The following is a 227,320-nucleotide window of genomic DNA, read 5'->3' on the forward strand; positions in this document are numbered from 1 at the left end:
CCAGTGTTTTTGGCCACGGATCTTGATAACCATCTCATCGAGATGCCAATGAGCACTGGCGCGAGGACGGCTGCGGCGAAGATTGCCTGCAATCAACCGCCCAAACTTGAGGAACCAGCGGCGCACCGTTTCGTTCGAAACGTCAATGCCGCGCTCGGCAAGCAGATCCTCGACATCACGGAAGGACAATGTGAACCGGGCATAGAGCCAGGCCGCATGCTTGATAATCTCAGCCGGGAAACGATGGCGCTTGAAGGAAAGTGGGGTCATGCACCGATCGTACCTGCCGTTGATCGCTCTCGCCACTGACTTAATGTGTTAATGCCGTTCGGTTACAGAACTGCTCCACCGCCTACAATGAGTGTCTGGCCGGTGATGTAGTTGGACTCCGGCGTACAGAACAGGTAGACGCCGCCGGCTGCTTCGGCGGGCGTCCCGGCACGGCCCATCGGGATAGTGGCCTTTATGCCATCGGCGATCTTCGTGGGAATGCCGACGGCGATTTCGTTTCCATTGACGTTGATCGTCTTCTTTTCGTCTGTCGCTTCGGTAAGCCGCGTATCGATCAGGCCGAAAGCGACGCAGTTCACATTGACCTTCAGTCGCGCCCATTCTTTGGCCATGGTTTTGGTTAGGCCGATCACGCCCGATTTCGCGGCCGAATAGTTGGCCTGACCGATATTGCCGCCGGTGCCCGCGACGGACGAGATATTGACGATCTTGCGGAACACTTCGCGGCCGTCCTCCGCTTCCCGCCTGGCCGCCGGACGAATGAAAGCGGCTGCCGCGCGCGCGATCCGGAAGGGCGCCTTGAGGTGTACGTCCAACATGGCGTCGTACTGTTCGTCCGTCATGCTGTGGATCATGGAATCCCAGGTGTAACCGGCGTTGTTGACAATGATGTCGACCGCCCCGAATTGGTCCAGGCCCGCTTGAATGAACCGGTCACCGAAGTCGGTGGCTGTGACACTTCCAACGACCGTCACAGCTTCGCCGCCGTCATTCGAAATCTCTTCCGCCACGGCGATTGCCGGATTTTCCTCAAGGTCGTTAATAACCAGCTTTGCGCCTTCGCTCGCCAGTTTCAGGGCGACCGCGCGACCGATCCCGTTCCCTGCACCAGTCACGTAAGCGACTTTGCCGTCGAGCTTCTTCATTCCCTTGACTCCCATGCCGATCTGTATCCGCTGCCGGGTTTGGTCTGTTCAAGCGATCTGGTCCCGACCGGAACGTCCGACTTTCCAGCAATTCGATTTCGCTCTGATTAACGGAAATCAGTTGCGCTTGACAAGTTTGTTTGATTGCCAACAATCATAATTGTGAAGATTGTTCATAGCCACGGTGCTGATGAAGAGCGATATGAAAGCGATCAAATCCATTGCTGACATCAGGGCTGTGGAAGCTGCCGGCTACGATGTCTTTTGTCCCCATGCGTCGCCGCAGAAGATAGTCGAGGCATCAGCTTCGCGCTGGCCCGACAGAATCGCCCTTCACTATTTGGCCGACGCCAATGATGTATCGAAAGACCGGCGCTGGACCTATTCGGATTTGTGGAACGATGTGGTTGCCGCTGCGCGCGCCTTTCGAGAACACGGCATTGTCCCGGGCAAGTCTGTCGCCATCCTGGCCAACCACACGCCTGCCGCGCAAATCGCCCTTTGGGGTGCGCAGATCGCGGGACGGGCCGTACCGATCAACCCGTTATTGCGTCCGGCACATATCGCGTCACTGCTGTCGTCCGCAGAGGCCGGCATTGTCGTAATGATGGGGGTAAATGACGAGCAAGACTACTGGACCGGTCTTGTCCCCGCGTTGCGGGAAATGGGTGTCGATTTGCCCATCTTCGACTGTGACTCGGACGGTCCTTCGGCTGGGTCGTCCGGCAGCTTCGAATCCCTTGTTCAGACCGAGCGCGGAAGGCCGCTCGGTTTCGAGATCGAAGGAAACGACGATACCGTTGCCGCGCTGTATCACACCGGTGGAACAACCGGCGCGCCGAAACTCGTTCAGCATACGCGCCGTAACGAAGCGCATGTTGCTCGTTCCTGCGCGCTTTTGCATGGCTATACGACCGACGATATCGTCGTGAACGGGTTCCCGCTCTTTCACGTTGCCGGTGCTTTCGTTTATGGACTCTCGGCCTTGTCGCAGGGCAGTACCATCCTCATCCCAGGCCGTCTGGGTATGCGCAATTCCAAGTTCATCCGGTCTTTCTGGAATCAGGCGGAACGGCACGGCATCACCTTGATCGCGGCGGTGCCGACGATCCTGTCCGGATTGATGAATATTCCTGTGGACGCGGATATCTCGAAAATCCGCGCCGCGCTTACCGGCGGGTCGCCATTGCCGACGGAACTTGCGACGGCCTTCGAGGCAAGTGTCGGTGTCCCAGTCCGAAACATCTTTGGAATGACCGAAAGCGCCGGTTCCATCGCGCTTGAATCGGTCAATGCGCCGCGTACGCCGCTTTGCTGTGGTTTTCCCTTGCCCTTCAGTGAAGTCATGGTGCTCGAAAACCTGCCTTCCGGGGCCAGCCTCGCTCACCGAAAGTCCGCCGGCGAGGCTGGCATCGTTGCTGTGCGTGGCCCCAACATCTCTCCAGGTTACACGGACAGCGAGCGGAATGCGGGCACCTTTCTCGAAGATGGATGGCTTCTTACGGGTGATCTCGGATATCTCGACGAAGAGGGAAAGCTGTACCTTACCGGTCGCGCGAAGGACGTCATCATTCGGGGCAGTCACAACATCGACCCTCAATCAATCGAGGGGGCGTTGTTGGCGCATCCTGATATCGAGTCGGCGGCGGCGGTCGGTATGCCGGACAGCTATTCGGGCGAGTTGCCGATCCTATTCGCGACCTTGCGAAAAGGTGCAACGGTCAATGTGCAAGAGCTTATGGATTTCCTGGAAACGGCGGTCGAGGAACCGGCCGCGATGCCAAAACGTCTTGAGATCATTGACGAAATGCCATTGACACCGGTTGGAAAGATTTTCAAACCGGCGCTTCGCCGGAAAGCCATTCAATGGGCCATCGAAGCCGCGGTAGCGAAATCCGAGCTTCCGTCCGATGCCTTCATGATCCGGATTGACGAAACGCTTGAGGTCGAAATCGAGGGGTCTGCCGAGCATTTCGACATACTTAAAACAGCCACTATGGGGATGCCGATTGTGATGAATTTCAAGAAGAAGGGCAGGTGAGCGTGGCTTCCAAGCAAGCGCCTCTTTTGATCGAGCGCCAGGGTTCGATCGCTATAGTCACATTCAACCGACCGGATGTGCACAACGCGATGAACCCGGAAACCATCTGCCGACTTGCCGATGCGTGGGAAGAAATCAACGCGGCGGCAGACATACGGGTTGCCGTTATAACGGGTGCGGGCGATCGAACTTTCTGCTCGGGAGGGGACCTGGGGACAGCGCTGCCGATCCTGACCGGCGCGCGCGAGCCGGAAGATGAATGGGACCGCCGGCTGGCCGAAGATCCTGACTTGGCGGGCCGTGCGACGCTGAAGGGTGTCGATATGGATAAGCCGGTCATTGCCGCTATAAACGGCAACTGCCTGGCCGGCGGCATGGAACTGGCGCTCGGCTGCCATCTACGCATCGCAGCGGAAGGGTCAAGATTCGCTTTGCCGGAACCGAAACACGGTTTGATACCGTTTGGCGGCGCCTTGGTGCGTCTGCCAAGACAGGTGCCGCAAGTGCGCGCTATGGAAATCCTGTTGACTGGCGATTTCTTCTCAGCCGCCGACGCACTCGAATTCGGGTTGCTGAATCGGGTGGTCGCCAAGGATCAGGTTCTACCGGCGGCCATTGCCCTGGCGGAGCGTATTGCTTCCAATGGGCCGCTCGCCGTCAGCGAGATCATACGCGTCGTCAATAAGGCTAGCGGCCGGCCCTTCGACGACGCGTTCGAGATCGAGACACAAGGCATGAAAAAGATAATGGTTTCCGCAGATGCACGAGAAGGTCCGGCGGCCTTTATCGCCAAGCGCGTTCCTGTTTTTAAGGGGTGTTAGGGCAAATTTTCATTCAGTCGTTTGGTGGCGATACGCCGGGCCGATAGACAAGAATCCACTATGTGAAGGAAGCAAAATGGACGAAATCGAAAAGCTGGAACCGGATGACCTCGCCAGCATGATTTCCTATCAGATACGGCTGATACAGATCGCTGCATATAAGAGCTTTGAGAGCAAGGCACGCGGGTTCGGCAGCGCGCCGCGCTATTACGGCCTGTTGCGTATTGTTGAGAGCAATCCCGGACTGAACCAAAGCCGATTGGCAAAAGCCGTTTTCCTCGATCGATCATCGCTCGTCCCGATTCTGGAGGCGCTTACGAGGGAAGGGGTCATCGAACGGAGCGGGTCGAAAGCCGACAAGAGAATCCGCCGCGTGTTCATCACAGAGAAGGGGCGCGCCCTTCTCGAAGAACTTCGGGCCTTGGTTGACGAACATGAGAGTGACCTTGCCGAACCGTTGTCGGAGGCTGAGAGAGGGATGCTTTCGGAATTGCTTCAAAAGATATCCGATCATCAGCGATCGGGTGACACGTCCTCCAGCTCATTGGGCCGGGTCGCTTAGCGCAGGGCGCAGAAACTCCATCCGCCGGGCGTTTCGATACTTACAAATCGACTTGCATTTTTCACATTGTTTGATATCCATCGTTCTTGGTAGTTTGATACCCAACAATCAAGGAGGCCGGTACATCGACCGGTCCCAAAGGGAGGAAATCATGAGATACGCGTCAGTTGCTCTGTGTGCTTTTTTGACCGTTGCGGGCACGGTCGGTGCCCACGCCCAAGACGTCACCTTGCGTTTGTCACATTGGGTCCCGCCGTCGATTGCACCGGCGTCCAAGGGGATCGAGCCTTGGGCAAGGTCGGTTGAGGCGGCGTCCGGCGGAAGTATTGCAGTCCAGATTTTCCCGGCCCAACAACTCGGCAAGGCGCCGGATCACTACGACATGGCCGCCAAAGGCATTGTCGACCTTGCCTGGGTGAACCCGGGTTACACCGCCGGCCGCTTCCCGATCTATGCCCTGACCGAAGTGCCTTTCATGGCTGATGACAGCATAAAAGGGGCGCAGGCCATTCATGAATGGTACATGGAAAACGGTGCCGCACAGGAAATGGGCGATGTAAAGGTTTGTTTCATCCACCCGCATGCGCCGGGTGCTTTGCACTCCAAGGTCGATATTACCGGCCCCGCCGGTATCAAGGGAAAAAACATACGTCCGGCCCATGCAACAATGGCACGTTTCGTTTCATTGCTCGGTGGCGGCCCGGTCCAGGTGCCGGCCCCGGAAGTGCGGGAGGCGCTCTCGAAAGGAACAGCCGAAGCGGTGACCTTCCCGTGGGGAGCGATGTATGACTTCAAGCTGACCGAAGAGGTCCCGGTGCATCTCGACATGCCGTTCTATCTATCTGCCCAGGTCATGGTTATGAACAAGGCCAGTTATGAAGGGCTCTCAGCAGCGAACAAAGCGGTGATCGACGAGCATTGCTCGCCGGAATGGTCCGGTAAGGTTTCTTCCGGTTGGGTCGAGGACGACTTGGCGGCAAGGGAGAAACTGAAAGCCGACGCGAAGCAGCGTCTCAACACGCCGACCGCGGAAGAAGTGACCGCATGGCGTGAAGCCGCCGAGCCGTTGATCGAGGAATGGAAAGCTCGAGTCGTTGCAAAGGGCGGCGATGCCGATGCGATCCTGGACGCCTACAAAGCGGCGCTGCAGGAACATGGCGCGGCGTACTAAGCGAGCGAACCCGGCGCGGGGGTGACGGCCCCCGCGCATTTTCGTGTGGATCAGTCTATGGGTAACAGCAGCACGGGACGAAGGACTGTCCAACGCGCGGTCCAGTTGATCGAATGCGTCGCGGGCATTGTTCTCGGCATGGCGACGATATTGATCGTGGCCTCGGCGATAGGACGGTACGTCTTGGCGGTTCCCGTACCTGATGCTTTCGACTTGTCTCGTTTGATTTTGGGCGTCGCCATCGCCTGGGGACTTGCCTCGGTCGCGTGGCACGGCACGCATATCAAGGTGGACTTCTTTGCCCATGCCTTCGCGCCTGCGGCACGACGGTGGGTCAACCTCTTCGCTTGGTTGGTGCTGTTGGTCTTTACCGCCCTGATGACCTGGAAGATATGGGAGAGGGTGGATGCAACGATGGCCGGCGGAGATGCGACCATGGATATGCGTCTGCCGCTTTGGCCGTTCTTCCTGGCCATTTGGCTCGGGCTTCTGGCGGCCCTCTTTACCAATGCAATGAAAGTCTGGCGTATTTTCACGGTGGGTAGCGATCTGGAGGAATTCGACGGCGTTGATGAGCACCTTTCGGAGGAGCGACAGTAATGAGCAGCGGATTGATCGCTGCGGGCGGTTTTTTGGTCCTCTTCGTGTTGATGGCGTTTCGGGTACCGATCGGCATCGCCATGGGAATTGTCGGGATCGGCGGATTCGGCGCCGTGGTCGGGTTCGGACCCGCATTGAGCCTTCTGTCTCAATCGCCCATCGCGACGATTACGGATTTCAATCTGACCTTGATTCCGTTCTTTGTCCTGATGGGGGTACTCGCCACAAATTCCGGCATGTCCGCCGAACTGTTTCGGGCCGGTCGGGCGTGGTTCGGGGGCTTTAAAGGGGGGCTGGGTCTCGCCTCCGTCGGCGCCTGCGGCGGTTTCGCGGCAATTTGCGGGTCGTCGGTCGCGACCGCGGCGACCATGACCAAAATCGCCTATCCGGAAATGAAGAGGTCCGGATACTCCGATGCCGCCTCGACAGGTATCATTGCCGCGGGCGGGACGCTCGGAATTCTCATACCGCCCTCGGTCGTGCTGGCGATCTACGGGTTCATCACCGAGACGGATATCGGCACCCTGTTCATCGCCGGCGTGGTTCCCGGCATCCTGGCGATCGCCATGTATATGCTGACCGTACGGTTCTGGTACGGGCGCCAATTGCCGGCGGCCGAACCGTTCAAGCTGTCGGAAGGGCTGGCCGCTCTTGGCGGCGTTTGGGCCGTGGGGCTGCTTTTCGTCGCGGTTATTCTGTCGATCTATTTCGGTGTCGTTACCGCTACCGAAGCAGCGGCGGTGGGCGCTTTGCTGACGGCCGTCATCGGGGTCGTTCGGCGCCGTTTGACTGTTCGCGGGCTGCTGCAAAGCCTGGTCGAGGCGCTGCGGACATCGGTGGCGATTTATGTCGTGCTGATCGGGGCAACTCTCTTCGGATACTTTCTCGCCGTAACGCAAGTGCCGCAGGAGATTACGAGCTTCCTGACAAACCTGGGGGGCGGGCGGTACGGGACCCTGTTCCTGATACTGCTGCTCTTCCTGGTGATGGGATGTTTCCTCGACGCGATGGCGATGATCATCCTCATGGTGCCTATCGTTTTTCCGGTCATCATCGAACTGGGGTTCGATCCGGTCTGGTTCGGCATCATTATCGTTATGACGGTCGAACTGGGGTTGATCACGCCGCCGGTGGGAATGAACGTGTTCGTCATCAATTCGATCGCGAGCCGAGTCAGCCTTCCGACGATCTTCCGGGGCGTTTTGCCCTTCGTGACGGTCGACGTGCTTCGGCTGATACTGCTTATCGCCTTCCCGGCAATCGTCCTCGCTCTTCCTGAGAGCATGAATTGATGAGAAAGAACCGCCAGCCCGTGGACCGTTCCGGTTTCGGGGACAGCATCGAGAGGAATGCCCATGGTTGATATCAACAAGGTTCGGGCGATTGACATTCATACCCATGCCGAAGAGCCGTGCGGTTGCCATGACGATGACGGGTATGACGACCTGCAGTCGACGATGGCGAAATATTTCCGTGCGCCTTGGGAACACCCGCCGACGATACCGGAAACAGCCGCGCATTATCGCGAACAGAACATCGCCGCGGTGATCTTCCCGGTCGATTCAGAGCGAGAGACCGGATATCGCCGATACAAGAACGAGGAAGTGGCCGCGCTTGCGGCGGAGAACGACGACGTCCTGATTCCCTTCGCGTCCATAGATCCGCATAAAGGGAAATTCGGTGCGAGGGAGGCCCGCCGGCTGATCGCCGATTTCGGCATAAAGGGGTTCAAGTTTCATCCGACGATGCAGGGTTTCTACCCCAATGACCGCCTTGCCTATGACCTGTACGAGGTGATTGCGGAGCATGAGGCGATCGCGCTCTTTCATACCGGTCAAACCGGCGTGGGCAGCGGCATGCCTGGGGGAAACGGAATGCGCCTCAAGTATTCCAACCCGATGTTCATGGACGATGTCGCGGTGGACTTTCCGGAAATGAAGATCATCCTGGCGCATCCGTCTTTCCCCTGGCAGGAGGAAGCGCTGGCAGTCGCCCAGCATAAACCGAACGTCTATATTGATCTCAGTGGTTGGTCGCCGAAATACTTCCCGGAAATCCTCGTCCGGTACTGCAATTCCATCTTGAAGAAGAAGGTATTGTTCGGGTCCGATTGGCCGATGATTACCCCGGAACGCTGGTTGTCGGATTTCGAGCAGATCAAGATCAAGGACGAAATACGGCCCGATATCATAAAGAACAATGCGGCGCGGTTGCTCGGCTTCAGTTAACCTTCATCTATGCCCGCGGTGAAATCCCCTGCCGCAGAGCACAGGATAGCGCTGAGCTGGATTGTAATACCGCCAACCCTGAATTCTATAACCCTTTGAAATCATTGTTACGCCCGGCGGGATTCGAACCCACGGCCCCAGGATTAGGAATTGCGGGATTTTTGACTGATTTCAAAGGCGTTTTACAAAGTTCCGCCTTTGTTTACCTGTTTCTAATCCATTGAAACACAACAAGGCAGACAACCGATTGTAAAACTTCTTGGGTGGTATAGGGCTGAAAGGATGGCCGGTGAACGTGTATGGGGTGATGCGGTTGGATTGTATATGAGTGTTATTTGGATGGGTTGGAAGGCTCGCCGTAGCGGTAGGACTTGTATGCTTGGTGAACCTCATCCATCTCAACGTCGGTCAGAAGCGAAACCTCCCCCAAGGTGCGCGAGAGGTAATACTGCCGGGCAAGGGTTTCGAGGCCCTCGGTTCGGGTGAAGGCCTTCCTGAGCGTGTCGCCAATGGCGATCATTCCGTGATTGGCAATCAGACAGGCGGTGTATCGCTCTCCCATTGTCTTCGCTACGGCTGCTGCAAGGTCCGTGCTGCCGAACAGTCGGTAGGGTGAGCACGGGACTTCATTGCCGCCATAAGCAGCGACCATGTAGTGGAAGGAGGGCAGCGCCTGCCGGAGGCAGGACAATGCGACGCAAAAATGCGGATGGGCGTGTACGATGGCTTTTGCTTCGGGCCGGAGAGCGTAGAGTTCCGCATGCAGAGCCCATTCGCTCGACGGCTTCCAGTCCCCCTTGTACTGCCCGTCGAACTCGACTTCCGCGATTTGGTCGGGCTGCATGATGTCCGGCGCGATGCCGGAAGGGGTGATCAGCATCCGGTCGCCAAATCGCATGCTCATGTTTCCGGCGGTGCCGCCGGAAAGCCCGATTTGGACCGCTTTCCGGCTATAGTCGACAAGGGCCTCGCGGATCTCGGTTTCGTTACTCATCACTGGGAACCTTTTAAGATTTCATGTCATCTAGCGCTGTCAGAAAAGCATCCGGGGCGCCGAGTTTGCCGCTCTTGAGGAAAAGTGAAACCGGATCGGAGCTGTCTGCCACGCAGTAGCCGCCCCCGTTCGGACCGCGCGCGAAGGGACGGACGCGTTCTATACCCAACGCGGAGACGACGGAGCCCGAGGTTTCTCCCCCCGAAACGATAAAGCGTCGGACTCCTTGTGCGTGCAGACCTTTCGCGACGCCTGCCAGAATACGTTCCGCCTTTCGCGCGGCTTCCATCGTGCCCAGTTTTGCCTGGACGGCTTTCACTTCATCATCATCGGCAAAAGTCGTGATGGCTATCGGCCTTCCGGAATGGGCGCCGGCCCAATCAAGCGCGGCACCGATTTGCGCGTCTTCGGACGCCTCACCGCCAAGAGAGATTGTCAAAACGGGATGTTCCTGGCGGAAGGTCGCGATTTGCGACTTTGCGACAGGGCCGACGCTGCCGGCCAGGATTGCCGCGGGGCCTGATGCATGCTTCGGCGGTGGCGCGGTGCCGGCCAAGCCGTCGGTATGCGCCAAGGCAAGGGAAACGATCAAAGGGTCACTTGCGACGACCGCCTTGCGCGCAAGGGCCAGTTCAGTGCTGACGGCGACATCCCGCATGTCGCTGCAATCGAGAAGGACCTGACGGTAACCGTCGGCAATCAGCGTTCCAAGCGCCGACTTTGCCGCTGCGATGCCGCCAGCCATGTCCAAATGCGTCAGCAAACCGACCGGTGATTTGCTCTGCCGGGATAGGAAACGAACCAGGTTCGGATCCTGCATCGGGGTGACCGGATCCAACTTCTTTGCCGACTCGTTCACCAACATGCCCCGATAGAAGAGGTGACCGAAATGGACGGTGCATCGGAATTCGGGAAACCCGGCGCTCATCAGGATCGGAAGATCGCCATAGCGGTCGGCAAGTAAATCGGCGACCGGACCGATATTGCCATCTTCCGTCGAGTCGAAACTGGCGCAGGCTTTGTAGGCAACCCGGCCGTAACCGAGTCGATTGAGTGCATCGAATGCCTTGGATGCTTCTGCAACGGCCTCTGCTGGCGGGGTTAGGCGTGTTCGTCCGGCAACCACGATGGCCGGGGCGGCGCAATCATCCGCGACGGCGGCGTCCGGATCGAAATAGACCGGACATTCCACACCGGCCTCTTCCAGGTAGCTGGCAACCAAGAGCCCGCCGGTGAAATCGTCGGATACGATGCCAAACTTGGCGGTCATCTTTGCCTCCCCCGTTATAATTAACGGTACTGAAATACGCTGTCTGTGTTCGGGAAACACGCATTTAGCAAAAAATTCTATTGCCAAACACACCAGAAAGCGGTCTGAGTCAAATGAGACTTACAAAATAATGAAAAATTCAATCAATAACGAACCATAATGTTCAGCATCAAGGAGGGTGCCTTGCCAGACCGATCAAATGTCAGTCTTGCCGTGCTCGAGGGGTATGCGAAGTTCATCCGGACGGAAACCGTCCGCCTGACGCGCATTGCCGGCGCCGGCCATTACTCGTCGACCTTTTCCTGTGCGGAGATGCTTGCCGCGCTGTATTACGCGCAGATGCGGATAGAGCCCTCCAATCCGAACTGGGAGGACCGGGATCGATTTGTGATGTCCAAAGGACATGCCGCGATTGGGCTCTATCCGGTATTGGCAGATCTCGGGTATTTCGATCCGGCCGAATTGGATACCTATACCCGGCTCGGCTCTAAATACGGCGATCATCCGGACATGAAGAAAGTGCGTGGCTTGGACTTCTCCTCCGGATCCCTTGGGCATGGGCTTTCGATCGGGCTCGGCATGGCGCTGGCCGGTCGTGTGTCGGGCCGTGACTACCGCACTTATGTAATGCTTGGCGATGGGGAGATTTCCGAAGGACAGATATGGGAAGCCGTCATTGCCGCCGGCCATTTCCAACTGGGCCATCTGGTTCTCCTGTTGGATCGGAACGGTCTGTGCATCGACGGCCATACCGAGGACATCATGGGAATCGAACCTGTGCACGAACGTTTTGCCGCCTTCGGATGGGATGTACAGCGGATCGACGGGCACGATTTTCCATCCATTCTGGGCGCGTTTCAGAATCTGCCGGAAGGGACAACCGGCAAGCCGCAGGCCATCGTTTGCGACACGGTCAAAGGGCGTGGCGTGAAGCGCATGGAAATGTCCCTCGATTGGCATGTCGGCAACTTGGTTGGCGAGGACTATGACGACGTAATGGCCGAGCTTGAAGCGGGCCTGCAACCCTATGAAGCGGAGCCGGTAGCATGACGACGGAGATGCAGAACGAAGCGGAAATTTTTCGCGGGACGACGGAAGGGAAGACAAGCCTTCGGGATCATCGGTCCGTTCGTGGTACGCCGAGGGCGGGTATGCCCGCTTTCATTCTGGGCGAGGAATTGGCGGAACTGGCGAAGACGGATCCGCGGATTGTTGTGGCGACCGCAGACCTGGCTTCGGCCAATAGAACCAATGACTTTCGCGATGTCCATCCGGACCGGTTCTTTGATTTCGGAATCGCGGAAAAGAATATGATAACCGCCGCGGCGGGGATGGCCTCTTGCGGCTTTGTTCCCTATGTCGCCACCTTCGCCAGTTTTGCCTCCATCCTGGGTGCGGAACAGATCCGCACCGATTGCGCTTATCCGCGGATGCCGGTGCGTGTGATCGGAACGCATTCCGGAATGTCCATGGGGTTCTATGGGTCTTCGCATCATGCGCTGGAGGATTTGGGCATGTTACGGGTGGTGGCCGACCTGACCGTGATCTGCGCGACGGATGCAAATCATCTGCGCGCGGTGCTGCGCAAGTCCGTCGATCATCCTGGGGCGATGTATATTCGCCTTGGTCGCGGGCGTGACCCGGTTGTTTACGAGACCGTGCCGGACCTTGAAATCGGCAAGGCTATTCGCCTTCGGGAAGGAAGCGACCTGACGATCATAACGACCGGCAGTCAGGTGCGGGCATCCCTGGATGTTGCCTCGACCCTCGCGGAGGAGGACGGCGTTTCGGTGCGCGTGGTCGACATGCATACGATCAGTCCGCTCGATCGAGACGAAATCGTGGCGGCGGCACGGGAGACTCGTGCCATCCTGACGGTGGAAGAGCACAACCTGACCGGCGGCCTTGGGTCGGCCGTTGCCGATGTTTTGGTTGATCTGCCTCGCTTGCCGTTTCTCCGGCACGGTGTCCCGGACCGGTTCGTGGAGGTGGGGCCGCCGGCGGCGCTATATGCCGCCTATAAGCTGGATGCGCCGGGTCTATGCGATGTCGCGCGCAATTTCCTGTCTGGGATTCACTAAAGACGGCTGAGTAAAACTGAAGAGGTGGTGATCGGTGGCCAGTCAAAACTCACCCTTGTCGAAAGCGAGAAGGCCGCAGCGAGTGAGGGGCCGGGAGCGTTTTTCTCGGCTGCTCGATGCGACAGCGGACATTCTGGCTGATCACATGGACAGCGATGTAACGCTTGCGATGGTGGCCGATCGGGCAGGCGTGCCCTTGCCATCGGTTTATCACTTCTTCCCGAACCGGAATGCCATTTTCGTCGAACTGGCCAGGCGCTATCACGAAGAACTTGCGGAACTGGCTCGACAGGAGATCTCTCCCGCGCCGCGCCGGTGGCAGGACCTTATTTTAGTCCGGCAGACGCGGGGTCGCGATTACCTGAATGAGAATCCCGCCGCTTTGCGGCTTTTCATGGGGGCGGGCGTCAGTGTGGAGGTTCGTAACCTCGATCTGCGTGGAAACACGGCAGCGTCGAAAACCAGGGCGCAGGAATTCCACGCGCGGTTTGAATGTGCAGGATTGACCGATCTTGAGTACTGGTTGGGCGTAACTTTCGGGCTGATGGACGGTATTTGGGCCATTTCCTATGCGGAGCATGGCCGGATCACCGACCGATACCTTATGGAAGCCTGGCGGGCGTCTGTGGCTTATCTCCGCACCTACCTGCCGGAAGACCTGCCCCTAAAGTCGGCTTCTGACGACTGACATAACAAAATTATTTATCATTAAAAATATAGTCGATTTCAGTTTCTTCACCGTAAGAAACTTAGCGATAAGTATTCTTATAATCTATAGAATGTTGAAATTATACATAAAATAATCATGTCCTGGCTTATTGCAATGAATTGAGACGGGCAGTTTTTTTGTTACCAACTGCGTATGAATTCTCATTGTAAGCCGAATTTTCCGTCAATAACATTTCTTCAGTTCATCACCGATTTAACGTCTCCGGAGGCCTCTATGTGGAACAACGCCAAAGATCGCATGTTGCGCGAACGGGCGACGGAGGTCATCCCGGGCGGGATGTACGGCCATCAATCCGTCGCGCTGATGCCGGAAGATACGCCGCAGTTCTTCATCAAGGCCGAAGGCACACGCATCACCGATGTGGACGGTAACGTCTATATCGATTTCATGTGCGCCTATGGGCCCAATCTTCTTGGATACAACCATCCCGACGTCATGCGGGCAGTTTCCGACCAGCAGTCCCGAATAGACGCATCCACCGGCCCTTCTCCGCTGATCGTCGATTTGGCGGAGGCAATGGTGTCCATGATCTCGCATGCCGATTGGGCGATGTTCTGCAAGAACGGGTCGGATGCGACCATGATGGCGCTCATGATTGCCAGGGCCTATCGCGGCAAGCGCAAGGTTCTGGTCGCACGCAAGGCCTATCATGGATCGATGCCATGGAGCACTCCGCGGCCCGCCGGCGTGGTGGACGAGGATCGAGCTCATGTCATCTATTTCGACTATGGGGATCCGCAGAGCCTGAAGGATGCCGTGGTTTCGGCCGACGGCGATCTTGCCGGAATATTCGCCACCCCGTACCGGCATGATGTTTTTGCCGATCAATCCATGCCGGACCGGGAATATGCCCAAGTCGCCAGAGATTTGGCGGATGAGCACGACGCGTTGTTGATTGTGGATGACGTGCGGGCAGGCTTCCGCGTCACCCGCGATTGTACTTGGGAATCAATCGGCGTTCGGCCCGACCTGTCGGCCTGGGGGAAGGTGCTCGGCAACGGCCAGCCCATTTCCGCTTTGATGGGGAACAATCGCGCGCGTGACGCCGCATCGCAGATATACGCCACAGGGTCTTATTGGTTTGCCGCGGTTCCGATGGCGGCGGCATTGGAAACGCTGCGCATCATTCGGGAAACCAAGTATCTGGAAGACATGCATCGGATCGGCAAAGCGTTTCGTGACGGTCTGAACGCTCAAGCCAAGGATATCGGTATCGGGGTTCGTTGCACGGGGCCGGAAACCCTACCGATGCTTCAATTCGAAGACGATCCCGATTTTCGGGTCTGTTACGGCTTTTGCAGGGCCGCAATGAAACGCGGCGTCTATCTGTCCCCGTATCACAACATGTTCACCAATGCCGCGATGACCGAAACGGACATTGCGCAAACCCTCGAGGCGACCGGCGCAGCTTTCGAGGAAATAAAGAGCAACCGGGCATCCTTACAGCCATCCACCAAGGTGATGGCAATGACCGGGTCTTGAATCATCAACCGTTGCGCCGACAGGGAAGCAAGTCATGAAGCATTTCAGAATTAACAAAGGGGTTGCGGCCCTTTTACTGGCCGGGGGTGCGGTTTTCGCCCAGCCGGTCTTAGCCGATGAAAGCGACACTTTGGTGATCGCGCGGTCAATGGACGTCAATTCGCTCGACCCGTCCCGCGCGTTCTGTGACACCTGCCAGTTCTACCTGACGGCCGTATACGAAACGCTGGTCACGTTGGCACCGGACAACAAGACGCTTGTGCCAAACTTGGCGGAAAACTGGGACGTGAACGGCGATTTCACAGAGTTCACCTTTCACTTGAAAGACGCCAGTTTCTCGGATGGGTCGCCGGTTGAGGCTTCCGACGTCATTTGGACCTTCAATCGTTTGAAGAACGTCAAAGGCTCCCCGTCCTTCCTGATGGACGGGCTTGTCAGCGCCGAGGCCGTTGACGCGAAGACCGTTAAATTCATCGTCGATGCGCCGAACTCGGAGTTCCTGAATAAGGTATCCGCGCCTTATACCGGGATCATCAACGCCGACGTTGCCAAGGGTGCCGGTGCATCCGCCGCGGATGACGCATCCGAGGCGGATAAGGCGGAATCCTGGTTCCTGGAGAACTCGGCCGGGTCCGGACCGTTCATGCTGAAGACGTATTCGCCCGAAGCCGAACTTCGACTGGCTCGGAACGATGCCTATTGGGGAAGCGCCCCCGCCTTTGCGGAAGTTGTTGTTACCCAGATTCAGGATGCCGTCGGCCAGGCCCAGGCGTTGGAGACCGGGCAAGTCGATATCGCAATGCAGATCGACGCGGACACGGCGCAGTCGATCCGCTCACCGGACGTCGTTACGGAAGTCGTTCCGAGTTATAACTTCACCTATATCGGCTTCATTCCGGGCGCGAAGGGCATGGCCGATGTGTTGACGAAAGACGTTCGTCAGGCACTTGCGCTGGCCATCGACTATGACGGTATGCTGGATTTCACGGTTGGCGGCAATGGCGCGAAGCAGGCGGCCCCGCTTCCGAACGGCTTCCCCGGTACCGCCGGGCTGAAGCAACGGGAACAGAATATCGAGAAAGCCAAGGAAATGCTGGCGGCGGCGGGACAGTCCGACCTGAAGCTGGTTGCTGGCTATCCCAATGACAACATCTACGGTGTCGACTTCAACATCATGATGCAAAAGGTCCAGCAGGACTTCGCGGCCATCGGCGTGGAAATGGAACTGAAGCCGTTGACCTGGGCCGTCTGGCGCGATGAACTGGGTGCGGGCGAATGGCCTGTGACTGCCGTTTACTACGCGCCGGACTACTACGGTTCCGGCCAGTACATCGCTTACTTCGGAATGATTGAAGGATATCCTTGGGTAAAGCGCGCCGGTGTCGGCAAAGACGACCTGGTGGTAAATCCGGAGGAAGCCTCTCTCTATGCAACGGCGCTCGCCTCTTCTGGTGCGGATTCCGAGGCGGCCTATACCAAGTTGGGTGAGGAAATGATGAATGATGCGATCATCATTCCGCTTGTTTCTCCAAACCTCGTGCTGGCACATCGCAGTGACATCAGCGGTGTTCGCTACTCGGCTTGCTGCAACCTGCCTCTGGCCGAAATCTCTCGAAAGTAAAGTTGCATGCTCGCCTACGTCATCAAGCGGTTGATCGCGATTCCTTTTCTGCTTCTTGGCGTGGCGAGCGTGTCTTTCATGTTGTCGCAAATGACCAAGGGCGACCCATTGGCGGCCCTTGTTCCCGAACGCATGATGTCGAACACTGAAGTCGTCGCGGCGGTGAAAGCCGAATGGGGACTCGATAAACCACTGCCGGTCCGCTACGCCGCCTATCTGGGGAATCTCGTGCAGGGTGACCTCGGCACGTCGTTCGCGACGCGGCGGCCGGTGGCGGCCGACATCGCCCAACGCCTGCCGGCTACCCTGGAACTGGTTGTCTGCGCGATGATCGTGGGCACGACATTGGGCTTGTCGCTTGGACTGCTGTCCGCCAAGTATCGAGGGTCGGTCGTGGATAGTTTGGCCCGCATGGTGGCACTGGTCGGCTCGTCGCTGCCGATCTTCTGGTCCGGCCTTATCTTGCTTTATCTTTTTTCTGTTCGACTCTCTATCGTACCCGGTACCGGGCGCTTGCCGGCGAGGGTTGATCCGCCCCCGGATGTTACCGGTTTTTACACCATCGACTCTTTGATTGCCGGGGATCTTTCGCTTTTTCTTCAGTCGATTGCGCATCTGGCCCTTCCGGCGTTTGTCCTGGGATGGGCGGTTACCGGCATTATCACCAGGCTGGTCCGTTCTTCCCTGATTGAAGGGATGGCGCAGGACTATGCCAGGACAGCCCGGGCCAAAGGAGCGCCCGAGCATGTGGTGCTGATCAATCATGCCTTGCCGAATGCAATGATACCCTTGTTGACCATCCTTGGTTTTACGTTCGCCTATCTGATCACCGGTGCGGTTCTGACAGAAGCCATCTTCTCCTGGCCCGGGATCGGATCCTATGCCGTCCGGGCTGCGTCTTCGCTGGATTATCCGGCGATCGGCGGCGTGACGATCGTCGGGTCCGTTGCATTCTTACTGGCGAACCTGTTGACGGATATCGGCTATGCATGGGCCAACCCACGGATCAGGGTGCACTAAGTGACCGAGCTTGTCTCTTCATCGGATGCTGTGAAGCGCGCCAGGTTCAACGGTTTGAAATGGCTGATGCGCAGATTGCCGCTGACGTCGAAAATCGGTGCGGCCATCCTCCTGTTCTGGATAATCGCCGTGCTGACCGTCAGCTTTTGGCCCATCGACGATCCTCTCGCCATGGTCGGGCGCCGCTTGCAACCGCCGTCAGGGGACTACTGGTTGGGGACGGACGCCCTCGGTCGGGATGTGTTGTCCCGCACTCTGCATGGGTCGGTGTGGTCCATTCCCATCGCATTCGTTGTTGTGTTTTGCGCGGTCGTCATCGGATCGGCAATGGGCGCAGTTGCTGGTTTCTTCGGCGGCTGGTGGGACTCGATCATCATGCGTCTGGTGGACGTCACCGTATCGTTCCCGCCGATCCTGCTGGCAATGGCGGTGGCGGCGATGCTCGGGCCTGGCTTGGCCAACGCCTCGATCGCCATGGTGATAGTCTGGTGGCCGATCTATGCGCGGTTGATGCGTGCCCAGGTTCTTGAAATGCGAGAGCGCGACCATGTAGAGGCCGCGGTCGCCGGCGGCGCCGGGCCGTTCCGTGTTCTCACCATTCACGTTCTGCCGCTGTGTTGGACCCCCACATTGATCAACGCCACGATGGATTTCGGGCAAGTCGTGCTGTTGGCGGCATCACTAAGTTTCATCGGCCTTGGCGCGACCCCGCCGTCTCCGGAATGGGGAAGCATGATATCTGAAGGCGCAGCCCGCTTTTACAATTGGTGGATTGCTTTCGGCCCGGGCATGGCAATCCTCTCCGTCGTTCTGGCTTCGTCCTTCCTTGGGGATGGTTTGCGCGATGTGTTCGACCGGAGAAGCACATGACGACGCCCTTGCTTGAGCTGAAAGATCTGCGCGTCGGCTTTAAAGACGCGGAAGGCAATTGGGCGGAGGCCGTCTGCGGAATCGATCTTTCCCTGGACCCTGGAAAGGTGCTTGGAATCGTTGGTGAAAGCGGGTCCGGAAAATCGGTAGCCATGATGGCCTTTCTGCAGCTGTTGCCGTCCGGCGCCCGTGTCGATGGACATGCAAGGTTCATGGGCGAGGAACTGATCGGAATGCCGGCATCCCGAATTCGCCGGATCCGCGGCAAGGATATCGGATGCGTCTTCCAGGATCCGTTGACGGCTTTCAATCCCGTCATTCCGATCGGCAAGCAAATTGCCGAAGCAATCCGGTTGCATGATCGCTCCGTCTCACAGCGCGACGCTATAAAGGAAGCGGAGCGGCTGCTGGAGATGGTCTCTATCCCGCAGCCTGCGCGCCGCGTTCGACAGTACCCGCATGAGTTCTCCGGCGGAATGCGTCAACGTGCGATGATCGCCATGGCTCTGGCGAACCGGCCTCGACTGATCATTGCAGATGAACCGACGACGGCCCTCGATGTGACGGTTCAGGCACAGATCCTCGATTTATTGGTCGATCTGCGTAAGGAATTGGACATCGGACTGGTATTGATCACTCATGATCTCGGTGTCGTTTCGGGGATCGCTGATGAGATTGCGGTCATGTATAGCGGCCGTGTGGTTGAACGGGGCGCGACGGAGCCGATTTTCTATGAAACAGCTCATCCCTACACGTCCGCGCTGATCGGCGCCGTTCCGACGATTGACGAGGCAAAGCCGCTGGACCCGATCGAAGGCACACCACCTTCCATTTTCGCGCGTCCGCCGGGGTGTTCTTTTGCGCCGCGTTGTAAACGCGCGCAGGACAAATGTCGGTCCAATGATCCAGCGCTGGAGTTTCAAGGCGCTACGGCGAGCGCGTGTCATTTCCCCATGAACGGCGCATTTCGGGCGGAGATCCAATAATGCATACGGTTCCAAATGGGACAGGCGCCGAAGACCGCGGGCGTGATGCAAAGACTGTTTTGTCAGTGCGCGGTCTGCACAAGGATTTCCCCTTGCGGGGCGGGACCTTCGGTCGGCAGGTCGGCGTCGTTCAGGCGGTTTCCGATGTCAGTTTCGATGTCGCCGCGGGGGAGACGCTCTCTTTGGTCGGTGAGTCCGGCTGTGGCAAGTCTACCCTGGGACGGAGCGTTCTGCGCCTGATAGAGCCGAGTGCTGGGCAGGTCACTCTGGACGACCGAAACGTGACCGAGGCCGACGCGGCCGAGTTGCGGGCGCTGCGGCGTGACATGCAATTGGTTTTCCAGGACCCGATGGCTTCCTTGCACCCCCGCATGACTGTCGGCCAGATTCTTGCCGAGGGTTTGCTGCTGGCCGACTTGCCACCGCAGGATCTTCGCGCGCGTATCGCCGAAATGATCGGCCTTGTCCAACTGCCGGCGGATATGATCGATCGATATCCGCACGAACTGTCGGGCGGACAACGGCAAAGGGTCGGTATTGCCCGGGCGCTCTCGCTCAATCCGAAACTCATCGTCCTCGATGAACCGGTTTCCGCGCTCGACGTTTCGGTACAGGCGGGGATCTTAAACCTGCTGCGGATGCTGCAGCGTCAGCTCGGCTGCGCCTATCTCTTCATTTCTCACGACCTTAGTGTCGTCCGGAATATTTCCGACCGTGTGGCCGTGATGTATCTGGGTAAGATTGTTGAATTGTCACCGGTCGAAGATCTGTATTCGCGCCCTCAGCACCCTTATACGCAAGCCTTGATTTCCGCTATTCCACGGCCTGACCCGCGTGTCGAGCGGTCGCGGAGCCGGATCAAATTGACCGGGGATCTGCCGTCTCCCATCAACCCACCGTCAGGATGCAGATTCCATACGCGCTGTGCTCGCGCCAGCGCCAAGTGCAAGACCATCTCGCCGGACCTTGCCGAAATCAGTGCGGCCGGCCACCGCGTCGCCTGCCATCATCCAGGGCAGGAACTTTAGTCTTTCCTGCCTCAGGTCGAGTCTACACGCTCATCCCGAAAGCTGAGATCAAGAAGTCCTGTCGCTAGACCGTGCAAACGTTTGGCTGCTCCTCGCTGCTCGTGCCATTTCTCTGCTCCCTATCGGCGCTTGCCAAACAGATTGAGGAGATGGCGTAACAAAGGATTCTGTGCCGATCATTCCGACCAAAAATGTCATCTATGTATCCGGAATAAACTGTTGCCCATGTGTCCGGAACGGACCCCTTGAGGGTGTGGTGCGCCCGGCGGGATTCGAACCCACGGCCCCAGGATTAGGAATCCTGTGCTCAATTGAGGTGTGCCGTCCCGAAACGCGATGCTTGGGTTGATTGGTCACGACAGGGGGCGGCCCGTGTGTTGGCGCTCATTCACTGAGCTACGAAATCCAGAGGTGGATTTGATTGTCAGGCAAAGTCTAAATCGCCGATGAACAGTGTTGAGTTTATCGCTAAGCCCGAGCGGATAGGCAGTGCTCCCATTGGGCTGTTTTCGCGCTGCAAATCCGTGTTTGTGGTTCAATTGAACCACGGGAGCACTGCCTAACAAACAGCGTCTCAAAAATAATAATTAATGATTTCAATCGGATGAAATGGTGGGCGCGACTGGGATTGAACCAGTGACCCCTGCCGTGTGAAGGCAGTGCTCTCCCGCTGAGCTACGCGCCCGCCGCCTGACGGCGTTGAGGCTGGAGGATTTACGCGCGGGGTCCGGCGCTGTCAAGAATGCGTTACGATGCTGCCCGATTGGCCGGATTCATGCTATTTTCTCAGTCCTGGACCGGTCCCGGTCTTGCGGCCCCGGCAATTTGAAATAGATCACAATGCAGATGAGCGGGTGACGGGAGTGCCCCCGGAAAAATGCCGATAGTAGAACCGATACGCGAAATTTGGAGCGTAGGAGCGATGCGCTCGCGGCTGCTTGCCGCCGCGGCTTGGCTTTGTGCCTGTGCGATTGCCGCCGCGTCATTTGTTGCGACGCCGGCCAGCGCGGAAGACACCGACCCTGTCGTGATGACCTATGAGGTCTATTTCGGCGGATTGCATGTGCTGTCCGCCGAGGCGGAATTGGACCGGACGGACCGGCGCTATCGCCTGGTTGCGCAGGGCGAGACGCAGGGCATCCTGGATTTCTTCTTCTCCTGGCGTGGAAATACAGAGTCGATCGGCAAATTCGAGGCTGGTGGCCCTGTGCCGGCGCGCCACCGAAATCATGGGTATCGAGAGGATCGCGTGCGCAAGGTGGCCCTGGCCTATGACGGGTCGGGCGATGTCGCTGCCGTTCTTGTCGAGCCGCCGCCCGATTTGGAAGAGGTCAACGCCCTGCCGGACGATGCGGAAATCGGCACCATGGATCCGCTGAGCGTGATCGCGGGCCTGTCGGAATCCCTGACTCAGGGGGCGGCCTGCAGCGGTGTTTTCCAAGTCTTCGATGGCAGACGGCGCTATGACCTGACCGTCACGGACAAGGGCACGCAAAACTTCGAGGCCAACGACTATTCCGTTTTCCAGGGAGAGGCACGGGCCTGCGGTATCGAGTACGAACTGCTGGGTGGCGACCGGAAGGAAAAAAGCAAATACGTAAAGACCGCCCATGACCGCGTGGTCTATGTCGGACGCCCCTTGGACGAGGCCCCCGCCATTCCCGTCCGTGCCAAGATCGAAACCGATTACGGCACCGTGATGGCGCATCTCACCAGCATCGCCGCGGGCGGCAAGCAACTGGCGCTGAAAAACGACTGATTTCCCGTAGGTTCAGGATCCTGCCAGACGCAACAGCGGCCTGATCGTGGTTGCCAGGGCATCGGCCCGCAACGCGGAAACCGGCCCATGGGCATAGCCATGGGTGAGCACCATAACCGGCAGGCCCGCGTTCCGGGCGGCTTGCACGTCTACATGACTGTCCCCGACATAGACCGCCCGGTTCGGTGTTCCGCCGGCCAGAAACAAGGCTGCCAGGACAGGGAGTGGATCGGGCTTCTTTACCGACAGATCATCGCCGGATACGACCGCATCGAACAAACCGTCCCAGCCCAGCCGCGTCAGGATTGCGTCGGTCGCGCGGCCTGGCTTGTTGGTGCACAAGGCGATGGGGTTGCCCGCCCGGTGCAGCGCGCCCAAAAGATGGGGGACGCCGGGATAGGGTTTGGTCATCATCGCCGGACCGGTGTGGTAATATTCCAGAAAACGGGCAAGGACTTCTTCAGCCGGTGGCATAGCAAGTCCCGCCGCCGCAAAGGCGCGTTCCAGCAGTTTAGGCGCGCCGCCGCCGACCATTTTCATCACTTTGCCGATTGGCTGCGGGGTACCGCCATATTCTACAAGAAGGCGGTTCGCGGCATCGGCAATATCCGGCGCGCTGTCTATCAAGGTTCCATCCAGGTCGAAGACGAAGGCGGTGCGGATTGCGGACCGACGTGATTGGTTGGGCGTACGCCGAACGGATCTGATATTTGCTCGCACTGCGGGTATTTCTCCTGTCCCTACACCTTGCGCGATTCCGGTGTTTGCCTGATAATTGGAAACTTGGATATTGCGGCGATGGTGACGGATTTCACTCTGTTGCGGGGGGCGACTCTCGCGGTGGTGCCGGGCCCGGACGGGAGGGCTCGAACCAAGGCGCATTGGTACAACAGCCTGCTGGCTGGGGAAACCCACCGTCTTGGCTTGAGAGGGCCGAAAAGGGGGGATTCGTGGCGGATGAAAATGAACTGGCGGCGCTGCTCGCGCGATTTCGGTCGGATTTGGCAGCAATTTGCGGCGATGACCTGGCCGATAGCCTGCTGAAGGCCGGGCAATCCGGCGGCGTACCCAATCTGGACATGCAGCTTGCCATCAATGACGGCCTGGAAATGATGGATGAAGCCCAGCGTTCGGAGATACTTCGGTTGCTCGACGACTTCCTCAGCCAAGCCAAGTCATTGCGAAAATAGGACCGATCCGCCGAAACCTTTCGAAACAATCCGCAAATACGCGTAACAAAGAGTGACTTGGCGCTGTTTTGCGCGTGTGGCATTAGTGAACAACAATTTCTTCCAAAGCGAACCAGGCAGTTTTCCAGGTATGAATTCCCCGTCCTGCGCCACCGTCGTTCTTTCCGCCGGGCTTGGCACCCGCATGCGGTCCGCGAAACCGAAAGCAATGCATGAAGTCGGCGGCTTGCCGATGGTGAACCATGTCCTGCGGGCGGTGGCGCCGCTGTCGCCGGAACGGACGGTGGTTGTGGTCGGCCCAGACATGCCGGACCTGGAGCGCGCCGTCGCACCCGCGCAAACGGCGATACAGCACGACCGGCAGGGAACGGCGGATGCGGTCAAGGCGGCCCGCGCCGCGCTGGACGGCTATGCCGGCCACAACGCGACCGTCTTTGTGGTCTATGGCGATAGTCCTTTCCTGAAAGCCGAGACGCTGCAGCGCATGCTGGATGCGCGCGACGAGGGCGCGGCGGTGGTCGTGCTGGGTTTCCGGGCGCAGGACCCGACGGGCTATGGACGCTTGATCCAGGATGCCGGGGGCGATCTGACGGCGATTGTCGAGGAACGCGAAGCGACGCCGGATGAAAAAGCGATCACCTTTTGCAATTCCGGCGTCATGGCGATCGAGGCCGCACGGCTGTTCACCTGGATCGACCGGGTCGGCAACGATAATGCCAAGGGCGAATACTATCTGACCGATCTGGTTGCGATTTGCCGTGAGGATGGTGGGCGGTGCGCTGCGATCGAAGCGCCGGAAGCGGAATTGCAGGGCGTCGACAGCAAGAGTGACCTTGCCGCGGCGGAAGACCAGTATCAGCAAAGCTGCCGGCGGGCGGCACTGGATGCCGGTGTCACGCTACGCGACCCGTCGACGGTTTGGTTTTCTTTCGATACACGGATCGCGCCGGGCGCCGAGATTGGCCGGAATGTGGTTTTCGCGCCGGGCGTGACCGTCGAGGAAGGCGCCGTCATCAAGGATTTTTGTCATCTTGAAGGGGCCATCGTGCGCCAGGGGGCGGAGGTCGGTCCCTTTGCGCGCCTGCGCCCCGGAACCGAGATCGGCGGCGGCGCGCGCATCGGTAATTTCGTCGAGGTGAAGAACGCCGTGTTCGGCGAAGGCGCGAAAGCCAACCACCTGTCCTATATCGGCGATGCCAGCGTGGGGGCGAAGGCCAATATCGGCGCCGGGACGATCACCTGTAACTACGATGGCTATCTGAAATCCCGCACCGAGATCGGCGCGGGCGCCTTCATCGGTTCCAATTCGTCATTGGTCGCGCCCGTCAGCATCGGTGACGGCGCGATTGTCGGCGCCGGCAGCACGGTGACGCATGACGTGGACCAAGACGCGATTGCCGTCGCCCGCGGTCAGCAAGTGGCCAAGGATGGCGCGGCGGTGAAATTCCGGGAGGGGCGGGCGGCCCAAAAAGCGAAACAAAAGGCCGAAAAATAGGCTGAACGGTGGGCCGGAGATGGGCCCGGTTTATTACGACAGTTAACGGAACGAAGGAGACCGTCCCAACCATGTGCGGCATTGTCGGTATTCTCGGAAAACGAGATGCAGCCCCCTTATTGCTGGACGGTCTGAAGCGGTTGGAATACCGCGGATATGACTCGGCCGGAATCGCGACCCTAGTGAACGGGTCCATCGACCGCCGGCGCGCGGAAGGAAAACTGGCCAATCTGGCGGCGGTCCTGGAAGGCAGCCCATTGGCGGGGACGGTCGGCATCGGCCATACGCGCTGGGCAACCCATGGCGTGCCGTCGGAAAACAACGCCCATCCGCATATCTCGGACAATGTCGCGCTGGTCCATAACGGCATCATCGAGAACTTCCTGGAATTGAAGGATGAGCTTGGCGAGCGCGCTTCCGCGATCACCAGCGAAACCGATACCGAAGTCGTCGCCCACGTCATCAACATGTATCTGGACGAGGGGTTGAGCCCGAAGGAAGCGGTCGCAAAGACCCTGCCCCGGCTGGAAGGGGCTTTTTCCTTCGTGATGATATTCCGCGGCCATCACGACCTGATGGTCGGCGCACGGCGCGGCAGCCCGCTGGCCATCGGTTATGGCGAGGGGGAAATGTATTTCGGCTCCGACGCCCTGGCCCTGGCGCCGCTGACACGGCGGATCTGCTATCTGGAAGACGGCGATTGGGCTGCCGTCGGTCCCGACGGCGCGGAGGTCTTCAACGAAGCCGGTGAGGCCGTCGATCGGCCGATCGTCGAAACGGCGGTGTCCGGCGCCATCATCGGTAAGGGCAATTTCCCCCATTTCATGCTCAAGGAAATTTATGAGCAGCCGACCGTGATCGGCGACACGCTGGCGACGGTTCTGAACCCGGCTAGTCAGACGGTCACGCTACCGCCGCTGCCGATTGATTTCGCGACCGTGCCGCGCATTACCATTTCCGCCTGCGGTACGGCATCCTATGCCGGCTATGTCGCCAAATACTGGCTTGAAGGATTGGCGCGCATTCCGGTTGAGGTCGATATCGCCTCAGAATTCCGCTATCGCGGCGCGCCCCTGCCGGAAGGCGGGTTGGCGATATTCGTCAGCCAATCGGGGGAGACGGCGGATACGCTGGAAGCGCTGCGCTTCTGCAAGCGGGAAGGCCAGCATATCCTCTCCATCGTCAATGTGCCGGAAAGCACCATCGCGCGTGAATCCGATGCGGTGATCCTGACCAAGGCGGGGCCGGAAATCGGTGTTGCCTCGACCAAGGCCTTCACAACGCAACTGACGGTTTTCGCCTCCATCGCCATCGCGGCGGCCAGGGCGCGCGGAACCATCGACCACAAGCGCGAAGCGGAATTGGCCAGCGCCTTGTCCGAAGTGCCTGGCCGAGCGGCGGAGGTATTGAAGCACGACGAACATATCGCGGAAATCGCCCAAACAATCGCCAAGGCGCGGGACGTCTTCTATATGGGCCGTGGGTCCAGCTTCCCGATCGCCATGGAAGGCGCCCTGAAGCTGAAGGAGATTTCCTATATCCACGCGGAAGGCTATGCGGCGGGAGAGATGAAGCACGGCCCGATCGCACTGATCGAGGACGAGGTGCCGATCATCATGATCGCGCCCAGCGACGCCCTGTTCGAAAAGACCGCCAGCAATGTGCAGGAAATGATCTCGCGCGGCGGCAAGGTGATTTTCCTGTCCGACGCCAAGGGCATCGCCCGGATGAAGAAGCAGGCGGTACCCTTCGCCTGTATCGAACTTCCTGCCGTCGACCCGGTCGTGGCCCCCATTCTCTATTCCATACCGGTCCAGCTTCTCGCCTATCACACGGCGGTCATTAAAGGCACCGACGTGGACCAGCCGAGGAATTTGGCGAAGAGCGTGACGGTGGAATAGGGCCGTACGGGTCCTACGTCCCCGCGGACACGGCGCCGCTATGAAGGGCCAGTCCGTCAACGACGGCGGTAAAGATCGGTGTGTCGACCACGGATGCTTCCGGGACGGTCTTGGATATGGCGGATTGGACCAACCGCATCAGGCTGGCCCCGCCAACCGGAACGACATGGGAAACGGCGTCCCTTTCGACCTGGGCGTTGGCGAGGGTGTCGTCTAGCGTCTCGGCAAGCGTTTCCGTAAACGGAAGAAAGACAGCGTCGATTTCGGTCGGGGCCATCGGCGTCGACAGGCCGGATTCCAGAAGCCCCAACTCGATATGGGTGCTGGGATTCGTGCCGTTCGAAGCGATCTTCGATTGCTCGGCGAGGAAGGCGATTTCGTGCCCCAGCTGCCAGTCGATGGCGCGATGCAACCGCTGAAATATGGCGGGTTCCACCGCGTCCTGAACAAGGCCTTTCGCCAGGGATAGATTTTTTTGCGTATAGAGAAGATGGATCTTTTCCCAGGTTGCGAGGTCCTGAAAAATTGCGTTGGGCGCCGCGATCGTTTCCCCGTTCATCCCATGCCGTATCAGGTGCCCGTGGCCGATGCAGGGCATGATGAATTGCAGGTTCATGGCCCGGTCGAAATCCGTGCCGCCCAACCGCACGCCGTGGGATGCGGCCACTTCTATCCCGTGCCCGGTTTTTTTGAAGACGGTGAAGTCCGACGTGCCGCCCCCGATATCGACAACAATGCCAAGATCGCCCGGCTTGATTTGGTCGATGACGGACAGGGCCGCGGCCTCCGGCTCGGGCAGGAAGACGACCTCGTCGAAACCCGCCATGTTGTAGCATCGTTCGAGATCGGTCGCCGCGCGTTCATTGATCTCGGCATCTTTGCTGTCGAATAGAACAGGGCGTCCGGCGACGACCTTGTCGAAATGGCGCCCCGATTGTTTCTCCGACCGATCCTTGATGATTTTCAGGAAGGCGGAGACGATGTCATAGAAGTCCAGTTTCCGGTCCAGGATCGTGCGGCGCTCAGCCATCAGGGACGTGCCCAGTACACGTTTCAGCGACCGCATGTAACGGCCTTCCAGCCTGTCGATCAGCGCTGCGTTGGCGACCGAACCGATCGCCATTGATGCATCATTGAGGGAAAAGAACACCGCGGTGGGTACCGTGTCGCTGTTCTCCTCGAGTTGGATGCGCTTTATCGCGCCATCCTCGGCATAGGCCGCGGCCGAGTTGGACGTGCCGAAATCTACTGCTAGCCAGTCGCCCATAAAATTGCTTCTCTCATGTGTAATAGTTTTCGTGGGTTGGCGGGCGGGTGCCGGGGCAAATTGCCCAGCTCGTTTTGAATGGTCGCCTACGGACCAAAATGGGGCCGAGGGCGCAAGCAGAATCTGCATGTTGACCAGGGAGGTTATTGTGCCTGCATTGCCGATTATCGATCTGGAAGGGTTTCCGTTAGACGCGGCCAAGCGGGACGGGATCGCCGGGGCGTTGGACAGGGCTTTCCGGGAATACGGGTTTTGCGTGGTCACCGGGCATGCCGTGCCGGTAGATGTGCGGAAGCAGGCATTCGCCGCCTCGCGGGCCTTTCATGCGCTGCCGGATGATGAGAAACGCGCCATCGCGGTCAATGAATTTCACCGCGGTTATATCGCCCCGAAGACCAGCAAGATCGTGACCTCTTCCGTGGACAAGGTCACGAAGCCGAACCTGTCCGAAAGCTTCATGATGATGCATCCGGTCGATGCCGGCGATCCACGGTTCGGGACCCCGTTGCAGGGGCCGAACCAATGGCCGATGACGCTGCAGGATTTCCGGTCCGCGGTGGAAAATTATTACAAGGCGTTGGACACGGCGGCGCGGCATTTGACGCAACTGCTCGCCCGGGCTTTGGGCCAGCCCGACGATTCCTTCGACCGGTTCTTCGAACATCCGACCGTCTATCTGCGCCTGTTGCACTATCCGCCCATCCCGCAAGGGGCCGAAGCGGATCTCTACGGGTCCGCCCCGCATACGGATTATGGTTTCATGACCCTGTTGGCGCAGGACGATATCGGCGGGCTGCAGGTGAGGGCCACAGAAAGCCAGGGTGGTGGATGGATCGACGTGCCCTATGTGCCCGACAGTTTCGTGGTCAATGTCGCGGACCTGTTGTCCCATTGGTCGGGCGGGCGCTGGCCCTCGACGCCTCATCGCGTGTTGAACAATCGCAGCGGCAAGGATCGGTATTCCATCCCCTTCTTTTTCGACATGTCGATGGAAACGGTGGTCGAGCCACTACACGCCTATGCGCCGGGTGTGAAACCTATCGCCGGCCCGAAAGACAAACCGGGGCCTGTTTGCTACGGCGACTATGTGATGGAACGGTTTAACCGGAACTATTCCTATCGCGGCGGGGCCGGCGACCGCGAAGAATTGGCCGGTCAGTAGAAATCCAGCACCGGGCCGAAATCGCCGATGGGTTGGGTGTGGCTGACCATAGTGCCGTCGGCATGCAGGTGATGGAGCAGGAAGGCTGGCGGTTCCATGCGGGACGCCGATTTGTCCGTCGGGTTCAGTCGCAACAGGATTTGCGACACTGTGCTGGGGCTGCTCATCGCGATGGTGCCGCCGAAGGCCACGGTCATGTGGCGGTGTATATGTCCGAACAGCACCCGAAGCACCTGAGGATGCCGCGCGATGATTTCCCCGATCTCCACACCGGAAAAATTGCGGTAGGAATCCACATCCGCGATCCCCGTGTGGACGGGGTGGAAATGCATCAGGACCATGGTGGGTCGGTCCGGCTCAGCCGTCAGGGTCTTGTCCAGCCAGTCCAAGCCTTCATCCGGCAAGGCGCCGTGATGTTCTCCCGGCACGGTACAATCGACATGGACGACATGCAGGCCATCGATGACGCGCGCATAATGCAGCGGGCCGGATTCCGGAAGGTAGCCGTCCCGAAGAAACGCGGCGCGGAACGCCTCCCGTTCGTCATGGTTTCCGGGTAGGACGAAACAGGGTGCGTTGAGGGCGCCCAGGATTTCGCGGGCCTGGGCATATTCCTCGGGCCTTCCATGCTCGGTCAGGTCGCCGGTGCAGACCACGACATCGACCGCCGGGGAGACGGCGTTGATTGCATCGACGGCGGCACGGCCCATATCCGCGGACGGGATCAAGCCCTGATACAGGGTGCCCGGCGCGGTGATGTGCATGTCGGACAATTGAGCAATAATCATGGAAATCCTCGCTGGGGGCGTGGTCAGCCCACTTCCTCGATCCGAAGCATGTCTTCTTCCGCTTCGGCCTCGGTCAGCCAGTCCTTGAAGTCGGGATCGGCGAACAGTGTGTCGATATAGGCTTTCGCGGTTTCGTCCAGGGCAATGGCATAGGTTCGCAACCGGGTTGCGACTGGCGCGAACATCGCATCGGCGATGCTGAATTCCCCGAACAGCCAGGGCCCTGCGTCGGCATGTGTCGCACGGCACCCGGCCCAGATCTCGAGGATGCGGGCGATATCCGCCTCAAGCGCCGGGTTGGAGGGAACCTTGCGGCCGGTCGCGCGGATATTCATCGGCAGGGCGGCACGCAGCGCCATGAAGCCGGAATGCATTTCCGCGCTGATCGAGCGCGCATGGGCGCGGTCGGCCGCATCCCTTGGCCATAGCGCCGGGACCTGTTCCGCCGCCCATTCGCAAATGGCGAGTGAATCCCAAACCGTTTGCCCGCCGGTAACCAATGCCGGCACCTTGCCTGCCGGTGTGTGTTCCAGAATCCGTTTCTTGGTGTCCGGCTTGTCGAGGAAGACTTTCACCTCGTCGAAGGCAATGCCGGCCTTGCGCAGGGCAAGCCAGGGCCGCAGCGACCAGGAGGAATAATTCTTGTTGCCGATGACAAGGGTAGGGGTGCTCACGATAAATTCCTCATTTTGATACGTCGAAGGGACGGTTCGTCTAAGGCGTTGGGGCCTCGTCCAGAGCGTAATATTCCGTCACGCCCGATCGGCCGCGCAGTTCGATGGCATGCAGATTTTCCTCGGGCAAGGAGATCCCGGCAAGATCCGCGGTCGTTTTGGCGATTACAAGCGGCTTGCCGTGTTCCTTGCAGAGGGACTCAAGCCGGGCAGCGGAATTCACACTGTCGCCGATGGCGGTCAGCGTTTGCGCCGATGGCGGCCCCATCGCACCGACGATGGCTTCCCCATCGTTGATGCCGATCCCAATCTGCAGCGGGAACGGTAATTCGCTCTCAAGCGAGGCGTTCAAGGCTTCTATCCGGCTCAGCATGGCGGCTGCGCCGGCCAGGGCGTCCCGTGCGCCGTCTTCCGGCTTGGCGCTTTTAAGCCCATAGATCGCCATCAATCCATCGCCTGTGAATTGGGAATAATGCCCGCGCGTGGCATGCAGGGCCTTTGTCATTTCAGCGAAGAATTGATTCAGAATAAACAGAACGTCATAGGGCAGTTTCGTTTCGCCCAGTTTGGTCGACCCGCGCAGGTCGATGAAGACGATGGTGATCTGCCGTTCCAATCCTTCCAGCCCGCCGGGCTGCCGGCCTTGGTCGGCGGTGGCGCGGGGCGGCAGCAGGGGAACGACCGATAGACTGGCGGTCGGGCGGATCTGACAAGCCAGCCGCAATTCGGGCGGCGCTTCGATCCGGGCAAGCGCGCGGGCTTCGATTCCGCCGGGTTCGGCCAAGGCGTCGCCGCCTTGCAGGATTCTGACCCGGCATGTGGTGCAGCGCCCGCGCCCACCACAGACCGAGGCATGTTGTATGCCCGATGCACGCAGAGTTTCCAGTACCGTCGCGCCTTTTTGGACGTTCAACCGCCGGCCGTCCGGCAGGGTCAGAACCGGCCCTTGCCGGACCCGCGTCAGGACTGACCGGATGCTGCGCAGGGCGAAGGGCACGGCGATCACGGCAAGCGCCGTCCAAATGGAATAGGACGTCAGCTTCCCGACCAGGGTGCCGTTGCCGCCCGTAAGGCCCATGGCGGCATAGGCCTGATGAACGAACTGCGGGTCCGCATCGGCCAAGCGCTGGGCGCCGATACCGGCGGCGATAAAGCCGCTGAGGGCGGCGACCGGAATGGCGACGGCAAGGGCCAGCAGCAAGGGGGCGTAGCGCGCGTAACCGGCCTTCATGCGAAGCCAATAATGAATGCCGACGGATCCGTGAATCCAGGCCGCGATCAACCCGGCGGCCTGCATCCCGCCCTCCGCCGGGGCAACGACCCAGTAATAGGTGACGACCCATTCATAGGTCGGCTTATGGCCGGCCAGAAACTGGCCGACAAAGGTGCCAGCCAGATGCGGGCCAAGCAGGATTGGAATGGCCAAGCCCATGGAAAGCTGCGTCGCTTCCCAATTGCTCATGCGAAGTGATGTCCGCCGGTAAATCGCATAGAGCGCGTTCAAGATATGGACAACGAACGCGGCAAGCAGCAAGGGCCCGCCAACGATATTGCTCCATGGCGCGTTCAGGATCATGCGGCCGCGATCCATCGCTTCCAGGGAAATCAATCCCAGCGAATGGTTCAATAGATGCGTCAGCACGAACGAAGCCAAGATCAGCCCGCTGTAAAGCCGAATGGCGTTCCGCATGCCCGTCCTCCGGTAACTCCCCGATCACGACCCTTTCGTGACCCCAAATCAAACTTACGAGGGGAAACAATATAATGGCGAGAGTCGCTGCAACCGGAAAATCAATTAGGGATTACCGGACGGGCGAGATTTCACGTGGTCGAGGGGATATCAGGCGGGCATTGCCGCAGTTGATCGCTGTTTATGCGCCTGGTTGTCGAAAATGGAGCCATCGGTCTCGACCTTCGGCAGCGGAATACGAACCGGAACCGCGACCTGGCGCGGGGAAAGGGTTGGCGCGCCGGTCAGAATCCGTTCGTTGAATGCATCGATACCTTCCTTGGGCAGCAGCGGCCAGGCATCCACCGCGGCGTAGGAGAACAACAACAGGCGCCGTGCCGTTTCGCTGGTATTGGGTTCCGACCCATGGACCATGCGAACATGGTGGATGGTGATTGATCCGGCTTTGCCCATAAGCGGCACCGCAGTTCCCGCGATGGGCTCGGCTTCCGCGTCGTCGATGGCGCCGCAGAAGATTGCGTTGGAATGATGGTTCAGTGTCGGGCCCTTATGGCTTCCCGGGACGACCTGCAACGGACCGCTCCTGGGTCCGACATCGTCCAGCAGCACACCGACCGCGAGCATGTCGTCATTGGTGTGCGGGTAGAAGGCCCAGTCCTGGTGCCAATCGATCTCCGCCCCGCCGCCGACCGGTTTGATGTTCAGCTTGGCATGGTCGAACCGCACCGCGTCGCCTAGCAATTGCTGCAGGATGGCGATCAGTTTCGGGTGACGCATCGCCTTGTCATAGGCGGCGTGATGGTGCGTGGGGTCCTTGATCCGCCGCAGTTTCGGGTCGGCATGGGCATGGCCGGGTCCGATATCGAAAACGGCATCGCTTTGCGTGAGCGCGCGGCTGGCCTCGACAAAGGTATCTGTGACCGTATTCAACTCGGCGATCTCGCCGGGCGTGAAGATATCGGGGACGACCAGATACCCTTCGGTGCGATAGGACGCGACCTGATCTTCCGTCAGCATTTCCACCCCTGTCCTTGGTTTCCGACAGATTGTACCGCAACCGGCTTTCGAAAGGGAGGGCAAGCTTCTGCCCCTTCTTTTTGATCGGAGGCGAGATGGGGCAGGCCCTAAAACAGGGTGGGGATGGCGTAGACCTTGCACTGGGATGTGCCGTCCAGCTCGAACAAAAAGGCCAAGTCTCGGCCCCGACGATTGCCCGGGTCGCGCAGGTTGAAGCCGAGCGTATTGGCATAGGCCAGGCGCTTTTTCTTACCCCCCTGCAATTCGACTTCCACATAGTACCGGCCGGGCTTTTTGGTGTTGAAGATGCCATGCGCGCAGGCATTGGAAAGGTTGGTGGACAAGCTTTGCGGCAGGGTTGCCTGGTCGACGAAGAATTTCACCGGGCGAGAGCCCCGTTTAAAACGCGGCGGCGTGCTGCCGCCGGGCTGCAGAAGTTGCGGAATTCGGCCCAATGGAATGAACCGGCTGCTGTCAGCCGCAGCCTTCGAGACGGGAAGGACAACGAACGCCGCCATAACGGCAGCGGCAATGGTCGGAATGAAAGATCTCATCGGTCACATTCTTTTGTCAGGCCTGTCTTCAATCGGTGCGCAAGCGGCATGCCAAGCTTCCTTGCTAGAGCGCCGGGGCCGGAAATTCTTGGGCGGCTTGCTCAATGTCGCCGGCCTCCAGCAAATCCAGGATACGAGTGACGTCCTCCTTGGTCTTGGCGCCCATCAGGAAGGGGCCGGCCGGGACAAGCCGCAGGGTCGGCCCAATATGGCATTTGCCCATGCAGTGAACGGTTTCGAATACGAATGGCATGTTTCTTTCCGGCCATTGCCGGGCGATTTCCTGATGGACTTCCTCGGCGCCGCGTGCACCGCAGGACGGCAAGGTGAAGCCGGCACGGAAATTCGTACAGAGACGCAGGGCGCGGAAGCTACGCGCGTTCAGTCCCGGCGTGTCCGTGTCGGTTTCCGCGCCTTCCTCTTTCCCGGTACTTGTATTCGTTCCGTGTTCCATGCCTGGTCAAACTCGCAAATGCGTGACTGAAAGTGAGTATTCTGGCACCGTTTGCGCCATGGGTCATCCTTGCGCCACTGCCGATACGTTACGATATGGGGCGTTAACGATGTGTTTCCAAACCCGACCGGACGAGCCGTTGGCGCCACCGGTCGGCTTGAGGTAATTCTGCCCAACAAGTTTTTCCCGAGGGGGATCGGGCGCTGATGGAGGTTTTATGAGCAAGTTTGACTATGATCTTTTCGTTATCGGTGCGGGTTCAGGCGGGGTTCGCGCCGCGCGCATGTCCGCGGGCATGGGCGCGCGCGTCGCCATCGCCGAAGACCGTTATCTGGGCGGGACCTGCGTGAATGTCGGCTGCGTGCCGAAGAAGCTTTTCGTCTACGCCTCCCACTTCCGGGAAGATTTCCACGATGCCGCCGGCTATGGCTGGACGGTTGGGGACACCGCCTTCGATTGGAAGACCTTGGTCGCCAACAAGGACACGGAAATCAGCCGCCTCAACGGAGTTTACGAACGTCTGCTGCACAATGCCGGGGTTGAATTGTTCAATGCCCGTGCCACCGTCCTGGACCCGAACACGATCCAGGTGGGGAACAAGAAGGTTACCGCGGAGCGGATTTTGGTCGCGACGGGTGGCTGGCCGACCGTGCCCGATTTCCCGGGCAACGAACATGTCATCAGCTCGAACGAGGTGTTCAGCCTGGATACGTTGCCGAAGCGCGCCATCGTGGTCGGCGGCGGCTATATCGCGGTGGAGTTCGCGGGCATCTTCAACGGCCTGGGCGTCGAGACGATCCAGATGTATCGCGGGCCCTTGTTCCTGCGCGGCTTCGACGCGGATGTCCGCTCCTTCCTGCATGAGGAAATGCAGAAGAAAGGCGTTGATGTTCGTTTCAACGCCAATATCGCCGAGGTGGAAAAGACCGATAGCGGCCTATTGGCGCGGCTGGAAGACGGCACGACCGTTGAGACGGACCTGATTCTTTATGCGACCGGACGGCACCCGAACACCGCAAATTTGGGTTTGGAGGATGCAGGTGTTAAACTGGCTAAGAACGGGGCCGTCGTGGTCGACGAAGACTTTCAGACGAATGTGCCGTCGATCTATGCTTTGGGCGACGTCATCCATCGGGTGGCGTTGACACCGGTCGCCATCGCCGAAGGCATGGTGTTCTCGCACAACACTTATAAGGGCGAGAACCGCAAGATGGACTATCGGGATATCCCGACAGCTGTCTTCTCGCAGCCGTCGATCGGGACGGTCGGGCTCAGCGAGACGGAGGCCCGTGACAAATACGGTGAGATCGACATCTACCGGTCCAGCTTCCGGCCGATGAAGCACACGCTTTCCGGCGGGGAAGAACGGACCTTGATCAAGATGATCGTGGACCGGGCCAGCGACCGTGTGGTCGGGTTCCATATGGTCGGGCCGGAGGCCGGTGAAATTACGCAGGGCATCGGCGTCGCCTTCAAGGCGGGTGCCACCAAGGCGGACTTCGACGCGACAATCGGGATACACCCGACATCCGCCGAGGAATTCGTCACGATGCGGGAAGCCGTTCCCGAAGCCCCCGCGCAGGCCGCCGAATAAGGCGACCAAAGGTCCTGTGACGACCAAGGCCCTGTGACAACCAAGGCCCTGTGACAACCAAGGCCCTGTGACAACCAAGGCCCTGGAACGACCAAGGCTTACCGTTTCTGAACGGCGGCCGGATGAGCCGGCCGCCGGTTTTGACGAAGGAGAAATTTAAAAGGAGGGGTATCGACATGACAGCCCAAGCTCAACCGATTAGCAGCGGCAATCCTGCACCGGGTTTTAGGGACCATCCCGATCACAAGGTAACGCGCGAACCGTTCAAGGGGATCGTCGAGGTGCGGCGCAACCAGGTGCCTTTGGCCCGTACAGAGGCCGCGGTCCTGGTGCGCGAAACCGGCCATACGCCGGTGCTGTATCTGCCGCTGATCAATCTCAACATGGATGAGATGGCGCCCTCGGAGCACACGACCTATTGCCCGTTCAAGGGCAATGCCAGCTATTGGTCCATTGCCGGCGGGGCCGGCCCCGGCGACCATGCCGCCCCCGCCGAAAACGCGGTCTGGGCCTATCAATCGCCTTATGAAGACGTGGAATGGCTGGAAGGTTTCGCCGCCTTCTATGCGGACAAGGTGGAAATCCTGGTCAACGGCCTTGTGGTCGACGCGACCGAGCCGGATTGGCCGGAAAAGCTATAGCCCTCCCGGCCGCGCCGGTTTACCAAGCGGCCCCGGCCTAAAGCTGCGCTTTCAGGAAAGCCAGGGTGCGGTCCCATGATAATTCGGCCGCTTCCTTGTCATAGGCGGGGGAAACCTCGTTGAAGAAGGCGTGCTGTTTACCTTCATAACTGTGGATCTCGACCGGTGTGGAAACGCCGGCGAGATCCGCTTTCAGGGCATCCACCGCGGCCGGGGTGCACCAATCATCTTCCGTCGCGAAATGTCCCAGGAAGGGGGCCGACATCTTGGCGGGATCGGCTGCTTCCTTGCCCGGGATGCCGTAATAGCAGACAGCGGCATCGCATTCCGGAATCTTTACGCCGGCGATGATGGTGATAGCGCCCCCCATGCAGAAGCCGAGCACGGCGACCTTGTCGCAATCCTGCTTAAGGCGTTGAACCGCGCCGCGCACATCCTTATAGGCACCGTCCCAATCCAGGCCGGTCATCATGTGATTGGCCTCGTCCGCGTCCTGGGTGACACGGCCTTCATAAAGGTCAGGGGCAAGCGCGGTGTAGCCGGCCGCCGCGAAACGGTCCGCGACGCCCTTGATCTGGTCGTTCAGGCCCCACCATTCCTGGATTACGACGATGCCCGTCTTGGATCCGGGCGCGGTCGCCAGGTATCCTTCCGTCGTGCCGTCTTCTTCGTGCTTCTGGAACGTGATCATTTCACCCATTTGAACCTCCCGTTGAGAGTGACGTGGTGTGTATAGCGTCGTCGCCGCAGTCTAGGGCAGGGGTAGGGCCGAAAGAAACCGCCGCCTGTGCGAAAATCCGTCACAGGTATGAGAGGGGGAGTTCCGTGGTGTTCTTGATTTCTTCCATCGCGAAGCTGGAGGAGACGTCGCTCAAATCGATTTCCGCGATCAGGCGCTTATAGAACCGGTCATAGGCGGCGATATCCGGCACGACCACCTTCATCAGATAATCGACCTCGCCGCTCATGCGGTGAAACTCCTGTACTTCCGGTAAGGTGCGCACCACACGCGCGAATTCGTCCAACCAGTCCGCATCATGGCGGGATGTGCGGATACCGACGAAGACGGTTACGCCGACATTCAGCTTGTCCCGGTCCAGCAGCGCCACGCGGTTGCGGATATAGCCTTGTTCTTCCAGCAGCCTGACCCGCCGCCAGCAGGGCGTCGTCGACAAGCCGACACGGTCGGCCAGTTCCGCGTTGGACAGAGATCCGTCGCGCTGAAGTTCCGCCAAAATCTTCCGATCCGTCTGATCCAATTCCAAACTCCATCCGAAAGAAGAAAAAAGTTATTCTATTAATAGTCAGCATTGTAGGTAGTTATATCATATTTTCGGGGAAATGGCGCGAAGAAAGCAAACACATTCCAGGCGAATGCGCGCAGAGTCATTCTTAGCAAGTGAGGTTGAGACTCACCGCCAGGATTTAAGGAGACTTCGCATGAAAAATCTGCTCACGGATCACCCGAACAGTGTCGGTGAAGGCTATTTTGAGCATATGGGTCAGGCAATGAGTTTCGCGGTGCCGCTTTTCCTGGCCGCTTTCGCCTGTCTCGGGCACGCCTTTCTGCCCTTCCTTTTCGAAAAGACCGGCAGCAAGATCATCACCAACCTGCACGACCGCATGGTCACGAACCGTGTTCGGCACAAGAACCTTCACAAGGTCGCGCCCGCCCCTGCGGAATAGGCGCATCGGTTCCAACGTCAGCGCATGAAGACGCGCCATCCGGCGCCGTTTTCGGCTTGCGCATCCGGCACATGTTCTAGGATTACCCCGTTTTGGACCGTCGTGTGTTCCCAGCCGAATAGTTGCTGCAGTCCGCGATAAACGACGCCATGGGCGACGATCAGGGTAGGGCGCTCATCCGTTGCGAGAATGGACGCGATCCGTTCTGCGCGCCGCTGAAGAAATTCGGCACAGTTGTCCGCGCCTGGGATTTCGATGCGGCCGGCCAGCCAATCGCGATACCATTCACCCGTAACGTCACCCTCGCGCTCCCCAAAACTACTTTCCATGAGTTCTGGATCTTCTACCGGCTCAACGCCGATAGCGGCACCGACAGTCATTGCTGTTTCCGCTGCGCGGCTCAATGGGCTGGTCACGATCCGCTCGATACCGAGCCCCACGGCCGATACCGCCGCGTCGCGGGCCTGCCGCCGGCCGGTCTCATTCAGCGGAATATCCTTCCTTCCTTGCGCCATGCCGCGCAGGTTCCAGTCCGTCTCCCCATGGCGGAGATAGAAGAATTTTCGTTGTGGCAGCATGGGACGCTCCGGGAATCGAGGAAGGGGCGAACCTATATCGCGCCAAATGCCCGATAGGCAAATTGGTGACCGGCTTCTATTCGGCGAAGTCGTAAAGCTTGCGGGGGTTTTCGACCAAGATCTTGTGGATGACTTCCGTGCTGTCGGTCCATTGGCCCAGGCAATCCAACTGGTTGGCATCGTCGGGATAGTTTTCGGCCGTGCGGCCGTTATGCGGCCAATTGGTGGCCCAGATGATCCGGTCGGGCGCGTGTTCGATAAGAGCGCGGGCAAGCACACCGACATCGTCATAGAAGGGCGGGCCGGATATGGACGTTTCATAGAAGGCGGAAACCTTCACATAGCAGTTGCCCTTGTCGACCAGGCGCAGAAGTTCATGGAAGGCCGGGTCGTCTGTCGACACCGGTTCCAGATACTTCGCCGTGTGATCGATGACGTAATCGCCGGCGATCCGATCCAAAATCTTGGCGTGTTCATGCAGGCCTCGTCCGTCGAACTGGGTTATGACATGCCAGCCGAACGGGGCGATCCTGGCAGCCAGATCGAGGGTGCGATCCAGCTTCGAGGCGCCGCCGGGCAGGTCCATGATGCGGGCCCCGCGCACGCCTTGGTCGTGCAAGGCCTGGAGTTCCGAGTCGGTTTCGGTTCCCTGCAGGCAGAGGATGGCGCGCGCATCCTTGCCGAATTCCCGCAAGGCATCCAGCGAGCAGCGGTTGTCGAACTGATAGGCATTGGGCTGGACGATGACGAGTTGGTCCAAACCCAGACGCGCCTGAACCCGGCGATAGTCGTCTGGCGTGCAATCGGCCATTGGCGGCGGACCGCCCGGGGCACCGGGATATTGCCCGTCAAAGAAATGGATATGCGTGTCGACCGTGCCTTTGGGCGCTTTCAGGGCGGGTTTCGGCCCGTCCAGCGGCAATGTGTCGTAGCGTCTGGCCATATCTTGGTTCCCCTCGTTTCCGCCCGGTCTTGTATTTCTCAGCAATCATACATGCGGGGCGACGATTGCTTCCAGCATGCCAAGCTCCTCTTTCGTAAGATCGGTCAGGGGCGGGCGGACCGGACCCGCATGCCGGCCGATCACGGTCAGTCCCGCTTTCACGATCGAGACCGCGTATCCGGCCTTGCGGTCACGGATATCGGAATAGGGATAGAAGAAGTCCTTCAGGATCCGCTCCACCGTGGCGCGGTCGCCGTCGCGGACCGCATTGAAGAAGGTCAGTGCCAGCGTCGGCAGGAAATTGAAAATGGCTGAGGAATAAGTTGTCATGCCGGCCGCGCCATAGGCTTCGGCATAGAGTTCCGCCGTCGGCATGCCGCCGATGTAGACTAGGCGGTCATCCAGCTTGGCGCAGATTTCGCGCACGACCTGAATCTTGCCGGACCCGTCCTTGAAGCCGATCAGGTTCGGACAATCGTCGGCCAGGCGCCGAACCGTGTCGGCCCCGATGATGGAATTGTCCCGGTTATAGATGATGACACCGATGCCGATGGCGTCGCAGACGGCCTTCACATGCCGGTACAGACCTTCCTGCGTTGCCTGGATCAGATAATGGGGCAGCAGCAGGATTGCGTCCGCGCCGTTTTTCTCCGCCGCGACGGCCAGATCGATGGCCATTTGTGTACCGTAGCCGCACCCGCAGACGAGCGGCATGTCACCGGCGACTTGCTTGGCCGTCTTCAAAACGTCGATCACTTCGCCGGGCGTCAGGGAAAAGAACTCCCCCGTACCGCCGGCAACGAACAAACCGGCGGCGTCGTATTGGCACAGCCATTCAACATGGGCGGCATAGGCGTCCGGCATGAAGCGGTGATCGTCATCGAAATGCGTGACGGGAAACGACAGAAGGCCCGAACCCAGTTTGTTTTTGATTTCATCGAGCGTCATGCGGAATCTCCCCTTCCTGCCTGTGGTGCCCTCGCAAGCGGCGGGGCGTTTCAAGAACGGGTTTAGCGCATAAAAAAGTTGTCAGACAAGTCTAATTATTTGTCTGACTATTTAGCAGGCTCAATTGCCGGTATCGGTCCAGGCTTCCCTTCAGGTGCACACGCATGGCCTCACGGGCCCCTTCCACGTCACGGGCGCTGATGGCGCGAAGAATTGCTTCGTGCTCGGCCAGAAGGTTCCGTTCCATCGTCAGGGCCGCTTCGGGTTCGGTGTTCAGCAGATGCAGTTGGGCCCGTGGAATGGTCCTGCGGCCCAGATACTGCAGAAATTCGACGAATTGCTTGTTATTGGTCGCCTCCGCGATGGCCATATGAAACTGATAGTCGGCGTCTTGCGCCGTTTGATGCTCGTCCAAAGAGGTGCCAAGTTCGCGGAACCGTTCCAAGATGCGGGCTTCCTGGGCCGGGGAACATCGCGCCGCGGCAAGGCCGGCCGCTTCGATTTCCATGGCGGCGCGGAGTTCCAGTGTTTCGATAACAGAAGAGATTGTTTGCGCCTGGCCGGACCAGATCTGCTGGGCGGTCGGCGGCTTGTACCCCAATACATAGGCGCCGGAACCCTGTTTCGCCTCGATCAGGCGGTCCGCGCGCAGCGTCGCGATGGCTTCGCGCACAACCGTACGGCTAACGCCATGTTCCTGGCTCAGTTGCTGTTCCGTCGGCAGTTTGTCCCCTTCGGTGAGCTCCCCTGAGTCGATTTTGGCCCGCAGGCTCTCAGCAAGTTTTTGGGCTAGACTCTGCCTGGGCTTAAGGTCGCGCATAGGGGTCACAGGTTGCTCCACGCTGACGACGGATGCTCCGCCGGGTCCCGGTCATCTGGCCCGGTGTGTTCCGTGATTTCAATCGGCAATCAGATGGCTTTCGGTCAAATTAGCCGGTTGACAATTAAATTCATCATACAAATAGTAATGTATAAGAACAATAAGCTAAGAAGCCCTAAAAAAGGGCGCGGTATCAGGGTCAATAAAATCCATGGAGAGGAAACGACTATGTTCGACAAGAGTGCTGGGCAACTGATTAAAGCCCTGGTCGTCGCCGGTGTGGCGATAGGGGTGGCCGGCGCCGCCGATGCGAAGGAATGGCGCGCGTGGAATATCCATGTTGAAGGCTATCCGAATACAGTGGCGATGGATAAGTTCGCCGAACTGGTCAAGGACAAGACCGGCGGCTCGCTGGAAATCACGAATTATCATGGTGGAGTTCTGGGCAACCAGCCGGATGCGATCGAACAGGTCCGCATCGGGGCGCTGGAAGTCGGCAACTTCAACCTCGGTCCGATGGGGACGGTCATTCCGGAAACCAATGTCGTTTCCCTGCCGTTCATCTTCAAGGATCTTCCGCATATGCATCGGGTCCTCGGCAGTGAAGCCGGCGAGGTGATCAAGCAAGGGATGATGGAAAAGGGACTGGTGCCGCTTGCCTGGTACGATTCTGGCGCGCGTTCCTTCTATAATTCCAAAAAGCCGATCACGCAGCCGTCCGATGTTTCCGGTATGAAGATCCGCGTCATGAACAATGAATTGTTCACCGGCATGGTCGGCGCGCTCGGCGGCGATGGGTCGCCGATGGCGTTCTCCGAAGTCTATCAGGCGCTCAAGACCGGTGTCGTCGATGGGGCGGAAAACAACTGGCCGTCCTTCGAGTCCACGGGCCATTTCGAAGTAGCCGGTTATTACTCGCTGACGCAGCATCTGATCATTCCGGAATGCGTCTGCATCAGTAAGACCGCATGGGACACGCTGTCGGATGCCGAGAAAAAGGCAGTCGAGGAAGCCGCCGTCGAATCCGCGACGCTGCAGCAGGAGCTTTGGGCCAAGCGTTCCGAGCAAAGCAAGCAGAAGGTTATCGACTCCGGCGTTAACTATAATGAAATCGCCGACAAGGCTGCGTTCCAGGACGCAATGAAGCCGGTCTATGCGAAATATATTGAAGCCAATCCCGCTCAAGCCGACCTCATCGCGAAGATGCAAGCGGTCGAATAAGCCTACTGTTTTCGAACTTGCCGGTCCGGTTCGCGCCGGGCCGGCAAGTGCGTTTTCCGGGCCATGCGCCAGGCGCGGATTCAGGCAAAGCGCCCGGCAAATTACCCAATGAGAGTTTCTGTATATGATGGTGGCGGCGACGTGATCGCGGCAACCGTTTCAAGGGAAGAGTGGCATGGCTGATAAGGACGATGGTGGCGGTGCTGCTGGGGCAGCCGGGGATGATGGTGGCGAACAGGGAACGGTCGCTCGCCTGTCCCGCGCCGTGACGCTGGTAAATGATTTTCTTGCGACGGTCTGCATGAATCTGGCGGGGATCGGGCTCGTCATCCTCACCGTCATTTTCGGCTGGTTGGTCTTCGGCCGTTATGTGCTGAACTCAACCCCAACCTGGGTTGAGCAGATTTCCCTGCTGCTTGTGGTGTTCATCGCGTTTCTGGGCGCGTCCGCCGGGATCCAGGAAAAAACGCACCTGAATGTCGATGTCATGACAATGCGCATGCCGCGCAGGATAAAGGCCTTCCTTCATGCGGTCGTTTATCTGACCCTTGCCGGCTTTGGCATCTTTCTCGCCGTCTACGGATTCAAGCTGGTTCAGTTCAAATGGGGGTCCTTGATCCCGTTAATCGGCTGGTCGGAAGGCATTCGCGTTTTGCCGCTGTTCTTCGGCGGCGTATTGATCACCCTGTTTTCGCTTGGCCATTTGCTGGCCATGTCGCGGTCGGGCTGGGACAAAATCACGGGCATCGAGCCTGATGAGTTGGGGGACTGACCGATGGGATTGGCTCTGCTTCTTGGCCTGTTTGCGCTTGGCGTTTTGATCGGGTTGCCTGTCGCCTTTTGCCTTGGCGTCGCGGCGGTGATTACCGTCGCCTATGAAGGCCTGCCGCTCGTCATCGCGGTTCAGCGCCTGGTGTCGGGCATTTCGATGTTCTCTCTTCTGGCGATTCCATTTTTCATCTTTGCCGGTGAATTGATGTTCCATGGTGGGATTGCCGGGCATCTTGTGCGTTTCGCATCCTCCCTGGTCGGTCGGGTGCGTGGTGGGCTGGGTGTCGTCAACGTCTTCTCATCCATGCTGTTCGGGGGTATCTCCGGCTCCGCTGTCGCGGATGTCTCGGCATTGGGGTCTATCCTAATTCCCGTCATGAAGGAAAAAGGATATAGCGATGACTACGCGGTCAATGTGACGGTCACGTCATCGATCGCCGGCATCATGATTCCGCCCAGCCATAATATGATCCTCTTCGCGGTCGCCGCGGGCGGGGGGATATCCATCTCCAAGCTCTTCCTGGCCGGTGTCGTGCCGGGGGTGATCATGTGCGTTTGCCTGGCGCTGGCGGCCTATGTGGTCGCTGTCCGTCGGGGTTATAAGAGCGAACCGTTCCCCGGCATGCGGAACCTGTTCATTCATGCGGTCGTCGCGCTGCCCGGGTTGTTCACCGCCGTGATCATCGTCGGCGGTGTATTGTCGGGCATCTTCACAGTGACCGAATCCGGGGCTTTCGGGGCAATCTATGCGGCCGTTGTCACGTTGATCGGGTACCGGACGCTGACCTATGAGAAGTTCAAGACCGCGGTGATCCGTTCCGTGCGCACAACGGCCATGGTGATGATCCTGGTCGCTTGCGCCTCGCTCTACGCGTATATGCTGACCTTCTATAGAGTGCCGTCGCAGATGATCGATTTCATGATGGGGATATCGGAAAACCCGATCGCCATCCTTCTGATGATCAACCTGATGCTGATCGTGCTGGGCATGATCATGGACATGGCGGCGCTGATTCTGATCTGCACACCGATCTTCCTGCCGGTGGTCATGGCGATCGGCATGGACCCAATTCAATTCGGCATGGTCCTGATGATGAATCTGGGGCTTGGCTTATGCACCCCGCCGGTCGGGGCCTGCCTTTTCGTCGGCTGCGCGATCGGTAAGGTTCGGATGGAAAAGACGGTGAAGACGATCTGGCCTTTTTATGCCGCGATCCTGGCCGCCCTTTTGTTGACGACTTTTGTGCCCGCGGTCTCGCTGACCCTGCCGAATCTTTGGCAATAGAGCTGGCTGATTTTCCCCCGCTGTTGTTTCCGGGCGGGGCTTATTAAAGAGTGAAAGGGGGATATCCCGATGAGCAAGATTTTGATTACCGGCGCGGGCGGGGGCCTCGGCACTTCGCTGCGTAAAAGCGTTGCGTCCTGGGCGGATAGTGTCCGGTTGAGCGACGTAACCGAAATCACGGACTGTGCCCCGAACGAGGAATTCGTCGCTTGCCCGCTGGGCGACAAGGACGCGGTCCAAGCGCTGGTGGATGGGGTCGACGGAATCGTTCACTTGGGCGGTATGAGCATCGAGGACACGTTCGAGACGATCTTGGATTCGAACCTGCGTGGCACCTACCATATTTTCGAAGCCGCGCGGAAGGCCGGGAAGCCGCGGGTTATGTTCGCCAGTTCCAATCATGCGATCGGCTTTCACACACGCGATACCGAGTTGAACGGTGACTCCCCGTTCCGTCCGGACAGCCTCTACGGCCTAAGCAAATGCTATGGTGAGCTGTTGGCGCGGTATTATTACGACAAGTTTGGGGTGGAGAGCGTCAGTGTCCGCATCGGGTCATGTTTTCCGGAGCCGGTTGACCGTCGCATGCTGGCGACCTGGCTCAGCCCGACTGATTTCGACAGCATGATTCAGGCGATCTTCTCCGCCCCACGGACGGGTGCGGCGATGATCTATGGCGTTTCCGATAATTTGGAGACCTGGTGGAACAACGACCATGCCCGGTTCCTGGGCTGGAAACCGCGGGACAGTTCCGACCGGTTCCGGGAAAAGGTCTATGCCAAGCCTTATGACCTGAAGCCGGATGATCTGGCGGTTGTGCATCAGGGTGGCGGCTTTGCCGCGGCGGGGCATTTCGAAGACTGACGAAACACCCTGCCAGCGGCATGCCTGGAGGTGCGGATTAAAAAGGCGGACTAAAGGACGCTTTCGAACCCTTCGAAATTTGGGTGACCCAGATAGACGTCGCTGTGGTCGCCTGCGTTCTTATGGGCCAGGCGGAAGGCTTCCGACTTGGTCCATGCCTCGAAATCCGCCCGTGAATTCCAGACCGTGTGGGAGGAATAAAGGGTATGATCCTCCCCCTCTGGTCCACGCAGCAGGGTGAAGGACTTGAAGCCCGGAACGTCGTCCAGATGGGTGTCGCGCTCCCGCCAGATACGCTCGAAGTCTTCTTCCTTGCCGGGACGGATCTTGAATCTGTTCATAGCGATAAACATGGGTGTTCCTTTTACAATACGTCGCGGAACCGTCCCAAACGCTATAGCGGATTCAGATCCTGTTTGGCCATATGGGGAAACTCAATGCGCGGTCGCAAGACCCGCATTTTCAAGCAAGCTCGCCGCCGCCCATTTGTGGAAACTGTGCGACGGGCCATCCATCGCCGGCGAAAAGGCGCCGCCCGCGAAACCGGGGGAACTGCGGCCTCGTTGCAACCCTTCCACGGCCCACAGATCTTCTTGGAAGACTTTGTACCAGAAGCGGTGCACTTCCTCGCGCACCGGGGTGTAGTCGGTTCCGGCGACCTGTTTGCCCGGATAATAGATTTCCATCCGCTCCACCGTCCGGCTTGGCGAGACCGGGTCGAACCATAGGACCCAAACATGGTCGATATGCACGCCGATCGTCGCGTTGGGGAATAGGGATATGTATTCGGAAACCGTTTGCCGGTCGGCGGAGATGCGGGGGAAGTGCGGCAAGGCCGGCGCGTTGTTGGGGCGCATGGCGTTGTAGGCCAGGCTGCCCTGGCCCGCGTAATACCCTTCCGGCCCGACAATGGGGTAGTGGTCTTCCAGGCGTGAAACCGCGTTCAATTCCGGGTGCACCATCGGCAGGTGATAGCCGTCGCAATGGTTTTCAACGCCGAACTTCCAGTTCGCCCCCAGTTCCATGGTCCAGGACGAGTGCGTTCCGCCATGGGCCAGCAAGCCGAAATCATAATCGTGCCAGCGTTCATTCAGCGGCGCGATGAAGTCTTCGAAGGGCTGTGCGTCACCCGACAGATTGACGAAGACCATGTCCATCCAGACCGCGCTTCGGATCGGCTTCAACCCATGCTTCGCTTTTTCGAAACCCGGACAGGTGTTCACACCGGGGCCACCGATGCCGGGCGTCTGATTCAAGTCGCCGTCCAGTGTGAACGACCAAGCATGGTAGGGGCAACGGATCAGGCGTGAGACGTTCTTCTTCTCGTTCACCAGTTCCAATCCGCGATGGCTGCAGACATTATGGAAGACGCCGATTTCGCCTGCCTTGTTGCGCACCATCAGCAGCGGCAGTCCCATAAAGGTGACGGGTTTCAAGTCGCCCGGGTTCGGCACGTCGATGCCGGCCCCGATGACGGCCCAGCTGCGGCCGAACAGTTGGTCGCGCTCCATCGCGAAATAGCGGTCGGAGGTGAACAGTTCGTTCGGCAATCCCTTGGCGAACTCGATCGGCTGGCCGACGGCTTCCAGGGCAGGTTGAAGACCCTCGATCATGGCGTTGAATTCAGATGACATGACGGCAGCCTCCTTCCCGATATCCGCGTCCAAACAGTCGCTCATTCTGGGAGAGCTTCTTTCCTGCATCAATTGCCTAAATTCTTATCTTTGAATAAGCTGGGCTTATGAGTATTCGAATAGGAAATCTGCCTCCGCTTAGTGCTTTCATAGCATTGGAGGCCGTCGTTCGGCGGATGAGCTTCACGCTTGCATCACGGGAGCTTAAGGTAACACAGGCTGCGGTGAGTCAGCAGGTGCGGGCGCTGGAAGACTATCTGCGCGCGGAATTGATCGTCCGGGAAAGGCCGAGAATTCGGCCGACCGAGGAAGCCTTGGTGATTGCGAACGCGGTTCGGGCGGGGATCGACGGTATTGAAGCGGCAGTCAATTCCGTCCGCCACCGGCCGGAGCCGAACCGGATATCGGTGGCCTCCACCACGGCGTTCTCTTCCTATTGGCTGATGCCCCGGTTGACCCGGTTTTTCGGGGAGTATCCGGAATTGGAAGTGAACCTGTTGAGCAAGGATCTGGATATTCGCGATTCCATGTCGGGTTTCGATATCGGCATCGTCTATACCAACCAATCACGGCCGGGCTTCCAGGCGACCCGCCTGTTCGGGGAAGAGGTGGTCGCCGTTTGCAGCGGGCCATACAAAGCGGCCCATCCCGAGATGCAGACCGCCGTCGATCTGCTTGGCGTCCACCTTTTGCATTTCGACAGTGAAGAGCCGGAAACCGATTGGCCCGGCTGGTTCACCGCATTGGGGATCGATACGCGGACGCTGACCCCGGGTGGCGTGCGGTCGGCGCTGGAGCGGGGCGCGCATTTCGACAGCTACATTTTGGCGACCCAGGCGGCAGTCGAAGGGCAGGGCGTGGTGCTGGGCTGGCGACGGTTGATCGAATCCATGTTGCGACGTGGCGATCTTGTCCGTGCAGTACCGGAAGCGGTGGTGCCGGCCAACGGCTATGACGTCATCCTGCCCAGCCGCCTAACCGATGATCCGGCGGTAAAATCCTTTCGCACCTGGTTGGCGCGCGAAGCGGCGGAAGATTGGTAGCGGGCATTCTTAGCTGTTGATCAGGTAAGATCAAAATCAACCGAATGCACTGTCAGGTCCGTGCCGTCGATCAGCACAACGCCGTAGGCAGGCGGGGCGGTGTCTGAGCCTTTCAGGGCTGGGTCCTCGAAATCCTGGTTGATCTGGTAGAACAGCGACCGCATGCCGAAGGCGGGGCGGCCGGCGACGGTGGCTGAGACGGTCATGTGGCAATGGCCGGAGAAAAGCGCCGCGACCTTGGCGCCGTGTTCGGCGATCACTGATCGCAGGGCGGGGCGGTCCTGCAGGCGCAACGCCTCGAAACCCGGCACGCCGGAATCGAAAGGCGGGTGATGCAGGAAGACGAGGCAAGGTTTGTCCGACGCCGTCAGCTGGTCGTTCAACCAGTCCAGGCGCCCGCCGTCCAGAATGCCGCCGCCATGTCCAGGCCAGTAGGTATCGAGCAGCAAAAACTGGAACGCGCCAGCGTCGAATACCTGCTGTACATAGCCGTCCGCGTCGACCGGGGCGTCGGGGAAGGCCCTCTTGAACGCTTCACGTTCATCGTGGTTCCCGATGATCATGTGGCAGGGCATGGGCAGTGGCGCCAATGCGTCCCTTAACACGGCGTATTCAGCATCGGCTCCCGTATCGGTCAGATCGCCCAGCAGGATGCAGTGGTCGGCATCCGCGTTTTTGTCCAAGACGTGGCGGACCGCGGCGCGCAAGCAATCCACCGGCGTGCGTCCGGGAACGTTCTTCTTTGAACCGATATGGATGTCGCTGAGGAGTACGATCTTCATGAGGCCTTCTCGTTCTTGTTGGCGGCGAGAGGTTACCTATCCCGTGCGAACAGCTCCAGTCCAGTGACTTGAATATGGCCAAGGATGCCCGCCAATGCCGATAGGCACCATGGTCAGACAGGAAATCAATCTTGAAGTGTAAATTAGGATGAGGGATAATAACACCATTCGCCTCCCGTTATCCCCCGGAATGGAGCGCGAAGTGTGTTGAGGAACTGAGGCATGGCAGAGGCTACTGGAAACGCACCGCTGATCGAGCGGATCAAGGCGCGGCTTGGCGCGCTCGGCCTTTCGGCGAACGCGGCGAGCGAAGCGGCGGGGCTTGAGCGCACCTATATCCGCAACATTCTCAACGGGCGGTCGCGCGGACCCAGGGGGGAGAACGCGGTGCGCCTCGCCAAGGTCCTCGACTGTTCCCTGGAATGGCTCTTAGGCGGTGAGGGGGAGGCGCTGGACACGCGCCCAGGCGCGGAGAACCCGGCCGACGATATCGTACTGGCCGATCACCGGGTGCCGGCGCGTTCGGAAATGCCGCGCGATTTGCCGGTATTGGGCGCCGCAGCCGGTGCGCGGTCTGAAACCGAAGGGGCGGTCGTCATGGGCGGCGGGCCTGTGGAGTTTCTCCGCCGGCCGTCGGTGTTGCAGGGCGTCAGCGATGCCTATGTCGTCTATATCGTAAATGACAGTATGGAGCCCGCCTTCCCGCATGGGGAAGCCGCCTGCGTCCACCCGCATCGCCCGGTCAAGCCCGGCGACAATGTGGTGATCCAAGTGCGCGACGAAACAGGTGACATCTATGCTTATGTCAAAGTGCTGGTCCGCCGCACCGATGCGGACGTCGTCTGCCGGCAGCATAACCCAGCGCGCGAAATATCCTTTCCCCGGTCCAGCGTGGTGTCCATTCACAAGATCCTCTCGGTTTCGGAGCTCATTGGATTTTGATTTCGAAGAATGAGGTACAAATCCCCCATTTTTGATTGACTGGGGGATTTTCTGTTTCTATTCTCTCTTTATGGTTGTGGGGCATGGGGGGTGAAACAGATGCGGGATGTCGATGCTTGGCCGGAGGGAGCCCTCCAGGACTATCGAAATAAGTGGATCGGAATCGGCCTTTCCACGGTCCCGGCGGATCGTGAAGCTGCTGAGCGCGGTATTGCGAGGGCTTATCGCGCGGCCGGCTTCAAACCGCCCAGGATCGTGTGGTGCGGTTCCCCTATGACCATGGCGCTGGTCCGTGCTTTTGTGTTGTCCCGCCCAAGCAAGGGGTGGACGGAACGACAGGCGGACAGGCTGTGGGCGGGTTTGCACGCCACGCTCGACGCCGAGGATTGGTCTGCCTTCCGGCAAAGTGTCGTGTCGTGCATCGCTGCTTGCGACGGGATCGATCCCGGCAGCGCTCTGAAAGATCCGGTAGCGGTATGGGGGCGGGACCATGCGCGCGCCGCCGTGCGAAAATCCGCCGATGCAAATCTGTGGGAAAGCGCGGGCACCAAATTGGCTGCGCCGGTAAGGCGGCGTGTCGCCGTGGGCGTCTGGGCCAATCTGGGGCGCGGTATTTGGGGCAGCGTGCAGGGTAGTGTGGCCGACAATGCCTGGGGCGGCTTCAGGTCTTCTGTGCGCGATGCCATCCGGCGAAGCGTTCCCGGCCAGCACGACGCAGGCTGGCTTTGCTTCTATGATTTCTTCGCGCGGGCCATGGGGCTCGATGTGGAAACCCTGGTATTGAGGAACCAAGCTCAAATCGCCTCCTCTGCCGGCTGGTGGCTGCCGCATGAACACCTCTGTTGGATTTCCGAGCGCCCTCGGTTTGTCGCTCAGGATGAAGACGGTGTTCTCCATAACGCGAGCGGCCCGGCAATTAACTTCCGCGACGGTTGGTTGCTCCACGCCTGGCGCGGCACGCTTGTACCCCAAGCCTGGATCGAAGGCCCGGCGACCCTCACAGCCAAGACGGCGCTGACACACCCCAATGTGGAACAGCGTCGCGCGGCTTGTGAGATCCTAGGCTGGGAGCCTGTGCTGGGCCGATTGGACGCCCGAGTGATCCAGGCCGACGAGGATCCGAGCATCGGGGAATTGGTTGAGGTGGAGATCCCTGAGATTGGGCAAGAGCGTTTCCTGCGCGTCACCTGCGGCACCGGCCGACGCTTTGCCTTGCCCGTCCCGCCGCATGTGACCACGGCCCTGGAAGCGAATGCTTGGACCTATGGCCTGGATGCCGACGCATACAAACCTGAAGTGAGGACCTGAAAATGCAGACGTTCAAGAGCCAAGCCGCCCAAGGCGATTTCCTGATAACGCGGGTAGCCGCTTTGCCGAAACGTGCTGAACCCGTGTATGAGAAAGACGGCGTTGCCATTCTCGCCCATAGCGAAACAGGCCATCACCACGTCATCGACGCCAAAGCCGCGACGCTCTACCGCCTGCCGGAAGCGATCTATGAAGCTTTCCTTGTCGTCGAAAAGGCCGCGGTCATCGAACACCGTCGCACCTGGGATACCCATGAAGCGCTAAAAGTCGACCCCGGCATCTACCGCATCAACCGCCAACGGGAATACGTGCCGGAAGGATACCGTCTAGCTTCGGACTAGGGTATGTTGTCTGTTCGTGAGCTTCTAGGTGATACAGGGGGGCCGGATGATAAAACTTATCTGCCAAATTAATACGTTTACGGTATCGGTAGCGTTTTTCCTTGTGTTGGCTTTTGCGATTTTCGTTCTGCTGTCGCCGTTCTTGTCTCAACATCTGCCCGCGGAATTTGTTGCTACGCCGGAAATCATCGGGATTTCAGTTGCGAGTATTATTTTCTTTACGGTGTTTGTTGGGGGCTTTGCAGCGATACTAAGATGTGTGCAACTTCTCGAAACCATCGAGAAACGGACGCGGTCGATGGGTTCGATTGGACAGCTTCTTGGCGGTGATGAAATTGAAGCCTTCAAGAATCGAGAAAGGTTGGGCGCACGATCAGAGCCGCAGTTAAAATCTCGGTAGATATATGTTGCTGGCTTCCAATTGTCTTCCCTGCCGCGCGCTATAAACACGCAAACCATCCCTCGTTGTCAGTACGGTTTGTGTTGGCGCCAGCCTCGACAATACCGTTGTCACCTGCGCCGAAAGAACCGCCAATTGAACATGTCCGTCGATGTCGAGAAGACCAGCGCGGTCAGCGTGAAGACAGCGGCGCTAAGTGCGGTGACGATCAGCAGCGGGTAGCCGACGAACCACAAGGCGCTGAACCAGAGCAGTAGACTATTGACGGCGAAATACACCCAATCCATCGCCCCGCCGCGACGCGCGCGCCACGCCAGGAAACCGACAACGGGAACATAAGCCAGGGCCAATTCACTCAAATCACGTCTCCCATTAGCACGTCACAGTCGAACTGACGCGGTTTGTTCCTATTGGTCGTCAGACAGTGCAATGCGGTGCCGTGCCATTCTTCATCCTGTTCTCACGCATTGGCAGATAAGTATGAAGCCTACCGCAGCGTAACAAGGTGCAATCAATCCGACGAGCCGATCAAAATTGTCGCAGGCCGCTCAAAAAAATCTATTCGACGGAACGCATCGGCGTTCCCGACCGCTGCCGTGTTTCCCATTCCGGGTCGATCCAGGTGGGGGCGTTGGAGGCGGGGAGCGGGTCTTTGCCGAGGATGATGTCGGCGGCCTTTTCGGCGACCATGATGGTCGGGCCGTTCAGGTTGCCGTTGGGGATCGTGGGGAAGACGGAACTATCCACCACGCGCAGGCTTTCGATTCCGCGCACCTTGCAGTCCTTGTCCAGTACGGCCATCGGGTCGCCGTTGCCGCCGATCTTGGCGGTACAGGAGGGGTGATAGGCGCTTTCCGTATTCTCGCGGATCCAGGCGTCGATATCTTCGTCTGACGTCACGTCGTAACCGGGTTGGATTTCCTCTTCCCGAAACTTGTCGAAGGCGGGTTGGGCGATGATTTCCCGGCTGAGGCGGATACAGGCGCGGAAGGCCTCCACGTCTGCTTCTTCCTTCATATAGTTGAACAGGATGGAGGGCTTGCCGGCCGCATCGCTGCCGTTGATCAGAACATGGCCGCGGCTCTTCGGTTTGTTCGGTCCCACATGAACCTGGAAGCCGTGGCCGTCGAAGGCGGCATTGCCGTCATAGCGCATGGCGGCGGGCAGGAAGTGGTATTGGATATCCGGCCATTTGATGCCCGGCTTTGAGCGGATGAAGGCGCAGCTTTCGAAGTGGTTGGTCGCGCCCAAGCCCTTCTTGGTCAAAATCCAACGCGCGCCGATCATGAATTTATGGAACCAGTCCAATTGCCCGTTCAGGGTAATGGGGTCCTTGCAGCGGTACTGGAAATAGACCTCCAGATGGTCCTGCAGGTTCTGCCCCACGCCTGGTAGGTCCTGCACGACCTCTATCCCCTTGTCCTTCAAATGCGCCGCCGGGCCGATACCGGACAATTGCAGCAGCATGGGCGAGCCGATGGAACCGGCCGACAGGATCACTTCTGCCCGCGCCGTCGCCTGTTTCACCGCGCCGCCTTGGCTGTACTCGACACCGGTCGCTTTCTTGCCATCCAGCAGCACGCGGCGGGTCAAGACGCCGGTTTCGACCGACAGGTTGGCGCGCGAGCGCGCCGGCTTCAAATAGGCATTCGCGGTCGACCAGCGCACGCCGTCCTTCACCGTCATGTGCATCGGGCCGAAGCCTTCCTGGTTGAAACCGTTATAGTCTTCGGTTTCCAAATAGCCGGCTTCCTTGCCCGCCTCGATAAAGGCCTTGTAGAGCGGGTTTTCCATGCGATTGCCGTTGCTGGTCGATAAGGGGCCGTCACCGCCGCGGTATTCGTCCTCACCCCCCTCGCGCCAGTTTTCAGCACGTTTGAAATAGGGCAGGCAATGGCGGTAGCCCCAGCCTTCCGCGCCATGGTCTTCCCATTCGTCGAAATCGCAGGCATGGCCGCGCACATAGACCATGCCGTTGATCGAGGAAGACCCGCCAAGCACCTTACCGCGCGGGCAGTGCATACGGCGGTTGTTCAAATAGGGCTCCGGTTCCGATTCATAGAACCAGTTGAATTTCGGCATGTTCATCGGGATCGACAGCGCGGTCGGCATCTGAATGAAGATCGATTTGTCCGACCCGCCCGCTTCCAGCAGCAGGACGGTCTTGGTGCCGTCCGCCGTCAATCGGTTCGCCAACACGCAACCGGCGCTGCCCGCGCCCACGATGATATAGTCGAATTCCGCCATGACCCTGCCCGATCCTCAATAATCCCAATAAATGCGCATATCCGGAATAGCGCGCATTCCGGTCCACATGCTCTAGAACGGCAGCATGGATGGCTCAATCCCCCGATGCTTGCCCAGGCGCGGCATGGTTTCGTGGCGAAGGCGGCGTCACGCAGCTTGACGAGGGTGGCGGGGCAGAGGAGTTTTTACCCGTTCTTTTCCTAAAGTGAGGGTGGATCATGGATATCGATGAATTCCGGAAACAGGCGCACCGCATGGTGGACTGGATGGCCGATTACATGGCCGGTATCGAATCCTATCCCGTGCGCGCGCAGGTAAAACCGGGGGAGATCGCGGCCAAGCTGCCGGATGGCCCCCCGGCGGAATCGGAATCGATGGACCTGATTTTCGAGGATTTCCAGCGCGATATCGTGCCCGGCGTCACCCATTGGCAGCATCCCAGCTTCTTCGCCTATTTCACCGCGAATTCCTCGCCGCCCTCGGTTCTGGCTGAAATGCTGACCGCGACCTTGGGCGCGCAATGCATGTTGTGGCAGACCTCCCCGGCGGCGACGGAAATGGAGACCAAGGTCCTCGACTGGCTGCGGCAGATGACCGGACTGGGCGAAGGGTTCCACGGCGTCATTCAGGACAGCGCGTCGAGCGCCATCCTCTGCGCCATCCTGACCGCGCGCGAACAGGCGACCGGCTGGCAGGGCAATAAGGCGGGCCTTAAAAATGTGCCGAAGCTGACCGCCTATACGTCGGGCGAAACCCATTCGGCGACGGAAAAGGGGATCAAGATTGCCGGTATGGGCTCGGATAATCTGCGCAAGTTGCCGGTGGATGAGAATTTCGCCGTCATCCCGGAAGAACTGGAACGGATGATTGTCGAGGACAAGAAGGCCGGCATGGTGCCCGCCATTGTCGTGGCGTCCATCGGTGCAACCGGTGTCGGCGCCATCGACCCCTTGCGCGCGATCGGCGAGATCTGCGCGAAGCACGGCGTTTTCCTGCATGTGGACGCCGCTTGGGCCGGCAGCGCTTGGATTCTGCCTGAAACGCGCTGGATGATGGACGGGATGGAATATGCCGACAGCGTCGTTTTCAATCCGCATAAATGGATGTTCACGAATTTCGACTGTTCGGCCCACTATGTCCGCGACCCGGATGCGTTGGTCCATACGCTGACCATCCTGCCGGAATTCCTGAAATCCAGGGAACAGGGGCAGGTGATCGACTACCGGGATTGGAGCGTGCCGCTGGGCCGCCGGTTCCGGGCCTTGAAGCTGTGGTTCGTGATCCGCTCCTACGGCGTCGAAGGGCTTCAGGAAATGATCCGCGCCCATATCGGCTATGCGGAAGAACTGGAAGGCTGGATCGAGGCGGCCGAGGATTTTGAATTGGTCGCACCCCGCGTGCTAGCCCTGACGACCTTCCGCTATCACCCCAAGGGTGTCGATGACGAGGCGGAACTCGACCGGTTCAACGAGGATTTGATCACCAAGCTGAACGACAGCGGCAAGCTCTACCTGACGCAGACGCGGGTACGCGGCAAATACGCCATCCGATTCAATATCGGCCAGACCTGGACCGAACGCCGCCACGTCGAAGCGGCGTGGCAGATCATTCAGGAAACGGCCGCCGGGCTGTAAGGCTCAGGCCGTGCCGAAATAGCCGCGCGTTTCCGCTTCGTCGATCAAGCTTTGGACAAGATCGTGCAAGGCCGGCGAACCGTCTGCGATGACCGTCATGCGCTTGCGGACCTGGTCGGCCTGCACGCCATGCTGCTGCCACATCATGCCTTCGGTCAGGAAATTGTGCAGAAACGGCTGGGTGCGGTCCATGGCGCGGGCGAATTGCGCATCGGCGCTTTCATGGGCTTCGAACTCGTCCCATAGGGTGCGGAACTCCTTCGCCTGCGCTTCCGGCAACAGGCCGAAGATCCGGTCGGCGGCGGCCTGTTCCTTTTCTTCCTGCGCTTCCGCGGCGGCGGACGTGTCATACAGGAAAGTGTCACCGGCATCGATTTCCACAATGTCGTGGATCAAAAGCATGCGAATGACGCGCAGCATGTCGACCTCGGAAGCCGCATAGTCCGCCAGCACGCAGGCCATCATGGCCAGATGCCAGCTGTGTTCCGCATCGTTTTCCTTCCGCGATCGGTCGAGCAGGGGGGTCTGCCGCAAAATGCCTTTCAACTTGTCGATCTCGGTGACGAAGCGCAGGCGGTCGGCCAGCGCCGCGCCGCCAAGATCGGTGATGGTTTTGTGGAAGTCGGAAGGGGCGTCCGCTTCGCTCATGGTTTCTCCTTATTGGGTATATGCGGGCCTTAATTTACCCGCGTTCGGGCCGGTCCGCCGTTCAGGATTTCCAGCACCAGTTTGACCACAGTTTCGCCGCTGCGGCGGGCCGAGTCTGACGTCGCGGCCCCAATATGCGGGGTGGCCAGGAAGTTCGGCAGGCTGAGCAGCGGATGCGTCGCGTCGGGTGGTTCCACTTCGAAAACATCCGTCGCGCCCGCATAGATATGGCGGGACTTCAGCGCGTCGTACCAGGCATCCTCCGCCACGATGCCGCCGCGGGCGGCGTTGATCACCAGCGCGCCCTCGGGCATCAGTGCCAGTTCCTTCGCGCCGATCATGTGGCGTGTTTCGTCATTCAACGGCACATGCAGACACAGTATATCGGTTTCAGACAGCAGGGCGTCCAAGCTCTGCGCGCGTTTGACGCCCAGCGTCTGGAACGGTTCGTCGGTGATATAGGGGTCATAGGCGGTGACCGGGCAGTTGAAACCGTGCAGGAAGATCGGCGCCGTGCGCTTGCCCACATTGCCCAGCCCGACGATTCCGACGCGCCGGCCGGTAATGTCGAATCCCCGCCAATTGAAGGTGTCGCCGGAATCGCCTTCCCGCATCGCCGCTTCGGCGGCCCGGGTGTTACGGGCGGCCGCGATTGTCATCATGGCGGTCAATTCCGCGACCGACTGGGCGTTGGTGCCGGGTGTGTTGATGACCGGGATGCCCTTCGCCGTCGCAGCCGGAATATCGATATGGTCGACGCCTATTCCATGTTTGGCGACGACCTTCAGCCGCTTCGACCGGGCGATCATATCGCCTTTGATGTAACTCGTGCGGGTGATAACCGCATGCGCGCGTTCCGGCCATTCGTCCATCGCCGGGTCGCCCTTGTCGATCACCGTGCAGGTTTCCGCCAAGGCTGCCTTTGCCTCGGGCGCAATAGAATCAATTAAAAATACTTCGAACTTCTCGCTGGCCATGAGCACGATTCCTGCCTGTATTTGTGGTTCTTAGTCTGGAATGGGGGGTGAAAGCCCCTCTCTTGTGATTAGGACACCCTATAAATGGTGTTTGCAAGCCCGCCTATCGTCCTTGGATCCACTCGTGTGGAGCCGGGCCATATTCCGCCCGAAAACATCGAAAATTGGCGGTTTTTCTTTCGAAATCGACGGACTCGAAATACAGTAGGGATTACAAAAATAAGTAGACGGTCTGTGATCGTTGCGGTGGGAAAGGCGACAATGCTATCCGAAGGCATGTATGCGGCTGCGGTTGCCGGAAATGCGGGGACTAAGGAATAAGGAACTCGTGCGGCGTCGCCATATCGGAAAGAATGCGAGTAAATCGGTGAACAAGAAAAGCAGTCCGAACAAAGGGTCGAGAACGGGCCGGGCAGGACGTTCTCAAGCAGCCAACAGCGAAACCCGCGCCGAGGCTCTGATTACTGTTGCCTTCGATCTGTTCGCCGAACGTAATTTCGCTTCGGTTACGATCAAGGATATCGCCAATGCGGCGGGCGTGAACACGGCACTGATCTATTATTATTACGACAATAAGGAAGGTCTTTTCCGCGCTACGCTGGAAAACGCGATTGGCGAAATTTTTGCGGCCTTTGAAACGCTGGAAACCAACGTGAATGATCCTCCGCTTGTCATTGATGAATGGCTTAGGATTCACCATGCACAGTTCTCCACCGTGCAAAAGTTCGTAAAGGTTTGCTTGGACTATAAGGGGGCCGCGGATTCCGACCCCGTGATCGATGCCGCTATCGTGTCCTTCTACGAGAAGGAACGGCGGCTACTGGCCGACGCGATCCGTGACGGTATCGAGATTGGTCTGTTTCGTAAGGTTGATCCGGTTGAGTTGGCCGATCAAATCTCGACCCATTTGGACGGCATCATGGTGCGGGCGGTTATTGTGTCCGGCTATGACCTGAAAGCCGGTATTTACGGCTTCTCCAAGATCGTTTGGGAAATCCTCGGATATACGCCCGAAGCGGCGTTTTCCGCCGCGGAATAGGTAAAAACGCGGTCTGTTCATCGGCACGGAAAATGCAATTCGAGGAATTAATTGACTGATTAATTAATATGCTCCATCGTTCAAAAAATGCCCGGAAATAGCGCTGTATAGCGTGTTCGTTCCGGCATTCTCGAAACTAGGTGGAGCTGTTGATGAGTGCTGAAACGAATGCTGCAAGCATGGGTTCAGGCGATGCCGCCTTTGCCGCCGAGGCCAAGGCCGCATTGATCGATAAGGGCGTGAAATACTGTTTGCCTTTCTATGTCGATGTAAACGGCGTACCCAAGACGAAGACCGTCCCGATCAACCATTTCGACCGTATGATGACGGGATCGGAATTGTTTACCGGCGCCGCGCTGGAAGGGCTCGGTCAAGGGCCGCAAGACGATGAGCTGGCCCTGCATCCGGATTCGTCGCATATCGTGCCTTTGCCATGGCGGCCGGAAGTTGCCCTGATTCCAGGAAACTTGAAATATCGGAACGATCCTTGGCCGATGTGTTCGCGAACCATCTTGAAGCAACAGATGGAGCGCGCAGAAAAACTGGGTCTTACTTTCAACTTGGGTATCGAGTGCGAGGTCTACGTCGTTCGGCGCGACGATGCGGCGGAAAACGGTATCGCCCCCAACAAGGTTGAAGATGACATGGCCCGTGCCGCCTATGATCTATCTTCGACTTTGCTGAATTTTGAGTTTCTGGACGAAGTCGTCAGTCACATGAATGCGATGGGCTGGGACGTCTACTCGTTCGACCATGAAGACGCCAACGGCCAGTTCGAATTCGATTTTGCCTATGACAATGCAATCACGACTGCGGACAGATTTGTCATCTGGCGCCTGATGATGAAAGAGATCGCCCGCAAGCATGGCTGGGAAGCGACAATGATGCCCAAGCCCTTTGCGGATCGGACGGGTAGCGGTGCTCATTTCAATATGTCTATCGCGGACCTGGAAACCGGGCGCAATGTATCGGGTGATGACGCGGACCCGCGCGGATGCGGTCTTTCGAAGCGCGCCTATCAGTTTATCGCCGGGGTGAAAAAACATGCGCCGGCCATTGTGGCGACCACCTGCCCCACGGTGAACTCGTACAAGCGTTTGATCAAGACGGGCTCGATGACCGGTTACACCTGGGCACCGATCTTCATCTCCTACGGTGGAAACAACAGAACGCACATGCTCCGTGTTCCGAAGCTTTCCGATACGCAAAAATCCACCGCGGGCGCGCGATGGGAATGCCGGGCGGTCGACACGTCGATGAACCCATATCTGGCGGCGGCGATGATGCTGGCCGCAGGGCTGGAAGGTATCGAGCAGGAGATGGATCCGGGCGATCCCATAGCAGTCAATATGTATGAGTTGGATAACGCGGAATTGGACCGCATGGGCGTCAAACTCTTGCCGCGGACATTGCTGGAGTCGATTGAGGCTTTTGAGCGTGACCCGCTGGGTCGTGAAGTGATGGGGGAAGACCTGTTCAAGTCCTATGTCGACATCAAGACGCAGGAATGGTGGGACTTCCACAACCATGTTTCGGCTTGGGAAGTCGATACCTACCTGACCAAATTCTGATGCCAGGCCCTTTATGTGCCGCGCCGGCAGGGCAACGACTGTTGCCGATTGCCGGCCGGTGCGGCTCAGTATTGAAGCGTCTGATCCACGACGTTCTCCAGCGGGTTTCCGTCCGCGATGTTGCCCAGATTGCGCATCAGCAGATCCAACGTGCGCGGCGTATAGGCTTCCGCGTCGTCCGAGGAACAGTGGGGCGTCATAATAAGATTGGGCGCGTTCCACAGACTGGAGGATTCCGGCAGAGGTTCGGGGTCGAACACGTCTAGAACCGCCGTGATCTCGCCACGCCGCAACTTCGCTTCCAATGCGTCGTAGTCGACCAGCGCGGCGCGGCTGTAATTTACCAATCCGGCACCTGGTTTGAACAAGTCTAGTTCAGCCTTACCCAACATATGATGGGAGGTTTCGGTGTGTGGGGCCGTCATCAGCACGACATCGGCGCGCGGGATCAAGTCGGCAAGGGCATCCGGCTTGTGCATTTCGTCCACATTCTCACGCGGTTCGCCGGTTCGGCGTATGCCGATGACATGCATCCCGAAGTTTTTGGCAAAGCCCGAAACAGAACCGCCGACATTACCGACGCCGATGATCAAAAGGGTCTTTCCTTCGATTGCGGTATTGAACAACTGTTCCCATCGAGCCTGACGCTGATTGGTCATCATTTCCGGGATTCGATTGTTGATCATCAAAATGGCCATCATCGCATATTCAGCCGCGCGACTGCCGTGGACGCCGCGGCTGTTGATCAGGTTGACGTCGGGTGGCAGCCAGTCGAAGGGCCGCAGATGGCTGACACCGGCACCGTGAACATGAACGAACCGCAAATTCGGCGCGCGTTGGGCCAATGCCTCCCTTGGGACGTCCCAACAGAAAAGGGCGTCGGCACGCTGAAGTCCTGCTTCCAGATCCGCCGGGCTGCCGCTGAAAGTCGCGTCCACCCGTGCCGCGATATCAGGATGCCGGTCCAGGGCTTCCTGCCATCTCTGCTCGCTCACTTCGAACACCGGGCCAAGGGCATCCGGGTTGTGGACGTGCACCTTGACTTTTTCATTCGGCGCCATGGGTTTTGCAGCGTCGGTCTGTGTTGGCATGATGGGACCTCGATACGTCAGTCAGTCTATGGGGTGTCTGCCCGGTACAGGCTTGCGACCGCTTCTATTTCGACCAGCATTTCCGGGTCCGAGAGTGGGGTTTGCACCGTGGTGCGAGCGGGCGGGTCGTTTGGGAACACGCGTGCGAATTCAGCATTCATCGCTTGGAAATCGCCCATATCCTTCAAGTACACATTGCACTTCAGAACATCGTCAAGCGTTGCACCGGCGGTTTCCAGCACCGCCATGACGTTTGACAGGGTCTGGCGTGTTTGGGCCACGATATCGCCTACCCCAACAAGGTTTCCGTCGGGTCCCCAGGAGACCTGCCCGGCGGTATACACAAGGCGGCCATCGGTTGCGCCGGGCGAATAGGGGAAGGTCGGACGGGGTTGAAAACTGAGGGACGGGGGGCGGATTACAGTGCGCGGCATTGTCTTCTCCAAAAAATGGGTGGCGGGCCGTTCATGCCGGCCCGCCAACCGTTCTAGTTTCTATCCGTTAGTCAGCGATCAGGTCTTTCCACGGCGCATCATATTTGTAGGCGATTTCTTTCAGAACGCCCGACGCCTTCAGTTTGCCAAGCGCGGTGTCGACGAACAGCTTCATCTGAATGTCGTTGCGGTTCATCGCCCATGCGATCTGGTTGACGTCGTAGACTTCGCCGCCCAATGCCGTTGTCAGGGTCGGCTGGGTTTCCAGCGCGTGGTTTGCAGCGCCCGCGCCGCTGATGGAAATCATCGCGCGTCCGGTGACGACTTCAAGCAGGGCGCCTTCTTCGGTTGGGACCACACGAAGCTGGGCTTCCGGTGCGACCTTCTTCACCCAATCCATCTGGCCGGTGCCCTGGGCGACGGCGATCATGGCGTCTGGGCTGTTCAGGTCTTCAACGGTCTTGAACTTGGTTTCGCCTTCCTTGACGACAGCCTTATAACCTTCGTTGTAAATCGGCACGCTGAAGATGACGGCGGTCGCGCGTTTGATGGTTGCGAAGGTACTGGCGATCGACAGGTCCACTTGTCCGGCCTGCAGCGCACCGATGAAGCTTTGCCAGGTGTATTCCTGGAATTCGCACTCAACCTCGATGTCGTTGCAAATATGTTGGATCGCATCGATGAAGACGCCCTTGTACTCGCCACTGCTGGGATCCTTGATGACGTCGTGATCATAAGGGACGACGCCGATACGGAAGGTTTTGCTTTCTACCACTTCCTCGATGTCACGGGCCGAAGCGGGTACCGCTACGGCAATTGCCATTGTTGCTGCCGCGGCTGCGGCGATCATACGCATGTGACTAAACATAGACGGTCTCCTAAACGTGGGTTTGAACTGCACAAGAATCCTCAGGGGTTTATCGGTTCGTCTCCGCCGATTTCGTGATCGATTAGGGAAAGGAAGGCGCGGGTGCGCGCTTCGCGCGGCGTCTCCAGGACTTGTTTCGGCGGCCCTTGTTCAGCGATGACGCCCCCGTCCATGAAGATGACGCGGTCGGCGACCTTCTTGGCGAAGTCCATTTCATGCGTGACGACAATCATGGTCATCCCTTCCTCGGCCAGCTTGCGCATAACGCCGAGTACCTCGTTGACGAGTTCAGGGTCGAGCGAGGATGTCGCTTCGTCGAAAAGCATCACGCGTGGCTGCATTGCGAGTGCTCTGGCGATGCCGACACGTTGCTGTTGGCCCCCGGACAGACGCGGTGGATACGTATCGGCTTTTTCCGCGACACCGACCTTGTGCAAATTTTCCATGGCGAGTTTTTTGGCTTCGCTCTTGCTCATCCCCTTAACGATCGTCAGGGGGGCCATGACATTTTCCAGCGCCGACATGTGTGGCCATAGATTGAAGTTCTGGAAAACCATGCCGATCTTGCCCTGGACCTTACGCAGGGCGGCGCCGCGGACCGGTACTTGCTTGCCGTTTTTCTCGAATTGGCCGAGCGCCTCACCTTCGACTTGAATGGTGCCGCGAAAGCCGGTTTCGAGAAATGCGATGCAGCGCAACAGAGTGCTTTTGCCGGATCCCGATGGTCCTATTACGCATAGGACTTCGCCGGGGGTGACGTTGAAGCTGACGCCCTTCAGAACGTCGAGATCCCCAAAGCTCAGCTCCAGATGCTGAATCGAAAGCGCCGGGGTCATCGTTTTGCCAACTTCAGTTCGACGCGGCGCGCGATAAACGCAACCGGATAGATGATGATGAAGTAGACGATTGCCAGTGCCGTATAGAGCTCCAGTGGGCGGAATGTGTTCATGATTGTGTTGTTCACCGAATGCATGAGTTCATAGACGCCGATCACCGAGGCCAGGGACGAGAGTTTCACGAGATCGGCGATCATGTTGACCAAGGGTGGCAGGACCCGGCGGAAGGCTTGCGGCAGGATGATGCGCAGCATTGTCTGGGCGTATGTGAAGCCCAGAATGCGGGCGGCGTCGGTCTGGCCCTTGTCGATCGACGCGATGCCGGACCGGATGATTTCCGCGAAATAGGCCGAGAAGTGCACGGCGAGGCTGATCGCTGCGGCCCAGAAGGCCGTGAAACTCGCCCCCGTCAGAACGGGAAGGCAGTAGAAGATCCAGAAGATTTGTACCAGCAACGGTGTGTTGCGCAGGAATTCCACATAGATCGACGCAAGGATCGCGAAAGGTTTTGGAGCGCTTTGCCGGGTTAATGCGACGATGAGGCCGATGAGGATGGCGAAAACAGCGCCAATTGCGCTTAGCGACAAGGCTGTTTCGGCGCCGTTTATGTATACGGCACGGTAATCCCAGACAATTCCAAAATTCCAGTTATACATCAGGCCGCCTTTGATTTGGTGTCGAGAACCCGGTCAAGGACCCAGTTGTCGAGTGCGTGAACAATTGGTTCTTGTATGCAGAACCGGCCTGGACCATTGAGGCTGGAGCGAAGGCCTGCCTGTTGCTCTTCGGAAATATCGTTGTCTTCTTTCAACGATTTTACCCAACGCTTGTTGTAGCGCGGCAGTATCTCGTTGAAGTCGTTGCGGGCGGCGGTTTCCTTGGGAAAACATACCCCATGGACAATCTCGCTACGGCCTGCGGTTTCGGGCAATGCCTGAAGCCACCACATGCAATCCTGGGTGCAAGCGAAGAAGGTGTTCGGATAAAGTACCGTGAAATACGTTCCTTCCGCCGGGCGCCCTTCCAGCGTGGAAATGAAAGGGAAGGGCGTTGTATCGCCGGGTAGGATGGCGATCGTATCCGCACAGGGCATGAAGATGGCGTCCCAATCGCCTATCGCGTCTTCGCGGAACGTTTTCTGGGTGCCTATGGATTTTCGGTGGACTGTCGCCGTGTGGTAATCCTCCATCGCATTTTCGATGTAGATCTTCCAGTTACAGGCTAGGTCGTAGGTGGTGCGTTGGACGCAGACGAGGTCCTCGTAGGAATAGGATGAAAAGACCGTCGGCAGGTTGCCCAACTGATCCTTCAATGGCGGCGGGTCGGTCGAAAAGTGTACGAAGAGGAAACCGGCCCAGGTATCGACGGAGAGAGGAACCAAAGGATAGTCGGCGAGGTCGAAGCCGATCGTGTCTTCCATTCCCGGCGCGCCGCGCAGGGTGCCATCCAGATCATATGTCCAACCGTGATAGGGGCAGGTTATCGCGCGTTTCTTGCCTGTGCCGCAGACCAGCCGCGCGCCTCTGTGGCGGCAACTGTTTGCGAAGGCCCGCAGTCCGCCCTCCTTGTCTCGAACAACGAAGATCGGTTCGCCGCAGATATTGATGCTGAGGTAGCTGCCAGGATCCGGAACCTCATCGGCTCGACCGGCGAAATTCCACATGCGTTGGAAGATTGTCGAAACTTCACCCTGAAGAAATTCTTCGGAAGTGTAGCACCAAGGTGGCAGGGTTTCCGCTTCCAGAAGCGGCTGGCGGACCCGTTCGTATAGTTTCGGGTCGAACAGATTGTTTTGTTCAGACATGCGGGTCCCCCTCGGATAGCCTCACTGTCCATACCGCACTGCACGATTTTTTGCGGCACTGCACAAAACCGTATCGGAACTATTAAATCGTGACAACATTAATTAATCGATCAATTAGTTTGTGAGTATGGATAAAGCAGGTGTTCTGGGGCGGGGGCGGCTGTTTCAAGAAGTTGTTTTGCACAGCGAAAGGATGCGTTCGCGGGCCGCGCATGTGTCATTCATCTCGACTGGATTGTCACATTTTATTTGTGGCGTTAAGGCCCACTTCGCCGAAGGTTCCCGTCGCGCAAGGATTAGAAAAAGGTTTGCAACCGAAGTGTCGTTTCGTACCCTCATTCGAAACGGAAGGTGCGGGTCCAACCGCCCGTGCCGTAAACCGAGGTGACCTGGAGTAACCGGGCGTCCATAAAAAAACGAATGTGAAACTGGCCGGGTGGCGGCCAAGTGATCAGGGAAGAGAAACACATGCTGAAAACGATTGTAGGGGCGGGAACCGCCCTGGCGTTGATGTTGGGTGTCGGCGTCATGAGTGCTGACAAAGCCCAGGCCAAGGTGGAAGGCGACACGATTGTGTTGGGATCCGCCATCTCCTTCACAGGGAAATATTCCACGAACGGTATCCACGCCAAGAACGGTTATGACTTGGCGGTCAAGAAGATCAACGAAGCCGGCGGCGTTAATATCGGGGATAAGAACTACAAGCTGGAAGTTCGGTATTACGACGATGAGTCGACCCCGGCGCGTACCGCACAGCTGCTTGAACGTTTGATCCAGCAGGACGGTATTCAATACATCCTCGGCCCATACAGCTCGGCGACCACTAAGGCTGCCGCGCCGGTGACCGAAAAGTATCAGGTGCCGATGGTCGAGGCCGAGGGCGCATCGCGCTCGCTCTTCTCGCAAGGGTACAAGTATCTCTTTGCGGTTCTGTCGACGTCGGAGCTCTATCTGGCAAGTGCCATCGATCTGGCGGCGGAAGTCGCCGAGAAGAACGGCAAGAAGCCGTCTGACGTCAAAATTGCCATGGCCTTTGAAAACGATCCGTTCTCGCTCGACGTCCGGGCCGGTGTCGTTGCCGATGCCGAGAAGTACGGCATGAAGATCGTCATCGACGACAAGCTGCCGCGCGATTTGAGCGATATGTCGGCGACCCTGACCAAGGCTAAAGCGTTGAAGCCCGATCTGCTGATCGTGTCCGGTCACTCGAAAGGGGCTGCTACGGCGGCGCGTCAGATCGGCGAAATGAACATCGAAATCCCGATGATCGCCATGACGCATTGCGAAGCGGCTAAGGTGCACGACAAGTTCCCGGCGGCATCCGAAGGGTTCCTGTGCTCCACGCAATGGGCCGAAACGCTGAGCTATAAGGACGGGTTGTTCGGTACGGCCGGGGAATTCGACAAGCTCTTCAAGGATACCTACGAAGGCTATACGACCGTTCCGTATCAGTCCGCTCAGGCAGCGGCAGCGGTCCAGGTTTGGGCCGACGCATTCGAGCGGGCCGGTTCCACCGATCCGCAGAAAGTGCGTGATGCGTTGTCCGCAACGGATATGCAGACCTTCTATGGCCCGATCAAGTTCTCCGAAGCAGGGAACAACATCGCCAAGCCGATGGTTCTGCGCCAGATCCAGAACGGCGCTTACAACGTGGTTGCTCCGTCCAAATGGGCGTCGCATCCGCTGGTGTGGCCGCGCGCGGTTCCGTCGAACTAAGGATTAAAGCCTGTTTGCGACCTCATCCGGGGATTTCCCGGATGGGGCCGCGCATTTTTCCCAATGCCGAACGCGCCACCGGGTGCGGCGGCTGGGGCTTACCCTTCCGCGGAGACTGCGATGTGGGACAATCTTAGTATCCTGACAACTCATGCGCCGGTTTTTAACATTCAGTTGTTGCTGGACGGCATTCTGATCGGCGCGGTGTTCGCGCTGGCCGCCTATGGCCTGGCCCTGGTCTGGGGCGTGATGAACGTCAAGAATTTGTGCCAAGGCGAATTTGTGATCATGGGCGGCTATTTCGCCTGGTTGATGGGCAAGGCCGGCCTGCACCCGATCTTGGCCTTACCATTCGCGATCGTGATCATGTTCGGGTTCGGCTGGGTTGTTTACCTGACGATTATCAAACGTGTCCTGACGAAGGATATGTTTACCTCTCTGTTGACGACATTCGGCCTCGCCATCGTCATTCAACAAGCGTTGAATCTTGCTTTCGGGCCCGAGGTTCAGGCCGTCCAATCCGATTTCCACACGCTGTCGCTGTTCGACGGTTTCGTCACTGTCGCGAATATTAAATTTGTGTCCTTCGTGCTGTGCGGCCTGCTGGCGGGCGCTGTTGTTATGTTCATGAAGCACAGTCGTATGGGCCAGGCGATCCGGGCAACCGCGCAGGATGCTCGGGCGGCTCGTGTCATGGGGATCGATACAGAGAATGTCTATGCCTTCACCTATTCGCTGAACGCGGCGATTTGCGGTGCGGCAGGCGTGCTGATTTCGATGATCTGGGTCATTCAGCCGTTCTACGGCATCACGCATTCGATCCGCTCCTTCGTCATCGTCACGGCGGCGGGGATCGGTAATCTGCCGGGCGTGATCATGGCGGCGCTGGGCATGGGCGTTGCTGAACAATATGTCGGCTTCGTCATGGGGGCCGAATTCCAACAGGCGTCGGTCGTCGTGATCCTGCTGCTGGTCCTGATCTGGCGCCAGATGCAGATGAGCAAACTGCGTCAGGTGGTTCAGTAACGAAGGCGTCGGCAGGGCAACGGTTTCCGGACCAAGCTTCTGCCGTGAAGTAACTGTTGATGCGTGTTCAGGGTAGCCGGCGACAAGACCGGCGCAACATACCGACACGATGAACTGGGTGAATTGTGGGGATCTAGGCACAGGGTCGCAAATGTCTTGGCGCGCACGGCGCGAAGGCATTTCCGGCAAGCCGGGTCCCCGACATATGGGGAGCGTAATGAACGCTGAACGTCGGAATTTGATTTCCCAAGGCCTGTTGCTGGCCTTCGGACTCATCGGGCCCTTCTTGTTCCCGCATTATATTCAACAGATCACTCTGTTGTGGATCATGGTGTTGTTTGCCCTGACTTGGGACGCCATGGGCGGGCAGATGGGGTATAACAGCCTGGGGAATATCTTCTTCTTCGGTGCGGGAATGTATATCTGCGCCGTCACCCAAATCATGGTCGCGGGATACGATGTGGGCGAATACACATCCGCCTTCGGCGCCATCCATGTGGATATTTCCGACGGTCAGTATTTCGCCGGTCTTTTCCTAGGGTTGGCGGTCGCGGCGGTCGGCTGCGTTTTCCTGGCCATCATTTTGGGGCGGATCTTCTTCGGATTGCGCGGGCCGTACTTCGCGATCGGGACACTGGGGATCGCACTGGCGGCCGGCGAATTGATCGGCGCCTGGGACTGGGTCGGCGGCGGTAGCGGCATCTCGCTCCCGCTCTACCCGGCAGAAGCGGACTTTTTCCCCGGTTCGGGTGATGACGAGTCGATGTTCTTTTACACGCTCGCGCTGATCGCGGCGGTTGCGACTTTTCTCTTCTATCAATGGCTATACAGCACCCGCTTCGGGCTTGCGGTGAACGCCATCCGTGATGATGAGGAAAAGGCAGAGGGCATGGGAATCCACACCCTGCGCTATAAGACAGTTGCCTGGGCCAGTTCCGCCTTCTTCATGGCGATTGCCGGTGGCATTCACGGTAACATCATTCACTTCATCGAGCCGCTGGAAGTTGCCTTCCCGACGGTGACATTCGGCATCTTCATGGTGGCGATGGCATTGCTGGGTGGGAAAGGAACCCTTTGGGGACCGGTTATCGGCGCCATCCTGTTCCATGTCATCAAGGAGGTCACCTGGACACACCTGCTGGGCTGGCAGTGGATCGCGCTCGGCATGATCATCATCGTGAATGTCGTGTTCTTCCAGCAAGGTATTCTGGGCTGGATGAAGGAAAGATGGCCGGAAGCCTTTGGCGTCACGGTAGAGGGCGCTCCCGCCCAAGGCTCCGAAACCGGCGGAGGGTCGAACTGATGAGCGGCAAGAAGCTTATTGAGGTCAATGGCGTCTCCAAATCCTATGGCGGCGTGGTTGCCAACAGCAATATCTCGCTGGACGTGGAAGACGGAAAGATTACAGGTCTGATCGGCCCAAACGGGTCCGGCAAGACGACGCTGTTCAACTCCATCGTCGGGTATCACCCGATTGATGAAGGGTCGATCAAGTTCGAAGGCGAGGAAATCTCGAAACTGCGTGTTCAGCAAATCGCGCGGCGGGGCTTGCTCAGAACATTCCAGCAGACTCGCATCTACGGAAAGATGAACTGCGTCGACAACATGTTGATCTCCATTCCGCATCGGAAACATGGCTTTTTCGACATGTTCGGCACCAATGGTAAGGCGGACCGCGATAAGGCGGAACACCTTCTGGAATTCGTCGGCCTGTACAGCAAGCGGTACCTGCCCAGTGGGGATCTGTCCTTCGGGCAGCAGAAGCTTCTGGAATTCGCCATGGCGCTGATGAACGAACCGAAGGTGCTGTTGCTCGACGAGCCGACGGCCGGGATCAATCCAACGCTGATCAATGGTCTTATCGACCGATTGAAACGCGCCAATACCGATTTCGGCATCACGCTTCTGGTGATCGAACACAACATGCGGGTCATCATGAATATGGCAGACAAGGTCTACTGTCTGGCGCACGGGGAAATGCTGTCATCCGGCAGTCCGGACGTTGTGCAGAACGACCAACGTGTGATCGACGCCTATCTTGGCGCGCATTGATCCGGGAGGCAGTAAAATGACTGACGAAAAAAGCCGGTCCACCGGATATCACATGGGGGACGTCAAGACGGTCATCTCCGTCGACGACGTCAACGCCCAGGCCAAGCAGATGGCCGAACCGGTCGAACTTTCGAAGATCGCGGGGCTCGCCAACAACGATCCCTTCGTGAAGGTTGAGGATTTGAAAGCCGGATACGGCAAGATGCAGATCCTGCACGACGTGAACCTTCAGGTCGCCAAGGGACAGTCCCTTTGCCTGATCGGCCCGAACGGCGCCGGCAAATCGACCATTCTGCATTCGATTTTCGGGTTCACGAATATTTTCGGCGGCAAGATCATGATCGGTGATGGGCCGAATAAGAAGGATGTCACGGCCCTGTCGCCGAACCAGAAGCTGAAGGAAGCGGGGATCGCCTATATCCTGCAGGACAAATCCGTCTTCCCCGGCATGACGGTGGAAGAGAATCTGTGGATGGGCGGATACCTGATGGACAATCAGAACGACGCCAAGGAAGCTGCAGAAAAGGTTTTCCAGAAGTATGACCGGCTTGCGAAACGTCGTAAGCATCAGGCGAAGGTGTTGTCGGGTGGCGAGCGCCGGTTGCTCGAAATTTCCCGCGCTTTGGTGATGAATCCGGACGTGCTGCTGGTCGACGAACCGTCAATCGGGTTGGAACCGCGTTTCATCGACATGGTGTTCGATATTCTTGACGATCTGCAGAATACCGAGGGAAAGACCATCATCATGGTCGAACAGAACGCCAAAAAGGGCCTGGAATTCGCCGATATCGGCTATGTCCTGGTCTCCGGTGAACTGGCGATCGCCGGTAAGGGTGACGACCTTCTGGAAAACCCCGAAGTCGGACGCCTGTTCTTGGGGGGATAAGGGGCAGTCAAATCTCACTCTCACCCTGCGGGTAGCGTTCCGCGCCGCACTTGGTATTCTAAGTACCGTACGGATCGTTCAATTGACCGAATAGGGGGTGCGATGACCAAGACCGAAGCATCCAGCCATCCTGCTGTTGCGGCCGGCAAGACCGCTGTGGTGACAGGCGCGGCGAGTGGCATTGGGCTCGCCGCCTGCCGCACTTTCGCTGGCCTTGGCATGAATGTGGTTATGGCGGACCTCACCGCCGAGGACCTTGCCGATGCTTCCGAGACGGTGGCCGCGGAAGCCGCAGGGACCGTGCATCCGGTCGTTGCCGATGTCGCCGACTACAAGCAAATCGAAGCGATACGGGACTGGGCGTTGACGCGGTTCGGCGCCGTCGACCTGTTGATGAACAATGCGGTCACGCGGGTGGGCGGTGGCATTGATGGAACCGCCGAAGATTGGCATCGCGCCATGGCGGTTAACTTCTGGGGGGTCGAAGGCGGGGTCCGGGCTTTCCTTCCCACAATGCTTGAGCAGAACGCACCGGCGGCGATCGTCAATGTGGGTTCGAAGCAGGGCATTACGAATCCACCGGGGAACCTTGCCTATAATGTCACGAAATCTGCGGTAAAGACCTATACCGAAGGGTTGCAGCACGACCTGCGCAACCGGTCGGGATGCAAGGTGAGCGCACATCTTCTGATTCCGGGATGGACGACGACAGGGAAGCGGGAACACAAGCCGGGCGCGTGGATGCCGCAGCAGGTTATCGACTTCATGCTCGCCGGCTTGGCGTCGGGCGATTTCTATATTCTCTGTCCCGATGACGAGACGACGGCGGAAATGGACAATGCGCGGATTCTTTGGGCGGCGCGGGATATCACGGAAAACCGCCCACCGCTTTCGCGTTGGGACCCGAATTGGAAAGCTAAGTTCGAAGGCGAACGATAACCCCACGGTGCGTGCACCGGCCCAGTGCGGAAAACAATGATGAGATATTCCCTTGTTCTTGCCTTTCTGATTCTGCTGGTAGGATGCGACGATGCGGCTGAAACAGTCCCGCAGGTAATCCGACCAATAGCCTGGACCGCCGTGGAGTCTGTCGATTTAGCGCAGGTGCGCCGTCTTTCGGGAACCCTAAAAGCGGCAAGGACGGCTTCGCTAAGTTTTGAGGTCGGCGGGAAAACGGCAACGGTGGCCGCCAATCTGGGTGACGTTGTCGGAAAAGGCGCGTTGCTGGCAGAGATCGACGACGCTCCCTATCAACTGAACCTCAATGCGGCGCGGGGGGCGCTGCAGGAGGCGCGAGCCGCTCTGCATGAGGCGGAAAATAGTTATCGCCGGCAGAAGCAGCTTTTCGACAAAGGCTGGATAGCGCAAGCGGCGTTGGACAACGCAATCGCTACGCTGGACTCAGCCCGCAGCAACGTGAACATCGCCCAGGCGCAATTCGAGCTTGCGGAACGTGACCTGACCGATACGAGACTTCTAGCGCCCTATGATGGTCGTATCACCACCCGTTCGATCGAACCGTCCCAACAGGTTGCAGCCGGGCAGCCGGTGTTTGAAATCGAAGGGCAGGGCGGTTTGGAGGTTTCCGTCATGGTGCCGGAAACGATCATTCAGAACGTGCATGACGGCCAAACCTTCGAGGTCACTTTCGCCGGTCGCGATGCACTGACGGCCCAGGCCCGTGTGACTGAGATCGGGCCTCGTGCACAGGCCAGCAACGCCTTTCCGATTACATTGGCCCTGGCCGGAGACTATCCGTCTTTGCGCTCCGGCATGAGCGCGGAAGTCAATTTTACCTTCGAGGGTCGGGGACGAACAGGATATACCGGCAAGGCGATGAAGGTTCCGATTACTGCTCTGTTACCCGGCAACGACCAGGATGCACTGGTTTTCGTGTTTGACCCGGATTCGGGGACGGTAAGCCGCCGGTCGGTGCAGACCGAGAACATTATCGATAATGAGGTGTTGATTTCTTCCGGTCTGGAAGCTGGGGAAATCATCGCGACAGCCGGTGTCGCCTTTCTGCGCGAAGGACAGAAGGTTCGACTGTTCGATACCGGCGTGCGGCAGTTCAATCAATGACGCCCGGCGTCAACCTGACTGCCGCGGCCTTCGACCATAAGAAGCTGGTCTGTCTGGTTATCGCGATCCTGCTGATATACGGGGCCTTCAGTTACTTCACCTTGCCGGCGCGGGAAGATCCCGAGATCACCATCCGTGGAGCGACGGTGACGACGCGTTTCCCGGGAATGGCGCCCGACCGTGTCGAACTGCTGATTACCAAGAAACTGGAAGAAGCAATCCGCACGATCCCGCAGGTGGAGGAAATCCGTTCGACCTCGACCACAGGGTTGTCGATCATTCATGTGGAGATCATGGACCGGTTTTTCGCGCTGGAGGATATCTGGTCGGATCTGCGGGCAAAGGTGTCGGATGCCCGGGGGAAATTGCCCGATGGCGCCGGCGCGCCGCAGATCGACGATGACCGCGGCGATGTATCGATCATCACCCTGGCGTTGCTGTCGGACGGCTTCGAAATGGGACAGATGTATGATGTCGCGAAGCATGTCCGCGATACGTTGTATCTGGTCAATGGAACAAAACGGATCGATCTGCTGAGCGTTCAATATGAGCGCGTCTTTCTGGAGGTTTCCAATGCGCGCCTTGCTCAATTGGGGCTGTCTCCGTTCGAACTGATTTCAGCCTTGCGGCAGCAGAACATTATTCGGCCTGGCGGGAACGTGAATGTCGGGCCGGAGGAAATCATCCTGGAGCCGACGGGCAATTATCAAAGTGTGGACGATATTGGCGAGACATTGATCACCTTGCCGAACAATTCCGATGTCATCCCGCTGAAGGATATCGTTTCTATTCGTCGTGACTATGCGGACCCGCCGGAGCGGCCGTCCTATTTCAATGGCGAACCGGCGATCATGTTCGCGATTTCAATGCTTTCGGGGCAAAACGTCCTGGAATACGCGCCGCGGATGAAGGCCGAAATTCAGCGGATAGAGGATACGCTGCCTATCGGGTACGAATTGAAGATAGCGACCTACCAGGCAGACCAGGTCCGCGCCACCATTGACGGCGTTTCCCTGAATGTCGTGGAAACCTTGGCGATCGTCCTGGTGGTGGTGATGGTGTTTCTGGGTGTTCGGACAGGCGCTATCGTTGGTGCCATCGTGCCATGTGTCATGCTGGGAACACTGGGGATCATGAGCTTGGCGGGCATGGAATTGCAGCGCATGAGTTTGGCGACCCTGATCATCGCGCTGGGGCTGTTGGTCGATAACGGCATTGTCGTTGCCGAGGATTTCAAGCGACGTCTTGAATCGGGAATGGACCGATATGAAGCGATGGTCAGCGGCGGCCGGGAATTGGCCATTCCTTTGTTGACCTCGACGCTGACCACAATCCTCGTCTTCATGCCGTTGATGCTGGCCGAGCACATGGCGAGTGAATACACGCGCTCAATCAGTCTGGTTATACTGATCTCGCTCATGGCTAGTTGGGTGCTTGCCCTCTGCGCCACACCGTTGCTGTGTTACGCCTTCATCAAGGTCCGGCCGGTGCCGGACAACGCCGCCCATGACATGCACCCTAACGGACGGTTGTTTACCGCCTATGCGGTGTTCCTTAAGGCGGTTCTCAGGTTTAAAATTCCTTTTCTTGTCCTAATGGTCGCGGCGCTTGCCGGCACCGTGCTTTTGTTCGGGCAAGTGCCGAAGCAATTCTTTCCAAATTCCGACCGTTCCCAGGTGCTGGTCTATATCGACCTGCCAGCGGGCACGCCGGTTCGTTACACCAACACACGAATGCAGGATATCTTCGCCTGGCTCGATGACCGGGAAAGGTTCCCTCATATCGAAAGTCATGTGGGTTATGTCGGCTATGGCGGCCCGCGCTTCGTCCTATCCCTCGCCCCTATCGATCCTGCGGATAATAAAGGTTTCATCGTGCTCAACATCGATGAGGCCGAAAGCATGGACAAGACGATCGCGGCGCTGCAACGGGGCTTCATTGAGGATCATTTCGACCTTCAAGCCCGTGTAAAACGAATGTTCCTGGGGCCGTCGGATTCGTCGGAGATCGAGGTGCAGGTGATCGGTCCCGATGCCGGCTTTATTTTCAGAACCGCACGGCAGATCGAAGACTATTTGTCGACTATTCCGGGGACGATCGATATCCGAAACAACTGGGAGAACCGGATCATGAAAGTGCTGGTCCGCGTCGACCAGCAACGCGCGCGGCGAGCCGGTGTGACCAGCGAAGATATCGCCATATCGCTGCAAGGCTATTTCGACGGGACGGAAGTGACCGAATTGCGGGAAGGGGATGACATTATTCCGATCGTCTTTCGCGGGGAAAGTGCCGAGCGTTTGAACCTGGATCGGATGCGGACGCTGAACGTTTATTCGCAAAGCCGGCGCGTAACCGTGCCGCTGATACAGGTCGCGGATTTCGTACCGGACAATCAATACGCACGGATTGTGCGCGAGGACCTTTTCCGGACCGTGTCGGTCCAGGCGCGCAGTACGGTGATGACGGCTGAGGACCTCGCGGACGTCATAGACGCCAAGATCGTGGCAATGCGGCAGTCCCTGCCGCCGAACCACAGCATCGAATATGACGGTGTCGTCAAGGAATCGGCGGATGCGCAGGCGGCCCTCTCAGCCAATGTACCGGTGGTACTCGGTGTGATCGTCCTTTTGCTTGTAGCGCAGTTCGGTTCCTACCGCCGGCCGCTCATCATCGCGTTGACGATTCCACTGTCCGCTATTGGCGCGATTGCTGGATTGCTAGTCATGCAGGCACCGTTCGGTTTCATGGTTACGCTTGGTATCTATTCGCTGGCGGGGATCATCATAAACAATGCCATTGTCCTGATTGATCGTATAGACATTGAACGGGCGGCCGGGAAAACAAACACGGATGCGATCATCGATGCCTGTTTGCTTCGTGTCCGGCCTATTGCGATGACCACGATAACGACGATCCTGGGCTTGATGCCCCTGATTGTCACCGTCGATCCGCTTTTTTACGGCATGGCCTGCGTCATCGCATTCGGGTTAGGAATCGGTACGCTGCTGACGCTCGGGGTCGTCCCCGCGCTGTTCGCCTTGTTGTTCCCTGATGGCAAGACTGGTTAGGTCTGAACCGGCCGCCGGCGTGCTACAGCTTCCGTTTCGTCACATAAGGAAAGGTGAAGGCGACGGTCCAACCGATCAGCGTCAACCCGATCAACGCTTCGACGCCAGCCAATAGACGCAGCGGGCCGGTAGGGTACAGATCCCCATAGCCGAGTGAGGTATAGCTGGACGCAGAAAAATAGAAATAGTCCCTGATATGCACAGCACCATGGATATGGCCGACTTGGGCGTATTCCGACACAAGCATATAGACGACGCCAAACAGAAGCATCTCGGCGAAATGCATCAGGACGATCGACGATGTCGCCGCCACGACATGCACAAAGGCAAAGCGATCACCATGCATGCGGTCCAGCAGCGGTGTGACGGCATGCAAGACCTTCACATGAAACGTCACCGTCAGGATCGCAAAGGCAAACGAGCAGAACCAGTAAAGTAAGCTCACTCAATTCCCTCCCAGAAAAAGCGCGGTGCCGATAAATAACCGTATTCCAAGGATGGAAAAAGGCCGTCGTCAGCGTTGCAGAGTCTTGTCAGAGAGTTCTTCGATCGCCGCTTGCAAGCTCTTGCTATCGACCGGCTTGGCAAGGAAGTAGTCCATGCCCGCTTCGAGGCATTGGTCCTTGTCCACCTCGAACGCGTTGGCGGTTATCGCAAGGATCGGGACATTGGCGCGCTCGGCTATTTCCAGACGGCGGATATGCCTTGTCGCCTCCAAACCGTTCATGTCCGGCATTTGCATGTCCATCAAGACCAAGTCGTAGGACAGGTTGCGCACGGCATTCACTGCATCTCTTCCATTTTCCACGACGTCAACGCTGTAGCCGAGTTTTTCCAGCGAAAGCCGTGTGACCATTTGGTTGATGTGATTGTCCTCAGCGATCAGGGCGCGACCTCTCGGAGGTGCCACGCCGGCGTCGAGGGGGCTTAACCCCGTTCGCGGGGCCGGCATTGGTGTTTTCAAGTCCAATGCGTGGAGCAAAGCGTTGTAAAGGTGTGACTGGCGTGTTGGTTTCAGCAAATGGACGTCGAACAATTTTCTAGACTGGGCGTCGGCCCATTTTTCCGACGGTATCGGTGACAAGGCCAGTATCGGCAGTATTCCAAAATGTGGTTCCGCCCGTAAAGCGGCCATGATCCGCGCGCCGTTCTCTTCCGGATGGCGCAGGTCTACCAATATGAGGTTGAAGGGATTGCCGGTCGGGTCCGCTTCCTGCCGGCTTTGCAAAGCTGCTTCGACACTGTCCACAGCCGTTGCGCGGACACCCCAATTGCCCAGCGTCTGTTGCAGCAGGTCTGGATGGTCCGGCGTGTCGTGAACGATCAGTATGCGGCGGCTGCGCAGTTTGCGGGTATGTTCTTCCCGAAGTTCGGACACGGCCCGGCCGGCGCAGGGTAGGACCATTTCGAACCAGAACGTGCTGCCTATACCCGGTTCGCTATCGAATCCGATTTCCCCGCCCATCGCTTCGACGAGGCGTTTGCTGATTGCCAGCCCTAGGCCGGACCCGCCGTATTTGCGGGTTGAAGATGAGTCTACTTGTGAGAAGCTCTGGAACAGTTTCGCCTGGTCCTGTTTGGCAATGCCTATACCGCTGTCCCGGACTTCGATGCGGATGCGGGGCATTTCAAAGGTGCCGCCGTTCCGGAACGCGCGGATTGTCACGTCTCCGGATTCGGTGAATTTCACCGCGTTGCCTAGCAGGTTCAACAAGACTTGCCGCATGCGTCCAGCATCCCCGCGGAACATCAGCGATACATCCGGTGACGCGGTATAGCCGATCTCCAACCCTTTTTCCTTGGCGCGCGGGGCCAGGATTTCTATCGCCCCTTCCACCAAACCGACCAGGTTGAAATCCTCTTCCGACAAATCGAGTTTTCTGGATTCCAATTTTGAGAAATCCAAAATGTCGTTGATGATGCTCATCAGGTCATTGCCGGAATTTGCGATCGTTTCGACATACCGGCGCTGTTCGTCGTTCAAGTCCGTGTCCAGTAGCACCTCGGTCATGCCGATGACGCCGTTCATCGGTGTGCGTATTTCGTGGCTCATCGTCGCCAGGAATTCGGACTTGGCGCGGTTTGCTTCCTCGGCCTGACGAACGGCGACGGTCAGATCGGCCGTCTTTCGCAGAACCCGTTCCTCCAGCGTCCGATTCAGCGCCAGGATTTCACGCTGGGCGTCTTCCCGTTCTGCTATGGAGCGTGCCAAGGCGCGCATCGGTAGCACGCGGATGACGATGAAAAGCAGTCCGGCGAGGGCGACCGATATCAGCGCGACATATAAGGCCCACAGCCATACATGTGACGATGACTGCTGCTGGTGAAGGTAGGCGACGATGTCCGGGCCGAACCGGACAGGGGTTACGGCGCGGATGTTGAGAAGCGGGATTTCGCCGCCAAGTTCCTGCACAGTCGAACCGTCCGGCAGGATCAGCGCGATGTGGAGGACTGTGCGCTCAGGATGGTCCTCGTCCCCGCGCAAGGCCCGCGTGAAGACGGATGCGATCCGTTCATCGAGAAACACCCAGAGGTCAGGGTTGCTTGCGATCAACTCCTCGACCTCGCTGGCAATCCGCCGATTTTCGATCTGAATGCGGTCCTGCTCGTAGTTCAACCCAGTGGCCAGATAGACGGCGGGCGTCAGCACGGCGATGCCGACGGCAAGCACCAGGGAAAGCCAGCCGATCGTCCTGCGCAAACGCCGGTCCGAGGAAATGCTGCTGACGGCGGCGTGGCGTTCCGCTTCCGCGACAAGTTTTTGTGTATCCGGCATAGGGTCTTGCCTTTATTGGCTTTGCCGCGGCCTATTCACGGCCGATAGGCAAATGGCCGTTGTCGCGCAGTATTTCCTGACCTTGCGCTGAATAGAGAAAATCGACCAAAGCCGTTGTCTCGTCGGGAACAACCTTCGGCGTCACCAGATAATACCGTTTCGATATTGGATAGCTACCGTTGGCTAGGTTTTCTGTTGTCGGCGCCACGCCGTTCAGGGCGAAGGTGTTGATGTTCCGGTCTTCAGCCAGAATCAAGGATAGCGACAGGAAACCGACGGCCGTCGGTGTCTCTTCCAGGGCATCGGCGGCATCTTGATCTGACGCACCGATCCGCGCGCCGCGGCTGACGGCGGCGTCGAAAGCTGGCCCCATTTCCGGGAACGCCTCTACAACCAGTGTAATGTCCGTGTCGTGCAGGGGGCGCATGACAACCAGAATCGGATTGCCGTTCGGCCAACGTCTGGTACCGCGCTGGTAGATCTCCACCACATCGGCGATGGTCAGTTTCTCCAAATATACGTCGTTCGCCGATGACAGGGCCAATGCGGTGACGCCATAAGCATTGGCTTTGAAGCCGGCGGCGGCTTCCTCGGCTTTCAAAGGTCTGGACGAAATGGCGAGATCGATGGCCCCGGCCGCAAGGGCCTTGATGCCGCCACCGCTGCCAAGGCTGTTCAATACAGTGATATCGGTTTCCGGGTGCGTGGCCTTGTAGGCTTGGGCGATTTTTTTCCAGGTGCCGAGATCACCGCCAGTGCCGCCAATTTTGATTTCGGCCTGTGACGGTGAGACGCCAAGTGACGTGGCAAGAAAAAGCGCAAGAAATGCTGCGCGCAGATACACGGGGTTGGTTTGGAAGAACATTGTTTGGACTGACTCCGCCGTAACGATTGCCGCCCCCCGACGTACATCGTCATGTCATCAATGTAATCCTACAGCTGCGGGTATTAAGAAAGGGTTGAAACCTTATTGAATGCCGGTGTGCCGCATCGCCTCCCGTCCCAGATAGGTGGCCAACTCACTGATCCTCACCCACTTTGCTGTCGGCGGCTTTCTCGCTGACGGCATGGTGTCTGGGCGGGGTCATCCTTGCGCGGTTCCTCCACGCGGACTGGCACTGGCGTGCGGTCAATATCGGTTTGGGGATGGTCCTGCTTCTGTCGATCGTTCCGATCTGGCTATAGCGCTTATTTAGATAGGCACCGCAGTTAGGGACACCCTATTTGGTCCGCCAGTTCGACCATGTCGTTTGCGATGAATTCCCAATCGCTCGTGGCTTCGAAATCCACCTTTTGATGCGGGCCATATTCATAGGGGCGGTTGATATAGGCCGTCTTCATACCGCAGTCGCGGGCGGCTTGAAGATCACCGTTATGGGCCGCGACCAGCATGCATTGGTCGGGTCGAAGTCCCAGGGCTTCGCAACTTCCAAGATAGGTTTCCGGCATCGGCTTGTAGGATCGTGTCACCTCCGCGCCGAGGACGGCGTCCCAGGGCAGGCCGCTGTTCCTGGCCATGTTCACCATCAGCGCGATATTGCCGTTCGAGAGCGTGCCGAGGACGTATTGCCGGTGCAGGCGGTGCAAACCGGGCAATACGTCTTCCCAGGGCCGGAGCCGATGCCAAGCGCGGTTCAAATGGTCCGTCTCTTCCTCGGATATCCCGGTGATGCCGTATTTCCCGAATAGCTGGTCCAGGTTTTCGCGGTGTAGGACGTCCAGCCGAACGAAGCCGCGGTTCCCGGCGCGGACCTGCTCCATGGCGGGTTGGTAAAGGCCGCGCCAATCATCCGCGAAGGCCAGCCAATCCCGGTCGATCCCATTGCGTGCGCCGAAGGCGGCGGCTTCGCGGGAAATGCCCCCGCGCCAATCCACGACGGTACCGAACACATCGAACAGCAAGGCCTTCACCTGTTTCGCGCCGTTTTGCGCGGCAACGTCCGTGGCATTTCTGGCGGGCATGATTTTTCCTCCGTCCCTGTCTTTGCCGCATGCTGGCACAGTCGGGGCGGGGGGAACAGGGGCCTAAACGCCCATGCGTTGCCGCAAATGCTGGGTCAGTTCCAGCGGTTCCAGGTCTGGTAGGCTTTCGAAATCGATCCGTTGGCCGATATCGACGTCGATCCGGGTATCCAGCTTGTTGCGCACCTCGTTCAACAGCAGGCCCAGGCGTAGAACCTGGCTGTGTCGGCTGGCAAATTGAAACGACCAGGAGTTTCGGCCGTGGAACTGAACCGGCAGGATGTCACAGCGTGACGCCTGGATGAGTTTTCCCGTCATCGGCTTCCACTCGTCATCTCGGACAGGCGCCCGCCGTCGCTGCGACCAGGAGACGCCGCCGGCGGGGAAAATCCCGATGGTGCCGCTGTTGCGAAGCCGGTCGATGGCGGCGCGCCGGCTGGCGACGTTGATGCGGTTTGCGTCCCGTGTGCCGGTGAAGTCGATGGGCAACAGATTCCGCACCAAACTGGGTTCCTGCAGCAGCACGCCGTTGGCGATGACTTGGAACTCGGGATCGATGCGTGATGCAATCCAGGACAGAACGAAGCCGTCGATGACGCCGAAGGGATGGTTGGCCACCAGAAGAAGACCGCGATCCGGCCGTTTCAATGCCGGCGTCGCCGCTGCATCGAAACGGATGCCCAATTGTTTGACGGCAAGGTCCCAGGCCGCGGGTCCTGACAAGCTCGCCCCGTCCTGTAGGTAGCGTTTGTAGCGTTCGCTTAGGGCGCCACGGCCGGTGACTTTTTCGACCGTGCGTATCAGCGCGCGGTGAAATGGCGGCATGCTGGGATCGGCATAGGTGATGGTGATCGGCTCGCGCATCGCCAAGAGTCCATAAATCGATAAGACGTCTATGGATGGGGCCGTTCGGGACCCGCGTAAAGCGCTTGCAGCCGGTTGAAACCGAAACTTCATCGAACGGTCACCGGACCGTCTTGTCGCGACCGCCCAGAAGGGATTAGCGGCCCGCGGGCGGCGCGTGCCAATGTCGCTGGCCGTGCCGCCCGGGGGGATGAAGAGGGTCAAAGAATGTCGGCGAACCCCATCAGGGCCAGGATGAATTCCTTGGGCCGTTCGGCCGGGATCATGTGACCGGCTTGCGGTATGTCCAGGCGCAGGCCTTGCGGCAGTTCCGCAAACAAGGCATCGACGTCGGCCGGATTATAGAAGACCCTGTCCTGATAGCCGGTGGTGACCAGAACCGGCAGATCCAGGCCGGTCAGGTCCATTTCCCAGCTGGTATCGGCCATATGGGTGACCAGGTTCATGAAACCGGCATCTTCGGCGAGCCCTTCATAGGCGGATGGGTTGTCGAAAATGTCGTCGATCATGGCCGCGTGCATCGCTTCCGACGTGATGACGTGGGAGGCAACGTCGCGCAACAAGGTGGGACCGCCCTGTTGCATCAGGCGAACGCACATCCGGTTCATCCAATCGATGCGTGGCGACATCTTCCGCAAGGTGTTGACGAGGACGATGCCGGAAGGCTTCAGGCCTTGCGCATGGGCCCGGATCGCATACAGGCCACCGATCGACAGCCCGACGACGATCGGGGCGTCGATTTTCAACTCGGCGATGACGCGCATCAAATCGGCTGTGATCAGCTTGTCGTCCAGCGCGATCGCGGGGTCGAAGCTGCTCTTGGCCTGTCCGCGGAAATTGTAGACGAGCGTGCCGTGCCCCGCCTTGCGCAATGCAGGTCCGATCAATCCCTGCCAAAGGGAGCAATCGCCGGTGATGGGGTTGATGAAGACGAAGGTCTTTCCGCCCGCGCCCGATGGCGGATCATACTCGTAGTAGAGCGCGTTCTTTTCGTCGATTTGCAGTAGCGACAATTCTTCCTCCCGTTCGTCCAAAATTGTTTTGCCAGGCGCGTCGCCCGGTGGATCGGTGTCCGGCAATTTTGCGGATCGGCAAAGCCATTGGGAAGAAGGAACCGACCGTACTTACGCCGGTCGCGGGAACAGGTCTCATTCCATTGGGTAAGGGGCGGGCCCGGACAGGGCCGCGCCACGTGGCGGAGTTAGCTGAAAGACAAGGCGCCTATTGGCGTTCCGCCAACTGCGGCGCGTTCTTGGGGCCAAGCACCAAGCAGTCCTGGCGACGCTGCTTCATGTTGTTGCAGGCAGCGAAGGCGTCCTGTTTCTGCAGCCCGGCGATGCGCGCCCGGTAGAGCGTCCTTGTTCCCCGCGTGGGAACGACCGCAATCATCGACGCTTCCACAACGGAACCGAGCCGTGATTGCGCCGTTTCGGCGGCGCCATGGGCGCGCGACCGACTGCGGAACGCGCCAACCTGGATCGACCATTCGCCCATCGGCTCGGCAGCCGGTTGGGCACTTGCTGTCGGAACAGGCGCGCGCGGCGGCTCGGCAGCCTGGGCTGCGATGCTGAGGGCTGAATTCACCCGCTTCAGGAAGGGGTTCTTCGCTCCGCTGGCCGCGACCTGCGTTTCGCCCAATGCCGGCATGTCCGGTTTGCGCGGTGCACGGATCGCGACGGCCTCGTAGCCGAGGAAGGCGCTATCCAGAAGGGCCATCATTTTCCGGTCCCGGGACTTTGACGTCCGTCCCCCGAATACAACGCCGATCAGCCGGACATTATGACGCGTGACCGAGGCGACGAGGTTGAAGCCTGCGGCGCCGATATAGCCCGTCTTGATGCCGTCCGTGCCAGTGTAGCGGCCCAACAAGTTGTTGTGGTTCTTGTGCTTGCGTCCCCGATAGGTGAAGGACTTTGTGTCGAACAGCCCATAATATTCAGGGAAGTCATGCATGATGCGGTGGGCCAGGGTGGCCATGTCGCGCGCAGTGCTTTTCTGGGTTTTACTGTAAAGGCCCGAGGCGTTTCTGAAGGTCGTTCGGGTCATGCCCAAGGACCGTGCTTTGGCCGTCATCTTCTCCGCAAACTTGGCTTCCGTACCGGCAATGCCCTCGGCGACGACAACGGCGACATCGTTCGCCGACTTGGTGATCAGGGACATGATCGCGTCACGGACGGAAATCTTCTCACCACGGCCAAGGCCCAGCTTGCTCGACGGCATGCGGCTGGCATGGCGGGAAACCGTCAACTGCTGACCCATCGTCAGACGGCCGTCGCGCAGCGCCTCGAACGTCATGTAGAGCGTCATGATCTTGGTCAGCGATGCCGGGTGGCGCAGCGTATCGATGTTCCGGGAATGCAAAATCTTTCCGGTCGCATCTTCCATGATCAGCGCGGAATACTTGGCATCGGCGGATTTCGGTACGGAAACCAGTCCAATCACGGCCAAGATCAATAGCAAGACCGATAGAGACATCCCCAATTTTGACTTGGCGTTGCGGCGCATAGTCGACCCTTTTTACTTCCCTAGTCTGCAGCAAGTCTTACGAATTCTGTGTCCGTTTCGTTTATAAACGAATCACTCGAATCAGTCCACACGAAGGATGAGTATTCCACTATGGACATTAACGGTTAGTGAATTCGTATAAGGTTTATCGAAGTTTTTCTTTGATATCGAGCGCAATTGCGGCCGCGACGAACCGACCCATATTGGTGACGGGACGTCGTGCGATAACGTGATTTAGCGAATTGGAGCCTGACCGGGCCCCGAAAAGACGAGGAGCATTCGGTTTAATGAAGGCAATACGGTTCCCTTTGGTCGCCATTTTGGTGGTTGTGTCCGGTGTGGCCCTTCTGACCGGGTGTACGGCTTCGTCGACTGGGGAAATCGACAACCCCGTTCTGCGTCGGGCGACATGGATCGACTTCATCAGCGCCGGCGATATTCGCCAAAACTGCAGGCCGGGGGCGGCGGAACGCATCCGGTTCGTGTTGAACGCAAACCGCGCGGAACAGGTGCGGATCTACGATCTGAACGCGGCAAATGAGACCCTGAGGATAAGGGTGCTGACCCCCAAGCAACGGATCGATGAGATCCGCCTGGACAACAGCATCACCCGTTTTTTCAACCCGTCCGACATGACGGTCCGCCTGTCGGAACGGGATACGGCATTGATCCTGAGCGCCTATCGTAAGGATCTTGCCGCGCCGCGATCCGAACTGCCGTCCGAATTGCTGACCGAATGGCATTTCTGGCTGGTCGGTGCGTGCTTGGATGGAAAATTCACTTACGACGCCTGGGTGAACCCCGGCCGCGACTTCCTGGCTTTGACCTTCCCGGAAAACCTTCTGCGCCGGGACATAAGCAATATTCCGCTGAACTTGCCGCCGGGTGAGCGTTTGACGATCAGGGACTACAACCCGGAGCGGCAGCAGGGATACGACCATTATATTTTGCATTTGCGTGAAGATCGCGTGATTCTTGGGCAAAACTATGGGCTGGATAAGAGCAAATAGCAGTCTAACCTATTGATTTAAAATAAAACCATAAAAATGGTGCAGTGCACAATAATCCCTTGACTTAAGCGCCGGCCATATTATATAACCGTTATGAATGTTGCGGTGCAGCATTCTGGAGTATCCCAATTTCGATACGCCGCCGGCAGGTCCGGCAACCAATTGTGCCGAGACCACGCCGATGATCGGCGTCTAAACACTCAGGAGATTATTGTTATGACCAGCAAGAAGGCAGGCGCCGCCAAAGTCGACGCCAAACAATTCGAAGAAGCCGTTGCCAATGGCAAGCAGTCCGTCGAGCAGGCGATGGCCGCGACGAAAGAACACGTCGAAAAGGCCTCCAACGCCGCGTTGAAGAGCTATGACGAGTTCGCCACCTATGGCAAAGATTCCTTCGATGTTTTCTCGAAGTTCAATGATGCTGTCGTTAAGGGTTCCGAAGAATTCGGCAAGGCCTACTACACCTTCGTCAAATCCTCCGCCGATGCGGGCGCCGAGACCGCCAAGGCTCTGCTCAGCGCGAAGACCCTGAACGAGTTCGTTGAAATCCAGTCCGGCTTCGCCCGCACCACGTTCGACTCGATGGTCAGCGAAAGCGGCAAGTTGAACGAAATCGGCGTCAAGGTTGCGACCGAAGCGTTCGAACCGGTTCAGGCGCACATGAACGCCACGGTTGAACGGATGGTGAAGCCGCTGGCGGCCTAACGGCGCACGGTTTTCGCATCCGATAAGGATCGTCCGTCCATCTGGACGGACTGCCTGGAACGGCCCGGATTTTCCGGGCCGTTCTTGTTTTTGAGGCCATGAATACCATTCAGCTCTAATTCTTGCCGGTGGAGATTGAGAAAACACTGGTCACGCCTGCGTCAAATTCCTTTTCAAATGCGCAAGCACGATGCTATATCGCCATCCATCCCAACCAATTGATGCATGTTATGGTGGGTCTTGGGGACGCAGGGGCGCCCGATGGGAGCGGACCTTTCTCAAGGCACGCGGTCTGTTGCCCCTTTTCTTTTTGCGTAAGGGGCCTGTTGCGTAGGGGACGATCGCACTGTTGCGCTAAGCCGTATTAGACCAAAGCCTGACGTGCACAGCGCTGGCGGCCAGAACGAACCAGCGAGAATTGAGGAGAGTAATAATGGCGAAACTGTTGATGCCGAAGGCGACGGCGGTCTGGTTGATCGATAACACGACGCTCACCTTCGATCAGATTTCAGATTTCACGGGCCTTCATTCCCTGGAGGTCCAGGCGATTGCCGATGGCGAAGTCGCCACCGGGATGCAGGGCATGGACCCGCTCGCCAACGGTCAGTTGACCCAGGAAGAAATCGACCGGTGCGAAACGGATGTGACCGCACGGCTGCAAATGCTGGTGTCGGATCTGCCGGAACCGGTCATCCGCCAGAAAGGCCCCCGGTACACGCCCGTTTCCAAACGCGCGGACAAGCCGGATGCCATCGCCTGGTTGCTGCGCCATCACCCGGAATTGAGCGATGCCCAGGTCGGCCGTTTGATCGGCACGACAAAACCGACCATCCAGGCAATCCGGGATCGGTCGCACTGGAACTCGTCCAACCTTCGCCCGCGTTCCCCGGTCGAACTCGGCCTTTGCCGGCAGGAGGAAATGTCGATCGAAATCCAGAAAGCCATCAAGGCAGGCCGGAAGCCGCTGGAACAGCCGATCCAGGAAACCTTCGAGGAAGAACCCGCGGCAGCGCCGGGCTGGGAAGGTCTGGAATAGAATCCTGCATGGCCCTGTGCTTTCTTACAGTGGATAGGGATCAATGGGCGGCTTTGGCCGCCCTTTTTCTTTCCTGCGGGGGCGAGGCACGCGACGGGCAGGGGCGGACAACAGTGCCGGCTGACCGTTTGGAATTCTTCCAGTTTCGGAAAGGATCCTTCGATTAGGCATCTCACCCCTTTCAATCGATGGCGTGAATCCAATATTATTAACCGGTGGGTGTTCGAACGCGGTACGACGCGAACGGATGGGTATGGATCAAGGATTGCGATGACGGACGTGACGATCGGCGTGTTTTCGGGAAGTGGCGGTTCTTTCGCGCCGCCGCGCGCCAGCGATGAAGATGGTGACGGCGACGATTCCGACGGAAAATCCGGTGCCGGGCTGCTGACCCGTACCAAGCCGAAAACAAAAAAACCGGCCATGTATAAGGTCTTGATGCTGAACGACGACTACACGCCGATGGAATTCGTCGTGTTTGTGCTTGAACAGTATTTCAGCAAAAGCCGGGAAGAAGCGACACAGATTATGCTGCATGTGCACCGACGCGGTGTCGGTATTTGCGGCGTCTATACCTACGATATTGCCGAAACAAAGGTGAACCAGGTGATGGAACTGGCCCGAAAGGAACAGCATCCCCTGCAATGCACGCTGGAGAAAGAGTGACCCTAAACACCGCCATGACTGGGACAGAAGCATGACTGGAACGGATTTTGCGGGTCCTTTTCACGATATCGTCCTGGAAAGAAAGGGTGATCCCGCTGCAACGGATCGCGGCATTTCCGCGCAGAAAAACCCGGGTCACACATTTGTCGCAAAATCGGGGCTGGCAAACCGGCGTGCCTCACCCCACAATCATTATAGAGGGTCCCGGAGGAGGGTGGTGTCGATGCCCTTCCCCCCGGTCTTCGTGAATACGGTTGTCGCGGCGAAAGCTGCCAAATGCCTGCGGCAAGAAAGGATTTGATCAGAAATGCTGTCGAAGAACCTTGAGGAGACATTGCATAGGGCCTTGGCGCATGCGCGGACGCGTCGCCACGAATATGCGACCCTGGAGCATCTGCTTCTGGCCTTGGCCGAGGATCAGGATGCGGTTGCGGTTCTGCGGGCCTGCGGTGTCGAACTTGAGAAGCTGCGCGGCGATGTCGTGGATTATCTGGACAACGATCTCTCCTCCCTGATCGCTGCGTCCGAAGACGATCCGAAGCCGACGGCCGGGTTCCAGCGCGTGCTGCAACGCGCCGCGATCCATGTCCAATCTTCGGGCCGTGAGGAAGTGACGGGGGCCAATGTTCTTGTCGCCATTTTCTCGGAACGGGAGAGCCATGCCGTCTACTTCCTGCAGTTGCAGGACATGACCCGTTTCGATGCGGTCAACTATATCAGCCACGGCATCGCCAAGGTGCCCGGCCAGCCCGGCGGCGCAACGGCCCGCCCGGTAAGTGGCGCGGATGAAGACGCCAAGACGGAAGAAGTGAACAAGGAAGGGTCCGAGGCCCTGGACGCCTATTGCGTCGACCTGAACAAGAAGGCGCAGGAAGGCAAGATCGATCCCCTGATCGGCCGCGCTTCGGAAGTTGAACGGACCATCCAGATCCTGTGCCGCCGCACCAAGAACAACCCGCTGCTGGTCGGCGATCCCGGTGTGGGCAAAACCGCCATTGCGGAAGGCTTGGCCAAGCGGATTCTGGAAGGCGACGTGCCCGAGGTTCTGAAGGATTGCACGATCTTCCAGCTCGACATGGGGACGTTGCTGGCCGGTACCCGGTATCGCGGTGATTTCGAGGAACGCTTGAAAGCCGTGATGAAGGAAATGGAAGAGACCGAAGGCGCCATCCTGTTCATCGACGAAATCCACACGGTGATCGGTGCGGGGGCGACGACGGGCGGCGCAATGGATGCGTCCAACCTGCTGAAGCCGGCCTTGGCCAGCGGTGCGTTGCGGTGCATCGGTTCGACGACCTATAAGGAATTCCGCGGCTATTTCGAAAAGGACCGTGCGCTTGCTCGCCGGTTCCAGAAGATCGACGTCACGGAACCGTCGATCCAGGATACGATCAAGATCCTGAAGGGCCTGAAACCCTATTACGAAGAACACCACAAAGTCCGCTACACGAACGACGCCATCAAGACGGCGGTCGATCTTTCGGCGCGCTATATCAATGACCGTAAGCTGCCGGACAAAGCAATCGACGTGATCGACGAAGTCGGCGCGGCCCAGATGTTGGTGCCGGAGTCCCGCCGGAAGAAAACGATCGGCGTAAAGGATGTGGAATCCGTGGTCGCGAAAATCGCTCGGATTCCCCCGAAACAGGTGACCCGCGACGATCGCGAAACACTGAAGACCCTGGAATCGGACCTGAAAATGGTCGTTTACGGCCAGGATCAGGCGATTACCGCCCTCTCATCGGCCATCAAGCTCAGCCGTGCAGGGCTGCGCGATGGCGAAAAGCCGATCGGCAGCTATCTGTTCTCAGGCCCGACGGGCGTTGGTAAGACCGAAGTCGCGCGCCAGTTGGCGAAGACTCTGGGCGTCGAATTGAAGCGCTTCGACATGTCGGAATATATGGAACGGCATACCGTTTCCCGACTGATCGGCGCGCCTCCCGGCTATGTCGGGTTCGACCAGGGCGGTCTGTTGACCGACGCCATCGATCAGACCCCGCATTGCGTGTTGCTGCTGGATGAAATCGAAAAGGCCCATCCGGACCTGTTCAACATCCTGTTGCAGGTGATGGACTATGGGAAGCTGACCGATAACAACGGCAAGACCGTCGATTTCCGCAACGTGGTTCTGATCATGACGACGAATGCCGGGGCGTCCGAAATGGCGAAACCCGCCATCGGGTTCGGCCGGGAAGATCGGGCCGGGGCGGACAAGGAAGCGGTCGAGCGTATGTTCACACCGGAATTCCGGAACCGCTTGGATGCCATCATCCCCTTCGACTATCTGTCGGAAGACGTCATCGACCGTGTGGTCGACAAGTTCGTCATCGAACTGGAAGCCCAGTTGGACGATCGGGACGTCGCCATCGAACTGACCGATGCCGCGCGGTCCTGGTTGGGCCGGAAGGGCTATGACCGCCTATATGGCGCCCGTCCGCTGGCCCGGGTCATTCAGGACCACATAAAACAGCCGCTGGCTGAGGAATTGTTGTTCGGCGACTTGGTGAATGGCGGACTTGTCATCGTCGACAAGGATCCGAAGCAGGACAAACTCTTCTTCCGGTATGAAGACGAGAAGTCGAAGCGAGCGCCGAAGAAGTCAGCGAAGCCGCGGAAGCGCGGCGGCGGGGCTGCTTCGAAAGAGCCTGAATACGTTAAGTAAGCGGATATCCAGGATTGAAACTGCTGTTGCAGCGCGCTGCGGAGGCGGCCGTCGAAGTCGACGGCGCCTGCGTGGGGCGTATCGGGCAGGGTTTGCTTGTCCTGGTCTGTGCCGAACCGGGCGATACGGTTGATGATGCCGCCTACCTTGCCCGCAAGGTCGCCCTGATGCGGATTTTCAGTGACGAAGACGGGAAAATGAACCGGTCGGTCTTGGATGTCGGCGGCGCCGTCTTGGCCGTCAGTCAGTTCACCCTGGTGGCCCGTTGGAAAAAAGGTAACCGCCCGGGCTTTTCAGATGCCGCGGAGCCCGATTTGGGCGAACGCCTATACGACGCGTTTTGCGATGCCGTTCGTGCCGAGGGTTTGCCGGTTGAAACAGGGCGTTTCGCGGCTGTGATGAAAGTCTCGCTCGTGAATGACGGTCCGATCACGATTTGGATGGATAGCCGAGATCCGCGTTAGGCTCTGTGCCCGACCAGCGGCTGGCTCAGTTCGCTTATGGCGATCAGGCCATGCTGGTGATGCTCAAGACCGCCAATCCGCCCAAGGCACCGAAAACGGCGATGGCCGCGATCCCGTAAACCCGCATGAAACGCGTGATCTGATCATCGTTCATACGGAAGAGTGATTTCTGCCTTCCGAAATTCCCGTCGCGCAGTTCCCTGTACACTGCCTGCTGCCGTTCGTATTCGCTCATTTTTTTTCACTCACACATGCCGAAAACTGTGCTCAACGCTGTAATGTGGATTTCTAACGATCCAATACGGCCGAAATGCGGCAAGATACGTTCACTTTCAAGGCGAAGTGATTCGGAAGTATTTAAAAATCGAGTGGCATTTTATCTATCTTGTGCAGCGGGTACTATTTGCCCTGTCTACTAATGAATGAATGCAGGGTGGTGGGGGCCCTATGCGGTGCCGATATCGGCGGCCGCAGATACAAAGGTTGGTCGGGTGGAAAATAACGCGAGCGGCACGGATGACGGCTATATTCCGTTCATTGTCCGGTTCAAGGCCTGGTGGGAAGGCATCGAACCGGAAGCCATAATGCAGGCAAGGGGGAACGATCAGGCCGATACGGCGCAGGCACCCTCTGCCGGCGCCGCCGCAATCGAAGTCGATATTGAGGAAGAAGACGGGCCGCTGAAAAGTTGGTCGGGGTCGCGCCTGAATTTCTGCCGCCGTCTTTGGGGGGAGGAATTCGAAGTCGTCAGCCCCGGCGGCACGGAGTTTTCGGTACGCTTGGTGCGGCCGATGGCGCTGACCAGTGAAAACTCACTTCTGGACCTTAGTGCCGGGCTCAGCGGTGGAACCCGCCAAATTCACAAGGAATTGGGTGTCTGGGTCACGGGGATGGAGCGGAACCCGGAACTGGCCCGGGAAGCAGCCGCACTAAGCAAAATGAAGGGGCTGGACCGCAAGGTGCCGATCACGGCTTACGAGCCGGACAAGATCAGCCTGAAGCCGACGTCGTTCGACGGCGTCCTGATCCGCGAAACCTTATATACGATACCCGACCGGGAAGCGTTCCTTCGAAAAGTTGCCGCCTCGATCCGGCCGTTTGGGCATTTGGTACTTACCGACCTGATGCTGGTGAACGAGGAAGCCAAGAAGGACCGCAAGGTGGCTGCTTGGTTAAAACGCGATGTGGCGGATGCATCGCCGGATTTGGTCGGTGCCTATACCCCGGTTCTGGAAGAACTGGGCTTCGATGTCCGCGTGGAAGAAGACGAATCCGATGCCTATCATGCCTATGTGTTGCAAGGTTGGGCGACTTTCGTCGAGGGCCTGTCGAAGGAGGATCTAAACCGGGAACTGGTCAGTCTGATGATGATCGAAGCGGATTTCTGGGTTAATTTGATGCGTGCGCTTCAGGCAGGGAAAGTCCGTCTGTGCCGGGTCCATGGAATTAAGAAGGCGCCAGCATGATCTGCCGGTCCGGCAAGCGCCGAAAAGGCTGAAACCTTGCCGTTCCACGGCTTGACAGCCCCAGCCAGCCTGCCTATGTTCCGCGCTCTTTCGGGAACATGTTGCGCCCAAATGCCTGCCGAATACCACGGTGGAAATCATGGCGCTGACGGAGATTTGTTATGCGTGTCGCTAGCTCGCTGAAGACGTTGAAGAACCGCCACAAAGATTGCCGCGTTATCCGCCGCAAAGGGCGTGTTTACGTCATCAACAAGACGAACCCGCGGTTCAAAGCCCGCCAGGGCTAATGCATCCTCCGCCCGCGCCCTGTCATAGGCGGGCTGCGGCGGATGGATCGTAACGGTGGGGAAGCCGCATCTTTGGATGCGGCTTTTCGTATGCCTGGATGTCGGATCGATACAGGCCGATCGGAACGTTCGGAAGATGCTTCGCCTGCGGGTTAGGGTCGGAAGACTTCCATCGTGATCGGGCCTTCGGCGCTGCCGGTGATAAATTGATCGACATAGTCATTGCCGCTGTTGTCGATATTGGCGGTCGGCCCCTGCCAGATATTCTTGCCCTTATAGAGCATCGCCATCCGGTCGGAGATCCGCCGGGCGCTGGGCATGTCGTGGGTGATCGTCAAGGCGGTCGCCCCGACATTCCGGACGCATTCGACGATCAGGTTGTCGATCATATGGCCCATGATGGGGTCCAGGCCGGTGGTGGGTTCATCGAAGAAGATGATGTCCGGGTCGCCGGCGATGGCGCGCGCCAGGCCCACACGTTTGCGCATGCCGCCGGACAGTTCCGCCGGGCTCAAAACCGCGACATCGGCGCCCAGACCTACCTGTGCCAGTTTGTCGATCGCGATATCCTTGGCGGTGTTCCGCGCCATCTGTTTGCCCTGTATCAGGCCGAAGGCGACGTTTTCCCAAACCGGAAGGGAATCGAACAGCGCGGCGTTCTGAAACAGCATCCCGATGCGGGAATTCACCTCTTCGCGGTCCGAATGCGAGAGTTTCCCGACATCGACGCCGTCGATCTCGATCACCCCTTCATCAGGTTGGAGCAGACCGAGAACGCATTTCAGCGATACAGACTTGCCCGAACCGGACCCGCCGATGATCACGACGGATTCCCGGGGCAGGACCTCCAGGTCGAAACTGTCCAGAACGACCTTTTGCCCGAACGCCTTGCGAACGCCGGTCATTTTGATCTTGGGTGTGACGGTTTCGGTCATTGCGCGAAAAACAGCTCGGTGATGATGTAGTTGAAAACCAGGATCAGGATTGAGGCGCTGACCACTGAATTGGTCGTTGCCGCGCCCACGCCCTGCGCGCCGCCGCGGCTGTTATAGCCGTGGTAGCACCCCATCAGCGCAACAAGGAACCCGAAGACGGCCGCTTTCACCAAACCTGATGTCACGTCCTGAACCTGCAGGAATTCCCATGTGTTCTGAAGATAGGCGGAGGCGTTGAAACCCAGTTTGTAAATAGAGACGATATAGCCGCCGAAGACCCCGATGATATCGCCGACCAGGACCAGCAGCGGCATCATGGTGACGCCTGCAATCAAGCGGGGGGCGACCAAGTATTTGAACGGATTGGTGCTGAGCGTTTCCAACGCGTCGATTTGCTCGGTGACGCGCATCGTGCCCAATTCTGCGGCCATGGCGGCCCCGATACGGCCGGCGATCATCAGGCCCGCCAGCACCGGGCCAAGCTCGCGGGTCATGGAGAGCACGACCACGTTGGGGATTGCGCCTTCGGCTGAAAAACGCGCGAAGCCCGTATAGCTCTGCAGCGCCAGCACCATACCGGCGAAAAGCGTGGTCAGGCCGACGACCGGCAGGGAGTAATAGCCGATATCGATCATTTGCTGCCCGATCAGGCGGAAATAGATCGGCGGTCTGACGCAATGCGAAATGCCTGTCATGGCGAAGACGGTCAGTTTGCCGGTTGCCTCCAGAAAGCTGAGGATGGCGGCGCCGACCCGACGCAGCAGCTCAAGCGGGCCGGCACGGCCGCCCGTGTCGCCGTCGGCGCTCATTCAGAGGCCCCGACATACCGGCGGGCGTAGCGATTGCCCAGGCTGGTCAGAATTTCATACCCGATCGTCCCGGCCTGGTCTGCCAAATCGTCGATCGTGTGCGACGGTCCGATCAGTTCCATTTTGTCGCCGACCTTGGCGTCCGGAACGTCGGTGATGTCGAAGGTAATAAGGTCCATGGATACGCGGCCAACCAGTGGAACGGTCACGCCATGCAGGACGGCTGTGGCCTTGTTGCTGAGCGATCGAAGATAACCATCCGCATATCCCACGCCTATCGTGGCGATGCGGCCCGGCTTCTCAACCTTGTGGCCGGCACCATATCCAACGGTCTGAGGGGCGTCAACGTCCTGGATTTGCAGGATTTTTCCTTCAAGCTTGATCACTTGCCGCAAGGGATTGGCGCTCAACGTATTAGGCCGTCCCCCATATAGGGCGACGCCTGGCCGAATATAGTCGAAATGCCAGGCCGGGCCTAGGAAAGTTGCGCTGCTGGCCGCCAACATCGCATGGCTATGGGGGATGCGCGGCACCATCGCCGCAAATCGGTCACGCTGTTGGGCGTTCAAGGGATGGTCGGGGTCGTCGGCACAGGCCATGTGGCTCATCAGGTACCGGCATTCGAAACCGGAAAGACGGTCGGGGTCGGACGCCAGGGCCTCTGCTTCGTAATGCGGCAAGCCCACACGGGTCATGCCGCTGTCCAACTGTACCGCCGCCGCGCGTGCACCATTCGATGCGCAATAGGCGGCCCAACGGTCGACCTGGGACAAGTCGTTCAGCACCGGGAAAAGATTGTATTCGGGATAGGCGTCTTCTTCGCCCGCCATCAGTCCGTTGAGGACACCGACCTCTATCTCCGGGTTCGGCAGGGCGTTGCGCACCGCGATCGCTTCGCTGAGTTGGGCGGCAAAGAACAGACGGCAGCCTGCAGACGCGAGCGTGCTGACAACGGGTTCGGTGCCCAGGCCATATCCATTGGCTTTAACGACCGCAGCCGCCTTGGCGGGCGCGGCAGTATCCGACAGGAACCGCCAGTTCCAGGCCAGGGCATTCAGATCAATGGTCAACAGGGCCGGTGCATAAGCCGGGCCGGAAGGGAATGATTTCATGCGGCTTAAAATCCACCATCATCGTGGTGTCTGTCCAGATCCCCGAAGCGCGTATAATTGCCATCGAAGAATAGCTCGATAATCCCAATTGGGCCGTGGCGTTGCTTGGCGATGATCACCTCCGCGATGTTGCGGCTTTCGGCCAGACGCTGATTGTGACGCTCCACCCGTTCCTGGAATTTGTCCGGTGCCTCGTTCTGCCGTTCTGTCGGGTGTTCACGCTGCAGGTAGTATTCCGGCCGGTAAATGAAGGTCACAACGTCAGCATCCTGTTCGATCGAGCCCGATTCACGCAGATCGGAAAGCTGAGGACGCTTGTCTTCGCGTTGTTCGACCTGACGGCTCAACTGACTGAGCGCCAGAACCGGCACGTCCAATTCCTTCGCCAGCGTCTTGAGACCACGCGTGATGTCCGAGACTTCCTGCACGCGGTTGTCTGATCGTTTCTCCGGCGGTCCTTGAAGCAGCTGCAGATAGTCGACCACGATGAAGTGAAGGCCGTGCTGCCGCTTCACTCGACGGGCGCGCTGCCGCAGGCCGGTAATGGTCAGGGCAGGGGTGTCGTCGATGAACAAGGGGACCTGCGACATTTCATGTGCCGCCAGGGCCAGGCGCTCGAACTCGTCATTCTCGATCTCACCGCGCCGGATTTTGTCGGACGAGACTTCCGACCGCTCGGAAAGAATACGGCCGGCCAGCTGTTCGGCGGACATTTCCAGTGAGAAGAACAGCACCTTGCCGCCTTCTTCGCGGACGTTGCCGGCTTCGTCTTCCGTGCGTTTGTAAGCCTTGGCGGCGTTGAAGGCCATGTTGGTGGCCAGGGCGGTTTTCCCCATCGACGGGCGACCGGCCAGGATCAGCAAATCCGACCGGTGGAGTCCGCCCAGCATCTGGTCGACATCGCGAAAGCCAGTGGTCACGCCGACCAGATGACTGTCACGCTGATAGGCCTGTTCGGCCGCTTCCAAGGCGATCTCGACCGCGGATTTCAGGGTGGCGACTCCACGGTCCACTTCGCCCGTGGTTGCCAGGGTATAAAGTCGGTGTTCCGCACGCTCGATCTGCTTCTCGGCGCTGTCGTCGATATCCTCAAGGTCATACGCCTCGTTCACGACCATCTCACCCAGGCCGATCAATTCCCGCTTCAGGTAGAGGTCGCGGATCGTCTCCGCGTAGTCCTTCGCGTTGATCACCGAGATGACGTTGGCGACCAGTTCATAGAGATAGGTCGAACCGCCGACTTCCTTCACCAGGGGATCGGAGTCCAGGATATGGGCAAGGGTCGTCGCATTGGCGATCTGTCCCTTTTCCGTGACCTGCTTGATCGCCTTGAAGATGCGCTGATGTTCGGGTGCGTAGAACTGTTCCGAGGAGAGCAGGTCGCCGACATGCTCGAAGGTTCGGTTGTTCCGCAGGATCGCGCCCAAAAGGGCCGCTTCCACTTCCAGGTTGTGCGGGGCCTCGCGCAGCGTGCGCTCATCCCCTTCACCTTCTACCAAGCTGTGGACGTTCTGTATCGCTGGTGTCGTCATGCTGTCACACTATGCCCATGCAGGCCCTTCGTCAGGGAGAACGAAAAGCGAAACGTACCTGTGGATAACGGGGAACACGGGTGAAACACGATTCCCGAATTCCGCTTTCAAAAACCGAAAGGGCGCTCCAGGATCTCTCCCGGAACGCCCTTTGAACGGTAGTCCGATTCGGGATTAGACGGTTTCGTCTTCGTTCCCTTCCGGCGCGTCTTCTTCCAAAGCTTCGCCTTCTTCCGCCGCTTCGTTTGCGGCAGCGGCTTCGGCCATGGCTTCGGCATGTTCCGCAGCGATCTGGGCGGCTTCCTGCTGATCCTGCAGGGCTGCCGTCAGAACCGCGGGTTCACCGCGTGCGACACGATCGGCCTGGGCCTGCGCTTCTTCTTCGGACTGCGCGACGTTCACCTTCACAACCTCGGTGACTTCCGGGTGCAGGCGAATACGCAGGTCGAAGATGCCAAGCGTCTTGATCGGCTTGTCCAGAATGATCTGGCCGCGCGTTACGCTGAAACCGCCTGCGGTCACCGCATCGGCGATGTCGCGGGCGTTAACCGAACCATAGAGGTGGCCGGCTTCCGACGCGGCGCGGACAATGATGACCGACAGGTCGGCCATCTTTTTGCCAACCGCTTCGGCTTCCTTGCGGCGTTCCAGGTTCTGGGCTTCCAGCTGGGCGCGCTCGGTTTCGAACCGCTTGATGTTGTCCGGCGTGGCGCGAAGGGCCTTGCCGTGCGGCAACAAGTAGTTCCGGGCGAAACCAGGTTTGACGTTAACCTGGTCACCCATCTGGCCAAGCTTTTCGACCCGTTCCAAAAGGATGATCTGCATGATGTCGTCCCTCCTAGTTATTCAGGACGTAGGGCAGCAGACCAAGATAGCGGGCGCGTTTGATCGCCTTGGCGAGCTGGCGCTGCTTCTTGATGCTAACCGCGGTGATGCGGGAAGGCACGATCTTGCCGCGTTCGGAAATGAAGCGCTGAAGCAGCTTCACATCCTTGTAGTCGATCGCCGGAGCGTTCGGACCGGAGAACGGGCAAGACTTCTTGCGACGGAAAAACGGCCGCCGACCGAATGGGCGCGAACTCATCCTTCTGCTCCTTCCGTTTGGCTGGAACGTTCATCACGACGCGGGCGATAGCCACGGTCACCGCCGCGGTCACCACGATCACCGCGATCACCACGGTCACCGCGGTCGCCACGATCACCACGGCCGCGTTCTTCACGGCGCTGCAGGACGGCGCTGGGCTCTTCCGGCAGGTCTTCGGTGCGGACCGTCATGTAACGGAGCACGTCTTCGGAAAGGCGCATAAGGCGTTCCATTTCCGTGACCACGTCCGGCTTCGCGTCGTAGTTGAACATGACGTAATGGCCCTTCCGGTTCTTCTTGATCCGGTAGGACAGATTCTTCAGGCCCCAGTTTTCCCGACGGGAAATCTTGCCTTCATTCGAGGTGATGTGCTCCGCATACTGATCGGCGAGGGTTTCCACCTGGGCGGCGGAAATGTCCTGCCGTGCGATAAACACGGTTTCATAAAAAGCCACGAGTGTGTCTCCTTTTGGCTCGTTTTGATCCAGCGCAGTTTCCGGCCAATTCCGGCTCTGCCGCCTGGATCCAGCCGACGGCTTGTCGAACCCCAGGATTTTCCTATCGGGTCTCTATCCGCCGGCAAGGAGTGTGTCGGCGCGGAACGCTGTTCGGCGCGACCGGCGGCTTATACGGGGTGTGATGCCGGCGCGCAAGTCCTAAAACCCCCTTTTACGCAGCGCGAAGCGCCGTGTTTCCGTCGTTTTCGGCCTTATCTTACCCCCGTTTTCCGGCGGGATGAGAGAAGGGGCGGGCAAGAAAAAGGGGAGCGCACCCGGCGCCCCCCAAATCCAATTTGCGAACCGGTCCGGTTCGGTTTGTCGAACTATAGGTTTTCGACGTTGATGCCCAGTGTGATGGCGCCAATCGGCTTGCCGTCCGCCGGATCGACGATCGTCGTGCTGACCTGGGATTGGAAGGTTTGGGAACTGTCGTCGAACTCAACCTCGTCGACGAAGACCGCATCCGGGCCGGCCTGATAGGTTTTCTGCCACTTTCCTTCGTCACCCTGCATGTAGTCGGAGGTCACGTCGCTTTGACCGACATTCATGCCCTTGTTGTCCATGACGAAGATCTCGCTGAAGACGCCATTGGACCCTTCCTTCTTTCCGGTCAGGAATTTGGAAATGTCCTTGCCCAATACACCGTTGATCATTTCACCGCCGCCGGCTTTGGCTTCCGCCCGCCATTTCTGGTCCAATGCGTCGATATCCGCGTCACCGAGGCTGGCATGGTCGGCGTTCTGGGCCTTGATTGCATCCACAATAGCAGGGTCCGAGAGCCAACCTTTTACTTGGCTGTTCAAAATATCCAATATTTGCGATTCAAATTCGTTGGCCAACGCGCTCGTTGTGGCGGCGCAGGTCATCATTCCAGTGAGAATGAAGGCGAGTGCTTTGTTTTTCATAATATTTCCTCCGGTGTCTCTTTGAATTGGATTTGTAACATTCGTGTTCTCTGATGACTGTTTACGCATGTTTTCGTAAACGCTTAATTAAGATTGATCGGGCAAAGTATCCAAAAATGTGGATAAGTCGCTTGGAGGAAACACGATGCGCATCGGTCCGAAACTGGGACTTGGATTTGCGGCCATACTTGTTCTGACCGGGGTCATCGGTGCGGTGGGATATACGGCACTCGGGACCTATTCCGACGGTGTTTCGGCGCTGGACAAGGTCAGCCAATTGTCTGGAAATCTTGGCAAGGCCGCGCAAACGGTCGCTGAATTCCAGCTTTCGCGGTCCCCGGAGGACGGCGCGCGCGCCGATGAAATCCTTCTCGAAGCCTTGAGCGAAGCGAAGGAATTGCAATCAGCGACGTCCGACGATGCCCTGAAACAGGACACAGCGCGGGCGGTTGACGCTATCGCCGGTTTCGAAAACGCCGTACTTGCCATGAAGGACTTGGTTGCGTCCGGGAACCAGCTATCGTCGGAAGCGGACCAGGCAATGCGCGAAATGGGCGTGCTGGCCGAGGAGATAAGTTCCGAGGCGGCGGCGCTGGCCCAGGCCGCGGCCGAAGAATTGAAAAAATCCAACGCGCTTAGCGAAGAGCGGCTCGCTGCTAATGTTTACGCGCGCGATCTGGTTAATTTTTCCCTTAAGGCCAGGCAGGCCGAAACCGCGTATCGGCTTACCTGGTCGGAAGAAGACCTGAACGCAACAAGCGAGCATACGAAAGGCATGTTCTTGACGGCCCTGCGCATGAAAAAGGCGCTGTCAGGGTCGGACGAAGAGGCCATTGCCGGCAAAATTGCCGAAGCGGTCAACCTTTACCGAAAATCCTTCCAGACCTTGGTGGAGGCCTTTACTTCCGCTTCCGATCCGACTGAGGCGCAGGACTCGCTGGCGAAGTCGAGCGCGAAAATCAGCGCCTTCACGGATGCGCTCAGCAAACGGCACGCAAAAGCAATCGCCGAGGCGGCTGCGCAGGCCGACGATAGCCGTGCAACCATGCAACGCATGTCCGAATTGCGGCTTGCGGCCTCGCAATTGGTTTCGGCGATTCGTTTGGCCGGTATGGCTCAACGAGATCTGATGGCCGGCGAAGAAACCGCTACGGCGCGGATCAATGCCGCGCTTGCGCAGGCAGGGGAACTGACTGAGATCGGGTTGCAGGCGGCGGAAGGAACAGGCGCGACAGAAGCATTGGCAGCCATTTCAACGGCGATAAACACCTTCAGGACACTCGCCGCCCAGACCGGAGAGGTCCTGCAGAAGATCGAGCAGGCCGAAACGTCCATGGCGGCCCATCTCGATCAGGCGCTTTCCGCGTTTGATGAGGTGGATCGTGATATGACCCGCAACCTGGAAGACACCAAATCCAACAGCAGCACCCTGATTATAGCGGCCTGCCTGGCGGCCATTGTTCTTGGCGTCGCGATCGCTCTGTTTATGGGGCGGAGCATTTCCAAGCCGTTGCATCAGATCAGTGAGGCGATGGAGCGTTTGAGCAAGGACGATCTGGAGGTCGAAATCCCCGGGGCCGGCCGTGCCGACGAAGTTGGCGAAATGGCGGGTGCGGTCGAAGTCTTCAAGGCACAGGCCATCGAAGTCCGGCAGCATCGCGAACAAGAAGCAGCGCGTGCAGAAGAGGCCGAGCGGGAGAAAAAGGCTAATATGGCGCGCTTGGCGGACGATTTCCAAAAAGCGCTGGGCTCGGCCGTGGATTCTGTGCGCAACTCCGCCCGAGAAATCGGCCAGTCCGCAAACCAAATGACGAATCTTGCCGACGATACAAGGGCACAAAGCACCTCCGCTGCCAGCGCGACGGAAGCGGCGAACGGGTCGGTTCAGGCCATGGCCGCCGCGGCTGAGGAACTTGCCGCATCGATCGCGGACGTGAACCGCCGGGTCGGCCAATCGGCGCAGATCGCCTCGAATGCAGTTCAGGCTGCCGATAACACCTCGGCGACCGTCAGCGAACTGGCCGATGCGAGCGACCGGATCAGCGATGTCCTGAACGTGATCAGCGATATTGCCGAACAAACCAATCTGCTGGCGCTGAACGCAACCATCGAAGCGGCCCGGGCGGGCGATGCCGGGAAAGGCTTCGCCGTCGTGGCCGGTGAGGTGAAGAACCTGGCCAACCAGACCGGAAAGGCGACCGAAGAGATCGCGACCCATGTGGAGGCGATGCAACGCGTGACGCAAAGTGCGGTGGACGCGATCCGTTCGATCAGCGAGACGATTCGCGAAGTTCACACCATTGCGAATGAAATCGCCTCGGCAGTGGAACAGCAGGACGATGCGACGCGTGAAATCGCCAGAAGTGCACAAGCGGCTTCCGGCAGCGCTGCCGGTGTCAGTCAGAACGTGGAAGTCGTGCAGCGCGCGGCAAACGATACCGGCTCTGCGGCCTCGCAAATCACCAGTGCCATTGGCGATTTGGGCAAGAAAGCCGACGATATGGCCAAAGAGTTGGAGAGCTTCCTGAACCGCGTGCGCTCAAGCTGACCGCGTGGAATTCGGACCGCCCGATCCGAAACCCGGCCCCGGCCACCTTGCCAACCGGGACTGAGCCGGTAAAAAGAGCGCAAGGCAGGCCCTGACACATGGGATAGGGGCCCAATTCATTCAAAGACAAAGCGGGGAGCGCTCAGATGGCGCGGGCATTCGTATTTCCCGGACAGGGATCGCAGGCAATCGGCATGGGGATCGAATTGGCGGAAGCCTTTCCGGTCGCGCGCGAAACCTTCGAGGAAGTGGACGAAGCGCTGCAGCAGCATCTGTTCAAGCTGATGAAAGAGGGCCCGGAATCGGACCTGACCCTGACCGAGAATGCACAGCCGGCCCTGATGGCGGTCAGTCTTGCGGCGGTTCGCGTGCTGGAAAGCGAAAGCGGAAAAGCGCTGGCTGACATGGGCGATCTTGTTGCCGGACACAGCCTTGGCGAATACTCGGCCCTGGCGGCGGCGCGGTCGTTCAGTTTGGGCGACGCGGCGCGCCTGCTGAAATTGCGTGGGCAGTCGATGCAGGCGGCGGTTCCGGTGGGGGAAGGCGCAATGGCGGCAATCCTCGGACTGGAATTGGACGACGCCGTCGCGGTCGCGGAAGAAGCCGCCCAAGGTGAGGTCTGCAATGCGGCGAACGACAATGCGCCGGGTCAGATCGTGCTGAGCGGCGCGACGGCCGCCATTGCCCGTGCGGTCGATATCGCCAAAGCGAAAGGCGCCAAGCGCGCCATGCCCTTGCCTGTCTCCGCCCCCTTCCATTGCGATATGATGCAGCCGGCCGCCGAAGCCATGGCCGAGGCGCTTGGCAATGTCGATATCCAGGCGCCGTCCCTGCCGCTGGTCGCAAATGTGACGGCGGAATTCGTGACATCGCCCGATCGGATAAGGGAACTGTTGGTCCAGCAGGTCTGCGGCCGGGTGCGGTGGCGCGAAAGCGTCCTGTTCATGAAGGAACAAGGTGTCGATGCATTGGTCGAGGTTGGTTCCGGCAAGGTTCTGACCGGGCTTGTCCGGCGCATCGACAAGGAAATGACGGGGACCGCGGTCAACACGCCGGCGGATATCGAGGCGTTCCTGTCGTCCCTGTAGTCGGAACGGCATTTCATCGGATATCCGGCAGAATCGCGTTACGAAAATCGTCGGTTTTAAGCTAGGCGCCGTTCAGGCAGCTTGGAAAAACGCATTGGAAACAAAGACAGCGGGAAGGTGAGTATGTTCGATCTCAGCGGCAAGACGGCGCTTGTAACCGGAGCCTCGGGCGGATTGGGAAGCGCGATCGCGGCTGCCTTGCACGGGCAGGGCGCGTCGGTCGTCCTCAGCGGGACGCGCGTCGAAGCCTTGGAGGCGGTCGCCGCCGGGCTGGGTGAGCGGACTTTCGTCGTGCCGGCGAATCTCGGTGACGCGGATAGCTTGGACGCCTTGGCGAAGCAGGCGGAAGCGGCCACCGGGCAGTTGGACATCCTGGTGAATAATGCAGGTCTCACCCGTGACAACCTTGCCATGCGGTTGAAGGATGACGATTGGGAAACCGTGCTGAATGTTAACCTGACCGCGGCCTTCCGGCTGTCTCGCGCTGTTTTGCGGGGCATGATGAAGCGCCGTTGGGGCCGCATCATCGGCATCACGTCGATTGTCGGTGTTACCGGCAATCCGGGGCAGGCGAATTACGCAGCGTCCAAAGCAGGTATGATCGGCATGGCGAAATCACTCGCCCAGGAAGTGGCGAGCCGGGGAATCACGGTGAATTGTTTGGCCCCGGGCTTCATCGAAACGGCGATGACCGACGCCCTGGGCGACCAGCAGCAAGAAAAATTGCTCGGCGCCATTCCGGCGGGACGCATGGGGACGCCGGCGGATATCGCGTCGGGTGTCGTTTACCTTGCTTCCGAGGAGGCATCCTACGTCACCGGGCAGACGCTGCACGTCAACGGTGGGATGGCGATGATCTGATCACTTTGACCCGATTGCTGCGATCTAGACATTGCACCTGTCCGCGACGCACCCTAAATGGGGCCGCAGACGGCGTCACATTCAATGGGAATACCTTGCGAATCGTGGTGTAGGAAGGTCTGGTAGGCGGGGCTGGCGCGGCCCTGACAACTGTGTTACCTAACGCGCCGTTTCGGGGCAGGGTCCCCATATATTGCGTTTCCGGGTCGGTTGGCTCGCTGTTCGCAAGTGGCTCGAGAGGGCGTTGGAATGGGGTTTCGCTTAGGCGGCAGACGTCGGCGGGTTGCCTCAAGGGATGAATTATTAAGATCGCCCCAGCAATTGGGGCGCAGCACGAAGGATAATACGAAATGAGCGACGTTGCTGAGCGCGTGAAGAAAATTGTCGTCGAACATCTTGGCGTCGACGAGTCCAAAGTCGAAGACAATGCGAGCTTCATCGACGATCTTGGTGCCGATAGCTTGGACACCGTGGAATTGGTCATGGCGTTCGAGGAAGAGTTCGGCGTGGAAATCCCGGACGATGCGGCGGAAAAGATCCTGACCGTGAAGGACGCGATCAACTTCATCGACGAAAACGCCAGCTAAAGTCGCGGACACGGGCGTGCTTGCCGCGCCCGTTGTCGCTGCGCAGGCGGAGCGGTTGAGTATGAGACGAGTAGTCGTTACCGGCCTTGGTGCTGTGACCCCGCTGGGTTGCGGTGTCGATCATGTTTGGAACAAGCTGACAGCCGGCGAGTCCGGAATTCAGGCGATCCAATCTTTTGATGTATCCGATCTTCCGGCAAAAATCGCCGGGGTGATCCCTGTTGGAGAGACCTCCGAGGGGAAGTTCAACGTCGACGACTATGTCGAACGTAAAGAACAGAAGAAGATGGATACCTTCATCACCTACGCCATCGCTGCGACGGCCCAGGCTGTCAAAGATTCCGGCTGGGAGCCGACAGAGGAAGAAGACCTCGACGCGACCGGTGTGATCATCGGTTCGGGTATCGGCGGCTTGCAGGGAATTTCCGAAGGCACGCTGATTGAAAAGGATCGGGGACCGCGGCGGTTGTCGCCGTTTTTCATCCCGGCAAACCTGATCAATCTGGCATCGGGTTTCGTCTCCATCATTCATGGCTTCCGTGGGCCGAATCACTCTGTGGTTACGGCTTGCGCGACGGGGTCGCACGCCGTCGGCGATGCCGCTCGGCTGATCATGTGGGGCGATGCCGACGTCATGGTCGCGGGTGGTACCGAAGCCGCGGTTTGTCGCATGGGTGTTGCCGGGTTTGCGGCGGCACGGGCATTGTCGACAGGATTCAATGACGAACCGACCACGGCTTCGCGGCCGTGGGACAAGGATAGGGACGGTTTCGTCATGGGCGAAGGCGCCGGGATCGTTGTTCTCGAAGAACTGGAACATGCCAAGAAGCGCGGCGCAAAGATCTATGCCGAAGTTCTGGGCTACGGACTCAGCGGCGACGCCTATCATCTGACTGCGCCGGCTCCTGACGGGAACGGGGGTTTCCGTGCCATGAAGGGCGCCTTCCGGACCGCGAAGGTCGATCCGGACAAGATCGATTACGTCAATGCACACGGTACCTCGACGCCGCTGGGGGATGAGATCGAACACGGTGCAGTCAAACGACTGATGGGCGATCACGCCAAGAATGTGGCCATGTCCTCCACCAAATCGGCGATCGGGCATCTTCTGGGGGCCGCCGGTGCGGTCGAAGCTATTTTCTCGGTCAAAGCAATTGAGACCGGTGTGATACCGCCGACCTTGAACCTAGAAAATCCGTCGGACGGGTGCGACATGAACCTTGTTCCCAAAGTTTCTCAGGAACGGAAGGTCAATTACGCCCTGTCGAATTCCTTTGGGTTTGGTGGAACCAATGCGTCTCTGATCTTCGGGCCGGCGCCGTAGCTGGGTTGCGGCGACCAGGACCGCGAGGGAGCGATGCGGAACCTCCTGAAAGTCCTCTTCATTCTGACGATCGCCGCCGTGCTGACAGCCGGCGGCGTTTTCGCCTGGGGATACAGGACATTCCATGCACCTTCAGAAAACCTGGAACCGGTGACGATGGTCATCGAGCCTGGCAGCAGCCTCAGGACCATTGCGCGCCAATTGGCTGACCAGGGGCTAGTCAGGGACGCACAGGTTTTTGCAATCGGTGCGCGGTTGGACCCCCGCCATAAACGGCTTACAGCAGGCGAATATACTTTCCCGGCCCAGGTCTCCGCTTGGGAGATCATCGACAAACTTGAACGGCACGATGTGGTTCAGCACACCGTCACGGTTCCTGAAGGTCTGACGAGCAAAGAGATCGTCGATCTGTTGGCTGCGGATGACGGATTGGAAGGGCCCATGCCGGATGTCCCCGGTGAAGGGACGCTGCTGCCGGAAACCTATCAATATATCCACGGTGCTACCCGCGCGATGATTTTGGATCGGATGGCCTCCGGCTTGGACGCGTTGCGGTCTACTCTGTGGCCGAACCGGGACCCGGACCTGCCTGTCGCTACCTGGGAAGACGCATTGATCCTGGCGTCGATCGTGGAAAAGGAAACAGGTGTTGCGTCGGAGCGGGGCAAGGTTGCCGGTGTGTTCGTCAATCGCTTGCGGCGCGGCATGCGCTTGCAATCGGACCCGACAGTTTCCTATGGCCTGACCCTCGGAAAAGCGCCGCTGGGACGCCCGCTGAGCAAGGCGGATTTGCGTCAATCCACACCCTACAACACCTATGTTATCGATGGCCTGCCGCCGGGACCGATCTGCAACCCGGGCAAGGAAGCCATCGCCGCTGTGCTGAACCCGACCGCGACCAAAGCGCTGTACTTTGTCGCCGACGGTACAGGCGGACATGCTTTCGCGAACACTTTGGCGGAGCATAACCGCAACGTCGCGAAATGGCGCCGAATTGAGCGTCAAAACAAACCGTAAGCCCCAAAACCCAAAATTTCCTTGAGCGTTCGGCAAGACGCGTCGGGGGCGAATTCGCTGCTGCGATTGGATTAGAATGACTAATCGTTGCGAACGAAGTATGGATTTTCAGAGCTAATCCAAATATATACGAAAGTACGAGGGTAGTGTTTGGGGGTTAATGATGCTCCTGACTTGGGGACGACTGCATGTCGAAGGGGCGGGTCAGGTTCCGACAATAAGCACGCGATCCCGCCAGGGACCAATCAGTGTGAAACCCGAGTCCGGTTGGCCTAATACCGATGCAATCCAACGCCGCGAACCGTCGTGTCGTCGGTGGGCGCAAGGCGTCTATCGTCCGCGGTGCGATAGTTCAAATATTTTTCATGAAGTGTATGCCGTCATTGCCAGGAAATGAGGACGAACAGTGCTGATACGCCTATTCAATAGCTACCTAAAGATCGGTAACTTGACCGTAATCCTGCCCAATGGCGAAAAGCGCACCTTCGACCGCGGCCCCATGGAAGGGGTCGATCCGGTCGTTGTCCGGTTCAAGCGCGTGCCGAGCATGAAGTCCCTATTGACGAGTGCGCATATCTCCATCTGCGATTCCTATGTGAACGGCGACATGGTTATCGAGGAAGGCACGTTGCGCGATTTCCTCTTCATCGTGGGAAAGAGCGCGATGCTCAATGATGAAGGGTGGTTGCCTGATCTCAATCGTTCTATTCACTCGCTGATCGCCAGTTGGCAGCACTACAATCCTGCGCACCGCTCCAAGGCGAATGTCGCGCATCACTATGATCTGTCCGGCGAATTGTATGACCAGTTCCTGGACGAACACCGACAGTATTCCTGTGCCTATTTCGAAGGGAACGAAACCTTGGAACAGGCGCAGGAAAAGAAGATGCATCACATCGCCCGGAAATTGTTGATCAAACCTGGCATGCGGATTCTGGATATCGGTAGCGGTTGGGGTGGTTTGGGATTGTTTCTGGCCAAAAATTATGGCGCCGAGGTTTACGGCGTAACCTTATCGGAGGAACAGCACGCCTGGGCCAATGATTGGGCGGATAAGGAAGGGCTTGCCGACAAAGCAAAGTTTCACTTGCAGGACTATCGCGCGGTCGACGGAAAATTCGACAGGATCGTTTCAGTCGGCATGTTCGAGCATGTCGGACAGTTCCATTTCGACGAGTATTTTCAGAAGGTGCGTTCTCTGCTGGCGGATGACGGCGTCGGCCTAATACATACGATTGGCCATATGGGGCCGCCGGAACCGATCAGCCCCTGGATTCGGAAATACATCTTTCCCGGTGCCTATTTGCCAAGTCTTTCGCAAATAGGCCGTGCTGTTGAGCGCAGCAGACTTTGGTTGGCGGATTTCGAGAATTTGCGTCTGCACTATGCGAAGACGCTGGCGATGTGGAATGAACGGTTTCAGCAAAATCGTGACAAGGTTAAAGACCTTTACGATGAAAAGTTCTGCCGGATGTGGGAACTGTACCTCGTTTCCTGTGAAATGGCATTCGTGTGTCAGGCAGCATGTGTTTTCCAGCTTCAGGTTTCCAACAAGATCGATGCTGTCCCGATTACGCGCCGGTATCTGTATTCGGACACCTAACGCGGCCGTTAGTCCTTTGCCGGTAGCCGGCTAAGAAGGCGCACAGTCAGTGCCGGCGGCAGGATGGAAAGAAAGCTGACTGCTAAATACATCGGCCAAGGAAAGGCGATGACCGTACGGTTCTTGCGAAGACCGTCAAGGATGATTTGCGCCGCCTTGTCGGCCTCCATCAGGAACGGCATGGGAAAATTGTTGGCGGCGGTCATGCGCGATTTGACGAAGCCCGGACAAATCGCACTGACACCGATTCCGTCGCCCGCCAATGCGCCGCGTAGGGCTTCGGCATAAACCTTAACGGACGCCTTCGAGGCGCTATAAGCGGGCGCGCCGGGGAATCCGCGCAGGGCGGCGAGGGAACTCATGACTGCAATCTGTCCATTTTTGCGTGGCCGCATCCGTTCCAGGGCCGGATGTATGGTGTTCAAGACACCGGTCACGTTGATGTCGAAAATTTCGCGCGCTTGGTCGTCGCTTTCACCGCCGCCGCCGGTTCCGCCGGATATACCCGCATTCGCAATAACCAAGTCCAGCGGCTGAACATCGTCGGCTTGTTCGACGAAACTTGCCATGGCGCCTCTGTCCATCACATCCAAAACCGTCGCGGTAACGTTTGCCCCTTTGGAACGGCATTCCTGGGCGACCGTGTTCAGGCGTATCTCATTCCGACCGGTCAACCAGAGAGTCCGGCCCCGCGCCGCCGCCGCAAGGGCCAGCGCTTCTCCCAAGCCGCTTGAGGCACCGGTGATCAGAATACTGTTGAATTCGCGCGGCATTCGAAGCCTCAATTGGGTGTGGTCGTCGAAGTTTGCCTTTTGTACATCCTTCGCGTCGGCTAACTGTACGGCGGCAACGTACCCCGAAAAAGAGCGAAGTGGACTGGAAAATGGCGAAGCGCGGTAGTCAGGTTGCAAGCATGACGGGGTTCGGCCGTGCGGAAGGTGCGGACGACAATTACCGTTGGGCTTGGGAATTGCGCAGTGTGAACGGGCGCGGCCTGGATATGCGGCTTCGCGTTGGCATGGGCTTCGAACGGCTGGATCCCGAGATCAGAAAGCGGCTGAGCACGGCGTTCAAGCGCGGATCCCTGACCGCGTCGCTTGATGTCCGCGCGTTGGGTGAGGTGTCTTCCGCGACGGTCAATCATACCCTTCTCGGCGAATTGGAGAATTTGTGCCGCGATAGGGGCCAGGACCCCGTGCTGGACCGTCTGCTGGCGGTTCGTGGTGTCGTGGATAGTGGCGAGGACCGCAATGCCGCCGCTGAGGACGAAGCGCGTTGCAAGGCCGTCTTGGCGACGTTGGAACAGGCTATCGCCGCCATGGCTGAAGCCCGCCGGGTCGAAGGGGTGGAAACGGAACGCCATCTAAGCGCAAGGGTTGAGGAGATCGCTGAACTGGTCACCCAGGCGAATGGCTTGGATGCGACCCGCCTTCCGGCGATCCGTGATCGCTTGCTGGCGCAGATCGACGAACTGATCGGCGACGGTCGCGACCTTAACCGCGATCGCTTGGAGCAGGAGGTTGCCCTGCTGGCGACGAAAGCCGATATCCGCGAGGAACTGGACCGGCTTTCGGCGCATGTGGCGCAGGCCCACTCCCTGCTGTCCGCCGGCGGTCCCGTCGGCCGGAAGCTCGACTTCCTGACTCAGGAGTTCAATAGGGAAGCCAATACGCTCTGCAGCAAGTCGTCGGACAAGGATTTGACCAATATCGGTCTGGCCATGAAAGCCGCGATCGATCAGATGCGTGAACAGGCGGCCAATTTGGAATAATGCCCCGAAGGGGTGTGCCGGATTGCCGAACAAAGGCTGAATCGCCTATATCGGCGGGATTGAAGTCGACGCTTCACGAGGCGGGAGAAAATAGCAATGTCCGATGGCGTCAAGCCGTACCAGATAGAGCGCCGTGGCTTGATGCTTGTGCTGTCCTCGCCCTCGGGCGCGGGAAAGTCGACCATTTCGCGCGCGATCCTGGAAAGCGATGCTGACATATCCATGTCGGTCTCGGTAACGACCCGTCCGAAACGTCCGGGCGAGGTGGCTGGGCGCGACTACCATTTCGTCGACAAGACAGAATTCGATTTGATGGCGAATCGCGGGGAGTTGCTGGAATTCGCGAAGGTCTTCGATCACTACTACGGAACCCCGAAAGGGCCGGTGATGGAGGCGCTCTCCGACGGCAGCGATGTCATGTTCGATATCGACTGGCAGGGGACGCAACAATTGGCGGAAGAAGCGGAAGAGGACATGGTCCGCATCTTCATCCTGCCGCCTTCCACGGCGGAGTTGGAACGTCGCCTGCACACACGGGCGCAAGATCCGCCGGACGTGGTCGCGCGCCGGATGGACAAGGCGGCGGATGAGATGAGCCACTATTTCGAATATGACTGGGTTATCGTCAATTACGATATCGACACCAGCGTCGCGCAGGTGCGTGCCATCCTGCAGTCGGAACGACTGCGCCGTCGTCGGCAGGTCGGGCTTGGTGAATTCGTGAAAGGGCTGCGCGCCGGCCGCTGAGGTTTGGCGCGTTAGGTGCCTTGTAGCGCTTCGAGCGCTTCTGTCAGCCGTCCGAACCCTTCAATATCGATGGTTTCCGCTCGAAGGGATCCGTCTATACCGGACCGTTCCAGCAGCGCGTCAATCGGCACGCCCAATTGCTTAAGGGATCGACGCAGGGTCTTTCGCCGTTGCCCGAAAGCGGCGGCCGTCACCCGTTGCAACAGATCCATCCGGCCGGGATAGGGAACCTCGTCATAGGGTGTAAGTTGCACGACTGCGGAATCGACCTTCGGCGGCGGGGTGAAGGCGCGGGCGGGCAAGGTAAACAAATAGTCGGTCCGGCAACGCCAGTTGCAGAGTACGGAAAGCCTGCCGTAGTGATCCGTGCCAGGACGCGCGGTGATCCGCTCCGCCACTTCCTTCTGGAACATCAAGGTCATCGACGAGATCGCCTCGGCCTTTTCCAACCAACCGACCAATAGCGGCGTGCCGACATTGTACGGCAGGTTCGAAATGATCTTGATCGGCGGGGCGCCGATCACGCGATAGTCCACCTTCAAGGCGTCTTCGTTCAACAGCGTCATCCGACCGCCGGCGGCATCGACCAAGGGGGCCAAGGCGGCGATGCAACGCTCGTCCTTTTCGATGGCAATCAGCCTGTCTGCGCCCGCGGTAAGAATTGCCCGCGTTAAGCCGCCTGGCCCGGGCCCGACCTCAACTGTGGTTCCGACGGTCAAGTCGCCGGCGGCGCGCGCAATCTTCAGGGTGAGGTTGAGGTCCAGCAGGAAGTGCTGGCCCAGTCCCTTGCGTGCCGCCAAACCATGTTCGGCGATCACGTCCCGCAAGGGGGGTAGAAATTGAACCGGGTCGTTCACAACGGCCCTATAGCCGGATATCGATGAAAGCTTCCCGGCGCAAATCACGCATATATCGACGTTCGAGCAATTCCATCCGTTCAGAACCGATCTTGTTGATGACCTGTTCGCGGGTGGGCAGGGCACCGCCGGTATCGTCGCGGGAACACACTGTCAAAAGCAGGGCGGCCCGCTGTGTCGCAACAGGGGGCGAGGTTTCGCCGGGCTTCAGGTTCGCCAGCGCTTGCTGAAGGTTCTGGGACATATCACCCAGCCTGACATCCTTGGCGGCAACACCGTTGGCCCCTTCAATTTGTGGGGCGACGGCTTCGGCGTCCTCACAGGACGAAATCGATGGCCGGATCTGCTCCAGCAGATCCAGCATAACCGATTGCTGGTCTTGCGAACTGTTGCCGGGAAGTGGCAGGGCGATCTGATAAATATCCAGTTTGGAGTCTTCGACCGAAATGCTCCGTTGGCGCTCTTCCGTTACCTTCAGGATGTAGAAGCCGGAAAACGTTCTGATCGGTTCGCTGACCTGGCCCGGCGAAAGGTTTCGAACCTCTTCCTGCAAGTCGGGCGGCAATTGGGAAACGGCGACCCAGCCGACGTCGCCCTGATTTTCGGCTGAATTGCTTTGCGAGAACGCCTGCGCCAAACTCTTGAAATCCGCTCCCTCACGCGCCTGTTGTACAATCCGCTCGGCGGTCTGTCGTGTGTCGCCCTCATCATCCGGCGCATTCAGAGTCAGAAAGATTTCGTACAATCTCTTTTGCGGTTCGTTCAGGCTCTCCCGAAGGCGGTCCAGCGTCTCATCAACTTCTTCGTCGGTCACGTCGACTTGGCGACGAAGCTGTCGGCGGCTGACTTTCGTCCACGCCAGGGATGCCTTGATGAGGGTTCTGACCGTTGCCAAATCAACGTTCCGCTGCTCCAGGCGGCTGATGAATTGGTCCGCCGTCATATTGTTGCGGTTCGCCAGGGCGGTAATTTCCTGGTCGATTTCCCGGTCCGTGACACGGATGCCCAGGCGCTCGGCCTCCTGCAGGCGCAGGCGATCGTCGACCATAGCGCGCAGCACTTGCTGTATGATACGGCGCTGATTTTGGTTATCCGGTTTGATGCCGGTGGTCAGAACCACCCAGCGCACCCGGCTTTCCAAGTCGAAGACGGAAATCAGGTCGTCGTTCACGATGGCCGCGATCCGCATCGTGTTCTGCTGCGCCCATGCGCCGGCATTGACCTGTATGGCGGAAATCGCCATGGCGAGCCCAATCGCTGTCAGCACTCGTCGGATATTCGGCATTAGAACAATTCCGTTTCCACGCCACCCACCGTCTTGAAGGTCAGGCGCACTACAAATTCATCGATCTGGTCAACATCGGCGGAACTGGTGAAAGTTCTGCGCAGACGGGCGTCAAAGCGAAAACACTCATCTTCATAGGTGAGTACGGCGCTATGTTCCAGGGGGTCGATGTCACCAATCAGGTCCTGTCGAGTGAACAGTGACACACTCCAATTGTCATCCCATTGGGCGCGCATGTTGAGCAACAACTCGTCCAACTGGGCAACGTCGTCGACCGTGCCTTCCCGAAGGAAGGTGTAGTTGACGCCGAAATTCAGGGCGGAACTGCCGATTGACGAGCCGACTTCACTTCGGTTGACCTCGCCGTCATCTTCATCGATGCGGAAACGGTAAAACACATCCAAATACCGGCTGGGCCTGACATCGATGCGCCCGACTATGTCCGACGTTCCGTTCTCAAGTCCGGTCTCCGCCTCAAGGACATTGTCCGTCGTGAATTTGTGACTCTGGCCGACAAAGGCAGACATCGACCCGCCGGACTCAAAGTAACGGGCCACGCGCATCCCGTATGCCAGCCGCGTGCCGCCTTCCACCCGGTCGAGTCCTGGGGTCCTGTTCTGGTCCAGCAGGTTCGTTTCATCGATCTCGACCACCACGCTGTCGTCGTTGGAGATGCCAGGTGAATTGCCGCCGTCCGGGGAGACGAGAAGGGCGACGATCGGTTCGATCACGGTTTGGCCACTGCTGTCGGGCCGGACAAAGGGGTAACGCCAATCCACTTTCAACTCAGGTCGTATCCTGCCGGTAAAGCCGTCTTCGGTGCGCCGGCCGGCTTCGTCCCTGGCGACAAAGTGGTTCGTGTTGTAGCCGTCCATGCGCAGATTGGTCTCGATCGTCGTGACGAAACCAAGCGGTGAGGTGAAGGGGATTTCATAACCAACATCGACGGAGAGGCGTTGGTTCTCTGACTTGTCCTCCTGGTAGAGGTACCGGAAATTGCTGTCCAGCGACCACCGTCCGCCATAACTGTCGATATCGCCGAGGCCATTGTACTCCAGCAGCGGAAAGACGACGGGTGAGTCCGGGCGTTGGCCCAGGCGCGTATCCTGGAACAGGTAACCGTTCGCCGCCATGTAGTTCCGGTGATTGAAGCCTTCGAGGAAGACATTGCTTTCCAGCGTCGAGTCGCTTGGACCGAAGAAGTTGAAGCGGCGAAGATAGGTTTGGTCCGTCGACCGTTCGATGTCGAAACCGGTCCGCCACTGGTCGTCGATGTCGAAACGGGCATCGCTAAAGACATGGCCGCGGAACTGATCCTTGCGGGTTTCTATCACAACCGGGTCGCCGATCTCCCGGTCTGCGATTGCGCCGCTGCCGGAAATATTGAACTCACCATTGTTGAATCGTTGTCTGTACTCACCGGAATAGACGATGCCTTCATCGCTCGTGAAAACCGGATCTATGGTGGCGTCCTTGTCATCCGCGATGGACCAAAAGAACGGGGCGCGGAAGAACTGTCCAACGTTCGAATTGCTGCCGAATTCGGGAAACAGAAAGCCGGTTTCGCGTTTCACGGTGGGGTCAGGATGTTCGAAATACGGCGTGTAGGCGACCGGAATGCCCCACATTTCAAGCGTCGCATTGCGGTATTCGATCTTGCGAGCCTTTTGGTCGTGTATCACCCGTTGCGCCTTGATCTGCCACAAAGGGGATTTTTCCGGATCGTCCTCGCAAACGGAACACGGAGAGTAGACAGCTTTTGCCAATTCGGTGGTATTGCCGTTGGTCCGCCGGGCACCATTCGCGACCAACCGCGCATTTTCGGAAAGAAGGAGGCTGATATGCTGGATCACGCCATCCTTCATTTCGTTGGTCAATTCGACATAGTCGGCAAAAATGACTTCGCCTGTGGGTTCCAGAAGTTTGATGTTTCCGTTGGCGATGACCGTTTGTGTTTTCTGGTTGAAGCTAACCAGGTCCGCCAGCAGCACGCGTTCACCTTGCAGGATCTCGACATTGCCGCGCGCGGTAACCAGGCCCAGCTCGCGGTCATGCGTCAACTCGTCGGCGGTGAAAAGGACCGGGCCGTTGGCGGTTTCTTGCGCCCACGCGATATCCGCACCAACCGTATAGGCGATCGCGCCGCACATGATGAGTATTGCGGTCGCACGACCGACAAAAGCTGAAACCGAAAAACGAAACTTTCCCCACATCGGTTCGCTCTACCCGTCTTCTAGGTGCAGCAGGGTAGCGAGGCCGAACAGGGACATGGCAATCGCCGGGCTCCAGGCGGCCATGACCACGGGGATCTCGGTCGACAGGCCGATTGCGTGGACGATACGGGTGACGAAAAAGAATATGAAACCGATGGAAATCCCTCCGACGATCATATAAGCCGCGCCGGACCGCCGATTGGCGCGCAGAGAGAAAATAGCCGCCGCCAGAACCATGGCGCAAAACAGAAGCGGTGTCGAAAGCAGGCTATGCAGCCGCAGCCGGTGCTCGACGGCGCTAAACCCCGAATTGGTCAGAGTGTCGATGAAGCCGGGCAAGTCCCAGAACGAAATCGTGTCGGCGGAGGCGAAACTCTCGCGAATCTTCTCGACCGTCATATCCGTCGGTAGGTCGTAGACTTTAGTGAAGGTGCGGCGCCCATCGGCATCTTTCACCCAGGCGTCCCTTAGTTGCCAGGCCCCTGGCTGCAAATAAGCGGTCTCGGCGTCGATCCGAGATAGAAACGCCCCGGTGCGGTCCATAATCAGCACCATCACGTCGGAAACCTCCAACTCGTCACCGGAAACCTTACCGCCGTGCAGTACGACCACGTTGTCCTCTCCCGCTTGGCGCAGCCAAAACCCGCTTGCCGCCAACGCCAACTGGCTGTCTTGGCGCCTGAGATACTCTGTTTCGATTCGTTCGAATTGCGCATTCAAACGAGCGGCCAACGGATTGAGAAGAAGTATTTGAACAACCCCTGCAATCAGCGCGATGCTGATCACCGGCCCAATTATCTGCCAAGGTGAAAGCCCCGCCGACCGGGCAATGACCAGTTCGTTCGCCTTGGCCATCCACCAGAATGCCAGCATCGCGCTGATGAGAACAATGAAAGGCGCAAGATCCTGGATCAGCAGGGGCATTTTCAACGCCGACATCTGCAGGACGATTCCGATCGTCACGTTATCTTTGCCTGAAGACCGCCTCAGCAACTCGACGACATCGAAAATGCCGATCAAAAAGACGAACACGGCGAAAACACTAAAAAACCAGGTCAGATACTGACGGGCAAAATAGCGGGAGATGACGGTTTGAAACAGCACTGGGTCAGATCTCCTGTAATTCGGAGGGCTTGGCCCGGCGCTTGAACTGTTGCGGGCGCGCCAGCAGATATAGCGCAACTACCGTTGGGGCGACGACCATTCCGTACATCACCGGTATCAAAACCGCGTATTTGCCTGCAGAGCTTATCAGTCCCAGATTCACAACCAGCAGGCCGACCATGATTGCAACAGCCGCCAGGATCGGTTTAGCGTTCGATTGCCGGGAAAACTCCGTCTTCAGAAGGATCACCAGCCCTGCTGCTACATAGGCGATTGCCAACAATGGTTGCGCGAGCCGGCCGTGCCCTTCCGCTATGAGTTCTCCACGATAGGCGACGTCACCCGGCGAGTTGGACGGTGAAAGCAGATCAGGCAGAAATCTCTCGCGCGGTTGCTGCCAAAGCTCGGGCCCGGTCTGTTGCTCTTCCACAAGGTCGAAGACGTACTCTTCGAACTCGATATCGTGCAATTCTCCCTGCGAAAGCGTTTGCTGCCGTCCATTGGCGAGAAGGATGCGCGCACCCGTCGGTGAATTGACCACGGCGCCGCGTTGAGCGATGACCGTCACCTGATCGCCGTTCGATTGTTCGCTGTGGATGATCAGGCCGATCAAGTCGCCGTTTTCCTCGCGGCGGCGGGCATAGATGGTCAGATCGTCCCGGATTGCATTGAACTGACCTTCCTTGATGAGAATCGCGCCGATTTCGGACCGTGCTGTCGACAGATAGGTCCGCAACTCCTGAGACGAGACCGGCATGAGATAAAGGGCGAAGAAATAACTGAAGAACGTACAAATGACAGCGGCGATCAACCCCGGTTTCGCAAGACGGAACGAGTTCATTCCAGCGGATCGCAGGATTACCAATTCACTGCCTGTTTGCATGCGGTGATAGGTGAAGATCGTGGCCCCAAACACCGCGACCGGAAGGACGACGGAAAGTATCCGTGGTGTGATCAGGAGCGACAGATAGGCCAAGTCACTGGCGGGCAGGCCACGATTGACGATCAGATCGATGAAACGAATGGATTGCTGCAGCACGACAGCGGTACACAGAATGACGCTTGCCACGATGGCAACCGTCAGAATCTGGCTGGTCATGTGCCGCGTTATCGAATTCATCCGCCGCCTGAGGCCTCGACTAAAAGCAATCGGCCTTCCCTTAGGGAATCCACGAAGTTTTCTTTATTTGTAGGGGTCTACCAAACGATCTTTGGTGATGCACGTCAAATTCGGCATATGATCCGGGCCAACTTCCTTCCCGTCATGGCCATTTCATTACTTGTGCGGCTTTGAGGGGGCTTGGGTGGGGGGGCGGATCAGGCTATGTGATCGCGACGGAAACCAGTAATGGGCCGGGCCAAACTGCCCGCAACGCCCAGCACCGATCAGTTAGTCGGCTAAAACGGTCGTTCAACCATGCTTTTTCACTCCCAGGAATTTTTGCTTCTGTTCCTGCCCGTGGCGCTGGTCGGTTGGTATGCGGCGGGCGGTCGGAAAGAGCTGCGTGTCGCTTGGATGATCGCCATTTCCTTGGTGTTTTACGCCTACTGGGATGTACGGCTTCTGCCTTTGCTTATTTTGTCGATCTTGGCGAACTGGGGCGTCGCCGCGCTGATCTACGGCAAACCGGGCGGCGAGAGACTTAGGAAATATGCCGCGCCCCTGGGTATCGCTTTCAATCTGTTCATCCTGGGCATCTTCAAATACGCAGACTTCGTGGGCGATAGCGTCGCCTATTTGCTGGGGCAGTCCCATGACCCCTGGGGTATCGTTCTGCCGCTGGGGATCAGTTTCTTCACGTTTCAGCAAATCTCCTATCTGGCGGATTTGCGGAAAGGCACGGCGCCGGTCTACAGCCTTGCCGATTACGCTCTCTACGTCTCGTACTTCCCGCAGCTGATCGCCGGGCCGATCGTGCGACATGATGAACTGATCCATCAATTCGACGCCTACCCGAAACGCGACGGCCTTTCCGAACGCTTGGTGCGGGGCGCGGCATTGTTGCTGATCGGCATTGCGAAGAAGGTATTGTTGGCGGATGTCTTTGCGGCACAGGCCGATCCTATATTCGCGCATGCCGAAGCCGCCGGCGCGATTGGCTTCGCCGATGCCTGGATGGGGGCAGGGGCCTTTGGCCTGCAGATTTATTTCGACTTTTCCGCCTATTCCGACATGGCGATCGGTCTGGCCATGATGGCCGGGATCCGTTTGCCAGAGAATTTCAACGCGCCGTACAGGGCGGTTTCGCTCGTCGATTTTTGGCGTCGCTGGCACATGACCCTGTCGCGGTTCCTGCGCGACTATCTTTATGTGGCGATGGGGGGGAACCGCGAGGGGCGCGTGAAGCAGGCGTTGGCGTTGACCGCGACAATGCTGCTTGGCGGGCTATGGCATGGGGCTGCCTGGACCTTCGTCGTCTGGGGCGGGTTACATGGGATCGGTCTCGTCGTTAGCCATTTCTGGGGGAAAACAGGGCTCACCATCGCGCGTCCGTTAGGTTGGGGGATTACGATCCTCTTCGTGTTTTGGACCTGGATCATGTTCAGGGCGGAGACGATGACCGGCGCCTTCACGTTTTGGACGGCAATGCTGGGGCTGCCCGGCGATGCTGCGTCCGTGCCGAGCAGTTTCGCGGACCTTGCGGCGGCTGGCTGGTTGCTCGTGGGCGCACTGATCGCCACGATTGGTCCGACCAGTCAAACGGTCGCCCTCACGCATTTGCGGCCGATCCGGGGGCTGGCAACAGTCGCGGCGATGATTGCGGTTTTCCTGGTCTTCCGCCTGGGTGGCGGAACGAACCAGGAATTCATCTATTTCCAATTCTGACACGGGAACGGGATCGGCTTGGATGAAAGGATTGTTGGGCGTAGGGAAAGAAGTGACCTGGGGCGACATGGCGCGCCGGGCGCTCTGCGTATTCCTGACGGGCTTCCTGCTGCTCGCCGGTTTTGTGATTCTGATCGATCCTTACGACACGGTGCCGTTCTCGCTACCTTTGGATCGTGCGCCGGCATCGACGAACCAGCGCTTCTCCTATCCGGCCGTGGCCATGGACCCGACATTCGACAGTCTTGTGGTCGGAACGTCGGTTGTGCGTCTGTTGAAACCGTCGGAACTGGAAGCGACGTTGGGCGGACGTTTCGCCAATTTGGCGATGAACAGCGCCATGCCTTACGAGCAATCGCAGATACTGCAATTGTTCTTGAGGAACAGGAAGGATGTGAAGACGGTTATCTTCGGAATCGATACCGTCTGGTGCGGGCAGAAAGCCTCCCCGAAGCTCACGTCACGGCCGTTTCCACCCTGGTTGTACGACGGCAACCGTTGGAATGATGCGCTTCATTTATTGAATCTGGAGGCCCTCGAACAAGCGGGAAGGCAACTCGGCCAATTGATGGGGGTGAGGGAGGAAAAATACCAGCGCAACGGATACGCCAATTTCCTGCCACCGCGTTCGGAATACGATCTGCAGAAAGTACGGAAGAATCTTTATCAGGACGGCAAACCGGCAGTCTTGCCGCCCGGAACGCCGCCCGCTGATAATAACGCGGCGTTTCGCGAAAGCCTCGTCTTCCCAGACCTGGAGATTTTGCGGGGAATGGTCGCGGCTTTACCGCAAGCGACCCGGAAGATTTTCCTGGGCGCACCCGTTCATGCCATTACGATTGGATCGCCGGGCAGCCGCGCGGAAGCAATCTGGCAGGAATGTATGTCCCGGATCGCACAAATCGGCGCTGAATACGGCAATGCCTATGTGCTCGACTTCAAGCTCCGTTCCGATATCACAGTGACGGATCGGAATTACTGGGACCCGCTGCATTTCAGAACGGATACCGCCTCCCGGATCGTTCGCTTGGTCGGCGAGGGAGTTATGGCAGGGCGATCGACGAACCCAGCCTTCAGATATGTCACGCCTTGATCGGCGAAGATGGCCATCTGCCCTGCTTGTGGGACCCGCTTTCCAAATCGCCTTCGTGCGCTAGTATCTCCGTCATGTGTGCCGCATATGGGTACCTGCAGAACAATTTGACCGGCCGTCCGCGTGGACGATGCCGGGATTGGAACAAACAGACAGGGAAATGGTTATGAAAATCAGTTTCGCGGAAAAAGCCTCACCGAAATCCGGCGCCGTCGTCGTCGGCGTGGAAGAAGGCAAAAAACTGACCCCCTCCGCCCAGGAACTGGAAAAGGCATCCGGCGGCGCTCTCTCACGCGCCATGAAGGCCAGTTCGTTTACCGGAAAGAAGGGACAGTCCCTGCAGATTGCGGCGCCCGCGAATGTTGCCGCGGATCGGATCGTTCTGGTGGGCCTCGGCAAGGGCCTCACGGATTTGGATTTCCAAAGCATGGGCGGCAACCTCGTGCCGGCCTTGAACGCTGCCGGGGACAAGGAAGCTGTCGTCTATGTCGATGGCGGGGCCGACGTTCTGGCCGAGGCGGCCGCTAATATCGGCGCGGGCCTGTTGATGCGCAGCTACCGGTTCGACCGATACCGCACGAAGGAAACGGCGGATCAAAAACCGACCTTGAAAAAGGCGACGATCGTGGTGAGCGGCGCGGCAGCCGCCCGGAAGGCGTTCAAGCCGCTGGAAGCGGTGGCCGAAGGCGTGAACCTGACCCGCGATCTGGTTTCCGAACCGCCCAATGTTCTCCACCCGGAGAGTTTCGCCGAAGAAGCAGCGAAGCTGGCTGAGATCGGCATCACCGTTGAGATCCTGAACGAAAAGAAGATGGAAAAGCTCGGCATGCATTCGCTGCTGGGCGTCGGTCTGGGATCGGCCCGGGAAAGCCGTTTGGTGGTGATGCACTGGAACGGTGCGGCGAGTAACAGCCGTCCGGTCGCTTTCGTCGGCAAGGGGGTCACCTTCGATACCGGCGGCATCTCGCTGAAGCCGGGCCCCGGCATGGAAGACATGAAATGGGACATGGGCGGGGCCGGCGTGGTCACCGGTCTGATGAAGGCCCTGGCGTTGCGCAAGGCGAAGGTGAATGTCATCGGCGTATTGGGCCTTGTCGAAAACATGCCCGATGGCGCGGCACAGCGGCCGGGCGACATCGTGACCTCGATGTCCGGGCAGACCATCGAAATCCACAACACGGATGCCGAAGGCCGCTTGGTGCTGGCCGATGCGCTTTGGTATACGCAGGACAAGTACAAGCCGCGCCTGATGATCGATCTCGCGACCTTGACCGGGGCGATCATTATCGCGCTGGGCCATGAATATGCGGGCTTCTTCTCCAATGATGACGATATCTCCGCCATGCTGAGCGCGGCGGGCGAAGCAACGGGGGAGAAGGTGTGGCGCCTTCCCTTGGCCGAGGCCTATGACAACCAATTGAAGACCGATGGCGCGGATATGAAGAATATCGGTGGTCGTGCGGCCGGCTCGATCACGGCGGCGCAGTTCCTGCAGCGCTTCGTGAACAAGGTTCCGTGGGCGCATTTGGATATCGCCGGGGTGACTTGGTCCAGCAAGGACGCACCGACGGTGCCAAAAGGGGCGACGGCCTTCGGTGTCCGACTGCTCGACAAGTTCGTCGCGGACAATTACGAAAAATAGGGGCGCCAACAACTGGCGACTGTCTCACACCGTGCCGGAAATTCGCTTCTATCATCTGACCAAGAAGTCCCTGGAGGAGGCCTTGCCCGATTTGCTCGGGCGAAGCCTCGACCGGGGATGGCGGGCCGTCGTGAAGGCCCGTTCCGATGAACGGACGGAGTCGTTGAACCAGCATCTTTGGACTTTCGACGACAGGGCATTCCTGCCGCATGGCAGCGACAAGGACGGCCGGCCCGGCCTTCAGCCGATCTGGCTGACCACGGAGGATGAGAACCCCAACGGGGCCCAAGTCCTGTTCCTTGCCGATGGGGCGGATACCGCGAACAGCGGCTTGTTCGAGACCGTGTGCGTTCTTTTCGACGGGCGTGACGACGAAGCGGTCGCGCGGGCCCGGGGCCAATGGACGGCGTTCAAGGATGCGGGACATCCGATGACCTATTGGCAGCAGAACGAGCGCGGCGGATGGGAAAAGAAACAGGAGACCGCCGGCGACGGCGGTGCCTGACGGCTACGGCATTGTAAGCGCCCCATTATTAAGGGCGTTGTTGAGTTTTCAGTCTTCCAATGCGTCTACCTAGGCGCCAGAAAATCGATGGAGTTTGAAACGTGCGTTTCCAAACCGGGGCGGTCACCATCTGGAACTTTGCGATGCTGGCAGGCGCATGCCTGTTCTGTATTTCGTCCGTCATCGCGACAGCGGTTCACGCGCAACCGATGTGGCGGGACGCGAAGCAATGGCAATGCATTCAGGATGAGTTTGAGGCGGCTTGCGGCGGCCGTTTCGAACGGCAATGTCGGACGCAGGAACCCCGCAAGTTGGAAAACCTGATTTTCGATTTCGATGAGAACATGGTGATCATCGAGGATACGTTGGGTAAAAGCTATATTCCCCTGGCAGCACGGACGGTCGACCGGCGGGGTGAGATCACGACGATTCTATATGGTGAGGCGGGCAGTACCGTCATGCAGTATAGCGGCGGTTTTGCGGTGTCGATGTCGACACCGCCCGGTGGCGGCGCCGCGCTGCTGCGTTTCTATTCCTGCCTGCCTTACACGCCGGAATAGTGTAGCGGAAATACAGGTGGGTCAGCCCGCGGCGCTTTCCAACTCTTCCGACAGTTCCAACCAGGCAAGTTCCGCGTCCGAGATTTCTTCTTCGACGGTGCTCAACTGTTTCTGCAGCTTGGCCAGATCGTCTGCGGGCAGGTCGTAGGTCTCCGGCGCGGCAAGTTTGTCATGCAACTTGTCCCGGTCGCGGGACCGCTTTTCCATGGTCTTTTCCAGCTCAACCAGTTTCTTCCGCAAGGGGGCGAGGACGGCGCGGGCCTCCGCCCGTGTGCGGCGCTCATCCTTCTTGCTGGCGGCGCCGTCAGCCGGTCCAAGGCCGGCTTCCTGGCGCTTCGCACGCCGCTCTTGCCGGCGTTGGTCGAACAGAAGCTGCCGGTAATCGTCCAGGTCACCGTCAAACGGCGCGCAGGTGCCGTCAGCGACCAGCCACAGCCGGTCGGCACAGGTGTTCACCAAGTGCGGGTCGTGGCTGACCAGAATGACGGCGCCTTCATATTCCGCCAACGCATGGACCAGCGCTTGACGGGCGTCGATGTCCAAATGGTTCGTCGGTTCGTCGAGCAGCAGGACATGCGGTTTCTTGCGGCAGATGACGGCAAGGGCCAGCCGCGCCTTTTCACCGCCGGACAATTTTCCGATCTGCACATCAGCCTTGTCCTGGGCAAAGGCAAAGGCACCCAAATGGGCCCGCAGGCTTTGCTCCGTCGCCATTGGCTCCAGATCCTGCAGGTATTCTACCGCCGTTTTCCCGGCCGCCAGTTCGTCCAATTGGTTTTGTGCGAAATAGCCGACTTCCAGCTTCGACGATGCCCGGTTGCGGCCGTCCAAGACCTTAAGGCGGCGCGCCAGAAGACGCAGCAACGTGGTCTTCCCGTTTCCGTTCGCGCCCAGCAGGGCGATGCGGTCGTCCATGTCGATCCGCAGGTTCAAGTCGCGCAGAATCGGTTTGTCCGGTTGATAGCCGATCGAAGCGTCTTCCAGCACGATCAGCGGTGGGGACAACGGGTCGGGTTTGGGCAGATTGAAAACGGTCGAGCCCTTATCGACGACGGCGGCGATCGGTTCCATCTTCTCAAGCATTTTCAGCCGGCTTTGGGCTTGCCGCGCCTTGCTCGCCTTATAGCGGAACCTGTCGACGAAGGACTGGATATGCCGTCTTTGTTCCTGCTGCTTGGAATACAGGGCCGCTTGCCGCGCTTGCTGTTCCGCCCGTGTCCGTTCGAACCGGTCATAGCCGCCCGAATATCGGGTCAGTCGGCCCTGATCCAGATGCAGAATCATTTCCGGGATGCGGTTCAACAAGCCGCGGTCATGGCTGACCAGGACAAGACCTCTTGGATAGCTGGACAGGTAATCCTCCAGCCACAGCGAGGCTTCCAGGTCCAGATGGTTTGTCGGTTCGTCGAGCAGCAGGAAGTCGGGTTCGGAAAACAACGCGGCGGCGAGCGCCACGCGCATCTTCCAACCGCCGGAGAAGTTGTCGATGGGTTGTTGCTGGGCGTTCTCGTCAAAACCCAGGCCGGACAGGATGATGGCGGCGCGCGACGGGGCGGAATGCGCGCCGATATCGGCCAGGCGGGTATGGATCTCGGCGATCCGGTTGGGATCGGCCGCCGTTTTCTCTTCCTCCAGCAGGGCTGTGCGTTCGACATCCGCCTCAAGCACGATGTCGAGCAGCGAGCGGTCGCCGCTGGGAACTTCCTGCGCGACCGAGCCCACACGCCGGCGGGCCGCCACGCTGATATCCCCTTCGTCGGGTGCCAATTCCCCGCGCAGCATGCGCAGCAGAGTGGATTTACCGGTCCCGTTTCTGCCGACGAGACCCACCTTCTGCCGGTCGCCGATCTGGGCGCTGGCCCTTTCGAACAGGGTTCTTCCCCCAAGGCGATAGGTTATGTCGGTAATCGTCAGCATGACTGGATCTACATCGGTGGAACATTCCGGCCGGGTGGCCGCACAGCGGCGCATAGCATTTCCGAAGGCGGTGCGCAAAACTCATGAACATCGTGCCGGGCCCTGAAATGCGGCAAGTGACGCAGCATTGCTGCATCGCCGCGGGCTTGCGGACGGGGGCACACGGCGCTATAAGCCCGCCATCGCTGCCATGAGGACGGCGATAGCGAAGATAGCGCGACGAAGAGTTCCTCCCGACCCCGCCGACAAGAGACCGACCTGAAGGCGCTGCTGCCTAAATGGCTAGCGATCGGTGCCTTGGCTTTACGGTGCTGCAACGGGGCTGAGAAAGAGGGACATATAGAATTGTTGAGATACGAGAGAGACGAAGAGGCATAAAATGTCAGTTGAACGGACACTTTCCATCATCAAGCCGGACGCCACGCGTCGTAACCTGACCGGCAAGATCAACGCAATGTTCGAAGAAGCCGGCCTGCGCATCGTTGCGCAGAAGCGGACGCGGCTTACCAAAGAACAGGCCGAGACCTTCTATGAGGTTCACAAGGAACGCGCCTTTTACGGCGAGCTCTGCGCTTTCATGACTTCCGGCCCTGTTGTCGTTCAGGTTCTGGAAGGCGAAGGCGCGATTGCGAAGAACCGTGAAGTCATGGGCGCGACCAACCCGGCCAATGCCGATGACGGTACCGTGCGCAAGCTCTACGGCGAATCCGTCGAAGCCAATTCGGTTCATGGTTCCGACGCGCCGGAAACCGCGGCACAGGAAATTGCCTATTTCTTCGCGGGCACCGAAATCGTCGGCTAAACCTACAGCCTGACGGCAAAAACAAAGGCGGAGCCCCATGGGTTCCGCCTTTTTTGTTCGGCTAGGCACGCAAGCGGATGCCCGATGGGCCCTCCGCAATCAGGTTCTAGACCAGCGTTGCCGCCATGATTGCCAGCAAGATCACGATTGCGATGGACGAGATTGTGATCATCTTGCCCACGCCGCTCCAAGTTTGCAGGTTGGCTTGCGGAGCTTTTTTGAATTCCATTTCGTCCATCGGTATCTCCCGAATCTGTCTGCCGCCGTCAACCGGCTGTCCATGCGTCCGATTTTATGGATTTTTCGCGCGTTCTCAAGTGGTTCCGCGCGCGAAAATGTGATGATCAGTCGGTTTCCGTCCAGATCATCGGGCCGGGCCGACCGTCCACCAAGGCCAATTCGCCGTCGACCGTGATCGCACCGGCCGCCAGCAGGCGCAGGGCCGCGGGATAAATGCGGTGCTCCTGCACCAGAACCCGTGCGGCCAGGCTATCCGCATCGTCATCCGGCAAGACGGGCACTTTGGCCTGGATCAGCAAGGGCCCGTCATCCAGGGCAGGGCGGACCAGGTGCACGGAACAACCATGTTCCGTCATGCCGTCCTCCAAGGCGCGTTCATGGGTATGCAGGCCCTTGTAGGCCGGCAATAGGGAGGGATGGATGTTCAGCATCCTGTCGTGCCAGTTCCCGACGAAACCGGGGGTAAGCACACGCATGAAGCCCGCAAGGCAGACGATGTCCACGTTGCGCGCATCGAGTTCCGCCATGATCGCCTGTTCAAAACTGGGCCGGTCCTGAAAGTCACGATGGTTCACCACCGCTGTCGCGATGCCGGCCTTGGCAGCACGCTGGAGGCCGTAGGCATCCGCGTTATTGGACAAAACAAGGACGATCCGGGCCGGTGAGTCCGGTTTCGCGCACTCGTCGATCAGCGCCTGCAGGTTCGATCCGCCGCCCGATACCAGCACGGCAACGCGTTTCTGCCCTGTGTTCCCGCCGGAGGCCTCGCTGGTTGTCCCAGTGGCCGTCACGCGTCGACGCCCCGGATCGAAACGTCCTTGCCGAGGCTGTCATGGGTGACGACGCTGCCGATCGCGAAGACATCCTCGCCTGCGTCCGTCAGATCCGCTGTGATTGCTTCGGCGCGTTCCGGGTCGACGACCAAGACCATGCCGATGCCGCAGTTGAAGGTGCGGTGCATTTCGGTCGCCGAGACGCCGCCGGTCTTGGCGATCCAATTGAAGACGGGCAGGCCCGGCCAGGCGTCGCGATTCAACAGGCAGGCCAGGCCGTCCGGCATCACGCGGGGCAGGTTTTCGTAGAATCCGCCGCCAGTGATGTGGACCAAGCCATGCAGGCCGCCCGCCTTATGGACGGCCAGAACCGGTTTCACGTAAATCTTGGTCGGCGCCAGAAGGGCCTCGCCCAAAGTCTTGCCGGGTGCGAAGGGGGCGGGGGCCGCCCAATCCAGGCCGCTGATTTCCACCACCTTGCGGACCATGGAATAGCCGTTGGAATGTACGCCGCTGGACGCAAGTCCCAGGATCATGTCGCCTTCACGGATTTCCGTACCGTCCAGCATCGCGCCGCGTTCCGCCGCGCCGACCGAGAATCCGGCCAGATCATAGTCTCCCGCGCCGTACATGCCGGGCATTTCAGCCGTCTCACCGCCGATCAGGGCGCAGCCCGCCTGACGACACCCTTCGGCGATTCCCGTGACGACGGCTTTTCCAACCTCGACGGAGAGCTTCCCGGTGGCGAAATAGTCCAGGAAGAACAGCGGCTCCGCCCCCTGAACGATCAGGTCGTTGACGCACATGGCGACCAAATCGATGCCGACGCCGTCGTGATTTCCTGAATCGATGGCGACTTTAAGCTTCGTGCCGACACCGTCGGTCGCCGCGACCAGGACGGGATCGTTGAAACCGGCGGCCCGCAGATCGAAAAGCCCACCGAATCCGCCGAGTTCACCGTCCGCGCCTGGGCGCGCGGTGCTCTTCGTCAGCGGTTTGATCGCGTCGACCAAGGCGTTGCCCGCATCGATATCGACGCCGGCATCCTTGTATGTCAGCCCGTTGCGGCCACGTTTGTCGTCGGTGCTGGTCGAGTCGTCGGTTGCTATGGCAGCCTCCCGTCCTTACATCTATAAAGGCGTTTCAAAAATCGTGCGGCACCATACTCATAGACATGCGCTTTGCAATCAAACGCCATCGTAGTCACAGCCTGATCCGCAACGGCCGGCTTGCGCCGTTCGCGGTGCTTTCGGCTGTGCTGCTCGCCTTTTCCATCGTGTTGTCGCAGACGCCGGCCGTCGCGCAGCAGTCGGATATCTTTGCCGTTGCCGCGTTTCCGGTCGATGAAACAGCGGCGAACGAGGTCAAAGCCAAGGAACAAGCCGTTTCGCAAGGCAGTCTACAGGCCTTGCAGATGCTGCTACAGCGCCTGACCCTGGAACAGGATTGGCCGCGCTTGCCGACGGTAGGCCAGGACCGAATCGACAATTACATCCGCGGTATTTCCTTCGCCAATGAAAAAATCGGGGGTGGCCGCTATCTGGCCGATGTGACCTACCGTTTCGTTCCGGAAGCTGTTCGCAAATTGCTGACGGATGCATCGATTCCCTATTCCGAGACGGAAAGCAGGCCGATGGTGGTCGTACCGGTGATGCAGATTTCGGACGGCGCGCTGCTGTGGGATGAGGGAAATACCTGGCTGAGCGGCTGGGTGGAGGCTGAATTGCCTGCCGGCCTGTTACCGATTGTCGTGCCGCTGGGGGACCTTGCGGATGTTGCGGCGATCGGTGTGCGCCAAGCCTTGGGCGGCGAGCCGGAGGCCCTTGGCCGGATTGCGGCGAAATACGGCGCCGGTGGCGTATTGGTGGCGGTCGCGCGGCCAGGGCAGGTCCAGGGCGGCGGCGAAAGCCTCGATGTCAGGGTTTCCGCCTATGGCCCGGGCTGGGATGGAACCAGTTTCTCGCAATCCTATACGTCCAGCGGCGCGACCGAACAGTTGCCCTTCTATAAGGCGGCGGCGGAAAGCATTTCCCGTTCGCTGCTGGTGCAATGGAAGGAAGCGAACCTGATCCGGTTCGGGGAAGGGACCCAGTCCCTTCAGGTATTCGTCCCGGTTTCCGGCCTGCGCGATTGGCTTTCCGTCCGTGATCGATTGGCCCAGGTCGCGACTGTCCGCGACACGGTGATTGGCCGCTTGTCCATGACTGAGGCGGAGGTCGATATCCGGTATATCGGGGACCTGTCCCGCCTGCAGCTTGCTCTTTCGCAACAGAAGCTCTCGCTCGCCCAAGATCCGCTCGACGGACGCTGGCGGCTGACGACGACGCCGTAGAAAAGGCGGCGGGCTGATGACGACGCAGCAAAAAACCTGGTTCTGGCTTATCGGACTGGCGGTGCTTCTCGCCGCGCTCTATTTCCTGCGGCCGATCCTGTTGCCGTTCGTGGCTGCCATGGGGGTCGCCTATTTCCTGGACCCGGTCTGCGATTGGCTTGAGGAAAAAGGACTGTCCCGGTCGATGGCGACGGCCAGCGTGACGGCGGTGTTCTTTGTCATTGTCACCATCGTTCTGGCAGCGGTCTCGCCGCTGATTTATCAGCAGGTCGCCGATTTTGTGGCCCGTGTCCCGGAATATTCCACGGCGTTGGGGGAAAAGCTCAGGCCGATCATGGATATTGCGGCGGACCGGTTGGGCAATGACGAGGTCAAGGACCTGGGCAAGTCGGCAACGCAATTTGCCGGCACGGCGTTGAAATGGGCGGCTTCCGCCATTGGTGAGGTGTTGGGCGGCTTGGGGGCCGTTGCGAATATCGTCTCGCTGATCGTCATCACGCCGATCATCTCTTTCTATTTGCTGCGCGACTGGGACCGGATCGTCGAGAAGGTCGATAGCTGGTTGCCGCGGGCGCAGGCCGATATCCTGCGCGGGCTGGCGCAGGAAGTGGACGAGATCCTTGCAGGTTTCGCGCGCGGGCAGGCAACCGTTTGTCTGATCCTGGGCGTCCTTTACGGCGTCGGGCTGACGCTTGTCGGATTAGATTTCGGGTTCGTGGTTGGCTTGTTCACGGGGCTGGTATCCTTCATTCCCTATTTCGGGATGCTGATCGGGTTCGTGCTGGGGTTCGGGATTGCGCTGGCGCAGTTCGATTCATATACGCCGCTGTTGCTGGTCGCCGCGGTTTTCGCTGTGGGGCAAGTCCTTGAAGGAAACTTCCTGACGCCGAGACTGGTTGGCGGTCGTGTAAAGCTTCACGAAGTATGGATCATCTTCGCACTGATGGCCGGCGGCACCCTGTTCGGGTTCGTCGGTATTCTGATCGCCGTGCCGGTCGCCGCCGTCATTGGCGTGCTGGCGCGGTTCATGATCGGCCATTATCTGGAAAGCCCGCTCTATGAACACGGCGCGCCCTTGGGCGCCCAAATCGCTGAAACCGAAAGGGGCGCGGGAACGATCCCGGCTTCGGATGGGCCGGGTGACGCTGAAGGGCGGGAGGGCGACCCGCCTCAATCATCATGATCGGCCGTCAATTTCCCCTGGCGCTCGAATTTCTGCCGGCGCTTGGCCGAGCGGATTTCCTGATCGCCCCTTGCAATCAAGCTGCTGCCGCCTTGGTCGACGCCTGGCCCGATTGGCCTGGCCCACATGCCTTGGTCTATGGCCCCCACGCCTGTGGGAAAACACATTTGGTGACCGCGTGGCGGGAAAAGAGCGGCGCTTCCTTGCTGGATCCCGCGCGTCTGACCGTGGACGGCCTTGGGGACGCACTGGACGTGGCGCCCGGCACTGTGGGGCCTCCCGCCTGGGCGCTCGATGGGTTGGAAGAGATCGCCGATGAACCCCTGCTTTTTCACCTGTTGAATTCCGTGCGGGAAAGGCAGGGCAGTTTGTTGATGACAGCGCGTGCCGCACCCTCAAGGCTAAATTTCACTTTGCCGGATTTGACCTCACGGCTTGCGGCGGCGACCGCTGTTGTGATCGAACCGCCCGACGACGACTTGCTGGCGGGCCTGCTGATCAAACTTTTCATGGACCGTCATTTGACGGTGGATCCCGATGTCGTGGCCTATATTTTGCCGCGGATCGAACGCAGCTTCGCTGCGATCCATCAGGCGGTGACGGCCCTGGACCGCGCCGGTTTAGCGGCCAAAAGGCGGGTTACCGTGGCATTGGTGAGGCAGGTTTTGTTCCAGTAATCGCAACACATTAGATGTGTTTCATAACATTATGTTACAGTTTTATTTCAGTGCTATGAAGATTTCACGGAACGGTTAAAATTGACTGGACCGACAGGCCAGAGGATGCACGAAATCCGGCCATGGCTTTTGAGGAAATCGAAATCAAACTGCGGCTAGCGCCCCGTGATGCGGGACGGTTCAGGCGCGCGCGCCTTTTGCAGGAATACAAGACGGCCAAGGCGGGGTGGGCCCATCTGGTCAGCACCTATTTCGATACGCCGGATCTGGCCTTGCGGACCCGAAAGGTTGCGTTGCGCATTCGTCGGATGGGCGATGCGCTGGAACAGACGCTGAAAGCGCCGAAGGGCCTGCAAGGCGGCCTTCAATCCCGCACGGAATGGAATGCGGTCGTCGAAAATGAAGAAAAACCCGACCTATCGTCGATCGGCGATCCCAAGCTTCGGAAATGGCTGCGCAAACGGACGAAGGAAAACGGTCTGACGGCTGTCTTCACCACGGACATCAAACGCACGACGTGGCAGATCCTCTATAACGGCACCCGCCTAGAAGTTGCCCTGGACGAAGGGCAAATTCTCGCCGGCGACCGGTCACGTCCGATATCTGAAGTTGAATTGGAACTGGTAGAGGGCGATGCCACCGACCTCGTCGCCTTCGCGCAATTGCTGATCGAGAAGTATCCCTTGGTGCTGGACCGGGACAGCAAAGCCGCACGCGGCTATGCGCTTTTTGCCGATACGGAAGTAAGCCCCGTCAAGGCGAAGGACCCGGACCTAACCACCGACATGACGGTTTGGAATGCCTTTTCGGCGTCAGTGCAAAGCGGAGTTCTCCAAGTCATGAGCAATGCGCCGGTGGTGATGCTGCGGGACGATCCGGAAGGTGTGCATCAGGCCCGCATCGGTGTTCGACGGATCCGAGCGGCCTTATCGTTGTTCAAGAACGCCTTGGACGCGGATAAGGTTGCTGTGGCGCGAGAGGATTTGAAATGGCTGCAGCAGGCCCTGGGGCCTGCCCGTGATTTCGACGTCTTCTTGGAAGAGGCGGTCGAACCGCTGATCAAGGCCATGCCGGACGAGGCCTGCCTGACCCGGCTAAAAGAAGTCTCGGAGACGGCCCGGAAGAATGGATACGACATGGCGGTAGACGCTTTGTCGTCTTCTCGTTACTCCGCCGTCCTTTTGCGTCTGGAGGCATGGCTGCTGTCGCCCGAGCACGCCGCCGCGGATGTACCGCTCGCTCAGTTCGCGAAGCGCAGCCTGGACAAGCGTTTGAAAGCCGTCCTCAAATCCTGCGGAAAACATCCGGCGCGCCTGCCGGAAGCGGACCTTCATCCGCTTAGGATCGAGTTCAAGAAGTTGCGCTACGCGGCGTCCTTCTTCCAAAGCCTGTATGGCGGCAAGAAGAAATTCGCCTACATCAAGCAGCTCGCCGCGTTGCAGGACTGCCTCGGCGGGTTGAATGACGCCTTGGTCCAAGGTGAATTGATGGAGGCTCTGCCCCTGGGCAAAGCGGCGGATGCCGCCCGCGCCAAGGCGCTGATGACCGGATGGCATGCCGCGCGCACGCAACAGGGATTGAGTGGCCTGGACAAGGAATGGGCAGCCTTCAAGGCGTTCAAACCCTTTTGGCGGTGACGTTGCGGGAGAGACTATTCCGCCAGGATTTCGCGGGGCAGGGCCAGGTCGATCAGCCGACCGGGCGTCGATCCCGCATCGCGCCAGTTCACCGCATCCAGTTGAATCACCGACAAGGCGCCCGTCGGGTATTTCTGGCGCAGCCGCGACAGGTCCGTTTCGTCGCCTTCCTCGCACAACCGCGTCGTCAGGTCCTGCACCGCCGGATTGTGGCCGATCAGCATGACCTTATCCGGCCCGTTGCCCAGCGCTTGAAGGCGCTGCAGCAGCGCCTCACCGTCATGGGCGGCGTACATGGCTTCTTCCAGCCGGATGTCCGCGTCATCGTGCAGGTATGGCAGAACGAGACCCAGCGTCTCACGCGTGCGCCGGGACCCGGAGCACAGGATCAGCCTTGGGGCGTATCGATGCTCTTCCATATAGGCGCCGATGACGGGTGCGGATCGTTTGCCGCGCGCGTTCAGAGGACGTTCGTAATCGTCGAGGATCGGATCGGACCAGCTAGACTTTGCGTGGCGAAGAAGAAACAGGGTCAGCATGGGGATCTCCGCTGGGTGTTTCGCGGCTTCATTTGGTGGTGTCGGCTGGATATGTCACAATTGGATAACTTCACAAGCCCCGAGCGCATATGCTACGTGAAATCATTAAATTGTAACAGTTTAGGGATGTTGAACCTGTCTCGTGACGTGAAATCTCGTCACGCCCATTTCGATTCAGCCCAATCTACCGGAGTAGGTCCATGGTAACGGCGAAGTCCGCGGCAATTGTCAGCGAAGCGGCGAATCAGGAAGCGGTCTCGATCAAGTCGAAAGACCGTTTCATAAACCGTGAACTGTCGTGGCTGTCGTTCAACCAGCGGGTTTTGGAAGAAGCTTCGAACCCGAACCATCCTTTGTTGGAACGCCTGCGCTTTGTTTCGATTTCCGCCAGCAACCTGGACGAATTCTACATGGTCCGCGTTGCGGGCCTGAAGGGGCAGGTGGCGGCTAATGTCTCCACCTTGTCCCAAGAGGGCATGACGCCCCGGCAACAGTTGGACGCGATTTCCGATGAAGCGCGGGGATTGATGCTGCGGCAGCAGGACACGTGGTCGACAATGGTCGATCAGTTGAAGCACGCCCACCTCTCCCTGATCCAGCCCGCTGAATTGACCCAGCGCGAGAAGACGTGGCTCGACGGTTGGTTCCTGGAACAGATTTTTCCAACGCTGACCCCGCTGGCGGTAGACCCGGCGCATCCGTTTCCGTTCATCCCGAACCTGGGCCTTGTATTGGCGCTTGAACTCTACCGCCATAGCGACGAACGGCATATGAACGGCTTGCTGGTCGTTCCCACAAACCTGGACCGGTTTATCCGGCTGCCGGGACGGACGATCCGGTTCATTCTGCTGGAAGATGTGCTGTCGCTGTATCTGAACCGTTTGTTTCCCGGTTTCGAAATGCTGGGCAAGGGCATGTTCCGCGTCATCCGGGACAGCGATGTGGAAATCGATGAAGAGGCGGAAGATCTGGTCCGGACCTTCGAAAGCATGTTGCGCCGGCGTCGGCGCGGCAGCGTCATCCGGCTGACGATCAGCGCCGATATGTCCGAAGATCTGCGCGATTTCGTTATCGAACAGAACGGCATCGATCCCGATGATGTGTTCGTTCTGGACGGGCTTCTGGGCCTGGTCGACGTGAAACAGATGATCGTCGACGAACGCCGCGATCTGTTGTTCGAACCCTATAACGCCCGTTTTCCGGAACGCATCCGAGACTATGGCGGGGACTGTTTCGCGGCGATCCGGGCGAAGGACATCATCGTTCATCACCCTTATGAAAGCTTCGACGTCGTCGTGCAGTTCCTGCGGCAGGCGGCCCACGACCCTGCCGTCGTCGCGATCAAACAGACCCTGTATCGGACCTCTAATGAATCGCCGATCGTGAAGGCGCTTCAGGAAGCGGCCGAGAATGGGAAATCGGTTACTGCCCTGGTCGAATTGAAAGCGCGCTTCGACGAAGAGGCGAATATTCGCTGGGCCCGTGACCTTGAACGGTCGGGCGTGCAGGTTGTCTACGGTTTTGTGGATCTTAAGACCCATGCGAAAGTTTCGTTGGTCGTCCGCCGGGAAGGGCGGCGTTTGCGCAGCTATGTCCATTTCGGCACCGGCAACTATCACCCCATCACCGCGAAGATTTACACCGACCTCAGCTATTTCACCGTCGACGGGGAATTGGCGCAGGATGCCGCGCTGACCTTCAATTACATGACCGGGTACGCCACCCCGTCGGGGATGGAGAAACTGGCCATCGCGCCGATCAACCTGCGCGCCACCTTGATGGCGAAGATCGAGGCGGAAATTGAACATGCGAAAGCCGGTGATAAGGCGCAGATCTGGCTGAAAGCGAACAGCCTGGTCGACCCTGACATTATCGACGCGCTATATCGCGCATCCGACGCGGGCGTGCAGGTCGATATTATCGCGCGCGGGATTTGTTGCCTGCGGCCGGGGGTGCCGGGCCTAAGCGACAATATCCGGGTGAAGAGCATTGTCGGCCGGTTTCTGGAGCATAGCCGGATCTATTGTTTCGGTGCGGGGCATGGACTGCCGTCGCTGGACGCAGATGTCTTCATTTCCTCCGCGGACCTGATGCCGCGCAACTTGAACCGGCGTGTGGAATCACTGGTGCCGATCCAGAATCACACCGTGAAACGGCAAATCCTTGACCAAGTCATGAAGGGGAACCTGAATGACGAGGCCCAGAGTTGGGAGATGCAGCCCGATGGCAGCTTCATCCGACACAAGCCGGAGGGCGCAGGTTTCAATTGCCATCATTTCTTCATGACGAATCCCAGCTTGTCCGGGCGCGGGACGGCATTGAAGAAGACCAAGAAACCGTCTAAGACCCGGTCCACAAGACGCAAGTAAGGGGTCTTTCGTGGCCGAACTCCTCCGCACGGCCGTTCCGCCCGTCGCCGTCATCGACATCGGTTCGAATTCTATTCGGCTGGTCGTATATGATAGCGCAGACCGGGCGGCGCTTCCCATCTTCAACGAGAAGGTACTCTGCGGCCTTGGCCGCGACCTGGACCGCACGGGCATGTTGCCCGACGAGGCGGTGGTCAATTCCATCTCCACCCTGCGCCGGTTCGTCAGCCTTGCCGAATATATGGGCTCGGCCTGGATCGACATGCTGGCAACGGCCGCGGTGCGCGAAGCGAAGAACGGTCCGGAATTCGTCGATGCGGTCGAAGCGGCCTGCGGCCGGCGGATGCGGGTTCTGACCGGGGAGCAGGAAGCGGAGTATTCAGCGCTTGGGCTTTTGTCCGGCACGCCCGACGCGGACGGCATTCTGGGCGATCTGGGTGGGGGCAGTGTCGAGTTGGTGAATGTCCGGCAAGGGGCCTTGGGTGAACAGACGACCTTGCCGATCGGCCCAATCCGGTTCAGCAAGAAGGAACTGAGCAATCCGTCCAAAGCGGTGGGAAAAGTGGATGACGCCCTGAAAACGGTTCCCTGGCTGTCGGAAGGAAAGGGGCGGACATTCTATGCCGTCGGCGGGGCGTGGCGATCCGTGGCCCGACTTCACATGATCCGTACGAACTATCCCATGCACATCATCCATCACTACAGCATTCCCTACGGGAAAGCGGTGGATTTCATGGACTTCGTATCGCATCTCTCGGTCGATACGCTCAGCAAGGTCAAGGGAATCAGCAAGCGTCGCGTGGATACACTGGCCTATGCGGGCATGCTGTTGCACAGGATATTGCTGCGCATCAAACCGGACCGGCTCATGCTGTCGGCTTACGGTTTGCGGGAAGGCAGCCTCTATGCACGCCTGACCCCGGAACAGCAGCAGGAAGACCCGCTGCTGGCGGCTTGCCGGCGCACTGCCTTGCCCCGGTACGAAAACGCGGTGACCGGTGACAGGTTGAACGAATGGCTTGGCCCGGCATTTCCCGAGGCGTCGAAAGCCGAGGCACGGATGCGGCACGCGGCCTGCCTGATGGCGGATATCGGGCGCGGGGAACATCCGGACTACCGCGGGGAGCATGCCCTGATGCGGGTGATGCGCTTGCCCTTCGTAGGAACTGAACATAGTGAACGCGCCTTCATGGCGTTGGCTGTCGCGGCCCGCCATTCCCAGCCTTCCGACGACGTTACGGCGATGGCGACCATCAAACTTCTGCTGAATGATGAGCAGATGACGCGTGCGCGGGCCATCGGTTTAGGCATTCGCTTGGCCTATACCTTGTCCGGTGGCGTTACCGATGTTCTCGATCGCTTCGTGCTACGCCGGATCGACGAAGGGCTCGTCCTGGAGGTGAAGGATCACGAAGGAAAATCCCTGTTCGGCGAAGTGGTTGAACGGCGCCTCAATACGCTGGCCAAGTCGATGAACTGCCCGGCATCGATCCGCCACGTTCCATCCTGACAGAGGAGAGGACGCCCGCACGGGGAGGCGTCAATTCACGGATACGCTCGCCTCGGCCGTCAAAGCCGGCTTCAATAGGCCGTTTTCGTCCCGCATCAGGGTGAATATTCCCCGGTAGGACCCGGGTTTCAGGGCGCTTCCCAAGTCCGGTGGGCCGGTCCGGAATATGGCGGTCGGACTGTCTTCCAACACTGTTTCTTCCGTCTCCGTCAGCACATCGCCGGAAGGCCCCTGGATTTCGAAACGAGCCTTGTCGCCCGCGCGTAAGCCGGCGGCATAGACGTGAAACACCAACCGGCCGCTCTTACCACTCAAAGCGCCGTCGCCGGCCAACAGGCCGTATTCAAGCGCGGCTTGGTTCAATTCGACACTGGCGAAGCCGATCCTGAGGACGGCGGACGGGAAGTAGGTCAATTGTTCCAACGCGGCTTGGTTCCAAAGCGGGTCGCCGGTCTTGCCGCATCCTGATTCGGCCTCCAACCCGGTGAATGGATCGATGACTTTGCCATCCTTCCGGATTTCGAAATGGAGGTGTGGGAAATCCGTCGCACCCGAAAGGCCGATCTCTCCCAGCTTCTGACCGGCGCGCACAGCCTGGCCCTTGGCCACGACAACGCTGCCGCGTTTCAAATGACCATAGGCGGAAAGATAGCCGTCGCGGTGTTTCAACAAGACGACGTTACCGAATCCCGAACTGCCCAAAGCGTCTCGCCCGACGAGGGTGACGTCGACATCGGGCAGGCCGTCCCGCACGCGGATCACCTCGCCTGACGCCGCCGCAACAACCGGAACGCCTTTCTGCATTTCCTGCGGCCCGGGCAAGCGGAAATGCGTACCTTGGTTGCCGGATGTCGTTAGGGTGCCGCATTTGAAATCCTTGGCGTCGGCACCGGATTCGGTATCGACGAAGTGCTGGACAAGGCATGTGCGGCCGATCTTGCACCGCGCGGGCATGCGGAATTTCAACGGCCCGGTTTCATCATCCGCTTGGACATTTTTTTTATCGGTTTTGACCGTGGCGGTTGCGTCCGGTGACGGACCGTCGGATTGCCCGAAGGTACCGCTGATTTTTGCGATCAAGGAAGCCACGCCGCTATTGGGGTTTTCCTGCGCATAGAGAAAACCGAGGGCCCCGAGCGCCCCCAATACGATGAGGCCCACAATGGCGAACAGCGTTCTCACAGCCCAGTATCCTCCCCCTGTGCGGACCTAAACGTCGCTTACGGGCATAATCTTGACGGAGCTTTTTCCAACCGTGAGGGCGAGGCGTCCGTGCTTCAGATTCAGGGCGTCCTCCCCGAACAGTTCACGCCGCCATCCCTTCAACGCCTGGACGTCCGCTTCGTCGTCCATAGCCAGCTTCTCCAAGTCGTCCGCTGTGGCGATCAGCCGGCTGGCAATGCCTTCCTGATCGCATTTGGCCTTCAACAAAACCTTCAGCAGTTCCATCGTGGGGGCAACGCCCGGGGGCGGCTGTTCGCGCCGCTTCACCTTGGGCAGGTCTTCGCGCGGAATGTCGACCGCTTCCTTTACCGCCGCCAGGATTTCCTGACCGATGCGTCCGTCCGGTATGTTCTTTCCAAGGCCACGAATGCGTCGTAGGTCGTCGGCCGTCGTCGGCATGGAGCCTGCGATATCCAAGACCGTATCGTCGCGGACGACCCGGTTTCGAGGCGTATTGCGGCGCTGGGCTTCGCGTTCCCGCCAGGCCGCGACTTTGTGCAGAACGGCCAATGCGCGGGGTTTCAGACCACGGGCCTTAAGGCGTTTCCAGGCCGTATCCGGATCGTTCCGATAGGTGTCCTCCGCCGTCAGGATCTTCATCTCTTCTGTCAACCAGTGGGCACGCCCATTCTCGTCCAACCGTCCCTGCAATTCCTCGTAGATCGGCCGCAGATGATCGACATCGGCCATGGCGTAATCGATTTGGCGGTCGGTCAGCGGGCGGCGCGACCAATCGGTGAAGCGGGAGCTTTTGTCGAGCGAATGCCCCAGGATCTTGTTGACCAGGACCTCGTAGCCGACCTGATCGCCGAAGCCCAGGACCATGGCCGCCACCTGCGTATCGAAGACCGGGGCAGGGACGGCGCCCATCAAGGTATAGAAAATTTCCAAATCCTGGCGCGCGGCGTGGAAGACCTTCAACAGGTCCGGCTTTCGCAGCAAGGCGAACAGCGGTTCCAGGTCCAGCCCCTCGGCCAGGGTATCGATCGCGGCGGCATCACTCTCCCCCGCAACCTGGACCAGGCATAGTTGAGGGTAATAGGTGGATTCTCGGACGAATTCGGTATCGACGGTGATGTAGGAACTGTCGGCCTGACTGTCGCAAAATGCCGCCAAAGCGTCGGTAGTGGTGATGGGAACAACGGTCATGCGGTCAAAGGCTCACTTGCGGTTCTTGGGACGGAACAATGAATGTCTTGCGTGACAGGATCGGATAGAGCGCGCCATTGCCGTCCGGGACGCCGCGCTCTGGTTGAGATGTCACTATAATGCCGCATCCCGATGGGTCGAGCCTCTCATACCGTATAAGGGCGCCTAATCCGTCAAAATCGCCCCGAACCCTTGACATAACCCTGTGAAAATGGCCAATCGCGGCCTTGTCTTCGGGCGGTTCAGTTCGGCCCGACCCATCATTTTCCGGAGCACGTATCATGCACGCCTACCGCACCCACACCTGCGGCCAGATTCGACTGAACGACGCTGGCGAGACCGTTCGTCTGGCGGGCTGGGTCCACCGTAAGCGCGACCATGGCAATCTGCTGTTCGTCGATCTGCGCGATCATACCGGTGTGACGCAATGCGTGATCGACAGTTCCGAGGACCTGTTCGAGACGGTGGAACGCCTGTCGAACGAATCCGTCATCTCGGTGACCGGCGAAGTCGTCAAGCGGACCGATGAAACGGTGAACGCGTCCCTTCCGACCGGTGAGGTCGAAGTGGTGATCCGCGCGATCGACATTCTGTCCCGCGCCGATCAATTGCCGATGCCGGTGAACCAGGATGCCAACTATCCGGAAGACATTCGCCTGAAATACCGTTTCCTGGACCTGCGCCGGGAAGAAATGCACCGCAATATCATGCTGCGCAGCCAGGTCATTTCATCGATCCGTCAGCGCATGATCGGGCAAGGCTTCACGGAATTTCAGACCCCGATCCTGACGGCGTCCAGCCCCGAAGGCGCGCGTGACTTCCTGGTGCCCAGCCGTTTGCATCCGGGCCAGTTCTACGCGCTGCCGCAGGCACCGCAGCAGTTCAAGCAGCTGATTATGGTCGCGGGCTTTGACCGTTATTTCCAGATCGCCCCCTGCTTCCGGGACGAGGACGCCCGCGCCGACCGTTCGCCGGGCGAGTTCTATCAGCTCGATTTCGAAATGTCCTTCGTGACCCAGGAAGACGTCTTCGCGGCGATCGAACCGGTTCTGCATGGGGTGTTCGAGGAATTCGCCGACGGCCGTTCGGTCTCCGCGCTGCCCTTCGCGCGCATCCCCTACAAGGAATCGATGCTGAAATACGGCAACGACAAGCCGGATCTGCGCAACCCGATCATCATCGCGGATGTCTCCGAGTCCTTCCGCGGGTCGGACTTCAAGATCTTCGCGCGTTTGGTCGAGGAAGGCTCCGTCGTCCGCGCCATTCCGGCGCCCGGCGCGTCCGCCCAGCCGCGCAGCTGGTTCGACAAGCTGAATTCCTGGGCCCAGTCCCAGGGGCAGGCTGGCCTCGGCTATATCAACTTCAAGGAAGACGGCCCGGCCGGCCCGATCGCCAAGAACCTGGATGAAGCGCGCATCGCGGCCATCAAGGAAACCACGGGCTGTCAGGACGGGGACGCGGTCTTCTTCGTTTGCGGCAAGGAAGCCGCGGCGGCTGAATTCGCCGGCGCCGCGCGGACGGAGATCGGGTCGCAATTGGGCCTGATCGACGAGAACCGGTTCGAGTTCTGCTGGATCGTCGATTTCCCGATGTTCGAATATGACGAGAAGGCGAAGAAGGTCGATTTCTCCCACAACCCGTTCTCGATGCCCCAAGGCGGCATGGAAGCGTTGGAAACCATGGATCCGTTGGATATCCTGGCCTTCCAATACGACATCGTCTGCAACGGGGTGGAATTGTCCTCGGGCGCGATCCGGAACCATCTGCCGGAAGTCATGTACAAGGCCTTCGGTATCGCTGGGTACGGCCCGGAAGTGGTCGATAGCCGGTTCGGCGGCATGATCAACGCGCTGAAGCTGGGCGCCCCGCCGCATGGCGGTTCCGCGCCGGGCATCGACCGTATCGTCATGCTATTGGCGGGCACGGAAAATATCCGCGAGGTCACCATGTTCCCGATGAACCAGATGGCCCAGGATCTGATGATGGGCGCGCCGGCCCCGGTCGACGAGCACCAGTTGAAAGACGTCCACATCAAGCTCGACCTGCCGCTGGACATGGAGTGAGGGGCAAAGTTTGGCTAGAATTTTTTAGGGACGGGGACGCTGTAGACATAGACGTCCCCGTCTTTTGAGTCCTTGCCCCTATTGATAGCCGATCTTGCCTTAGTGTCGTAACGGGTTTCGCCCGATGCGCTAAGGCCATTGTCGCATTTGGCTTGCCAAGTTCCGTCGCCGTTAGATTGCATGAAGCCCGACGCTTCGCAGGACGCGCCGTTCGTCGGGACATAGAATTCGATCAACCATTTGCCTTGCTCGTACTCCGGCGTTGTTACGAACTCGAAGGCGGGACCGAGGTTTGCCCAAGAGACCCGCATTTTTCGCGGCGCGGCCTCAACGTCCTCAACAAGACCGGAACTGAGACGAATTACATTTCTATAGTTCTCTGATGTCACCCAGATGTTCGTGGACGCCAACCGAGCGTTCTCTGCAAATATCTTGCAGGTCTCAGGAAGCGACGACCGGTCTTGGCATCGCTCGAATGACCAGTTTGTAGCCCGTTCCAGAGCGTCGGGCTGATTGTCCCAAGTCTTCCATGAAAGATTGCCATCATCCGCGACGATGAAAACACCAACAGGGTATTTGCTGTTTTCAAGAACTCTTAGATATTTGTCGAACTCGTCGAGTTGGAATCCGGTAAGCCAATCGCGAGTTTTGGGTACGTAGCCAACACCAGCGGCATTGCCTGAAAGGGATTTTGCCGATGGCGATCCTGTTGCAAGGCCCGATTTCCAAACAATACTTTTTCTGATCGCATAAATCTTGCACGGAACGCCGCCGGAACTTCTTTCGCAAACCTCGATTGCACGCCACCGCCGGTCATTTGTAATCCCACATTGCGTTTCTTTGCAGAACACATACCCGCAACTGGACGAGCCATCGATCGCGACGGCGAATGCGTAGGAGCGTTCCTTGCTCAGATAGGTGTCGAAACACCGTTGCACCCCAGGCGAGAATTCTATGGGGCCGGACCCGCTTAGATCCTCGGTTGTTTGGCAAGACACGGCCAAGAGGGTTGCCAAGAACAGTCCGGAAAGTCTGAGAACCGAAATGCGCATCCTGCCTCGCTGATACTCTCCAAGAGGAAATTACTCCGCTATGATAGTGATTTATATAAACTCAAAAAGAGTAAATGTTGAAATTCCTACAACCGCGGCGTCGCCGCTTCCTTCATCGCCCAGTCGCGGAAGGCGGCGACGCGGGTAAGGGCGAGGTTGCGTTTCGGGTAGACGAGATAGGGGCGGAAGACCGTCTCGATTTGCGAGCCGCCGTCGCCGAAGGGACGCACCAGCTTTCCGTCCGCCAATTCGCGCTGCACCATCGAACTCAAGGCAAGCGCCACGCCCAATCCGTCTGCGGCGGCATGGGCCAGCATGGTGTCGCTGCTGAAGCGCAGACCGCGCGTGACGTCGATGCCGGTGACGCCGGCGGCCCGCAGCCACATCTGCCAGCTCGGCTGGGCATCGCGCTCCTGCCGCCATTCGGGATGCAGCAGGGTGTGGTGGCGCAAGTCATTCGGTTCCTTCAGCGGCTTGTCACCGTCCAGCAAGGTGGGACTGCAGACCGGATAGGCCACGTCCTGCATCAGAATATCGGACTCCAGCCCGTCGTAATTGCCGCGCCCGTAGCGGATGGCGATATCGACCCTGTCATTGACGAAATCCGCCAACCTGTCCGTCGTGTCGATGCGAATGTCGATATCGGGGTATTGCGCCCGGAACCGTTCCAGCCTGGGCAGCAGCCAGCGTTCCCCCATTGAGGGGCTCGAACTGACGGTCAGCAGGTTGCCGTGTCGGTCGGACCGCAAACGACGGTTCGCTTCCATCAAGCGGTCAAAGCCTTCTTTCACATCCGGCAAAGCCATTTGTGCGGCTTCGGTCAGGATCAGCGTGCGCGTCGTGCGCCGGAACAGCGGGATGCCGTAGAACGCCTCCAACTGCCGGATTTGCTGGCTGACGGCCGCGGGCGTGACGTGCAGTTCCTGCGCCGCCTTGGTGAAACTCAAATGGCGCGCGGCGGCCTCGAAGGCGCGAAGACTGTTGAGAGGGGGTAAATCAGGCATAATTTATTATTAAGTAAATCTATCGAATTTGCCAAGAAATGATCGTTTGCGGAATGGCGGGTTTATAGCGAAATTTAAGAGAACACGGCGGGTAATGAAACGCGCCACCACAAGAATTGTGAAAGAAATACTTAAATAACCCCTGTTCGAGGATTCCGTCATGAATAGCATCTCGCCCGCATCAACCCGCTTGCCGTCGAACCCGACGCATGTCAGCGCAGTGTTGAACTTCATCGACCCGGCAACGCCTAACCCCAGGATCGACATTGCCGAAATCGGCTGGGATAACGGCCGCAATTACGACTACGATCCCCGGCAGGTGCCGATCGTCAACGGCCGTCAGGTCCCGCGCGGTCCGGCCTTGGATTGGGAAGGCTTCGCGCTTTATACCGTTCCCACCGCGCTGACCGATCTGGAGGATGAGGAGGCGATCAAATCCGTCTATTATCCTGAGATCGAGGCCCTGGTTCGGGACAAGACCGGTGCGGACGAAGTCGTGATCTTCGATCACACGATCCGCGTCGGCCGCGACGATACGGATGGGCGCAAGCCGGTCCATCATGTCCATAACGACTATACGGAAGCATCCGCGCCGCAGCGGGTGATTGATTTGTTGGGTGAGGAGGAAGGCCGAAAGCGGCTTCAGGGGCGGTATATTCAGGTCAACGCCTGGCGCCCGTTCCAGAACACCGTGCAGGCATTGCCGTTGGCGTTGGCCGACGCCCGCAGCGTTCGGGAAAAAGATTTGGTTAAGACCGTCCTGGATTACGGTGACCGGCAGGGCGAAATCTATGAACTGATCCACAATTTGGGACAGCGCTGGTTCTACTATCCGAAAATGACAACGGACGAGATCGTGCTGATCAAGGGCTTTGACAGTGCGCGCGACGGGCGGGCACGGTTGTCCCCGCATACCGCCTTCGAGGATCCGCACACGGCGGACGGCGCACCGCCGCGGGTCAGCATGGAAGTTCGGACCTTCGCCTTCTTCAACGATTGAAGAGCCAGGAAAAGTGATGACCGAAGAAAACAAGGAATATAAGGGTTCGTGCCTGTGCGGCGGTGTTCAATACACCGCCGTCGGGCCGCTCGACGATGTGGTTGCCTGCCATTGCCGGCAATGCCAGAAAACATCCGGCTTCCATGTGGCGATGACCCGTTTGCCATTGAAGAATCTCAGGCTCGACAAGTATGAGACACTCAATTGGTACCGTTCGTCGAATGAGGCGGAACGCGGTTTCTGCACGCGCTGTGGCGGCAATGTGTTCTGGAAGCCGACCGGCAAGGACTCGGTTTCGATCACGGCGGGCACGCTGGACCAACCGACCGGTTTGAAACTGCGCGACAACATCTACACGGAATTCGCCGGTGACTATTATGAAATTCCGAAAGTGACGCGATGAATGACGGTGATGAGTGACGATCGAGGCGGGGAGCACAAAGGTTCCTGCCTTTGCGGCGGCGTGCGCTACACGATCACCGGCCCGCTGGGCGGCGTGACCGCCTGCCATTGCCGGCAATGCCAAAAACAGACCGGCCTGCACTTTGCCTCGATCGGTGTCGCCTTTGACGATTTCCGTTGGGACAGTGAAGCGACGCTGCGCCGGTACCGGTCTTCGGAAAAGGCGGAACGGGGTTTTTGCTGTACCTGTGGCAGCGTCCTGTTTTGGCGTAACGTCATGCATGACGAGATCTGGATCACGGCGGGTACTTTGGATCAGCCGACCGGGGTGAGGATCAAGCAAAACGTCCACACCGAATTCGCCGGCGATTTCTATACACTTCCCGAAACGACAGATTGAACGCGCTGCACTTCATCGTCAGCGCAAGTACCGGGTCGTCCGGCGATCGTCCGTCCGTTAGCTCTGTGGTCAAAGACACACGGAAACGGATGGAAACCGAAAATGAATCTATCGAACAAGACCATCATCATCACCGGCGCCAGCAGCGGTATCGGTGAAAGCGCGGCCGGGTTATTCGCCGCGGAAGGCGCGAATGTCGTGCTTGGCGCACGCAGGGAAACCCTGCTGAACGCCAATGCGTCGAAAATTCGAGACGCCGGCGGCCGGGCGGTTTGTCTCGCCGGCGATGTCGTGGATGAAGACTATGCCAAGGCGCTTGTCGACTTGGCGGTATCGGAATTCGGCGGACTGGACGGTGCGTTCAACAATGCCGGCACACTCGGCGAATTGGGGCCGATCCCGGATATGCCGGCGGAAAATTGGGCAGCGGTAATTGGCGTAAACCTGGACAGCGCCTTCTTTGCCGCCAAGCATCAAGTGCCCGCGATGAAGCGGACCGGCGGTGGGTCGATCGTTTTCACCGGGTCCTTCGTCGGCCATACCATCGGCATGCCGGGCATGGGTGCGTATGCCGCGGCGAAGGCGGGCTTGATCGGATTGACCCAGGTGCTGGCGGCGGAACACGGGGCGGACGGGATCCGTGCGAACGCGTTGCTGCCAGGCGGAACGAAGACGCCAATGGCGGGCGACGACCCTGAATTCCTTGAATTCGTAAACGGCATGCATGCCCTGAAACGCATGGCCGATCCGCTGGAGATCGCCAAGGCGGCACTCTTCCTGTTGTCGGACGGCGCTTCCTTCGTGACCGGAACCGCCATGCTTGCCGATGGCGGCAACTCAATCTGCAAAACCTAACCTGCACCCCGTGACACGCGGACTGTGTGGTTAGCCTAGCTTTTTAAGGGCCAGGAAATGGGCCTGCATGTTATGGCTGACCACGTGGTCGTGCATTTCGTTGACGGCGACCTCGAACAATCCGTCACCCAAGGCCGGCAGTTTTTCTTCATACCCCTGGTCTATCCAGGATTGGTCGCTGACGGTCAGGCAGAAGACGCCGCCAGGTTTTAGAACCCGGATGACTTCCGGGATCGCTTCCGGTCCGACATGGCCCAGGGTGAACGTGCCGGTCGAAAACGCGCCTTCATAGGTGTCGTCCGGTTCCGGAATGCCCTTCATCAGATCGACGACGGTCAGTTTGCGATACAGGTTTTTCTTCGCGGCCTCGGCCAGCATGGCATCGGAAATATCCGCGCCGTCGATTTCTGCGAAACCAGCGTCTTTCAAAGCGATGCCGCTCAGGCCTGTGCCGCAGCCGACATCAAGGACTGCTGAGGAACCGGGCGTGCAATGCTCCGCGAGCAATGCCGCCAGTTGCGGGGGAGAGACATAGCCGCTTTCGGCCATCGCCTGGTCATAGGAATCCGCCCATTCCGCATAGGCCGCAGCCTGTTCCTGGGAGGTTTTCGCCTCGTAAACCCTTTGAAAAAGGTCCTCGGTTCGCTTCGACATTGCCTTCGCCCTCCTGATAATACCGCAGCAGACTTTATGGTCTTTTGCCTCTCTCTGCAAAACGGGTTTGGCCGGATTTGTCCACCCGATGGCTGCTTTTGCTGGGTGAAAGGCTGTGTTGATCAGTTTTCCCTGAAACGAAATTGCGCTAGCGTGCGGCATGGATCGAAGCCTTCGCCGCACAGTCATCGCTGTATTTATTTTCTGCGCTGCCCTTCCTTTTTCGGGTTTCGCCGCGGAACGCTATGCGCTGGTCATTGGGAATTCCGCCTATTCGACGGCGCCATTGCCCAATCCGGTGAATGATGCAGCACTGATGGCGGAGACGCTTTCCGGATTGGGCTTCCGGGTGAAATTGCATACGGACCTCACGCGTCGGGACATGCGCCGCGCCATTGTCGATTTCGGGCAAGGATTGGAAGAAGCGCCGCCCAATTCCGTGGCGCTGATCTATTACGCCGGCCACGGCATCCGCATTGATGGGGAGAACTATCTGATCCCGGTGGATGCGGAGATATCCGACCCGTTGGACGTGAAGATCGAAGGGGTCCAGGCATCGACGGTTCTGGAAACGCTGCACCGGTATGAAGGCCTCAATATCGTGGTTCTGGACGCTTGCCGGAACAATCCGTTCGAAGGTGGCACTCGGTCGGGCGGCGGCGGTCTGGCGCGGATGGACGCGCCGACCGGCACGCTGGTCGCGTTCTCGACCGCGCCCGGCCGTGTCGCGGAAGACGGCGCAGGCAGCAACAGCCCTTATACGCGTGCGCTGGCCCGGTCGATGCAAATTCCGGGGTTGAAGGTGGAAGACGTTTTCAAGCGCGTCCGGATCGAAGTCTTGGAACGGACGGACAAACGCCAGGTGCCCTGGGAATCCTCATCGCTGATCGGCGATTTCTATTTCAGCGGCGAACCGGTCGCTGGTGAGACGCCGGTTATCCTGCCGGTTCAACCGCAACCGGTCCAGCCCGCAGCCGCGCCGCGCGCCTCGATCATTAGCGGGGATATCGACCGTGCCATGGCCGATCCTCTGCCCGGGCCGTCGGGTTTTTTGTTTCCCGACGCTCTCCAAACGGTTGATAAGATGCCGCCGGCAAAGCCTGCGCCGATCGACGGGGTGTGGCGGCTGGACATTACCGGCGGCACGCGGTTCAGGGTCGATCGCGGCCGGATTTACACCGTGGACGGTTATCACCTGCTGCCGGCGACATCGGTATCGCCCGGCAAGATCACCGGCCATAGCCTGAAACGGAACAAGGCGGGTTCCTATACCGGCTATGATGAGACGATTGCCGGGCCGATCTTTTTCACCCTGCAACCCGACATGACCATGAAGATTATCGGCGACGGCGTCGCGGTCGATTTCGAAAGCCGAATGACCCTGATTGCCGCGGACGACCCGGCGGCTTTCGAGGAGGAACTGCTGGCGGTGCGGGCGGGGCAGTAAAGGTTTTCCTAAAAAGCGTTGGCAAACGGCGCATTTGGGCCTATTTCCCGCGCCATGAGCACAACACATGATACTGCCGCGTCGGCGGCCCCCAATTCGAGCGCCCCGGCGAAAGTCGGCCTTGTCAGTCTGGGTTGCCCCAAGGCCTTGGTCGATTCCGAACGCATCATCACCAAGCTGCGGTCGGAAGGCTATCAGCTCTCGCCCGACTATGACGGCGCGGATGTGGTCATCGTGAATACCTGCGGCTTCCTGGACAGCGCCAAGGCGGAAAGCCTGGAGGCGATCGGGGAGGCGATGGACGAGAACGGGCGCGTTATCGTCACCGGCTGCATGGGCGTCGACGAGGACCTGATCCGGTCGCAGTTTCCGAACGTCCTGGCGGTTACCGGCCCGCAGCAATACGAACAAGTCGTCGGCGCGGTGCATGACGCGGTGCCGCCCGCGCATAATCCCTTTGCCGATCTGGTGCCGCCGGAAGGCCTGCGCCTGACGCCGCGGCACTACGCGTACCTCAAGATTTCCGAAGGCTGCAACAACAGCTGCAGCTTCTGCATCATCCCCTCCATGCGCGGCAAGCTGGCCAGCCGGCCGGCCGCCAAGGTGTTGTATGAGGCGGAGCGGCTGGTGAAAGCCGGCGTGAAGGAATTGCTCGTTATTTCCCAGGATACCAGCGCTTATGGCGTCGATGTGAAATACGAGGCGAGCAACTGGAACGGTCGTCCGGTCAAGGCGAAGTTCTACGATTTGGCCGACGCCTTGGGCGACCTCGGCGTCTGGGTGCGGATGCATTACGTCTACCCCTATCCGCATGTGGATCAGGTGATCCCGTTGATGGCGGAAGGCAAGATCCTGCCCTATCTGGACATTCCCTATCAGCATGCCAGCCCCAAGGTTCTGAAGCGCATGCGCCGGCCGGGTAACGTGGAACGCACGTTGGATAACATCCACGCTTGGCGGCGTGACTGTCCCGACCTCGTCTTGCGGTCGACCTTCATCACCGGTTTCCCGGGCGAGACGGAGGAAGACTTCCAATATCTGCTGGACTGGATGACCGAAGCGCAATTGGACCGCGTCGGCTGCTTCAAATACGAGGATGTGGCAGGTGCCACGTCCAACGAATTGGACGGCCATGTGCCGGACGAGGTGAAGCAGGAACGCTGGGACCGCTTCATGGCGCACCAGCAGGCGATTAGTGAAAAGCGCCTTGCCGCGCGGGTCGGCCAGACCTTGGATGTCCTGATCGACAGCGTCGATGGGGAAGGGGCGGTCGGCCGCTCCTACGCGGATGCACCAGAAATCGACGGCAATGTCTTCATCGACGAACCGGGCGCGATTAAGCCCGGCGATATGGTGAAGGTCGAAATCGACGAGGCGAGCGACTACGACCTGTGGGGCCAGATTAAAACCTGACGCTGCCCCAACAGGCGGTCACTGTAGCGATATGGAAGACGCCACCGGTACGTTGCCGCGAATGGTCTGCAGCACCACGCAGTAGCGTTCCGTCAGCTTGTGCAGGCTGGCCAGTTGTTCTTCCGTCGCGTCGGCGTCCAGCGAAAAGGTGAGCTCTATGGCATCGAGGCCGACCGGCGCTTCCTTGTCCACCCCCAGCGTCCCGCGCGCATCGAAGACACCGCTGGCGGTGACGGTGCCGTCCCGAACGGGAATGTCCAATGCCGTCGCGACTGCCTTGCACGTGACGCCGGCGCAGGCGACCAGCGCTTCCAGCAGCATATCGCCGGAACAAAGCTGCGATCCGTCGCCGCCGGTCGACGGGTGCAGGCCCGCTTCCGCGATGGCTTTGCCGGTTTCGATACGGCAGGCGATGCCCTCGCCCAACCGGCCCTCGGCCTTCAAGACCACGCGGGCGGCGTCCGGGTTATCGCGGTACTTTTCCTTGATCGGCGCTTGAAGGGCGCGCAGTTCATCGGCCTTCATGGCGTTTCCTTTCCCTTTGGGATCGTCGTTTCACGAACGCTAGAAGCGGTGGGAGCTCCGTCAAAACCCCCGGTGACACAACTGCGTGAAGCGGGGTTCAGCCTTTCGCCGCTTCCAGGATCATGGCTGACGCCTTTTCCGCGATCATCATCGTCGGCGCGGCGGTATTGCCGGATGTGATGGTCGGCATGACCGAGGCATCGACCACGCGCAGCCCCTCGACCCCGCGCACGCGCAAACTGTCGTCGACGACCGCGCCGGTGTCGTTCCCCATGCGGCAGGTGCCGACGGGATGGAAGATGGTGGTGCCGATCCGGCCGGCGGCCGCCGCCAATTCCTCTTCGGTCTGCAATTCCGGCCCGGGCATCAGTTCTTCCGGTTCATGCCGTTTCATCCGGTCGGTTTCCAGAACGATCCTGCGCGTCAATTTCAACGCATCCGCGGCGACCTTTCGGTCGCCCGGCGTGGACAGGTAGTTCAGCTTGATCGCCGGCTGGTCGCGGAAGTTCGGTGACTTGATATTGATGCTGCCGCGGCTTTCCGGGCGCAGGTTGCAGACGCTGGCCGTGAAAGCAGGGAAGGGGTGCAGCGGGTCGCCCAGCTTGTCCGTGCTGATCGGCTGGATGTGATATTCCAGGTTCGGCGTTTCCAGCGAGGGGTCGGACTTCGCGAAGCAGCCCAAATGGCTCGGCGCGCTGGTCAGCGGCCCGGTCCGGAACAGCGCGAATTCGATCCCCATCAGGGCCTTCTGGAAGGTCGAGTTGACCCGCTCGTTCAGCGTCTTGGTGTTTTTCACTTTATAGACTGTGCGGATCTGCAAATGATCCTGCAGGTTTTGGCCAACGCCCTGTGAGTCTTCCACAACCTGGATGCCATGGTCCTGCAGCACGCCGCCCGGCCCAATGCCGGAAAGCTGAAGCAATTGCGGGGAACCGACCGAGCCGGTTGCCAGGATGACCTCACCGGATGCTTCCGCCGTGACCGGCTCGCCGTCGATGGAGAAATCCAGGCCCACGGCCCGTTTGTCCTTGAACAACACACGTTCCGCCTGCGCCTTGATCTGCAGCGTCAGGTTCGAGCGGTGTTTTATCGGGTGCAGGAAGGCTTTCGCCGCGCTCCAGCGCAGGCCCTTGCGTTGGGTGACGTGGAAATACCCCACGCCTTCATTCGTGCCCCGGTTGAAGTCTTCGGTCTTCGGAATGCCGTGTTCCATCGCGGCTTCCATGAAGGCGTCCAGCACCTCCACATGGCTGCGGCCGTCCTGAACGGGGATTTCGCCGCCTTCGCCATGCATTTCGTCACCGCCGTGCTGGAAGTCCTCCGCCTGTTTGAAATAGGGCAACACCTCGTCCCAACCCCAGCCGGTATTGCCCATCTGGCGCCATTGGTCGTAGTCGCGGGCCTGGCCGCGCATATAGATCATGCCGTTGATGGAGGAACAGCCGCCCAGCACCTTGCCGCGCGGATAGTTCAGCGCGCGGCCGCCAAGGCCTTCGTCGGGCTCGGTCATCATGCACCAGTCGGTGCGCGGGTTGTGCATGGTCTTTAGATAGCCGACGGGAATGTGAATCCAGTACCAGTCGTCCTTGCCGCCCGCTTCCAGCAGCAGGACGCGTTTGGTGCCGTCCGCCGTGAGCCTGTTCGCCAGCACGCAACCGGCCGATCCCGCGCCCACGACGATGTAATCGAATGTCCCGACCGAACGGCGGCTCCCCGATGCGGCAGATGCCATCTGACGTTCCTCCCAAAAGACTATTTATTTGCGGAACAGACTAGGGAGTAGGGGGGCGGCGGGCAAGATATGCACGTGCCGGCTTTTCACCTTGGGGCCTGCCGTGAGAGACTTTCGGAAAGGGAACGGGAGGAGGTTAGCGTGGTTGCTTCGGTGGAAATAACGGATGCGGAATTCGCTGCCTATGAGCGCGATGGTGTCGTCTGCCTGCGGGATGTCTTCAGCTCTGATTGGATCGACTTGATGCGCGGCGCGGTGGAAGACGCGATGGCCGATCCGGGACCCCATGCCGAGGAATATGCGAATGCCGCGACGGGCGGACGGTTCTTCGGCGATTTGGACGTCTGGCAACGCCAACCCGCCTTTCGCAAATTCGTGATGGAAAGCCCCGCGGCGGAGGTCGCGGGACGCGTCATGCGGTCAAAGACGTCGACCTTCTTCTACGATCATCTACTGGTGAAAGAAGGCGGCACGGCGGAACGCACGCCCTGGCATCAGGACCAACCCTATTGGGCGGTTTCCGGGCGGCAGGTCGCTTCCCTCTGGGTGCCGTTCGATTCCGTCCCGGAAGATGTCTCGGTCGAATATGTTGCCGGCAGCCATCTCTGGGAAGCGCACAACCCCTATCACTTCGATGATGGCAGCCCGTATGAGGGAACCGACCTGCCGCCGATGCCCGATATCGAAGGGCACCGGGAAGACTACCGTATCCTCACTTTCGCGCTGGAACCCGGCGATTGCCTCGTCTTCCAGGCCATGATTGTCCACGGCGCACCCGGCAACCCGCACAAGGGCCGCCGCCGGGCATTGGCGACACGCTGGCTCGGCGACGACGCGCGCTACCTGAAACGAAAAGGGGAGGTCTCGATCCCGACCACCGATCCCGGTTTCGCAGATGGGGAGCGGTATCGGGGCGAGAGTTTTCCGTTGGTTTGGCGTTCGAAATAGTGATGATTGTCGGCGTCACGCCCCGCGGCTGTTGATCTGCATCGAACTCTGGGGGATAGGCAGCCGGTGACGGCGGCTCTCCGTGCGCGTTTGCTCGTCCTCGCCCTGTCGGGAGTCGCAGAGCGCCTGGACGCACGAGCGGTAAAGATTGACCATCATGGGTTGAAAAAAAAGGGTGGGGCGGCATCTGCAAGGAAGGTTTCCACTTCCTTCTTACGCTGCTGAATGGCGACCCTCTTTCTCACGACCTTCTTGCTCAATGGCTTCGGCGATAAGGGCTAGCCCCGCCAAACGACGCTCGGATAATCGAGGATGGTGACATAGGGACCAGTCGATACCCGGTTGCTCGGTATTGAGTTCAGCCAGTGATACGCGACCCTGTTGCGCGGCTTCGTCGACCGCCCATCGTGGAAGCACCGTCGTGCCTTGACCGGCCTCGATCATCGTAATGATCGAGGGCAGGGACTCGAGACGCAAAATCTTGGCAGGGACGACCGAGGCGGGGCGGAACAGTTTCTCGAATTCGAAGCCGGGTTGCGGCCGGAAGGAATACGAAAGGTAGGTTCGCGAAACGAACCAATCTGCCGTCACACTTTGCCCCGCTTCCGGCGCGTCAGGCGGCAAGACACCGACAAGGCGGTCGTGGAAAATGTGGCGCGCGGCAAGACCGGGCCCAGGGACACCAGCCGTCAGGAAGCAGTCAGCCTCTTGGTTCATAACCGCGCTTTGCAACTCGCTAGGCCGCAACTGCACCAGTTCGATGCGCAGATTGGGCTCTTGCACCGCCAGCTTGGCAACAGCGTCAGGCAGCCAGGACATCCGCTCGCTCACCCCTATGGCAAAGCGAAGGGCTTCGCTGGTGTCGCGCGAAAGCCAGATCGCGTCAGCCTCGGCGTCTGAAAGGGACTTCTCGGTAGATTTCCCGATGGTTGCAAGATGTTCACCCGCCGATGTCAGAGAGACGGAATTACCGGTTTTGGTAATTAGAGAAATTCCGAGGCGGCGTTCGGCCTCCCGTATCTGATGACTTGCCGCCGGTTGGCTAAGGCCCAAAGCGCTTGCCGCAAGTCCGAGTTTCTTGTGTTCGCTAAGCGCTGTGAGAAGTCGGAAGTGGCGCCGGTCCAAGTATGCCATTGGCCTGTTTTCTAAGTGTGCAGGGTGCCGATATCGATCGCCTGACTTCTACCCAATGCTGCAAACACATTCAATTTTTTAATGTGATTGCAGCGAACATTGAATTGGAATTCTCGGCCTTTTGGTCACATACATCAGGCTGTTCTTGGCATGGAGGCAGATGATGAAAGTTGCAGCGACGATAGACCCTCGGGTTGAAGAAAACCCGGATTCCGCACTTTCGGATATCGTCGATCTTGCCCGTTATCCGCTTCATGATCCGGAAAGCGGTGTCTTGCGTTCGGTGATCAACAAGGTGCGAGAAGACCTGGAAAAAGACGGTTGCGCGCGCATTCCTGCCTTTATTGAATCAGCGGCTCATAGCGCGCTGACAGATGAAACCAACCGCCTCGCGGATAAGGCCTATTTCATTACCAATGAATTTACGCCGTACGGAACGGGCGCCAAGGACGGCTTTCCTGACGATCATCCTCAGCGTCGCTTGCAGACCTCGAGCAATGGCTTTGTGGCGGGCGACATGATCGGCGAGGAGACGATGCTCAAGCGTCTCTATCGCAATAATTCATTCAAGGAATTTATAAGTCGGTGCCTGGGCAAAGACGAAATCCACCATTTTGCGGATCCGATGCGGAATTGCGTGGTCAATGTGATGAAGGATGACACGACGCTTGCTTGGCACTTTGACGCCAACGAATTCATCGTGAGCCTGATGACCCGCGCGCCTCAAGGGGGCGGTGCATTCGAGTATTGCCCCAACATTCGCAGTAAGGGTTCCGAGAATTACGACCGGGTACAAAATGTGCTGGACGGTAAAAGCGGCGAGGTGAAGCAGCTCTTTCTGTCTATCGGCGATCTTCAGCTCTTCACCGGACGCTACTCGCTGCACCGGGTGGGGCACACGCAGGGCGACCGGCACACGGTCTTGTTCGGATTCTCGGAGCAGCCTGGATATATCGGCGCGCTTGAAAGTACCCGGCTTGGATACGGCCGCGTGACCCAAATGCATATCGACGCCGAAAAACGCCGTCACGATGACGGCCTGGCCGGTTGATCCACAAACGCGCGGTCGTGCCTGTCTTTCACGATCCTCTGTCTTTCATGATGGGGGCGACCATTGCTTTATTCGAAAGGGAAGATGCAGATGGCGAGTCTCGTGCATCAGGCTGCGGAAAACTATGCAACGCTTTCCATGGAAGAAGAGCAGGCAATCGGCCTGCGACGGCTTCGGCGAGTGCGAGAGCAAGCCGCTCACTATCGGTTGTCGGCGGTCATTCTGTTCGACCCCGTCAATATTCGTTATGCAACCGGCGCCCGTAACATGCAGGTCTATTCAGCGCGCAATCCCGCGCGTTTCGTGTTCATCCCGGTTCAGGGCCCGGTCGTCCTGTTCGAATATCGTGCCTGCGAGCATCTGTCGGCTCACCTGGATACGATCGATGAGATCCGGCCCGCTCAACCGATCATGCCTCTGCATTCCGGGTATAAGCACGTGCGTCATCAACAGGACTTCGTTGCGGCGATCGAAGAACTCGTGGCGCAGCATGGCGTTAATGGTCGACGGATCGGTATCGAGGCGACGACGACAGGCGCTGTTCTTGCCTTGGCCAATGCGGGTTTCGAGGTTATGGACGCCCAAATTCCGGTTGAACGGGCGAGAGCCCTGAAGGTGCCGGGCGAGATCGACATGATCCGGTCGTCGCTGCGCCTGACGGAAGCGGCTGTCCGTGAGATGGAAGAGGCGCTGGTGCCGGGGGTCTCGGAGAACGAGCTGTGGTCGCGGCTGCACCAGAAGCTTATTTCCGGCGGAGGGGACTACATTGAAACACGGCTCCTGACGTCAGGTTCGCATACGAACCCATGGTTCCAAGAGACGTCGGAAAAGATCATCAATGCCGGCGACTTGGTTGCTTTCGATACCGATGCGGTGGGCTGCTATGGGTACTACAGTGACTTTTCGCGGACATTTCTCGCAGGCGACGGTCCGGCCTCTCCGGCGCAGCGCACGCTCTACGCCTTGGCTCAGGAACAGATCGAAACAAATATCGAGCTCTTGCGCGCCGGCGTCGCGTTCCGTGAGTATTCTGAAAAGGCGTGGCCGATCCCGCACCCCTATCAAAAGCATCGCTATCTGGCTGTTTTGCATGGCTGCGGCATGACAGGGGAATACCCGATTGTCTCACATGCCGGGGACTGGGAGGCCGTAGGCCACGACGATGACGAAGTGTTCCTGCCCGGCATGACCGTGTGCGTGGAGAGCTTCATCGGACACGAAGACGGCGGCGAAGGCGTGAAACTGGAAGAACAGGTCCTCATCACGAATGATGGGGTTGAGCGGCTTTCCACCTATGGCTACTGCGACCGGCTTTCCGCCTGCCAACGTGCCTAGCGGCTTGGGAAGAGTAAGACCGCCCGGCCGGATGTAGGGGGCGACTAGTAACACCGCCTGAACATTTGTATCGGCAATTGGTGCCTGCCCAAGAATAGCGATTTATCGCCAGGTTGCGCGAAGGGCTGTAACGTCAGGCCACCCGGCTGCTGATCTGCATCGAACTTTGCGGGGAGAGGCAATTGGCGACGGCCTGCCGGTAGTCCTGGATGCCGGAACGGCGGTTGGCCAAGGGCATGCGGCTCATGTCGTCGCGGCGGGCGAGCGCGACGGCAGCGCTCCAGCTTTCGTGGCGCTCGAACTGTTGGCGTTCCTTTTCGCCCATGGGGCCGCCCAATTCGGCCAGCGCTCGGAAAGCCTCATCGCTCAGCCTGTCCCTATATCCCTTGTCCAGGGCGAACAGCCAGCGTTTAGCGATCTGATGCAGACGGACCGGCTCGGAAATCGCCGGCGGGAAGTATCGCGCGAGCCAAGCCGCACCGATCTTCTCACTGCACCGGGGCGCGGCGGATGCGGCGTCCGGGCCCTGATGTTCAAGCAGGATCTTGCCGGTATCGTGCAGCAGGGCGGTCACGACCTCATGGTTCGGGGCGTTTTCCCGTCGGGCCAGTTCCGCTGTCTGAAGACTGTGATCGAGCAGCGACAGGCCATGTTCAGCCGCGACCGGCTCCCCGGCTTCGGTCAGCCAGGCGAGCAGCCGGTCGGAGAACCGCAGGGGGTCGCCCGCATATTCCGGTGCGTTCGCGTACATGGATTGGTGCCTCGATACCATTGCCAGGGTGAAAAATCTGCTACGCTACATGGTAGGAAATAGTATCAACGACTTTACGTCACTTTTTGGTAATTACTGTTACGTTTCTGTTTCAATACTTGAAAATCCACGACCCTTTGCTTGCTTTCCGTGTGCAGTGCAATAAAGCGCAGCTAATTCGCACGTTCGATTTATAGATCAATTTGAAGTTTGTTGAAGGCTGCGTCAGAAGCCGGCGATCCGCTGCAAAAGGGCAGGGTTGTCCCATTGCGGCTGGCGGTCTTCCAGAAGGATACGATGCGCGGTTATGTCGGTCGCGGCTTCAGGCGGGCCGCTCATCGTGATCTGCAGCCAGCGGGCGACCAGTTGATTGTTCAAATCGTCGATGACGAGCGATGCGGTCAGTTCAAGGGCTTCGCGGTCGGGTGGGGCCAGCGCGTGCAGATAGTCCGCCAGCGCATCGGGAAGCAAAATCCATTTATCGGGAACGTAGCGAAGCTCAACGGTGATCGTCTGCCCGCTTGAGGAGGTGAGCTTGCCCGACAGGTGGCACAGATAGTCGGTCTGTGGAATCGGGTTCGGCGTCGTCGCGATGCTGGATTGGCGCAGCACGCGTTCGTCATCGGTTTCCAGATCCGCATCCGTTTCCAGGGTCAGGGGCGTGGCCTTGTCTGTCTTTGTGCCTGTCATATACTCAAATCCTCGTGGGTATCGTCGGGCCCGCGTGTGCCCCCAAATTCGTTGCCGATCGCGTTCAGGTCGAAACTCTTCACCACATGATAACCGACCTGACCGGTCATTCCCAAAGCAGTGATCGTATCCGCGAACAGGGCTTGGATTTCTCGCCGCATGTCCTGCGGCAGGGCACTATGGGTTCGGATCATCAGGTCGATATGTTTCTTGTCGACGAGGTTGTCGAACTGGAATGGGCCGAGGCGGGTGAAATTCACCTCGATGATGAAACGTTGGCCCGGTTTGGCTTTGTCCTTGTCATCGTCCTGCCCCTGCTGATCGCGATCGCGCAGATAGAGTTTCAAGGCCTCGATTTCGCCCCCGACGGAGACGGGCAGTTGATAGCTGCGCCACTCGCCGCCGGTACTGTCGACGGCTTTGCCCCGCATCACCCCGAAGTCCCGGTTCAATTTGTCTGTCGAACCGCGCCGGGTGCGTTCCAAGGTTCTGACTGCATCGCCGCCCAGCCAGCGGGGCGCGCCGCCGAAACGGACCGCCTGCAACAGGAACAGCAGGGCCGTACCCAATTGCGGCCCGGCGCTGGGGATCAGGGATTGCACGACCTGTTGGGCGGTTGCCGGGTCGGATTGCTGCAGCAGGGCGACGGCTTCCTGCAATGCCTGGAATGGCCGTCCGGCGGCCTGGCGGGCAGCGGCGGGACCCGTATTTGTACCGCCGGTCGCGGGCGCGTTCGGCTCCGCTAGGAATTCCAGGACCAATGTGGTGCCGGTTGGGACGGGTCGTGCCCCGACCGGAACGCTGAAATGGCCCGACGGCGTGCGAACCAGCGCCGCGCCCGACGCGGTCTCGCCGATCACCGACCCGATCAATACCGGCAAACCGGGTGCGGCGGAATTGCTCAAACCCGCCAGTGGCGGCGCGGGTGTGCCCGGCGGCAGGATGGTGGCGAGGCGGATTGGAACCGTTGATCCCGCCGCGATGGTTCCCGGCTTTGTGATGCCCGATTGAGCGGTCCCGGTGATGGTCGCGGCGGTGTTTCCGGTCGGGATATGTGCGCCCGCGCCGGGGTTTCCTATGGTCCCGTTGGTCGCGCCCGACACCGTTGATGGCGTTGCGCCTGTTTGCCCCGGGGGAATGAAACCAGTTGTTCCGGATTGTTGCGCGCCGAAGCTGATCTGCACGGTTTGCAGCGGCCCTTGCAGCCCAGCCGACAGCGTCAGGGCGGCGCCCTGGGGGACAGGGAAGGGGAGCCTTAGGGTAGCCGCGCCGACGGTCGTTTTGACCGTCACTGTTCCGGACTGTTGGGCCCCAGTGGCTTGGGCCGCTGCAGGGACCGACGGCGTCGATGTGGCGACGATGCCAGGGATTGTTTGGCCCGCGAACAATATCCGGCTCAGCGAGGGGGAGGTGCTGATCACCGTCGCGGAAACAGGTTGCTGCGGCAATGCGTTGCCCGTCGGTTGGGGAACGGATTGGCCCCCTGAAGGTTGAACAACGGGTGGTTGGACCGTTGGTGTCAACCCGCCGGTGGGTGCTGGTGCTGCCGTGCCCGTGCCGGTTGGAAGTGGTGGTGGGGTGCTGGGCGGTTGTGTGCTGGGCGGAGGCGCTGGCGGTGTCGATGGTGCCGCCGGTGTTGCAGGTGCCGCCGGTGTTGCAGGTGTTGTGGGTGTGGCCGTTGGCGCCGGTGGTGGTGTTGACGTTGAAGACGGCGTTGGCGGCGGCGTTGACGTTTGTTGTGGCGTTGGGACTGAACTAGGCGTTGAGGACGTCGCTGCCGTGCCTGATGTCGCTGGCGGTGCCGATGGTGATTGCCCAGGTGTTTGTTGGGCGGTCGTTTGTTGGGCGGTCGTTTGTTGTGCGGTCGTGGGTTGGGCAGGCGCTGATTGACCCGACGACGGTTGAGGCGCCGGCGCTGTGGGAGATGCCGCGGGCGAGGACGATGGCTGTGCCGCTGAGGGCGCTGGCGGCGTTGAGGTTGAAGACGGCGTTGGTGCTGGGGTTGACGCTGAAGACGGCGTTGGCGGCGGCGTTGACGTTTGTTGTGGCGTTGGGGCTGAGCCAGGCGTTGAGGGCGTCGCTGTGGTGCCTGATGTCGCTGGCGGTACCGATGGTGATTGCCCAGGTGTTTGTTGGGCGGGCGTTGATTGGCCTGACGCCGGTTGAGGCGCCGGCGCTGTTGGGGCGGCCGTGGGGGATGACGATGGCTGTGCCGCTGAGGGCGCTGGCGGCGTTGAAGTTGAAGGCAGAGTTGGTTGGGGCAGCGGTGCTGTTTGCGCAGGCTGCTGTGGCGCTGGTGTTGCTGGTGTTTGTTGGGGCGGTGCCGATGCTTGGTTGGACGGCGGCGCCGTTTGCTGCGCCGGCGGAGAAACCGGCTGGGTCGGCGCTTGTGGGGGAGTCGGTTGTGCCTGTGCGGGCTGCTGTGTTGTCGCCGGTTGCTGTTGGGCGTTGGAGGGCGGCGCCGCGCGCGGTGCGCTGGAAGGTTGAGCGGGAGTTTGTTGAGCGGGAGTTTGTTGAACGGGAGTTTGTTGAGCGGGCGGCGTCGAGGATGAGGACGGCGCGGAAGGTTGCGTCGATGGCAATGGCGCCGGGCTTTGAGGTGCCGGGCTTTGAGATGCTGTGGATTGCGGCGTCGCCGGTTGTTGCGCCGATGACTGCGGGGCAGCGCTTTGCGGTGTTATGGGTGGTGGCGTGGCCGATTGCGGGGATTGAGGTGCGGCGGATTGCGGCGTTTGCGGTTGTGTGGTCGCTGGTGGATTAACCGCCGTTGCGGTTACGGTCGCGCCCTGGGTCAATGTTGTGACCACGGCGGGCGGTCGCGCCGTGGACGCGGTTTGGCTTGGCGCTTGGCCGCCGGTCGCTCCCGTCGCTCCCCCTGGTTTTGGTTGGGCTTGAGATTGGGTTTGTCCTGGCGTGAGGGCCAGCTTTACTTGGCCGTCGCCGGTGCCGGCTTGCAGTGTGATCTGACTGTTGACCGGGACTTCGGCAGTGGTTTGCAGGGTTACGGCGCCGCTTGGGGTCTGAATGGTGATTTGGCCCGTTGTGGGCGTTCCGGTGACCGTGCCCTGGATCGGTGTGCCCTTGGCAAGGGCCTGCGTGACACCCGTTTCGGCGCGCAGAACGGCGGCAGGGGTAGGGGGTTGCCCGGCCGGTTTAGGCTGGGCGGATTGGTTTTGTCCGCTGGGCGGCAGGTTGATGGACGAACTCATGCTCGGGTCACCTCAACCGCGCTTACCGATGATGGGGCCGCCGCTGTCCTATAATTCTATCCTGGCGGCGATTGCTTCCACATCCGACGCCGCGGCGCTGTTGGGCGACCGCGTCATCAACGGCATTTGCGCGCGGATACTTTCCCTAACCTTGTTGTCCTGGCGGATAACCCCCGCCAGGGGCGGCGTGAACTTCAGGAAATTCGTGCAGGCCTTTGCCAATGTCTCGTAGGTTTTCTTACCGGTCGCGGCGTTCTCGGCCATGTTCACGACGATCTGGATGTTAGCATGCGTACCGGCCTGTTGTGCCAGTTTGATGAACGCATAGGCATCGGTCAGGCTGGTCGGCTCGTCATTGACCACTAGCAGGCAGAGATGCGCCGGGGCCGCCAGAATCTGAACAGTCCGGTCCACACCGGCCCCCAGATCCAGGACCACGGCGTCGAAATTCTTTGAATAATCGGACAGTTCCTGCCGGATGCGCAGCAAGCGCGGCGGCGGCAGCGTGGCAAGCGCACCGCCACCGGACCGCCCGGCCAGAATGTCGAATCCGCCGGCGTCGTAATGCGTGGTGACGGCTTTCAGGGATGCCTTGCCGGTCGCCACTTCGCCGATGTCCCGCTTCGGCATTAGACCCAATTGGATATCCACGTTCGCCAAGCCCAAATCGCCATCGAAAAGCAGGGTCTTTTTCTTCCGATGGGCAAGGCAATGGCTAAGCGTGATCGAGAACCAGGTCTTCCCGACGCCTCCCTTGCCGCTGCCCACGGCAATCATCCGGCTGCCGTCGACTGCGGCAAGCTGGGACTTTTGGCTGCCGTCACTCATGATGAAACCCTTTCCGCTTCAAGCGGTTTTTATTGCAATCGACTATGCTCATGACGCGGTCTGCTTCTCGGATGACTTCTTCGGTTTCGGCAGCAACATTCGGGCCAAGGTCGCGGCGTCCAGCGGTTGAAACCCGTCTGCGATCCGCGGCGACCGTCCGATATCCGACAAGGCAAGGTCGCTCGCCACGGCAGCCGCCAGCATGGACCCCAAGCGGCGGGCGATATCGTAGCCGGTTATCAAAAGCCTGGTTGCGCCGGCGGGCCTGAACGCCTTGGCAAGGTCAGTGGCTTCCTCTGCATCGCGCCCGGCGGTTAAGACCAATACGGGATCCATATCGCCGGCTTCGGCCAGTTCAACGATATGGGCCAATTCTTCCAAGTTGAACGGGTTCGTGCCGGGTGTGTCGATCACGATCAATTCGTCCGGCGGCAATTTGCCAAGCGCCTTCGACAAGACCTTGCCGTCGCTGACGACGATCATGTTGGCGCCAAGCTTGTCCGCGTATAGCGCCAATTGCTCCATCGCGCCAATCTTCAGCTTGTCCGCCCCGACCAGATGGACCGGCAAGCGGTTGGTTGCCACGCGACCGTCCGTCTCGTCCTGTATCAAGGCTTCCGTGCTCGGGTCCTTCAAGGCGGCGCGGGCAGCCAGTTTGACGCAGCCGACGGTCTTTCCGACACCCGGTGGACCGATCAGAATCAAGGGCCGCCCGTCGGAATCTTCCGGCAATGGGTCGAAGCGGAAAACTTCGGCCAGCGCGTGTGTCAGCGCTTTGACCGGGTCGTTCTCTTCCAGCATTGAGGCTTCATCGACCAACCTGTCGGTCAGTTCGGGCGGTGTGCCGTGGCGTTCCAAGGCTTCGGTGATTGCTTCGATGACATCGATATCACCGCCGAGTGCCTCGAACGGGTCGTCCACCTGTTCGACCGCGGCAGTAACCCGCGCACCTTGTGGCCCGCCCGTTTCCTGGGTGGCGACGATGATGGCGTCGTCCCCTAGCTGCTCGCGTACCAAAGTCATCGCGTCGTGCAGCGACTTTGCGTGAAAGGTCTTAAGGCGCATCGCGGTCCGCCATTTGTTCTAGTTGCCCCAATTGAGCGCGCTCCAATTGAGTGGCACCCCGTGGAGCGTATCCGGGAACTCTGCGACGGTCGGGGCAGCTGGTCAAACCCGCTTCGCTGTTGCCAGACCCCGTCATATCTGGGCCACCGTCTTGATTTTTGCCTTCGGGTGGATCTCGTTCTGGGACAAGACCACGGTAACCGGCCGGAAGCGTTCGATGACCGACCGCACGAAGGGGCGGATCTGCGGGCTGACCAGCAAGGCGGGCGTCTGTCCGTTCATGGCGGCGCGTTCGAAGGCGCTGCGCACACCGCTGATGAATTCCTGCAGCTTGCTTGGCGCCATGGCCAAGTGTTGTTCATCGCCTTGGCCAACCACGCTTTGCATGAAGGTCTCTTCCCATTCCGGCGTCAATGTAATCAACGGTACGACGCCGTCCTCATTGGTGTTGGCGTCGGAAAGCTGACGGGAAAGGCGGGCGCGGACATGTTCGGTGATCTGGGTGACGTTGCGGGTATAACCGACGGCCTCGGATACGCCTTCCAAAATGGTCGGCAGGTCGCGGATCGAGACGCGTTCGTTCAGCAGATTTTGAAGCACGCGTTGAACACCACCCAAATTGATCTGCGTCGGAATAAGGTCTTCCACCAGTTTGCGCTGGCTGTCGGGTAACTCGTCGATCAATTTCTGGGTTTCCGCATAAGACAACAACTCGGCCATGTTGTCTTTTACGATTTCCGTTATATGGGTGACCACAACGGTTGAGGGATCGACAACCGTATACCCGCGGAACATCGCTTCCTCGCGCTGGTTGTCGGCGACCCACATGGCCGGCAGGCCGAATGTCGGCTCCACGGTTGCTTCGCCGGGCAAGGATATTTTCTCGCCGCGTGGATCGATGATCAGGTGCATGTTGGGGCGCAGGTCGCCGCGGCCGGTTTCGATTTCCTTGATCCGGATGACATAGGAATTCGCGGGCAGTTGCAGGTTGTCCTGGATGCGCACCGCCGGCATGACGAAACCCATCTCGCCGGCGATTTGCCGGCGCAGCGCCTTGATCTGGTCGGTCAGTCGGTGCTCTTCATTCGCATTGATCAGCGGCAGCAATCCATAACCCAGTTCCAGTCGGATCAGGTCGATTTGCAGGGCGCTGGAAATCGGCTCTTCCGGCGGGGCGACGGGGACGTCTTCTTCCATCTCGGCAATTTGCGCGGCGACGGCTTCATCCCGGTCCTGACGTTGCAGCAGGAACCCGGCAGTGCCGCACATGATCGCCAGAAGGGCGAAGGGCCAGGCCGGCAAGCCCGGGATCAAACACAGCAGCAGCAACAGCCCCGCCGCGATCCACAAGGTCATCCGGTAGCTTGTGAGCTGACCGAAGACGGCAACGTCGGTGGCGCCCGAGACCCCGGCCTTGGTGACCAACATGCCGGCGCCGGTGGAAACGACAAGGGCGGGGATCTGGCTGACCAGCCCGTCACCGATGGTCAACAGCGTGTAGTTTTCCGCCGCCGTAGCCATTGTCATGCCCTGTTGCACCACGCCGATGATGATGCCGCCGATGACGTTGATGAAGGTGATCAGAATACCCGCGACCGCGTCACCGCGAACAAACTTGGATGCACCGTCCATGGCGCCGTAGAACGAGCTTTCGGTTTCCAGTTCCTTACGGCGTTTGCGGGCGTTGTCTTCGTTGATCAGGCCGGACGACAGGTCGGCATCAATCGCCATCTGTTTGCCGGGCATGGCGTCCAAGGTGAAACGGGCGGCGACTTCCGCGATACGCCCGGCGCCCTTGGTGATGACGATGAAGTTGATGATGACCAGGATCGCGAAAACGATGATCCCGATGACATAGTTTCCGCCCGCCACGAACGACCCGAAAGCCTCGATGACCCGGCCCGCAGCCGCGGTGCCGGTATGACCTTCGGACAGGATCAATCGTGTCGAGGCGACGTTGAGGCCTAGACGAAGCATCGTCGCGATCAACAGGATCGTCGGGAAGGAGGTTAATTCCAGCGGCGATTTGATGAAGACGACCGTCAGCAGAATAACGACGGAAAACGTGATCGACAGCGAGAGCGCGAAATCGAGGAGCGGGGTTGGCAGCGGCACCAGCAGCAGAATCAAAATCGCAAGGATTCCGATCGGAAGGAAAATTTCCTTGTGGAAATTCATGCCGCGCAGACGGTCGCCCATGCCCATACCGGCAGCAGCCCCCGCACCAGTGGCGGCAGCATCCTGTGGTGCAGGCGTTTGTTGCGGTGTCCCTTCGGTATCGGCCATTTTTCTCCCCTACCCGAATTATCGGTTACGGAAGCGGCAAGGGCCGCCCGTTACAAGGGGCGACCCGGCGCGTGACTGTATGGGATGGCGTTCCAAGGGCATGCTAGGCCGAACCGTCTCCCGGTGCGGGGACGGCCAGGCCTTCCTCAGAATATTGCTTCAGCTTGTTGCGAAGGGTTCGGATCGAAATGCCCAGGATGTTCGCCGCATGTGTCCGGTTGCCAAGGCAATGCTGCAAGGTGTCGATGATCAAATCCCGCTCGACCTCAGCGACCGTCTTGCCGACCATGCGCGCCGCCGGTGCCGCGGAGCCTTCGGCCGCGTCCTGTGCCGATTGTGATCCCTCCATGGCAGAGGGGGCCGAGGATGCCATGCCATCGGCTGCCGGGTTGGAGGCGGCAACGGCCGGTGCCGTTTCAGCAGGGACGGCGGCCGGCTTCGGTTGCTTATGGGTCGGGCCGGCGCCCAACAGAATGGCTTCCTCGCCGATCTCGTCCCCTTGGGCCAACAGCACGGCCCGGTGCATCGCGTTTTCCAGTTCACGAACGTTGCCCGGCCAATGATGTTCCTTTAGCCGCTGCATGGCGGCGGCCGATAGCGGGCGCGACGGCATGCCGTTGGACTCCGCGTATTTGGCTGCGAAGTGCTCGGCCAGGGCCGGAATGTCCTGTGGTTTCTCACGCAAGGAGGGAAGCTGCAGATTGACCACGTTCAATCGGAAATAAAGATCTTCCCGGAAATTGCCGTTGGACACTTCGTCCTCAAGGTTCCGGTTCGAGGTTGCCAGCAGTCGCACGTCGACCGATACGGGTTTCGCGCCCCCGACACGGTCGATCTCCCGTTCCTGAATGGCGCGCAGCAGCTTCGCTTGAAGGCGTGGATCCATTTCGCTGATTTCATCCAGCAGCAGGGTGCCGCCATTCGCTTGTTCGAACTTACCGATCCGCCGGGCGACGGCGCCGGAGAAGGCGCCCTTCTCATGTCCGAAGAGTTCGGATTCCAGAAGGTTTTCGGGGATCGCCGCGCAATTCAACGCAACGAATTCACCCGATGCCCGTTTGCTCTTCGCGTGAACGTACCGCGCCATCACTTCCTTACCGGTGCCGGATTCCCCGGTGATCAGCACCGACGCCTCGCTGGGCGCGATCTGGTCCGCCAGTTTCAGAACCTGACGCATGGCCGGGTCGCGGTGAATGATCGCATGGTTTTCTTCCGCGACCGCTTCGAACACGGCAGCGATCAATTCCGGGTCCGGCGGCAGAGGTAGAAATTCCTTCGCCCCCGCCTTGATCGATGCGACGGCGATTTCGGGGGACGTTCCCTCGATGCCGCAGGCGATGATGGCGACTGCTATGCGTTCCGAGTCCAGGGCTTTGGAAAGCTCGGCGATGTTCATGCGTGCATCGACCATGATCACTTCCGCGCCATAACCGGACCGAAGCGTGCTGAGCGCTTCTTCGATATTGTTGACGGATGTGACCTTCGCCCCGCGTTTCATCGCGATCTGGCTGGCGGTACTTAAATGCCCACCCAGGCTTCCGATAATCAGCAACTTCATGACGCTATCCCGTCCAGGTATTCGATGATCCGTGCATGCGGAACCATCATGTCAAAGGCTTCTTTCATGACCGTTATCCGAAATAGTCCACGCGCCGCGACGGCGGCAGCATCGTGTTGAAAAGCATTTCCAACCGGCGCGGATTTTCCTGGCGCCCGATGGATGCAGCCGCGGTGACGCAGAGATGGTTGGTCAGCATATCCTCGGCCGCGTTGCGCTCCAGTTTCGACGCAAGCGGGTTGAACACCATATTGGCTAGGCACGCGCCGTAGAAGGTGGTCAGCAAGGCGACCGCCATGCTGGGACCGATCGTCGCCGGGTCTTCCAGGTTGCTCAGCATCTGGACCAGTCCGACAAGCGTACCGATCAGCCCCATGGCGGGCGACAGTTCCGCCGCCTTGCGCAGAATGCTGACCGACCGCGCGTTTCGTTGCGCCCGGGCCTGAACTTCCCGCAGCATGATGCGTTCGACTTCATCACCGGACGTGCCGTCGATCACCATGCTCAGGCCTTGAACCAGCATCGGTTGGCCTTCTAATACGGGAAGGTAGGATTGAATCGCGAGAATGCCGCGATACCTGGCGACCTGGGCCACTTGCAGCATTTGAATGGCGACCGCGCGGACGTCGTGATGGGTCCGGAACACCGTCCGGCCGACATCCTTCATCGAACTGATCATATCGGAAACGGAAAAACAGGCGGTGGTAACGCCGAAGGTTCCGCCGAAGACGATTAGAACGGAGGGGCCGTCCAGAAAGGAGCCGGGCGATCCGCCGAGCACAATGGCCGCCGCGACCAGGATGACGGCGGCAAGAATGCCGAGGACGGTCGCCAAATCGACCGCGCTTCGGCCCGCCGTCGGCTGGCTTAATCCGCGTTCAGCACTGCGCTCGAGATCTGTTGCCATTATCCGCCCGTCTTATCCGACTTGATGATTTCCGTCATGGTGACGCCCAATTTGTCGTCGACCACCACGACTTCGCCACGGGCGACCAAGCGGTTGTTGACGTAAATGTCGATGGCTTCCCCAACCTTGCGGTCCAGTTCCACGACCGCGCCCCGGCCCAGTTTCAACAATTGGCTGACTTGCATATGGGCCTTGCCCAGAACGGCCGACACCTGGACCGGTATTTCATACACGGCTTCCAGGTCGCGAGCGCCTGTCGGCGCGACAAGTTCGGCAGCGCGCGGGTCGAGCGGCTCTCCGCTCTGTTCGCCTTCCTCCAACTCGTTGAGGTTAAACTCTTTTGACTCGTCAGACATTTTGGTCCTCCTCGGAAACGGCTGTTTCCGCTATGCCGTCCGCCCCTTGTTCGTTGATAGGGGCGGAGGTTTCATCGACAGCCGCACGGTCGTTCTCCGGCTGCGACATTTCCTGTGTTTCTGTTGCCGCGGTTGGCTCATGTGTTTTGGGCTCCGGTGTTTCTGGCTCCCGCGTTTCTGGCTCAGGCGTTTGCGCGTTCTCTGCCATATCCGGCGCTGACGTCTCGGGCTCCTCCGGCGGCAGGTCCGGCATTGGCGGGGCCGCGGCTTGGGTGCGCTCGACGACGGCCTCAATGGCTTGCCAGATATCCTTTTCAATTCGATGCATGCCGCCGCCGTCCCAGACCGCCACCAGGTCGGTCGGTCCAAGGGTGGGGTCGGCGACAAGCTTGATGCGGCCTTCGAAACCGCTCCGCGCCGCAAGCACATCCACCTGCGGTTCCAACAAGCCCAGTGAATCCGGTGACACCGTGATCAGGATCCTGCTTGCGGGTGTGATCTTTTCCAAACATTCGGCGAGCAGGACGCGAAGCTCTTCACCGCCATGGCTGTCAACAAAATCGGGCAGAATGCGCCGGCAGACTTCCAGGGAAAATTCCGTCATTTCGGCGGCGATCCGCTCATTTGCCAAATCTTGATGCACATGCATGCCGCTGATTTGGGCGCTGAGGTTTTCCAGCAGGTCGAGGGTTTGCGCTTCCTGTTGTTTCTGGGTGTCCGCAACGCCGGCCTGATGACCTTCCTGCCAAGCCGCAGCCTTCGCCGCCTGCAGTTCCTCTTCCGTAAAGGTCGGCGGCGGCGGGGTTTGGTTCTGTTCGGCCAACTCGGCGGCGCGCGCAGCTTCTTCCCTTTCATGCCGCTTGCGTTCGCGGGCACGCTGCATCGCTTCCTCGTCGAAGGACTGCTCGAACAGAAATGGTTTCGCCGTTGCGGGTCTCATTATGCCTCAAACCAATCCGGCTTTGTCGCGCCGAAACTTGTTTCCACAACTGGCCGATCGATTGATCGACTAGTAAATCAACTCGTCCTCGGCGCTGCCTTCGGAGATGACGATTTCCCCACGCGCCGCAAGGTCCTTGGCCAGATTGACCATTTCCATCTGTGCGTCGTCCACGTCGCGTAGGCGGACTGGGCCGAGTGCCGCCATATCCTCGCGCAGGATCTTCGCTGCGCGTTCCGACATATTGCCGAAGAACAGTTCCTTGATCTGATCGGAAGAGCCTTTGAGCGCGATGCCCAGCTTGTCCTTGTCCACATTCCGCAGCAGCGTCTGTACACCCGACGGATCCAGCTTCTGCAGATCCTCGAAAGTGAACATCAGCGCCTTGATGCGTTCCGCGCTGTCGCGGTTGCGCTCCTCCAACAGGGTCATGAACCGGTTTTCGGTATTGCGGTCCAGGTTGTTGAACATTTCCGCCATGACTTCATGGCTGTCGCGGCGCGCGGTTCGGGCCAGGTTGGTCATGAATTCGTTGCGCAACGTGCGCTCGACATCGTCCAGCACTTCCTTCTGCACCGCTTCCATCCGCAACATGCGCATGATGACTTCCATCGCGAAACTCTCGGGCAGGGCGGCCAACACGCGTGAGCCGTGGTCCGCTTTGATCTTCGACAGCACGACCGCGACGGTCTGCGGGTATTCGTTCTTCAGATAGTTGGCGAGGACGACCTCGTTCACATTCGCCAGCTTGTCCCACATTGTCCGCCCGGCGGGACCACGGATTTCTTCCATGATCTGGTTGACGCGGTCGGCGTCCAGCACCTTGCCCAGCAGGCGTTCCGTGCTTTCATACGAACCGACCAGGCTGCCGGTGGACGAGATCTGTTCCGCAAATTCGACGAACAAGCGTTCCACGACGTTCGAGCTGACCGTACCGAGATTGGCCATCGATGAGGAAATTTCCCGGATTTCCTCGTCATCCATAATGCCGAACAGCCGGGCCGCATAGTCTTCCCCGATCGCCAACATCATGATGGCGGCCTTCTCCGGCCCCGACAGCCCCCGAAAGTCTTCTCTTACCCTCATGTCAGTTACCCGAAGGCGGCTCCGTCTGGTTCAATGGCCACAACACACGGCCTGATGCGCAACCCGATGCGCGGCTCATTTCCCGCCCCTGGGCCCGGTGGTGGGCGGACCGGAACGATGACGCAATACTCACAGTCCCCGACTCTCTATCGCTTGGAAAGGGAATGTTACGTTTCATTTTCCTCGGTCCGCATCTCATCCGTGTGCCGTTCGGGCTGCCCTTGGGCTTCCGAAGCCGTCTGCGAAAAGCGATCAGGTGCCTTCCTGATACATCCAGTTGCGAAGGATCGCCACGGCCTCTTCCGGGTGTTTGTCTATAATTTCCCCGATCTTCTTCATCGAAGAAGCCTTCACACGGCCTTCGATATGGGCGATGTCGATCATTGTCTCCGGGTCGTCCTCGGCATCGCCGCCGGCCATCATCATCGCGCCGCCGGCGCCACCGGCAGGGGCAGGGACCAGCGCGCCGGACTGGTCTGTGATAAGTGCCGGCGCGGCTTCGTCGTCTTCCATCGTGATGGATACGGCCGAGGTTTCAAAGATTTTCGACACCAGCGGGCGGATCACCAGCAGGGCAATCAACAGACCAACGCCGCCCAGAACGATCACTTCGATGATCCGCTGGATGTCCGGCCCGGTAAGACCGAAGAAGGTCTCGACGCCCCCGTCGTCCAGGTCAATCGGATCCGCGAAGGGCATGTTGACGACTTCTACTGAGTCGACGCCGTCCTCGAAGCCGATGGCGGTTTTCACCAGGACTTCGATTTGCTGCATTTCGGCTTCCGTACGCGCGACATAGGCGCGGGTCGGCTCACCGTCTCCCTCAACCGGGGTGACATCGTAGGAGCCGTCGACCAGGACGGCGACAGAGACGCGCTCGACCTCGCCGGGCGCGCGGACCGTATTGGTGATGGATTTTGAAATTTCGAAGTTGGACCGTTCCTCGACCCGGCTGGAATTTTCGGAAACACCGCCGCCGGCGCCGAATTCCCCGCCGCCGTCGGGCAGGTTGTTGCCGACCGTAACCGCGTCTTCGCCGGCTTCGTTCACGTTGTTCGCTTCTTCGATGCTTTCCGAAGACCGCAGGACCTGACCTTCCGGGTCATAGGTCTCGACGTTCTGAACCACCTGGCTCATGTCCATTTCCGCCTGGACCTGAACGCGAACCTTGCCGATGCCCACCGTGCGTTCGACCAATTCCTCGATGCGGCGCGCCAACCGGTTTTCATAGGCGGTGCGCAATTCGTCGGTTTGGGCGGAAGCGAGGCCTTCCTCGTCGCCGCCGCGGGCCAGCAATGTGCCGCGGTCATCGGCGATGGTAATGTTGTTGGGCTTCAGGCGGTCGACGCCTGTTGCGATCAAATGCTGGATGGCGAGAACTTGCTGCTTGTCCAGACGCTGGCCGCCGCGCATGCGCAGGATAACGGAAGCGCTCGGTTCGCGGACCTCACGGGTAAACAACTCCCGTTGCGGCAGGACCAAATGCACGCGGGCCGATTTTACCGTTGTGAACGAGGAAATCGTCCTGGCCAATTCGCCTTCCAAAGCGCGCTGGCTGGTGATCTGCTGCATATAGCTGGATGTGCCGAAGCTTTGTTCGCGGTCGAACAGCTCGTTGCCCAGCACGCGACCGCCGAAGCCCATCTCCGCCATGCTCAAGCGCAATTGGGCGACCTGATCGGCGGGAACCATGATTTCCGTGCCCTGGTTCCGCAATTCGAAGGGAACGCTTTGCGCGGTCAGCTGGGTGATGATTTGGTTGGCGTCTGTCTGATCCAGATCACCATACAGCAAACGCATGTCGGGAGAGGTGAGGCGCGTCATCATGAAAATGAAGAACGCCATCAACAAGACCGCGACACCGCCAATGGCGGCAACCCGCGTCGGCCCTAAATTCTGAAAAACCTGCACTAACCCGTTCACGATACCTCTCCCTGAACGCTTGCCGCGTTCGCTGAATCGGCACTGATTGCCTGCGCGAATACACCGAGCACCCGGTCAGCCGGAATGCCGATGATGCTTTTCGCGAAGGCACCTCTCACAATGCCAATTCGCCTCTCCTGTACGATCTCCCAAAATAACGATATGTGATTTGCTAAAGAGATCAAAGTAGAAAATAGGCAAAAATCACCTAGCTTTACTTTTGAATACTTGTGAATTTCTTGGGTTGACGCCGGGCGTGGAAAACCCACTAAGTAAAACCATGTAGCTGTCATGATGCCGCGCCTCTTAATCGATGTCGCGTGACGGTGAATCAAGGTGCGCGGCCCGGCTCGCGGACAAATAAGCACGCATGATTGATGGAAATTAGGTGGGGGCTAGAGACCCTTTAGCCGGCCTTTTGCTTGTCCACGCGTCGCAGCCCGCTGAGGCGGGTGACTTTGAGTCCGGCCGCACCGTGCCGGGTCAACGCGTATTCCCAATCCTGAAATTCCTCGGCCGTCAGCCGATAACGCTTGCAGGCTTCTGCCTGCGTCAGGAAGCCGCCATGCACCGCAAGCACAACGGCTTGCTTGTACTGGGACGTCCAGCGTCTCAAGTTAGGAGGAGGCAGGCCCGGACCGGTGGTCCTTGCATGGCCTTGGGTGCGGTTCTGTTCGGCGCTCCCCGCGCCGGGAAATTGAACGACGGATGTGTCTGCCTTTAATTGGGCTTCTTCTTCATCGCGGTCCATTTTGAAATGGCTGGTCATATCAGCCCTCCTGGTCCCGTGATTTTATCTCTCAGTCTCTCATCGTCGCTGGCTTACTCGTGCCTGACAACAATGATCGTATGGGGGAATGGTTAACAAAGTATAAATTATCTAAAATTTTATCTAAATTCTATCTGAATGAAAAACTGAGATATTTATCACTTTAAAATCAACATCTTAATAGCGCGGTATCATTGTAGCTTTATCCCTTCCATTGGATCGAAGACGGATCCTGACGGGCAGTTGGTTAACCTTACACCCAAAATGAAAAGAAAAGATGAAGAATGAATGGCGCGCAGTACGGTGGGTGCCGTGACCGGACTGTCATGGACGGTAAAAAGAAGAAGGCCGGCCCCATGAAGGGCCGGCCCGTATTCCCGTTCGGCGCTCGTCTGTTGTGCGCCGGCGATATGTGATCCGTTATCGGATCGTTCGGATCAATTCATCCAGCAATTCATCCGCCGTCGTGATCGTCCGTGTATTGGCCGAGAAGGCGCGCTGCGTGATGATCAGCTTGGTGAATTCGTCGGCGATGTCCACGGTCGATTGTTCGAGCGACGAGGGCGAGATCGCACCCGAACCGCCCGTCCCGGCCACACGCGGTACCGGCTGGCCACTGGCATCGGTCTGAATGAAGACGTTGCCGGATAGCGGTGTCAGGGCGTTCGGGTTGTTGAAGGTCGTGATCGGCACCTGGAAAATCTCACGCGTCACGCCGTTGTCGAACAACGCGGTAACAATACCGTCGTCGGAAACGGTCACCCCGGTCAGGGAGCCGAACTGCCGTCCGTTTTGATCCAGGTTGTTGATGACGTTGGCGCCGTCGAACTGGGACATACCGTCCGTGCCGTTCAGCGTCCCCAGGTTCAAGGTGATCGGCACCAAGTCGTCATCCGTCGCCGAATTGGCGTCGAAATCGATCAAGAAGTTCATATCGGACGTCGTGGCGTTGCCGAAAGCGATGTCGCCGCCCGCCGAATTGAATGTCGTGGTAGCGATGGAACCGTCGGCGTTGAAGGTGATTTGTCCCAGGGACGCGATCGACCGCGTTCCAACAAGGGCTTCCAAATCAAGGTCAGCGGCCGCGTAGGAAGCATTCGACCCTGCGGCGCCGACATCCGGGATCGCCGCGCGTTCATCATCATCCAGCAAGCCGTCGCCGTTGGTGTCGAAAGAGCCAGACTGATCGGTGCCGTCGTTGTTCACATCGATATCGACGAACTGGCCGCCGCCGACGAGTTCGGCGGAAACGTCCCAGGTATCGACCGCGGAATTGCGCGTGAAGGTGACGGTCAGTGTCCGTTGTCCGCCCTGGCGGTTGAAGACCTGAAGCGCGACGTCGAACGAATCGCCGGTCGCGGAGGCCGCCGGCAGGTTCGAACTGATCTCGACTTCCGTCGTCGGTGTCGCCACCGCGGAAGACGAAGAGGTGTTGACCGCGGAAAAGGCGTTCGGGACCGTCGTCACTTCGAAGCCTGTATCGGCGGCGTTTCTGGGCCAACCGGTCAGGAAGAAGCCGGCCGCGTTTACCAGGTTGCCGTCCTGGTCGGTGCGGAACTCACCTGCGCGGGTAAAGAAGATGTTCCCGGTGGGTTCGAAACGGCCGCTGGTCTCGTTGAAGGTTACTTCGTCGGTGACGGTGAAAAAGCCCTGCCCGACAACCGCAAGGTCGGTGGCGTTCGCCGAAGCGGCCAGCAGTCCCTGAATGTCGTTATCGCGGGCGACACGGCTTTGGACACCACCGGAAGAGAACAACGTCGTCGACGCGGAATTCGTAACCAGCGTGTTGAACTGGATGCGATTGACCTTGTAGCCGGTCGTGTTGACGTTCGCGATGTTGTCGGCGGTCGTTGCAAGAGACTGACTCTGTGCGAAAAGACCGGAAACACCGGATCGCAATGCGCCGAAAATACTCATTTATCTATCCTCCGTCGAAGCGGCGTTCAAAGGCTTTCACCGGTGCTCGTTGTCCTTGGTGGCGAGCCTTTGAAAAGAACATTCAGGTAATTGAAACTGCTTCTGCTGAGGTGACGGCGCGGTTCTCCACGGCCGTATCGGCAATCGGGTTAAGCCCCATCCTCGACCGTCGGTTCAGGCGGCGGTCTAACCGAGAAAATCTTGTCCAAAGCGATGCTCAAGGCGCCGCTGGTGACGAAAGTGCCTTCGTCGTCGGATTCAACCCCGTCGACGATGGCCGTCGTAGAATGCTGGACGTCGATCGGCTGGTCGTCCTCATTCACGGCATTGATCTGGAAGGAGTAGATGCCGGATGGCACTTCCTGTCCGGTGATGTCCTTGCCGTCCCATTCGAACGTGTTGTAGCCGAAGTCGACATCCTCCAACGACGCGATGAAGACGATGTTGCCGGCAATGTCGGTCACGGTAATGGCCGTGGTGTCGGGCGTGTCTTCCAGTTCAAAACCGAGCGTCGTGCTCTCGCCTTCTTCGATGTTGAAGATTTGTCCTTCGGCTTCGACTTCCTGGCCGATATAGCTTAGCGCGCCGATCGCCTGGTTGCCGGATTGCAGCGCAATCAATTCTTCCAGATTACCGTTCTGCTGGATTTCCTGTTCGACGCCGGCAAACAACACCAACTGATTGGTGAATTCATGGGTGTCGGTCGGTGACAGCGGATCCTGGTTCTGCAACTGCGTGGTCAGGATAAGCAGGAAATTATTGAAGTCGGCGCTGATGCTGGAGCGCGACTGGGAAGCTGTCGTGGCCTCCGTGCTCAGTGATGCGACTGCTTCAAGATCAGACATGGTAAATACTTTCCGTCTTCTGCGTTCTCAAAGGGGTAACGATCCCGTCAAACGCGTACATCGTAATGTCCATCCGCGTCGGCTTGGGCCATTTCGCCGAGGCCGAGCATGCTGTCGCCTTCACCGGCATCCCCACCATCGGCGAGTGCATCGCCGTTACCGCCGCCGGTCGATGAGCCGGACCCATCTTGGGCGGTTTGGCTGCCTTGGCCCTGCAGATTGAAACTCAAACTGTTTTGGTCGGCCTGAAGCCCGGCATCCTGCAGCGCTTGGGTCAGCGCCCGGGAATCGCCGCGCAGCATGTCGAAGGTTTCCTGCCGCTCGACCGTGATGACCGCGGTTACGCGCCCGTCATGGGCGACTTCCATCTTCACATCGACCTTGCCTAGTTCCGACGGGCGCATCTGGATTGAAATGCGGTCCAAGCCCTGTGCGGCGGCGCGATTGATGTTCACGGCGACCTGGTCGGTGACGACTTGCGGCGGAACCTTCGGCTTCGCGGCAGCGGCGGCTTGGGCGGCTGCGCGGGCGGCTGAATTGGCCTGGGCATTCTGCACGGTGCCGGCGCCCGTGACGGGATCAGCGGCGGATGAACCGACATTCTGGACTGTCGCGTTGGTTGCCTGCGCGCCGGTCGAATTTTGGGCGGCTGCTGCGACGAGTTGATCGAATGCGGTTGCCGCCGGGTTTTGCGTGGCGGCGGAATTGGCATTGGCGTTCGTTCCGGCTTGGTTGGCCGCGCCGGATTTTTCCGCGCCCTTGGTCGCGGCGCCATTGGCATTTGCCTTGGCGGATCCGTTGGATGCCGGGGCAGGGGTCTCGCTATCGCTTGCAGCATTGGCAAGCTGCGTCGCGGTCGGGCGGCCTTCGCCACTCTGCGCAGGCTTGGCGGTCTGTGCGGCGGCTGCGGACTGCGCGTTGACCGTCGTTTCCGATGCCAAAGCATTGTTCGGTTTGGCGACGGCTTGCTCGGTCTTGCTGACCTTGCCCTTGGCTGCGTTCGCGGCCTTTTGTGCAAGGTCCGCGTCCTGGCCGGCCAGATTACTTTGGGCCTTGGTGTCGGTGTTCACATCCTGGGGTTTATTGGATGCATTGGTGTTGGCGGCTTGCTGTTTAACTGCGGCGGCTTCGTTGCCAACGGCCTTCGACACGGTATCGGTGGCGTCAGTTGCCACCGTTGTGTTCTGCGCGGCGGCGGCAGCTGAATCCGAGGGCGCGCCCTTGTCGTCGGATGCCGGCGCAGCGGTGTCATCGACTGAAGCGGCCGTGTCGGGTTTCGCTTCGGCCTGGCCTGTGTCGTTGCCGTCACCGGTAGGCTTTGGCGCTGCGTCTGGACGCTTCGCTTCGGCCGGTTCATGGGCGGCGCTGGTTTCATAGGTCTCGACCGGGTCGGCTTCTGTTTCCGGGCGTTCGTCGCGGGCAGGCGTGACCGGAACGGAGTCGTCGTTCGTTTTTGCGGTCTGGGGGACGTCCAGATGCTTGTCCACACGCGTGAAGACGATGTTGCTGGGAACCTGGCCCTGTACCAGCGTCGCGAAAAGATCGGACTTGCTGGACGATTTGCCCTGGTTCTTGGTCTTCTGTTGCTGCGCAGTGGCGGCGGCGTCATTGACCCGATCTACGGCCCCGGTGCTCATCGCAAACTCCTGACGGTTTATTCCGACCCCATATCAGCAAATGGCGGGCCAGTTTTCAGGTCAGGAAAAATGAATTTGATTTCAGTGTGTTAGAGATGGTGCGCTGGATGATGTAGGGTCAGTGCCGGGGGATGGGGCAGGGATGGCGCGAAGATTCCTACCGATTTGTGCCGGGTGAGGAAAAAACTGCCCCGGCCTTCCAGATCGGCACGCCACGGGTCGATAGGATAGCCATCACGGGATTAGAGGTCGCTGGTCAGGAGGCTGTGGTGGGGAGCACGGTGCGGACGCACACATACAGCCGGCGAAACATGCTCAGCCGGTTGCGGAACTGAAAAACGGGAAATCCGCTAAGCCGAGGTATCGACCGCTGTCGCGTCCGAGTTCGAGATCAACTGGTCGAACTGATCGTTCAGGAACTGCACCAATCCTTCGGACGGAATTCGTTGGATAACTTCTTCCGTGCGGGGTTGGAGGATTTCCAGGAACACGGTTTCGTTCTCAGCATCGAAACCGACACGGGTTCGCAACCCGTTGAGTTCGAGGTCCTGCAAGGACGCCACGGCGCCTTCCCGACCATTGCCGCCTTGCCGGCGCAGGGCGTCATCGTCGCGGACATTGGTTTCCGACGGCGATACGGCTGCTGTGACCACATTGTTCGGCGTTGCCTGCAATGTCGGCACGGCACCGGCTTCGGCGGCCGGGTTCGGCGGGGTGTTCGATTGCTGCTGCTGCGGCAACGGAACAGGGTTTGTATTAAGGGAAACTTCCATTTTTGCCTCCGGAAAGCTTCTGCCATACTCCGTGATAAAGGGCATGTCCGGTAAAAACCGCCAAAGCCCTCAATCCATGGTGTTTTCCGTTATCACCGGTTCGCCGAAAGGGCGAACGGAAGGTATTCTACCGGGAAAACGTACCACATCTGCTTATAAAATAGCTCATAAGGGCCGGAAATTCAAGGATTCATGATGACAGCAGGATTCTTTCGGTAACCACGCTATCCGGGATATCCTGGCCAATCCGGATTTGGTGCGTTAGCGTTTGCTGGCGGGACGAGTTTTCGACCGCATCTTAACGGAGTGGAACGTTTAAGGACTGATATGGCGTATACGCCGGCTAACGAAAATTCGCTCCACGCCAGGGAACGGATGGAAGATGGAGCGCCTCAGATGAGCAACGACCAAAGTTCGGATGCCGGTAGTGGTCCGACACCCACCGGCGACGGGCCGTCACAGGCGCCGGAAAACGACGTGGCGCAAGGCCGTCGAGATACCATCGTTCGATTGATGGAAGCGATCCAGGCAAGCGAAAAGCAAGGCGTGCCCAGCCGGGTCGTGCATGAATCCCTGTTGGCCCTGTCGGTAAGTGTGTTCGTCGGTTTGCTCGGCCGCGAAGGTGCGGCGCTGCTGGTGGAACGCCTGCCGGACAAAATCCGCAACGGCGAATTTGGCGAGGGCATCGATCCTTCCGCTGGATAACCGAAGGTGCCTGCGGCACGGACTTGCATTCCAACTGATCCTGAAAACGATTAGGCCCGATTGCCTGCCCCGCATATCGCGGTATCATCGGCCTTAAAGACCCGGCTGAATTCCTTCAATACCGGGCGTCTAGGGACGAACGCATGGCAAGTGGACTTGGCCGAATTTCCGCCGCGGGCCTTTTCAATGGCGCTGCGCGGCCCGTCAAGGCGACGGCGGCGCTTGTGCTGGTTCTGGTCTGCGTCACCGGGGCGGTTATGTGGCAGACGGCTTATTGGGTCCGCCAGGTAACCTTGGACGAGATCGGGGAACAAAGCCGCACAACCTTGAACCTGATCGTTGAAAACCTGCGGGGCGATTTGGGGAAGTATCGCTATCTGCCGCAGGTTCTTGCCGTCAATCCGCTGTTCCCTTCTGTTCTGACCGGTGACCGGGGGCCAGGGGCCATTGAGGCCGCTAACCTTGAACTTGAGCGGATCAACGCGATTTCCGGCGCCTTGGACACGTATCTGATGGACGATTCCGGACTGACCATTGCGGCGAGTAATTGGGCTGCGGAAAAACCGTTCATTGGGAAGAACTTTTCGTATCGTCCCTATTTCCGGTCCGCCATGCATGGCAGTTTGGGTCGTTACTTCGCACTCGGCACCACGTCGGGCGAACGCGGCTATTATTTCGCCTATCCCGTCCGCGACGGTGAACGGGTCGTCGGCGCTGTTGTCGTAAAGCTCGATATCGGGCGGCATGAACGCAGTTGGCGAAGCGGCGAAAACGAGATTTTGGTCGTTGACGACCAAGGCGTGATTTTCCTCAGCAGCAATCCCGATTGGCGATTCAAGGCGCTCCATCCCTTGTCGGATGAAGCCCGCCAATCTGTGGAGGGTGTGCGCCGATATGTCGGCCAGGACCTGTCGCCGCTCGGCTTCAAAAAAGAAGGCGCGGCCGGTGGCAGCGGAACGCCGGTGTCGGTCACCCTGCCGGCGGGACGGGGGAGGAAGGACAAACAGGACTTCCTGATGCAACAAGTGGCGATGACGGAAGCCGGATGGAACGTGCTGCTGCTGGCGAAGACCGATCTTGTGGCGACCCAGGTCCGGTTCGGACTTGCCGTGGCCGCCATCTGTCTGGCGAGCCTGGCTTTGGCGGCCACCGCGCTCCATCAACGCCGGCGCAGGGTTTCCGAACGGATCGCCATGCAGGAAGAAGCCAATGCGGAACTGGAACTGCGGGTGCGCGACCGGACCAACAAACTGACCGAAGCGAACCTCGAGCTGCAGCGCGAGATCGGCGACAGAAAACGTGCGGAAGAGGAAGCCCAGAAAGCGCAGGCCGGGCTGGTGCAGGCAACGAAGCTGGCCGCTTTGGGGCAATTGTCCGCGGGATTGAGCCATGAGCTGAATCAGCCGCTGGCCGCAATTCGATCCTATGCCGACAATGCCGGGGAATTTCTGGACCGGGATCAGCCGGAGACCGCCAGAAAAAACCTGCGCGGGATCGCGGAATTGACGGAACGGATGGCCCGTATCATCCGAAACCTTCGCACCTATGCGCGGGACGAACCGCTGGAATTGAGGCCGACCTCGTTGCGGCAAGCCATCGATGAAAGCCTCACCTTGCTGCAGGCCCGGGTCGATGGGGAAGCGGCGGCGGTCGATGTGCGAATGGCCGAGGGCGATGTCCTGGTCGTGGCCGGGGTGGTCAGGCTGCAACAGGTTTTCCTCAACCTTCTGTCCAATGCGTTGGACGCGATGCAGGGCAAGGCCGAAAAAACGATTGTTATCGAAATCGAGGGCGGCGCCCGGGATGTTACTGTTCGCATCCGTGATACCGGGCCGGGGATACCCGACGATATGGTGTCCAACGTGTTCGACCCGTTCTTCTCAACGAAGCAAGTCGGGCAGGGGATGGGGCTTGGCCTTTCCATCAGCTTTGGTCTGGTCAACCAGTTCGGAGGATCTATCGAGGCCGCCAATGCCCCGGAAGGTGGCGCCGTCTTCACGATCCGGTTGCGACGCGCGGCACAATCGGTCGGAGCGGTGGCATGACCGGCCCGGTTATTCTTGTGGATGATGAAGACCATTTGCGCACCGCTTGCGCGCAGGCCTTGGAACTCGCCGGCATTGAGGTTGAAGCGTTCGCTTCCGCCGACGGCGTCGATTTGAAAATCGGCAACGCCTGGCCCGGGGTCCTTGTGACAGATATCAAGATGCCGGGAACCAGCGGATTGGACTTGATGTCACACGTGCTTGCCGCGGATCCGGATCTACCGGTGGTGTTGATCACGGGCCACGGCGATGTCCCGATGGCGGTTCAAGCCATGCGCGATGGTGCCTATGATTTCCTGGAAAAACCCTTTCCGTCCGACATGTTGGTCGACGCGGTGCGTCGGGCGCTGGAGAAGCGGTCCCTGGTTTTGGAGAACAGGCGGCTGCGGACGGCGATGGGGGAAGCATCAGCGCTTGAGCAGCGATTGCTGGGCAGGACGTCCGACATGGTGCGCCTGCGGGAGCGCATTGCCGACTATGCGGCGACGGATGCGGATGTGCTGATTATAGGCGAAACCGGCGCCGGCAAGGAAATGGTCGCGCGCAGCCTGCATGAGGCGAGCGCGCGTAGAAGCAATCGCTTCGTTGCCATCAATTGCGGCGCGCTTCCTGAAAGCCTGATCGAGAGTGAGTTGTTCGGGCATCAGCCCGGCGCCTTCACCGGTGCGGCCAAGAAGCGGGTTGGGCGGATCGAGCATGCCAATGGCGGAACGCTGTTCCTGGATGAGATCGAAAGCATGCCGATGGATCTGCAGATCAAGCTGTTGCGCGTGCTGCAGGACCGCGCCATCGTGCCGCTGGGCGGGAATGACGAGGTGCCGGTCGACGTCCGTGTTCTGGCGGCGACCAAGGCGGATTTGCGCGTGCTGTCCGACCAAGGACAGTTTCGAGAAGATTTGTTCTATCGCCTCGATGTTCTCACGGTGGCGATCCCGCCGCTGCGCGACCGCAAGAACGATGTCCCCCTCTTGTTCCAGCATTTCGTCAATCTGGCGTGCGACAAGTACAAAAAAGTGCCGGTCGATGTGCCTCCGCCGGTTTTGGCCGCTCTGCAGCGACATGATTGGCCGGGGAATGTCCGCGAGTTGCAGAATGCGGCCATGCGGTTCGCGCTTGGCGCGGGGCTTGGTGCGCTCAACACGGATACAGTCGACACGGATAGCGAAGGCGGCGGACCGGCAGGACCAAGCCCCAGCCTGACCGAACAGATGGAGACGATGGAAAAGCATCTGATCCAGAACGCCCTTCATGCGCATGGAAACAGCATGAAGGAAACTTACGAGGCCCTGGGCGTGTCTCGAAAGACGCTCTACGACAAGATGCGGAAATACGGCATCAAAGTCGATCGGAGTACCAGCAGCGACTAATATAATTTCGCCGGCGCGTGTGGAATGGGTAGCATGCTACACATGAATTGCGGATTTTGGGTCGAATTCCACCCATCTTGGTTAGCACAAGACGATCTCAGTCTTCTTGGTTTTGGATTTTTTATAAATTAAAAACAATAAGTTATCGGATTCTTCAGAGATATATCAGGTCGCGGCATGCAAGTGGTACATGCATTGCGCTGTAAGGGGGGCACAAACCGGTCCGCAGAGAGCCGGGCTGGTGGAAAATCCAATCTCGGGAGAGAAACTGATGCGTAAACTCATCGCGGCAGCGGCCGTGGGTACGGCCCTTCTTGCCACTACCGTCTCAACCCAGGCGCTGGCCGCCTGCGAAGACGGCGAAATCAAAATCAAATTCAGCCACGTCACCAACACGGACAAGCACCCGAAAGGGATCGCAGCGACCCTGTTGGAGAAGCGCGTGAACGAGGAAATGAACGGCAAGGCCTGTATGGAGGTCTTCCCGAACTCGACCCTTTATGACGACAACAAGGTCCTCGAAGCGATGCTGAACGGCGATGTCCAAATGGCCGCGCCGTCGCTGTCCAAGTTTGAAAAATTCACGAAGAAGTTCCGGGTCTTCGACCTGCCGTTCATTTTCGAGAACATCGAGTCCGTCGACCGGTTCCAGAATTCCGAAACCGGCGAAGCGCTGAAGAACGCGATGCGCCGCAAGGGACTGAAAGGTCTCGCCTTCTGGCATAACGGTATGAAGCAGTTGTCGGCCAACAAGCCGCTGTTGGTTCCGGCCGACGCGGAAGGCTTGAAATTCCGCGTTCAGGCATCCGATGTGTTGGTCGCGCAGTTCGAACAGCTTGGCGCCAATCCGCAAAAGATGTCCTTCAAGGAAGTCTATGGCGGGCTGCAAACCAAGGTTATCGATGGTCAGGAAAACACCTGGTCCAACATCTACGGCAAGAAGTTCTTCGAAGTGCAGGACGGCACGACGGAAACGAACCACGGTGTTATCGACTATTTGGTCGTGACCTCCACTGAATGGTGGGATGGCCTGCCCGACGATGTGCGGACGCAACTGGCGACGATCCTGAAGGAAGTGACCGAAGCGCGAAACGCCGAGTCCTTCAAGGTGAACCAGGAAAATAAGGCCAAGATCATCGAAGCCGGCGGCGTCGTTCGGACCTTGACGGCCGATCAGCGCAAGCAGTGGGTCTCCGCCCTGAAGCCCGTCTGGGACAAGTTCACGGACGACATCGGTGAAGACGTCATCAGCGCGGCCGAAGCTTCCAACGCCAGCAACTGATCCGTCTTGGGCTCGTGCCGCCGGCCGGAATATCCGGCCGGTCGGACCGGGCCGGACACCGCGCAGACCTCCCGGCGTCGGCAGCAGACCGTCGCCGGGGGCGGTGCGCCAATAACATCGCATGAATCCGCGGCAGCGAAACGACCCGGGTTCTGTGGGGGAGGAAACCATGAGCGATCGACAACAATCGACATTCGGTCAGCGCATTGACGCAATCGAGGAGACCATCATAGCGGTTCTTCTCGGCCTGATGACGCTGCTGACCTTTTGTAACGTCATTGCCCGGTATCTGTTCAACAGCAACATCCTATGGGCGCTGGAAGTGACCGTCTTCCTTTTCGCCTGGCTCGTGCTGATCGGCGTTTCTTATTGCGTGAAGAAGAACCTTCACCTGGGCGTCGACGTTCTGGTCGGCATGGTTCCGCAGCCGACGCGGCGTTTCGTGACGCTCGCCGCCGCCCTGATCTGCCTGGTGTTCAGTCTGCTGCTTCTGAAGGGCAGCTGGGACTATTGGTATCCCTTCGCGACAACCCGCGCCTTCCTGGAAACGGAAGACGTACCCATGCCGGAATTCCTGCAATTTCTGGCCGATGTCCTGAACGAGGGCGAGCGGTATGAAAAGATGCCGCGTTTCATTCCTTATTTCGCGCTCCCGTTGGGTATGGCCCTGCTGACCTGGCGTTTCGTACAGGCGACATGGCGGATCCTGATGGGCGACACGAGCCTGATCATCGCCAGCCATGAAGTGGAGGACGCGGATATCGACGCCGCCGCCTCTGCCAACAAGGAGGGCTGAGTCATGGAAGTCATCCTTCTCTTCGCGCTTGTCATCACGCTGCTCTTCCTGGGTGTGCCGATTGCGATCGGCCTCGGTATGGCCAGCGTCATTTTCCTGCTGGCCTTTTCCGACGGCTCGTTGGCATCGGTCGCGCAGACCCTGTTTTCGGCGTTTCACGGGCATTACACATTGCTCGCCATTCCGTTCTTCATCTTGGCTTCGACCTTCATGTCGACCGGCGGTGTGGCGCGGCGGATCATCCGCTTCGCGATTGCGCTTGTCGGGCATATGCAGGGCGGGTTGGCGATCGCCTCGGTCGTTGCCTGCATGATGTTCGCCGCCCTGTCGGGGTCGTCGCCTGCGACGGTCGTCGCGGTCGGCAGCATCGTCATCGCCGGGATGCGTCAGGTCGGGTATACGAAGGAATTCGCCGCGGGCGTCATCTGCAACGCCGGTACGCTCGGCATCCTCATTCCGCCGTCCATCGTCATGGTGGTCTATGCAGCGGCGACCGACGTGTCTGTCGGCCGTATGTTCCTTGGCGGCGTCATCCCCGGTCTCATCGCCGGTCTGATGCTGATGGCGGGTATCTACATTACCGCGAGATGGAAAGGGTTGCCGGCGCAGGATTGGGCCGGTTGGGGAGAGGTCGTAGGCTCGGCCCGCGACGCCATATGGGGCTTGATGCTGATCGTCATCATCCTGGGTGGCATTTATGGAGGTGTCTTTACGCCGACTGAGGCGGCGGCTGTTTCGGCTGTCTATGCCTTCATCATCGCTAATTTCGTCTATCGGGACATGGGGCCGTTCAGCGCGGGCGGCCGCCGGGACGGGGCGATGGTGGTGCGGGTTTTGTCCATCTTCTGGCATCCCGACACCAAAAAGGCCCTGTTCGAAGCGGGCAAGCTTACGATCATGCTGATGTTCATCATCGCCAATGCGCTGATCCTGAAGCATGTGCTGACCGAGGAGCGGATACCCCAAATGATCACGGAAGCCATGTTGAGCGCCGGTTTTGGGCCGATCCTGTTCCTGGTCGTTGTGAACGTCATCCTGCTGATCGGCGGCCAGTTCATGGAACCGTCGGGCCTGTTGGTGATCGTTGCCCCGCTCGTCTTCCCGATCGCGATCGAACTCGGCATCGATCCCATCCATCTCGGCATCATGATGGTGGTGAACATGGAAATCGGCATGATCACACCGCCAGTGGGGCTGAACCTGTTCGTAACGGCAGGGGTTGCGCAGATGTCGGTAATGCAGGTCGTCAGGGCGGCTTTGCCCTTTGTCGGCATCATGTTCGTCTTCCTGATCCTGGTGACCTATGTGCCGTGGATTTCGACATTCCTGCCGACCGCGATGATGGGGCCGGAGATCATAACCCGCTGATCCGATTCCGTTATGACCGAGTGTTGGTGCGGCGGCGCGGGCGAAAAAACCCGCGCCGCTTCCCGTTTATAGACAAAATTCACTCGAAATTTCTCACCGAAGTCCAAATTGAAAGGGAATCTGGCAAAGAATCTGCATTCCTGAACCGAATATCGCCCTGGATCTTGCACAAGGCCGGATCGCCCCCATAGTCTAGGGGCAGGCGTTCGATGAAAAACCGCTCCACATGGGGCGATGCCACGGATCGTAGAAGGACAATCCAGCCATGCCACTTCGCATCAAGCTTCCCTCGAAGGAAAAAATCATCATCAACGGTGCGGTCATCGAGAACGGTGGCGAGGCAACGACCATCATCCTGCACAACCGCGTCGACATTCTGCGCCGCAAGGAAGTGATGAGCGAGAACGAAGCGACGTCGCCGGCGCGTCGTGTGTATTACGCACTGCAATGCGCCTATCTGTTCGACACCGACCGGGCGCAGTATTTGGATCTGTATCGTGAATTTGAGCAGGACTACATGCAGGCCGCGCCAAGCGCCGGTGAGATTCTGTCTGAAATCCGCACCTTGGTCGCGGCCGAGCGCTATTACGACGCGCTTCGCAAAACCCAGGAACTGATCGACCATGAAGGCGAACGCCTTGAATCGGTCGGTGCAACGACGAGCTGATGGTAGGACTTAGGGTCGGCCCTTAATTTTCCAGGCCTTTACTTTCCGGCCCTCACCTCTCCGGCCCTCAACTCTCCGGCACGAAATCAGGATCCAAGGGCGTATAGATGCCGTCGAAGCATCTGAAGCGCTTTATGATTTCTCCCGCGGGCATGTCGCGCGGGATCCTCCTCATGGCATCGTATTGCGCTTTTGTGGTCTTGCGCGCTGTCCAGATCTCTCCAGAGGGCGGAATGTCTTCATCCACCCGCAACAAGGCGGGCAATTTCGCCAAGGCCAGTTTTGCCAGGCGCTGGTAAGACTCCTTAACCACATCTATCAGCACCGCATTTTCCATGACCGGAAACCTGTCGACGCCGATGATCGGTCCCTCGTCGACCCTGTCGGTCATGTAGTGTGCCGTTACGCCATAACTTCTGGCGCCATCATACAGGGCGAAACCTGTCGGACGGTATCCGGGATATTCCGGCGGTCCCGGGTGGAAGTTGACGGCATTGTAGTCCAAGTGCGCAAGGATCGACGGCGGCACGATGATGCTGGTGCTGAAAGCGAACAGTCTGGTTTGCGGGCGCGGGCCTGGAACGGCCTCTCTCAAGGCGTCGAGGCTGTCGACATGGACGGTCGAAATCGAAGGCGCCAGCTTGGCGGCGAAATCTTTGAAAAAATCCGCCTCCATCTGTTTCATCAACAGAAGCAGAGTCGGGGAGGGGTTCGCTGGAGCGTCCGACACCGGAAAATGCCGGATATCAGGTTTCGGTGGAGGTCACGCTTCCGCGTGTGGTGCTCGTCGGCTGCGGGGACGCCGCTTCCTGAACCGATAGTAGGCTTGGGGAGCTGCTCCGCGCCGTTTCCGATGCGTTTTCGGAAGCCTGGTCCTGCGCATTGCCGGTCCCACTATCGGCAGGTGCCGGTTGTTGCTGCCCTTCTTCGCCGTCCGCCGGGTTGCCGAGCAGGCCGGCCCCGATTTGGCGGTCGATATTGATCAGCACATCCAATTTATGGACGTCTGCCGGCGTTGCGATGAGCTCCGCCGAACGCCGGTCGATAAAGCGGCTGAGATTGAGCAGGTTTTCGCGAACTTCCTGCGGGAGGGGGCATTCCGGATCGACGAGAGATGACTGGATGATGGTCCATATTCGCCAGTTGACTCGGACGGCCGCCAGAATGGCGTTTGAATCGTCGGGATTGCGCTTCGCCGATTCAAGGCGGCGCGCCGTTTCGACAAGTGCCCAGCCCTCAGCGGCTTGCGGTGCGGCATTTTCCAGCTGCGACCGTTGCTGCGAAGCATAGGGATTACTCATCAGAGACCTCGTCCCGCGGCCGAAGCCGCTGTTGCGGTGGTTGATATCGTACGACTAAGCAAATCGTCTGTTCGTCCGTGGGCCTTAGCCGTTCGATGATACACGAAGGAGCCGAATACCGCAGGCCCCTTCGAGGCGTTGTTGCGTAAGGGACTGAAACCCCTGAATATTCTACAGTAACAGTCTAAGTCTACAGGAAACTTTGTAAATATCACGTTAACCTGTTCATGGTTTCCGGCAAGTCTCTGTTCCTGATTTCCGCTCATTTTAAGATCAGATCCAAAACTAGAGGAAATTTACCAAAGACAATTGGCGTCGGGTTGAAATCACCGTGAAGGACGCTTGGACCTGTGCGGAAAGCGCGGATATTTCAGCCGCGGCCGTCGCATCATCCACCAGCTTGATGTCATCGAGTGCGATCTTGCTGATGTTGATGAAGTTTTCGTGGTTTTCCTTCTGGTCTTGGATCCGGGCCAGGTTCAGGCCGTTCGTAGCCTGCAACTGACGGATTTGATCGCGCGCGTTCTGAGCTGCGGTGGATGCCTCTGCCAGGAATTGTTCCCGCTGAGCCTCGGTCAATCCGGCCTGAGCTGATGAACGGAGGCGCACGATGGACTCGATCAGGTTCTGAAAGGCCGGTTCGGTTGCCGTAATCCCATAGGTCAGCAGGGCGTCGTCCGCCACGGTCAGGCTGACCTTCTCGTAAGATCTGGCATCCTGCGTGTTCGGGCCCTGGGTATGATAGGACACCGCGGTGTTGGCGCCGCCGCTGTCGACGATGAAAGTTGGGATGTCGTTTGCCGTTTCTACCGCATTGGCGACGCCCAAATCATTGGTCGTATAAACCGGTAAGGCGCGCAAGTTGGCTACCGGGGCGGTGTCGAAGCGGGTTCCGGCAAACAGGAAGCGATCGCCGATCTCAAGGTTCAGGTTCGCGTCGACTTCGATCAGCAGGTTGGTTGCCAGTGTTTCGGTCGTGCTTGTGAAGTTGGGGTCCTGGGTCGACAGGGGTTCCGATGCCTTGATGATGTCATCAATGATTTCGCCCAAGCGTTCCAGCGTGGCGTCATAGGACTGCAGATTCAATTCGGACAGCCCAAGGGAATTCACATACCCTTCGCGCCGATCGATTTCCGACTGAAGGTCCAGAATTCGGGGGGCCTTCGTACCGTAGTTCTTCAACTCCTGGAACTTTTCGCCGGTTGAGACCTGAAAGTTCAAACGGTCGAAATTCAGGTTCTGTCGCCGGATCAGAAAAAGATCCGCCTGCAAGGAGCCGAATGTGCTGACCCGTGTAACCATGGTTGAAATTTGACCTTTCTGTCGAAGTCGCCGCCAAATTCTATGCGACGCACAATTCCATGGATGGTTAAAGCAATCGCCATGCCATCCCGATTTTCAAATCATGCGGGCAGCGGCCGGGTGCGCGGTATCTGGCGGTGCAGAGGTTGCCTGCATGCACTTTCCGTCTGGGAAAATGATTCCCAGTCGTGCCGTACGGCGAAGACTTGAAAGTATCTAACTATATGAAATAAATGTAAAAAGATGGATTTCAGGAAGATCGGCAATTTTCTCTTGACTCGAAAAGTACATTCCGGCTAGCTAATCAACGCTTCAGAAGGAAGCTCCCGGACAGAAGTCCGGATACATATCGATCCAGAAAGGATTTGTACTATGGCTGATATCGCTCTTACAGCGGCGCAACGCTCGTCGCTGCTTTCCCTGCAACAAACTCAGACTCTCAGCGATCGCACGCAGACCCGTCTTACCACCGGTAAGGCGGTCAACAGTGTTGTCGATGACGCGGTCAACTTCTTCCGGGCCCAGGCGCTGTCCGATCGTGGCAGTGACTTTGCTCTGCGCCGGGATGAAATCGACCAGGGGATTAGCTCCCTCAGTACTGCGTTGCAGGCGGTTGAGGCGACCGATAACCTCCTCAGCCAGCTTCAAGGTATCGTGGAAGCGGCGCGTTCCCAGTCCACTGCGGAACGTCAGTCGGCAACCACGCAGTTCATTGAAGTTGGTAAGCAGATTTCCGAGTTGATCGAGGATGCGTCCTTTGCCGGCTTGAACCTGCTGAACTCCACAAACTCCACCTTGGACGTTTCGTTCGGTATTCGTACGTCGTCCCGGTTGCAGGTTAATGGGTTCAACCTGAACGCCACTGCCGCGAGCGCGACGAACGGCAGTATCTTCACGGTTAACGCGTTCACGAGTAACAACTCTACCTTCACGATCTCCAACTTTGGCGTTTCGTCCGGGTCGTTCACCTCCTTCGGGGCGGATAACTCGAACGTTTCCTTCGCCACGACGGCGGTGCAGCGCATCGCGACCGGTATTTCCAACCTTCGTGCCCGTGGCGCGTCGTTGGGTGCCAACGTCGCTATCCTGCAGACCCGTCTGGACTTCACCGACGCCTACGTGAACGAGTTGCAGGTCGGTTCCGACAAGTTGACCTTGGCGGATCTGAACGAAGAAGGCGCGAACCTGGTGGCGTTGCAGACCCGGCAGCAGTTGGGGATTCAGTCCCTGGCGATCTCCGGTCAGCAGCAGCAGTCCATCCTTGCGCTTCTGAACTAAGGACTAGCGTATCAATCGATCGATCTCTCCTTTCTCTCTCTCGATCGTATCGATCTCCTGAAGGGCCCCGTTCGCGGGGCCCTTTTTCTTTTCGGCCGCTGAGGTCTTTTCAGCCGCTGCGTTCTTTCCGAACGTTGGACCGTTCTTCCTCGCGGCTTGGCCATTGCCGTGGCGGAGGAGGGAGCCCTTGGAAATGCGCTGTTTTCCAAGGGTGCCGATTCTTGCCGACCTGGCATTCTCACATGATGGGATGAATCTGCCGCAGGCCCGGAATCCTGCCGTTTCTGTTCCCCTCCGCAGTCTCTCAAAATGACGATAATTCAACGATTTCAATTCGTTGCCAAATTTTGGCACGGAAATTGATGTGTAGTCGCAGATTTGTCGCGCCGTGGCGCAGGTCGCCTTTCAGCCCGACGACGGATCGAGAGAACGATTGAGAGAGAAGGAGCGGCGGAGAATCCGTCAGCCAGAAAGGTAGAGAGATCATGACTAACGATATCGCGCTTACAGCCGCCCAACGGTCGTCGCTGCTGTCTCTTCAGCGAACGCAGGTATTGAGCGACCGAACGCAGACACGCCTGTCGACAGGGCGGAAGATCAACGAAGTTGTTGACGATGCCGTGAACTTCTTCCGAGCCCGGACATTGTCGGACCGCGCCAGCGATTTTCAACTGCGCAAGGACGATATCGACCAAGGGATCAGTGCCCTCAACACCGCGCTCGACGCGATTGAGGCCATCGACTCCTTGCTGAACCAGCTCAAAGGTATCGTCGAAGCCTCGCGTTCGCAGTCGACGCAGGAACGTCAGGCCGCAACATCGCAGTTCGTTGAAGTCGGAAAGCAGATTTTCGAACTGGTCGAGGATACGGCCTATCAAGGTCTGAACCTGTTGACCTCGACGAACTCCACACTTGATGTGGCTTTCGGTATCCGGACGTCTTCCCGCCTGCAGGTTCAGGGCCTCAACCTGAATACAACGGCAGCTGATACCCAGTTCGGGATTTTCTCAATCTCGGCATTCACGTCGAACAACTCGACATTCACCTTGTCGAATTTCGGGGTTTCCGCCGGGTCGTTCACGTCCTTCGGCCTGGATAACTCCAGCGTTACGACCGCCACCAACGCAGTGCAGACGCTTGATGCCGGTATCGGCCGGTTGCGCGGTCTCGCTCAGTCTCTTGGGTCGAACGTCGCTATCCTGCAAACCCGTTTGGACTTCACCAAGGAATACGTGAACGAGTTGTCCGTCGGTGCGGACAAGTTGACCTTGGCGGATCTGAACGAAGAAGGCGCAAACCTCGTCGCGCTGCAGACCCGGCAACAGTTGGGTATCCAGTCACTGTCGATTTCCGGTCAGCAACAGCAGGCCATCCTGGCGCTGCTGCAGTAAGGTTGAAACCGTTTGCCGGTGGTGCGCGAGGGTATCGCGCATCCCGGCTGCGGTCCGTTCGGTCGCGTCACGTCTTGGCGCGGCTATCGATCAGCCAGGCATCGTTTGTTCCCCCTGGAATCAAGATAAGTATAGCAACACCGGGTGGGTGTTGTGCTAATTTTGCCCGTTGAACCGCTTACGGAAGGGCGTTTGTGCATGTCGGGAAATCGCGAAAAGGCCAAAGACCTTTTGGCGACCGCGCTTGCTTCCCTGGAAGCGAGCAAAGCGGAAGATGCGGTGGATGCCACCGGGGAGGCGATCAAGCTCGCGCCCGGATACGCCGCGGCGATCCATGTTCTGGGATTGACCGCGCTGCAAATGGACTCGGCGCTGCGGGCGGAGGAACTGTTCCGCATCGCCCATGATACAGCGCCCGATATTCGCGAACATTGTGAGGCCCTGGCGATCGTCAGCGCTAAATTGGGCCGGCTCAATGATGCGCTGTTCTATGGAAAATTGTCGCCTTCCTTGCCGCATAGCGCCGATTTTCCAGGGCTGCTGCCGGCCTGGCTCGGGACTTATGAAGATGCCATGCGGTCGATGGACCGAAGCGACAGGGTCGATGCCGGGTTGAGCCTGATGCGTGAGGGCCGCTATATCGAAGCGGTGGAAGACCTGCGCGTCGGGGTCGAGACGAAGACCACCGACGATAGAGGGTGGCGCGCCCTTCGTGATTGCCTTGTCATGATGGATCAGCCCTATGAGGCGTTGCTGGCCGGCCAGGCCCTGGCGTCGATCCGGAAATCCAGTTTCGAGGACATGTCGGCCGTCGCGGAAATTCTGACCCATATCGGCCGGTTCGACGAGGCCCAGTCCTGCCATATCAAGGCGGTTCAGGAATTGCCGCATTCCGCCGCGGTGCGGTCCGCTCTGATACGGGATCTTCATGTTCTGCCCGATATCGACCCGGAAGATATCCGGAAGTCAGAGCGGCTATGGGAAATCAGTTTCAAACCGGACTCCGAACATCTGTTGCCAAGGGAAAAGCCACTTGAAGACGGTGTCCTGCGGGTTGGGATACTCAGTGGCCGTATGCGCGGCTTGCAGGGGATGGAGGCAATTTGGCCTGCCTTCGCGGCGCATGGCAGGGCCGATGTCAAAGCCCATGTCTATAGCAACAACATCACCGACGATGCTCTGACGCGTAAAATTCGCGGCGAAGTCGCCGGTTGGACCGATATCAATCGTGTCGACGATGCAACCGCTGCCCGAATCATTCGGAACGACCGGATAGATGTCCTGATCGATTTGGATGGTCATGGCGCGACCGGGCGCATGGGGATTGCGGGCGCGCGGCCGGCGCCGCTTGTTCTTTCCTGGTTTGGGCTTGTCGACCCCGATGCGGTCATTCACGACGGGACGATCAATGGCGAGGGCATTCTTCTGAAGACAGGCGCGCGGGTGGCCTGCAGTCCCTTCTGTTTCCCGTCGGACGTGGTCTTGCCGCCGGTATCTGCAGGGTTGCCCTGGATGCCGATCCGCGCTGGAATTTCCTGCCCGCCGCGGAAGCTCACCGACGAATTCATTGCCGTGCTGGTCCGGCTCTGCGCCGCGAATCCGACCTTGCGGATCGTGCTGAACCCCGTCGCCGTCGGCGGCGGACCCGGCTTGGATGCAATTGAACCAAAATTGGACAAGGCTGGCATCCTCGACCGGCTGGACTATAGCGAGCCGACGGAAAACTCCGCCAAAACCATCGATAATTTTACGGCCAATGTGGACTTCGTGCTCGACCCGGGGCCCGACGGCGACCTGCAACTTGCCTGGGAGACACTGACCGCATCCTGTCCGATACTCATTCGCGCGGATGGCCATCCGAGCAATCATGCGGCCTCGGCGCTGCTTCGCCAAACGGGCCTTGCTGAGATGGCAGTGGCCGATTTCGAGGCGATGCTTGCCCGTGCCTCGGACTGGATTTCCAGTGCCGAAAAAATGAATACAGTGAAAGAGGAAATGAACCGAAAAATCGGTGACGCCTTTTTGCTGTCCAAATCCAATGAGGCGTCGATGGGCTTCGTCGATGCATTGAGGAAAGCTGCCGCGACACGTGTGTAACAGGTGTTAGCATTTTGAAATAAATAGAATAATTAAGGCATGAGGATATGGCCGAAGGACTCTTTGAACGGAATTTGGAGGCGATGCGGAACTATCAACCGCATCTGGCGCCGCGTTTCGACGGTGTCGTTCAGCCTTATTCCAGAGTTGTCGGAAATGCGGAAGAGGGAACCCTCAACATCGACTTAGGCCATTCGGTTCTCTATGACGGCGATGCGGTTACGTCCACGACAAAACAAGTCGAAGCGTATAAGTCTGTCCAGTATCAGCGGATATTGCAGGGATGGCCCGGTGAGCCGGAAGATCACGATCGGGTGGCCGAACGTTTGGTGCGGGCCGGTGTGGGCTATCTACAGGGCCGGGATGTCATGGGACGTGATCATGAGGTGGACCCGGACGGCGGTTATCTGATCGTGTTCGGGTTGGGGCTCGGCCTCCACCTTGAACCCTTGATAGATCGTCTGGATGTCCGCTCCGTCATCGTGGTGGAACAGTTCGACGAGTTCGTCTTTCATGCAATGCACCAGGTCGAATTGGCGCCGCTGTTCGAGAAGATCCACCGGCGCAACGGTTTGTTGAACTTCGTCATTCACGATACGCCGGAAGTCATCGCGAATTTTTTGTTCTATATGATGCGGCAGGATTCCTTCGGCTTGATCGACGGGTCCTATATCTACGACCACTATCCGTCATTCGTTTTGGCCGAAGCCAAGAAACGCTTTCTGGATCGTCTTCCCCTGCTGTCGTCCAATCCCGGGTTTTTCGAAGACGAGCAGGTGATGATCCGAAACTATGTCGGCAATGTCACCAGCCAGGACGCGCTGGTCTATGCGGACAAGCCCCGTGTGGCAAAGCGAACGCCGGTGATCGTCTGCGGATCGGGACCGTCGATCGACGACGGAGCGGAATTCGTCCGGAAACACAAGGACGATGCCGTGGTGATCAGTTGTGGAACCGGCCTCGGCGCACTGCTGGGCCATGGTATTTATCCCGACTACCATGTTGAAATTGAAAACACGCCCGGCCCGGTTGAGATCATCAAATCCTTGGCCGAAACCTACGACCTGTCGCGGATCAGTCTTATCGCCAGCAACACGGTAAGGCCGGAACTGGCAGCTTGTTTCGGTAAGCGCATGTTGTTTTTCCGGGATTCCGTTTGTTCCTCGAAGCTGTTCGGTCAACGGTTCGGGGAAATCTACTACGCCGCACCCACGGTCGCGAACACGGCGGCACGAATTGCGCTCGGCATGGGGTTCCGTGATTTGTATCTCGTCGGTGTCGATTTGGGATCGCGCGATGCGGAAATGCATCATGGCCGGCATTCCGTCTATGTCGCCGATGAAGCGTTTCTTGCGACCCATCCCGAACATCTGAACGCAACGAAATATACGATTTCCGCACCCGGAAATTTCGGTGGCACGGTCCAAACCAACCATAGTTTCCTGTATGCAAGCGTCAGCTTCTCCGGCTTGATCGCCCGCTACAAGAATGCGGAGGTTCGGAACCTTAGTGACGGTATCCGCATTCCAGGTGCCATACCTTGCCTTCCGCAAAGCGCTGTTCTTGAAGGGGATATTTCACGCAAGAGCCGTGAATTGGAACGGCTGCGTGGCGAATTCGATGCCGCAGAGCGGCGGGAGATGGCGCCGCCGGAGAAATTGGCGATTTTGGCGGAATCGCTGGATCAGTTTTATCAGTCATTCGAGTCGGTTTTGGAGGCCGCCCCGGCCGAATCCTTGGACCTGCGGCAGTTGTATGATTCGTTCAAGGCGCTGCTCGAGGACAGTGCCGCGCCCGATGTGGATGTTTGCATTCAGCGCATGCATGTGGGGACGATGATGGTCTGCTTCACCTTTCTGTATCGCGCCTACCGCCGCATGGATGAGGCCGAGCGCGCCCCGTTTTTTGAGTTCTTCCGCAGTACGATGTTGGAACTTCTGGGGGAAATGCGGCAAAGCAGCGCTGCGCTGGCGGCCGACCTGCATGCCAAGGCGGCGGCTGCCGCATGACGCGATTGCCGGGCTAAAGCCATGTGCGGGATTGCCGGCGCGATAACCACAAAACCTCTCGATGGGGCACGGCTCCTCCGCGTTCTCGATCGGATGCGGTCGCGCGGACCGGATGGCTGCGGCCACGCCGTGCTGCCGCTGGGGCAGCGCGCGCTGTCACTGATGCATACGCGCTTGTCGATCGTTGATTTGGATGCCCGGTCGGATCAGCCGTTCCGAAAGCACGGAATGACCCTGATCTATAATGGGGAGGTCTACAATTACCCGGAGCTGCGCGATGAACTGAAAAGCCTGGGTGCTGTTTTCGAAACCACCGGCGATACGGAAGTCATTCTGGAGGCCTACCGGCAATGGGGGACTGACGCGGTCAAGCGTTTCGAGGGGATGTGGGCCTTTGCGCTGCACGACCCGGCGCGGGACATCCTGCTGTTGAGCCGGGACCGGTTCGGCGAAAAACCGCTTTATGTATGGTCCCGCCCTGACGGCTTTTACTTCGCATCGGAGGTGAAGGCGTTGGCGGTCATGGTGGGCGAAAAACCGGGGGTGAATACCGGCCAAATCCGCCGCTATCTGGTTAACGGCTATAAGTCTCTCTATGCCGCAGGCGAGACGTTCTACCAAGGCGTCGTTGAATTTCCGGCGGGTTCCGTCGCTGTGATCCGGGATGATGGCGGGGTCGTCCCGCATTCCTATTGGTCTGTCGGCTACGCCCCGGTTGAGATGACGCTGGAGGACGCGGCCGCGCAGACCCGCGACCATGTGGTGAATGCCATCGAATATCGTCTTAGGGCGGATGTGCCGGTCGCTGTGCGCCTCAGCGGGGGGATCGACTCGAACATCATTGCCGGCGTGGCACAAAACGTCCTCGGGCGGAAGGTGACCGCGTTCTCGGTTCTCGACGACGACCCGCGGTATGACGAAACGGCCAGTATCGTGCGGGCGGTCGACTATTTCGGCTGCGACCATCACGCCATCCGCATTCCCAAGACCGGGTTTCTCGATCGCATGGAACGCCTTATCGACTATTTCGACGGGCCGTTGATGACGATTTCCTATTACCTTCACGCCCTTGTTTCCGAAGCGATCCATGAGGCAGGCTTCAAGGTTTCCCTTGGGGGGACCGGGGCCGATGAATTGTTCTCGGGCTACTACGACCATTACCTCTTCTGGCTGGCGTCGCAGAAAGACAGGCCCGATTTCGAAAACTTGGTCGAGGAATGGCGTGGAACCTATGGGCGGTTCGTCCGGAACCCCTTCCTGCAGAACCCACGCGCTTTCATCGAGCGTCCGGCGGCGCGCGACCACATCTTCCTGGGCGCGGAACGCTTCGCGGGTTTCCTAAAGGAACCCTTCGCCGAACCGCATAGCGAGGGACACTATTCGGAAGACCCGCTTAGAGGGCGAATGCTGAACGAATTGTTCGTCGAAACGGTGCCCGTGATGTTGCATGAAGACGACCTCGCCGCCATGGCGTTTTCGGTCGAAAACCGGGCGGCCTTTCTGGACAGCCGTTTGGCTGAATTCCTATCCACGGTGCCGACACGGCATCTTGTCCACGGGGGATTGCCGAAATACCTGCTTCGGCAGGCAGGGCAGGGCATTGCCGCGCCGGACATCATGGAAAATCCGCGCAAGCAGGGAATCAATGCGCCGGTCACAAATATGATCGATGTCACAGACCCCACGGTCAGGGCTGCTATTCTGGATAACTCGCCTTTCTACGACATCGTAGACCGGGCGAAGGTGGAAACGTTCCTGGGACAGGGGACGACATTGAACAGTGAAAGCAAGTTCCTGTTCTCATTGATATCGGCCAAACTGTTTATGGACGGGGCGGCTGCGGCCGATTTGTAACGGGTAGAACATGCGCTATTGCATAAGATGTATATTGCCGGATACCAGGCCGGGGCTGACCATCGATGATGAGGGCGTCTGTTCCGCATGCCGCGGGCATGAGGATAAGGAATTTCATATTGACTGGCCGGCGCGGAAACGCGCCTTCGAGGCACTCGTCGCGGATGCGAAAGACCGCAGCAGCGGCTATGACTGCATCGTCCCGGTCAGCGGTGGCAAAGACAGCTGGTACCAGATCATCAAGGCGCAGGAATACGGTCTCAACGTCCTGGCGGTAACTTGGCGCACCCCTGCACGGACCGAGATCGGACAGCAGAACCTGGACAATATGATCAGCCGCCTGGGCGTCGATCATATCGACTACACCATCAACCCGGATGTCGAGCGCCGCTTTATGAAGACCGCATTTGAAAAGGTGGGCGCGACAGGCCTTCCCATGCATATGGCGTTGTTCGTCATCCCCATTCGGTTCGCTTTGAAGTTGCGCATCCCTCTGATCATCTGGGGGGAGAATGCGCAGCTCGAATACGGCGGTGGGAAGGATGAACGGCTGGCAACGGATCTCGACAGGGAATGGTTGGCGAAGCACGGCTGTCTGCAGTCGACCAATGCGGCGGATTGGGTCGGGGAGGAAGACCTCACCGAAGCGGATCTTGCGGCTTATTCCTTGGGGGATACGGGCGAGGCGGCTGCCGAATTCAAGCTGGAATCCGTGTTCCTGGGATCGTTCTTTAAATGGAACAGTTTTGAAAACGCACGGATCGCCTCAGAGCACGGTTTCGAGTCCAATGCCGGTCACCTTAAAACAGGCACTTGGGAGTTCGCCGACATCGATTGCCGCTTCATCTCCCTGCATCACTTTCTGAAGTGGTATAAGTTCGGGATCACGCGAAGCTTTGATAACCTGTCGGTTCAGATTAGAATGGGCATGACAACCAGAGAAGAAGCGATTGAAATCATTCGCCAAAAAGGGTGGGAAGCTCCTCATGATGACATCAAGGCGTTCTGCGCCTTTCAAGGGCTGCCCGAAGAATGGTTCTGGCAAGTTTGCGAGAGCTTTCGGAATCCGGCAATCTGGCATCGTGAATCCGACATTTGGAAGATACGGGGCTTTTTAATTGAGGATTGGGCATGGCTGAACAGCCAACCGACATGCGCGTCGCCGTCCTGACGACGGAAACCATTCACCATTGCCACTTCGTGCGGGAGATCGCGAAACAAGTGGCGCATGTGATGGTTTTTGAGGAACGGCGTCCGATTTCGGCGGAATTCGACACACAGCACGAATTTGAAGCCGAGAGCGATGCGTATGAATTGAAGCTCTGGTTCGACGGCAAGACGCCAGCCTTGGGTGATTATGCGCCGACGCATACCTATCACGACATCAATGACCCCGATTGTATCCAAAAAGTCAGGGAATTCGATCCGGATGCGATTATCGTGTATGGCACCGGTAGGTTGTCGGAAGAGTTGATCGACGTAAGGCCGGACCGGATCGTGAACCTGCATGGTGCGAACCCGGAAGACTATTTCGGAATCGATACGCATCTTTGGGCGATATATCACAAGGATTTCGATGGGCTGGTGTCCACGTTGCATCGTGTCGAGTCCAACAATGATCGTGGCGGCGTAGTTCTCAGTGCAGCGATTCCGATCGAACCCGATATGGAAATGCATGAGTTTCGTGCCGCGAACACGGAAGTCTGCGTGCAGTTGGTGATGCAGGGGCTGCATATGCTGGAAACATTCGGTCAGTTCATCAGCCGTCCGCAGAACCGAAGCGGGCGTTTCTACGGTTTTATGCCGTCGGTGCTGAAGGAATTATGCAAGCAGCGCTTCGAGCGATATACGAGCGAGCTCTGACAGGCCCACCTTGACCGAACATTCCCCCCCTTCTTCGTCTTGCCGTTTCTGTGGGGCGGACGATTGGTCGTTTCTGGCCGGTTTCGAGGCCCCCCCACCGGGTGAGACGGATTTCGGGTTTACGCCCTACCATCGAGCTCTGTGGCAATGCGGCCGGTGCCGCCATATCGTGAATGTCCATGCAATGGACTTGGAAGGGATCTATGACGCCGATTATTGGGACCGCACCTATGGCGGCACCAAGATGGCGGAAACCTTCGAGCGGATCATGTCGCTCCCACCGGAAAAATCCGACAATCGTGCACGGGTCGAACGGGTCGATGGCGTGGCCCGAGCCATGGCGTCATTGCCGGCGCCGGGCGACCTGTTGGATGTAGGGTCGGGTTTGGCGGTGTTTCCGGCGGCAATGCGGGAAAAGGGGTGGTCCTGTGTTGCATTGGATCCGGATGCCCGGGGCGCGCAGCACGCCCGCGACAGGGCAGGCGTTCAAGCCGTCGCCGGTGATTTCATGCGCGTCGACCTGGACAAGCATTTCGACCTGATCACCTTCAACAAAGTGCTGGAACACGTTCTGGACCCTGTCGCAATGTTGACCCGTGCCGCCGGTTTTCTCAAAACCAATGGCGTCGTTTATGTGGAACTTCCGGATGGCGAGGGGGCCATCGTGGAAAGTGCCGGGCGGGAAGAGTTCTTCGTTGAGCATTATGACGCCTATTCCGTTGCTTCCTTGAGTTTGCTGGCGGTGCAAGCCGGGTTACAAGTCGACTTGATCGAACGGGTGCGGGAGCCGAGCACGAAGTATACTCTGCGCGCCTTCCTGGTGCGGCCCGGCATTGCCGGTTGATGGGGAAAAGCCCCGACATTTTGACCGAAAGAGCTTTCGAGGCCGCGCATCTCGGCGGGCCGGTCTTCGACTGCGCTGATACCGGCAATGCCGTGCAGGCCGTTTCACAGGGACGAGAAGCCGGCGCCGTCTTGATCAGCTGCCGTACGGAAGGCGAGGGGGATGCTCTTGCGGCCGCCGGCTTCCGCAAAGTTGAAACGCTTGTGACGCTGGAACGCAGATCCTTAAAGCCCCTTGACGGTCGACTAGGTCGGGGGTTGGTTCGCGCCGGCGGCGTGGCGGATGTCCCGGCCTGCCGACGCGTTGCCGTAGAGGCCTTGCGGTGGGATCGATTTCATGCGGATCCCCGGATCGACGACCAAGCGGCCGATGCGTTGAAGGCCGAATGGATCGAGAACGACCTTAGGGGCCGTGCCGACCGGGTTTTCGTGGCAGAAGTGGACGGCGCTGTTGCAGGGTTCTGCGCCATGCTGCTGCGTGCCGATCTTGCCGTGATCGATCTTATCGCGGTGGCCCCGGACAAGCAGGGAAAGGGTATTGGCCGTGCCCTCGTTGCGGCCGCGGTCGACCACTACCGTGAACAAATGACGGCGATGCTGGTGGGTACCCAGGCCGGCAACCCGGCGTCTGTTTCATTTTACAAATCAATGGGGTTTCAAGAGGTGAAGCGCGCCGATACTTGGCATTGGACGCCTTGATCGCGGATTAGACGTCTTCGTCGAGCCAAAGATCGACCACCATGTCCTGCTCGCGGCAATAAGCTTCGAACGCCTCCATTTTTGAGGCTTCGACCAACAGCACATATCGCATGCCGGTTTGTTCGCTGCGCGCCAGGGCCGTTCGGAAACCATGGTTCTTCAAACGGCCATTGGTGGACGGTGTGGCGTAAAAGCCCCAGTCCTTTGCGGTTACGTCGTATTCCGCCTCGCTGGGCGTCTTGAATGTGACCATCTCGCCCTTGTCCAGGTGCATATCGGCGACATGGTTTATGGCGACGCCTTTTACACTGAACTGGCGGGGGGGATCCAGGCGGTCGATCTTCATAAGCGCTCCAAAGGGCTATCCGCCCGCACCGGGTTGCGTCTAGACGAGTTTCTTGTCGTCCTTGCCGCCCCAGCGCTCCGACGTTTCGACAATTTCTTCGACCGGCGCGGTCAGCGGATCGCTCAGATGGTTGTAAACCCATCGTGCGCGTTCGTAGTCGGCTGGCGTGTCGACCGCAATCGAAACCCCTTCATACCGGTTATCGGGGACGGCAACATTCTCGATACTGAATATTTCTTCGTTCTCGTAGAAGAAGGCCGTTACATGTTCGCGATAGCGGATGTCTTTCGTGGTTGCGCAAAGCCGGCGCAGGGCCGCGGTTTCAACCACCTCTGCGCTGCAACCGATGGGGTAGGTTCGTGGATGTACGTTTGTTGCAACATCGGGCCGGTCATCCAGATATTTCTCGCAAACCAAGTCGACCACGGCCGGGTCAATGAAGGGGCTGTCGCCACAGATCCGCACGAACCAGTTCAATCTGAACTGCGTTGCACAGGCCAGGCAGCGCCCGGCGACGTCCCGCCAATTGCCCCGGAAACACTCAATGCCTTGCTGTTCGGCAAAATCGGCCAGGGGATCGTCACGGTCGGAATCGGTGGTCGCCAGTATGATGCGGTCGACATGCTTGGTCTGCCGAAGTCGGGCAATGGTCAGGCCGAGCAGGACGGTGTTGCCCAGCGGCAGCAGCGCTTTTCCGGGCAACCGTGTTGAGCCCATTCGCGCCAGGACGATATGCGCCGCATCTTTTGACATTCGAATTCCTTAGTTCACTTCACGTCGTAGAAACATCCGTCACGCCAGGTTTGCTTCCCGTTGGGCTCGACGCCAAGCATCGACATACCATTCGCAGTATTGGCGATATCCGTCTTCCAACCCGTATTCGGGTTCGAAGCCAAGAACCGATTGGGCGCGTTCGATCGACAGCGTGCCGCGAACGGGTTTGTCCACGGCGCGCGGACGTTCTTCCAATATGGCTTCCGGCACGATCGACTTCACGACCGCGGCCAGGTCGGCGATCGTCCGCGCGTTTCCGAAGGTCAGGTTGAAAGTGTTCGACGCGTCGGGGCCATCATGCAGGGCAAGCGCGCGAACCTGTCCCTGCACCAAGTCGCGGATATAGGTAAAGTCGAGGCGTCCGTCGCCGCCGCCTTCCAGCAGCAACGGTTTGCCGGTCAGGGCGTTTTCGATGAACATCTGACTGACCCGGCGGGAAATACAACGCTCCCCATACAGGGCGGAGGGGCGGATCACCGTGGTACCCAGGCCGTATTGGGTGCGGTAGGTTCTGATCAACCGTTCACCCATGAACTTGGCATTGGCATAGATACCTTCCGGGCGGGGGAATGCGCGTTCGTCGACGCTATCGCCCTCGAAATCGCCGTAAACGGTGCTTGAGGACATGAACATGACCTGGTTGATCCGGTCGGTTTTCGGTCGGACCAGTTCAAGCGTGTTGCGCAAGGTGATCAACTGAAGATCAAAGGCTAGGCCTGGTTCCTTCTTCGCATCGACGGCGCTGGCAATCGCGGCCATATGGACGACCTTGGTCGGATCGAATTCCTCAAAACAGCGGCCCAGATCGGCGAGCAGCCGCGCATCCGCATTGCGCAGCTGGACATGGCCGGACCGAAGCAACGAGAAACGTTCGTTCAGGAAGTTTCGATAGGCCGTCCGTTGGACGGGATCCTGTTCCTCAACGAAGGAATTCTCGATCAGGCTATTGACCATCAAATTGTCGACGATCATCACCGTCGCGCCCATCCGGGCCAGTTCAAGGGCCAGGTTGTGGCCGATGAATCCGGCGCCGCCGATCAGCATGATCCGTTGGTCGGCCAGCTTCGGCCCTAGTGAGTCATACGGGATGTGGCTCATGGAATCGTTTCCTATTATCCCCGTTTCACGGTTTTTATAGCATCGTCCACGCAATCCGCGATGTAGCGGGCGTCACTTTCGCTTACATGCGGCGCGACGGGCAGGGAGATGGTTTGTTCCCCCAGCCATTCGGCGACCGGGAATTGGCCCGGTGTGTATCCGTATTTCGACCGGTAATATTCGAACATCGGCACCGCGGAGGGATAGTGAACCGATGTGCCGACGCCCCTGGCTTTCAGAAAGTCGACGACCGCATCCCGTGGAATGGACCCGTCCCGCGGCAGGACGATGTTGAAACAATAATGGCTGGAGCGGGCCTGAGCGTTGCTATCCGGAAAGATCGTCAATTCGGGAATGTCGCTTAGTCCTTCCCGCAGGATTGCGTCGTTCCGGGCGCGTGCTTCCTGAAAATCATCAAGATGGGAAAGCTGGCTCAAGCCGACGGCCGCTTCAACCTCGCTCATCCGGTAATTATAGCCCAGCGCGTCGACATCATAGATGCCGGGGCGCGTGCGTTCGCCCAAAGCGCGGTTATAGCTGAAGGCGCGGCGCTTGCGGATCGCGGCGGCGAGGTCGCCGTCATCGGTCGTCACCATGCCACCCTCGATGGCGGTCATATGTTTTACAGGGTAAAAGGAAAAAGCGCCGGCCAATCCCAAGCCGCCTGCCTTGCGCCCGTTATAGGTCGCGTCGACGGCAAGGGCGCAGTCTTCCAAAACATAGGCCCCGACATCGCTGGCGACGACGTTGACGGCATCCATGTCGCAAGGAAGACCTAGATAATGAACGGGCATGATCGCGGCGGGTTTCGCGCCGTCCTCGACCGCCTTTGCCAACAAGGACGCATCCATGTTGCCGGTGCCTGCCTCTACATCGATGAACAGCGGGCGGGCGCCCGCCAACTCGACCGCATGCGCGGTGGCAACATGGGTCATCGCCGGGACGGCAACCGTGTCGCCGGGGCCTATGCCGCGGGCGAAATGAACCAGATGCAATCCGGCAGTGCAGCTTGATACGGCAACAGCGTGTTCAACGCCGATCCGTGCCGCGAAAGCGTCTTCAAATGCTTCGGTGACCTTGCCGTGCACCAGTATGCCGCTTTCAAGAACGCTTCGGACCGCCGAGAAAGCGTCTTCGGCCAAGATGGGCTTGCCGAAGGGGATGTTCGCAGCCGTCATATTTTTCGGCCTCTACACACAGTTTTTTTCAGCTTACCAAATGCTTAGCAAATATTGCGCCATGCATTAAGGCGCAGTTACAGTTAATGAAAGCATAACGGACAAGGCGCGGATTCGCTTGTTTCAGGCAAGTCCGGCAAATCCGGGGCGGGGGCGGGACGCTCAAGACAGCAGGCAGGTTCAAACCGGTGGAGACCGACCGTCATGCGACTTTCAAACGTACCGAGTTGGCAATACCTGCTCCGCGATGTCTTGGAGCTTTATTACATGGGATCCGCCGGCGGCAGCGCGAAGATCCGCACCCATATGGCGGAAGTGCGCCGCGCCTTGGGCAAGGTTTTCGAGGACGATCCAGAAATCGACTATGGTCCGGCGAAGATGTTGCCGGTCTGCGAACATTTGGACCGGGCGATCAGCAGTTCGACCGGGCTGCGCACCGCCAAGGTGGCGCGGTCCCTGGAGTCCGTTCGCGGCCTGCTGAACTGGAAATACGGGTATGAAAAGGTGCCGCGCGGGCTGACCCGAAAATACGGATACACCGAAATCCTGGGGCCGAACGGCCCCGTGGTCAGCGACAGGATCATCGTCGGATGCGTTCTGTTCGCCCCGAAGACGACCTACCCCGCCCATAGCCATAAGGGGATCACGGAAAGCTATGTCTGCATCGCCGGGAATACCTCGGAAAACGATGCCGGCGTTTATGCCCCCGGTTCGCTTATTTTCAACCCGCCGGGACAAATGCACCGCATCACGACCGCCGATCGCGAGCCCTGCCTGCTGGTCTATGCATGGACCGGCAATCCGGAGGATTTGCGGAATCAGAAGATGAGTTTTTCGAAGAAGTAGCGCGGCCGGGATCAGAATAAATTAGGAACCGTGATCGACCGGCCGGACTCTGCGCTTTCCCAGGCGGTGAGGCAGATGTTCATGACCTGGAAGACGTCCTGTGCGCTGACCGCCGGTTCCCGGTGTTCACGGATGGCGGCGATGAAGTCTGGCAGCAGATCGCCTTTCTCTATTCCCGGATAGGGCACGTCGAACGCTGTCTCGTCTTCCGGCTGGTCGCCGCTGTAAAGGCGGGCGGGGCCGTTGGCGTTTTCGAAACTCAACTTCGTGCCATAGACATTCAAGGTATGGATCTGCCGCCGTTGCGGGGCGAAGGTCGTCGTCGACTTGGCAAGCAGGTCGCTGTCAAAGCGCAGCAGGCTGACCATCGTGTCGGGGTATTTGAAGGCGCTGTCTCGGGTGACTTTCTTCGCCGCCATGGCGGTGACCTCGGTGACTTCCTCGCCCGCGATCCAACGCATCAGGTCGATCAGATGGATGCCGCCGCCATAGGTGACGCAATAGAAGTCCATCTTGCCGCGCCAGCCTTCGGTGATCTTCCACAGGATCTGATGGATGTAATCGCCTTCCATGTAGTGAAGGTCGCCGAAGTCTCCGGCCCGAACCATGTCCCGGACGCGCTGGAAGCGGGGGCTCTGCCGAAGGATCAGGTTTGAGGCGAGGCGGGTGCCCGCATCCGCCTGCGCGCGCATCACGCGGTCCAGGTCCGTGCGGTTGAGGACAATCGGCTTTTCGCACATCACATGCAGCCCGGCGTCGAAGGCGGCGACGGCCTGATCCGCATGGGCATCGTCGTAGGAACAGATCGAGAGCGCATCCAGCTCCGCACCCTCGAGCATGGCGCGGTAGTCTGTATAGCGATCGGCGACGTTCTGACGGTCTGCGACATCTTTCAACTTGGCGGGATCGGTATCGCAAACGGCCGTGACCTCGACACCGTCGATCTGCCGATAGCCGACGACGTGGCGCTCACCGACGCCAAGGCCGATAATACCAACCTTGATGGGTTTGATGGGGAACAACGGGAAGGTTCCTTCTGGTGGCCGCACCGGCTAACGCGCGCCGGCAGAATACCCTAATCCTTACCGGTCGCCAAAGGCGCTACTGAACGATCGTCTCAAGGGTGCCGAACAACTCGTCGACGACGCTCAACACCCGCGCGGTGGCGGCGAAGGAGTTCTGCAGCACGGTCAGCCGTGCAAGTTCTTCATCCACATTCACACCGACCTCGTCGCGCAACGCTTGGGACAGATTGTCGCGCAGCGTTTCCGAACGGAGCGATTGGCGGGTTGAGATTTCACCCTGGCGCGTCACTTCAACAAGGATGCCGGAAGCAAGGCCGGTATAATCCTCGTTCTGGATGTTGATCCCGGAACCAACCACGGCGCGGGCCTCGCTGTTCAAAGCGGTCAGAACACGGCTGCCGACCAGCAGTTTCACTTCTTCCGCATTCGATGTCAGCGTGTCATTCACCCGGAAATTGACGCGGGAAACATTGCCTGGTGTTGACCCGGTTTCCGCCTCGAAGAACCGTGCGGCTTCGCCCGTATTCGGGCTGCCTTCCAGAACGGCAACGCCGCCTGACGTGATGAAGCCCAGGGACGCGAGTGGCGTATTCGCACCATCGGTGATGACCAGCGACCCTTCGGCGCTGGAAATTTCCAGAAAGCCGTTGGCATTCAATTCCGCGCGGACGCCTTCGACATCGTTCAAGGCGGCGATCAGATCGCCCGCGGTCTGCGCCTCACCGGCGCCTGTTCCGATCGTGATCGTCGTCGCGCCGGCGCCGGCGGCGGTGACTGTGAAGGTCGACGGATCAGTCAAGCCTGTCGTGGCGATCAAGTCCGTCGTCGTCGTCAGTGCCGTCGAGCCGACCCCGATTTCGTTCTGATACGCGCGGGCGAAACTGACGGCGACATTCTGCGCAAAGGTCTGCGGGCTGCTGCTGACGATACCCAACCCCGCGGCGGCGCCGTCCGGGTCGGTGATGGTAAGGGCGCCCGCATTCGACATGATCACGACCTGGCCATGGGAATCGATACGGGCATCCACGTTGGTCAGGGCATCCAGTGCGGCGACCAGGGAGGCCGCGGTCTGGTTGGCGCCGACGGTCACTGTCTGGTTGCTGCCGCCGACATTGATCGTAATGACGTCACCGGCATCCACGCCGGTGAACGTGGTGATGTCCGTGTCGCTTTCCACGAATTGCGTACCGCGCGCCTGGGCGACGGAAACATCGACGAAGGAAAAGGTGAGCTCGTCGAGCTGGTCGCGCAATTTCTGGATCGGCGCGACACCGTTCTGAGTGCTCTGAAGCGATGTCCCGTCGGTGCGCAAAAGATTGATTTCCGCGGCGAGGCGGCCGTCGGTCAATTGGCTGGACAGATCGTTCGATCCTGATCCCGTCTTGGTCAGGGTGAAGTCCGCTTCGTTGAAGGTGAACTCCGATGCCGTCGAGTCGACAAGGTCTAGGCCCGTTGTCGTGTAGACGGCAACCGACCCGTCCGACTTATTCAGCACCTGGATATCGAAGACCTCCGCAACCTTCAGGATTTCCGCGTCGCGCAGGTTTTCCAGTTCGGCGGTCGGACGGAACGAGGCTTTCTCGTTGATGATGGAATCGTTCAACCGTTCGATTTCGGCCAAGGCGTCATTCACGTCGCCGATCGTGTCCCGCAGGTTGGTGCGGATTTGACGTTCAATAACGTCCAGGCCGTCGGAAAGCCGTTGAATTTCGATGGCGACGGATTGGCCGAGCAAAACCACATCGGTACGTGCCGCGTCGTTTTCCGGGGCTGCTTCAAAGGCTTTCCAAGCGCTTCGGAATTCCTCGATAGCATCCGTAAGGGGCGTCTGTCCGGTCAGAGTTCCGGTCAGCTGTTCGATAAGCTCGTAGGCTTCGTTGCGGGCCGAACTGGCCGCGGCGGTGTTAATTTCGCCCAGCAATTCGTTCCGCAGACCGACATTCACCCGCCGAATGATCTCGGCAATACGAACGCCGCCATTGGTGACGTCTGAGAAGATCGCTTCCTGGGTGTTGTAGTCCTTGTTGGTCGCGTTGGCGACGTTCTGCGAAGTGACGTTAACCGCCGTGTTGATCGAGTTGAGGCTCGATATGGCGGATTGCAGCGCGGCTGTAAGTGTCATGGTGCAGAGCCCGGTAATGGTTGTCCGAAACTACGGTCGGACTCTCCATTGCAAAGGCCGGACCAGTTTGGGATCCGTCGCTATGAAACTAGAGTGTTTCGTTCACGGCGACCGGAGCACTGGCCTTGGATGTATAGGAAACCGCGCCTTTGTTGCCGTAACCCTGGACCGGCTGCGCCATTTTGCGGGCGACATCGGACATAACGCGCATGACTTGCTCGCTTGAGCGCACCATGGCGTCGAGTTTTATTTCGTTCTCCCTCAGCGCGGCGTCGAAAACCTTCGCCCGGTCCAGAATTTCAGCTTTCCGGTCCGGCGATATTTCCGCCATCAAGGCGCTTAAATTGCCGGTCTGCCGCAACATCGCTTCGTACTCGGCAAAAAGGCCCTGCTTCTCGGCAACGACCGGCCCCAGGTCCCGTGAGCGCGGTTTGTCGAGCAAGGCGTTTTCACGGTCCAAGACGCTGATTAGCTTGTCCACAAGATTGATCATCGCGATCGCGCGAACATTGGCCGCGGCCTGGGCGTCCGTGGCGTCTCCGCCAGCTGAGGTGCCTGCTCCCGTCGTCGCATCCTGCGTCGCTTGATTGGCGAGATACGGGTTGGACGTTTCTTTCGACATGTCGGTCATTGGTTTGCCAGCTCCTGCATGCGGATGATTTCCGTACTCACCATTTTTGCGACACCGATACCGCCTTGTTCGGCGATTGATTTGCCGTATTCCTGGTGCAGCAGGCCACGATATGTTTTTTCCGCTTCGCCGCCGCCGAACATGCCGTCCACCTCTATGCCCGCATACATCTGGTCCAGCATATTGGCGATGAAGAAGGATTCGAATTCCTTGGCGGCACCTTCCGGGTCTTTCCGCGATTTGGCGGAGTCGAGTGTGGCGCTTGCCGGGCGGTAAATACCGCTGGTCGCCATTTCGAAGGCTTGGTTTGGCAGGATGTCGCTCATCACATCACCTCGATATCGGCTTGCAGGGCGCCGGCGAATTTTATCGCCTGCAGGATGGTGATCATGTCGCGTGGGCCGATGCCGAGCGCGTTCAACCCGTTGACGACCTCTTGCAGGCTGACGCCCGTACTTAAGACAGTCAGCCGTTGATCCCCGCCTTCGTCGATTTCGATGTTGGTGCGGTCTACGGTTTCGGTCGTACCGGTGTTGGAGAAGGGCAGGGGCTGTGACACCTGCGGTGTCTCGGTGATGCGGATCGTCAGACTGCCCTGGGCAATGGCGACTTGGTTGATGCGCACATTTTCGCCCATCACGATCACGCCTGATTGCTCGTCGATAACGACCCGGGCAATCTGGTCGGGTTCGACACGCAATTGTTCGATATCGGTAATCATCTCGACGACCCGGCCATTATAGGCATCCGGGATGTCCATTTCGATTGTTCCCGGGTCCAGGACACGCGTCGTTTCCAAGCCGACAAAGGCGTTTATGGCCCGACTGACCCGCCGCGCGGTGGTGAAGTCCGGGTTGCGGAGGGTCATTTTTACCCGCTGCAGGTCTTCCAGCCTGAAATTGATTTCACGCTCGACGATGGCCCCGTTTGCAATGCGGGCGCTTGTCGGCACCCCTTTGATAACCGTTTCCGCCGCCCCTTGGGCGGAAAAGCCGCCGACGGCGAGTGTTCCCTGCGCAACGGCATAAATTTCGCCATCTGCGCCGACAAGTGGCGTCACCAGCAAGGTGCCGCCCAGCAAACTGCTTGCATCACCCAAGGCGGATGCATTCACGTCGATCCGCGCCCCTTGCCGCGAAAACGGCGGCAGGGTGGCCGTGACCATGACGGCCGCGACGTTATTTGTATCCAGCGCATCGTCATCGGCGTTAACGCCCAGGCGTTGAAGCATTCCGATCAGGCTTTCCCGCGTGAAGATCGCGGAATTCAGTCCGTCGCCGGTCCCGTTCAGGCCGACGACCAAGCCATAACCGACGAGCATGTTGTCCCGGACGCCTTCGAAATCGACGATGTCCTTGATGCGCGATTGGCTGAAGCCGGGGCTGGCCCATAGCAGGGCGATGGCAAAGACAGCTAATACCATGGCGCTCCGGCGGACGGACGCCCCGAAAAAGGCGCGTCCGGAATGGCTGCGGTGGTGAGGGTAGGTGAACATTCCTGCCTCGCATCTCTCAAAATAATCTCTCTCACGCCTTTCAATGCGAATAGCGTGCCATCGTCTGTCGAATCTTAGGGTTTTGATATTTATAGATAATTTGCCCGGCGCTGCGGGGGTCGAATTGCCGTTCTCCGATAGGGGGCGTTATCGGTGGGGATGCGGGCAAATTCTTCCGCCTTGGCGCCGGATATTGATGGCGGTCCTTTCCCGATAGCGGGAATCCGGTTAGGTTTCAGGACGGTACGGCAGTTTATTCAGGAATTACGGGATATGAAGGTCGAAGGACCAAGAAAGAGTAACGCCACGACAGGCGCTAAGAAGGCCGGGGCGGCAAAGCGCGCCGGCGGTGCATCCTTCGCGTCTTCGCTCGATCCGTCCGGCGGCTCTGACGGGATAGAGAAGACGGCGCCGGCTGCCGGTGGCCTTGTTGGCGCCGTCGACGCCTTGATCGCGCTTCAAGAAGTCGACGCACCCGATGGCACCGAAGGTGAGGCGGGTTATGACGGCGACCGGGAGCAGCGGGCCCGGAAATGGGGCCAGGAAATGCTCGACGGGTTGGATGAAATTCGGGTCGGCCTGCTGTTGGGACGGATTCCGGTCCAACGCTTGAACGAAATCGCCAATGCTGCGTCCCGCGGGAAGACACAGTCGAACGATCCGCGATTGGCGGCGGTCCTTGAGGAAATCGAGGTGCGAGCCCTGGTCGAACTGGCCAAATTACAGCGGTAATACGTTCCGTATTGGGGAATTCTCCATGAGGAAAAACTTTGTTTACCGTGAAAATTTTTCATTGTGTTTGAGGGACCGACGCCCTATACCCGCCGCGCGAGGGAATTAAGATCACTTTCCGTAGCGTGGGTTAGGAGTAGGTTATGTCGTCTGGCCAGTCTACAGGTTCCGCACAAAGCAAGAGTTCCCATCTTTCCGCTACATTGCTTCCCCCTGATTACCAGCCGTCCGATGAAGAAGAGTTCATGAACCCTCTTCAGCAGGAATACTTCCGTCAGAAGTTGCTGCGCTGGCGGGTTGAGCTGTTGCGTGAATCCTCGGACACCTTGGAAAGCATGCAGGAAGAAAATCTCGCCCAACCGGATTTAACCGACCGGGCGAGTATGGAAACCGACCGAAGCATCGAATTGCGGACACGGGATCGTGAGCGCAAGCTGATCGCCAAAATCGATGAAGCGCTTCAGCGCATCGTGGACGGTATCTACGGATACTGCGAAGAAACCGGCGATCCGATCTCTCTGCGTCGACTGGAAGCGCGGCCGATCGCAACGTTGTCGTTGGAAGCGCAAGAGCGTCACGAAAGAGCGGAGCGGACCCGCCGGGACGACTGATTCCGTAAATCACGGGTCGGCCGGTTGCCGGTGAGATTTCTGGGCGGGGTTTTCCCCGCCCTTTTCTTTTGCCATCTCTTTGCGTCCCCTGGTTCTTGTCACAGTTTTTTGCGCTTCATCGGGCTGTCATGGATTCTTCCCGGTTCGGACTCGGGGTTGTAACGGGGCCTACATCCGGCCGTCACGGACGCGCTCATAGGGTGCGGTCCTCTTTACGAACCGGGAGTTCAATCCATGACCATTAACCGTCGTCAAATCCTCCGAGGGACCGCTGCCGCGGGTATCGTGCTGGCCGCCCCTGCGATCAGCTACGCATCCAGCCGCCCTATCATCACACACGGCATTCAAACGGGCGATGTCGATGCCTCTTCGGGTGTCGTTTGGGCTCGCACCGATCGCCCCGCAAAGGCTTTCCTGGAAGTGGCCACGACCGACAGCTTCAAGAACAGCACCCACCTGGCGCCCCTGAACGTCTTGCCCGAAAGCGATTTCGCGATGAAGCGGCTGCTGACGGACCTGCCGTCAGACCAGGAAATCTTCTACCGGGTTTCCTTCAGCGATTTGACCGGCGGACATGCGAAATCCGAACCGGTCGTCGGGCATTTCCGGACTGCGCCGTCGTCGCGCCGTGATGTTCGTTTCGTCTGGTCCGGGGATACCGGCGGGCAAGGCTGGGGAATCGACCGCGACCGCGGAGGCATGGCGACCTATGGGGTGATGGCAAAACACAATCCGGATTTCTTCCTTCACAGCGGGGACACCATCTATGCCGATGGCCCGATTGCCGAAACCAAGGAAATGCCGAACGGCGAGATCTGGAAAAGCGTGGTCGCCGAAGGCGTGCACAAGGTGGCTGAGACGCTCGACGAATTCCGAGGCCGCTGGAAGTACAATATGCTCGACGACCATGTCCGGGCCTTCAACGCCCAGGTTCCGACCTTCTTCCAATGGGACGATCATGAGGTCGTCAACAACTGGTCGGCGTCCAAGGACCTGTCGGCCGATGACCGTTATACGGTCAAGGACATCCAGCTGCTTTCAGCGCGCGCCGGCCGTGCCTTCCATGAGATGACGCCGATCCGCTACACACCCGCGGAACCGGGGCGGGTCTATCGCAAAATCTCCTATGGGCCGATGCTGGATGTCTTCTTCATCGATCTACGGTCTTATCGCGGGCCGAACGGTGCGTCGATGCAGACAGAAATGACCGAGGAAAGCCGTATCCTGGGCGCGGCCCAACTTGCCTGGCTGAAGCGCGAACTGGCCAATTCCAAGGCAACCTGGAAAGTGATCGCATCGGATATGCCGATCGGCCTGATGGTCTGGGACAGGGCCGGCGACGAAAAGCGCGTGGAAGCCGTTGCCAACGGGGACCACGGCCCGGCCAAGGGCCGCGAGTTGGAAATCGCGAACCTGCTGCGCTTCATCAAGGCGGCTGGCATCAAGAATACCGTCTGGCTGACGGCTGACGTGCATTACACCGCCGCCCATTACTACAACCCGAACAAGGCGCAGGAGCAGGACTTCGATCCGTTCTGGGAATTCGTCAGCGGCCCGCTGCATGCGGGGACCTTTGGGCCGAACGACCTGGACATGACCTTTGGGCCGGAAGTGAAATACGTGAAAGCGCCGACCAAGGAGCAAGGGGCGAACCTGCCGCCGTCCGACGGGCTGCAGTTCTTCGGTCTTGTCGATATCGACAGCCAATCGGAAGCCATGACGGTCCGCCTGATGGACCGTGCCGATGCGGAACTGTGGTCGACGACCCTGGTGCCTGAACGCGTGTAACGAAAGCCCGCGCCAAATGTCGGATATGCAAAAGAGCCCCCGAGCCTGTGGCTTGGGGGCTTCTTCTTTCAGGAAAACCTCGCCGTTGGGCTTACGCGGAAAGCGCGGGGATCATTTTTTCCAGGCGCTGTTCTTCGGTAAGAACGATGTTCACGAAGCGCTCGCGATCTTCTTCGCTGATCGTGGGGAAGTCGCGCAACAATTCCGCCGCGGACCGGATGGCGGCGAGCGACGTGCGAAAAGCAATTTCCTTATCCAAAACGTTTGCTTCCTTTTCGTCCGTTACCGAGAAATTCGTCAAATCCTGTGCAATGTTGTCTCTAGGCATAATCCTACCTCATTCGGCTTATAATACCGTGCCGCAAAAAAGATAACTATCTGATAAGACGAATAAAGCACTGGGTTTGTTGCGGTGCAATAAAAATCGAAAGGGCCGCCGGATGGGCCCGCCGGTCTTGATGGTGGGTGGCATAGGTCTCGGTAGTTAAAAAGGTGGCGTCAAAAAGAAACGGCGGCGACCAATGGCCGCCGCCGTCCTCAGAAAAACGTCCTGCAGGCTTTTAAACCCGCGTTGGGATCACCCCATCACGTCTTTGAAGAAGTCGTTGCCCTTGTCGTCGACGACGATGAAGGCGGGGAAGTTCTCGACTTCGATGCGCCAGATCGCTTCCATGCCGAGCTCCGGGTATTCGATGCATTCGACTTTTTTGATGCAATCCTGGGCGAGGCGGGCGGCGGGGCCGCCGATGCTGCCCAGATAGAACCCGCCATGGGCTTGGCAGGCTTTGCGCACGACGGGCGACCGGTTGCCCTTGGCCAGCATCACCATGGAACCGCCCTTGGCCTGGAATTCGTCCACGAAGCCATCCATCCGTCCGGCCGTGGTCGGGCCGAACGAGCCCGACGCATAGCCTTCCGGGGTCTTCGCGGGCCCGGCGTAGTAGATTGGGTGATCCTTGAAATATTGCGGCAGATCTTCGCCCGCATCCAGGCGTTCCCGCAATTTCCGGTGCGCGGAGTCGCGCGCGACGATGATCGGCCCGGTCAGGGACAGGCGCGTTTTGACCGAATATTTGGTCAGGGTGCCTAGAATTTCCGACATCGGCTTGGTCAGGTCGATATCGACCACGTCACCGGAAAATTCACCGTCCTTTACCTCCGGCAGGTAGGTGGCCGGGTCGGTTTCAAGCTGTTCCAGGAAAACGCCGTCCTTGGTGATCTTGCCCATTGCCTGACGGTCGGCGGAGCAGGAAACCCCGATCCCGATCGGTAGTGACGCGCCGTGGCGCGGCAGGCGGATGACACGGACGTCGTGGCAGAAATACTTGCCCCCGAACTGGGCGCCGATGCCCATATGACGGGTCAATTCGTGGACGGTCTTTTCCATTTCCAGGTCGCGGAACGCATGCCCCGCATCGCCGCCTTCGGTCGGCAAGCCGTCCAGATACCGGCAGGAGGCGAGCTTGACCGTTTTCAAATTCAACTCGGCGCTTGTGCCGCCGATCACCACGGCCAGGTGATAGGGCGGGCAGGCGGCTGTTCCCAGGGTGATGATCTTTTCCTTCAGGAATTCGATCATCCGTTCGCGTTCCAGCAAGCTCGGGGTCGCCTGGAATAGGAAGGTCTTGTTGGCGGACCCGCCGCCTTTGGCGACGAAGAGGAATTTATAGGCGTCTTCCCCTTCCGAATAGATGTCGACCTGGGCCGGCAGGTTGGTCTTGGTATTGACCTCTTCGAACATGGAAACCGGGGAAACCTGACTGTAACGCAGGTTATTGTGGTCATAGGCGTCCATCACGCCCTTGCCCAGCGCATTGGCGTCCGACCCATCGGTCCAGATCCGCCGGCCTTTCTTGCCCATGATGATGGCCGTACCCGTGTCCTGGCACATGGGAAGAACGCCGCCGGCCGCGATATTTGCGTTTTTCAGCAGGTCATAGGCCACGAAACGGTCGTTCGACGACGCTTCCGGGTCTTCCAGAATATTGCGCAATTGCTGCAGGTGGCCGGGGCGGAGCAGATGATTGATGTCATGGAAGGCTTCTTCGGAAAGCAGGCGCAGCGCTTCCGTGTCCACTTTCAAGATTTCCTGACCTTCGAATTCCGCGGTGCTGACAAAATCCCCGCTCAATTTGCGGTACGGCGTCTTGTCCTCGCCCAGCGGAAACATCTCATGGAAATTCGGCTCTGCCATCGTTCATCCCCTTTCGCCTGTCGCGGCTGGTTATCCGGATTCTCGTGGAAATCCGCGTTGGCGAAAGCAACACGGACCCGTCCTCAATTGTCTTACCATCGTATATGTCGGCAGCCCAAGCGAAAGGTCCGCATGACTATGGTCCGCGCCGGTTCCAGGGAGGGCGCGATGGTCTTACGGAATGCCGGCTATTTCTTTCGGAAAGCGTCCAAGGTGACGACATTATCCCCGTCGGGGCCTTTGCCGTCGGGATCGGATGCGTCATCCGCGGCCTCGGCCAGATCGCCTGAAGTGTCGACGGTTTCATCGTCACTGATCTCAAGAATGTCGTCTTCCTCGTCCTCCGGGGTGGAGGGGTGGAATTGCAGGCCGAAATTGACCGACGGATCCGCGAAGGTGATCAGGGCGTCGAGCGGAACACGCAACCGTTCAAGCTTCTGGTTGAAGCTAAGGTCGACTTCCAGCGCTTCGTCGTCGATCGACAGATTCCAGAACTGATGCTGCAGCACGATCGTCATTTCACGCGGATAGCGTTTATGCAGGTGGTCCGGCAGGTTCGTATCCGGGTGGTCGGTGCGGAAGGTGATGTAAAAATGATGTTCGGCCGGCAGGCCTTCGGATGCGGCCAACTCGACGGCTTTGCGGACGACGCTACGCATCGCTTCCTCAACCATCGCATTATACCCAATCCGGTCTTCGGACATTCGGCTCCCCACCTAAACGAAAATGATGCACCAGAATCATAAAGGCGCGATGTGCGAAAGCGTTGCGCCTGTGGTCGCACATCACGTTGTTGCTATAGAATTGCAGTCTCAGTGCCGGGTGAAAAGACCCAAATGACGGCATTTTTCGATTAACGGCGATGCACCACAATTTTACCGCATCCGCGGTATGCGAAATGCGCGTTTGAACTGCGTTTTGTGTGGATAAAGTGGGGGGTTCTGTTGCTAGGTCCCCCATACCCCACCTAGACGGCGATGAACCGCCTAGGAATTCCGAAGTGTCGCTTTGACCGCGTTACGCGGCGACGGCAACCATCTCTTCGTTATCATTGGCATTTATAGCCGTGGCCCGATAACGGCGGATACCATACCGAACGCAGAAAGCATCTTTACTACACGCGTCGATCCTATTTCGCCCCCATCATCAGAACCGACCCTAAAACACTGAGTTATCAGGATAAATCGGTTCTCATGGTGGAGGCGCCGGGTACCGCCCCCGGGTCCGCTGCGCTTATTCCATGCCACCCTTTAGCGTCATAACCGGCCGAAGCCGGCACGCGTAATATAGGGATTGGAAAGCGGTTCTGAAAGGGGGAAGAAGAAAGGGCTTCGTAGAATTGCAGATGCGTGCCGATTATATCGTAGAAGAGGTTTTGCGGTTACTGTCGGCTGCTTAAAAGATAGAGACGAGGGAGTCGGACCGGTATCCATGCCACCGCAGAACCAAACGCACTGGTCCGGCCAGACCCATAATGCGGAATTCTTGGCCCACTATGCCATCGTACCCTACATGGGTGGAGGGTACTGTTATCTGCCAAACTATGTCGGGACTCGGGGATTTGCTCTGACGGAAAGTCAATGCAATGCCCTGGTGAGTATTTTCCTGGCAAAGGAAGGGAAGTCCGGCCGAATTCTGTCGAACCTGCTTCTGGGAGCGGTGTTTATTCTGCTCATGATTATTCTTCCCAGGGTTGTCGAGTTCTACATGGGGACGAAGAGCCCGTCATTTATAGCGATTTTGGGTGTCTTTGCCGGAGTGGTTTGGCTGTCGAACCATCGCAAGAATAAGCGTTTTCTTGACGTCGTACCCGACGCCATTCGTTGCCGCCATGGCCGCCCATGGCGCTATTTTATCTTGAGGTTAGTCACGCAGGACGCGCTTTGGGCTCTTGGCTTGAAGGCTGTTGGGTTTCTGTTGATGGGGCTGTGTTTCATCGTGTTCGCGATCGCCGGCGCTGTGGACGACAGTATGCGCAACAGTTCATGGGCATTCGCCCTTTTCACCCTTGCGCCTATCGGGCTCGGCTGTTGGGCGACGGTATCGGCATTACTGTTCGGACTTCGGTTCCGTATGAAAAACGGACGGCTGTTTACCGCTTACGACCTGCCCCAGATCTCGCCGGTGACCGGGAAATGCGTCCCACCGATGTAGATCGCGCTGCCGCTAGGGGCGTAGCCTTTCTTCCGCGACGCTCAAAGCTTCGCCCGCTTCAGCTACCAGTTTTGCAATCAGTTCCGCCGCAGGGATTTGCCGGTTGAGCGGCGCGGCCTGGCCGCCCCAGAGGGCCGCAAAATTGCCATCGCCCTTGGCTTTCGCGGCGCCGGCAAGTGCCTTTCCCACATCGTAGGCGACCGGATAGGCGGGCACTTCCGCTTCGCGCCCGCGCATGTCGGCCATCAATCGGTTGACGATGCCGCGTGCCGGACGACCGGACAGGATGCCGGTGATTTCCGTTGCCTCGCCGGGGGCGCCGACAAGCAGGTCGTGATGGGCTTGCCCTGCGGCGGATTCAGGGCTGCTGATGAAGGCGGTGCCGATCTGCACCCCGTCCGCGCCGAGGGCGAAAGCCGCCGCGATCCCGGCGCCGGTCCCGATTCCGCCGGCGGCGACCACCGGTATGCGGACGGCGGCGCAGACTTGCGGAAGAAGGGCGAAGGTGCCGATGGCGGCGTCATGATCGGCTGAGAAGGTGCCGCGATGGCCGCCCGCTTCATAGCCCTGGGCGACGACGATATCGATTCCGGCCTTTTCCACCTGTCGCGCTTCCTCGACCGTGGTGGCGGAGCAAAGTGTCAGGATTCCTGCGGCTTTTAGCGCGTCCATCGCCTGTGGCGTCGGCAGGCCGAAATGGAAGCTGACCGCCGCGGGGCGCTGACGCACCAGCATATCCAGCATGTCCGGATCGTCGTTGAACGAGGTGTAGATCTCCGCCAATTCCGTCGGCGGTTCCGCGCCGAATTCCTCGAAATAGGGGCGCAGGGCCTCGATCCAGGCGGCTTCCCGTGCCGCGTCGCGTTTCGGCGTTTCATGGGTGAACAGGTTCACGTTGATCGGCCGGTTGGTCATGGTTTTCAGCTTGGTGAGCGCGGCGTCGGCCTGGTCCGCCGTCATCGTGCCAATCGCGAGCGAGCCGAGGCCGCCCGCATTGGCGACGGCGACGGCCAGTTCCGGTGTCGATACGCCCGCCATCGGCGCTTGGATGATGGGGTAATCAATGTCGAGCAGTTCCGTGATACGCGAGCGCATGGTCTTGTTATTCCTTAAAGTTTCAGCCTTCTCGACCAACGAAGTCGAGGGATTGGTTCGCCGTGCGCAGCACGTGTTTGCGCTTGATCGGATGGGCGATCAGCCGGTTCAGTCCGGCCGTCAGGACGGGCACGAATCCGGCATCCGGCGCGTTATCAATTTCGTCCCGCATCGCGGTCGCCAGTTTCACGTAATGGCAGGCGACGATGTATTCCGGGAAATCATGATCCAGCATGCCGTGCAATATGGTGTTCAGATAGATGTCGGGGGTGTCGGAAACCCGCCATTCCTCAAGGCATACGCCGTCGTCCAGGAAACCGGCATTGCGACCCAGGAAACACCCGATTTGCAGCAGAACCGCCGGCCAAAGTTCCGGATAGTGTTCCGCCGCCCAGCGCCCCGCATTGGCAAAGGTGATGGCATGGGTGAAATCGAGCCAATTGACGTTTTCCGACACCGAATTGTCGGTCCGGGCATCCATGTCGACCCGGAAGGCCAGCAATTGCAGCGCCGCCGCTTCCAGCAGAACGTGATACAGTTCCGGGCCGCGCTGCGCGCTTTCCCGTATCAGGTCTAGGGTCTTGGAAACGGAAAGTCTGGTATAGTCCGTCGCGGGACGCGGCGGGGCGTTGCCCCCGTCCGACCATGACTGAATGGCGGGACGATAGGCCTTGAATTCGGGGATCAGATCCTCGCGGCTGGCATAGATCAGTCCACGGACCAGACACAGCAATAGCGGTTCCAGCGCGTCCGGTCCCAGCCGGTCGGCGAGTTGTTCGGTTTTGTAGACATAGATCGGCGCGTGGCCGAACATCTGATAGTGGGCGAGCGCGGCCCGCAGCAGCCCCCTGCGCAAAGCCGGCATGCCGAGATTTTCCGCCAAGGCGCCGTTGATATAGGCGATCGCCGTGTCCTCGTCCTCATCCTCGATGGCTTGAACGAAGCCGTCTTCGTCATAGGGGCGGCTTTCCGATGTGAAGGGATATCGGCGTTCGCGCATCGTATCCCAGGACATATGGCCGATGACTTCCACGACGCTCGCCAAGCGTTCGGCCTCGTTCACGGCCAGTTCGTCCCCGGTGCGCAGCCAATCGGCGGCGGCCGCGAAGGCGTGGGTATAGCCGAATTCGAACCGGTCGAAACTGTGTTGCGCCGCTTTCAGTATGCCCTGTTCAGGGTTGCCGCCGGCCTTTTTCAGGCGCGCGACTTCCCGGGCGATGCGATCGTATTCGTGGCGCGGCATCGCATCCGCGATATTGTCCAGCGCGGTCTTGATCAGTTCTTCCGGCGCGGGATCGGTGATATCCACCAGCACAGCGCCGTCCTCGACCCGGACCGGATAACGCCGCAGCTTGTCGCCGCCGATTTCCGTCTCGCCGCTGTCCAGATCGAATTTCCAGTTATGCCAATTGCAGGTCAGTTTGCAGGCCGCACCGTCAGCACCGCCGCTCAACGCGCCTTCGATCAGTGGATATCCTTCATGGGGACATCGATTGTTGCATGCTTGTATGGCGCCATCCTCGGTGCCGCGATCCGCCACATGGAACAGAGCGATCTGCTTGCCGTTCGCCTTCACGACTTTCCGGCCTTTCGCAATCAGCGAATCCAGATCAGTAACGCGGACCCAATTGCGCCTGGATTCGTCCGTTGGATTTGCGGCTTGGTCAGGGGCGGGGCGGGCGGAAGACATGGCGTTTCCTTTCTAAAGGGTTTTCTTTCGAAAATTGATATGGCCTTTCTAAAAGAATGTCTATAGAAATGTCGGCGAAAACCCGATGCGAGGATAACATGCTGGTGAGTGAACAACGGTGACCGACAGCGCGACGGCACAATTGACGGGCGAGTCCAACTGGACCGACCTGTGGCATGCCGGTGTGTTGCAGCGCTTCATCGTGCTCGGTTTCGGCGTCTGGCTGCACGCCTCGAACGCCAGTTTGATCTCGACACTCGTTCCCGCCGCGGTGCTGGATATCGGCGGTCTGGAATTTCTCAGTTGGGCCTCCGTCCTCTATCAGGTCGGTTCGATTGTTGCGGGGGCGGCCGCCGGCCTGATCGCCGTCCGTTACGGCTTGCGCAGCGCGATGATGTTCTCCGCCGGCGCCTTCGGTATCGGCTGCGCGATTTGCGCGCTGGCGCCGGACATGACGGTGTTGCTGGCGGGCCGCCTGATCAAGGGGGCCGGAGGCGGGGCCCTCGTCGCGCTGACCCATGTCGCGATCGTCGAGTTGTTTCCGGCCAAAATCATGCCCCGGCTCATCGCGCTCGTCTCGGCGATCTGGGGCGCGTCCGCTTTTTGCGGCCCGGCGGTGGGCGGCGGCTTTGCCGAATTCGGTCTTTGGCGCGCCGGTTTCTGGGCCTATGCCGCCCAAGCCCTGGTCTATACCCTGGCCGTCGGTTGGATGCTGAAGGGCAAGGCCGAGGCCATGGCCTCCCATGGCGAGGGATTTCCAAAGGTTCGGCTTGTTCTGCTTTCCGCCGCGATCATGGCGATCGCGTCAGCCGGGGTGATTGGATTCACCTGGCAGTCGGGCGCCTTGACCGTCATTGGGCTGGGCCTGTTGGCGGCATTCTTCCGGCGCGACGCTCAGGCCGGGGGCAGCCGCCTTTACCCAAGGTCCGCCTATGATCCTCGCAGTGCTACCTTCTGGGGGCTTTCGATGATCGGTTTGTGCTTCCTGGGCACGGTCACTTTCATGATTTACGGCCCCTTGTTGACCCAGCTTCTACACGGGGCGCGGCCGATCACCGGCGGGGTTCTGGTCGCCGTAGAATCCGTCGGCTGGACGGTTGCGGCAATGACGTTTTCGGGTGCTTCGGCGATCTGGCATCCCAGACTGATCCGCCTTGCGGCGGCCCTTATGGTCCTCGGCGTCGTGGGATTGGCGGTCGTCATGCCGCAAGGTCCGGTTTGGGCACTGACACCCTTCCTCGTCTGCGTCGGCGGGGCCTTCGGCATGTGTTTCGGTTATGTCACCCAACGGATCGTCGCCGGGGCGGAGGGAGACGACCGGGCGCGGGCCTCGTCTGCCATTCCGACGACGCAGATGATCGGCTATGCGCTGGGCGCGTCGACAGTGGGATTTATCGCAAACGGTTTGGGTTTCTCGGAAACCGCGACCCGCGCTGAATTGGAAGCCGTCGGGTTTTGGTTGTTCGCGGCTTTTCTGCCGGTCGTGATCCTCGGTGCGGTTGCCGCCTTGCGCATAGCGGGCCCCATCGGTGAGGACGCGGTGGCGCGCACGGCGGAAGACGGCTGAGGGAACGGTTGAGGGAACGGTTGAGGATGGCAAAGACAGCAAGGCAGGCTATGGCGAAACAACCGGCAAAACCGGCTACCAGGCAGGCGATCCTGGACATGCTGAAACTGGACGGGCCGAGCGAGGCGGCGGACCTTTCGGCCAAGCAAGGCATCTCGACAATGGCCGTGCGCCAGCATCTTTATGCGCTGCAGGAGGAAGGTTTCGTCCGGTACACGGAAAGCCCGCGCCCGGTGGGGCGGCCGGCGAAGATCTGGGCCCTGACCGAGTCCGCGGACCGGTTTTTCCCCGACGCCCATGCGGAATTGACCGCCGGGTTGCTGGGCGCGATGCGCGCGACCTTTGGCGAGGAAGGCCTGCAGAAACTGATCGCCGAACGCACGTCGCAGCAAATCCGTTCCTATGCGGACCTTGTCGACCGTGAAGACAGCGTGAAGGGGAAACTGAAAGTACTCGCCGGCATACGGGACGCGGAAGGCTATATGGCCTCGGTCGAGGAGACGGAGGACGGCGCTTTCCTGCTGGTCGAAAACCACTGCCCGATTTGCGTCGCGGCGCAGGCTTGTTCCCGGCTGTGCGACGGGGAACTAACCGTTTTCCGCGCTGTCCTCGGCCCACATGTGGCGGTTGAGCGCGCCGATCATCTGCTGGCCGGCGCGAGGCGCTGCGCTTACCGCGTCACGCCGCGGAAATAATTCAAGCCGGACAAGTCCGGAAATCGGGCGTGAATGTCGGTGATGAAGGTGACGGCGGGGGAACAGTTTTTTTCTTATGCCCCAGGTTGTATCGATCATCTGAATCCACGCAATCTTGCGGTGTTTTAGTATGTCGCCTCGGTATGTTTCGGAGAATGCTTCCATGACCAGATTGATGTCTGCGGCTTTTGTCGCTTTGGCCGTTCTTGCTTCGGTGACGGGCGCCAAAGCGCAGTCCGACAACAGTGTTGTCAACGAAATGGCGCGGAACACGGCGGCCTGCGCCAACTGGGCCGAAATCGACTGCATGAATGTGTGCAATACCGCCTATCGGTCGTTCTCCGATAAGGTTGCGGGCGACCCGGCGGCCATTGCGGATTGCCGGGCTTCCTACGGACCGGCGAAAACCCGCGGCGAGGCCAAACTAAAGGCAGAGGCGGATGAGCGAGCCGTTCGGAATGAGGTCCAGCAACTTATAATGCAGTGCGGCGGCGAGAACCGGGGCGCTTGCATGAACGCTTGTCGCAAGGCGTCGAAGAGGCCTGGGGATAGCGCACTGGTGGAAAGCTGCCGGGCCGCACAGCCGGCGCCGGGCACGCCGCCAAAGCCGGAAGATACAATGAGTTTTGCCCAACGCGCGGCGGCGCGGGAGGGAAAGGCAGCCTATTGCGAGGCGAAGAAAAACGGTGGCGGTTTGGCGCGCGGCGATCGGCGACAATTAGAGCACTGCATTTCAACCTGCCGGGACCCCCGCGTCTTTGATGACCGGTTTCCGCAATCCCAGAGGGACACCTTCCTCGCCACTTGCGAACAGTTTTATGACATATTGCGTGCGCATTTCAAAGACTAGGGTCATGCGTTGCCTATTGGGATGTGGTTTTCGTGACTTGCATGTGGCGGTCGACCGCACCGCGATAAAGGGATTTACCGAGCCACGGCTTTTTCGGCGCAACGTCCCGGCTCATTTTTATGAGTCGCTTTCATCGTGATCGACAATCCGGACCTCAACGGTATCCATGTTTGCTCCATGATGCCCGTAGATCGACTTCACGAAGTCGACCGATAGCTCCAGGGCCTATTCGCGATCCACACCTGCAATTTTCTTTTCGCCTTTGAGAAGGGACGGAATGGAAACCGGGCAACACCAGACATCCTTCATGTCGCCGTGAATGACGGCCTGCCCGATTTCAGCAAAGAACGCGCCGGCAGGCTCACCAGCGGTAACCACCAAATGGGGCTTCCAAGGTTCTGCTATGGTCATGCCCCTATCTCCCATGGCGCAATGCCCCAACCAGAGTGTCTTTCTGAAGTGATTTCCAGGAAACCGATTTAAGCGACAGCGATCAAGCAAAAAGAACATAAAAAGAACAAATGCTGAGGGCTGTCGCTCCAGATATCGCTTCTGATACTGTTTTTCCTGTCCGACAGTGACGCGCAGCAGTCGAATACCGTGCTTGGGCTGAGGTGCGGTTCCGTCGAATCGTATAATTTCCGATTTGGTATCCGGGCCGGGTTGCGCCGTCGTTTTCGGTAGCGCTTATTGGCCTTCTCAAACATCGGATTTCAGCAACCTCAGGCGGGCGCATAAGTGCGGCAATATCTAGATCTTCTGCGCCGGGTGCGCGAAACCGGCGCGCAAAAGGGCGACCGGACCGGAACCGGAACCGTCAGTGTGTTCGGGCATCAGATGCGGTTCGATCTGGCCGACGGTTTCCCGATGCTGACGACCAAGAAGCTGCACCTGCGGTCGATCATCCACGAACTTTTGTGGTTCCTGCAGGGCGACACGAATATCAAGTACTTGAAGGAAAACGGCGTTTCGATTTGGGACGACTGGGCCGACGAGAACGGCGATCTGGGGCCGGTCTATGGCCATCAATGGCGGTCCTGGCCGGCGAAGGACGGGGGCACGATCGACCAGATTTCCAACCTGGTCGAGCAGATCAAGAAGAACCCGAATTCGCGCCGGTTGATCGTGACGGCCTGGAACCCGGCCGATGTGGATGCCATGGCCCTGCCACCCTGCCACTGCCTGTTCCAATTCTATGTCGCCGACGGCCGGCTTTCCTGCCAGCTCTATCAGCGCAGCGCGGATATTTTCCTGGGCGTGCCGTTCAACATCGCCTCTTACGCCTTGCTGACCATGATGGTGGCGCAGGTAACCGGCCTGCAGCCGGGCGAGTTCATCCATACGCTGGGCGACGCCCATCTCTATTCGAACCATCTGGAGCAGGCCGACCAGCAGATGTCGCGGGAGCCGCGCGCCCTGCCGATCATGGTGCTGAACCCGGACGTGGACGATTTGTTCTCCTTCACCTTCGACGATTTTCAATTGCGGGACTATGACCCGTTGCCGCATATCTCCGCGCCCGTGGCGGTCTGACCCAACACGTCTTTGTCTGAAGGAAGATGCCTGTGTCGAAACTGGTGATCGTCGTGGCTATGGCCGAAAACCGCGTCATCGGGCGGGATGGCGACTTGCCCTGGCACCTGCCCGAAGACCTGAAACGGTTCAAGGCGGTCACCATGGGCAAACCCCTGGTGATGGGCCGCAAGACTTGGGAATCCCTGCCGCGAAAGCCATTGCCCGGCCGCCCCAATCTGGTCGTCACGCACCAGCCCGGCTTCCAAGCCGATGGGGCGCTGGTTTTCGATGACCTGGACGCGGCCCTGGCGGAAGCCGACCGGCTTGCCGGTGAGCTTGGCGTGGACGAGGTTTGCCTGATCGGCGGCGGCAGTCTGTACCGGCAGGCTTTCGACAAGGTCGACCGGATCGACCTTACCGAAGTGCGCCTGAACCCTGACGGGGATACGGTCTTTCCGGCGTTGGACCCGGCGGACTGGCGCGAACTGTCGCGAACGCCCGCGACGGCGGCGGACGGAACCGAATTCGATCATGTCATCCTGGAGCGGCACTAAAAATCAGCCATAGCGGCGCATCACGGGGATTTTCAGTGCCGTTTGGATTGCACTCACCGGTCCGGTGACTAAGTTTGGCACTTAACTAAGATGATGAGGCCCCGGTCCTGGCAAAACTTTGCGGGCCGGATGCGTTTTGAGAGAGGGCAGTATGGCAGAGCGGCATTGTAAAACCTTGATTATCGGATCCGGGCCGGCGGGATATACCGCCGCGGTCTATGCCGCGCGGGCCAATCTGGAGCCGGTGGTCATTGCCGGTCTGCAGCCCGGCGGTCAGCTGACGATCACGACGGATGTCGAGAACTATCCCGGTTTCGCCGATCCGATCCAGGGCCCTTGGCTGATGGAAGAAATGCGCAAGCAGGCGGAAAATGTCGGTACGGAAATCATTTATGACATTGTGACCGATGTGGATTTCAGCGCCACGCCCCTTCGCGCGGTGACCGATGGCGGCTCTGTCTATACCGCTGACGCGGTGATCATCACCACGGGCGCCCAGGCGCGCTGGCTGGGGTTGGACTCGGAACAGAAATTCCAGGGATACGGCGTTTCGGCCTGTGCCACCTGCGACGGCTTCTTCTTCCGCGGCAAAGAGGTCATCGTGGTCGGCGGCGGCAATACCGCGGTCGAGGAAGCGCTTTACCTGATCAACCATGCCAGCAAAGTGACCCTGGTTCATCGCCGCGACGCGCTGCGGTCCGAAAAGATCCTGCAGGACCGTCTGATGGAAAACGAGAAGATCGAAGTGGTCTGGAACGCTGCAATTGACGAGATTGTCGGCGACGATGAACCGCTTGGTGTCACCGGCGTGAAACTGCGCGACACCCAGACGGGCGAGATCACGGAACGTCAGGTGCACGGCGTTTTTGTCGCCATCGGGCACGATCCCGCGACCAAGGTGTTCAAGGGCAAGGTCGAGATGGATGGTGAAGGCTATATCCTGACCAAGACGGGGACGACGCATACAAACGTTCCAGGTGTTTTCGCTGCGGGCGATGTTGTGGACAAGCATTATCGTCAGGCTGTGACGGCGGCCGGTATGGGGTGCATGGCCGCGCTGGACGCCGAGAAGTATTTGGGGGAATTGTCCGTCACACAACGCGCGGCGGAGTAGGGGGCTGAGGCTAGAGTAAGATGTACCCCGGTTCCGGCATTCTGTACGCCGGTTTAATCTTACAGTTTCAGTAAATGTTGGGTGATTCCTGTCGCAAAGGCGTATCCAGTGCGATAATGTCATCCCAACGAGGGGGTTCCTGATGGGTCTTTTTAGCGATAACGCGC

The 227,320-nt window shown here is 59.0% G+C and carries 213 protein-coding genes, 1 tRNA gene, 1 other RNA gene and 1 pseudogene (2 of these 216 running past the window's edge); 113 read left to right on the forward strand and 103 right to left on the reverse strand.

Annotation, left to right across the window (positions count from 1 at the left end; genetic code table 11):
- Together EOI86_RS03565 and EOI86_RS03570 are read right to left on the reverse strand one after the other, a co-directional pair.
- Window positions 1–270, reverse strand: a pseudogene (locus EOI86_RS03565) (IS6 family transposase); it reaches 421 nt to the left of the window's first position.
- A gap of 62 nt (window positions 271–332) precedes the next feature.
- Window positions 333–1,157 (reverse strand): SDR family NAD(P)-dependent oxidoreductase, encoded by an 825-nt coding sequence (locus EOI86_RS03570; protein ID WP_127763750.1) that lies wholly within the window; start codon window positions 1,155–1,157, stop codon window positions 333–335.
- Between the two features lie 202 nt (window positions 1,158–1,359).
- Here EOI86_RS03570 and EOI86_RS03575 point away from each other — a divergent pair, with 202 nt between their 5' ends.
- The 7 genes from EOI86_RS03575 (at window position 1,360) to EOI86_RS03605 (ending at window position 8,580) form a co-directional block, all read left to right on the forward strand.
- Window positions 1,360–3,198 (forward strand): AMP-binding protein, encoded by a 1,839-nt coding sequence (locus EOI86_RS03575; RefSeq protein ID WP_127763751.1) that lies wholly within the window; start codon window positions 1,360–1,362, stop codon window positions 3,196–3,198.
- Entirely contained in the window at window positions 3,195–4,019 is an 825-nt protein-coding gene (locus tag EOI86_RS03580; protein WP_205032043.1) for an enoyl-CoA hydratase/isomerase family protein, read from the forward strand. The genes EOI86_RS03575 and EOI86_RS03580 overlap by 4 nt, the downstream gene beginning before the upstream one ends.
- Before the next feature lie 76 nt (window positions 4,020–4,095).
- A complete protein-coding gene (locus EOI86_RS03585; RefSeq protein WP_161973672.1) occupies window positions 4,096–4,581 on the forward strand; it encodes a MarR family winged helix-turn-helix transcriptional regulator in 486 nt (161 codons plus the stop codon).
- A 151-nt stretch (window positions 4,582–4,732) separates the two neighbouring features.
- Entirely contained in the window at window positions 4,733–5,752 is a 1,020-nt protein-coding gene (locus tag EOI86_RS03590) for a TRAP transporter substrate-binding protein (RefSeq protein ID WP_127763753.1), read from the forward strand.
- Between the two features lie 57 nt (window positions 5,753–5,809).
- Window positions 5,810–6,352: a TRAP transporter small permease gene (locus EOI86_RS03595; protein ID WP_127763754.1), complete on the forward strand. Its 543-nt coding sequence runs from the start codon at window positions 5,810–5,812 to the stop codon at window positions 6,350–6,352.
- Window positions 6,352–7,644 carry a TRAP transporter large permease gene (locus EOI86_RS03600; protein WP_127763755.1) on the forward strand — a complete coding sequence of 431 codons (1,293 nt, stop codon included), beginning with the start codon at window positions 6,352–6,354 and terminating at the stop codon, window positions 7,642–7,644. The genes EOI86_RS03595 and EOI86_RS03600 overlap by 1 nt, the downstream gene beginning before the upstream one ends.
- Before the next feature lie 63 nt (window positions 7,645–7,707).
- On the forward strand, window positions 7,708–8,580 hold the full coding sequence (locus tag EOI86_RS03605) for an amidohydrolase family protein (protein ID WP_127763756.1): 873 nt from the start codon (window positions 7,708–7,710) through the stop codon (window positions 8,578–8,580).
- A 331-nt stretch (window positions 8,581–8,911) separates the two neighbouring features.
- On the opposite strand, the gene EOI86_RS03610 is transcribed toward EOI86_RS03605, so the two are convergent.
- Both EOI86_RS03610 and EOI86_RS03615 read right to left on the reverse strand, forming a co-directional pair.
- Window positions 8,912–9,574: a class II aldolase/adducin family protein gene (locus EOI86_RS03610; RefSeq protein ID WP_127763757.1), complete on the reverse strand. Its 663-nt coding sequence runs from the start codon at window positions 9,572–9,574 to the stop codon at window positions 8,912–8,914.
- Window positions 9,575–9,587: 13 nt separating this feature from the next.
- Window positions 9,588–10,844: a four-carbon acid sugar kinase family protein gene (locus EOI86_RS03615; protein ID WP_127763758.1), complete on the reverse strand. Its 1,257-nt coding sequence runs from the start codon at window positions 10,842–10,844 to the stop codon at window positions 9,588–9,590.
- Between the two features lie 183 nt (window positions 10,845–11,027).
- Here EOI86_RS03615 and EOI86_RS03620 point away from each other — a divergent pair, with 183 nt between their 5' ends.
- The 9 genes from EOI86_RS03620 (at window position 11,028) to EOI86_RS03660 (ending at window position 20,662) form a co-directional block, all read left to right on the forward strand.
- Window positions 11,028–11,894 carry a transketolase gene (locus tag EOI86_RS03620; RefSeq protein WP_205032044.1) on the forward strand — a complete coding sequence of 289 codons (867 nt, stop codon included), beginning with the start codon at window positions 11,028–11,030 and terminating at the stop codon, window positions 11,892–11,894.
- Window positions 11,891–12,925 (forward strand): transketolase family protein, encoded by a 1,035-nt coding sequence (locus tag EOI86_RS03625; protein WP_127763760.1) that lies wholly within the window; start codon window positions 11,891–11,893, stop codon window positions 12,923–12,925. The genes EOI86_RS03620 and EOI86_RS03625 overlap by 4 nt, the downstream gene beginning before the upstream one ends.
- Before the next feature lie 82 nt (window positions 12,926–13,007).
- Complete coding sequence (locus tag EOI86_RS03630; RefSeq protein WP_275668579.1) at window positions 13,008–13,613, forward strand: TetR/AcrR family transcriptional regulator; 606 nt, start codon at window positions 13,008–13,010, stop codon at window positions 13,611–13,613.
- 255 nt (window positions 13,614–13,868) lie between these two features.
- Window positions 13,869–15,137, forward strand: coding sequence for an aminotransferase class III-fold pyridoxal phosphate-dependent enzyme (locus EOI86_RS03635; RefSeq protein ID WP_127763762.1), 1,269 nt, complete (start codon window positions 13,869–13,871; stop codon window positions 15,135–15,137).
- Window positions 15,138–15,171: 34 nt separating this feature from the next.
- A complete protein-coding gene (locus EOI86_RS03640; protein WP_127763763.1) occupies window positions 15,172–16,758 on the forward strand; it encodes an ABC transporter substrate-binding protein in 1,587 nt (528 codons plus the stop codon).
- Between the two features lie 6 nt (window positions 16,759–16,764).
- Window positions 16,765–17,778 carry an ABC transporter permease gene (locus EOI86_RS03645; RefSeq protein WP_127763764.1) on the forward strand — a complete coding sequence of 338 codons (1,014 nt, stop codon included), beginning with the start codon at window positions 16,765–16,767 and terminating at the stop codon, window positions 17,776–17,778.
- Window positions 17,779–18,648: an ABC transporter permease gene (locus tag EOI86_RS03650; RefSeq protein ID WP_205032045.1), complete on the forward strand. Its 870-nt coding sequence runs from the start codon at window positions 17,779–17,781 to the stop codon at window positions 18,646–18,648.
- The gene (locus EOI86_RS03655; protein ID WP_127763765.1) at window positions 18,645–19,634 is read left to right on the forward strand and encodes an ABC transporter ATP-binding protein; all 990 of its coding nucleotides are present in this window, start codon (window positions 18,645–18,647) and stop codon (window positions 19,632–19,634) included. The genes EOI86_RS03650 and EOI86_RS03655 overlap by 4 nt, the downstream gene beginning before the upstream one ends.
- Window positions 19,634–20,662 carry an ABC transporter ATP-binding protein gene (locus EOI86_RS03660; RefSeq protein ID WP_127763766.1) on the forward strand — a complete coding sequence of 343 codons (1,029 nt, stop codon included), beginning with the start codon at window positions 19,634–19,636 and terminating at the stop codon, window positions 20,660–20,662. The genes EOI86_RS03655 and EOI86_RS03660 overlap by 1 nt, the downstream gene beginning before the upstream one ends.
- A 610-nt stretch (window positions 20,663–21,272) precedes the next feature.
- Here EOI86_RS03660 and EOI86_RS03670 read toward each other — a convergent pair.
- Window positions 21,273–21,347: transfer RNA gene (locus tag EOI86_RS03670), tRNA-Val, on the reverse strand.
- A gap of 237 nt (window positions 21,348–21,584) precedes the next feature.
- On the opposite strand from EOI86_RS03670, the gene EOI86_RS03675 reads away from it, so the two are divergent.
- A complete protein-coding gene (locus EOI86_RS03675) occupies window positions 21,585–22,421 on the forward strand; it encodes a DUF3108 domain-containing protein (RefSeq protein WP_161973673.1) in 837 nt (278 codons plus the stop codon).
- 12 nt (window positions 22,422–22,433) lie between these two features.
- Here the strand turns inward: EOI86_RS03675 and gph are convergent, their stop codons facing one another.
- Window positions 22,434–23,141 (reverse strand): phosphoglycolate phosphatase, encoded by a 708-nt coding sequence (gph, locus tag EOI86_RS03680; protein ID WP_161973674.1) that lies wholly within the window; start codon window positions 23,139–23,141, stop codon window positions 22,434–22,436.
- A gap of 230 nt (window positions 23,142–23,371) precedes the next feature.
- Here gph and EOI86_RS03685 point away from each other — a divergent pair, with 230 nt between their 5' ends.
- From EOI86_RS03685 to glmS, 3 genes are all read left to right on the forward strand, one after another.
- Entirely contained in the window at window positions 23,372–23,611 is a 240-nt protein-coding gene (locus tag EOI86_RS03685; protein WP_127763769.1) for a hypothetical protein, read from the forward strand.
- Window positions 23,612–23,741: 130 nt separating this feature from the next.
- Complete coding sequence (gene glmU, locus EOI86_RS03690; protein ID WP_127763770.1) at window positions 23,742–25,106, forward strand: bifunctional UDP-N-acetylglucosamine diphosphorylase/glucosamine-1-phosphate N-acetyltransferase GlmU; 1,365 nt, start codon at window positions 23,742–23,744, stop codon at window positions 25,104–25,106.
- A gap of 71 nt (window positions 25,107–25,177) precedes the next feature.
- The gene (gene glmS / locus EOI86_RS03695) at window positions 25,178–27,007 is read left to right on the forward strand and encodes a glutamine--fructose-6-phosphate transaminase (isomerizing) (RefSeq protein ID WP_127763771.1); all 1,830 of its coding nucleotides are present in this window, start codon (window positions 25,178–25,180) and stop codon (window positions 27,005–27,007) included.
- A gap of 13 nt (window positions 27,008–27,020) precedes the next feature.
- Here the strand turns inward: glmS and EOI86_RS03700 are convergent, their stop codons facing one another.
- Window positions 27,021–28,274 carry an Hsp70 family protein gene (locus tag EOI86_RS03700; protein WP_161973675.1) on the reverse strand — a complete coding sequence of 418 codons (1,254 nt, stop codon included), beginning with the start codon at window positions 28,272–28,274 and terminating at the stop codon, window positions 27,021–27,023.
- A 148-nt stretch (window positions 28,275–28,422) separates the two neighbouring features.
- Between EOI86_RS03700 and EOI86_RS03705 the strand changes: the two genes are divergently transcribed.
- Window positions 28,423–29,436 carry an isopenicillin N synthase family dioxygenase gene (locus EOI86_RS03705; protein WP_205032046.1) on the forward strand — a complete coding sequence of 338 codons (1,014 nt, stop codon included), beginning with the start codon at window positions 28,423–28,425 and terminating at the stop codon, window positions 29,434–29,436.
- On the opposite strand, the gene EOI86_RS03710 is transcribed toward EOI86_RS03705, so the two are convergent.
- The 6 genes from EOI86_RS03710 to EOI86_RS03735 form a co-directional block, all read right to left on the reverse strand.
- Window positions 29,430–30,224: a phosphodiesterase gene (locus EOI86_RS03710; protein ID WP_127763774.1), complete on the reverse strand. Its 795-nt coding sequence runs from the start codon at window positions 30,222–30,224 to the stop codon at window positions 29,430–29,432. The two genes, EOI86_RS03705 and EOI86_RS03710, sit on opposite strands and share 7 nt — an antisense overlap.
- A gap of 23 nt (window positions 30,225–30,247) precedes the next feature.
- Complete coding sequence (locus EOI86_RS03715; protein ID WP_161973676.1) at window positions 30,248–30,898, reverse strand: glutathione S-transferase family protein; 651 nt, start codon at window positions 30,896–30,898, stop codon at window positions 30,248–30,250.
- A gap of 40 nt (window positions 30,899–30,938) precedes the next feature.
- Window positions 30,939–32,588 (reverse strand): adenylate/guanylate cyclase domain-containing protein, encoded by a 1,650-nt coding sequence (locus tag EOI86_RS03720; protein ID WP_127763776.1) that lies wholly within the window; start codon window positions 32,586–32,588, stop codon window positions 30,939–30,941.
- A 150-nt stretch (window positions 32,589–32,738) separates the two neighbouring features.
- Window positions 32,739–33,605, reverse strand: a complete 867-nt coding sequence (locus EOI86_RS03725) for a phytanoyl-CoA dioxygenase family protein (RefSeq protein WP_127763777.1) — start codon at window positions 33,603–33,605, stop codon at window positions 32,739–32,741.
- 107 nt (window positions 33,606–33,712) lie between these two features.
- Window positions 33,713–34,159 (reverse strand): hypothetical protein, encoded by a 447-nt coding sequence (locus EOI86_RS03730; protein WP_127763778.1) that lies wholly within the window; start codon window positions 34,157–34,159, stop codon window positions 33,713–33,715.
- Window positions 34,160–34,223: 64 nt separating this feature from the next.
- Window positions 34,224–34,613, reverse strand: a complete 390-nt coding sequence (locus EOI86_RS03735; RefSeq protein ID WP_127763779.1) for a (2Fe-2S) ferredoxin domain-containing protein — start codon at window positions 34,611–34,613, stop codon at window positions 34,224–34,226.
- Between the two features lie 217 nt (window positions 34,614–34,830).
- On the opposite strand from EOI86_RS03735, the gene gor reads away from it, so the two are divergent.
- Window positions 34,831–36,207, forward strand: a complete 1,377-nt coding sequence (gene gor / locus EOI86_RS03740; RefSeq protein ID WP_127763780.1) for a glutathione-disulfide reductase — start codon at window positions 34,831–34,833, stop codon at window positions 36,205–36,207.
- Window positions 36,208–36,383: 176 nt separating this feature from the next.
- Window positions 36,384–36,848 (forward strand): DUF427 domain-containing protein, encoded by a 465-nt coding sequence (locus EOI86_RS03745; RefSeq protein ID WP_161973677.1) that lies wholly within the window; start codon window positions 36,384–36,386, stop codon window positions 36,846–36,848.
- A 37-nt stretch (window positions 36,849–36,885) separates the two neighbouring features.
- Here the strand turns inward: EOI86_RS03745 and EOI86_RS03750 are convergent, their stop codons facing one another.
- Both EOI86_RS03750 and EOI86_RS03755 read right to left on the reverse strand, forming a co-directional pair.
- Entirely contained in the window at window positions 36,886–37,548 is a 663-nt protein-coding gene (locus EOI86_RS03750) for a dienelactone hydrolase family protein (RefSeq protein ID WP_127763782.1), read from the reverse strand.
- 100 nt (window positions 37,549–37,648) lie between these two features.
- Window positions 37,649–38,107, reverse strand: a complete 459-nt coding sequence (locus EOI86_RS03755; protein WP_127763783.1) for an Lrp/AsnC family transcriptional regulator — start codon at window positions 38,105–38,107, stop codon at window positions 37,649–37,651.
- Between the two features lie 181 nt (window positions 38,108–38,288).
- On the opposite strand from EOI86_RS03755, the gene EOI86_RS03760 reads away from it, so the two are divergent.
- The gene (locus tag EOI86_RS03760) at window positions 38,289–38,534 is read left to right on the forward strand and encodes a DUF6356 family protein (RefSeq protein WP_127763784.1); all 246 of its coding nucleotides are present in this window, start codon (window positions 38,289–38,291) and stop codon (window positions 38,532–38,534) included.
- A gap of 17 nt (window positions 38,535–38,551) precedes the next feature.
- Here EOI86_RS03760 and EOI86_RS03765 read toward each other — a convergent pair whose 3' ends face one another.
- The 4 genes from EOI86_RS03765 to EOI86_RS03780 form a co-directional block, all read right to left on the reverse strand.
- The gene (locus EOI86_RS03765) at window positions 38,552–39,112 is read right to left on the reverse strand and encodes a histidine phosphatase family protein (protein WP_161973678.1); all 561 of its coding nucleotides are present in this window, start codon (window positions 39,110–39,112) and stop codon (window positions 38,552–38,554) included.
- Window positions 39,113–39,188: 76 nt separating this feature from the next.
- Complete coding sequence (locus tag EOI86_RS03770; RefSeq protein WP_127763786.1) at window positions 39,189–40,055, reverse strand: amidohydrolase family protein; 867 nt, start codon at window positions 40,053–40,055, stop codon at window positions 39,189–39,191.
- A gap of 45 nt (window positions 40,056–40,100) precedes the next feature.
- A complete protein-coding gene (kdgD, locus tag EOI86_RS03775; protein WP_127763787.1) occupies window positions 40,101–41,003 on the reverse strand; it encodes a 5-dehydro-4-deoxyglucarate dehydratase in 903 nt (300 codons plus the stop codon).
- A 91-nt stretch (window positions 41,004–41,094) separates the two neighbouring features.
- Complete coding sequence (locus EOI86_RS03780; RefSeq protein ID WP_127765110.1) at window positions 41,095–41,823, reverse strand: FadR/GntR family transcriptional regulator; 729 nt, start codon at window positions 41,821–41,823, stop codon at window positions 41,095–41,097.
- A 228-nt stretch (window positions 41,824–42,051) separates the two neighbouring features.
- On the opposite strand from EOI86_RS03780, the gene EOI86_RS03785 reads away from it, so the two are divergent.
- The 4 genes from EOI86_RS03785 to EOI86_RS03800 all read left to right on the forward strand — a co-directional run bounded on the left by EOI86_RS03785 (window position 42,052) and on the right by EOI86_RS03800 (window position 45,964).
- On the forward strand, window positions 42,052–43,044 hold the full coding sequence (locus EOI86_RS03785) for a TRAP transporter substrate-binding protein (RefSeq protein WP_127763788.1): 993 nt from the start codon (window positions 42,052–42,054) through the stop codon (window positions 43,042–43,044).
- A gap of 175 nt (window positions 43,045–43,219) precedes the next feature.
- Complete coding sequence (locus EOI86_RS03790) at window positions 43,220–43,816, forward strand: TRAP transporter small permease (RefSeq protein WP_127763789.1); 597 nt, start codon at window positions 43,220–43,222, stop codon at window positions 43,814–43,816.
- Window positions 43,817–43,819: 3 nt separating this feature from the next.
- The gene (locus tag EOI86_RS03795; RefSeq protein ID WP_127763790.1) at window positions 43,820–45,100 is read left to right on the forward strand and encodes a TRAP transporter large permease; all 1,281 of its coding nucleotides are present in this window, start codon (window positions 43,820–43,822) and stop codon (window positions 45,098–45,100) included.
- Window positions 45,101–45,169: 69 nt separating this feature from the next.
- Complete coding sequence (locus EOI86_RS03800; protein WP_127763791.1) at window positions 45,170–45,964, forward strand: NAD-dependent epimerase/dehydratase family protein; 795 nt, start codon at window positions 45,170–45,172, stop codon at window positions 45,962–45,964.
- A 50-nt stretch (window positions 45,965–46,014) separates the two neighbouring features.
- On the opposite strand, the gene hmuQ is transcribed toward EOI86_RS03800, so the two are convergent.
- Both hmuQ and EOI86_RS03810 read right to left on the reverse strand, forming a co-directional pair.
- On the reverse strand, window positions 46,015–46,317 hold the full coding sequence (gene hmuQ / locus EOI86_RS03805) for a heme-degrading protein HmuQ (RefSeq protein WP_127763792.1): 303 nt from the start codon (window positions 46,315–46,317) through the stop codon (window positions 46,015–46,017).
- Window positions 46,318–46,398: 81 nt separating this feature from the next.
- A complete protein-coding gene (locus tag EOI86_RS03810) occupies window positions 46,399–47,643 on the reverse strand; it encodes an aromatic ring-hydroxylating oxygenase subunit alpha (RefSeq protein WP_205032049.1) in 1,245 nt (414 codons plus the stop codon).
- Between the two features lie 62 nt (window positions 47,644–47,705).
- Here EOI86_RS03810 and EOI86_RS03815 point away from each other — a divergent pair, with 62 nt between their 5' ends.
- Window positions 47,706–48,641, forward strand: a complete 936-nt coding sequence (locus EOI86_RS03815; RefSeq protein ID WP_127763793.1) for a LysR substrate-binding domain-containing protein — start codon at window positions 47,706–47,708, stop codon at window positions 48,639–48,641.
- Window positions 48,642–48,661: 20 nt separating this feature from the next.
- Here the strand turns inward: EOI86_RS03815 and EOI86_RS03820 are convergent, their stop codons facing one another.
- A complete protein-coding gene (locus tag EOI86_RS03820; protein WP_127763794.1) occupies window positions 48,662–49,423 on the reverse strand; it encodes a metallophosphoesterase in 762 nt (253 codons plus the stop codon).
- 222 nt (window positions 49,424–49,645) lie between these two features.
- On the opposite strand from EOI86_RS03820, the gene EOI86_RS03825 reads away from it, so the two are divergent.
- The 4 genes from EOI86_RS03825 (at window position 49,646) to EOI86_RS03840 (ending at window position 52,414) form a co-directional block, all read left to right on the forward strand.
- Window positions 49,646–50,365 carry a helix-turn-helix domain-containing protein gene (locus tag EOI86_RS03825; protein ID WP_127763795.1) on the forward strand — a complete coding sequence of 240 codons (720 nt, stop codon included), beginning with the start codon at window positions 49,646–49,648 and terminating at the stop codon, window positions 50,363–50,365.
- Window positions 50,366–50,464: 99 nt separating this feature from the next.
- Complete coding sequence (locus EOI86_RS03830; RefSeq protein ID WP_127763796.1) at window positions 50,465–51,673, forward strand: DUF6745 domain-containing protein; 1,209 nt, start codon at window positions 50,465–50,467, stop codon at window positions 51,671–51,673.
- A 2-nt stretch (window positions 51,674–51,675) separates the two neighbouring features.
- Entirely contained in the window at window positions 51,676–52,014 is a 339-nt protein-coding gene (locus tag EOI86_RS03835; protein WP_127763797.1) for a hypothetical protein, read from the forward strand.
- Between the two features lie 46 nt (window positions 52,015–52,060).
- Window positions 52,061–52,414: a hypothetical protein gene (locus tag EOI86_RS03840; protein WP_127763798.1), complete on the forward strand. Its 354-nt coding sequence runs from the start codon at window positions 52,061–52,063 to the stop codon at window positions 52,412–52,414.
- A gap of 110 nt (window positions 52,415–52,524) precedes the next feature.
- Here EOI86_RS03840 and EOI86_RS03845 read toward each other — a convergent pair whose 3' ends face one another.
- Window positions 52,525–52,773: a hypothetical protein gene (locus EOI86_RS03845; RefSeq protein ID WP_127763799.1), complete on the reverse strand. Its 249-nt coding sequence runs from the start codon at window positions 52,771–52,773 to the stop codon at window positions 52,525–52,527.
- A 199-nt stretch (window positions 52,774–52,972) separates the two neighbouring features.
- A complete protein-coding gene (betA, locus tag EOI86_RS03850) occupies window positions 52,973–54,661 on the reverse strand; it encodes a choline dehydrogenase (protein ID WP_127763800.1) in 1,689 nt (562 codons plus the stop codon).
- Between the two features lie 218 nt (window positions 54,662–54,879).
- Here betA and EOI86_RS03855 point away from each other — a divergent pair, with 218 nt between their 5' ends.
- Window positions 54,880–56,295 carry a pyridoxal phosphate-dependent decarboxylase family protein gene (locus EOI86_RS03855; RefSeq protein ID WP_127763801.1) on the forward strand — a complete coding sequence of 472 codons (1,416 nt, stop codon included), beginning with the start codon at window positions 54,880–54,882 and terminating at the stop codon, window positions 56,293–56,295.
- Window positions 56,296–56,298: 3 nt separating this feature from the next.
- Here EOI86_RS03855 and EOI86_RS03860 read toward each other — a convergent pair whose 3' ends face one another.
- Window positions 56,299–56,943, reverse strand: coding sequence for an HD domain-containing protein (locus EOI86_RS03860; RefSeq protein ID WP_127763802.1), 645 nt, complete (start codon window positions 56,941–56,943; stop codon window positions 56,299–56,301).
- A gap of 29 nt (window positions 56,944–56,972) precedes the next feature.
- Window positions 56,973–57,920: a hydroxyacid dehydrogenase gene (locus tag EOI86_RS03865; RefSeq protein WP_127763803.1), complete on the reverse strand. Its 948-nt coding sequence runs from the start codon at window positions 57,918–57,920 to the stop codon at window positions 56,973–56,975.
- 367 nt (window positions 57,921–58,287) lie between these two features.
- Between EOI86_RS03865 and EOI86_RS03870 the strand changes: the two genes are divergently transcribed.
- Complete coding sequence (locus EOI86_RS03870; protein WP_161973680.1) at window positions 58,288–58,959, forward strand: TetR/AcrR family transcriptional regulator; 672 nt, start codon at window positions 58,288–58,290, stop codon at window positions 58,957–58,959.
- A 152-nt stretch (window positions 58,960–59,111) separates the two neighbouring features.
- On the forward strand, window positions 59,112–60,530 hold the full coding sequence (glnT, locus tag EOI86_RS03875; RefSeq protein ID WP_205032050.1) for a type III glutamate--ammonia ligase: 1,419 nt from the start codon (window positions 59,112–59,114) through the stop codon (window positions 60,528–60,530).
- A 65-nt stretch (window positions 60,531–60,595) separates the two neighbouring features.
- Here the strand turns inward: glnT and EOI86_RS03880 are convergent, their stop codons facing one another.
- The 6 genes from EOI86_RS03880 to EOI86_RS03905 form a co-directional block, all read right to left on the reverse strand.
- Window positions 60,596–61,621 carry a D-2-hydroxyacid dehydrogenase gene (locus EOI86_RS03880; RefSeq protein ID WP_127763805.1) on the reverse strand — a complete coding sequence of 342 codons (1,026 nt, stop codon included), beginning with the start codon at window positions 61,619–61,621 and terminating at the stop codon, window positions 60,596–60,598.
- Window positions 61,622–61,647: 26 nt separating this feature from the next.
- Entirely contained in the window at window positions 61,648–62,055 is a 408-nt protein-coding gene (locus EOI86_RS03885) for a RidA family protein (RefSeq protein ID WP_127763806.1), read from the reverse strand.
- A gap of 67 nt (window positions 62,056–62,122) precedes the next feature.
- Complete coding sequence (locus tag EOI86_RS03890; protein ID WP_127763807.1) at window positions 62,123–62,923, reverse strand: substrate-binding periplasmic protein; 801 nt, start codon at window positions 62,921–62,923, stop codon at window positions 62,123–62,125.
- 41 nt (window positions 62,924–62,964) lie between these two features.
- Window positions 62,965–63,759 (reverse strand): amino acid ABC transporter ATP-binding protein, encoded by a 795-nt coding sequence (locus EOI86_RS03895; protein ID WP_127763808.1) that lies wholly within the window; start codon window positions 63,757–63,759, stop codon window positions 62,965–62,967.
- Window positions 63,756–64,415 (reverse strand): amino acid ABC transporter permease, encoded by a 660-nt coding sequence (locus EOI86_RS03900; RefSeq protein ID WP_127763809.1) that lies wholly within the window; start codon window positions 64,413–64,415, stop codon window positions 63,756–63,758. The genes EOI86_RS03895 and EOI86_RS03900 overlap by 4 nt, the downstream gene beginning before the upstream one ends.
- Window positions 64,415–65,563: an aromatic ring-hydroxylating oxygenase subunit alpha gene (locus EOI86_RS03905; RefSeq protein ID WP_127763810.1), complete on the reverse strand. Its 1,149-nt coding sequence runs from the start codon at window positions 65,561–65,563 to the stop codon at window positions 64,415–64,417. The genes EOI86_RS03900 and EOI86_RS03905 overlap by 1 nt, the downstream gene beginning before the upstream one ends.
- 468 nt (window positions 65,564–66,031) lie before the next feature.
- On the opposite strand from EOI86_RS03905, the gene EOI86_RS03910 reads away from it, so the two are divergent.
- From EOI86_RS03910 to EOI86_RS03945, 8 genes are all read left to right on the forward strand, one after another.
- Window positions 66,032–67,279 (forward strand): amino acid ABC transporter substrate-binding protein, encoded by a 1,248-nt coding sequence (locus tag EOI86_RS03910; protein WP_127763811.1) that lies wholly within the window; start codon window positions 66,032–66,034, stop codon window positions 67,277–67,279.
- A gap of 120 nt (window positions 67,280–67,399) precedes the next feature.
- On the forward strand, window positions 67,400–68,305 hold the full coding sequence (locus EOI86_RS03915; protein ID WP_127763812.1) for a branched-chain amino acid ABC transporter permease: 906 nt from the start codon (window positions 67,400–67,402) through the stop codon (window positions 68,303–68,305).
- Window positions 68,306–68,522: 217 nt separating this feature from the next.
- On the forward strand, window positions 68,523–69,608 hold the full coding sequence (locus EOI86_RS03920) for a branched-chain amino acid ABC transporter permease (RefSeq protein WP_127763813.1): 1,086 nt from the start codon (window positions 68,523–68,525) through the stop codon (window positions 69,606–69,608).
- Window positions 69,608–70,357, forward strand: a complete 750-nt coding sequence (locus EOI86_RS03925; protein WP_127763814.1) for an ABC transporter ATP-binding protein — start codon at window positions 69,608–69,610, stop codon at window positions 70,355–70,357. The genes EOI86_RS03920 and EOI86_RS03925 overlap by 1 nt, the downstream gene beginning before the upstream one ends.
- A gap of 16 nt (window positions 70,358–70,373) precedes the next feature.
- A complete protein-coding gene (locus tag EOI86_RS03930; RefSeq protein ID WP_127763815.1) occupies window positions 70,374–71,243 on the forward strand; it encodes an ABC transporter ATP-binding protein in 870 nt (289 codons plus the stop codon).
- A 102-nt stretch (window positions 71,244–71,345) separates the two neighbouring features.
- Window positions 71,346–72,182, forward strand: coding sequence for an SDR family NAD(P)-dependent oxidoreductase (locus EOI86_RS03935; RefSeq protein ID WP_127763816.1), 837 nt, complete (start codon window positions 71,346–71,348; stop codon window positions 72,180–72,182).
- Window positions 72,183–72,218: 36 nt separating this feature from the next.
- Window positions 72,219–73,325, forward strand: a complete 1,107-nt coding sequence (locus EOI86_RS03940) for an efflux RND transporter periplasmic adaptor subunit (RefSeq protein ID WP_205032051.1) — start codon at window positions 72,219–72,221, stop codon at window positions 73,323–73,325.
- On the forward strand, window positions 73,322–76,393 hold the full coding sequence (locus EOI86_RS03945) for an efflux RND transporter permease subunit (protein ID WP_127763817.1): 3,072 nt from the start codon (window positions 73,322–73,324) through the stop codon (window positions 76,391–76,393). The genes EOI86_RS03940 and EOI86_RS03945 overlap by 4 nt, the downstream gene beginning before the upstream one ends.
- 22 nt (window positions 76,394–76,415) lie before the next feature.
- Here the strand turns inward: EOI86_RS03945 and EOI86_RS03950 are convergent, their stop codons facing one another.
- From EOI86_RS03950 to EOI86_RS03980, 7 genes are all read right to left on the reverse strand, one after another.
- On the reverse strand, window positions 76,416–76,838 hold the full coding sequence (locus EOI86_RS03950; protein ID WP_205032052.1) for a potassium channel family protein: 423 nt from the start codon (window positions 76,836–76,838) through the stop codon (window positions 76,416–76,418).
- 69 nt (window positions 76,839–76,907) lie between these two features.
- On the reverse strand, window positions 76,908–79,169 hold the full coding sequence (locus EOI86_RS03955; protein WP_127763818.1) for a response regulator: 2,262 nt from the start codon (window positions 79,167–79,169) through the stop codon (window positions 76,908–76,910).
- Between the two features lie 31 nt (window positions 79,170–79,200).
- On the reverse strand, window positions 79,201–80,034 hold the full coding sequence (locus EOI86_RS03960; protein WP_127763819.1) for a substrate-binding domain-containing protein: 834 nt from the start codon (window positions 80,032–80,034) through the stop codon (window positions 79,201–79,203).
- A 344-nt stretch (window positions 80,035–80,378) separates the two neighbouring features.
- A complete protein-coding gene (locus EOI86_RS03965; protein WP_127763820.1) occupies window positions 80,379–81,131 on the reverse strand; it encodes a haloacid dehalogenase type II in 753 nt (250 codons plus the stop codon).
- A gap of 63 nt (window positions 81,132–81,194) precedes the next feature.
- Window positions 81,195–81,995 (reverse strand): lysophospholipid acyltransferase family protein, encoded by an 801-nt coding sequence (locus tag EOI86_RS03970; RefSeq protein ID WP_127763821.1) that lies wholly within the window; start codon window positions 81,993–81,995, stop codon window positions 81,195–81,197.
- A gap of 200 nt (window positions 81,996–82,195) precedes the next feature.
- Window positions 82,196–83,008, reverse strand: coding sequence for an alpha/beta fold hydrolase (locus EOI86_RS03975; protein ID WP_161973681.1), 813 nt, complete (start codon window positions 83,006–83,008; stop codon window positions 82,196–82,198).
- A 208-nt stretch (window positions 83,009–83,216) separates the two neighbouring features.
- Entirely contained in the window at window positions 83,217–84,500 is a 1,284-nt protein-coding gene (locus EOI86_RS03980) for a serine hydrolase (RefSeq protein WP_127763823.1), read from the reverse strand.
- A gap of 287 nt (window positions 84,501–84,787) precedes the next feature.
- On the opposite strand from EOI86_RS03980, the gene EOI86_RS03985 reads away from it, so the two are divergent.
- From EOI86_RS03985 to dtd, 6 genes are all read left to right on the forward strand, one after another.
- Window positions 84,788–85,510 (forward strand): hypothetical protein, encoded by a 723-nt coding sequence (locus EOI86_RS03985; RefSeq protein ID WP_127763824.1) that lies wholly within the window; start codon window positions 84,788–84,790, stop codon window positions 85,508–85,510.
- A 216-nt stretch (window positions 85,511–85,726) separates the two neighbouring features.
- Entirely contained in the window at window positions 85,727–86,215 is a 489-nt protein-coding gene (locus EOI86_RS03990; RefSeq protein ID WP_161973682.1) for a phasin family protein, read from the forward strand.
- Window positions 86,216–86,648: 433 nt separating this feature from the next.
- On the forward strand, window positions 86,649–87,251 hold the full coding sequence (locus tag EOI86_RS03995) for a DUF1013 domain-containing protein (RefSeq protein ID WP_127763826.1): 603 nt from the start codon (window positions 86,649–86,651) through the stop codon (window positions 87,249–87,251).
- 270 nt (window positions 87,252–87,521) lie between these two features.
- The gene (gene clpS, locus EOI86_RS04000; RefSeq protein WP_127763827.1) at window positions 87,522–87,917 is read left to right on the forward strand and encodes an ATP-dependent Clp protease adapter ClpS; all 396 of its coding nucleotides are present in this window, start codon (window positions 87,522–87,524) and stop codon (window positions 87,915–87,917) included.
- 307 nt (window positions 87,918–88,224) lie between these two features.
- Window positions 88,225–90,579, forward strand: a complete 2,355-nt coding sequence (gene clpA / locus EOI86_RS04005) for an ATP-dependent Clp protease ATP-binding subunit ClpA (protein ID WP_127763828.1) — start codon at window positions 88,225–88,227, stop codon at window positions 90,577–90,579.
- Between the two features lie 14 nt (window positions 90,580–90,593).
- Entirely contained in the window at window positions 90,594–91,043 is a 450-nt protein-coding gene (gene dtd, locus EOI86_RS04010) for a D-aminoacyl-tRNA deacylase (RefSeq protein ID WP_127763829.1), read from the forward strand.
- A 43-nt stretch (window positions 91,044–91,086) separates the two neighbouring features.
- Here dtd and EOI86_RS04015 read toward each other — a convergent pair whose 3' ends face one another.
- Window positions 91,087–91,278 carry a hypothetical protein gene (locus tag EOI86_RS04015; RefSeq protein ID WP_127763830.1) on the reverse strand — a complete coding sequence of 64 codons (192 nt, stop codon included), beginning with the start codon at window positions 91,276–91,278 and terminating at the stop codon, window positions 91,087–91,089.
- A gap of 256 nt (window positions 91,279–91,534) precedes the next feature.
- Here EOI86_RS04015 and EOI86_RS04020 point away from each other — a divergent pair, with 256 nt between their 5' ends.
- Window positions 91,535–92,509, forward strand: coding sequence for a class I SAM-dependent methyltransferase (locus tag EOI86_RS04020; RefSeq protein ID WP_161973683.1), 975 nt, complete (start codon window positions 91,535–91,537; stop codon window positions 92,507–92,509).
- Between the two features lie 161 nt (window positions 92,510–92,670).
- Entirely contained in the window at window positions 92,671–92,796 is a 126-nt protein-coding gene (gene ykgO, locus EOI86_RS04025; protein ID WP_127763832.1) for a type B 50S ribosomal protein L36, read from the forward strand.
- A 152-nt stretch (window positions 92,797–92,948) separates the two neighbouring features.
- On the opposite strand, the gene EOI86_RS04030 is transcribed toward ykgO, so the two are convergent.
- From EOI86_RS04030 to EOI86_RS04065, 8 genes are all read right to left on the reverse strand, one after another.
- The gene (locus EOI86_RS04030; protein ID WP_127763833.1) at window positions 92,949–93,731 is read right to left on the reverse strand and encodes an ABC transporter ATP-binding protein; all 783 of its coding nucleotides are present in this window, start codon (window positions 93,729–93,731) and stop codon (window positions 92,949–92,951) included.
- The gene (locus tag EOI86_RS04035) at window positions 93,728–94,540 is read right to left on the reverse strand and encodes an MlaE family ABC transporter permease (RefSeq protein ID WP_127763834.1); all 813 of its coding nucleotides are present in this window, start codon (window positions 94,538–94,540) and stop codon (window positions 93,728–93,730) included. The genes EOI86_RS04030 and EOI86_RS04035 overlap by 4 nt, the downstream gene beginning before the upstream one ends.
- Entirely contained in the window at window positions 94,537–95,652 is a 1,116-nt protein-coding gene (gene alr, locus EOI86_RS04040) for an alanine racemase (protein WP_127763835.1), read from the reverse strand. The genes EOI86_RS04035 and alr overlap by 4 nt, the downstream gene beginning before the upstream one ends.
- Before the next feature lie 5 nt (window positions 95,653–95,657).
- A complete protein-coding gene (locus EOI86_RS04045; RefSeq protein WP_127763836.1) occupies window positions 95,658–97,184 on the reverse strand; it encodes a replicative DNA helicase in 1,527 nt (508 codons plus the stop codon).
- 174 nt (window positions 97,185–97,358) lie between these two features.
- The gene (rplI, locus tag EOI86_RS04050) at window positions 97,359–98,009 is read right to left on the reverse strand and encodes a 50S ribosomal protein L9 (RefSeq protein WP_127763837.1); all 651 of its coding nucleotides are present in this window, start codon (window positions 98,007–98,009) and stop codon (window positions 97,359–97,361) included.
- Between the two features lie 13 nt (window positions 98,010–98,022).
- Window positions 98,023–98,268 (reverse strand): 30S ribosomal protein S18, encoded by a 246-nt coding sequence (gene rpsR / locus EOI86_RS04055; protein WP_127763838.1) that lies wholly within the window; start codon window positions 98,266–98,268, stop codon window positions 98,023–98,025.
- Window positions 98,265–98,723 carry a 30S ribosomal protein S6 gene (gene rpsF / locus EOI86_RS04060; protein WP_127763839.1) on the reverse strand — a complete coding sequence of 153 codons (459 nt, stop codon included), beginning with the start codon at window positions 98,721–98,723 and terminating at the stop codon, window positions 98,265–98,267. Before rpsF ends, rpsR begins: the two co-directional genes overlap by 4 nt.
- A gap of 368 nt (window positions 98,724–99,091) precedes the next feature.
- The gene (locus EOI86_RS04065) at window positions 99,092–99,673 is read right to left on the reverse strand and encodes a hypothetical protein (RefSeq protein ID WP_205032053.1); all 582 of its coding nucleotides are present in this window, start codon (window positions 99,671–99,673) and stop codon (window positions 99,092–99,094) included.
- 145 nt (window positions 99,674–99,818) lie between these two features.
- Between EOI86_RS04065 and EOI86_RS04070 the strand changes: the two genes are divergently transcribed.
- The 7 genes from EOI86_RS04070 (at window position 99,819) to EOI86_RS04100 (ending at window position 108,701) form a co-directional block, all read left to right on the forward strand.
- Window positions 99,819–102,221: a methyl-accepting chemotaxis protein gene (locus tag EOI86_RS04070; RefSeq protein WP_127763840.1), complete on the forward strand. Its 2,403-nt coding sequence runs from the start codon at window positions 99,819–99,821 to the stop codon at window positions 102,219–102,221.
- 146 nt (window positions 102,222–102,367) lie between these two features.
- On the forward strand, window positions 102,368–103,309 hold the full coding sequence (gene fabD / locus EOI86_RS04075; RefSeq protein ID WP_127763841.1) for an ACP S-malonyltransferase: 942 nt from the start codon (window positions 102,368–102,370) through the stop codon (window positions 103,307–103,309).
- A gap of 123 nt (window positions 103,310–103,432) precedes the next feature.
- Complete coding sequence (fabG, locus tag EOI86_RS04080; protein WP_127763842.1) at window positions 103,433–104,170, forward strand: 3-oxoacyl-[acyl-carrier-protein] reductase; 738 nt, start codon at window positions 103,433–103,435, stop codon at window positions 104,168–104,170.
- A gap of 350 nt (window positions 104,171–104,520) precedes the next feature.
- Complete coding sequence (locus EOI86_RS04085; protein WP_127763843.1) at window positions 104,521–104,757, forward strand: acyl carrier protein; 237 nt, start codon at window positions 104,521–104,523, stop codon at window positions 104,755–104,757.
- Between the two features lie 61 nt (window positions 104,758–104,818).
- A complete protein-coding gene (gene fabF, locus EOI86_RS04090) occupies window positions 104,819–106,081 on the forward strand; it encodes a beta-ketoacyl-ACP synthase II (RefSeq protein ID WP_127763844.1) in 1,263 nt (420 codons plus the stop codon).
- 33 nt (window positions 106,082–106,114) lie between these two features.
- The gene (gene mltG, locus EOI86_RS04095; protein WP_127763845.1) at window positions 106,115–107,098 is read left to right on the forward strand and encodes an endolytic transglycosylase MltG; all 984 of its coding nucleotides are present in this window, start codon (window positions 106,115–106,117) and stop codon (window positions 107,096–107,098) included.
- 448 nt (window positions 107,099–107,546) lie between these two features.
- Window positions 107,547–108,701: an SAM-dependent methyltransferase gene (locus EOI86_RS04100; protein ID WP_240035566.1), complete on the forward strand. Its 1,155-nt coding sequence runs from the start codon at window positions 107,547–107,549 to the stop codon at window positions 108,699–108,701.
- An 8-nt stretch (window positions 108,702–108,709) separates the two neighbouring features.
- Here the strand turns inward: EOI86_RS04100 and EOI86_RS04105 are convergent, their stop codons facing one another.
- Window positions 108,710–109,474, reverse strand: a complete 765-nt coding sequence (locus EOI86_RS04105) for an SDR family NAD(P)-dependent oxidoreductase (RefSeq protein ID WP_127763846.1) — start codon at window positions 109,472–109,474, stop codon at window positions 108,710–108,712.
- A gap of 110 nt (window positions 109,475–109,584) precedes the next feature.
- Here EOI86_RS04105 and EOI86_RS04110 point away from each other — a divergent pair, with 110 nt between their 5' ends.
- The gene (locus tag EOI86_RS04110) at window positions 109,585–110,472 is read left to right on the forward strand and encodes a YicC/YloC family endoribonuclease (protein ID WP_240035567.1); all 888 of its coding nucleotides are present in this window, start codon (window positions 109,585–109,587) and stop codon (window positions 110,470–110,472) included.
- Window positions 110,473–110,568: 96 nt separating this feature from the next.
- Complete coding sequence (gmk, locus tag EOI86_RS04115) at window positions 110,569–111,219, forward strand: guanylate kinase (protein WP_127763847.1); 651 nt, start codon at window positions 110,569–110,571, stop codon at window positions 111,217–111,219.
- Between the two features lie 11 nt (window positions 111,220–111,230).
- Here the strand turns inward: gmk and rsmA are convergent, their stop codons facing one another.
- The 5 genes from rsmA to EOI86_RS04140 all read right to left on the reverse strand — a co-directional run bounded on the left by rsmA (window position 111,231) and on the right by EOI86_RS04140 (window position 117,777).
- A complete protein-coding gene (rsmA, locus tag EOI86_RS04120) occupies window positions 111,231–112,076 on the reverse strand; it encodes a 16S rRNA (adenine(1518)-N(6)/adenine(1519)-N(6))-dimethyltransferase RsmA (RefSeq protein WP_127763848.1) in 846 nt (281 codons plus the stop codon).
- Between the two features lie 7 nt (window positions 112,077–112,083).
- Window positions 112,084–113,361, reverse strand: a complete 1,278-nt coding sequence (locus EOI86_RS04125; protein WP_127763849.1) for a peptidylprolyl isomerase — start codon at window positions 113,359–113,361, stop codon at window positions 112,084–112,086.
- Entirely contained in the window at window positions 113,361–115,511 is a 2,151-nt protein-coding gene (locus EOI86_RS04130) for an LPS-assembly protein LptD (protein ID WP_161973684.1), read from the reverse strand. Before EOI86_RS04130 ends, EOI86_RS04125 begins: the two co-directional genes overlap by 1 nt.
- A 72-nt stretch (window positions 115,512–115,583) precedes the next feature.
- Window positions 115,584–116,678 (reverse strand): LPS export ABC transporter permease LptG, encoded by a 1,095-nt coding sequence (gene lptG / locus EOI86_RS04135; protein ID WP_161973685.1) that lies wholly within the window; start codon window positions 116,676–116,678, stop codon window positions 115,584–115,586.
- A gap of 4 nt (window positions 116,679–116,682) precedes the next feature.
- A complete protein-coding gene (locus EOI86_RS04140) occupies window positions 116,683–117,777 on the reverse strand; it encodes an LptF/LptG family permease (protein ID WP_161973686.1) in 1,095 nt (364 codons plus the stop codon).
- Between the two features lie 318 nt (window positions 117,778–118,095).
- On the opposite strand from EOI86_RS04140, the gene EOI86_RS04145 reads away from it, so the two are divergent.
- The 5 genes from EOI86_RS04145 to EOI86_RS04165 all read left to right on the forward strand — a co-directional run bounded on the left by EOI86_RS04145 (window position 118,096) and on the right by EOI86_RS04165 (window position 123,305).
- A complete protein-coding gene (locus EOI86_RS04145; protein WP_127763853.1) occupies window positions 118,096–119,505 on the forward strand; it encodes an MBOAT family O-acyltransferase in 1,410 nt (469 codons plus the stop codon).
- Between the two features lie 22 nt (window positions 119,506–119,527).
- Complete coding sequence (locus EOI86_RS04150) at window positions 119,528–120,598, forward strand: hypothetical protein (RefSeq protein ID WP_127763854.1); 1,071 nt, start codon at window positions 119,528–119,530, stop codon at window positions 120,596–120,598.
- A 166-nt stretch (window positions 120,599–120,764) separates the two neighbouring features.
- The gene (locus EOI86_RS04155) at window positions 120,765–122,240 is read left to right on the forward strand and encodes a leucyl aminopeptidase (protein ID WP_127763855.1); all 1,476 of its coding nucleotides are present in this window, start codon (window positions 120,765–120,767) and stop codon (window positions 122,238–122,240) included.
- 31 nt (window positions 122,241–122,271) lie between these two features.
- Window positions 122,272–122,745: a DNA polymerase III subunit chi gene (locus tag EOI86_RS04160; RefSeq protein ID WP_127763856.1), complete on the forward strand. Its 474-nt coding sequence runs from the start codon at window positions 122,272–122,274 to the stop codon at window positions 122,743–122,745.
- A 101-nt stretch (window positions 122,746–122,846) separates the two neighbouring features.
- Complete coding sequence (locus EOI86_RS04165) at window positions 122,847–123,305, forward strand: hypothetical protein (protein ID WP_127763857.1); 459 nt, start codon at window positions 122,847–122,849, stop codon at window positions 123,303–123,305.
- Window positions 123,306–123,326: 21 nt separating this feature from the next.
- Here the strand turns inward: EOI86_RS04165 and EOI86_RS04170 are convergent, their stop codons facing one another.
- Window positions 123,327–125,222: an ABC-F family ATP-binding cassette domain-containing protein gene (locus tag EOI86_RS04170; protein WP_127763858.1), complete on the reverse strand. Its 1,896-nt coding sequence runs from the start codon at window positions 125,220–125,222 to the stop codon at window positions 123,327–123,329.
- 379 nt (window positions 125,223–125,601) lie between these two features.
- Here EOI86_RS04170 and ndk point away from each other — a divergent pair, with 379 nt between their 5' ends.
- The gene (gene ndk, locus EOI86_RS04175) at window positions 125,602–126,024 is read left to right on the forward strand and encodes a nucleoside-diphosphate kinase (protein WP_127763859.1); all 423 of its coding nucleotides are present in this window, start codon (window positions 125,602–125,604) and stop codon (window positions 126,022–126,024) included.
- Window positions 126,025–126,130: 106 nt separating this feature from the next.
- Here ndk and EOI86_RS04180 read toward each other — a convergent pair whose 3' ends face one another.
- The 3 genes from EOI86_RS04180 to purM all read right to left on the reverse strand — a co-directional run bounded on the left by EOI86_RS04180 (window position 126,131) and on the right by purM (window position 128,050).
- Window positions 126,131–126,262, reverse strand: a complete 132-nt coding sequence (locus EOI86_RS04180) for an aa3-type cytochrome c oxidase subunit IV (RefSeq protein WP_127763860.1) — start codon at window positions 126,260–126,262, stop codon at window positions 126,131–126,133.
- Window positions 126,263–126,368: 106 nt separating this feature from the next.
- Window positions 126,369–127,055 carry a phosphoribosylglycinamide formyltransferase gene (gene purN / locus EOI86_RS04185; protein ID WP_127763861.1) on the reverse strand — a complete coding sequence of 229 codons (687 nt, stop codon included), beginning with the start codon at window positions 127,053–127,055 and terminating at the stop codon, window positions 126,369–126,371.
- Window positions 127,052–128,050, reverse strand: a complete 999-nt coding sequence (gene purM / locus EOI86_RS04190) for a phosphoribosylformylglycinamidine cyclo-ligase (RefSeq protein WP_420810079.1) — start codon at window positions 128,048–128,050, stop codon at window positions 127,052–127,054. Before purM ends, purN begins: the two co-directional genes overlap by 4 nt.
- Before the next feature lie 161 nt (window positions 128,051–128,211).
- Here purM and EOI86_RS04195 point away from each other — a divergent pair, with 161 nt between their 5' ends.
- The 4 genes from EOI86_RS04195 (at window position 128,212) to EOI86_RS04210 (ending at window position 132,866) form a co-directional block, all read left to right on the forward strand.
- Window positions 128,212–129,369, forward strand: a complete 1,158-nt coding sequence (locus tag EOI86_RS04195) for a DUF2066 domain-containing protein (protein ID WP_161973687.1) — start codon at window positions 128,212–128,214, stop codon at window positions 129,367–129,369.
- A 16-nt stretch (window positions 129,370–129,385) separates the two neighbouring features.
- Window positions 129,386–130,552, forward strand: coding sequence for an AI-2E family transporter (locus EOI86_RS04200; protein ID WP_127763864.1), 1,167 nt, complete (start codon window positions 129,386–129,388; stop codon window positions 130,550–130,552).
- Window positions 130,549–131,229 (forward strand): HdaA/DnaA family protein, encoded by a 681-nt coding sequence (locus EOI86_RS04205; RefSeq protein WP_127763865.1) that lies wholly within the window; start codon window positions 130,549–130,551, stop codon window positions 131,227–131,229. The genes EOI86_RS04200 and EOI86_RS04205 overlap by 4 nt, the downstream gene beginning before the upstream one ends.
- A 122-nt stretch (window positions 131,230–131,351) precedes the next feature.
- A complete protein-coding gene (locus EOI86_RS04210) occupies window positions 131,352–132,866 on the forward strand; it encodes a CYTH and CHAD domain-containing protein (protein WP_127763866.1) in 1,515 nt (504 codons plus the stop codon).
- Between the two features lie 14 nt (window positions 132,867–132,880).
- Here the strand turns inward: EOI86_RS04210 and EOI86_RS04215 are convergent, their stop codons facing one another.
- On the reverse strand, window positions 132,881–133,405 hold the full coding sequence (locus EOI86_RS04215; RefSeq protein ID WP_127763867.1) for a SixA phosphatase family protein: 525 nt from the start codon (window positions 133,403–133,405) through the stop codon (window positions 132,881–132,883).
- Between the two features lie 200 nt (window positions 133,406–133,605).
- Between EOI86_RS04215 and EOI86_RS04220 the strand changes: the two genes are divergently transcribed.
- Together EOI86_RS04220 and EOI86_RS04225 are read left to right on the forward strand one after the other, a co-directional pair.
- Window positions 133,606–135,774 carry an RNA degradosome polyphosphate kinase gene (locus tag EOI86_RS04220; RefSeq protein ID WP_127763868.1) on the forward strand — a complete coding sequence of 723 codons (2,169 nt, stop codon included), beginning with the start codon at window positions 133,606–133,608 and terminating at the stop codon, window positions 135,772–135,774.
- Window positions 135,775–135,784: 10 nt separating this feature from the next.
- Complete coding sequence (locus tag EOI86_RS04225) at window positions 135,785–137,284, forward strand: Ppx/GppA family phosphatase (RefSeq protein ID WP_127763869.1); 1,500 nt, start codon at window positions 135,785–135,787, stop codon at window positions 137,282–137,284.
- A gap of 30 nt (window positions 137,285–137,314) precedes the next feature.
- Here the strand turns inward: EOI86_RS04225 and EOI86_RS04230 are convergent, their stop codons facing one another.
- Window positions 137,315–138,466, reverse strand: coding sequence for a M23 family metallopeptidase (locus tag EOI86_RS04230; RefSeq protein WP_127763870.1), 1,152 nt, complete (start codon window positions 138,464–138,466; stop codon window positions 137,315–137,317).
- A gap of 27 nt (window positions 138,467–138,493) precedes the next feature.
- A complete protein-coding gene (gene rnd / locus EOI86_RS04235) occupies window positions 138,494–139,657 on the reverse strand; it encodes a ribonuclease D (protein ID WP_127763871.1) in 1,164 nt (387 codons plus the stop codon).
- A gap of 281 nt (window positions 139,658–139,938) precedes the next feature.
- Here rnd and aspS point away from each other — a divergent pair, with 281 nt between their 5' ends.
- Window positions 139,939–141,720, forward strand: coding sequence for an aspartate--tRNA ligase (aspS, locus tag EOI86_RS04240; protein WP_127763872.1), 1,782 nt, complete (start codon window positions 139,939–139,941; stop codon window positions 141,718–141,720).
- Between the two features lie 14 nt (window positions 141,721–141,734).
- On the opposite strand, the gene EOI86_RS04245 is transcribed toward aspS, so the two are convergent.
- Window positions 141,735–142,772 (reverse strand): hypothetical protein, encoded by a 1,038-nt coding sequence (locus tag EOI86_RS04245; protein WP_127763873.1) that lies wholly within the window; start codon window positions 142,770–142,772, stop codon window positions 141,735–141,737.
- Between the two features lie 86 nt (window positions 142,773–142,858).
- Window positions 142,859–143,776: a transcriptional regulator GcvA gene (gene gcvA / locus EOI86_RS04250; protein ID WP_127763874.1), complete on the reverse strand. Its 918-nt coding sequence runs from the start codon at window positions 143,774–143,776 to the stop codon at window positions 142,859–142,861.
- A 160-nt stretch (window positions 143,777–143,936) separates the two neighbouring features.
- Between gcvA and EOI86_RS04255 the strand changes: the two genes are divergently transcribed.
- The 4 genes from EOI86_RS04255 (at window position 143,937) to EOI86_RS04270 (ending at window position 146,433) form a co-directional block, all read left to right on the forward strand.
- Window positions 143,937–144,776 carry a CmcJ/NvfI family oxidoreductase gene (locus EOI86_RS04255; RefSeq protein ID WP_127763875.1) on the forward strand — a complete coding sequence of 280 codons (840 nt, stop codon included), beginning with the start codon at window positions 143,937–143,939 and terminating at the stop codon, window positions 144,774–144,776.
- A 16-nt stretch (window positions 144,777–144,792) separates the two neighbouring features.
- Window positions 144,793–145,179 (forward strand): GFA family protein, encoded by a 387-nt coding sequence (locus EOI86_RS04260; protein ID WP_127763876.1) that lies wholly within the window; start codon window positions 144,793–144,795, stop codon window positions 145,177–145,179.
- Between the two features lie 9 nt (window positions 145,180–145,188).
- Window positions 145,189–145,578, forward strand: a complete 390-nt coding sequence (locus EOI86_RS04265) for a GFA family protein (RefSeq protein WP_127763877.1) — start codon at window positions 145,189–145,191, stop codon at window positions 145,576–145,578.
- A 102-nt stretch (window positions 145,579–145,680) separates the two neighbouring features.
- On the forward strand, window positions 145,681–146,433 hold the full coding sequence (locus tag EOI86_RS04270) for an SDR family oxidoreductase (protein WP_127763878.1): 753 nt from the start codon (window positions 145,681–145,683) through the stop codon (window positions 146,431–146,433).
- A gap of 30 nt (window positions 146,434–146,463) precedes the next feature.
- On the opposite strand, the gene EOI86_RS04275 is transcribed toward EOI86_RS04270, so the two are convergent.
- Window positions 146,464–147,087: a class I SAM-dependent DNA methyltransferase gene (locus tag EOI86_RS04275; RefSeq protein ID WP_161973689.1), complete on the reverse strand. Its 624-nt coding sequence runs from the start codon at window positions 147,085–147,087 to the stop codon at window positions 146,464–146,466.
- 160 nt (window positions 147,088–147,247) lie between these two features.
- Between EOI86_RS04275 and EOI86_RS04280 the strand changes: the two genes are divergently transcribed.
- A complete protein-coding gene (locus EOI86_RS04280) occupies window positions 147,248–148,534 on the forward strand; it encodes a caspase family protein (protein WP_127763880.1) in 1,287 nt (428 codons plus the stop codon).
- 54 nt (window positions 148,535–148,588) lie between these two features.
- Entirely contained in the window at window positions 148,589–149,947 is a 1,359-nt protein-coding gene (gene rimO, locus EOI86_RS04285) for a 30S ribosomal protein S12 methylthiotransferase RimO (protein WP_127763881.1), read from the forward strand.
- Between the two features lie 18 nt (window positions 149,948–149,965).
- Here the strand turns inward: rimO and EOI86_RS04290 are convergent, their stop codons facing one another.
- Together EOI86_RS04290 and EOI86_RS04295 are read right to left on the reverse strand one after the other, a co-directional pair.
- Window positions 149,966–150,472, reverse strand: coding sequence for an OsmC family protein (locus EOI86_RS04290; protein WP_127763882.1), 507 nt, complete (start codon window positions 150,470–150,472; stop codon window positions 149,966–149,968).
- A gap of 97 nt (window positions 150,473–150,569) precedes the next feature.
- Window positions 150,570–152,204 (reverse strand): GMC family oxidoreductase, encoded by a 1,635-nt coding sequence (locus EOI86_RS04295; RefSeq protein ID WP_127763883.1) that lies wholly within the window; start codon window positions 152,202–152,204, stop codon window positions 150,570–150,572.
- Window positions 152,205–152,345: 141 nt separating this feature from the next.
- Here EOI86_RS04295 and EOI86_RS04300 point away from each other — a divergent pair, with 141 nt between their 5' ends.
- Window positions 152,346–153,152, forward strand: a complete 807-nt coding sequence (locus EOI86_RS04300; RefSeq protein ID WP_161973691.1) for a phytanoyl-CoA dioxygenase family protein — start codon at window positions 152,346–152,348, stop codon at window positions 153,150–153,152.
- Window positions 153,153–153,365: 213 nt separating this feature from the next.
- On the opposite strand, the gene EOI86_RS04305 is transcribed toward EOI86_RS04300, so the two are convergent.
- Window positions 153,366–154,286: a LysR family transcriptional regulator gene (locus tag EOI86_RS04305; protein ID WP_127763885.1), complete on the reverse strand. Its 921-nt coding sequence runs from the start codon at window positions 154,284–154,286 to the stop codon at window positions 153,366–153,368.
- A gap of 160 nt (window positions 154,287–154,446) precedes the next feature.
- Between EOI86_RS04305 and EOI86_RS04310 the strand changes: the two genes are divergently transcribed.
- Window positions 154,447–155,337, forward strand: a complete 891-nt coding sequence (locus EOI86_RS04310) for a HalD/BesD family halogenase (protein ID WP_127763886.1) — start codon at window positions 154,447–154,449, stop codon at window positions 155,335–155,337.
- Window positions 155,338–155,427: 90 nt separating this feature from the next.
- Entirely contained in the window at window positions 155,428–156,672 is a 1,245-nt protein-coding gene (locus EOI86_RS04315) for a M24 family metallopeptidase (protein WP_127763887.1), read from the forward strand.
- A 133-nt stretch (window positions 156,673–156,805) separates the two neighbouring features.
- Here EOI86_RS04315 and EOI86_RS04320 read toward each other — a convergent pair whose 3' ends face one another.
- From EOI86_RS04320 to EOI86_RS04330, 3 genes are all read right to left on the reverse strand, one after another.
- Window positions 156,806–157,423 carry an HD domain-containing protein gene (locus EOI86_RS04320; RefSeq protein WP_161973693.1) on the reverse strand — a complete coding sequence of 206 codons (618 nt, stop codon included), beginning with the start codon at window positions 157,421–157,423 and terminating at the stop codon, window positions 156,806–156,808.
- Between the two features lie 225 nt (window positions 157,424–157,648).
- Window positions 157,649–158,113, reverse strand: coding sequence for a hypothetical protein (locus EOI86_RS04325; RefSeq protein WP_127763889.1), 465 nt, complete (start codon window positions 158,111–158,113; stop codon window positions 157,649–157,651).
- Window positions 158,110–159,561: a hypothetical protein gene (locus EOI86_RS04330; RefSeq protein ID WP_127763890.1), complete on the reverse strand. Its 1,452-nt coding sequence runs from the start codon at window positions 159,559–159,561 to the stop codon at window positions 158,110–158,112. The genes EOI86_RS04325 and EOI86_RS04330 overlap by 4 nt, the downstream gene beginning before the upstream one ends.
- A gap of 65 nt (window positions 159,562–159,626) precedes the next feature.
- On the opposite strand from EOI86_RS04330, the gene EOI86_RS04335 reads away from it, so the two are divergent.
- The gene (locus EOI86_RS04335) at window positions 159,627–159,872 is read left to right on the forward strand and encodes a hypothetical protein (protein WP_153811689.1); all 246 of its coding nucleotides are present in this window, start codon (window positions 159,627–159,629) and stop codon (window positions 159,870–159,872) included.
- 3 nt (window positions 159,873–159,875) lie between these two features.
- On the forward strand, window positions 159,876–160,874 hold the full coding sequence (locus EOI86_RS04340) for a hypothetical protein (protein ID WP_127763892.1): 999 nt from the start codon (window positions 159,876–159,878) through the stop codon (window positions 160,872–160,874).
- Window positions 160,875–161,370: 496 nt separating this feature from the next.
- Here the strand turns inward: EOI86_RS04340 and EOI86_RS04345 are convergent, their stop codons facing one another.
- From EOI86_RS04345 to EOI86_RS04410, 14 genes are all read right to left on the reverse strand, one after another.
- Window positions 161,371–162,150 carry a nucleotide-binding protein gene (locus EOI86_RS04345; RefSeq protein ID WP_127763893.1) on the reverse strand — a complete coding sequence of 260 codons (780 nt, stop codon included), beginning with the start codon at window positions 162,148–162,150 and terminating at the stop codon, window positions 161,371–161,373.
- Window positions 162,151–162,198: 48 nt separating this feature from the next.
- The gene (locus EOI86_RS04350; protein ID WP_127763894.1) at window positions 162,199–163,215 is read right to left on the reverse strand and encodes a flagellar biosynthesis protein FlhF; all 1,017 of its coding nucleotides are present in this window, start codon (window positions 163,213–163,215) and stop codon (window positions 162,199–162,201) included.
- A 132-nt stretch (window positions 163,216–163,347) separates the two neighbouring features.
- A complete protein-coding gene (gene flhA, locus EOI86_RS04355; RefSeq protein ID WP_420810080.1) occupies window positions 163,348–165,501 on the reverse strand; it encodes a flagellar biosynthesis protein FlhA in 2,154 nt (717 codons plus the stop codon).
- 103 nt (window positions 165,502–165,604) lie between these two features.
- Entirely contained in the window at window positions 165,605–167,059 is a 1,455-nt protein-coding gene (locus tag EOI86_RS04360; RefSeq protein WP_127763895.1) for a sigma-54-dependent transcriptional regulator, read from the reverse strand.
- A 73-nt stretch (window positions 167,060–167,132) separates the two neighbouring features.
- Window positions 167,133–167,966 carry a motility protein A gene (locus EOI86_RS04365; RefSeq protein ID WP_127763896.1) on the reverse strand — a complete coding sequence of 278 codons (834 nt, stop codon included), beginning with the start codon at window positions 167,964–167,966 and terminating at the stop codon, window positions 167,133–167,135.
- A complete protein-coding gene (gene fliN / locus EOI86_RS04370) occupies window positions 167,966–168,322 on the reverse strand; it encodes a flagellar motor switch protein FliN (protein WP_127763897.1) in 357 nt (118 codons plus the stop codon). Before fliN ends, EOI86_RS04365 begins: the two co-directional genes overlap by 1 nt.
- Window positions 168,315–169,262 carry a FliH/SctL family protein gene (locus tag EOI86_RS04375; RefSeq protein WP_127763898.1) on the reverse strand — a complete coding sequence of 316 codons (948 nt, stop codon included), beginning with the start codon at window positions 169,260–169,262 and terminating at the stop codon, window positions 168,315–168,317. Before EOI86_RS04375 ends, fliN begins: the two co-directional genes overlap by 8 nt.
- Before the next feature lie 69 nt (window positions 169,263–169,331).
- On the reverse strand, window positions 169,332–170,348 hold the full coding sequence (gene fliG / locus EOI86_RS04380) for a flagellar motor switch protein FliG (protein WP_127763899.1): 1,017 nt from the start codon (window positions 170,346–170,348) through the stop codon (window positions 169,332–169,334).
- A gap of 252 nt (window positions 170,349–170,600) precedes the next feature.
- Window positions 170,601–172,271, reverse strand: a complete 1,671-nt coding sequence (gene fliF, locus EOI86_RS04385) for a flagellar basal-body MS-ring/collar protein FliF (protein WP_161973695.1) — start codon at window positions 172,269–172,271, stop codon at window positions 170,601–170,603.
- Between the two features lie 406 nt (window positions 172,272–172,677).
- A complete protein-coding gene (locus tag EOI86_RS04390) occupies window positions 172,678–173,040 on the reverse strand; it encodes a DUF1153 domain-containing protein (RefSeq protein WP_205032054.1) in 363 nt (120 codons plus the stop codon).
- 420 nt (window positions 173,041–173,460) lie between these two features.
- The gene (locus tag EOI86_RS04395; protein WP_127763901.1) at window positions 173,461–174,957 is read right to left on the reverse strand and encodes a flagellar hook protein FlgE; all 1,497 of its coding nucleotides are present in this window, start codon (window positions 174,955–174,957) and stop codon (window positions 173,461–173,463) included.
- Window positions 174,958–175,106: 149 nt separating this feature from the next.
- The gene (locus EOI86_RS04400; RefSeq protein WP_127763902.1) at window positions 175,107–175,802 is read right to left on the reverse strand and encodes a flagellar hook assembly protein FlgD; all 696 of its coding nucleotides are present in this window, start codon (window positions 175,800–175,802) and stop codon (window positions 175,107–175,109) included.
- A gap of 47 nt (window positions 175,803–175,849) precedes the next feature.
- Entirely contained in the window at window positions 175,850–177,439 is a 1,590-nt protein-coding gene (locus EOI86_RS04405; RefSeq protein ID WP_127763903.1) for a flagellar hook-length control protein FliK, read from the reverse strand.
- Between the two features lie 350 nt (window positions 177,440–177,789).
- Window positions 177,790–178,212, reverse strand: coding sequence for a hypothetical protein (locus EOI86_RS04410; RefSeq protein WP_127763904.1), 423 nt, complete (start codon window positions 178,210–178,212; stop codon window positions 177,790–177,792).
- Between the two features lie 396 nt (window positions 178,213–178,608).
- On the opposite strand from EOI86_RS04410, the gene EOI86_RS04415 reads away from it, so the two are divergent.
- The 7 genes from EOI86_RS04415 (at window position 178,609) to EOI86_RS04445 (ending at window position 186,442) form a co-directional block, all read left to right on the forward strand.
- Window positions 178,609–178,917 carry a hypothetical protein gene (locus EOI86_RS04415; protein ID WP_127763905.1) on the forward strand — a complete coding sequence of 103 codons (309 nt, stop codon included), beginning with the start codon at window positions 178,609–178,611 and terminating at the stop codon, window positions 178,915–178,917.
- A gap of 143 nt (window positions 178,918–179,060) precedes the next feature.
- Window positions 179,061–180,962 carry a sensor histidine kinase gene (locus EOI86_RS04420; protein ID WP_127763906.1) on the forward strand — a complete coding sequence of 634 codons (1,902 nt, stop codon included), beginning with the start codon at window positions 179,061–179,063 and terminating at the stop codon, window positions 180,960–180,962.
- Window positions 180,959–182,329 (forward strand): sigma-54-dependent transcriptional regulator, encoded by a 1,371-nt coding sequence (locus tag EOI86_RS04425; protein ID WP_127763907.1) that lies wholly within the window; start codon window positions 180,959–180,961, stop codon window positions 182,327–182,329. The genes EOI86_RS04420 and EOI86_RS04425 overlap by 4 nt, the downstream gene beginning before the upstream one ends.
- A 271-nt stretch (window positions 182,330–182,600) precedes the next feature.
- Complete coding sequence (locus EOI86_RS04430; protein WP_127763908.1) at window positions 182,601–183,611, forward strand: TRAP transporter substrate-binding protein; 1,011 nt, start codon at window positions 182,601–182,603, stop codon at window positions 183,609–183,611.
- Between the two features lie 169 nt (window positions 183,612–183,780).
- Window positions 183,781–184,407, forward strand: coding sequence for a TRAP transporter small permease (locus EOI86_RS04435; RefSeq protein WP_127763909.1), 627 nt, complete (start codon window positions 183,781–183,783; stop codon window positions 184,405–184,407).
- Between the two features lie 3 nt (window positions 184,408–184,410).
- Window positions 184,411–185,775, forward strand: coding sequence for a TRAP transporter large permease (locus EOI86_RS04440; protein ID WP_127763910.1), 1,365 nt, complete (start codon window positions 184,411–184,413; stop codon window positions 185,773–185,775).
- A 265-nt stretch (window positions 185,776–186,040) separates the two neighbouring features.
- Window positions 186,041–186,442 (forward strand): flagellar biosynthesis repressor FlbT, encoded by a 402-nt coding sequence (locus EOI86_RS04445; protein WP_127763911.1) that lies wholly within the window; start codon window positions 186,041–186,043, stop codon window positions 186,440–186,442.
- Window positions 186,443–186,509: 67 nt separating this feature from the next.
- Here EOI86_RS04445 and EOI86_RS04450 read toward each other — a convergent pair whose 3' ends face one another.
- From EOI86_RS04450 to EOI86_RS04460, 3 genes are all read right to left on the reverse strand, one after another.
- The gene (locus tag EOI86_RS04450) at window positions 186,510–187,172 is read right to left on the reverse strand and encodes a formyltransferase family protein (protein ID WP_240035568.1); all 663 of its coding nucleotides are present in this window, start codon (window positions 187,170–187,172) and stop codon (window positions 186,510–186,512) included.
- Window positions 187,173–187,188: 16 nt separating this feature from the next.
- A complete protein-coding gene (locus EOI86_RS04455) occupies window positions 187,189–187,743 on the reverse strand; it encodes a flagellar biosynthesis regulator FlaF (RefSeq protein ID WP_127763912.1) in 555 nt (184 codons plus the stop codon).
- 285 nt (window positions 187,744–188,028) lie between these two features.
- Complete coding sequence (locus EOI86_RS04460) at window positions 188,029–189,045, reverse strand: flagellin (RefSeq protein WP_127763913.1); 1,017 nt, start codon at window positions 189,043–189,045, stop codon at window positions 188,029–188,031.
- Between the two features lie 372 nt (window positions 189,046–189,417).
- Between EOI86_RS04460 and EOI86_RS04465 the strand changes: the two genes are divergently transcribed.
- The 9 genes from EOI86_RS04465 (at window position 189,418) to EOI86_RS04505 (ending at window position 201,079) form a co-directional block, all read left to right on the forward strand.
- Entirely contained in the window at window positions 189,418–190,323 is a 906-nt protein-coding gene (locus tag EOI86_RS04465) for a flagellin N-terminal helical domain-containing protein (protein WP_127763914.1), read from the forward strand.
- Window positions 190,324–190,808: 485 nt separating this feature from the next.
- Window positions 190,809–191,714: a flagellin N-terminal helical domain-containing protein gene (locus tag EOI86_RS04470; protein ID WP_127763915.1), complete on the forward strand. Its 906-nt coding sequence runs from the start codon at window positions 190,809–190,811 to the stop codon at window positions 191,712–191,714.
- A 198-nt stretch (window positions 191,715–191,912) separates the two neighbouring features.
- Entirely contained in the window at window positions 191,913–193,811 is a 1,899-nt protein-coding gene (locus EOI86_RS04475) for a tetratricopeptide repeat protein (RefSeq protein WP_127763916.1), read from the forward strand.
- 47 nt (window positions 193,812–193,858) lie between these two features.
- Window positions 193,859–195,820 carry a motility associated factor glycosyltransferase family protein gene (locus tag EOI86_RS04480; protein ID WP_127763917.1) on the forward strand — a complete coding sequence of 654 codons (1,962 nt, stop codon included), beginning with the start codon at window positions 193,859–193,861 and terminating at the stop codon, window positions 195,818–195,820.
- A 21-nt stretch (window positions 195,821–195,841) separates the two neighbouring features.
- Window positions 195,842–197,674: an asparagine synthase (glutamine-hydrolyzing) gene (gene asnB / locus EOI86_RS04485; RefSeq protein WP_127763918.1), complete on the forward strand. Its 1,833-nt coding sequence runs from the start codon at window positions 195,842–195,844 to the stop codon at window positions 197,672–197,674.
- 10 nt (window positions 197,675–197,684) lie between these two features.
- The gene (locus tag EOI86_RS04490) at window positions 197,685–198,845 is read left to right on the forward strand and encodes an N-acetyl sugar amidotransferase (RefSeq protein WP_127763919.1); all 1,161 of its coding nucleotides are present in this window, start codon (window positions 197,685–197,687) and stop codon (window positions 198,843–198,845) included.
- Window positions 198,806–199,537 carry a formyltransferase family protein gene (locus EOI86_RS04495; protein WP_127763920.1) on the forward strand — a complete coding sequence of 244 codons (732 nt, stop codon included), beginning with the start codon at window positions 198,806–198,808 and terminating at the stop codon, window positions 199,535–199,537. The genes EOI86_RS04490 and EOI86_RS04495 overlap by 40 nt, the downstream gene beginning before the upstream one ends.
- Before the next feature lie 169 nt (window positions 199,538–199,706).
- Complete coding sequence (locus EOI86_RS04500) at window positions 199,707–200,381, forward strand: class I SAM-dependent methyltransferase (RefSeq protein WP_205032056.1); 675 nt, start codon at window positions 199,707–199,709, stop codon at window positions 200,379–200,381.
- Between the two features lie 20 nt (window positions 200,382–200,401).
- Window positions 200,402–201,079, forward strand: a complete 678-nt coding sequence (locus tag EOI86_RS04505) for a GNAT family N-acetyltransferase (RefSeq protein ID WP_161973697.1) — start codon at window positions 200,402–200,404, stop codon at window positions 201,077–201,079.
- 7 nt (window positions 201,080–201,086) lie between these two features.
- Here the strand turns inward: EOI86_RS04505 and EOI86_RS04510 are convergent, their stop codons facing one another.
- The 4 genes from EOI86_RS04510 to EOI86_RS04525 are packed head-to-tail and all read right to left on the reverse strand — an operon-like array spanning window position 201,087 to window position 204,475.
- Window positions 201,087–201,425 (reverse strand): hypothetical protein, encoded by a 339-nt coding sequence (locus EOI86_RS04510; protein WP_127763922.1) that lies wholly within the window; start codon window positions 201,423–201,425, stop codon window positions 201,087–201,089.
- Window positions 201,426–201,464: 39 nt separating this feature from the next.
- Window positions 201,465–202,178, reverse strand: coding sequence for a cytidylyltransferase domain-containing protein (locus tag EOI86_RS04515; protein WP_127763923.1), 714 nt, complete (start codon window positions 202,176–202,178; stop codon window positions 201,465–201,467).
- A gap of 39 nt (window positions 202,179–202,217) precedes the next feature.
- Window positions 202,218–203,297, reverse strand: a complete 1,080-nt coding sequence (locus tag EOI86_RS04520) for an NAD-dependent epimerase/dehydratase family protein (RefSeq protein WP_127763924.1) — start codon at window positions 203,295–203,297, stop codon at window positions 202,218–202,220.
- A 14-nt stretch (window positions 203,298–203,311) separates the two neighbouring features.
- Window positions 203,312–204,475, reverse strand: a complete 1,164-nt coding sequence (locus tag EOI86_RS04525; RefSeq protein WP_127763925.1) for a DegT/DnrJ/EryC1/StrS family aminotransferase — start codon at window positions 204,473–204,475, stop codon at window positions 203,312–203,314.
- 204 nt (window positions 204,476–204,679) lie between these two features.
- On the opposite strand from EOI86_RS04525, the gene EOI86_RS04530 reads away from it, so the two are divergent.
- The gene (locus tag EOI86_RS04530) at window positions 204,680–205,321 is read left to right on the forward strand and encodes a dimethylsulfonioproprionate lyase family protein (RefSeq protein ID WP_127763926.1); all 642 of its coding nucleotides are present in this window, start codon (window positions 204,680–204,682) and stop codon (window positions 205,319–205,321) included.
- Between the two features lie 11 nt (window positions 205,322–205,332).
- Here EOI86_RS04530 and EOI86_RS04535 read toward each other — a convergent pair whose 3' ends face one another.
- The 5 genes from EOI86_RS04535 to EOI86_RS04555 all read right to left on the reverse strand — a co-directional run bounded on the left by EOI86_RS04535 (window position 205,333) and on the right by EOI86_RS04555 (window position 210,594).
- Window positions 205,333–206,343: a Gfo/Idh/MocA family protein gene (locus EOI86_RS04535; protein ID WP_161973698.1), complete on the reverse strand. Its 1,011-nt coding sequence runs from the start codon at window positions 206,341–206,343 to the stop codon at window positions 205,333–205,335.
- A 79-nt stretch (window positions 206,344–206,422) separates the two neighbouring features.
- On the reverse strand, window positions 206,423–208,468 hold the full coding sequence (locus EOI86_RS04540) for a FlgK family flagellar hook-associated protein (protein WP_127763928.1): 2,046 nt from the start codon (window positions 208,466–208,468) through the stop codon (window positions 206,423–206,425).
- A gap of 88 nt (window positions 208,469–208,556) precedes the next feature.
- Window positions 208,557–209,099 (reverse strand): hypothetical protein, encoded by a 543-nt coding sequence (locus EOI86_RS04545; RefSeq protein ID WP_127763929.1) that lies wholly within the window; start codon window positions 209,097–209,099, stop codon window positions 208,557–208,559.
- Window positions 209,096–209,425, reverse strand: a complete 330-nt coding sequence (locus tag EOI86_RS04550) for a rod-binding protein (protein WP_127763930.1) — start codon at window positions 209,423–209,425, stop codon at window positions 209,096–209,098. The genes EOI86_RS04545 and EOI86_RS04550 overlap by 4 nt, the downstream gene beginning before the upstream one ends.
- A complete protein-coding gene (locus EOI86_RS04555; protein ID WP_420810081.1) occupies window positions 209,425–210,594 on the reverse strand; it encodes a flagellar basal body P-ring protein FlgI in 1,170 nt (389 codons plus the stop codon). The genes EOI86_RS04550 and EOI86_RS04555 overlap by 1 nt, the downstream gene beginning before the upstream one ends.
- A gap of 273 nt (window positions 210,595–210,867) precedes the next feature.
- On the opposite strand from EOI86_RS04555, the gene EOI86_RS04560 reads away from it, so the two are divergent.
- From EOI86_RS04560 to EOI86_RS04570, 3 genes are all read left to right on the forward strand, one after another.
- Entirely contained in the window at window positions 210,868–211,326 is a 459-nt protein-coding gene (locus EOI86_RS04560; RefSeq protein ID WP_161973699.1) for a flagellar assembly protein FliX, read from the forward strand.
- A gap of 245 nt (window positions 211,327–211,571) precedes the next feature.
- The gene (gene dksA, locus EOI86_RS04565) at window positions 211,572–211,937 is read left to right on the forward strand and encodes an RNA polymerase-binding protein DksA (protein ID WP_240035569.1); all 366 of its coding nucleotides are present in this window, start codon (window positions 211,572–211,574) and stop codon (window positions 211,935–211,937) included.
- Window positions 211,938–212,171: 234 nt separating this feature from the next.
- Complete coding sequence (locus tag EOI86_RS04570) at window positions 212,172–213,725, forward strand: alkaline phosphatase D family protein (protein ID WP_127763933.1); 1,554 nt, start codon at window positions 212,172–212,174, stop codon at window positions 213,723–213,725.
- A gap of 91 nt (window positions 213,726–213,816) precedes the next feature.
- On the opposite strand, the gene EOI86_RS04575 is transcribed toward EOI86_RS04570, so the two are convergent.
- The 4 genes from EOI86_RS04575 to ssrA all read right to left on the reverse strand — a co-directional run bounded on the left by EOI86_RS04575 (window position 213,817) and on the right by ssrA (window position 217,235).
- A complete protein-coding gene (locus EOI86_RS04575; RefSeq protein WP_127763934.1) occupies window positions 213,817–214,053 on the reverse strand; it encodes a histidine kinase dimerization/phospho-acceptor domain-containing protein in 237 nt (78 codons plus the stop codon).
- Between the two features lie 249 nt (window positions 214,054–214,302).
- Window positions 214,303–215,919 carry a fumarate hydratase gene (locus EOI86_RS04580; protein ID WP_127763935.1) on the reverse strand — a complete coding sequence of 539 codons (1,617 nt, stop codon included), beginning with the start codon at window positions 215,917–215,919 and terminating at the stop codon, window positions 214,303–214,305.
- Window positions 215,920–216,107: 188 nt separating this feature from the next.
- The gene (locus EOI86_RS04585) at window positions 216,108–216,623 is read right to left on the reverse strand and encodes an SspB family protein (protein WP_127763936.1); all 516 of its coding nucleotides are present in this window, start codon (window positions 216,621–216,623) and stop codon (window positions 216,108–216,110) included.
- Between the two features lie 226 nt (window positions 216,624–216,849).
- Window positions 216,850–217,235: a transfer-messenger RNA gene (gene ssrA / locus EOI86_RS04590) on the reverse strand.
- A 115-nt stretch (window positions 217,236–217,350) separates the two neighbouring features.
- Here ssrA and EOI86_RS04595 point away from each other — a divergent pair.
- Entirely contained in the window at window positions 217,351–218,073 is a 723-nt protein-coding gene (locus EOI86_RS04595) for a hypothetical protein (protein ID WP_127763937.1), read from the forward strand.
- 12 nt (window positions 218,074–218,085) lie between these two features.
- On the opposite strand, the gene EOI86_RS04600 is transcribed toward EOI86_RS04595, so the two are convergent.
- On the reverse strand, window positions 218,086–219,168 hold the full coding sequence (locus tag EOI86_RS04600) for an NAD(P)H-dependent flavin oxidoreductase (protein WP_127763938.1): 1,083 nt from the start codon (window positions 219,166–219,168) through the stop codon (window positions 218,086–218,088).
- Window positions 219,169–219,190: 22 nt separating this feature from the next.
- Window positions 219,191–220,858 carry a Rieske (2Fe-2S) protein gene (locus EOI86_RS04605; protein ID WP_127763939.1) on the reverse strand — a complete coding sequence of 556 codons (1,668 nt, stop codon included), beginning with the start codon at window positions 220,856–220,858 and terminating at the stop codon, window positions 219,191–219,193.
- Window positions 220,859–220,976: 118 nt separating this feature from the next.
- On the opposite strand from EOI86_RS04605, the gene EOI86_RS04610 reads away from it, so the two are divergent.
- The 3 genes from EOI86_RS04610 to EOI86_RS04620 all read left to right on the forward strand — a co-directional run bounded on the left by EOI86_RS04610 (window position 220,977) and on the right by EOI86_RS04620 (window position 223,970).
- On the forward strand, window positions 220,977–222,425 hold the full coding sequence (locus EOI86_RS04610) for an MFS transporter (RefSeq protein ID WP_127763940.1): 1,449 nt from the start codon (window positions 220,977–220,979) through the stop codon (window positions 222,423–222,425).
- A 26-nt stretch (window positions 222,426–222,451) separates the two neighbouring features.
- Window positions 222,452–223,120, forward strand: a complete 669-nt coding sequence (locus tag EOI86_RS04615) for a helix-turn-helix transcriptional regulator (protein ID WP_205032057.1) — start codon at window positions 222,452–222,454, stop codon at window positions 223,118–223,120.
- 163 nt (window positions 223,121–223,283) lie between these two features.
- Entirely contained in the window at window positions 223,284–223,970 is a 687-nt protein-coding gene (locus EOI86_RS04620; protein ID WP_127763941.1) for a hypothetical protein, read from the forward strand.
- Between the two features lie 225 nt (window positions 223,971–224,195).
- On the opposite strand, the gene EOI86_RS04625 is transcribed toward EOI86_RS04620, so the two are convergent.
- Window positions 224,196–224,381 carry a hypothetical protein gene (locus EOI86_RS04625; RefSeq protein ID WP_127763942.1) on the reverse strand — a complete coding sequence of 62 codons (186 nt, stop codon included), beginning with the start codon at window positions 224,379–224,381 and terminating at the stop codon, window positions 224,196–224,198.
- Window positions 224,382–224,708: 327 nt separating this feature from the next.
- Here EOI86_RS04625 and EOI86_RS04630 point away from each other — a divergent pair, with 327 nt between their 5' ends.
- The 4 genes from EOI86_RS04630 to EOI86_RS04645 all read left to right on the forward strand — a co-directional run.
- The gene (locus tag EOI86_RS04630) at window positions 224,709–225,503 is read left to right on the forward strand and encodes a thymidylate synthase (protein WP_127763943.1); all 795 of its coding nucleotides are present in this window, start codon (window positions 224,709–224,711) and stop codon (window positions 225,501–225,503) included.
- 32 nt (window positions 225,504–225,535) lie between these two features.
- Window positions 225,536–226,039 (forward strand): dihydrofolate reductase, encoded by a 504-nt coding sequence (locus tag EOI86_RS04635; protein ID WP_205032058.1) that lies wholly within the window; start codon window positions 225,536–225,538, stop codon window positions 226,037–226,039.
- Between the two features lie 151 nt (window positions 226,040–226,190).
- Complete coding sequence (gene trxB / locus EOI86_RS04640) at window positions 226,191–227,153, forward strand: thioredoxin-disulfide reductase (RefSeq protein WP_127763945.1); 963 nt, start codon at window positions 226,191–226,193, stop codon at window positions 227,151–227,153.
- A 142-nt stretch (window positions 227,154–227,295) separates the two neighbouring features.
- Window positions 227,296–227,320, forward strand: the start of a protein-coding gene (locus EOI86_RS04645) for a bactofilin family protein (RefSeq protein ID WP_127763946.1). It continues 515 nt past the right edge of the window; 25 of the gene's 540 nt are visible here — the first part of the coding sequence; it begins with the start codon at window positions 227,296–227,298; its stop codon lies off the right edge, out of view.

Origin of the sequence: Hwanghaeella grinnelliae (assembly GCF_004005845.1) — a bacterium.
GTDB classification, from domain to species: Bacteria; Pseudomonadota; Alphaproteobacteria; order UBA8366; family Aestuariispiraceae; genus Hwanghaeella; species Hwanghaeella grinnelliae.

What these genes read in the sequence shown, in the direction of transcription:
- clpA (WP_127763828.1), top strand. Translation starts at nt 88,225, where the DNA reads ATGCTGTCGAAGAACCTTGAGGAGACATTGCATAGGGCCTTGGCGCAT.
- EOI86_RS03575 (WP_127763751.1), top strand. Translation starts at nt 1,360, where the DNA reads ATGAAAGCGATCAAATCCATTGCTGACATCAGGGCTGTGGAAGCTGCC.
- flhA (WP_420810080.1), bottom strand. Translation starts at nt 165,501, where the DNA reads ATGGCCGATACCGAAGGGACACCGCAACAAACGCCTGCACCACAGGAT.
- EOI86_RS03960 (WP_127763819.1), bottom strand. Translation starts at nt 80,034, where the DNA reads ATGTTCTTCCAAACCAACCCCGTGTATCTGCGCGCAGCATTTCTTGCG.
- EOI86_RS03935 (WP_127763816.1), top strand. Translation starts at nt 71,346, where the DNA reads ATGACCAAGACCGAAGCATCCAGCCATCCTGCTGTTGCGGCCGGCAAG.
- EOI86_RS03890 (WP_127763807.1), bottom strand. Translation starts at nt 62,923, where the DNA reads ATGTTTAGTCACATGCGTATGATCGCCGCAGCCGCGGCAGCAACAATG.
- EOI86_RS04425 (WP_127763907.1), top strand. Translation starts at nt 180,959, where the DNA reads ATGACCGGCCCGGTTATTCTTGTGGATGATGAAGACCATTTGCGCACC.
- EOI86_RS03605 (WP_127763756.1), top strand. Translation starts at nt 7,708, where the DNA reads ATGGTTGATATCAACAAGGTTCGGGCGATTGACATTCATACCCATGCC.
- EOI86_RS04435 (WP_127763909.1), top strand. Translation starts at nt 183,781, where the DNA reads ATGAGCGATCGACAACAATCGACATTCGGTCAGCGCATTGACGCAATC.
- EOI86_RS03980 (WP_127763823.1), bottom strand. Translation starts at nt 84,500, where the DNA reads ATGCGCCGCAACGCCAAGTCAAAATTGGGGATGTCTCTATCGGTCTTG.
- ykgO (WP_127763832.1), top strand. Translation starts at nt 92,671, where the DNA reads ATGCGTGTCGCTAGCTCGCTGAAGACGTTGAAGAACCGCCACAAAGAT.
- EOI86_RS04305 (WP_127763885.1), bottom strand. Translation starts at nt 154,286, where the DNA reads ATGGCATACTTGGACCGGCGCCACTTCCGACTTCTCACAGCGCTTAGC.
- EOI86_RS04045 (WP_127763836.1), bottom strand. Translation starts at nt 97,184, where the DNA reads ATGACGACACCAGCGATACAGAACGTCCACAGCTTGGTAGAAGGTGAA.
- EOI86_RS03730 (WP_127763778.1), bottom strand. Translation starts at nt 34,159, where the DNA reads ATGAGATCTTTCATTCCGACCATTGCCGCTGCCGTTATGGCGGCGTTC.
- EOI86_RS04180 (WP_127763860.1), bottom strand. Translation starts at nt 126,262, where the DNA reads ATGGACGAAATGGAATTCAAAAAAGCTCCGCAAGCCAACCTGCAAACT.
- EOI86_RS04445 (WP_127763911.1), top strand. Translation starts at nt 186,041, where the DNA reads ATGCCACTTCGCATCAAGCTTCCCTCGAAGGAAAAAATCATCATCAAC.
- EOI86_RS03930 (WP_127763815.1), top strand. Translation starts at nt 70,374, where the DNA reads ATGACTGACGAAAAAAGCCGGTCCACCGGATATCACATGGGGGACGTC.
- EOI86_RS04150 (WP_127763854.1), top strand. Translation starts at nt 119,528, where the DNA reads ATGAAAGGATTGTTGGGCGTAGGGAAAGAAGTGACCTGGGGCGACATG.
- EOI86_RS04350 (WP_127763894.1), bottom strand. Translation starts at nt 163,215, where the DNA reads ATGCGCCTTAAGACCTTTCACGCAAAGTCGCTGCACGACGCGATGACT.
- EOI86_RS03640 (WP_127763763.1), top strand. Translation starts at nt 15,172, where the DNA reads ATGAAGCATTTCAGAATTAACAAAGGGGTTGCGGCCCTTTTACTGGCC.
- EOI86_RS04315 (WP_127763887.1), top strand. Translation starts at nt 155,428, where the DNA reads ATGGCGAGTCTCGTGCATCAGGCTGCGGAAAACTATGCAACGCTTTCC.
- EOI86_RS04470 (WP_127763915.1), top strand. Translation starts at nt 190,809, where the DNA reads ATGACTAACGATATCGCGCTTACAGCCGCCCAACGGTCGTCGCTGCTG.
- EOI86_RS03635 (WP_127763762.1), top strand. Translation starts at nt 13,869, where the DNA reads ATGTGGAACAACGCCAAAGATCGCATGTTGCGCGAACGGGCGACGGAG.
- dksA (WP_240035569.1), top strand. Translation starts at nt 211,572, where the DNA reads ATGAACCCTCTTCAGCAGGAATACTTCCGTCAGAAGTTGCTGCGCTGG.
- EOI86_RS04070 (WP_127763840.1), top strand. Translation starts at nt 99,819, where the DNA reads ATGCGCATCGGTCCGAAACTGGGACTTGGATTTGCGGCCATACTTGTT.
- EOI86_RS04290 (WP_127763882.1), bottom strand. Translation starts at nt 150,472, where the DNA reads ATGAAGGCCGATGAACTGCGCGCCCTTCAAGCGCCGATCAAGGAAAAG.
- EOI86_RS03745 (WP_161973677.1), top strand. Translation starts at nt 36,384, where the DNA reads ATGACAGCCCAAGCTCAACCGATTAGCAGCGGCAATCCTGCACCGGGT.
- EOI86_RS03590 (WP_127763753.1), top strand. Translation starts at nt 4,733, where the DNA reads ATGAGATACGCGTCAGTTGCTCTGTGTGCTTTTTTGACCGTTGCGGGC.
- EOI86_RS04575 (WP_127763934.1), bottom strand. Translation starts at nt 214,053, where the DNA reads ATGCCTAGAGACAACATTGCACAGGATTTGACGAATTTCTCGGTAACG.
- rplI (WP_127763837.1), bottom strand. Translation starts at nt 98,009, where the DNA reads ATGCAGATCATCCTTTTGGAACGGGTCGAAAAGCTTGGCCAGATGGGT.
- EOI86_RS04275 (WP_161973689.1), bottom strand. Translation starts at nt 147,087, where the DNA reads ATGTCGAAGCGAACCGAGGACCTTTTTCAAAGGGTTTACGAGGCGAAA.
- gmk (WP_127763847.1), top strand. Translation starts at nt 110,569, where the DNA reads ATGTCCGATGGCGTCAAGCCGTACCAGATAGAGCGCCGTGGCTTGATG.
- EOI86_RS04320 (WP_161973693.1), bottom strand. Translation starts at nt 157,423, where the DNA reads ATGTACGCGAACGCACCGGAATATGCGGGCGACCCCCTGCGGTTCTCC.
- EOI86_RS04405 (WP_127763903.1), bottom strand. Translation starts at nt 177,439, where the DNA reads ATGAGCACCGGGGCCGTAGATCGGGTCAATGACGCCGCCGCCACTGCG.
- EOI86_RS03720 (WP_127763776.1), bottom strand. Translation starts at nt 32,588, where the DNA reads ATGCGGAACGCCATTCGGCTTTACAGCGGGCTGATCTTGGCTTCGTTC.
- alr (WP_127763835.1), bottom strand. Translation starts at nt 95,652, where the DNA reads ATGAAATCATTCCCTTCCGGCCCGGCTTATGCACCGGCCCTGTTGACC.
- EOI86_RS03820 (WP_127763794.1), bottom strand. Translation starts at nt 49,423, where the DNA reads ATGAAGATCGTACTCCTCAGCGACATCCATATCGGTTCAAAGAAGAAC.
- EOI86_RS03760 (WP_127763784.1), top strand. Translation starts at nt 38,289, where the DNA reads ATGAAAAATCTGCTCACGGATCACCCGAACAGTGTCGGTGAAGGCTAT.
- EOI86_RS04365 (WP_127763896.1), bottom strand. Translation starts at nt 167,966, where the DNA reads ATGGCAACAGATCTCGAGCGCAGTGCTGAACGCGGATTAAGCCAGCCG.
- EOI86_RS03885 (WP_127763806.1), bottom strand. Translation starts at nt 62,055, where the DNA reads ATGCCGCGCACTGTAATCCGCCCCCCGTCCCTCAGTTTTCAACCCCGT.
- EOI86_RS03800 (WP_127763791.1), top strand. Translation starts at nt 45,170, where the DNA reads ATGAGCAAGATTTTGATTACCGGCGCGGGCGGGGGCCTCGGCACTTCG.
- EOI86_RS03990 (WP_161973682.1), top strand. Translation starts at nt 85,727, where the DNA reads ATGACCAGCAAGAAGGCAGGCGCCGCCAAAGTCGACGCCAAACAATTC.
- EOI86_RS04455 (WP_127763912.1), bottom strand. Translation starts at nt 187,743, where the DNA reads ATGAGTAATCCCTATGCTTCGCAGCAACGGTCGCAGCTGGAAAATGCC.
- EOI86_RS04205 (WP_127763865.1), top strand. Translation starts at nt 130,549, where the DNA reads ATGATCGGCCGTCAATTTCCCCTGGCGCTCGAATTTCTGCCGGCGCTT.
- EOI86_RS03965 (WP_127763820.1), bottom strand. Translation starts at nt 81,131, where the DNA reads ATGCCCGCCAGAAATGCCACGGACGTTGCCGCGCAAAACGGCGCGAAA.
- aspS (WP_127763872.1), top strand. Translation starts at nt 139,939, where the DNA reads ATGCACGCCTACCGCACCCACACCTGCGGCCAGATTCGACTGAACGAC.
- EOI86_RS04130 (WP_161973684.1), bottom strand. Translation starts at nt 115,511, where the DNA reads ATGTGCGGCGCGATCGCCTATACGGTTGGTGCGGATATCGCGTGGGCG.
- EOI86_RS03995 (WP_127763826.1), top strand. Translation starts at nt 86,649, where the DNA reads ATGGCGAAACTGTTGATGCCGAAGGCGACGGCGGTCTGGTTGATCGAT.
- EOI86_RS04540 (WP_127763928.1), bottom strand. Translation starts at nt 208,468, where the DNA reads ATGACACTTACAGCCGCGCTGCAATCCGCCATATCGAGCCTCAACTCG.
- EOI86_RS03655 (WP_127763765.1), top strand. Translation starts at nt 18,645, where the DNA reads ATGACGACGCCCTTGCTTGAGCTGAAAGATCTGCGCGTCGGCTTTAAA.
- fabG (WP_127763842.1), top strand. Translation starts at nt 103,433, where the DNA reads ATGTTCGATCTCAGCGGCAAGACGGCGCTTGTAACCGGAGCCTCGGGC.
- mltG (WP_127763845.1), top strand. Translation starts at nt 106,115, where the DNA reads ATGCGGAACCTCCTGAAAGTCCTCTTCATTCTGACGATCGCCGCCGTG.
- EOI86_RS04560 (WP_161973699.1), top strand. Translation starts at nt 210,868, where the DNA reads ATGAAGGTCGAAGGACCAAGAAAGAGTAACGCCACGACAGGCGCTAAG.
- EOI86_RS03985 (WP_127763824.1), top strand. Translation starts at nt 84,788, where the DNA reads ATGAAGGCAATACGGTTCCCTTTGGTCGCCATTTTGGTGGTTGTGTCC.
- EOI86_RS04255 (WP_127763875.1), top strand. Translation starts at nt 143,937, where the DNA reads ATGAATAGCATCTCGCCCGCATCAACCCGCTTGCCGTCGAACCCGACG.
- glmU (WP_127763770.1), top strand. Translation starts at nt 23,742, where the DNA reads ATGAATTCCCCGTCCTGCGCCACCGTCGTTCTTTCCGCCGGGCTTGGC.
- EOI86_RS04375 (WP_127763898.1), bottom strand. Translation starts at nt 169,262, where the DNA reads ATGAGACCCGCAACGGCGAAACCATTTCTGTTCGAGCAGTCCTTCGAC.
- EOI86_RS04035 (WP_127763834.1), bottom strand. Translation starts at nt 94,540, where the DNA reads ATGAGCGCCGACGGCGACACGGGCGGCCGTGCCGGCCCGCTTGAGCTG.
- EOI86_RS04280 (WP_127763880.1), top strand. Translation starts at nt 147,248, where the DNA reads ATGGATCGAAGCCTTCGCCGCACAGTCATCGCTGTATTTATTTTCTGC.
- EOI86_RS03725 (WP_127763777.1), bottom strand. Translation starts at nt 33,605, where the DNA reads ATGCTGACGGAAGATCAGGTCGCGTCCTATCGCACCGAAGGGTATCTG.
- EOI86_RS04170 (WP_127763858.1), bottom strand. Translation starts at nt 125,222, where the DNA reads ATGCTGACGATTACCGACATAACCTATCGCCTTGGGGGAAGAACCCTG.
- EOI86_RS04510 (WP_127763922.1), bottom strand. Translation starts at nt 201,425, where the DNA reads ATGAAGATCGACCGCCTGGATCCCCCCCGCCAGTTCAGTGTAAAAGGC.
- EOI86_RS04145 (WP_127763853.1), top strand. Translation starts at nt 118,096, where the DNA reads ATGCTTTTTCACTCCCAGGAATTTTTGCTTCTGTTCCTGCCCGTGGCG.
- EOI86_RS04270 (WP_127763878.1), top strand. Translation starts at nt 145,681, where the DNA reads ATGAATCTATCGAACAAGACCATCATCATCACCGGCGCCAGCAGCGGT.
- EOI86_RS04585 (WP_127763936.1), bottom strand. Translation starts at nt 216,623, where the DNA reads ATGTCCGAAGACCGGATTGGGTATAATGCGATGGTTGAGGAAGCGATG.
- EOI86_RS04410 (WP_127763904.1), bottom strand. Translation starts at nt 178,212, where the DNA reads ATGGAAGTTTCCCTTAATACAAACCCTGTTCCGTTGCCGCAGCAGCAG.
- EOI86_RS03750 (WP_127763782.1), bottom strand. Translation starts at nt 37,548, where the DNA reads ATGGGTGAAATGATCACGTTCCAGAAGCACGAAGAAGACGGCACGACG.
- EOI86_RS03940 (WP_205032051.1), top strand. Translation starts at nt 72,219, where the DNA reads ATGATGAGATATTCCCTTGTTCTTGCCTTTCTGATTCTGCTGGTAGGA.
- fabD (WP_127763841.1), top strand. Translation starts at nt 102,368, where the DNA reads ATGGCGCGGGCATTCGTATTTCCCGGACAGGGATCGCAGGCAATCGGC.
- EOI86_RS03895 (WP_127763808.1), bottom strand. Translation starts at nt 63,759, where the DNA reads ATGACCCCGGCGCTTTCGATTCAGCATCTGGAGCTGAGCTTTGGGGAT.
- trxB (WP_127763945.1), top strand. Translation starts at nt 226,191, where the DNA reads ATGGCAGAGCGGCATTGTAAAACCTTGATTATCGGATCCGGGCCGGCG.
- EOI86_RS04215 (WP_127763867.1), bottom strand. Translation starts at nt 133,405, where the DNA reads ATGCTGACCCTGTTTCTTCTTCGCCACGCAAAGTCTAGCTGGTCCGAT.
- hmuQ (WP_127763792.1), bottom strand. Translation starts at nt 46,317, where the DNA reads ATGTTTATCGCTATGAACAGATTCAAGATCCGTCCCGGCAAGGAAGAA.
- EOI86_RS03585 (WP_161973672.1), top strand. Translation starts at nt 4,096, where the DNA reads ATGGACGAAATCGAAAAGCTGGAACCGGATGACCTCGCCAGCATGATT.
- EOI86_RS03600 (WP_127763755.1), top strand. Translation starts at nt 6,352, where the DNA reads ATGAGCAGCGGATTGATCGCTGCGGGCGGTTTTTTGGTCCTCTTCGTG.
- EOI86_RS03970 (WP_127763821.1), bottom strand. Translation starts at nt 81,995, where the DNA reads ATGCGCGAGCCGATCACCATCACCTATGCCGATCCCAGCATGCCGCCA.
- EOI86_RS04110 (WP_240035567.1), top strand. Translation starts at nt 109,585, where the DNA reads ATGGCGAAGCGCGGTAGTCAGGTTGCAAGCATGACGGGGTTCGGCCGT.
- EOI86_RS03840 (WP_127763798.1), top strand. Translation starts at nt 52,061, where the DNA reads ATGATAAAACTTATCTGCCAAATTAATACGTTTACGGTATCGGTAGCG.
- EOI86_RS03610 (WP_127763757.1), bottom strand. Translation starts at nt 9,574, where the DNA reads ATGAGTAACGAAACCGAGATCCGCGAGGCCCTTGTCGACTATAGCCGG.
- EOI86_RS04390 (WP_205032054.1), bottom strand. Translation starts at nt 173,040, where the DNA reads ATGACCAGCCATTTCAAAATGGACCGCGATGAAGAAGAAGCCCAATTA.
- EOI86_RS04310 (WP_127763886.1), top strand. Translation starts at nt 154,447, where the DNA reads ATGATGAAAGTTGCAGCGACGATAGACCCTCGGGTTGAAGAAAACCCG.
- EOI86_RS03595 (WP_127763754.1), top strand. Translation starts at nt 5,810, where the DNA reads ATGGGTAACAGCAGCACGGGACGAAGGACTGTCCAACGCGCGGTCCAG.
- EOI86_RS03660 (WP_127763766.1), top strand. Translation starts at nt 19,634, where the DNA reads ATGCATACGGTTCCAAATGGGACAGGCGCCGAAGACCGCGGGCGTGAT.
- EOI86_RS04420 (WP_127763906.1), top strand. Translation starts at nt 179,061, where the DNA reads ATGGCAAGTGGACTTGGCCGAATTTCCGCCGCGGGCCTTTTCAATGGC.
- EOI86_RS04475 (WP_127763916.1), top strand. Translation starts at nt 191,913, where the DNA reads ATGTCGGGAAATCGCGAAAAGGCCAAAGACCTTTTGGCGACCGCGCTT.
- EOI86_RS03925 (WP_127763814.1), top strand. Translation starts at nt 69,608, where the DNA reads ATGAGCGGCAAGAAGCTTATTGAGGTCAATGGCGTCTCCAAATCCTAT.
- EOI86_RS04260 (WP_127763876.1), top strand. Translation starts at nt 144,793, where the DNA reads ATGACCGAAGAAAACAAGGAATATAAGGGTTCGTGCCTGTGCGGCGGT.
- asnB (WP_127763918.1), top strand. Translation starts at nt 195,842, where the DNA reads ATGTGCGGGATTGCCGGCGCGATAACCACAAAACCTCTCGATGGGGCA.
- EOI86_RS03865 (WP_127763803.1), bottom strand. Translation starts at nt 57,920, where the DNA reads ATGGCCAGCGAGAAGTTCGAAGTATTTTTAATTGATTCTATTGCGCCC.
- ndk (WP_127763859.1), top strand. Translation starts at nt 125,602, where the DNA reads ATGTCAGTTGAACGGACACTTTCCATCATCAAGCCGGACGCCACGCGT.
- EOI86_RS04460 (WP_127763913.1), bottom strand. Translation starts at nt 189,045, where the DNA reads ATGGTTACACGGGTCAGCACATTCGGCTCCTTGCAGGCGGATCTTTTT.
- EOI86_RS04210 (WP_127763866.1), top strand. Translation starts at nt 131,352, where the DNA reads ATGGCTTTTGAGGAAATCGAAATCAAACTGCGGCTAGCGCCCCGTGAT.
- EOI86_RS03735 (WP_127763779.1), bottom strand. Translation starts at nt 34,613, where the DNA reads ATGGAACACGGAACGAATACAAGTACCGGGAAAGAGGAAGGCGCGGAA.
- EOI86_RS04415 (WP_127763905.1), top strand. Translation starts at nt 178,609, where the DNA reads ATGAGCAACGACCAAAGTTCGGATGCCGGTAGTGGTCCGACACCCACC.
- EOI86_RS04600 (WP_127763938.1), bottom strand. Translation starts at nt 219,168, where the DNA reads ATGCGCTCGCGTATCACGGAACTGCTCGACATTGATTACCCCATCATC.
- gor (WP_127763780.1), top strand. Translation starts at nt 34,831, where the DNA reads ATGAGCAAGTTTGACTATGATCTTTTCGTTATCGGTGCGGGTTCAGGC.
- EOI86_RS03900 (WP_127763809.1), bottom strand. Translation starts at nt 64,415, where the DNA reads ATGTATAACTGGAATTTTGGAATTGTCTGGGATTACCGTGCCGTATAC.
- EOI86_RS04465 (WP_127763914.1), top strand. Translation starts at nt 189,418, where the DNA reads ATGGCTGATATCGCTCTTACAGCGGCGCAACGCTCGTCGCTGCTTTCC.
- EOI86_RS04030 (WP_127763833.1), bottom strand. Translation starts at nt 93,731, where the DNA reads ATGACCGAAACCGTCACACCCAAGATCAAAATGACCGGCGTTCGCAAG.
- EOI86_RS04125 (WP_127763849.1), bottom strand. Translation starts at nt 113,361, where the DNA reads ATGCCGAATATCCGACGAGTGCTGACAGCGATTGGGCTCGCCATGGCG.
- rnd (WP_127763871.1), bottom strand. Translation starts at nt 139,657, where the DNA reads ATGACCGTTGTTCCCATCACCACTACCGACGCTTTGGCGGCATTTTGC.
- rimO (WP_127763881.1), top strand. Translation starts at nt 148,589, where the DNA reads ATGAGCACAACACATGATACTGCCGCGTCGGCGGCCCCCAATTCGAGC.
- EOI86_RS03785 (WP_127763788.1), top strand. Translation starts at nt 42,052, where the DNA reads ATGTTCGACAAGAGTGCTGGGCAACTGATTAAAGCCCTGGTCGTCGCC.
- EOI86_RS03570 (WP_127763750.1), bottom strand. Translation starts at nt 1,157, where the DNA reads ATGAAGAAGCTCGACGGCAAAGTCGCTTACGTGACTGGTGCAGGGAAC.
- EOI86_RS03955 (WP_127763818.1), bottom strand. Translation starts at nt 79,169, where the DNA reads ATGCCGGATACACAAAAACTTGTCGCGGAAGCGGAACGCCACGCCGCC.
- EOI86_RS04525 (WP_127763925.1), bottom strand. Translation starts at nt 204,475, where the DNA reads ATGACGGCTGCGAACATCCCCTTCGGCAAGCCCATCTTGGCCGAAGAC.
- gcvA (WP_127763874.1), bottom strand. Translation starts at nt 143,776, where the DNA reads ATGCCTGATTTACCCCCTCTCAACAGTCTTCGCGCCTTCGAGGCCGCC.
- glnT (WP_205032050.1), top strand. Translation starts at nt 59,112, where the DNA reads ATGAGTGCTGAAACGAATGCTGCAAGCATGGGTTCAGGCGATGCCGCC.
- EOI86_RS03615 (WP_127763758.1), bottom strand. Translation starts at nt 10,844, where the DNA reads ATGACCGCCAAGTTTGGCATCGTATCCGACGATTTCACCGGCGGGCTC.
- EOI86_RS03700 (WP_161973675.1), bottom strand. Translation starts at nt 28,274, where the DNA reads ATGGGCGACTGGCTAGCAGTAGATTTCGGCACGTCCAACTCGGCCGCG.
- EOI86_RS03830 (WP_127763796.1), top strand. Translation starts at nt 50,465, where the DNA reads ATGCGGGATGTCGATGCTTGGCCGGAGGGAGCCCTCCAGGACTATCGA.
- glmS (WP_127763771.1), top strand. Translation starts at nt 25,178, where the DNA reads ATGTGCGGCATTGTCGGTATTCTCGGAAAACGAGATGCAGCCCCCTTA.
- EOI86_RS04440 (WP_127763910.1), top strand. Translation starts at nt 184,411, where the DNA reads ATGGAAGTCATCCTTCTCTTCGCGCTTGTCATCACGCTGCTCTTCCTG.
- EOI86_RS04550 (WP_127763930.1), bottom strand. Translation starts at nt 209,425, where the DNA reads ATGAGCGACATCCTGCCAAACCAAGCCTTCGAAATGGCGACCAGCGGT.
- EOI86_RS04605 (WP_127763939.1), bottom strand. Translation starts at nt 220,858, where the DNA reads ATGTCTTCCGCCCGCCCCGCCCCTGACCAAGCCGCAAATCCAACGGAC.
- EOI86_RS04220 (WP_127763868.1), top strand. Translation starts at nt 133,606, where the DNA reads ATGGTAACGGCGAAGTCCGCGGCAATTGTCAGCGAAGCGGCGAATCAG.
- EOI86_RS04580 (WP_127763935.1), bottom strand. Translation starts at nt 215,919, where the DNA reads ATGGCAGAGCCGAATTTCCATGAGATGTTTCCGCTGGGCGAGGACAAG.
- EOI86_RS03770 (WP_127763786.1), bottom strand. Translation starts at nt 40,055, where the DNA reads ATGGCCAGACGCTACGACACATTGCCGCTGGACGGGCCGAAACCCGCC.
- EOI86_RS04530 (WP_127763926.1), top strand. Translation starts at nt 204,680, where the DNA reads ATGCGACTTTCAAACGTACCGAGTTGGCAATACCTGCTCCGCGATGTC.
- EOI86_RS04625 (WP_127763942.1), bottom strand. Translation starts at nt 224,381, where the DNA reads ATGACCATAGCAGAACCTTGGAAGCCCCATTTGGTGGTTACCGCTGGT.
- rpsR (WP_127763838.1), bottom strand. Translation starts at nt 98,268, where the DNA reads ATGAGTTCGCGCCCATTCGGTCGGCGGCCGTTTTTCCGTCGCAAGAAG.
- EOI86_RS04490 (WP_127763919.1), top strand. Translation starts at nt 197,685, where the DNA reads ATGCGCTATTGCATAAGATGTATATTGCCGGATACCAGGCCGGGGCTG.
- EOI86_RS04515 (WP_127763923.1), bottom strand. Translation starts at nt 202,178, where the DNA reads ATGTCAAAAGATGCGGCGCATATCGTCCTGGCGCGAATGGGCTCAACA.
- EOI86_RS04155 (WP_127763855.1), top strand. Translation starts at nt 120,765, where the DNA reads ATGAAAATCAGTTTCGCGGAAAAAGCCTCACCGAAATCCGGCGCCGTC.
- EOI86_RS04595 (WP_127763937.1), top strand. Translation starts at nt 217,351, where the DNA reads ATGCCACCGCAGAACCAAACGCACTGGTCCGGCCAGACCCATAATGCG.
- EOI86_RS04085 (WP_127763843.1), top strand. Translation starts at nt 104,521, where the DNA reads ATGAGCGACGTTGCTGAGCGCGTGAAGAAAATTGTCGTCGAACATCTT.
- EOI86_RS04015 (WP_127763830.1), bottom strand. Translation starts at nt 91,278, where the DNA reads ATGAGCGAATACGAACGGCAGCAGGCAGTGTACAGGGAACTGCGCGAC.
- EOI86_RS03765 (WP_161973678.1), bottom strand. Translation starts at nt 39,112, where the DNA reads ATGCTGCCACAACGAAAATTCTTCTATCTCCGCCATGGGGAGACGGAC.
- betA (WP_127763800.1), bottom strand. Translation starts at nt 54,661, where the DNA reads ATGGCGGAATTCGACTATATCATCGTGGGCGCGGGCAGCGCCGGTTGC.
- EOI86_RS03710 (WP_127763774.1), bottom strand. Translation starts at nt 30,224, where the DNA reads ATGATTATTGCTCAATTGTCCGACATGCACATCACCGCGCCGGGCACC.
- EOI86_RS03880 (WP_127763805.1), bottom strand. Translation starts at nt 61,621, where the DNA reads ATGCCAACACAGACCGACGCTGCAAAACCCATGGCGCCGAATGAAAAA.
- EOI86_RS03645 (WP_127763764.1), top strand. Translation starts at nt 16,765, where the DNA reads ATGCTCGCCTACGTCATCAAGCGGTTGATCGCGATTCCTTTTCTGCTT.
- EOI86_RS04545 (WP_127763929.1), bottom strand. Translation starts at nt 209,099, where the DNA reads ATGACCGACATGTCGAAAGAAACGTCCAACCCGTATCTCGCCAATCAA.
- EOI86_RS03790 (WP_127763789.1), top strand. Translation starts at nt 43,220, where the DNA reads ATGGCTGATAAGGACGATGGTGGCGGTGCTGCTGGGGCAGCCGGGGAT.
- EOI86_RS04480 (WP_127763917.1), top strand. Translation starts at nt 193,859, where the DNA reads ATGGCCGAAGGACTCTTTGAACGGAATTTGGAGGCGATGCGGAACTAT.
- clpS (WP_127763827.1), top strand. Translation starts at nt 87,522, where the DNA reads ATGACGGACGTGACGATCGGCGTGTTTTCGGGAAGTGGCGGTTCTTTC.
- EOI86_RS03675 (WP_161973673.1), top strand. Translation starts at nt 21,585, where the DNA reads ATGCGCTCGCGGCTGCTTGCCGCCGCGGCTTGGCTTTGTGCCTGTGCG.
- EOI86_RS04295 (WP_127763883.1), bottom strand. Translation starts at nt 152,204, where the DNA reads ATGGCATCTGCCGCATCGGGGAGCCGCCGTTCGGTCGGGACATTCGAT.
- EOI86_RS04495 (WP_127763920.1), top strand. Translation starts at nt 198,806, where the DNA reads ATGGCTGAACAGCCAACCGACATGCGCGTCGCCGTCCTGACGACGGAA.
- EOI86_RS04615 (WP_205032057.1), top strand. Translation starts at nt 222,452, where the DNA reads ATGGCAAAGACAGCAAGGCAGGCTATGGCGAAACAACCGGCAAAACCG.
- EOI86_RS04200 (WP_127763864.1), top strand. Translation starts at nt 129,386, where the DNA reads ATGACGACGCAGCAAAAAACCTGGTTCTGGCTTATCGGACTGGCGGTG.
- EOI86_RS04325 (WP_127763889.1), bottom strand. Translation starts at nt 158,113, where the DNA reads ATGACAGGCACAAAGACAGACAAGGCCACGCCCCTGACCCTGGAAACG.
- EOI86_RS03815 (WP_127763793.1), top strand. Translation starts at nt 47,706, where the DNA reads ATGAGTATTCGAATAGGAAATCTGCCTCCGCTTAGTGCTTTCATAGCA.
- EOI86_RS03915 (WP_127763812.1), top strand. Translation starts at nt 67,400, where the DNA reads ATGTGGGACAATCTTAGTATCCTGACAACTCATGCGCCGGTTTTTAAC.
- EOI86_RS03825 (WP_127763795.1), top strand. Translation starts at nt 49,646, where the DNA reads ATGGCAGAGGCTACTGGAAACGCACCGCTGATCGAGCGGATCAAGGCG.
- EOI86_RS03855 (WP_127763801.1), top strand. Translation starts at nt 54,880, where the DNA reads ATGGATATCGATGAATTCCGGAAACAGGCGCACCGCATGGTGGACTGG.
- EOI86_RS04265 (WP_127763877.1), top strand. Translation starts at nt 145,189, where the DNA reads ATGAGTGACGATCGAGGCGGGGAGCACAAAGGTTCCTGCCTTTGCGGC.
- EOI86_RS04400 (WP_127763902.1), bottom strand. Translation starts at nt 175,802, where the DNA reads ATGTCTGATCTTGAAGCAGTCGCATCACTGAGCACGGAGGCCACGACA.
- EOI86_RS03945 (WP_127763817.1), top strand. Translation starts at nt 73,322, where the DNA reads ATGACGCCCGGCGTCAACCTGACTGCCGCGGCCTTCGACCATAAGAAG.
- EOI86_RS04140 (WP_161973686.1), bottom strand. Translation starts at nt 117,777, where the DNA reads ATGACCAGCCAGATTCTGACGGTTGCCATCGTGGCAAGCGTCATTCTG.
- EOI86_RS04360 (WP_127763895.1), bottom strand. Translation starts at nt 167,059, where the DNA reads ATGAAGTTGCTGATTATCGGAAGCCTGGGTGGGCATTTAAGTACCGCC.
- EOI86_RS03860 (WP_127763802.1), bottom strand. Translation starts at nt 56,943, where the DNA reads ATGAGCGAAGCGGACGCCCCTTCCGACTTCCACAAAACCATCACCGAT.
- EOI86_RS03625 (WP_127763760.1), top strand. Translation starts at nt 11,891, where the DNA reads ATGACGACGGAGATGCAGAACGAAGCGGAAATTTTTCGCGGGACGACG.
- EOI86_RS04620 (WP_127763941.1), top strand. Translation starts at nt 223,284, where the DNA reads ATGACCAGATTGATGTCTGCGGCTTTTGTCGCTTTGGCCGTTCTTGCT.
- EOI86_RS03835 (WP_127763797.1), top strand. Translation starts at nt 51,676, where the DNA reads ATGCAGACGTTCAAGAGCCAAGCCGCCCAAGGCGATTTCCTGATAACG.
- fliN (WP_127763897.1), bottom strand. Translation starts at nt 168,322, where the DNA reads ATGTCTGACGAGTCAAAAGAGTTTAACCTCAACGAGTTGGAGGAAGGC.
- EOI86_RS04195 (WP_161973687.1), top strand. Translation starts at nt 128,212, where the DNA reads ATGCGCTTTGCAATCAAACGCCATCGTAGTCACAGCCTGATCCGCAAC.
- EOI86_RS03920 (WP_127763813.1), top strand. Translation starts at nt 68,523, where the DNA reads ATGAACGCTGAACGTCGGAATTTGATTTCCCAAGGCCTGTTGCTGGCC.
- fabF (WP_127763844.1), top strand. Translation starts at nt 104,819, where the DNA reads ATGAGACGAGTAGTCGTTACCGGCCTTGGTGCTGTGACCCCGCTGGGT.
- kdgD (WP_127763787.1), bottom strand. Translation starts at nt 41,003, where the DNA reads ATGACGCTCGATGAAATCAAAAACAAACTGGGTTCGGGCCTTCTGTCG.
- EOI86_RS04520 (WP_127763924.1), bottom strand. Translation starts at nt 203,297, where the DNA reads ATGAGCCACATCCCGTATGACTCACTAGGGCCGAAGCTGGCCGACCAA.
- EOI86_RS03780 (WP_127765110.1), bottom strand. Translation starts at nt 41,823, where the DNA reads ATGCGCGACCTTAAGCCCAGGCAGAGTCTAGCCCAAAAACTTGCTGAG.
- EOI86_RS04105 (WP_127763846.1), bottom strand. Translation starts at nt 109,474, where the DNA reads ATGCCGCGCGAATTCAACAGTATTCTGATCACCGGTGCCTCAAGCGGC.
- EOI86_RS03795 (WP_127763790.1), top strand. Translation starts at nt 43,820, where the DNA reads ATGGGATTGGCTCTGCTTCTTGGCCTGTTTGCGCTTGGCGTTTTGATC.
- EOI86_RS04245 (WP_127763873.1), bottom strand. Translation starts at nt 142,772, where the DNA reads ATGCGCATTTCGGTTCTCAGACTTTCCGGACTGTTCTTGGCAACCCTC.
- EOI86_RS03810 (WP_205032049.1), bottom strand. Translation starts at nt 47,643, where the DNA reads ATGAGCGACTGTTTGGACGCGGATATCGGGAAGGAGGCTGCCGTCATG.
- EOI86_RS04065 (WP_205032053.1), bottom strand. Translation starts at nt 99,673, where the DNA reads ATGAAAAACAAAGCACTCGCCTTCATTCTCACTGGAATGATGACCTGC.
- EOI86_RS03910 (WP_127763811.1), top strand. Translation starts at nt 66,032, where the DNA reads ATGCTGAAAACGATTGTAGGGGCGGGAACCGCCCTGGCGTTGATGTTG.
- EOI86_RS04345 (WP_127763893.1), bottom strand. Translation starts at nt 162,150, where the DNA reads ATGAGTGACGGCAGCCAAAAGTCCCAGCTTGCCGCAGTCGACGGCAGC.
- fliG (WP_127763899.1), bottom strand. Translation starts at nt 170,348, where the DNA reads ATGAGGGTAAGAGAAGACTTTCGGGGGCTGTCGGGGCCGGAGAAGGCC.
- EOI86_RS04430 (WP_127763908.1), top strand. Translation starts at nt 182,601, where the DNA reads ATGCGTAAACTCATCGCGGCAGCGGCCGTGGGTACGGCCCTTCTTGCC.
- EOI86_RS04555 (WP_420810081.1), bottom strand. Translation starts at nt 210,594, where the DNA reads ATGTTCACCTACCCTCACCACCGCAGCCATTCCGGACGCGCCTTTTTC.
- EOI86_RS04570 (WP_127763933.1), top strand. Translation starts at nt 212,172, where the DNA reads ATGACCATTAACCGTCGTCAAATCCTCCGAGGGACCGCTGCCGCGGGT.
- EOI86_RS03905 (WP_127763810.1), bottom strand. Translation starts at nt 65,563, where the DNA reads ATGTCTGAACAAAACAATCTGTTCGACCCGAAACTATACGAACGGGTC.
- EOI86_RS04395 (WP_127763901.1), bottom strand. Translation starts at nt 174,957, where the DNA reads ATGAGTATTTTCGGCGCATTGCGATCCGGTGTTTCCGGTCTTTTCGCA.